This is a genomic window from Bacteroidota bacterium, from assembly GCA_016720935.1.
Taxonomy (GTDB): Bacteria; Bacteroidota; Bacteroidia; order AKYH767-A; family 2013-40CM-41-45; genus JADKJP01.
The window spans coordinates 57,672-288,357 of record JADKJP010000002.1 but is presented as its reverse complement, the minus strand read 5'-3'; the positions used below and the strand labels follow the sequence as shown (position 1 = coordinate 288,357).

Genomic DNA, 230,686 nt, shown 5'->3' with positions numbered 1-230,686 from the left:
ACTGAAATACCAGTCACCGCGATGATTCGGACATGCGCTGTGAAGATCTTCTATCTTCTGAAAAATAATCTGTACTTCCGCTTTGCAATCGTCCGGACGAACCAACTGAGCAATCTTCGCGCTGATTTGTTCCGCGGTGAAAGGCTGATAAATCATGCGAACGAAATTTTTCATTTCATTCACACCCAGCTCAAGCTGTTCTTTGCATCGTTGATAAACTTCATCTACAATATGCTCCATATTGTGTTCATCAAGCAATTCAATTGCCGCTCGAAAAGCAACAAGATCACCGATTCTTGCCATATCAATACCATAGCAATCGGGATATCGGATTTGAGGAGCGGAAGAAACGATGACAATTTTTTTCGGACCTAAACGGTCGAGCATGCGGAGGATAGAATTCTTCAACGTTGTTCCACGAACGATTGAATCATCGATCACCACAAGATTATCGATGCCTTTGCGGATGGTTCCGTATGTGATGTCATACACGTGAGTGACCATGTCACTGCGATCCGTATCGTTGGTAATGAAGGTGCGCAGTTTTGCATCTTTAATCGCGATCTTTTCCGCTCTTGGACGAATAGAAAGTATTTCGTTTAACTTTTCATCTGTCAGATCATCACCCAGGGCTTTAATCTTTCTCTTCTTTACATCGCGGAGATAATCTTCCATCCCGGAAAGCATACCATAAAAAGCGACTTCAGCGGTATTTGGAATAAATGACAAAACTGTATTGCGTAAATCGTGATCTACTGCCTGTAAAGTAGACTGACACAACAATCGTCCGAGTTCTTTTCTTTCTTTATAAATATCAACGTCGCTACCTCTTGAAAAATAAATGCGTTCGAAGGAACAACTCAGTTTCTGTGTTGGTTCTTTGATTTGCTCTTCAGTGATTTTTCCATTCTTGCGAATGATGAGTGCATGACCGGGTTTTATTTCCTGAATTTTTTCTGCAGGAACATTCAACGCGGTTTGTATTGCGGGTCTTTCAGAAGTAACGACAACGATTTCTTCATCCCGGTAATAAAAGGCCGGACGAATTCCTGCCGGATCACGAAGTACAAAAGCATCGCCATGTCCGAACAAACCTGCAATAGTATATCCTCCGTCCCAGTTCTGTGATGAATTGCGCAGAATTTTCGCGATATCCAGATGTCCGGCTATCAGAGGAGAAATTTCCTGTTTGCTATTGCCCAGTTCTTTGAATTTATAATAGAGTTCATCATTTTCTACATCGAGGAAATGACCAATATTCTCCATCACTGTAACAGTATCGGCTTTCTCTTTGGGATGTTGTCCGAGTTTGACAAGGTCTTCAAACAGCTCGTCAACATTGGTCATATTAAAATTTCCTGCGACAACGAGATTTCGTGTCATCCAGTTGTTTTGTCTCAGGAAAGGATGACAAGCTTCAATACTATTTCCACCGTAAGTACCATATCTTAAATGACCCAGCCACAATTCACCGGTGAAGGCTACATTTTTCTTCAACCACTCCGGATTATTAATTTTATCAGGATGTGATTTTCCGATCTGTTCAAATTTTGAATGGATCCTCGCGTAAATATCCGCGATCGCTTGTTTGTGATTGGAACGGTAACGGCTGATGTACCGTGTTCCCGGGTCCACGTCAAATTTAATATTCGCGATTCCGGCTCCGTCTTGTCCCCTGTTGTGTTGTTTCTCCATCAACAGGTATAGTTTGTTCAATGCGTAAAAAGATGTCCCGTATTTCTCCTGGTAGTAAGAAAGGGGTTTTAGCAAGCGTATCAGCGCGACGCCGCATTCGTGATGGATGGAGTCCGACATGGATTACAAAGATAGGGCTTTTGAAGGGCTGAAAAAAACCTAAATTGATTCCTTTCGATGGTATAATCGCCGCAAAAAAGTTGGAAAAAAGGATAGAATCACGCTTTTATTATTCAGACCTGACGGACAACCACCCGATCCGGCCTGAATTCAACAATAAAATTATGCATTCCGTTGGTGTATTCATAATGCAGCTGCAAACTACAATGGCCACCAATTTTTTTCACGATTGCCAGACCGAGACCAACTGAATCTGGTGAATCGCCTTTTTTAAAACGTTCAAAAATCTGATCTCCGGGAATTGTCAAAGGAGGGCCTGAATTGGACACCACCAATCTCTGGGTCGTGAGCATTATGTTAAGTTCGCCTCCCCTGGTGCTGTATTTTATTGCATTGGATAATAGATTTGTCAATAAAATATCCGCAAGATGTTGATTCATGCGAATACTGATATCATCATCGATATGTGTTTGAACTTTCAGTTCCTTATTTTCAATAAATACATCAAGGCTTTCGAGTTGTTGTCTTAGCAATACTCCTAATGGAACCAAATCTTCCGTGGCATATTGCTCATTCTCGATACGTGTGAGCAGGATAAGGCTCTTGTTCATTTTCGAAAGTCTGTTCACTGAATCAAGTGTACTTCGGATATGTCCGATCTGATCTTCTTTTAAATTTTCTGATTGGAGTAAGAGTTCCAGTTTCGAACGGATAATCGCGAGTGGTGTCTGAGTTTCATGACTCATGTTCTCTGTAAACTCACGGAGGTTTTTATAATCTCGTGTGACTTTATCGGTGAGTTTGGTGAGTTCCGCGTTCAGGGTATTGAACTCCTCCACATTGGAACGCTGAAACAATACCTTACCTCCTTTTTGAAGATCAAATTTCTTGAGCACATTGATCGCGCGATAGAAGGGACGCCATACTTTACTCGAAAACCATCGGTTCAGAAAATAAAAACAGGCGATGATATCCAGTGAAACAAGAATGATGGTGGTGACCAAACCTCTCCCCAGGTCTCTGTTTTCTGTGAGCCTTCTCCAGAGGGTGATGCGGTAACTTTGATTTGAAATAAGTTGTTCGTAGGATAAAATCCGATAAGGAACTTTGATAATTTTTCCTTCTTCGCTGAGAAGAACAGTAGTATCCCGGAGAATAACTTTAAACGTAGTAAACTTTGGAATCGGGTCAATCTGAATACGATCTCCCAGAACAAAATGTGTATTCTGAATCGCCGGTTGTAACGCAATCTGCTTTTCAATTTGCATTTTTTCATAGCGCATGTGGTCTGAGATTTCCTTGTCCATCAGGTATATGACCCGATAGGTAAGAAATGAGACACTGATCAGCAATAGAAATAATGCAATGACAATGTAGTAGCGATTGGTTAGATTCAGCAGCTTCATTATTCACCGGAAAACTTGTACCCTACTCCATACACTGATTTAAGGTAGTCCTTTCCTCCGTTATCAGTAATTTTTTTACGGAGGTTTTTGATATGGCTGTAAATAAAATCAAAAGAATCGGCCATATCCGCGTGGTCGCCCCAGAGGTGTTCAGCGATGGATTCTTTGGTAAGCACTTTATTCGAATTACTCAGCAAATACATAAGCAATTCGTGCTCTTTCTTGGTGAGGCTGATCATTTTATCATTTACATACATCACCATTTCATCGGGCAGAACCTTTAATTCATGGTAAATGATCTCCCTTTTTCCTTCAAATGTTCTTCTGCGCACTACCGATTTGATCCTGGCAGTCAGTTCCGGCATATAAAACGGCTTCGTGATATAATCATCCGCCCCAATATTCAATCCGGTAAGACGGTCATCGAGAGAATTTCGGGCAGAAACGATCACAATTCCTGTTTTATGCTCCTTTTTCTGCATTTCTTCGATTAACTTCAGGCCATTACCATCAGGCAAACCGATATCGAGGACAATACAATCGTAATCATACAAATCAATCTTTTCCAGAGCAGAGGATAAATCTGTCGCCTGCTCGCAAACCATCCCTGATTCCTTTAAAAACGCAACCATGGATTGCAGTAATTCCTTTTCATCTTCTACCAGTAGTACTTTCATCGATTTTCTTCATTTAAGGGTAAATATGTATTTAACCATTGCCTGTTCAAATTACTGACTTCTGTCATCTCGTCCCCTTTGTATTTTGCCGTACTTTGGAATCTCGTTTTGACAAATATCTGTTTGGAAATTTATCCGGATAGTAAAATGTAAAAATAGGAATTCTGCTAACGTCTGGTAATATAATTTATTTAATCACTTAGTATTCAGAATTCCTCCAAAATCAAAGCTTAGTTTTGTGTCCTTAATTGAAGGGCACGCTTCATATTAATCTATTTATCCTCTAACCCATAAACCTATGATCCGTAAACTTCTACTTGGTGTTCTTCCAATTGCAATGATCGCTCTTTTCACGAGCGAAAAAATGAGTGATAATGGCAAAGCGGGCTATACCGGCTCGCCAGGTGAACAAACCTGCACAAATTGCCACAGTGATTTCGCTTTGAATAGTGGTGGTGGTTCAATCGCCATTGGTAGTCCTTCTATGACAAATTGGGAATACCTCCCGAATACGACCTACAATATGAGTGTTACTGTTTCCCGAAGCGCAAACAGCCTGTTTGGTGTTGCTATTGAGGCTCTTGACGCAACAAATGACAATGCCGGAACGCTTAACATTACAGATGCGGCATCAACACAGATTAAAACCCGTACCGTTTCAGGTGTGGTTCGTCGCAATGTAGTTCACCAATTGAATGGTGGAGCTACTGCTGCAGCAAAAGAATTTAATTTCAGCTGGACATCACCTGCAACCAATATCGGTCCGGTTACCTTCTATTTTGCCGGTGCTGCCGCAGATGCTGACGGAGCTGAAAGCGGTGATTATGTTTATAGCGGAAGTCAGGTTGCAAATCCGAATACTACTGCTACTAATGATCTGAATGTAGATGCTGTTCAGTCGGTTTATCCGAACCCTGCATCCTCTTTCATCACTGTTACTTACAAGGCGAATTTGTCCGGACTCGTAACAATGAATCTGTTCAGTTTGAAAGGTGACCTTGTTCAAAAGCACATTTCATCTACTGAATTGCCGGGCACACATACTGAAGTGATTCGTAACCTGAGTGCATTGCCAACCGGAGTTTATTTCCTGCAAACGATTGTGGATGGATCTGCGAAAATCCAAAAAGTAATTATTCAATAATTCCATTTTAATTTACCTGTGTGAAAAGAAAAATCCTGTCGATGCGTTAGAATTCGACAGGATTTTTTTTTCGTGCTTCAGAAAAATGAAAAAACTACTATTTTCTATTGCAGGTTTCAGCCTTCTCTTGCTGAACTCCTGCAGGCACGATCCGGAAATCCCCGTCACACCTGCCGCTTCCTTTCAGACAGATGTGCAGCCCATTCTTGCCGGCAGTTGCAATTTCTCTGATTGCCATGGCGGACACGAAAAGAGCCTGGTTACTTATGATGATGTGATGCACAATGGCGACATCCAGGCATTTAGTGCCCATTCAAGCAAATTGTATGAGTTAATTACAAAAAAATCAGGTGAAGATAAAATGCCTCCCGGTTCCGCTTCACAACTCACAGACAGACAAATTCTAACCATCTATCTTTGGATTGAGCAAGGTGCACTGAACAATTGAAAGCCCCATTCTCCATATAAAAAATGAAAAAACTATTCTTCCTTGCCGTGCTTGCTGCTGGATTTCTCCAGGCATGTTACTACGACAATTTTGATGAGATTCACCCGGTTCCACTCACCACTGAGTGTACCATCGCGGATACTGTTTCTTTCGCCAACGACATTCTCCCTATTTTTACAGGAGGTAGTTGTGGTACAAATGACGCCGGTTGTCACCAGGATGCAAGCTCTAGCGGACTTGGCCTTGCAAATTACGCGGATGTAATGGCTACTGTTGATGATGCTACAGAAGCGAACTTCCTTGCGCGTATCAAACACGAATCCACTGTCTCTCAAAGTAAATGGATGCCTAAACCTTCAGGTAAACTGAGTGATTGTGATATTTCAAAAATTGAAAAATGGTTTACTCAAGGCCGCTTAAATAACTAGATTCCCCTTCTATGAAATTAAGATCTCTTCTTCTCTTCCTTCTCTTTATCAATTCAACATTCCTGCTCAATGCGCAGGACCTGTTGAGTACTTTGGGAAATGAAAATGAAAAATCTCATGACCTTACGATTGCTACATTCAAAACAACACGTCTGGTTAATTTTCATACTCTCGAAACTGTCGGACCAAAAACTCTCGACTTCCGCATTTCACACAGGTTTGGTGCCATCAACAGCAAAGGTTATAATGCCTGGGGTATCGATGGTCCTGTGAATATTCGTTTGAGTCTTGAATATAGTCCAGACGGACGATTCATGTTCGGTATCGGTCGCAGTTCGTACCAGAAAATGGTCGATGGTTTTCTGAAATGGAAATTGCTTCGTCAGCGTGATGACAACAGCATGCCATTAACCGTAACTCTTTTTGCAGGAATGTACCGCAACGCTCTAAAAAACCAGGTGATCAATGGTTATGATTTATTCGAACACGAAACCAGCAGATTGTCGTATAACTTCCAGATTTTAATGGGAAGAAAATTCTCTCCAAGTTTTTCTTTCCAAATCGCTCCCTGGTTTGTACACTACAACATGGTGACCGCCATCTCTGATAAAAATGACATGTATGGTATCTCCGGAATGTTCCGTTTGAAATTCAGCAAACGTTCCGCGATCACGGCAGAATATGCCTACCGCATGAATAAATATTCCAATACAAAAAATTACGATAGCATGGGTATCGGCTATGAAATTGAAACCGGCGGACACGTATTCCAGGTGCACCTGACCAATTCATTTGGTTTGGTTGAAAATCAGTTTCTTCCCTTTACCGATTCACAATGGAACGATGCCGGGATTCGTTTAGGATTTAATGTGTCCCGTGTATTTACTTTGTAAAGGGCACCTCTAATAACCTATTTTGGGTGATGTGCGATGAGGTTTTTTTGCAATATGAGGCGTGAGGAAGGAAGATACTGAAACTAAGTATCTGACTGACGAACAACGAAGTATTGCAAAAAAAGATCAAGCATCGAATGTGCCTGATTGAAATAATGAATTGAATTAACAGCACCCGAAAGAGGTTGTTAGAGGTGCCCTAAAGAAATGCTGGCCACAGCGAAGGGCGAACGCAGGTAAAACTGCTAAGGGGGCGTTCAACGTGGTGGTCCAGCTGCTTTAAACCCCGTCTGATCTTTCAGGCGGGGTTTCTTTTTGAAACAAGATTTTCATTTCAAGAAACTGAAGCTGAATTAAAGTTCATTGAACGCGACTCGCGCCAAGGATACGCAGACTTTGTTTGTGTTGAACAAACGCGGTCCATGTGAAATTCGCATCAGCTTTGAATTCCTTTAAAGGGATAGCTGCCTGTCCTTGTGCAGAAGGATTGTTTACAGAATAAAGTAGTCTCACAACATTATCATGCACAAGTAATTTACCGGTATGCTGTCCACCTGTAACTTTACTGCTCACTTTATTATCTGTGAGTACAAAACGAAGGACATAATTTTTATCCTGCTTTGAACAGGTGTAAGAAACAAAAGCTGTATCCCGGCGAATGGAATCAACCTGAAAAGTCAGATTTAAAAGAGGTGTCTGGTTGCGTGCTTTTTCAATCGCGGCTTTGGCGAGCGAAAGATTATTCGCGTTCAATTCAGCCTGACCATTAATGACGATCTGTGGGGTATACATCTCCTTTCCGGGAAGTACTCTCGAATAATTTTCCTGGCGAAATGTAAATTGATTTTTACTGAAGGGATCCTTCCATCCTCCTTTGTTCCAGTAATCAACGTGATACTCCAGACAATAAATGGCTTTCCCTGACTGCTTTGCTTCGGCTGAAAGCTGACTTAAAATTTTATCGCCGGCAGGACAACTTTCGCAACCTTCAGAGGTGAAAAGTTCCACGACAGCAAAACCATTATCCTGTGCATCTGCAATTGTATTGCTGATTAAAAGAGTAAGGAATAAAAGAAATTCAAGTCGGAATCGCACGGTGCAGGTTTTTTTTACAGCGATGGAGATGGAGAAAAAATTAGCCCTCCTTCAGAGAAACATCTCCTTATTCATTTTCAACCATTCCAGAGCAGTACCGGAAAGTAATCGTTCTTTCACAGAGTCATCATAAGGCATGGAAGCAATGAGTTTTCCCGGTTCCAGTTCTCCCAAAGGAAATGGATAATCCGTTCCAAGCGCGATACGATCAGCACCCATAAGGTTCACGAGATAATCCAGCATCATCGGATCATGAACGAGTGAATCAAGATAAAATTGTTTGAGGTATTTTCTTGGATTCTCTTTGTTGTCGACAGCCACAAGATCAGGACGAACATTGAAACCATGTTCAATTCTTCCTATCGTTGCCGGAAAAGATCCTCCGCCATGTGCAAATGCGACACGCAAACCGGGAAGTTTTTCAAAAACACCACCAAAAATCATGGAACAAATCGCAAGAGATGTTTCAGCCGGCATACCTACAAGCCATGGGAGCCAGTACTTCGGCATTTTTTCTTTTCCCATCATTTCCCAGGGATGCACAAAAATCGCCGCGCCTAATTCCTGAGCGGCTTCAAATACCGGAAAGAGTTCCGGAGCATTCAGGTTCCATTCGTTCACGTGCGAACCTATTTGAACTCCACGCAGACCTATTTTCATACAACGCTCCAGCTCTTTAATCGCAAGTGAAGGAGATTGTAATGGAATTGTCCCTAACCCAATGAAGCGTTTCGGATAACGTTGCACGATATCCGCGAGGTGGTCATTAAGAAACATCGACAAATCCAAAGCGTCTTCCGCTTTTGCCCAATAACTGAACATCACTGGAATTGTTGATAGTACCTGTACATCGATGTGATGATGATCACATTCTTTCATTCGCACTCCTGCATCCCAGCAATTGTCCTGAATTTCGCGGAAAAATTTTCCGTCGATCATCATTTTCGCGCAGCAGGGTTTGTGATGGTCAAGGGAAATAAATCCGCCATACCCGTATTTGCCCTTCAGGTCAGGCAGATGTTCCGGTATAATGTGGGTATGTATGTCAATTTTTAGCATTGTTTCTTTTTTGCTTCTCCATTTTTTCCCGTTGTACTTTTTTGCCTAAGGCAATATATTTCTCTCCGTTGGCTTCATCACCCATGTAACGATACGTCATACCCACCAGGTTGTAAGGATCAGGATAACCGGGATCGATTTCTATCGCTTTCAAAAAATAAGTGACCGCAGTTTCAAAAAGTCGCCTGGCTTCTTCGAGATGCTGCGCCTGATTCGCCGGATCCTTTTGTGCTTGTTCGCGCTGGCCTTCCGCATAGACACCATATACACTTGCTATGTTGTTAATCGCGTGAGCGTAGAACGGATTGTATTGCGCGGCGAGTTTAAAATGTTCCATCGCTTCAGGATATTTTCGTTGGTTGAAAAGCAAATTTCCATAATTGTTATGCGTTACAGGATGAGTCGGATTGTGTTCCAGAGCTTTCAGATAATCCGCTTCAGCTTTGCTATAATCCTTCTCCGTATAACGAATATATCCCCTGCGCTGGTAGGCATCAGCATAACCGGGATAAATTTCAACCGCGCGACTCAGCAATTGAACCGCTTCGTCCATTACTTTTTTCTTTTGCAAACTATCCAACCCAAGCAATTCTTCCTCCGCGGTAATATGGTTCGCTCTGTAAAACAACATGTGCGTACTGTTGGGAACGGTCTGCAAGTCGGTATCAAAAAGAGTTGTATCGCTTTTCCAGTCTTTGTTTCTTGCTATGGTTTTAATGCTGAATAAAAGACAAATAAATGCGGCAACATAAACCGGTCTCCCTGCTGAATTCATAAAAGAAGAAATAGAATTCGCTTTAACATGCTCCGCGCTCAGGTTGAAACCGCGTTGCAACAAAACGGCAACAACAAAACAGAATCCCAGTGAAGGTAGGAACAACAAACGTTCCCCGTAATTTGTACCGATTAGAATCAATACGTTACTGACAATAGAAATGGTCACCAGAAAATAAAGTATTCCGAATGAAACCGGGTCTTTTTTTCTGAAACGAATAATTGCATAAACACCCATCCCTACCAGCAAAGCCAGTGATGTAATTACCTTCCAGTCAAACAAGGACAATTCCGGGAAAGTATTGAAAGAACCATCCGAACAAAGTGTAATGGGCAACACAAATAATTTCAGATAATAACCAAGAATTGAAATCGCATTAGCGCGCTGAACAAGTACATTCTTAATGGCGACCAATGAATTGTCCACAACAGGAATGGGTAAGTCAACATTTCCAAGAATTTTTCTGCGAATCAATAAAAATACCGCTGTCGATAGGAAGAGCATAGCGGAACTTTTAATGTAAGTTGACGATTTTGCATCCGTGAAGAAATACAAGGCAAGTGGAATTACAGCCAGCCAGGTAATTGCAGATTCCTTTGAAAGCAATGCCAGAAAAAATGTAATCGCCGAACCGATCAGGTACTTCACATTATTTGTCATCGAATAGCGTACCGTCCAGAGTAAGGTTGCCAGCAATAACAATAAAGACATGATCTCGTCCCGACTCTTGATGTTCGCGACCACCTCCGTATGCAAAGGATGAGTCGCAAATAATAATGCCGTGATAAATGGAACGAGCAGATTGCCCTTTAGCAATACGGTCAATACATGAAACAACAACAAACAAGTCAGCGCGAACCATATCACATTCATCCAATGGCCAAGAGCTGGATTTCCCGGACTAAACTGCCATTCCACCGCGAACATCGCTTTCGACAAGGGACGATACAGCTGGTAATCGTTGATATTCATCCCGGCACGGTAACTCGATTGAAAGATTTCCGGAATTCCGCTGATTCCTTTTTTCACCATGGTATTCTCCGGCATCAGTCCCCAGTCATCAAGTACATACCAGTTACTGAACGTATTTGAATAAATCGCGAATGCAAGAATGGCAACAAAAAGACCTAAGATCCTTTTTACATTGGATTTTTGTTCTTTCGCCGGCTGACGTTTCGCTGCTGGAGTGACTCCTCCCTGTTGTTGTAAGGCAATCTTTTCTTTCCGGGTTAATTTTTTCTGCATACGTCTATTCTGTGTTCTCCCCTATTGACTCAGGAAGAATAAAGGTTGAGCGATTATTTTTCTCTTGGATAAAAAATGAATGAAGAAATTTCTCTTAAACGATCAAACAAGCTTTGCCGGTGGTTCCATCACCGCTCCGCATTTTTTACAGGTACGGAGGCTTTCATTCTCGTAAAATTTATTCATCACCACAGGCAATTGCGCGACGATATCAGTCAGATCAAGATATTCTTCGTAAATTTTGTTGTTACATTTTTCGCAGTACCATTGAAATCCATCCTTCATACCATCGCGACGTTGAACTTCCATCACCAGTCCGATTGTATTTGGACCACGTTGCGGGCTGTGTGGCGTTTTTGCCGGAAGCAGGAAAATTTCTCCTTCCTTAATTGGGATCTCAACCGGTTTTCCGTCTTCAATAATTTTTACGGAAATATCTCCTTCTAACTGGTAAAAAAATTCTTCGGTTTCATTGTAATGATAATCTTTCCGGGAGTTTGGTCCGCCAACGACCATCACGATAAAATCCTGATTAGGCTTGTATACCACCTGGTTTCCTACAGGAGGTTTGAGAAGATGGCGATTTTCATCAATCCACTTTTTGAAACTGAAAGGTCTGGTTACTGACATGGGGTTTGAGATTTAAGATGAAATTGAAAATGTGCTTTGAGGAAAATGAACGAAGTATTTTGATTCAACCAATTCACTATGAATTTTTTTTCGGTCCGAAAACTTCGTTGAATTTCTGACGAAGTTCTCCTGCGAAAGCTTCCGCTTTTTCTCCTACATGTTTCGCTGCTTCCTCGGCTTTATCACGAAGGCCGTCAAATTTTTCCCTTGCGGCATCACCAAAATCACCACCCTCCGCAATTTTGTCCAGTTCATGGTGGAGAATAGTCGGGAATTTAGATTTCAAATGATCCATCACTGCCTGAACTGCCAGTTTCGCCTGTTCATCACTGAGTCCGGCCTTTGCTTTTACCAGATTTACAAGGTGTTCCATAACATTTCTTTTTTCGGGATGGGAAGTGTAGATTTGAGGACGGGAGGAAAGGCTATTCAGAGAATTCCCTTGATCCGGCAATTTTCCCTTTCATTCCTGTCCTTCAAATGTAAAGAAATCCGGCAAAAAATGAACCTCAATTTAAAGGGTAAAAAAGCATTGGTTTGTGGTAGTACTCAGGGTATTGGGAAAGCCTCTGCCCTGGAATTGGCCAGCCTTGGAGCTTCGGTCATCCTCGTAGCCAGGAACGAAGAGGAGTTGAAAAAAGTCAAATCCGAACTTCCCGGACCCGGAAACCATGATTATATCGTTGCTGATTTTTCAAAACCGGAAGAATTAAAGCAAAAAGTAAATTCCTATATCCTAAGTCATGGTACCATTGACATCCTGGTAAACAATACCGGCGGACCAGCCTCTGGCCCGATCACCGAAGCCAAAACTGAGGATTTCGTCCAGACATTTTCGAATCACCTGATCTGTAATCACATCCTGGCTCAGGCAGTTTTGGAAGGAATGAAAAAGAATGGTTATGGCAGAATCATCAACATAATATCGACTTCTGTAAAACAACCTTTAAAAAATCTCGGGGTGTCGAATACAATACGTGCGGCTGTGGCTAATTGGTCAAAAACTCTGGCCGGAGAAGTCGCTAAATACGGCATCACGGTAAACAATGTCCTTCCCGGCGCGACATTAACCATCCGTCTGAAAAGTATCATTGATGCAAAAGCGACAAAGACCGGAATGAATGTGGAAACCGTTCAGCAGGAAATGTTGCAGGAAATTCCAATGAACCGTTTTGCTGAAGCTTCTGAAATTGCCAATGCTGTTGGCTTTCTGGCTTCACCGGCTGCATCCTACATCACCGGAATCAATGTTCCGGTAGATGGTGGAAGAACACTTTGTTTGTAATTCGCTTTCAAAAAAAAGCATCCACCCTTCCCCTAATATCTATTCGTAAATTAAATCGTGACTGAAAAAAAATCCATACGAGCAAAACAAGGACCGATTACATTGATTGTACTGGCCATCTTGTTGGTATTGTATTTCATTTTTGGAAGAAACAATGCGAATACACGAATTGACAAAAGGGAAAAAGCCTTTCGTCACAATGAAATTAAACTGACAACACACGCGCGTTGCCGCATGGATTGTCGCAACATCGCCGAAACAGAAGTGAAAGACATTCTGGAAAATGGTTCGATCAATTACAGAAAAAGTGATCTGAAAGATAAACCTTGTCCGACTTATGCATTGGAGGGAATTACCAAAGACAATCAAAGAGTCCGTGTGGTTGTTGGAGATTGTAATAATGAAGCGGTAATCATTACCGTGATCGATCTGGATCACGAGTTCGAATGCCATTGTGAATAATTGAACAAAAAAGTATCCGCAACAAGTACTCATTAAAGAATTAATTCTTCATGCAAAAAATTCAGAATTACATCAACGGCGCGCTGCATGCTCCATTGTCAGGACAATATCTCGACAATTACAATCCTTCTACAGGTGAAGTCTATAGTCTCATTCCTGATTCCGATGAAAGAGATGTAGCTTTGGCAACTGAAGCGGCAGAAGCGGCTTTCCCGGAATGGTCTTCCATGCCAAAAGAAAAACGTTCCCGTTTGCTGATGAAGCTGAGCGACATGATTCTTAAAAATCTGGATCGATTTGCATTGGCGGAATCTGTTGACCAGGGTAAACCACTTTGGCTTTCTAAATCAGTTGATATTCCCAGAGCCGTATCGAATTTTCATTTCTATGCTACCGCTGCTTTGCATGCGCATACAGAAACGCATGCAATGGAAGATACAGCTCTGAATTATACCTTACGCACACCGGTTGGAGTCGCGGGTTGTATTTCACCCTGGAATCTTCCACTCTACTTGTTTACCTGGAAGATTGCTCCTGCTCTCGCTGCCGGTTGCACCGTTGTCGCCAAGCCGAGTGAAATCACTCCGATGACCGCATTCCTGCTGAGTGAATTGTGTATCGAAATTGGTTTTCCAAAAGGTGTATTGAATATCGTACACGGACTCGGACCAAAAGTTGGAATGGCCATTGTTTCTCATCCTAAAATCCCTGCAGTAAGTTTTACAGGCGGAACAAAAACCGGAGAAATTATCGCGCGTACCGCGGCTCCGATGTTTAAAAAACTTTCTCTTGAATTAGGAGGAAAGAATCCAAACATCATTTTCGCTGACGCTGATTTTGAAAAAGCTGTTCACACATCCGTTCGTTCTTCTTTTTCCAATCAGGGTGAAATTTGTCTTTGTGGTAGCCGGATTTTTGTGGAACGTCCCATCTATGAAAAATTCAAAAACGCTTTTGTTGAAGAAACAAAAAAACTGAAAGTCGGTGATCCGCTGAAAGAAGAAAACTGGATCGGAGCCATCGCGTCAAAAGCGCATAAGGAGAAAATTCTGTATTACATCAAACTGGCACAGGAAGAAGGTGGAAAAATTATTTGCGGTGGAAATGAAATCCATCCTGATGGTGCCTGCAAAAACGGATACTATATTGAACCTACCGTCATCGAAGGTCTCGCCTACGATTGCCGTACCAACCAGGAAGAAATTTTCGGTCCGGTTGTCACGCTTACTCCATTTGATACGGAAGAAGAAGTATTAAAGTACGCGAACAGCACTACCTATGGATTAGCCGCAACACTGTGGACACAAAATCTGAGTCGCACTCACCGCATGAGCGCGAAAATTCAAAGTGGAATTATCTGGGTCAATTGCTGGTTGCTGCGCGATCTGCGTACACCGTTTGGAGGAATGAAAGGTTCCGGTGTTGGACGTGAAGGAGGATTTGAGGCTTTGAATTTCTTTACGGAGGAACGGAATGTTTGTATTCGGTTGTAGTTTAAGACATTTTACGCTCTTTGGTTGATCGCTTTTTTTCGCGCAAAGGGCGCAAAGGTATAACGCAAAGGACGCAAAGGGGCTATCATAACTTACAAATATATCAGTGAAGAAAATTCCATTAAGAATTTTTTTTCTGCGATTCAATCCAGTGGTTGATTTTTTGTTCAAGGATGGATAAAGGCAAACTGCCTCCATCAAGTACCGCGTCATGAAAACCGGCGATGTTGAATTCATCTCCTAACTCTTGTTCTGCTTTATGACGCAGCTCACGGATTTTTAATTGTCCGATTTTATAACAAAGCGCCTGTCCGGGATAAGCCATGTATCTTTCGATTTCACTGGTGATCGCCTCTTCACTCTCACCTTCATTCTCCAGTGAAAATTCAATCGCCTGCTCACGTGTCCAGCCTTTGAGATGCATGCCTACATCCACAACAAGACGGATCGCGCGGTGCATCTCTTCACTCAAGGACGCGAAGTATTGATACGAATCCTCGTACAAGCCGAGTTCTTTTCCCAATGATTCCGTATACAAAGCCCAACCCTCTACATAAGCACCGTAGTTGAGGAATCGGCGAAAGACAGGAAGTGAATCGTTTTCCTGCGCAAGTGAAGTCTGATAGTGATGACCCGGAATGGCTTCGTGTAAAAACAAATCTTCCATGCCGAATGAATTAAATTTTTTAGGATTTGGAATCGGTGTGTAAAAAATTCCCGGACGTGCTCCATCCGGAGTTCCCTGGATGTATTCCGCGCTTGCGCTGGCTTCCCGGAACTTTTCAGTCTCACGAATTTCAAATTTTGTACGCGGAACTTTGTTGAACAACTTGCTCAGCTGAGGTTTCATGTGTTCATGAATATTTCCAAAAGAATCCAGCACCTGCTGTGCAGTGGTAAACGGGAAAAACTTTTTATCCTTATTCAGATATGTAAAAAATGAACGCAGATCACCTTTGTAACCTGTTTGCTCTTTCACTTTTTCCATTTCCGCACGCAATCTTTTCACTTCCGACTGACCCAATGCAAAAATAGAATCCGGCGAGAGATCCGTTGTGGTCCACAAATGAGCAAGGAAACTATACTGTTCCTTTCCTCCAGGTATATTTCCTATTCCTGCTTTATCCTGGCATTTGGAGATGTATTCGTCTTTGATAAAATCATATAGTTTTTTATAAGAAGAAATAATCTTATTGGTGATGGCGAGCTGATATGCGGAATCAATTCGTGATTTATCCGATGCAGAAAATTCCGCTGGCATATTTGTCACAGGCATATAGAAAATACTTTTCTTCACATCCGTCACCAACATGTCTTTCAATTGCGGAAGTACACGCTCCATCAGGGTTTTATTCTGCACAATTCCTTCGCGCATTCCTTCACGCATATTCTGGATCGCGGTATCACACCAGATGGCGAATCTGTCGACACGAGACAACCAATTGTCATAATCCTGTACAGTCTTGAACGGTTGAGAACCCTGGCCTGTTCCCATTTGACCAAAAGTCAGTGTTAAAGAGGTGAACTGATTAATCGGCATCAGATAATCTTTGAACTCGAGACCTTTCAGACTCGTCTCCAATTCGTATTTCAGAATCTCATAGCTATAACGATCCGATTCATTCAAATCATCCGCTGAAAATTTCGCAAGGCTGTCGAGATATGATTTGAAAAATACCCGGAAGGAATCACGGTATGCCAGACTGATATCAATCGGAAGCAGGTTGTTGTAGCGATTGTCTCCCTGAAATGTCGCTTCCAGCGGGCTCAGACGCATCCGGTCTTCCTGGTAATTATGAAAAACAGATTTGAGAGAGGCACTTTGATCAGTCTTCTCAGAAGTTGCTTTTTGTTGCTGACCACAGCCAGCAAGTACAATCAGTATCAAAGCGAACGCATGTAAAGTATATTTCATAGGGATTCGAATTTAACGTTGGAAATGTACTAAGATTTCGAATACAATCCAGACTCGCATAAGCGGATTACAAAATATTCCTTCTGAAAAATGGAGAAATAACAGTTTATTAAGTGTAAGTGTTATGGAGTGTTAAGAAGTCTGTCGCATGAAATATCCCTTAGGATAGGTTCTGTGTCAATACGAAAATATTTTCCAAAGAAAGAAAAATCGGAAAAGGAGAACTCTAGGATTTTTGAATCAATTCTTCACGGAATTTTTTCAATGAAGTCAGGAGTTTCTGCTCCTCCTCCGGACTGGTCTGGAAACCGTGTTCGTAACGAACAATCCTTCCTTCCTTTGCCAGTATCAACTGTAACTCGCCGGATGAGTAATCACCTTTTGCAATATTTAATTTCAGGATCTTTTCTATTGGATATTGAAAGACCTTTTTGCGAAAGATCTTTTTTATCACCAGAACATCCTTGTAAAGTGAAACAACACTGGCAACCATCCACAAACGCAAGCTGATATAGACCAATATCAAAATGGCAGCCAATACCTCAATTAAAATATCGTTTAGTTGAATCAAAAATAAAATACCAATCAAAAGGAAGAATCCATGCTTTACTAATTGTTCCGGGTTTGAAAATGGAAATGAACGAAATTGCAATTCGGGTTTTTGGAGGGTAAGTTCCTCCTCAGTCCAAATAGCTTTTTCCTTCCTGATGCTTCGTATTTTGAAATCAGGCTGAAGTGGATCCTGATTTAGTAGAATGCAAAGATGACTATACAATTGAGGAAGATTTTCCCGAAAGGATTTTGATGCTTCAAAGAAATGTTCAACACAAACCGCGAAAAACTCCTGCTGATTCGTGGAGGCATAAGATCTTAAAAAGGACGAATGATTTTCATCCTGCATTTTTTCAAATTCTTCTTTCGCAAAATAATTCCATGTAGGATAATACATGGTAAAAAATTCATCAGCATCATCACCCAAACGCTTCTCGAGGTCCAACGCATGTGCCATTTCATGCAGTCCTACATTATACGTATCATCCTTGAACGCGTATCCTTTTTTGAAATCGGTCCAGGAGATCACAAGAATTCCTTTTGTATTCGCTTCTCCGATATGGTATTCCCCTGTGACAGTGCTCAGAAATTTTTCGGGATAGATGAGGATTTTTTCAAAATGATCAAGCGTGTATTTCTCGAGTCCAAGCGTCAGCTGTATCGCGGATGCTGCAATCATGATCTTCATTTCATCCGTTACTTCCAGATTCTCCCTTCCAATATATTCCTTTGATCGTACAAATCTCCGGACACGAATCAGAAATTTTATTTTCATATCCTCCGGCAAGCGGTCATAATAACTAAACTTCCCGGCAAACCAGATTTCATATTTGCTTTTCAGATTCCCATCAATAGCTCCTCCGAAACGAAGAAGATATGAATCAATCATTCCTCTGAATCCATCAAATGCAAGACTCAAAATGAAAAAAGCGATGTACCCCAGAAAGGAGACTACGAACCCGATACCAATAAAGAAAAAAATGCCCTCAATCATGCCGGAACAAGAAAATCATTTTCAAAAAGAAATGCAATATTTTTAGTGCAATTTCACTTTGTATTTTTCTGCCATCTTCTGAATTTGCTCCTCATTGACTCCATGAATGTTATTTTGAGAATGGTACTTCTCAACCGTAAGTACAAACACCCTGTAATTGAACTTTGATGCCAGTTTAAAATATGGTTCAATTTCCCAATCAAGCGTAAAAGTATTGTCGACAATAATTTTTGATTCTCCTTTTTCCATTGCAGACTGAGTGTCCTCTTCACATTTCCGGTAAGCAAGATAATTTTTATCAAACTCAAAATTATACTCCCCTGTTTCCTGGTTTGTAAAAAAGCTGTCAATTGAAAAAACCGGGTATTTCCCTTCTTCACTCAGAACTTCGGCCAATGTGGATTTCCCGCTGCCGGGAAGTCCCCGGAGAAGAATCAGGGATTTTGTCTGCATGTTTAAAATGTATTTTGTAAGCGTATTAACTATGCTGGATTGTATTAATCCCTATTTTTCCTTTATTAAAATTTCGCGCTCACCTGAACACGGATGGTTCTTGGTGATTCGATTTTTAATGGCCGCAGAGAATAAGACAAATTCGTCAGATTAGAACTGACCACAGAAACCGAGAAGTTTTGATTCACCTCTACTCGAATTCTTCCGTCGTAAACAGTCGTACCTCCTTTGTGATTTTCCCTGTACTTTTTAATTCCGGTAGGAAGACGATATGGCATATCAATATCGTAAAACACTTTATCGATATTCTCCATAAAACTGTAGTAGTTCATACTACACCCGATACTGATCATTTTCCAGGTAATTTCAAGATCCGCTTTTATCGTTTTCCTGAATCTGTATTTCAGAACATTGTCAGTTGTATCTGTACTTGTAGACAAATAACTCAATTGTGTCGGAGTAAAACCCGGACTCGGCTGGTCAACTGCATAGACATAATCCTTTTCCAGAGTCTGTGGAAGCGTATTTGTATAACCTGCCAGAAAAGTAATCGACCAGTTTCTGTTGAGTTTCCCTTTTCCTGCCAATGAAAATTCAAATCCACGTACGCGTGTCTCACCGGTATTGACAAATTTAAATCCCGCTGAATCCGGTCGCCACAAAGCATACGTGTATTCGATGGTGTTCGAATAAGATTCCTGGAAGAGGGCTGCATCAATAAAACCGTAAACGTTCCGGATTTTAAAACCCTGCTTCAAACCCATTTCAGCGCCATGGCTTGTTTCTGGTTTCAGATCAGGATTCGGAAATACAGAGATTCCTCCGACGCTGGTGAAAATAAATTTCTCCGTGATGGTAGGATAGCGATAACCTTCACCGTAAGAGGCCCGGAAAAATGTTCCTTTTGAAATCGCGAGCGATAATCCTCCTCGAATCACAGGTCTGAACGAGGATGCTTCATTGTTGATTTGGAAATATTCTCCACGAAAACCTCCAGATAAATTGAGTACATCCTTGATCTTTTTATCCAACTGCACATAACCGGAATAATTTCTCATGCTATTATCCGGATGTCCGCTGGCGGAATACAATTCAGCATGGCTCGACACAGCATTCAAGACAACACCTCCGGTGAAACGGATAGATTTCATTCGTGCCAGCTCTTTGGAAATTCTGTATTCACTGAAATACACAGTACTTGCGTTAGATTGACTGTTGTTGTTTTCAACCTGATTTCGAAATATTCTTCCATGCAATTCGTGCTTCATTCCTGAAGCTGAAAAATAAGTGACGAATGGATCCAGATAATACATGATCATATTGGAAATTGTCATAGTACCCGGAAATGCTCTATACATTCCTGAACTATCATTCAGCCAGATCAATGTGAAATTATCATGGGATTGAAAGAAATTTCCGTTCAGTCCATAAGCAAGTCCTTTTATTTTCTCCGGACGATAACGCAATGCGAAATTAACACGACCCAATCGTGTGGCGACATCTTTGTCATCTTGAGTAGTATCAACAGCAATCGGAATGAATTTAACCGGCTGAGCCGGCCCGATAAAATTATGATCGTTCAATGCTCTACCGCTGATGGTGAAGTCGAGATTTTTCTTTTTCCCTAAACGAGTGGAATGAAGAAATGAAAATCCGTATTGTGGTGCCGCACCCGACCACCACTTGGCTCCTTTTTGATCCGGTGCATCGTATTGTCCGAAATAAATTTCAGCTCTTGTCTCCGGTTTTTCTTTTGGATAGGTTGTACGTACATGTATAATCCCGCTCAACGCTGAAGAACCATACAATACGGATGAAGCTCCTTTCACAATTTCAATTTGATCAATATTTTCAATCGGAATAAAAGACCATTCCGGTCGGCCCTGATCACCAATCAGGATAGGAATATCATCAATCAGAATTCCAACACGACTTCCCACTCCAAAGGAAAATCCACTGCCCGAACGAATCTGCGGTTCACCGTCCAGTATAGTCAGGCCCGGAACGGAATTCAAAACAGTACTGATATTGGTCGTATTTTTATTTTCAATCAGAGATGGTTTAATTATTTCCATGGAAACGGTGAGCTCTTCCAGTTTTTGCTCATACTTCCCTGCTGATACGACAACAACATCCAGCATTTTTGAAAGCGGCTCGAGTTTAAAATCCCGGTTCAGCCATTGTCCATCAGAAATTTCGATGTCAATGGTATCCCGCTTCATACCCAGCAATGCACAAATAATTTTATAGCTCCCCGGAGCTAAGGATAAAGTATAGCTTCCGTCAGCTGCAGTTAAAACAGCTTGTTGTGAATTTTTTAGATCATAAATGAGCGCACCGGCAACAGCTTCTCCGTATTCAGCACTGTGCACGACTCCCTTGACTCCAGATAGGTTTTGACTATGGAGAGTATTTGAAAAAAGAATAGAAATAATAAGGCAAACAACAAACTGTAAATGTTTGCTGGATGTGCTATGAATTCTCATCATCTCCAACGAAGCAAAATTAATTTACAAAAACTTTCCCTGTGAATACTTCCCGAGTAGCTTCATCATTCAATTGTATCATGTAAATTCCTTTGGCGAGAAAAGACAATTGAAAAGTCATGTTCCTGGCTTCAAATCCTGAAGAAAAAACCAATTTCCCGTTACTGTCATAAAGGTGAATTGATTTTCTGTGATCAATGGATGTGTTGACCAGCAGTTCAATGCTTGAATTCATGAAAGAGAATAAGGCCTTGCTTCCTGCAGGAAGTTCGGCGACTTTATTCGGATTGAAGATCAGCGCCAGATCATCAATATACATGGTGCTGTTCACAACAGAGTTATATCCTGCGCTGGAAGAGATGGTTGTTCTTGATAAGACAGGTGTTGCTCCGCTACGATAAGTGATGGGAACAGAAAAATACGTGTATGCTGAAACAGAAGTCGTAGGTGTTGTAAAATCCGCAAATCCAACGGTATCATTTGCAATGTCGAGCAATACAAAATCCACAAAGCCATTGTCTCCGTTTACAGGAGCGCATTTAAACCAGCCGCTGATGCTGTCAGGTCTTAACGTATATGCAAGCCCGCCTGTGATGGTTTGATTTTGCACATCAATTGTCCCTGTTGTAGCAAGGCCATTCGCTGTTTGGCCAAATACCGATTTTGTGGTCAGATGAATCGCAAAATTTCCGCTGTGCGCATCCGTTCCGCTGGCTTTTTGAGCAGTCAGAACACCAACAAATGCAGTGGAAGCGTTGAGTGTATGCCAGTCGTCCGGATCTTCGTAATTGCTAACAGTTGTCCAGTTTTCAAATCCGGGATTGGGCAATGCATTTTGTGCATACACCACAGTCGTTAGAAAAAAGGCAGAAATAAGGAGTATATTTTTAATCATGTTGATTGTTTGGAGAGGAAGTAAAGTTATAAAATTCAGCATCAGAAATACATTTCAATAAAAACAATACAAAATATATTACAGTTGAATTGTTAATAAACCAAAGTCAACACAGATTCATTTGCTTAAAAATGTGTCTTAATAAAATTTCCTGGCCCGAAAAATACTTCAATGTTTATTTCAATTAAATTTTCTTCATTTGCAGAAAGGAACATAAGTGATGGCCTATCTTGAAAAAAATTTAATCATTAAAAAATCTCTTCTTCCCGGAGCCGGTATGGGATTGTTCACAAATGTGAATATTTCCAAAGGAACGCGGATCGTTGAATACAAGGGAAGATTGCAACCCTGGAAAGATTTAAAAAAAGAAGATGGTCGAAATGCCTATATTTTCAGAATCAATAACCGAATTGCCATCAACGCGCTTCCTTATAAAAAAGCAATGGGACGATTCGCCAATGACGCGAAGGGCTTAGCAAGAGTTCCTGGACTGAAAAATAACTCGGAATACATGGTAGAAGGGAACAAATGTTTTATCGATGCGACCAGAAATATTCTGAAGGGTGAAGAAATCTTTGTTGAGTATGGAAAAGAATTCTGGGATCTGATAAAAAAAATTGAAAAGGAAAAAAGGATGAAATCATCAAAAAAATAATCAGAATACTCATCTACTAATACTAATGAAATCCGTTGAGTACAAAACAACAATTCTGAAATTTAAAAAACACGGTGAGAAAACCGGGTGGACCTATATTGTCATACCTGCGGACCTGGCTGAAAAATTGTTCCCTGGAAATAAAAAATCATTTCGGGTAAAAGGAAAACTTGATGATTTTAAAATTGAAGGTGTAGCTATACTGCCAATGGGAGATGGAGAATTTATCATGGCCATCAACGCTTCGATGCGTAAGGGAATCGGCAAGCGTGAAGGAGCCATGCTGAATGTGAAACTGGAAAGGGATAAATCCGAGCGGAAATTCGACAAGGAATTCATGGAGTGTCTCGCCGACGATCCTGTTGCATTTGATTTTTTCAAATCCCTTCCCCTCTCGCATCAGCATTATTTCTCCAAATGGATCGCGGACGCGAAAGCGGAAGAAACCAAAGCAAAAAGAATTGCCAGAAGCCTGAATGCACTGTCAAAAAAGATGGGCTACCCCGAAATGCTACGTGCAGAAAAAAAAGCAAGACAACAATAGGAAAATAATTTCCTTACACTTCCTCCTGATTTACTTTCTGTACTTGATAAATTTCGTTTTGCTGTTCAGCTGATCAGAGGAGATCTTTAAATAATATACTCCATCCGAAAGATCTTTCACCTGGAAATCCGAATGCACGATTCCAGCATGAAAATCTTTTTGTTCTTCAGCGACAATATTTCCCAGAACATCAAGAATCTGAATTTGAATTTTTCCGCTCTGCTCCAGATCGAAGTCGTATTGTAGAACTTCATTAACCGGATTAGGATAAATATGAATGTCGCCTAATGAACCTTTGATACGTACAGCAACGATTTCAGAATATGTGTACACGCCATCAAAGTCAACTTGTTTAAGACGATAATACGAAAGACCTTTGTAGGGATCTTTATCCAAACAGGAATAACTGTGCAATTCAGAAGTTGTTCCGGCTCCATCAACTGTGCCCACTGTTTCGAAAGTTATTCCATTCGCACTTTTTTCGATCACGAAATAATCATTATTCGTTTCGCTTGCAGTTTTCCAGACACACTGAACACCCTTTGGTACAACGGATGCATCAAACATCAGCAACTCTATAGGAAGCGGGGATGTGCTTTGCGCTGTTCCAAAATCCCCAAAGTCAGTCATTCCGATTCTTTGAGTTATAGCCAGAGTGCTGGTCAAAACACAGGATCCATCCAATGACCATGCACCGGAACCTGCAGGCATTCGTTTCATCACTGTCCATCCACCGGGAGATGCAGCATTGGTATAACTACGGTTAAAAACTGAAAGATCATACATCCCTGTATTTCCGTTGGCAGAGGCTTCCAGTGTCCAGTAGCCATGGTTCAATGCCTGGTTAGGAGAGTAATCCGCAAGAACACATTCGCTGGCAACAGGTCCGTTCGGAACAGCAGGCCATGTTGAAAAATGTGCGCTGATTTCCGGAATTTGAGTAGGAGAAGTAAAGTCAACTCTTGCCAATTGATACCCTCCTGCAGCATGGCCGACAGGAAAATCATAAATACCTGTAGCGTTATTGTTTAACGAGCGTCGCAAGTTTCCTTCGACATAGCTGTTAATATTTCCGGGTGACACCGCAGCGTTCGCGGGATTTGTAACAACAACTTCCCTTGCTCCTGTCACTATTTTTCCATTGGTCAATGTAAGATTTCCTGCGATGTTCAAATTGTTGTTTACACCGGCTCCGAGTATTAATGAAAATGCTCCGGTCTGACTCATTTGTACATTATCCAGAACAATATCATCATCCAGGTTTGTAAAATTTTGATTCACGGAACCGTTAAATATATAGGTTGAACCTGTGGCAGGACTCAAATGCGTGGAGATACCATCAAAATTGTAGAAATTTTTTCCGACACGAATAATCTTTGCATTTGGATCAAAGAAACCACTCTTCAATGAATCACTTTCCTTGATCGTGATATCTGAATTGATCAACAATGTTCCAGCCGGTTTTTCCATGGTCATATTAGCAAATCCATTCACGCCTGTGAGGTTACCTGAAATAGTTTGTGTTCCTGAGCCAACAAATTTTACCGTAGAGCCTGGAAGAGCGATAAAGCTGCCGTTGTTGGTAAAATCGCCACATACAGAGAGGGTAACATTTGGATTTATAGTAAGCGAAGCTCCTGCATTGATAACAATACTATTCACCGTTTGATTAGCGAGTACAGTTGGTTGATTGATGGAGGTGGAATTCACAACTGCATCCACAGCGCAATTTGGAATATTACAGGCTCCCCAGTTACCTGCAACAGCCCAACTGGTATTTGTTCCACCCAGCCATGTCATTGTTCCCGGTGTTGCTGAGTAATTCACAGGATCAGGTACACTTGAGAAATTTAAAGTGAAACCGGAAGTACTATTGGTATAATTACTAACCTCCAGCAAATACACCTGACCTGCAAGTACATTGATTGCTGACTCATAAGATCCGTTAAAGCCTGGATACATTCCAGGAGAATTCCCTGTCCCGCTGCAGCCGGAAAGTCCTAGCGCGCTGTAATTACATCGTACCGGAGCAGTGGAACCAAGCTGAGAACATTGCAAACCACTGGCTCCGATTTCCCAGATGGCAAAATCATAATCTGTACTCACAGTACTCGGTGCGCCCAGCCAGTCATTCGGAACGATATCAAATTCAAGCGTTCCATCTACTCCGATTGGAATAGTATACCATGCAGACGCTCTTTCTCCCGAAGCAAGACAATTTTGGAACGCTGAAAAATCGCAGGCATTTCCAAATGCAGTATATCCCGGATTTCCAACATTCACACTGTTTTGACAAACGGGAACAGGTGAAATACATTCTTGTCCATATACAGGCGGAAGTCCGGAAGATGTATTTACAGCAAGTATTCCAAATGTTCCGGTCATATCATTTTCACCGTCTACACGAATATAATATGTTTGACCTATCGTAAGTCCATTCACCGTAATCTGAGAATTGTTTGTAGAATTTAAACCACAGGAAATATCCTGATTACAGGAACTGCTGTTTGGAGCAACTTGTGTCAAACTGCCACAAGCTCCCTGGTACAATGCAATTTGTGTATTAGAAAGTGTACCTAAAAATGTCTTAATGATCAGGCTGGTGGTAGTCGGTACTACTTTGTACCACACTGTATTTAATTCTCCGCTTGTCCAACAGGAAGGTGCTGCAGGCTCAAGCGAACCACTTGAACAACTGTTATTTCCATTCACATTCACTCCTATTGGCAGAGTGATTGCATTGCATGGAAAATCATTAGGAGAAGTTGCGAGAGAAGTGCTTACGTTCAAATCAAAAATGACTGAACTTGGCGGGTCCCAGGAATCAACTATGATATAATATGTTCCCGGACCTGGTAAAGAAAAATTTCCGGCGACATTTCCGCCACCGATAAATCCAAGGCAATTGGCTCCGGGGCTGCCAGGACAGTTTTCATACAACTGAAAACCAGCTTGAGTGGAATTTGTATTACTCAAAGTTATTCGGATACATTCGCTACCCAATGCTGTATACGCGAAAACCATATCTTCTCCGCTTTCATAAAGAGAAGTACAGGAACCCGTACTGGAATTTGTATAATCGTTGCCTTTACATTGTGTGGTTTGATTCGTGATGTTAAAAGGAAGTGAAGCAATTGTAACAGCGTTTGCGCAGGTAGAACCCGGCGCGCCACCCGGTGAAGGAGCTGAAATGGAAATATTATAATTGTTCAGGCTATTGGCACTATTACGATCAACTACGAGATAATAAGTGTGTCCTGCAATTACATTTGTACATATAAACTGATTCCCTGAACTGCTTTGTGAATAATCGACACAGGAACCGCCCTGCCCAATAAACGGACAGCCATCATACAGCATGATCCCGACATTTGAGCTACCACTGGTAAGAGAGATGGATAAATTTCCACTGAGAGCTGGTGTGAAAACAAAAACTTCATCCAAACCCTGGTAATAGTTGCTGTTGCCACAAACCAATGCATTCAATGCGGTAATATCATTTCCTTTTCCATTGGTGGATCGTCCGATGGATACGTAAGGAAGATTCGCGATATTCACCACACCTCCGCCAAGACTTGCCGGGCATGTAGGAATCACCGGAGAAGTAACGCAGATGTTGAATTCAAAATCACCGGGTACATTGTTATCATAATCATACACTCTGATATAATATGTATTTCCTGCAACCAGGTTATTAAATGTTAGTGTTTCTACTCCCCCATTACCGGTAAGATCAGCGCATGCAAGGTTAGTGAGACCACCACAAGCACCGCCCAACAATTCAACCACTGCATTAAAATTCGGAGCCCCGTCTACAGTGATCACATGTGAAATCTGAGTTGCAGTAAACGAAAACCAGACATCATCATTCGCCGTTCCCGAACAACCGGTTGCCGGTGTTGAAGCAGTAGCGCCAAAGACTCCTGTACAAACCGGAGCACAAGCGGCTCCTACTGCACCTGGAGTAAGCGGTGTCGCGGTAACACAATTATCATTGGTCACAGCTGTAACCACATCGATGGTTCCATCCATATCATTACCTGTGAAGCCTGAATTAATTCGTATCACACGGATGTAATACGTAGTCCCGATAACCGTTGCAAAAGTGAGTGTCTCAGTAGTCCCGTTTCCTCCTGCATTTATACAGGCTACTTCCGTCATGGATCCACATGCTCCGGTGTACGCTGCAAGAGCAACATTACGTGTTCCACTTGCAACAGTAGCGACAACAGATGTGGTGGTAGAAGTAGCGACGAATTTAAACCACCCGTCTCTTCTGTTATTTGCGGATGTTACACATGCGGTGTTATTGGATACGTTCGCAGTGTTATCAACTGTCCAGGCCTGATCAATGGTATAATCCGTTGAGCCGGTACAGGGATTCACATTAAGTGTGGGAACACTGCCTTGAGGGCACAGATTGTTCGATTGAGAATACGATTCAATTGAAAGCAATAAAAGGGCAAAACAATAAAAGGTAAAAAGAATTTTGTACGGTTTCATGAGTGAGTGGGGGGTAAACTCAGTTCGGATTATTATGAATCTGCTTTTATTTGTTCAATGTGTTTATGGTTTGAATTGAATAGTTCTTTCGTATCTGTGGAATATCTCTGGTTGTCAGAGGTTCCACATTTGTATTTATTTCCTGCTTACGAATATGTTCGACAATGCTATTTTCATCAGTGATACGTGTAGGGTCATAGGTAATGATCATCACCGCAGGATCGTAACAGGCTTCGACACGCTCAACCCCGGCCAGTGCATGAAGTGATGACTCAACAATGGCGGCTGTTTTATCGGAAAGTAAAGGCATGCGCAACAGTAACTCTTTATGATTGCCTGAACTTGAATTTTGTACAACATGCTCCTGAGCATGAAGTTCTGTGTACCATGAAAGCAAAATCAGGAACAAGAAAAAGGAGGCGTATTTTTTCAAAATCATAAAATGGGGTTTTCAATTAAACGCCTTCATTCTAAATACGATTGATTAATGTCATAAGAAACCTTACAGTTTCTTAATCTAAAATCCAGAATTGGCATCCATGCAAAAGTACAATAAAATCAGGCCTTTTCGAGGGTGTATATCTATAAAGCCGCGTCAATTGGGCAAATGCAGGAAATTACTTGGTAAAAATCGCTCTGGTGGCTCATTTCGGAGGCCTTAATCCAAGAAAAAACATTAAAAAATGCACAGATTTTGTTAAAATCGGCCGGCAATGTCCTGGTTTAACAAATTATTAAAATTAAACTGGCTGTTTCACTTCCGGTACAAATCAAAAAAAAAGCGATAAGGATTTGAATCCTTATCGCTTTTCATAATGAATGGAAAGTATTATTTAGTCACCGCGAAACGGGTCATTTTCTTTGTTGAACCATTATCGATTACAATTGTGTACATGCCCTTGGCAATATTTTCAAGAGAGATCACCTGATCATTTTCAGACAAAATCGTTTGAAGTACTTCTTGTCCTGCAACATCATACACATGAACAGAAGATCCAAGATAAGATGCAACGGATTTTACATGCAATTGTTGTGAAGCAGGATTTGGATATACGACGAATCCATTTTCAGAATCAAGCGAACGAATACCAACAGTTGTAACTGTGTATGGCGCAGATAATCCAACACATCCACTTGCATCTGTAACAGCAACTGTATAATCACCAATTACAAGCGGTGTCCAGTCAGCATTCACTGCCGATGGAATAAGCGTTCCATCTACATACCACTGATAAGATACCCCACCTGAAGTTGACAACATGGAGCCATTTAAAACGATTACAGGAGTTGGAAGGGAATTGATACCAACAGTTGTTGTCGCCTGAGCAGCACAATTGTGCGCATCAGTGATTGTAACAGTAAAATCAGTAGTAGCTGTAAGTGTCGCTACCGGATTTGGATCACTGACAGAATTCAGTCCTGTTGCAGGGTCCCACAAATAAGTATACGGACCTGTTCCACCGCTGGCAGTAGGTGAACCGCCAATTGTAATGCCGGTACCTTCACAACCAGAAACAGTTGTTCCGGCATCCGCGATCAATTCTGTTGGTTCCAGGATGGTTACTTGTTGTACAGAGGTACATCCACCCGCGTCAGTAATGGTTACATCGTAAACACCACCGGCAAGATTTGTTGCAGTTGCCCCACTACCTCCGGCTGGTGACCATGAATAAGTATATGGTGCAGCACCTCCGCTTACAGTAGCAGTTGCACTACCATCATTAGCTCCAAAACATGTAACGTCAGTTTGTGACACAGATGCAGACAGTCCTGAACTCTGAGCCACCGATGCACTTGCTGTGAGTGTACATCCGTAAGCATCCGTTACAGTTACATCATAAGTACCTGCTCCAAGACCGGTAGCTGTTGCACCGGTTTGTGGAGGCACGGAATTCCATTCATAAGTGTAAGGAGAAACTCCACCGACAGGAACTACTGTAGTGGTTCCATTGTTAGTACCACAACTTGCATCCGTAGAAGAAGTTGTTCCGGTCAATACAGTTGGTTCGAATACAGAAACTGTTGCAGTTTGGCTACAACTGGCAGCATCCGTGATCGTCACGGTGTAGGTTCCCCCTCCCAGGTTTGATGCTGTAGCTGCTGTACCTCCTGTAGGAGACCATGCATAAGTATATGGAGCAGCTCCACCGCTTGCAACAACAGTTGCAGAACCATTGTTGGATCCATTGCAACTTACATCATTGGAAGACATCGCACCAGAAATAACTGAAGCTGAAACAGCCAATGTACTCGCTGTACTACTTCCACATGCATTGTTTGCAGTCACTGAGATGTTGCCTGCAGTGCTACCAGCTGCTACATTGATGGAGGTAGTGGTAGAAGAACCAGTCCAGCCTGAAGGAAGACTCCAGGTATAACTTGTTGCGCCGGAAACAGCTGCAATAGAATAGGAAGTTGAAGAACCGGAACATACTGTAGTGTTACCTGTAATTGACCCAGGTTGTGCGGGAGTTGTACAGGATTGTTCAGCCAAAGCAAGGGTACCGGAGTATACATAGTCTCCGCCTTCATCGCCCTGATGATCTCCTGCAAGCCCGGTGAAATAAAATGTCACAGCACCCTGCGCCTGCGGCCGGTGCCACCCAGTTGAAGTTAAATGTGTGTGTGTTTGGTGTATGTCCTCCATCCAATTGGTGTACAACATTTGACTTAACACCTGACATTTTAATCTGTGTTTCAGCAGAATTGGTTATTACCAATGTCCCGCCATTTGTATTTGAAGCGTTTAGAGCTTCACAATCCAACCCAAAAACTGTACTGCCTGTCCGTGCGACAGTTATACTCATATTGTAGGTAGTTCCGGGAGTGTACACACCGCCGGTAATTCCTGAAATGGAAACAGATCCACCACCGCTGTTCAAGGCGAAATCACCATGACAGCTGGTGCATGTTCCTTCTCCCGGAGAGCCTGTTCTACCCGCCCTTCCATTGTCACTCATTTGCTCGCTTGTCAATAATGCTATGCATGCAAGCGGCAATAAACTAAGTAGTAATTTTCGAATCATGATTTTATGTTTAATTTGGTTTTTATATATTGAGGTATTGGTATAATGTTTTGCTTTTGTCAAATTTTGCAATGCTAATTTATTGGAAATAAGCTCTCCCGCATCCGCCGTGAAGATACTAAGCAAAGTCAATACTGTTGCGGACTTTCATCATGTTATATAAGGAAATCGACGATTTTCATTCATACTCCAAAATCTTCCACTTCAGAATAAAAAATACCATCCCAAAAATCTGTTACTGGAAAAATTCAAAGGTGATTCCAATAAAAAAATAATTATTTGATGGAAATTCCAATTCATAAATGAAAATAAACAACAATTACTGAACCATATCCTGTAATATTGTTGTGCTTTGAATCCTTATCTGGAATCGTTCAAAACAATGCACTAATTCCCTTTATCTATGAAAATTCACTCCTTGAGATTAAGCCCCGGAAATGACCTTAAACATTCCCTGGATTCATATGCATCAGACAAAAAACTCGATGCCGCCGCAATTGTAACCTGTGTAGGCAGCCTCACTGTGGCAACCATCCGGTTCGCGGGGAAAGAACAAACGGATTCTGTTCCGGGCCCGCTGGAAATAACCTCCCTTACCGGAACTTTTTCAAAAGAAGGTTCACATTTTCATATTACCGTGACTGATCAGGAGGGTAAAGCCAGCGGAGGTCATTTGAAAGAGGGCTCAATTGTCCGTACGACTGCGGAAATTGTTATTCTTGAACCCGAAGATGTCTATTACCTTCGTGAAACAGACGCTCAAACCGGCTACAAAGAATTAAAAATTGTTCCCAAATAAACCTTTGTACACTCCCCCAAAAAAAAACTCCGGTTTTCACCGGAGTTTTTTCTATTCTTATCTAGTGAATATTTACTCCACCAGTATTCTCTTTGATTGAACGTATTCATCCGTAATGAGACGGATAATGTAAACGCCTTTGGGAAGATTTGCATCACGAATCGGGAAGTGTAATTGATTCCGTCCTTCCGGTTGCTCCATTTCATCAGCTATTCTGTAGACCATTCGTCCGGAAAGATCCATAACGTCTACCTGAACAGGGGAAGAGTTGCGCAGTTCATATTCAATTGTGAGATAATCGTGCACAGGGTTCGGGTATATTGCCATTGGATCGGCAATAGGAACATTTTGGTCCATTTCAATTCCTGTGCGAAGTGCCGGCGAAGGAGTTCCGCTTTTCTGAATGGTAAACTGATCCCATATACTTCCTGTTGATGTCAGAAATTTTGTATCCAGACGGTCACCCTGAACATCAATCACCATGCTTCCGTAATTTGCAACAGAAGAAGTGTACATCGCATTGTGAGGATAGCCTGCAGTTGTTGCTCCTACTTGTCCACCTACACCGCAGATCAGGTATACTGTACCGTAATAATTTGGAGCCGCTTTAGTGTATGAACTTGGATAAATACCGCTACCAGAACTCACAGCCATTGTCGAAGCATTGAATGTGCTTTCGAGTCCGTAGTGTCCTCTGATCAACATTGAACGTTCATACGAGTGACTGTGCCCGGCCATTACCAGGTCAACCTTTTTGTTTTCCAGAATAGGCATAATGTTCGTACGCATCTCCATCAATTCAACTTCAGTATCGGAGTTGTGCGAACCCTTTGAATAAGGAGGATGGTGGAAATAAACAATTGTCCAACGCTGTGTATTCGCATTTAAGTCATTGGTCAGCCATGTTGCCATAGCCCCATTTGTAGCACGATAGGCTGCATCATTTGATTCGAGGCAAATGAAATGAATGTTCGCGTAGTTGAAGGAGTAATACGCTTCAGTGCCTGATGATAAACCACCGGCTTCCCCATTTTTCGGCATAGTGAAATTATCGAAATACGGACCCGTTTGATTCGCTGCATTCGCTGTATGCAAATCATGATTTCCTGAAGAAGGCCAAACAACATATTTTTTGAACTGATATGGATACATGTTGAACACCTTGGTTTGATATTCCGCATCTGTTCCATCGTTATAGGCATTGTCACCCAGCCAGAGCCATACATTTGTATGCCTTGTTCCGGTATAGTTTCGGTAAGCATCTCTTACCTGAGCTTGCGCGTTACTGGCAACGCCAAAATCCCCAAAAGCCCAGATCCGTACAGGTCCGGTAGATCCTACAGCAGGGTTGGTCATGAAATAATTTCCTGTATCTCCCTGGATAGTCGTAGTAGTCGATCCGACGGAATAATAATATTTGGTATTTGCAGTTAAGCCCGTCAATTGAATGATGTGTTCAGTTGAAGACGTAGAATTTGAAACAGCAAGATTTAAATTTGTAGCGCTTGTTCCATATTTCACTTTGGTATCACTGGCATTGTTAGTACGCCAGCGAATATAAATACTATTGGTTGTAGACAACTGAAGATAAGGTCCTCTGCTTACAGCAAGCACTCCTGACAAGGTTTGAAAAATTCCTGAAGTGGACCATGATCCTGCACCGGATGAACAAACCGATTGTACCTGGAATTCATACCATGTGGATGACACAAGATTGCTCAACGATTTACTAACTGTAGTAGACGAAACCGTTACCCAGTTATTTGAATAACGAACCGCATATCGAATATTATAGCTGACAGCTCCGGTAACGGCCCTCCAGCCTACAATTGCGCTGTTGGATGTAATCGAAGAAGAAGAAAAATAATACACATCAGCAGTGCCACAGCTGGAGGATAGGGTTGTAAATGTTACAGTCGCGCAATATGCCTGTGTAGGGTTGCTGGCGCAAATACAACGTACACTCCAGTCGTATTGTGTATTTGGTAATAAACCGGTAAGTGTTGTTGAGTGCGCTGAGCCCGGCACTTTTTTCCAAACATAATTGGTGGTATTTTTTACATTGTAACGAACCTGAAAACTGTCAGCAGTTACATAATTTCCCCAGGAAATTACGGCTGTATTTGCAGTAACAGTACCTGTTGTTGCAAGATTTGGTGTAACGCAAGCTACAGTTGTACTTGTTGTGGTAAAAGAAGCCGGAGTGGTTTGATAAGCACCGCTTGTTCCATTGCTGCACCATGAACGAATTTGCCAGTAATAAACCGTGTTAGGGTATAGACCCGTAAGTGTGGTGTTTACACTTGTTCCCGGTTTTACTGTTTTATAAAAATAAGCAGTGGTCCCGCTCACATAATACCGAACCAAAAAACTATCAGCCACTGTTGTAGCCCAATTTAATTTCGCTCCGGTATTTGTAATATTGGTTGTTGACAATCCTGAAGGCACATTACATTGCGCATGGATTTCACTGGTCGATAAAAACAATAATCCAAGAATTGCCATAAGAAACGGCAATCGAATTCTGGGGGAGATAATATTTTTCATGGCCTGGATTTGAAGTAGATAATTCGCAGTTAGGGACCACAAGTTAATAAATGGGCAGATTATTAACTATGTTTTAACGCAGAATTCATCTTCGATCCAAAAACAAGGCACTTAAAGGTTGAATAGGTCTATTTACCACGAATAAGGATTCGTTCACCAAGTGAATGTGCAGAAAATTCCGGTGCATACATGCACTCAATAGTGGTAATTCCGTTTGAAAAATCCCCTTCCTGAGTTGCACGGAGAGGATATTCAAATACATAAACGCCTTTATTCAGGTATGAAAAAAAGAAATTTGTGGAAGCATCACGGGTGCTTTCATAATAACCCAAGCCATCCTGATATTTATATTCCGACAAAACATTTTCAGGTTCCAGTCCGGATGCACGCATGTCTTTCATGTGAACATATTCCATGTCTCTGTCGACACGAAGTTCTATTCTGACTTTTACGCGGTCTCCTGTTTTCAAAACAGTGCTTGGTAGAAGCAATTCAATAACAGGTCCATTAACTGATGCCCGTTCTACAAATAATTCCTTCTTCAGACTAAGCGGTGTCGCATGCGGCGTTATTTTATCCATGGATTCAAAATACTGCCAGTACAAAGCACCCCATGAAATTCCCGAATGTGTTTCAGCTGCATGGGCGGGAATATTATCGGTTACCTTTACACTCACTTTTCCCATATCATTAGAAATCTCTTTCCCACTCCAGCTGGTTTTAAAATATCCCGACCCCGCTTCTGCACTTGAAGGTATAATCACCTGAGTTGTACCTAGCCGGATTTCGGGTTGTTTGTTTTGTGACAGCCAGTCACTACCACTAAGTAACAATGCGTAACATGCCTCTGCCGTGGCTTTGGTGGTTTTCCAGTCTTGCGTTTGTTTCTGACGCAACAACCAGATCTTCATATCCTCTACTGATTTTTTATCCTTTGCAATTTCATCAAAGGCTTCAATCAATAAGGCTTGCGTTTCTATCGATGCACGGTTCCAGGAATATCCTCCGCTATTATTAGCCCAATACATACCCATCTCTTCTTTGTTCTGAGCATTTTCACGAAGAGAGTTGATGATATCCATTGCAAGTGTGCGATCGTCAACTGTTATTTCAGGGTTACGAAATACAGTGAGAGCAATCATCGCTTCCAGATATTCCCCTGTGCCAAGCCAGAATTTCTTCGCCTGTTTCAGATAAAATGAATACGCTTCCTGAACATCTTTTCCCATCTTCATATCTGAAAAATAGCTCCTGGCATACAGATAATGAATTTGTTCAGCACCGGGATGTAGTTTATCTCGATCCGCTTTTGTTCGAATCATTTCCCGGTAATCTTCCAGCATTCGTTGATCAAGATATTGTATGGCTCTGCTCAGCATATTTTTTATACGACTTTCCTTTCGTACGGACTGAATTCCCAGATGATCCAGATGTCCAAACCCTGAAACAATATGCCGGGTGATGTATCGATCTTCCGGCATGCCTTCGAACCACGGCCATCCGCCATTGGAACTTTGCGCTTTCATCAGTTGATTCAAGGCTGTCGAAAGTTCCGAACTCATTTTGTTCAGATCAAAGAGTAATCCGATCCGTTTCTTTCTTTCTGTTTCATCTTTCGCCTCCATCACCCAGGGTGTTTCTTCCAGAATCAGGTTTTTTAAATCCTGATTCTTTTCCAGATTCGAAAGAAAAGCATCCGGTGAGCTTGATTTCCAGGAATCAAAAACGGCTTTGATTTTCGGAGAAGAATTCGCAATGTTTGTTGCGATCGTGTTCGCGTAATACCGTGAAAATATTTGCTCTGAACACTGATACGGATATTCCATCAGATATGGTAATGCCTGTATCGCCGACCAGGCAGGATTGGATGTATATTCCAGTGTGAGCTTCACATTGCGCAGTGTAGGTGATGTGTTATTCACCAATTTTGTCAATTCAAATGTCTTCGTGTCTGAGCCCCTCTGCCAGAGCGGGAGTGATTCTGTAACCAGTAATTTATTTGACAATACCGGTATCGCCTGTTCTTCTCCATCTGAATAATTACCTGCAACAGCAGTGACACGATAAACAATAGCATTCATACCTTCAGGAATTGTCAAATCCCAACTGATCGCCGCGCTCTCACCTTTGCGCAAGGAGAAATTTTTCTTCGCAGTCGAATTACCGAATTCCTTATCCAAAGGCTGCATGGTAATCGCATCAAAAAGTTCGAGAGTTGCGATACCATTCAGGGTGCTGTCAGACAAACTACTGATTTTCGCAGGGAAAACAATCCGATCGCCTTCTCTCAGGAAACGTGGGGCGTTAGGCACCACCATCAATTGCTTTTGCGTCACAACGGTTTTTTCATCGAATGAAAAACGCAAGTCTTTTGTATGAGAGAATGTCATGAACTTCCAGCGGGTAAGTGCTTCCGGAGAGGTGAATGAAAAAATAACATCTCCGTTATCATTGGTCATCAGCTGCGGATAAAAGAACGCTGTCTCTGTCAGATTACGACGAACAGACGCAGGTTCGGCCGGTTTGGGTGTGTTTACCGGCGAATACGTTCCTCCTGTAGAAACAGAATCCGCAACAACCGGAGCCGCCAGATTTAAAACAGCCTTGGACTCTTCCATATTCCCATCCGCCATCTCAGCTCTGACGGCACCTGCAGCCATGGAATACAGACCTTCCACCTCTTTATACATTCTGCCATAACCTCCAACCTGGTAACCAAACCAATTCAGGTAATCATAAGTTCTGAATTCATGTTCAACCGGCAACACCGGTTCTCTTCGATCATACCACTGTGAATGGATAGCTCCAAAACTTCCGCTTCGGAAATTTAAAGTTGTGCCTCTCGTATTGTAAATTGAAAAACTCCAGGCATTGGGAGCAAAAGCGTCCAGTGACGCATCATACATGGAGGCAAGCATCTCCGCGCTCACTTTTTCTCCTTTACTACCGCTGATGTGTATTCTCCATTCTTCTTTTTGTCCGGGTGTCAACTTCGATCGGAAAGTTTCATAAGTCAGTTTGAGATCCTTATTTTCCCAGGGTACATTCATGGTTTGGGAATGCATAAATGCTCTTCCGCGTTTTACAAAAGTAAAATGAACTGTAAAATTACCCCTGTACTCTTCTTTCACCGGAATCGTTACCAGCTGCTGACTTCTGTCCAGATTGATCCATTCCTTGCTTAGGATTTCACCCTTCGATTCGAGTTCGTACAACACCTTCACATCGCGATCAGAACTTCCGATCAAAACCTGATCCGCATCTCCGGGCAATGCATCATTTTTCAGCACCTTAAACCAGTCCAGTTTTTTGACAGGAAGAGATTTTGCCAATGCATTATATACCATGAAAAACTCCTTCAGACGAACCACCTGCCCATACTGATCCTTCGCAGTACCTTCCAGTACAAATTGCCCTTCCTTAAAATCTTTCTTTAATAAATGAACCACGGAATCTTTCGCGGTATTCAATTCACCTTTCCAGACCAGCTGTTTCTTTTGCCAGGAATTTTTATCTTCTTCATGCGCGTAAACATCGAATGGAAATTTTTCAGTGTATTCTTTTTCCGACAACACATGTTTATCCGGTTCATGCCACATACGATTTCTTAAGATCCTGTCAGGTGCAGCTAATTCGTATACTTCAAGTTGCACTATAGCAGGAGTACGCTCGCCCATCAGATTTTTTGAAAAAACAATAAATGAATCTTTCTTCATTAAATCTACCTCTTCTCCAAGATCAGAACTTAACTCCAAAGCAGAATATGCTGCATTTAAAAAACTTTCAGAGGATCTGGTTTCACCGTTGATATCCGTAACATCAGCAGTTACCTGATATGTAAAAATCGGATCATTATCTCTTTGTATAGAAAGATCAGGTTGAAGAAGGAAGCTTACCGTAAAATTTCCGTTAGCATCTGTTCTTGCAGTTCCATTCTGTATTTGTTGTTCCGGGATTCTGGGGAACCAATAACACCATTTCGGATAACGTGCCATTCGAACAACTCTGAACTGAACTTCCGCTCCGTCGATGGCCTGACCCGAAAAGGCTTGAGCTTTTCCTGTTAAGCTCACCTGTTCACCCAGACGATAAGTGCTTTTCAACGGATCAAAAACAACTTCAAACTTCGGTCTTTTGTATTCTTCAATCCGGAAATAGGCACTACCGGTTTTATTCTGTATACGCATTTGCCCGGTCAATACACCCTGTGGCGCTGTGAATGTTCCGTGGAAGGTGCCAAATTCGGATGTAATAAAATCCTGCTCTTGAATTTTTTGTCCATTGACATCATAAAACGTGACGGTGGTCGTCCTGTTGGTGAGTATCTCTGCCGTTTCATCCCTGCCTTGCACCATTATTCCTTTGAAATAAATGGTTTGTCCGGGCCGATAAATAGCACGATCCGTAAAGAAAAATGTACGCTCCTGTTTTACCTCGCTGTTGCGTGGAGAAGGATATTGATAAAAGTTCTCATCAAGAAATAAATGATCTTCTCCGCGAATTAATTCCAGATTGAAATTTCTGTAGGACTCTGTTTTTACAGGAATGTTCAGTCTGCCATCCTCGTCAGTGTTATAACGTGCTATTTCCTTCGAAATATATTTACGTGCATTGTAATTGTATTCTCGCGTAATTACCCTGGCTTCAACGTTCGAAAGAGTTTGCCCGTTCTCCCGGTCAAAAACATACACCTCCGTAGATCCATTGTCAAGCCTGCGATTCAGCGCACTCATAGAGCTGATGCGGCATTTCGAATAAGCAATACTGCTTTTGCCGTAGGAAAAATCTTTTTTCGCCGAAACAAGAATGGCATATCTGCCAACCGGCAGAGCCGGCAATACTGCCTCAATGGAGTGACTTTGTTTATCGCTATCTGCGGGTAATTCAAGATTCCATTCCTTGACCGCAACTTCTTTTAGTAAATTTTTTATTCTCCATTCCGGATCAGATTCAGGTTCCTCGTTCAGGTCCTGGCCTTTTGAATCCCTGACTATTCTGAAAAATAATTCATTTATGTTTTTATATTCAACCAGGGTACGGAATTCCGAACCCGGGATATTTACATCTTCCACAATGAAGGTTAATGCAGTTTCATTGATTTGTTTTTTCAATTCCTTACACCGGATACCTCCGTCAGAATATGGGAATCGGGAGATCGCTTCATCGCAAAATGATTCCGCAAGACGGATTTTCCATTTGTATTTCGCCTCCTGTTTTTCTGAAAACTTCCCTCCTTCTTCCATCGCAAGATTGGCCAGTTCATACAATGCATCCGTACAGCCCGGATATTCTTTGTACTGATCCGCAATTTTCTGAAGTGCCACACCATACAAAGAGTCTTTTGTAGGGATAGACATATTGTCGTGAACAAATTTCAGTCTCATCAAATCCACATCGATGAATGCTCCCGGATGGACATCATCATGATGAAAAGCGATAAGCTCCTGGAATAAAACGATTGCTTTGTATTTAAAATCCGACGTGTCCTTGCTGGTGAGCATGAAATTCAGAAACATGTCGGCATTGTTCAGATAAAATGCGCTGTTGAGCTCAAAGTGCTCTGCAGGACGGGTGAGCCCGGATTCTTCGTTGGTGTAAAAAGCGAGGGCGCGGTGCGCGAGGAAATCATAAAGGGATGGGCGAAATTTTCTTCCTTCCGTATTTCCTTTTTCCAATACGAGGTCAAAAATATTGATCTGTGTTTTTTTTGCCTGATCAGCATCACGCAGTGATAATGTATATTCATTCAAAACCGCGCGAACAAACCGGGGAGCACTCCAGGTTTCAATATCTGACTCTTTGTAATTTACAGTTTCTGTTCGGTTCAGGATGCGATAGCGGTTTCGTTGATAATATTGCCAGTAGACTTCCGCAAGCATGGAATGCAGCAGAGGCCTTTCAGGATAATTCGCGTTTTTCAGATCCGCCTTCAGTCCTTCGGTCAATTCCAACATCTGATTTTCTTCGACATAAGACTGGAACTTTAAGCGATGAATAACCGCTTTCACCAATTGAGGTGAATTTTGTTCCTGTTTCGCTTTGTCGTAAATCTTCAGTACTTGTTCCAAAGCCGAGCGGTTGAGTCCTTTTTGTTGCAGGGAATCCACCTTTCCCCAGAAATATTCATAAGAACCTGAAGGTTTTGGAGTTTTCACTTGTTTTTGTTTTTGCTGCGTGGCTTTTGTCCAGCTGAGAATAAAAATCAGAAAAAAGCCAAAAAGGAATGGAATGAGAGTTCTTGATTTCATCGCGATATAAATGTTCTGGAAAATTTTCCGATCCCAAAACCCGGGACGGGCTTTCCGGTGATGAAGTTCCTAAACAAATTCCACAAAAAATACGCTCCTGAAAGAAAATTCTTTTAATCAAGCATAAAAAAACCTCCGAAGCGATCTGCTCCGGAGGTTAAATTTCAGATAATGTCTTTATTCGACGACAACTTTCACCGTTTTGGTAAACGAACCTGCATCAATGTGCAACAAATAAAATCCTTTGGCACAATCACTCAGATCGATTTGCATTTTATTTTGTCCGGCCAGAAGCTGAGCATTATTCTCTTTTGTGACACGACCCTGCAGGTCTGTCAATAAAACCTTACAACGTTCACCGTGCACTGCTTCAAACAATAAATTTAGTTTATCGTGAGCCGGATTCGGGTAAACCAGCCAGGCCACAACAGCATCCGGATGATCAATACCGATGGTGATCGTTACCACAGTACTGTCTGTAGCAGTACATCCATGAACATCGGTCGCCACAACACTATAGGTATTTGTTGTACCAACTGTAATGGTTTGTGTCGTTTCACCATTGGACCACAAATAGCTACTGAATCCTGCACCTGCATCCAGGGTGATTGTATTTCCACTCAGCACAGTCACACTATCCGGACCAAGATTGACAGAAGGTGATGAATAAACCATCGCGTTGACAGGAACTCTGTTACTGCGACAGATATATCCCGCTTCCACATAATAAGTTGTTGGTGCAGAAATCACCGGAGTTGTAAACAAGGAACCGGAGCCAACCTGATTTCCTCCGCTTGGAGCATCGTACCAGAAGATTTGTTCGGTTGAAGTTGCATACAAATCAACAGTACCTGGTCCGCAGGTTCCGGAATCGGTTACAGTTGGATCGGGAGGAATCGGATTCACCAGAGCGTCCACGAACACTCGCGGACTCGCGCACCCGCCATTTGCTTCAGCATAGAAACGCGTAGTGGTAGAAAGTGCTGGTGTAATAAATGTATAACCTGAATCCAATAAATTTCCTCCGATCATTGCATCATACCAATACACCGGATCCGGAGATGAGGCGGTTAATGCCAGGGGTCCATTGCCACAACGTGAAGCACTTCCGAGAACCGGAGGATCTGATGAATGAATATTCACCTGTACTTCGACGCGCTGACTTGGACAAATATTTCCAGCTTCAACAAAGAATGAAGTATCCGTTGGAACAAAGGAAACAATTACAGAAGATCCAGTCCCGATAAGTGCCCCGCCAAATGCCTGAGTATACCAATGAATTTCCGCAGTGTCTGAAGCAGTAAGCGTGACAGATCCTGTTCCGCAACGGGAAACATTCTGAGTAACCGGCAGTTCTGTCAATTCAAGAATTCTGGCTTCCGCCGGAATCTGATTGCTTGGACATGACAAACTGGTTTGCGCATAATAGGTAACAGAGGAAGTGAGGTAATTAGTGAAAAGCGTGTCACCTATGAATATTATATTTCCTCCCGGCGCGTCAAACCAGTAAATCGTATCTGTTGAAGTAGCTGTAAGCATCAGTGAGCCCGGGCCACATCGATTTGCTTCTGTCACAACAGGATCGGGTCCCTGGTTCACAACAGTGATGACCGTAGAATCTGACAGTGAAGAACAACCCTGGTAACTTACATTCACTGCGTAAGTTCCTCCTTGAGTTGCGATCAGTGTCGGGCTGGTTGCACCCGGAATATTTACATGATTACGTTGCCACTGATAGCTGTAACCTGAAATTGCAGTCGCATTTAAAGTAATACTGTTTCCTGTACAAAATGTAGTGCTGCCCGTAAGTGTCACCGGTACTCCAAGAATGCTACTGTACTCACGACCCGGAGAACCACCCGCGCAACCGGGGAACCAATTAGCCCCGTCATTTAAATCTCCGGTCTGACTCAGCAGTTCACATGTGTAACCACTGCCGTCGGCTTCGACCGGCCAGGGAGCAAGATCCTGATAATAGAAGGACAGATACAAGTTGTCATTATAATCGAACAATCTTACCTGATCACCGGCATTTCCGAAATTGAATCCGAGTGGGCCAATGACATTGAAAACTCCGGCATGTTGGTCTGTAAATTTTACCATATCCTCCGCAACAACAAGGTAACCGTTTGCCGGTAATACAGTTCCCAACGGGAAAGAGTATTTATGAAAATCATTTTCATCACGAATATACCAACCGGTGAGATCGATATCCTGTGAACCGTAATTGTGCAATTCAAGCCAGTCGCCATCATCATTTGCCGGGCTCGCATTGTAGTTTAACTCACTTACGGTAATATGCGGAGTTGATGAAGAGCCGGTAAAATGAGCAGTAACGGTATTGTTGTTATTTGAAAAATTCTGTGTAAAGGTTTGGTTGTTGTTGTTACTGCTATTAATTGTAAAATGATCAAAAGTATAACCCGGATTCGGAATAGCAGTCAAAGTCACCGGATTTCCATGAAAGTAAACACCTGTCCATGGCAAAGTTTCAGGAATAATGGTACTGATCTGAATTCGACCGGCTCCGGCAGGTGAAACATTCAGTGTGATATTCACCTGGTTATTCATATTGAATTCGCTTTCGATCTGATCGCGGGCAATAGCCGGTCTGCGACTTACGAAATTCATCATGTCGTCGATATTGTTCTGCCAGTCGTTCATGGTTCCACCCCACAAAGCAAGGTGATCCTGCATATCATGAGACATAGAATCCTCGAACTGATGCTCCACTGCAGTCATCTCGGAATTCTTGAAAATCGTATTTATCAGATCCGCATAACGATTGATAAAATAACCTCTGAAGGTCGGGTTATCCAACATCGCGTTCATCAAATTCGAGGTATAGCTGAATGCCTGAGGATTCAATGCGATATTCAGACGATTGTCGTTGACACTTCCTGAATAACCACAGCCAAAATCAAGATCATACATCAGATAATGCCATTTGCCATCAACTTTTGATGAACGCCACATTTTGATATTGTTGGTCCAATCTCCGATCCAGTCGCCGTTGTTGTAATATGTTTCCGCTATGAGGTAATCCGCGAAATTCTCAAGATTGAGATAACCACTCATATCATTGTAAAACTGTTGGGTATTGGGATTCGCAGTAGTGGCATAATTGTACATACTGAAAAAATCAGCACTACTTCCATTCTTCACCGTCATGGTACTTCCATCTTCCTTCAGGTAATCGTAATCTCCCTGAGTTAAACCATAGTTGTGATCTATCCAGTGATGGTCATGATTTTCATGAATAGTATAAACACCCCAGAAATCTCCATTCAAAAACATTACCGCCGGTTCGGTCGCGATGTATCCGGAATGTGTGTTTTTCATCACACGCTGCATGTAAGCGTCACGGAAATGAACAACATTCCAATCTGTCCCTGAATTTCGCAAAACGATATTATCAGTCTTGTCGATAAAACCTTTGTCAGGAATCAATGGAAAATTAATACTCCCTTCCCCAAAGCGATCGCTCAGATTGATCTCAAAACTTTTCTGTGGCTTCGCACGGGAATAGTTTCCGTAAATCCCAATTTCTCCGTTGGAATGAAACTGACGAATTTTATTTTTATCGTAATATTCAATAGCGGCTGGTTTTCTCCAGTCTTGCCAGAAGTTCGCGCCTTTGTAAGGATAGTTCGCGTCGGCATTCGGACCTTTCACATAGATCCCATTATTGTAATCCCAGAGATTTAATGAATCGGTTGTGATTGTAAAAATCGGAAGGTCTATGTCCTCTCGATAAAAATAAGTATTCGAAACGGTTGCACTTGGTAAATATCCGCTGGCAAAAACTTTTGCCCGTACAGTTTTGGTATTGTTTAATATTATCGGTGAAGCATAAACTGGAGAAGAAGTCGTCGGATCATTTCCATTGGTAGAATACCGAATCACACCGCCCGGTGTTGTATTCGTGAGCGTCAGCCACTGGGAGTTGGTATAAAATCCCGGCGCGACAGAGAACACCGGTGGATTTGCATAACCGGTATAGCAATTCGACGCGCCATTGCTGGTTCCGGGAGTTGGGCTTGAAAAAACACACCAGGTAGAACTACCGTCGGATGATCTTCCGATGGAATTATCTACACTCATAGTGGTATATGATTTACTGTCCTCTGTGCTGCTGTCAGGACGAGTTAAATAAACTGATTCACCGGAACTGCTCAGTTTAAAATTGGCATTGAAATATTCATTGTTCGGTGAATTGAACCAGGAAGGGTTGGAACCAAATGTACTGCCAGGTGTTGCCATTCCAAAAATGAGGAACGGTGTTGAATTCAAATCATTGGAAGTAGACGTGTAGTTGTGCGCTTCAACGGCCAGAACATTTATTCCCTGCACCATCGCACTTTTCAGCAATTGATTATCGACATAAAAGGAATCCGGATCATTACCTGAAGGCAAATGCGCATCGTGAGAGATTCCCGCAAACACATCGTAAGTCGGGCGATCACCGGTGGATCCCAGGTTGGCTCTTGCAATTTCAACCCCATTGAGATAGGCGACAAAACCATCATCGTAATCCATGTAGAGAATCGCTTTCAGAATATCAGCTGTATCCGAAACGAAAAATGTTTTACGCATCATAACAGAGCGTGCGCTCGAATTGATCGTCTTTCCAAGGCCCACATCACCATATCCTATACCACCTTGTCCTGTCGACCAGGATCCGTCATTGAACGATAAATTTCTCCAGTTGGTATCGGGTTGAGATGTCCCGACAAAATATCTCCAGGTTGTAGACGCAGTAACTGCTGTTTCCCAATGATCGGCAAGGGTTGCAATGTTCATGCTGGAAGCAAAGACAAGCAAACGTCGTCCTGCACTCAGTGAATAATTCGGGAAAACAAATTTGAATCTGTCCAGACTGTCATCCGACAATCCATAACCCTGAAGGTTAACAGCTGAGGATCCGTCATTGTATAACTCGATCCAGTCATCATATTCACCATCGCTGTTCGCTATGGTAGAAAAATTGGACGCGGAAATTTCATTGATCACGACCTGGGCACGAACATTGACAACGGAAAGCAGCAAAAAGCAGCACAAGCCGTTTATGGCCCTGGCAAAAAGATGGTTCATTTGTAGAAGGTTAGAGTTTTGGTTAAGAGGATTAGGAGAGGAGAATTCGGGAGTTTATTCGACTAAGCAAATTTAAACAAGAATACCATTCTTACAGGTTGATTTTGATGAAGATCTAACAATTCTGGGTGAATAATGAAGAATACAGGCAAAACGTGTTAAAATGCAAAAAATCGAACATTTTCAATAATTTATGAGGAACTTTGATGTACTTAAAACCCAAAGCCATGAAGGATTCAAATAATTCCCGTCGTGATTTTCTAAGAAAGTCCTCTTTCCTTGCGCTTGCCGGATTAGGCGCGCAGTTTTTTTCATCTTCTATCCTAAAAGCAGCAGGCAGTCCCGGACAAGCCGGACATGCTGAGTTCACGCTTCCTCCTCTGCCCTATGCCTATGATGCACTCGAACCTCACATCGACAAAATGACGATGGAGATTCATCACGATAAACATCACCAGGCTTACATCACCAATCTGAACAAAGCGATGAGCGAAGGGGATATTCATGCTTCCCTCGAAGAACTCGTTACGAAAGCTTCAAAATATTCTACACCGATCCGGAATAATGCAGGGGGACACTGGAACCATTCGTTCTTCTGGAAAATTATGAAACCGGGTGGTGGTGGCGCGCCGACAGGAAAAATTTCCGAAGCGATAACTGCATCTTTCGGAACTTTCGATGAATTCAAAACCAAATTCAACGAAGCGGCGATGAAACGTTTTGGTTCCGGTTGGGCCTGGCTTACTCTTGACGCGAATGGAAAACTGGCAGTTGGTTCAACTCCGAACCAGGATAACCCACTCATGGATTTAAGCGATTTCAAAGGAACTCCATTGATGGGAATTGATGTGTGGGAACACGCCTATTATCTCAAATACCAAAACAAACGCGCCGATTATGTTGGTGCATGGTGGAACCTTGTGAATTGGGAAGAAGTCGCGGGGAACCTGGACCTGGCAACGAAGAAATAAATTCAAAAGGCAAAAGTCAAAAAGTCAAAAAGCAGCAAAAAGTTTGTCGAGTCAAGCTTTTAAAGTCAGGTTTTGACTTTTTGACTTTGACTTATTAAACAAGTTCAATATCGAACTGCACCAGGTCAATAAACTGTTGAACCCTCTCTTCGATCTCAGGATGTTGTAAATCTACCAAACGCTCGAGACCAAATTTTTCGACACAGAATGAAGCCATCGCTGAACCGTAAATAATTCCACGCTTCATATTTTCAAAACTGATGTCGCGGGTTTGCGCGATGTGGCCGATGAAACCACCGGCGAAAGTATCGCCTGCTCCTGTCGGATCGAATACATCTTCGAGTGGTAATGCAGGCGCGAAAAAGACTTGTTCTTTATTAAACAACAAAGCACCGTGCTCTCCTTTTTTGATGATGAGGTATTTTGGTCCCATCGCAAGGATTTTTTGTGCCGCTTTTACAAGCGAATGCTCATTGGTAAGTTGTCGTGCTTCTGAATCGTTTACAGTAAGAACATCCACCAGCTTGATGGTATCCATCAATGCATCCCATTGTGTCTCCATCCAGAAATTCATGGTGTCCATCACGATCAGACGCGGACGTTTGTGAATGCGCTCGATGACTTTTTTCTGAAGCTGCGGCATCAGGTTGCTGAGCATCAGGAATTCACAATCCTGGTAAGAATCAGGGATCACTGGATCAAAATCCAAAAGCACATTGAGCTGGGTATCAAGTGTATCCCGGGTATTCATATCGATATGATATTTCCCTGACCAGAAAAATGTCTTTTGTCCTTTTTTGATTTGCAGACCTTCGGTCGACATTCCGGATTTACGGAACTGTTCAATCATTTCCATAGGGAAATCGTCGCCAACAACGGATACAAGCTTAATGTTTTTGGTAAAATAGGCGGCCGAAGTACCTGAATAGGTCGCTGCGCCACCAATAATTTTATCCGTTTTTCCAAAAGGTGTTTCGATGGCATCAAAGGCCACTGTTCCAACTACTACCAGGCTCATGATTTCTGTGATTTTGCCGCAAATATATTGGAATATTCAGCTCATAAGAAGAAAGGGCATAAAGTTCTCTGCCTTTACGCCCATTCGTGATTTTTTGAAAAAAATTGCTGCTTTTAACTAATTATAAATTAAATCACCAACTCCATGATTTGAAGTTTTAGGAACGCTAATGGCGAATCCATTAATTCTGCCCATCCCGTGTTTCGCTCGTCCCTCGCTGCGCCAGGGTTAGTTTGAATGGTGAAGCGCTACTAAATCTTTATACACAATCAATAAATGTGTTGTGTTAATTGGTGTTTGGCGACCTACAGTCATGAAGCCAAACGTTATAAAGCAAAAAAAAGCACAGGCATGTGTTTAATAACATGCGATTTAATACTGAACGTCAGAAATAATTTTCACACAGTAAACCCAACTTAGCTTCCTGTTTTCGTTGAGGTAAAACGGAAGATGTAACATACGTCTCCAAAAAACAAAATATAGTTGTCCATTAAAAAGTGCATTCAATAAATAAAAAATGAAAGCAAATTAATCACAGCAGAGATTGACGAACCAATCAATGAGACCAATGAGAACTTTCATTCAAAATCTTTAGCTCAATCAACCGCCAACTTCTTCGTTGCCCAAAAATCTATATTCTCTAGATGAATTAAATACAATCCTGATTTCAGCTTTTCATCAATAACAAAGTGATCTGAATTAGTGACCTCGTATTTAATAATCAGTCTTCCGGATAGATCCGTAATTTTTATCTGTGTTTTTTGTTGTACTTCCCCCCAATGAATCGTGAATTTGTCATGTGCAGGATTCGGATAAATTGCAAAATTCTTTGAGCTGATGATTTCGGAAACGCCAACTGGTGAAATCGGCCTCGACCACATGCCGTCATAAGCGGTTGAAATAATGATGTCTCCGTCTTTTATTAAAATATCATTTATATAAACAAATGAAGGCAAACCGATAGTATCGGCTGTCCAGTTTCGTCCGGTATCAGCTGATATAAGAACTCTTCCGTAATTGGTTCCAAGAATAATATTTCCTCCCAGTTTGACTGAGCAGGATCCAACCCCTGCAGGATTACTGATGAGTGACCATGCGTCACCATGATCAGTAGTTGACCAGACTCCGTTGGTTCCATATGCTATGAGTTTATTTCCAAAAACTTCAAAACCCCTAACAGAATTATTGTTTATAGTATTATTTATATGCTGCCAGTAGAAACCTAAATCGTTGGTTCTGTATACTCCACTGGATGGTGCAACACCAGCAAATAGGGTATCGCCCATTCGTGTCATTGCTTGCACATAAACCGCAGCTACACCACTATCACTATTCACCCAATTTGTTCCCTGATCAATTGATTTATAAATTCCATAATTGGAGCTTATCCAAACATAGGGACTATCGATATATATATAGCCTACATAGATTGAAAGTGGAATGGAAATCCCATTGTTCCTCTGTGTCCAATTGTTCCCTCCGTCAATTGAACGAAAAAACCCTGATCACCAACACCAATATAAATTTCTGTATCGGTTGCACATAAAGCCCCGATTCCACTATGGCCAATAGGTGCAAACATTGTTTGCCATGAAAGTCCGTTATCATGGCTAACATGAAGTCCATCCCCGCCGGTTGCCAGAAAAAGCGAATTCCCATAGGTTGCAATCTGAGTGCATCCAGACTCGATGCCAATAGATTTACTATTCCAATTTATGCCATTATTAGTTGATTTGTATATACCGGATCCTGCAGTCGCCAAATACAAAACATTGTTATACTCATATATTGATGAGATATAAAATGCCCTGAGGCTGTCATTCCTTTGCACCCAGGTCAAACCTGCATCTGAAGAAAAATACACACCATTATTCATAGTTGTCGCAAAAATATCATTACCCACTCTGAGAAGTGAATTGATATATGACTGGCTAATTCCTGTACCTGAGGGTGTCCAGATACCACCATTATTTGTTGAAATATAAACTGTACCTCCCCAGCTTCCTGCAAAAATGGTATTCCCATAAGACAGAAAGGAGTGAACCTGATTTGTGAGTCCGGTGTTGGCGGGATTCCATGTAAGGCCATTGTCGGAGGAACGAAAAACGAGACTGTCTGTACCAACAAATAAATCGGTTCCGTGTTTAATTATTGCATATGGCGAAGAATGTTGATTCAAATTGACATTCATAGTCATCCACGTGTGGCCACTGTCTGCCGACTGAAATAATCCGAAACCATAGACTCCACACCAAAGCATTGAATCGATTTCTGCTAGAAAAATAACCTGTGAAGAAGGAAGGTTTGTGGTAATTGATGAAAAAGATTCGCCATTGTCAAGCGACTCGCTAATACCGTTGTCACCATAGGCAAGAACCTTATTCCCATAAAACATAACTCCTCGCAAGAGGACGTGATTGAATCCTCGCGAGTAAGTCCATGTATCAGCATTATCAATCGAATAATAAACTCTGTAATTGGCCGCAGCAATCACGTGTGTTGCATTTCGGATAACACATCTGGAATCTCCGCCATACGGAGAAGCGATTTTATGCCACTGAGCGGATGCTGCAAAAGTTACAAGTAGAAAAAATAGTAGAATAGTTCTTTTCATAATGAAGTTTCAATTGTGAATGAATGACCCAATAGCATAGATCTTCCCGCTAATATATCGGAATAATCAACTTAAATGAGAAAGGGCGTAAAGTTCTCTGCCTTTACGCCCTTTCGTGATTTTTTGAAAAAAATTGCTGCTTTTAGTTCTTTATAAACTTGCGGAAGGAGCTTTTTCCCTCATCATTAATTCTTAAAATATAAACTCCTTTACTGAATTGGTTAGTTGTAATGCTGATCAGATCCGACTGATTGTCCAGATTTTTCTGATAAACAATTTCACCCAAAGCATTTGTGATTTCCATGGATCCATGCTGAATCGTATTGAAAAAATTCAAGTGATCAGCGACAGGGTTTGGAAATACTTCCGGTCCGGATTCCGCAATGGGGTCATTCACTCCGGTCAATACAGTATAAATTTCAACAGAACTCAGTGGAGCAAATGTTTCATTTATTCCTCCACCAATCATAAACAAATCCCCAATGGATGTAGCAGCGGCCCAGGCTCTACCTGTGGTAAGGTGAGAAACCATCCATGTTTGTGTTGTTGTGTCATAAATGTCAACGATATCATACATGGTTGCAAGGTTCGCATCCATCCCTCCCGCGAAAAATACTTTATTTCCGACAGAAGCGGAAGAAGCAAACCAGCGTCCCATCGAAAGTGTATCGCTGGTCCATGTGTTGGTTGTCACATCATAGATATCTACATGATTACTTGCAACACCGGTGCTATTTAAACCTCCGGCGATAAAAATTTTATTACCACAAGAAGTGGCAGTACAATTGAAACGGGCTTCCGACAATGTCGCGGTTGTCCATGTAGAAGTAGCGACATCGTAGATATCTACCACATCGAAAACTCCTCCGTTCAAATCTGTTCCCCCGGCAAAAACAACTTTTCCGCCCGCGCTTGCTCCTGAGAGAAAATATCTCGGAACTGATAAGTCGGTTGTTGTCCATTGGGCTGTAGCAGTATCGTACACATCTACCACTTTATAAGCAGCGGCAGCGCCATCATTTGTTCCACCGGCAAAAAAGACCTGACTCCCGCTGGAAGCCGCTGCCAGCTTTGTACGCGGAACACTCAGCTGCATTTGGGCCCAGCCGTTCGTGGTACCGTCGTACATATCCACTACATCAAAATTGGCAAGAATTCCGTCATCGGCTCCACCGGCAAAAAATAATTTGGTTCCACAGGATGTCGCGGCGATATCGGTTCTTGATGTCGACAAATTTCCTCCTGACCAAATCCCGCTTGATCCGGTATAAACATCCACTATATTATATGGAATGCTGATCATTCCGATTCCGCCGGCAAACATTGCCTTATCGCCACCTGAAGTCGCGGCAAGATTGTATCTCGCCGTTGACAAATTAGCGGATAACCATTGTGCCTTGGACTCTTGAGATACCAAGAGCGTGAATAAAAGATAAATGACTGTAATAATTTTTTTCATGTTCCTGATTTATCGTAGAAATATAAAATGCTAAAGCAAATTTCTTTGCGCCCTTTGCCCCAATGGGGCGAACCAAATCATCCTCAGTTCACCACCACTCTCTGTACAAAATTCAAATTTGTACCGGAAAGTCTTACGAAATATACACCCTTTTTTATTCCTTGTGGTACAAGCAAACTAATATCATTTTTCCCGGAAGACAATGATATAGATTCATTCTTTCCCGCTAATCTGCCATCAATCGAAAACCATTCTACAATAAGTTTATCGTTTTTATTTGTCTCAAAACTCAAATGCAATACTGAACTTTGTTCAATCGGATTTGGATAGAACGAAATATTTTGCCCCAAGGGATGTTCCTGAACTGCAGTGAACAAATCGTTGTAATAACGTGTGATTGCAAAATCAAGGTTTGTGACTCCATCGTTCGCTTTTCCTGCCAAAACGATTTTCCCATCTTCCTGGAGAGCCATCGCGTTTGCTTCATCAAAACTTGAATCGATTTGTGTGTACACAACACCGCTGTCGCCGAAAGTATAATCCGGAGTTCCATCCTGGTTGTAACGCATCAGCAGAAAATCGCGGTCATCAAACCAGGAACCGCCACTGGTACCACAAACCAGGATTTTATTATCACTTTGAATTTCCAGATCGAGTCCGATGTCGTTCACTCCATTATTAAAAGTCACCGCTCCATTATTTCCGAATCCTGCATCCAATGCACCTGTGCTGTCGAATTGCATCAGCAGTACATCAAAAGAAAAATCCGGCAACGTTGTTTCTCCGGTGATGACGATTTTTCCATTGGCGGCGAGTTGCATACCAAAAGATTCTTCAACTCCGGCGGTGAGTGACTGGATCACTACACCATCAGTACCAAAAGTTGAATCCAGGTCACCATTGGGAAGGAGGCGGATCAGCAGGACATCAAAGAAAGTAAACGCAGTTTCATAATGTCCTGCTGCGACGATCCGTCCATCACCCATCACACTGATGCTGGTAAGTTCATTATCTGTTCCGGTAACCGCGATTTCAGCCCTGCCATTAATCCCGAAAGTGGAATCAATTTGTCCTTGTTCAGTAAAACGCATCACCATTGGAACATTCCGGTAAATTGTATCTGTATATGTTCCGGAAATAAGAATTTTTCCATCCGACTGTACAGCCATTGCGGAAGCAAAATCATCATTGATGGTAAGATCCACAATTGTTACTCCATTCAAACCAAAAGTGCTGTCCAGTGAACCATTGGGGTTCAGTTGAAGCAGCACTACTCCAAATCCACCGATATGACCGTAGGCAATTCCAGCTACAATAATTTTTCCATCGTTACGGATATAGGAATCGTAAGCATAAGAATCATTCCCGATAAAGAGCTGTACTCTTCCATTTGTTCCAAAAGAAGTATCCGCGCTGCCATCAGTGTTCCAGCGATCCACAACAACACATCCTGTGTAACTTGAGTTTAAGGAAACTCCGGATGCAACGATTTTTTGATCACTTTGAATTCTGACATCATTATAGATATCTTGAAAAATATTGCTGGATTGGATCCGGCCTGTACCGTTAAAAGTTGAATCCAGCATTCCGGCTGTTTGTCCAATTACATTGAACGATAAAATCAAACACAAACTGAAAATGAAGTAGTTTTTATTCATAGGAAATTTTTTAATTGACTGCAAAGAAGCGGGTTTGGATGATGGCCGACAATACTCAATCTTGAGTAATCTGTGAAAAAGGGCTTAGAATTGCTTGTATTTTCGCGGATTTGGTGATGAGTAGTGATTTTTTGGCGCAAAGCTCGCAAAGTAAAAACGCAAAGTTCGCAAAGGGTTATTCAGAAGCCTAAACCAAACTGTGCCACCAGTGAGGATTGTATCAGATAATTTTATTTTCGAGACAAAAGGTGATGAGCTCAGTTGTGTTTTCGAGTCGGGCTTTGGAAAGCATTTTCCTTCGATGCGTGTCTATGGTATGTGGACTCAGAAAAAGTTGTTCTCCGATTCTGTTGCTGCTAAGGCCCTGGGCAAGAAGTTTCAGGATTTCTTTTTCCCGTGTTGAAAAGAGAGAATGTGTTTGTTTGTAATCGAGCAATTCTTCATCCGGGAAAACGATGGTGCTGTCTTCCGGTCCGCTCACATAAAACTGCACGATGTTGGAGCTCTTGAATGTACTGATGTCGATGAAATTATGAATCGTATAAACTCCGCCGGTTTCCTGTGGAATTAATTTGTAGCAGCTTACATCTCCAAGCACACGGATGTAATCTCCATTTTGTTTCCGTATTCGGTAATCGGCTTTGAAGGCATAATCAAAAATATTTCCTTCGAGAACGAGGTCGTTGATGTTGCTGTAAAATTTAAACAAAGCCTCCGCGATGACCGTTCTGTCTTCATCGTGAATGCTGCTAAAAATCAGTCCAGGGGTAAATACATCGTATGGGTAACCAAGTATTTTTTCGATTGAGGGGGAAAGGTATTCCGGAATCATATTCTGGATATCGAGGCAAAGGACAAAGTGATCGTGCATGGTCACCAGGTTTTGCTCATGGATAGCCCTCGCCACATCCGGTCGCTCAATAGCTTTCGGAATGCGGAACCTCACGGTGCGCATTTTTTCCAGGAAGGTTTCGAATTCCATGATTGGGGCGATAAAATCTCCGTTTTAATCTAAAGTAATGAAAAACAAGCTTTTCAAGATTTGATTCAGGAATATCAAATATAGTGAATTATGTGATTTTATTGAATCCTCATAGAAAGGATGGAGGATCATGTCCTTTTTCAATGGATTTTTTAAAATTGCCTTGTATTTTTAGCCAGATTCATTACTTTTGTCGCCCCTAAAATACCTTTGATCTGTATGCTTTAGTCACGTTTCGGCGTGATGGCTTCAGCGGGAAAAAGGTTGGTCTTCGCCTTGAAGGTTCAAAGCGAAGGAACAATCTTCCTTAATTCTGATGAAAAAACCCCTAAAACGGGCAAAATCACCAGAAACTGGAATTCAAAATTGAATTCTTCCTTAGCTCAGCTGGTTAGAGCATCTGACTGTTAATCAGAGGGTCCCTGGTTCGAGCCCAGGAGGGAGAGCGGAGAGTTTCAAGTGGAAGAGTAAGTGGAAGTAGACGTTTTCTTAAAACCTGCACTTACACATATACTTACACCACGAACTCAAAATCTCTGATGAACGGCCACCTTATTCAGGTGGCCGTTTTTGTTTTTATAAGACATTGTTAGTTTCAAGTGGAAGAGTAAGTGGAAGTTTTAAGTTTTCTTGAAACATGCATTGACATACACTACTACAAACTCAAAATCTTTAATGAACAGCCGCTAGAGGAAGGTGGCTGTTTTAGTTATAAGTGGAAGTGGAAGTGGAAGTGGAAGTGGAAGTGGAAGTGGAAGTGGAAGTGGAAGTGGAAGTGGAAGTTTTAAGAAAACATACAATTCTATACCAACTCAAAATCTTTGATGAAGTAACATCCCAATGTCCTGATTTATTAAACAATAGGCTGCTACTCCTTTTATATATTCTCTTTTACAAAATTATTGATATATTTAAATTCAGAACGGAACAAAAGCATAGCGTTTTTAGGCGCAAATTACCTTTGATAGTAATGGTATGAGATATTATCTCCTGATAATTTTTTCTTTAGTTTGTCTGAATCTACATGCTCACTCCTTTCAAAAGCTAATCCATCTCACTACCCACAACGGGCTTTCCGGCAACCGAGCCTGGCATGCTTTTGAAGACAGTAAAGGTTTCATCTGGATCAGCACAACGGATGGATTGAGCCGTTACGACGGGCATTCTTTTAAAAATTACTTTTCGATTCCGGGAGATTCAAATTCTTTGTGTGGCAATGTAATCGCGAATGTACAGGAAAGGTCGGATGGAAAAATTCTCATCGCGACCTCTCATGGTGTTTCAGAATACGATCCGGCAGGGAATTCATTTCGTACCGTTTTCGTCCCTCCTGCTCCTGCTTCCGAAGAATACGCGGTTGGGATAGGACAGATTCTTGTCGATCATCATGACCGGCTCTGGATCGCTACTCAACACGCTGTTTATTGTCTGGATTCTGTTTATCAGAACATGAATTTCCCCTATAAAAACCTGTATGGCAACTCCTATGTATTCAGAATAGAGGAAGACAGCAACGGTAATGTATGGATCAACAAGAGCAATTTTCTCAACAGAGTTACGGTGGATGGAAAAATATTTTCCGTGCAAAATTACAACACGGACCCGGGAAAGGAAGTTTATTCATTTTCTTGTATTGATTTTTTGGTGAATCCGTACAATGAAATTGTTACACTTTCACATGATCAGGAAATAATCCGCTTTGATAAATCCGGTCATGCAACAGTATTGTTTAAATTAATTACTGATGAAAGGATAAATTATTTCGGGATTGCCTGGTCGTCCGGAAATAATATATGGCTGACTACCTCTTCTGACGGAGTATTTAAATACAACTTGTCGGGTCAAATGCAGGAGCACTTTTTTCATATCGACAATCAACCGGGTTCATTGTGTTGGAATGATGTGAAGGATATTGTCGAGGACAACAATGGAAACACCTGGTTGTGTACAGATGGAGGACTGGATGTATTACCATTAACGAAAATAAACGCCATACTGGTCTGCGGGCAGGAACATGATGATTCGTCCGTCATCAATAAGGAACCTCTCAATACTTTTCTGATAACAGATACTTCTGTGTGGTGTGCTGAATGGGGCGGTTCAATTTGTGAGCATCAAATACAATCCGGAAAAAATCATTGGTACTCCACCGGTCCGCAGGATGGCTACAATTATATTTTTGATCTCCTCGATGTGGGTGGTAAACTATGGTTCGGAACCTTTTCCGGTTTGTATTACCTCGATCCTGTTAGCGGAAGAATTGCAAAAATCAGGATTCCTGTTGATGGAATTTTTGCAACTGATACTATTCCGATAACCGGATTTTTCAGAGACAAAAATAAATTTATTTGGATCTCGCTTGGAAAAGGTCTTGGGGTATTGCAAACAGATTCTCTATTTCACTCATGCCGGCATTTTTCCCTGAATCAACCGGGAGAAAATAATTTCCCGTTCCGGAATTTTACATCGATAGCAGAAGATGCAGCTGGTCGTGTGTGGATGGGCCATGCCAGAAGTAAAGGGATTGCAATTTTTGATTATAGCACAGGCTCGTTCCGTTTTAATCGTGGAAAAAAAGGGACGGGATTTGATGAACAGGTAAATTGCTTTTTCGCGACAAAAAATTACATGTGGGTTGGTACTAACAGTGGTGTTTTTAAACTTGACATGAACACTTATGTATTGAAACAGTTCAGTCGTCAGAACGGTCTTCCCTCCAATAACATTAATAGCATATCGACGGACGCGCAGATGCAGCTTTGGGTCGCAACAGTAAATGGACTGTCCCTATTGGATTCTTCAGAAACCCGGATCGTAAATTTCAAAAGTATTGATGGTATTCCGGAAGATGAGATTTCCGCGTTGCATTTTGACAACCAGCAAAATATTATTTACGGACTGTGTACGAATGTGCTATTTTCATTTCACCCTGACAGTGTCATTAAGTCTTCTCGTCCGGTACGTCCGGTGCTACTTTCCTTAAAAGTGATGGGTAAGGAAGTAGCTTTGAAAGAAAATAAAATACTGGAAGTTGATTACCTCGACAAATACATTACCATTGAATACACAACACCTGTTTTTGGAGTAGAAGACCGGCTCTTCTATTCTTACAAACTGGAAGGCTATGATACCAATTGGATATACCTTGGGCAGCATCAGTCAATCGGATTCACAGATCTCCCGACGGGTTCATACCATTTTCGCTTACGTGTATCCAGTGATGGAACTCATTGGCAGGAATCTTCGTCCCCTATTGATATTCTTGTAAATGCCCCTTACTACAAAAAACCATGGTTTATTGTCCTTGAAATTTTCCTTTTGCTGCTGCTGATTGTATCCATTATTATCACGTATTACCGTGTAAAACTGAGCCGGCTGCTGCTTGCACAAAAAATCAGGAACAAAATTGCTAACGATCTGCATGATGACATTGGATCTTCGCTCAGCAGTATTTCGTACATGACGGAATTGGTAAAAATGAAATCCGGAAAGCAGGAATCCGGCTCCGACAGTTATTTGAATCGTATAGGCGAAACATCGCGACGGTTGATTGACAATATGAGCGATATTGTATGGAGCGTAAATCCGGAGAATGACGCGGCGGAATCGCTGATTCAGAGAATGAAATATTTTGTCGCGGAAAATTTAAAATTGAAAGAGATCCATTATACATTTGATGTAGAGCCCGGCACGGAAGCTAAAAAATTCACCATGGAAGAACGCCGGAATTTATATCTGATCTTTAAAGAGATGATGCACAACATACTTAAACACAGTCAGTGCACCCGGGTGGAAATTCAAATTTCTTCATCACGTGAGAGAATCAGTATTTCCGTCCGCGACAACGGTATTGGCTTCAATACTGAAAATAAATATGAAGGAAACGGGTTGAAAAATATGCAAAAACGATCCTTTGAACTCGGAGCTGAATTGACAATCCAATCTGCCCCTGGAAGTGGTTCGCACTTTGTCTTGAGTTTATAGGGACAGCATAAATATGTAGTAATTTTCAGGTATTATCAGACTAACTTTAACCATTCATTCATTAAAGATCACTGCGCAATAAACATTTCAATCGGAATTCACATGCTTAAAATAATCATTTTTGAAGATAATCAACAGCTGAGAGAAATGATGTGCCAGCTAATTAACGGCACTGAAGGATTTATTTGTGTGGGCGCCTATCCGGATGCAGGCGATCTCGATCATCGCGTGGAAAAAGCTGAACCAGATGTTGCATTGATGGACATTGATCTGCCGGGGATTTCCGGTATTGAAGCGACCAGACAAATAAAAATCAAATTTCCCGCAGTAAATATCCTTATTCAATCTGTTTTTTCGGATGAAGACAAAGTTTTTGAAGCAATTTGTGCAGGAGCTTCAGGTTATCTATTGAAAAATACGCCCCCGGCAATGTTACTCAGCGCGTTACAGGATGTGCAATCCGGCGGCTCGCCGATGAGTTCATCCATTGCAAGAAAGGTGTTGCTGGCCTTTCAAAGAAATATGAAATTCGGCAAGAAGGAAAATTTTAATTTGTCCGATCGGGAGATTCAGGTACTTCAATTGCTCGTAGAAGGATTGAGTTACAAAATGATCGCTGAAGCCTGTTCTATTTCATTGGATGGAGTCCGTTTTCATTCACGAAACATTTATGAAAAGCTTCATGTTCACTCAAAATCTGAAGCCATTATCAAAGCCATCAAACACAAGATTGTGTAAAATCCAATTGGCATTTTTCAGTTGAATCTTTTGATTGAGCCTGGATTTACTTTTTTCAAGACTACATCATTGTGCAGTTGTCCTTGTGAAGGGGCGATCTAATTTCGTTGTGCAAATTCATACATTATTTTCGACAAACATGCTACTTCGAAAATAATACATGGACTCATGTATGGTTGGAAAAAATTGCGCTCAGTAAAATTTCTTTCCGAATCGATTGGGATTGTAAGATGAGGGGTGCTTTATCTGAATGAATTTCAAAATAAATATTTTCCATTCTGTGCAGAATATAAAAATATGCCGCATTGTTCCCGGCATTACCAAAGCGGACAATATCATCTAATCAATTTAACATTGTTAATCTAAACTTATCTGTATGAAAAAAATTTACATTACATCATTGCTGTTGTTTTTGTGCAATGCATTTGCTTTTTCACAAATTACAATCATTCTCAGTGGTTGTGGCTCCAATACGTTTACCTATTATTCCACGGACCCGACCGGTAGAAACATTTACCATGATGGAAGCGGACAATATTCCATTGAATGGAATCCGGCATCCAATGAATGGGTCATCGTTTATCTTCCAGGGTTTTCTATCGGTTATTCAAATTCCTTTACTTCTCTTCCCGATCCACCATGTTACGGTGTAGGTACCTGGGCATTGGTCACTCCGGGTTGTGGTGATGTTACCGGGTTTTTTGGGAATTGTCAGTCAACACTGACAGCGGTAGATGAATATACTGAACGTTGGGGTTTTGAATTATTTCCAAATCCCGGCACTGGTCTTTTCCATATGACAGGCCTGGCCGATAAGAGTGAACTTGATGTTTTTGATATGCAAGGAAGAATGATCTTTCATTCATGTATAGCAGGCACACAAACCACAATTGATTTATTGGAGAAAGATAAGGGTATTTACCTATACAGACTCCGTGATATGGATGGGAAAACTTCCCAGGGGAAAATAATACTAAATTAAAGCAGTGCTGAAATTGCCAGTTGACGGCTCCATACGCGGGGATGAAGAAACGCTCCATCTTTATGCAGGTAGCAACCTTGCTTTTTCACTACAACTTTACATCGCATTTGTATTCAATAAATTCTTTTAAAAATCTGGTTCCAATTTTAAAATCAATATCACCCAAAATTTATATTCATTAATTTTTAAACTAAATCACATGAAAATTTTCAAAAATTTATTCAAAGCAGGATTTGCCACTTTGCTTATTTCAGGTTTATTTAGCCTGAATGCTTGTCAGAAAACCGATGACATGAGTCCAATGTCTTCAACCGGAGAAGATCCTTCACTGAGTTCAGAGAGACATTGTAATTCCATTCTTTTCCCGGCCCAGGCACATATGTACGGAAAAAGTTATGGGGAGTGGGCAGCAGAATTATTCAAATGGACATTTCAATTTGATTGTACGCATTCACCCTACCTGGATCAAACCGGAGCATTTCAAAATCAAAATCAACATGGTCATGTATTTTTCCTCGCCGGCGCTCCATCAGGAACTCCGGTCACCCGTTCGGTTACTGTTCCAAGAGGTAAATCCGTGTTCTTCCCGCTGATCTATTATTTTGCAAACACAGGTTGTGGAGAATTGTTAAGCGCCATAGATGGTGATGTAAGAGGTATTGTTCCATACATGGATCAATTGACCCTTACAATTGACGGTCAAACGATAAACAATGTAACGGACTACCAGGCGATTTCACCCATCTTTAATTATGTTGGTGATCCTTGTTTCAACAGTAATTTCTGTATTGATGGAACGCAACAACAAGCTGTCATTGGTGGCTACTGGATTATGCTCAAACCACTTTCCCGAGGTACACATACGATTCATACTACAGGTGGCGCTTCCGCTTTATTCCCGGCAATAAAAGATGTCACCTGGACTATCACACAACTTTAAATCCTTCTCACTCAAACAAGGGATAATGTTCCCTATAATACAAGTCCCTGTTGAATTATTGAAGATTTAAAGATTTATTTTTTTGAGCCTTTTTTATTTAGCGCAGTCGTCTCGCAGAACGACTGCGCTTTTAATTTATAAAAAAAGCCATCACTCTTGTGATGGCTTCAAGGTTTCAATGTTTTGTAATTGATCCTAATGCTTAAGAAGACTTTCTGACAAATTTTGTCAGAATAACTATTTGTTGTCCTTCTATTTTACCTTCTATTTGTGCGGTATTATCGGCAACAAGTTTAATATTCTTCACAACGGTTCCAATCTTCGCGTTGATCTGGGAACCTTTTACATCAAGGGATTTGATAAGGGTAACTGAATCTCCTGTCTGCAACAATGCGCCATTGCTATCGCGGTGCATTTCATCATTTTCTGATTCAAGATGTTCGCCTGTAGCCTTAGCCCACTCCATCTGATCGTCGTCGAAATACATCATATCAATCGCATCCGCAGCCCAGGATTCGTGTTTCATTCTGTTTAGAAGCCGCCATGACACTACTTGCACAGCCGGGACTTCGCTCCACATGCTGTCCTTTAAACATGACCAATGCGCAGGATCGAGTTCTTCTTTCTTCTCGATTTGTTTCAAACACTTTTCACAGACATAAACGCAAGTGCTTGCCTGAATATTTGTATTTGGTGGTACGGTATATACCGAAAGTTCATTCACTGATCCGCAAAGTTCACAGGTATTACCGCTTCTTTCCTTCAATTCCGCTTCAAAATCCATAGTTGCTCATTAGGCGGCAATAGTACGGTTTTTTGACCGGAAGAGGAAATTCTGAACCCTAATAAAAAAATAAATAGTGCTGTTTTTCAGATGTAAAATATTTTTTCTAATATTCGATAATTATTATTTATAAACTTTCTCATGAAAAAATTCATTCTCGCTTTTATTTTATACCTCCACATTTTTCAGCCGGCTAAATCTCAAAGTTTCAGTTATCGGAAAGCAGATTTTTCATGGCCTGCGGAAAAGCCAGTCGCAATTTCAGTTGATCCCGTTTTTGAAAAAGAAGACGCAGTAATTCTTGATGAAAAATGCCTGTATAATATTTCCGGTAACCAGGCTCCGCCATACAATTATATTTCGACCTCAGGAAGGGGTTTTTATGTCGATGAATCCTCCGATAGCAAGTCGCCTATCGTGCAGAAACACATTCGGATTAAATATCTCACAACTGCCGGCATCCAGAAACATAACAGCTTTGCATTGCCTGAGAGTTTTGACCCTTCTCACGATCTGAACATTGTACCATATTTGAAAAGAGACAAAATTCGCCGGCCGAGAGGTGAATTTGAGTGCATCCGCTATTTTTCCGCAAGGATCTGGAAGCCGGATGGTAAAGTGCAGCCCGCAGAAATACAGGAAAACCAGGAAGTAGAGATTCAGCCACGTGCTGGAAGAGATTTGACTTTTTACAATTGGATTTTTAAGATCACTAATCTTCAGGTTGGTGATGAACTGGAAATGGAGTACGCCTATGAAGGGTCTTTTACTTATCAGCCCTCATCTCATTTGTACTTTAACAGTGATCTCCCAAAACAAAATTACCAACTTACTTTTCGACACAAATTAAATGACACCTATATGATTTTCAATCACAATGGGGCGGCTCCGGTGGATACTCAAATTGTTCAGGGAAATACAATGAAATACAAAGATTACATCTACCGGGAGAAAAATTTAAAAGGCGGAATTAACGAAAGCGGAGGCCGTCCAATAAATGAATTGCCATATCTCACATTTTATATTCATCACCTCGATTACGGTCAAACCGGAGATAACAGCGGTCTGGTCATGTATCCTTTACCTTATCCCTGGTGGTATGCGCTATCGCCTTTGCTGGGTTTTGAAAAAGACAATCTGAAATTGCAGCTCAAAAAAATGGACAATTCTACCACTCGTATGAATGCATTCTTTGATGATGAAATCAGAAAAGCCGCAGACACATCAGCCTCCACAATAATGTCAGTCATTCAACATACGATTGCGGATGAATTCAATTACCTTGATGATATAGATTTTATCGAGGGATCTGATAATGGTTTGGAGAAGTTTGGGAAAAATATTGAAAATAAAACGCTCCGTTACATCAGCCGTTTACGATTATATGAGGAACTATTTTTACGTGTGGATCGGGAATATTATTTAACAATTTTACATGACAAGCGAACAGACGCGATTAATCCTGCACAATATGAACGCATGGGATCTGAAGAATTCTGTTATGTGCTTCCTCAAAACAACCAGCTGAATTTCTATTACCCAAAAAGCAGCCGTTTTGGTTACGAAGCGAATGAACTTCCCTTTTATTATGAAAATGTAATTGCACCACTGGTGCCACAACATCTTCCCGCTACTCAGAAAAAAGATGTTCTGCCTGATGTTGAATTTAAATTTATTCGAACACCAAAAAGTGATCATGCTGACAATACAAGAAGAACAAATGGGCTGGTTCAAATATCTCTTGATTCGTATTCAGCGAATACAAAGGGAAAATTAAAACTGAGCGGACAATTTTCTACACTAACCAGAGGTTACTTTTTATACGAAGCAAAGGACACTACCATTAGTCCGAATTACTACAAATCGGTTCTTGATCTGGCCGATGCCGGACAAAAGGCAACAATAGAAAAAGATGAGATAAGCTCCGTATTTCCTTACAATGCTTCATTTACTTATAGTTTTCGAAAATCAAATTTTGTAAACAAAGACAAAGAGGGCGATTACACTTTTTCACTCAATGAATGGTTTAACAATTATGTAGACGATAATTTTTCAGCTAAAAACAGAAATCTGAATTATTACCCTGACTTCAATTCTGAGGATATCCATCGTTTCATGCTTCAGTTCGATCAACCCGTAGAATTACTGGATGCGGGTGAATACAATGATACGATTGCGAACGGGTTCGCGCATTACATCAGACATATAGAACAAAAAGACCCTCAAAATATTTTAATCGAAAGCACATTAATTGTTCATTCCGAAATTGTACCTGCTCAAAATGCCGGTGACGTACAAACCGTCTATGATGCCATCCGAAACTGGAATAAAAGGACCTACCGTGTCAGAAAACTGTGATGGTGTACCCGAACTTCGCAGTGTCACCGGATAGTCTTACATCGTGTTTTCCTGCAGGTATCCGGAAATAGAAAATAAATATTTTTAAGCACGGCTCCTGATCTTGCTTTCCTTTCCTATTTGTAAAATTGAACCGTTCATTTTTCCAGGGACCAATAAAAAATTAATTGGGCATCAAAATATTTGCATCTTAAGGATCGTTAACAAGCAATAGAAGATTTCCCGGAACGATTTTAGTTTTTCTTTTTCAATTCGCGGAGAATGGATTCACGCTTACTTCCTATTCCAATTATTTATCTATTTCTAAAAAAGGGAGGTCACCATGATTCCGAACAAACCAATTCGCCAGCCGAATCAGGTCGCGAAAACAATTGTAGTATTGACAGTGGGTAGTATGATTTTAGGATCCGGGATTTATTTGTTTCTGCATTTTCGAAATTCCGGGTTGAAGGAATTAAATAGTGAGATGCAAAGTAGCTCCGGTACAGCAGAACATGCGCATGCTATCGATTCGTCAGATTTTGTGCTGTCTGAAAGGAATGCGGATGCTGATCCGGATTTTAAGGATTTACTTTTACCTCACGCGTTTACTGATCGCATCACCGACCCTGTTTTCCCGGCAGGCGTTCATCCTCCATTTCCGACTATAAATACTGAATTACAAAAATCAGTAGTGAATGCGAATGTCGGGCAAATTCTTACCACGAAACACAATTCAAGCATTCAGATTCCTCCAAGGGCCTTCCTGGACAAGAACGGGAAAATTGTTGAGGGAGATGTGGACGTGAAATTCAGGGAATATTATAATTACCTGGATATCTTCCTGAGTGGAATCCCGATGAATTATCTGGATGGCGATTCCGCTCAACTTGAATCTGCCGGAATGATCGAGCTTACAGCCTCTAAAAACAATGAGCGATTGTATGTAAATCCCGCGAGTAAAATAAATGTCATGCTCGCCTCCATGAAAGATTCAAAAGATTTTAATCTGTATTACTTTGATTCGTCCAAAAATAAATGGGTGAATAAAGGGAAGGATAATGTGATTACACAGCAAGATGGAAGAAGCAGCTGGCAGCAGATGAATAAATTAAGGGATTCGACTGAAAAGAAATTCGCTTTTAACGCGAACAAATATCCAACCCGACTGATTTGTTCTGAATACCCCGTGGCGAAAAGAAATTTCTTCTGGGAGAAAAAGAAAGAACCGGATCACTTTGTATTCCGGATTACATCTCTGAACAAATCGGTACCTGAATTGAAGTTGATCGGGTCGACTTCCTGGGCTTACCTGGGTGAAGACGCGAAAGAGATACACCAAAAATTGTTTTACAAACCGGTGAATGATTCTGTAAAACGACTGCAGCCACGCACATGGAATAATTTTTCCATTGAAGAAACCCCGGAACCGGATTTATTCAGGCTTACTTTGTACGATGAACAATCATCTGTTTCCATAAATATTGTCCCTAAATTCCCCACTGAGGTCAATCGAAAAAGATTCAAAAGCAAAATCGGTTCTTTCCAGTCGATGCAAAAAGACCGGTATGAAGGCGATCGTATCGCTTTCGAAAAATTCAAACAAGACACAACAAAATACTTCGCGGAAAACGGCAGATACACAGTAACCAGTGTTTCCACATCGTCATACGTTGTTCGTCAGTTTCAGATTGATGGATTTGGTATCTGGAATTGCGACCGGCCACTTAGCATGCCAAAAGGAAGAACTGTGTATGCGCAATTTGTGGACCAGGACGGAAAGAAGCTGGAACTAGCAGCGGTTTACCTGGCGGACAAAACAAAGAATACAGTTTATACCTATTCATACCAGGGTCAGAAGAATTTTCGATTTGATCCGACCTCGAAAAATTTAGTCTGGGCTGTTTTACCGGATGGACGACTTGCTGTCATTAAACCTGATGAGTTTAAAGAGAAATACTCCAATGCGCGAAGTAACTGTGTGTTTAAATTCGCGGTGAGTAAAAACGCGATATCCACGAAGGATAATTTGAAAGAAAAACTGTCTTTTGACAGCTAACATTTTAAAGAAAACTTTCCAGGCACGTTTCGTTTAACCAGAGTGAATTCCGGAACCTTAAAATGGTTTCGGAATTTTTTTGCTTTTATGAGGTTGTGGTTTTATATCATTCATAAGATGTTTGATGAAAATTATATCTTATGGCAACAAATTAAAAAAATTTTTAACAGGGGGGGGGGGGGGGGGGGGGGGGGGGGGGGGGGCGGGGGGCCCCCCCCTTTCCTTTTTTTTCCCCATCCCCAATCGTTTTGGGGGTTTGGGGGGGGAAGGAAATGGGGAGGGGGGGGGGGGGCGGGGGGGGGGGGGGTGGGGTTTTTTTTTTTTCCCCCCCTTTTTTTTTGGGGGGGGGGGGGGGGGGGGGATTTTTTTTCCCCCCCCCTTCCCTTTTTTTTTTTTTTTTTAAAGGGGGGCCGGGGGGGGGGGGGGGGGGGGGGGGGGGGGGGGGGGGGTTTTTCCCTTTTTTTTCCCCCTTCTTTTTTTTAAAACCAATGGGGGGAAAACAATTAATTAAATTTAATTTCCCGGCCTTTTCTTCCCCCCGGGTGAATGGCCATCTGATCAATATTCAATTGAAGATCAAAATGCCTCAAGAAATAATTTTACAATAAATCCAGGGAAAGAACGATTTCGAAATCAGGGTAAAAATACAATTTCAGCGATGGTGGGGTCTTTTAAATCAGCGGTGTCAAGGTTGTCCAGAAAGGATGTCTCACGATTTGGATGGCAAGCACGATTTCATGATCATGTAATACGTTCACAATTTGAATTTGATTGTATCTCCAGTTATATAAAAAACAATCCACAAGAATGGGAAAGAAAAAAGAAGATTTGTTGAAATTTTTGTAAATGGAATTCTCCTCAGGTCATTGATAGACAACAAAAATACCTGAATGATTGATTCTGGTAATTTGTGCAGGATTTCTCAAAAATTGGAATAGCCTATCGTCGATAAACTGTACAGAAATCGTTAACCTCATCAAGAAAATAGAATACATTTGCCCCCATGAAATATTTCAATTTACTGTTCATTCGCCCCACCATTCTTTGTGTCTTTATTGTCTTGAATATTTATTCCAGCTCATTTGCGCAAATCAAATCTACAGAAGAATATAATTCCAGCCGTCTTGGTTTGATGCGATCGGAAGAGAGTATGAAATTATCTTACCGGATTAACTTCTCCGTTGAAGAAGATAGCGCGGAAGCATATTTGTTTAAATTAAAAGCAGAAGAAATAAAAAGAACCGGTTCGCAATTTCCTCCTGCCCATAATTTTCTGACAGTTAAACCTCTCATTGACGCTTCTCCCCTTCTTCCCATTTTTAAAAAGATGCCCAAAGGGGCAGTCCTGCATGCGCATCCCGGTGCGATTGGAGATTTTCATTGGCTCATTCAATACGCTACATATCTTCCAAATTGTTATCTCAACACAGGCAAAGACACAACAAAAGAAGTGAATGGCGCGATGCGTTTTTTTTCATCACCACCATCAACGGACTGGAAATCCATTGCTGCACTTCGTGCGGCTTCGGGTGATGCGACAAGGTTTGACAAAGAACTGTATGAAAGCATTACACTTGGTACAGAAGATCTGGACAAACCCGACATCTGGGCTGAATTTGAAAAATGTTTTTCAAGGATCGATGGTTTGCAGTCATATGAAGCCGTATACTCAGAATGGAACCGAAGAGAATTAATGGTGATAGCGGATGAAAATGTTCAATTGCTGGAACTGCGTTCATTCCTGGGAGGACCTTGTGGTTATGATCAGCAGGGAAAAGGGCCGGATACAGCTATTTTTATGTATCAGAATTTTGTGAATCAGATAAGGGATAAGCACAGGGATTTTCAGGTGCGCTTCATTTTTACCCGAATGAAACAAAATGGCGGACCGGAACTTACAGCATCCTTGCAGGAAGCACTTCGATTAAGGGAAAAATATCCTCAATGGATAGCAGGTTTTGATCTGGTTGGAGAGGAAGATGCATTGCCTGATCTGAGTACCTGTGTTGACCAGTTTATTTCCATAGAGAAAGAAGCCCGAAAACGCGGCGTCAGTCTTCCGTATTATTTTCATGCCGGCGAAAGCAACTGGACGAATAATTCAGACATCGTAGACGCGCTGATGTTGAAAAGCAAACGTATTGGCCATGGTCTCGCCTTGATCAAACATCCCCGTTTGATGGAACGAGTTAGGGACAAAAGAATAGCCATTGAAGTTTGTCCCGTGAGTAATCAGGTACTTGGTTATGTTTCGGATTTAAGAAATCATCCGGCAGTGAATTGGATCAGGAGTGGTTTGCCGGTAACATTAAATCCTGATGACCCGGGAATGATGGGCTATACTTTCTCCTATGATTTCTATGAAGCCTTTATGGCCTGGGATCTGGATCTCGCGGATCTAAAAATGCTGGCCATCAATTCCATTAAATACAGTTCACTCGGGGAAGTTGAGAAAACCGTGACAATGGAAAAATGGAAAGAGAAATGGAATCTGTTTATCCGTGAATTAAACGAGGATGCAAAGAAAAACTGAACATTGAGTTTGATATTGCTGACGAATGAAGATTCAAAGTACAAACACTGATCCCTTCATCCTCTCATTTCATATAGCCCATTTTCTTCCAGGCGGCTACTCCTTTTTTCAGCAATGCCGCCAGTTCCTTTTCATCGATTTGTTCGGGCTTCTTGATATTAAAACAGGTTTTCCCTTTAAGGGTCTTGATCATGGTAGGTATGATGTCGTTAAATTCTGCATGCATGTACATTGGGAAAAAGTAAAAACTGACCATGTCTTTTCTTGCAACGAAGCTCGAAAAATACATTCCGGGTACAATTTTCTTGTCATACCCATAAGGCACCGGTTTGTTTCCCATCAGCTCCATACTTTCTTCAGTCTCCTTAGAAATTACCATGGGTGGGGAACATTTCCTGAGCGCGGATTTCAGTTTCTTTAATATTTCCGCTTTTACTTCCGTACTGAGGGGCATAATTTTTTTTATTTGATCAAATATAAATTTAAGATTTGAGTTTTCAAATGCCGGAAGGGTTCGGCAATTTCAATTGGATACAATATTCATAGAACTAATCGAAATTGACTTATCTTTAAGTTTCTAATATTTTCAATATTCTTCATTCGAACATCCATGCCATCAGCATTTAGTCATGCCTTCGCGGCTTATGTACTTGGAAAAACAACGAAAGGGGAAACTTATTAAAATTAATTTTTCTTGGAGCTATCTGCGCTGCTATTCCGGATCTTGACGCAATCGGATTTCATTATGGTGTTCCTTACGATTCACTCTGGGGTCATCGTGGAATCACCCATTCCATATCATTCTCCCTGCTGCTCGCATTCATTGTTGTTTCCGTATTTTATAAACGCGAAAAGCCTTTTACAAAGAATTACTTCTCTTTATTGTTCTATTTTTTTCTGGCAACACTCTCGCATCCTTTACTTGACATGCTCACCAATGGTGGTCTCGGTGTCGCGCTTTTTGCGCCATTCACAAATGAGCGATACTTCTTCCCATTTCATCCGATTCGTGTGGCACCAATAAGTGTTGGTGGTTTTTTTACTTCGCGAGGCTGGGAAGTATTCAAAAGCGAATTTATCTGGGTGTGGATACCCGGATTGATTCTTTTGCTGATTGTAAAAATAATTAAGAAGGGAAAATAAACTGTTTCCTCAGGACAGCGTTCGCATGTAAAGAACAATCGCTACAAGAACTACCAATACCGTTACCAGGATACCAATAAACCTTCTGTGTCGTGCAACTTCTTCTTTGAGATGAGTACTGTTTAGAATATTCCGGATTGAAATTTCCAGACGGCTGAATGAATCGTGACTATTTTTTGTCACGTAATCATCGGCACCTGCTTTGAGTGTATTCGCTGCAAGCGTTTCGCTGTCTTCAGAACTAAGGAAAATAACTGGAGCTTTGTATTCATTGCGAAGTTTCATCATGATCTGAATACCTCTCAAAGCTTTTGGATTTACAGAATCCAGATTGTAATCGATGATGAAAAGATCGGGTTTGATATTAATCTTTTGAATCGCTTCCTCACCGGTTGTATAAATCAATACATCAGAATCCGGAAAAGTCATGTTTAAAAAATCCTTAATCATTTCAGCTGTAGCGAGGCTGTCTTCAATCAGAACGAAACGTAATGTACTCATTGCAATAGTTTATAAATGTTGAACAGGATTTGTTTGTGGAATTTAATCGGGAGGGGAATTCCAAATTTAAGAATTTTTTCTTCATTGAATGGACTATCGGAATATTTCAGAAACCGTTTCGATGCTCTCGTATCCCCCTTTACAAGCCTGAATTTTCTCCTTTAAAACGACCCAATTCATTGTTTACCAGCCCTATGCAATTCAAGTGCAATTCCTACCCTTCATTCAGCAGGATATCGAGTATGTTTTCAACTTTTCCGTCTTCATAATGGACGATGGTAAGGGCTGAGATTTGTCCTTTGACGGAAAAATCTTTTGAGTTCCATTCATCAACCCATGTTTTTACAGAATCCTTATCGGTTGAATTTTCAATTCCAAGATGCGGAATGAAATCTATATCGAATCGGTGATTTTCTTTAAAAGTATCGCTATAAAATATTTCATACAGCTTTATCAGTGAGCTAAAACCCTCATCCGGTACTAGAAAGACATGGTACTGATTGCTGAATGCATCTTTGTTGATGACCACGCTTCGAAGCACAAATGAAAATTTCCTGTCTTCCTGTGCTTTTGAAATTACTTCCGATATAAAAATGTTTTCAGGAATTTCTTCTATAGGAAAATCGAAAGTGAAATGTGGTTGAACAACATGGTAATACAAAACATTGTGTCCGCTTCTGAAATTTTGAATTTCATCAAAGTGGGCCTTACTAAGTTGAGGATATGCTACTACTAATAAGGCAACTTGTGTTTAAAATTTTAAGTCCGATAATGTCTCTTACTTTTATAAAGTCTTGTCAGGACATGAGACGCGTCAGTAAAAATCCGGAAAGAAGTGTGAGCATTAAAAATACAACGATTCCGATGAAGCGTCTTTGTTTAACGATATCCCTTTGCAGATAAATATTGTGCAATACATTGTGGATAGCGATTCCCAGACGATTGAATGAGTCCTGATTATTTTTCGCCACATAATCATCCGCGCCATACATGATCGCGTTGGCGGCAATGGTTGCATTTTCCTGTGAACTCAGAAAAATCACCGGAGCATCGTGTTCATCGCGAAGTTTCATCATGATTTGAATTCCATCCAGTGCATTTGGGTTCACAGAATCCAGATTGTAATCAATAATAAAAAGATCAGGTGTGATGGTTGTATTACTGATTGCCTCCTCTCCTGTCGCATACAGCGCGAGTTCGGCTTTTGCATAATTTGTCTGAATAAAATCTTTGATCATTTCAGCATTCTGCCGGTCATCTTCAATCACTACAATTCTGAGAGCGTGCATAAAAAGGAAATTAAAAAATTCTAAAACAAAAGACTATCGCTGAAACAGGCCAGTGTACTTCAAATTTATTCAATATTTTGGAATTCCACCTATCCGATTGTAAAGAAGATCTGCTTCCATCATAATTGAACGTCCCTTGTTCAAAACTATTTGACGAAAACCCAATCAAATTGTCCATTCTTCTAATTTTACAACGTTCCGGAAAATGAGCATCCGGTATCTCACATTCATTAACCTGAAGAACAAAAATGGGAAACACCAACCAGGCTATCAGCAAAGGGGCGCTGCCAACACTTGTAACTGTATTCTTTTTCTGGGGATTCGTGGCGGCTTCGAATGGAATATTTATTCCATTTTGTAAGTCTCACTTTAATCTCGATCAATTTCAATCACAGCTGATTGATACGTCTTTCTACGGTGCATACTTTTTCGGTTCCCTCCTGCTTTATCTGTTTTCTGCCATTTCCGGGGTGGATATTCTCAACAGAATCGGATATAAAAACGGCATCATCATCGGACTGAGCATGTCTGTTGTCGGGGCTGTATCACTTGCATTTATCGCATCCGGGGAGCATGCGACATTTGGAATGGTACTCACTTGTTTCTTTATCATTGCTCTCGGATTTTCGTTACAGCAAACTGCAGCACAGCCTTTCGCCATTGCACTCGGGAATCCGGCAACTGGAGCCCATCGATTAAATTTCGCGGGAGGTGTAAATTCGCTGGGAACATTACTCGGTCCACTGGCAGTAAGTTATGTTTTGTTCGGAGATCTGAACAATGAAGGCACTGCCACGATTCAATCGATACGAACCGTATACCTGATCCTTGGCGGCTTATTTTTTCTTGTCGCTTTTTTCTTTTTGACTTCTAAAAAACTTCCTACTATCCGGCTTGAGGAGCATGTTGAAAACAGTTCAAAGGCGATGTCTTTACTCTTCATGATCGCGGTTCCTACCATTGTCCTTTTGTTTTTCAATACCATGTTTGGTGAAAATGAAAAAATATTTCTGGTACTGGGCTCGCTGGTCATCATCCTTGGTTTATTGTTTTACGCGCTTTTTGCGGCACAAAAAAGTCCGAAAGGCTGGGGCGCGATGCAATACCCTCAACTCGTACTCGGCATGATCGCGATTTTCGTGTATGTCGGAATGGAAGTAACCGTTCAAAGCAATATGGGCGCATTGTTGCGTCAGCCTGAATTTGGCGGACTGGACGCGAAATTTATTTCACAGTTTATTTCTCTCTATTGGGGAAGTCTGATGATTGGACGATGGACCGGAGCCGTTGCCGTATTCAATTTGAAAAAATCAACGAAGCAAATTCTCACAGTGCTAGTTCCATTGATTGCTTTCGCGATTATTTTATTTGTGAATTATCTCCGCGGAAACGATGTTACAAATCTTTATATCTATATTATTTGTGTACTCTTTTTGATTGCGGCATTTTTCTATGCGAATGAACGTCCTGCACGCATGCTGTTTACGATGGCGGCATTTGGATCCATTGCCATGTTGATTGGTTTATTGACCGAGGGACAGGTAAGTACATTTGCTTTCATCAGTGGTGGTTTGTGCTGTTCAGTCATGTGGCCTTGCATCTTTGCTCTGGCAATCGCCGGACTCGGAAAATATACCAGCCAGGGATCCGCATTTTTAATCATGATGATTCTTGGTGGAGCGATCATTCCTCCTGCTCAGGGAGTTATTTGTGATTTCGATAAAATCAGCCCTGGAGGAATTGGCGGACTTAGCTATACTCATTTTAGCTACGTCGTACCTTTGATTTGCTTTGTTTATATGGTGTGGCATGCATTACGCACGAAAAAAATTCTCAAGGCACAGGGTATGGATTTTGATCAGCAGGTATCAGCCGGGCACTAAGCAAATATTTAGGAATCAATAATTAAGGGTGAAATTTATCCTTTGAATTTCGTTTAAAAGGGCTGTAAAACCAACTTGTTCCGTGGCGTTTTTTCTATTTTCTTTTCTAAAAGGTTTGTTATCTTTAATCAATTGATACCGAATGCGAGCCCCTGGTCAGTTCTGGCGATTATGTTTCAATCAAATACCTTTTATTGAAGATTGAAGTTTTCTCAACCAATTTTGATTTAGCATTTGTGGTCGTAATATATCCATAAATCGATTTCCACAACGTTAATTCACATGACTATGAATTTTGCACTCAATCCTCCGGAAGGAGTTATCGGTTTTGAAGAATTGATGAACAGGATTGTGGATGGGGTTGTGGCCCTTGACACCAAAGGTGTGTGCACTTATCTCAATCCAACTGCAATTTCTGTTCTTTCAAAATATAACTTAGACATTCTTGGCAAGAATATTCTTGATGAGTTTCATTTGATCGAGAACCAGGAATTTTACAGGGCTATCCAAAAAGCACAGGAGACACAGAAAGCGCACTTTCTTGAAGACTATTATCCTACCTACAATAAGTGGTATCATTTTTCAATTTATCCTTCCACAACGGGTACAACTTTAATTGTAAAGGAAATTACTGATCAGAAAAAGGTCTGGAATCCCGTTTTTGAGACGGATAAAAAATACCAGATTCTGTTTGACAAGAATCCAATTCCGATGTGGGCGGTGGATATTAAAAGTTTGAGTTTTATTGACGTCAATCAGGCAGCTGTTAATCATTATGGTTATTCCAGAGAAGAGTTTTTATCCATGACATCATTTGATATCCGGCCGGAAGAAGAATGGGAGAATTTTAAACAGCATGTAAAACAAACGAATGATCAGGAGAGCTATAGTGGTATCTGGAAGCATCAAAAAAAAGATGGTTCAATAATTTTTGCAGAGATCTATTATCATACAGTTGTCTTGCACGAAAGACGCATACGTTTGGTCCTTTCTATCGATGTCACTGAAGAAATTCTGGTTAAACAAAAATTAAAAAGCAGCGAACAACGATTCCGTGCATTGGTTGAAGGTTCTGAGAATGCGATTTTTATTGTGGACGAGAACGGGAAAAATCTTGAAGTGAATCACAGTGCTACAAGTTTGTTGGGTTATTCGGAATCTGTTTTGAAGAGCTTCAACATCATGCAGCTTTTTGACTGTACGGATGAGCAAAAGGTTATCTGGTTTGACATTTTCCGGAATGGGACAACCGGGCTAACATTAAAAAATCTCATTTGCCATGATGGTACCATAGTACCCGTTGAAGTTGCCGGAACAAAATTACCGGATGGCCGGATTATTTTCACCATAAAAAATATCAGCGAAAAAATCCGTAATGAAAATGAGATCCGGAAATCAAACGAACGGTTCAATTACGTATTGAAAGCTACAAACGATGGAGTTTGGGAGGCTAATTTGAAAACCGGGGAAGCCTGGTGGAGTGATCATTTGTACGCCATGTTGAAGTATAAACCGGGGGAATTTCCAATGGATGCGGCAACATTTGAAAGCTTGATTCATCCTGATGACCGGGCAAGAGTTATGAATGGTCTGGCCAATACACTAAAATCAGACAGTCCGTTTTGGTCCGACGAATTCCGGGGAAGATGTTCTGATGGAAGTTACGGTATTTATTATGACAGAGCTTACATCCTGCGCAATGAAAAAGGAGAACCTGAAAAAATGATTGGGACTGCCATGGATCTGACAGGTTTGAAAAAATACGAAACGGATCTTGCTGAAAGCGAAAATCGTTTACGAACCATTGTTCAATCAGAACCGGAGTGTATCAAAACAGTTGATGCAAATGGAATTATACTTGAAATGAATCCTGCCGGAATGGAAATACTGGAAGCTTCCAATGCATCACAAGTTGTAGGGAAACGGGTTCTAGATATAATTAATGAAAATTACAGAAAAACATATGCCGAAAGTTCTGAACTTGTTTTTTTGGGACAATCCTTCAAGCAGGAATTTGAAATTACCACTCTTCGTGGTAATCGCAAATGGGTGGAATCGCATGTTGTTCCTCTACGAAATTCCACAGGGGAAATCACTTCTTCTCTTGCAATTTCACGCGACATCACGGCAAATAAAAAGGCAGAACAGGAAATGATTCTCATGAATGAAAGGCTTAGGCTTCTTTCTTCACATCTGCTCAATGTACGCGAAGACGAACGTACTCTCATCGCCCGTGAAATTCACGACGAACTGGGTCAGCAGCTCACCAGTCTGAAAATAGATTTGTCCTGGTTACGTAAAAAGTTGCCGAATGCTGACCATCAAGTGGATGACAAAGTACAAAGTATGATTTCTCTGATAGACGATACTGTGAAATCTGTTCGTCGAATTTCAACCGAACTTCGTCCTGGAATTCTTGATGACCTCGGACTGATCGCCGCACTGGAATGGCAAAGTCAGGAATTTGAGAAACGTACCGGAATAAAAACAGATTTTTCAACCAGCATTGGAGAAGAGGGCTACGACAAATCCATGGCCACAGGCATCTTCCGTGTTTTCCAGGAATCCCTCACAAATATCGCCAGGCATTCCGGAGCGACAAAAGTTAAAAGCTCCCTACTCCAAAAAAACGGAACTATCACTTTGTCGGTGAGGGACAATGGACAGGGTTTCGATAAAAATAAATTAAAAACGATCAAGACTCTTGGACTCATGGGTATGCAGGAACGTGCCATGATGATGGGTGGAGATTTGAAAATAGATTCTGGTGACGGTACTCAAATTGTTTTAATAGTGCCGATTCAAAAACAATCCTGAAATACATTCTGATTTGTTCAATCCGGCCGAACAAGAAAATGTTCAGTTGACTGAATTGTTTTATTTGTCTTTTATTCTTTGGGGAAATCCATAAAACACGTCACTAAAATATTTATTTAAAATTGATACTTTTGTATCAAACCAAACTAAGCTATTTATGAAACATCTCATCATTGCCCTCTTGTGCCTGTGTGGAGGGAATGTATTCTCCCAGAAGAATGCAAAAGAAATCAAGTATGACAAAATTTATTACAATGGAACAAAATATGAAACAGAAGAACTGAATATTACCATTTTGGATGCAGTATCGACAGATGCTGAAATAAAATTTAAAATCCGTTTGACAAATAAATCAGGCGACTTTATACTCTACAAACCGGAAGAAAGTAAATTCATCATCGACGGTAAAGAAAGTGCTCCAACAGAGAAATGGGTAGAAGTAGAGCCATTTGGAACTGCAACCCGCGTCATTAATCTGAAAGGTGCCGGATACAATAAAATTAAAAATTATTCATTCCAGATTGATGGTTTGTATCGAATTCCTGCTTCCAAAAAAGGAATCCCTGCGAATGATTTCAAATTGCCCCCCACTCAGAATCAATTGACTGTTGGAAAATTTGATGTCAGCATGGATAAAATTGAAAAGGAAACGGACAAGACATTTGTAAAATTTAAATGTACATATTCCGGGGACCAGATTGGAGTGATCTATCCTTCCAGAATTTCTGTAAAAATGCCTGATGGAAACGATTATGCCACCATTCTCTCAACTGCAAAACCCATTTTAGTAAATAAGGGCGAAACAGCAGCATTTCTTGCAAAATGGGATCGTATGCCCGGAGGTGCAGCAAATGACATGCAAAAAGTAGAAATGTTAATTCGCTGGAATGATACATTCACCGAAAACTCCATTGAAAAAATGAAAGGCAGCGCTCTCGATATCACGTTTGATGAGAAGACCAGTAATGAAAAGGGAAAATAGACATTTTGGATTGTTGATTTTAGATTGTTGATTTTAGATTGCTGATTTTAGAATATAAAAAAGAAAGCCGTGCAATTGCACGGCTTTCTTTTTTTGGAAAACAAAAAAACAACATGAGCACTTTCATCGGCCAGTCACCTGCAATCTGGAATGATAATCTCCCTGATCAGTGATGCAACGGATTTCATAAATACCGGAACTAAGTTCACCAAGTTCAAGTGTGAATTCATTCACTCCCGGATTTTCCGAAATCACTTCTCTACCTTGCATATCGTAGACTTTTACCATTTTCAGATTGGCATCGTGTGCAAGTACAGTTACTTTATCTTTTGCAGGGTTAGGGAAAATGAAGAATTGCGGGGTTGGATTTTTAATTCCCGGAACGCCAAGCAATGGGTTTATAGTTATGGTGTCATTCAACCTTCCAATAGCCATAGAATATTGAGTGTATGTAAGCGCAGTTACATTGGAGATACTGAACAATGCATCGCTGATGGTTGAGATATTGTCTACCACTACCACATCGAATAAAACCAGATGGCCGAATCCTCCATAAATGTTTTGATGATCCGTTCTGCACAATGCAAAATCCACGCGGCTTTCAGCGACATTATTTTTCACAAATCCAATCATGTCAGTACCGATCGTCCCGAGCCATGAACCGGTAAAATCCGCATGGAGTGAGCTGCCATTAATCAGTGAAGGATCATAAAAGACACTGAAGGCGATTCCGTATAGACTATCCACCGGAAGATTTTGTTCGCCGAGCATGACATCAACGAATACAGTAGCGGAGGGAGCCACCGTATCCGGAGATGCCACCAAGGTCAAAGGAGGTAATACTGAATTAATATGATTTGGAAGATTGCTCAGTCGAGCAGGGTGATTCAAACTATAATTCTGATTCACGGCAAGCGTATCTGCGTAGTCTACTACTCCATTCCCATCGCAATCCGCATGTTTCATATTGACCGCACTGCTAAACCAGTTGCCAAAATCATTTGCCGGCTGAGCAGCCCATGCTAGCGATGCACCGCTGCGGACTGGTCCTGTTTCACCAAACGCGATTCCAATATTGAGGATGTCGAGGTTATTACAATCCAGATCGTAATTGGCATCACCGGGCCATACATCCGAAAGAACAGTACACGGAGTAAATTGCCAGCCCGTATTTCCGCCAAGGTCAACGCAACCTTGTCCGGCATAAAACTGTGCGCCTCCACTTGCAGGAACATTACTTAAGATTACATCACTGAGACACACCTGTCCGGATGATTTTATCAGGTTCATCGAATTTCCGCCCTGGATCAGGACGGGAAAAGCGGGAGTACCGTTAGCGATCAGCTCACTGCCGATTGTGACCGAGTAAGCCATGTTTACAGTCTTTCCCGGATTGTTGAGAAACAATGTATCAGTATAAGCAAATTGAAAAGTCAAATTCCCGAATGCTACAACTTTCTGAATTGTATCTATTGAAGCGTATCCGGAATAACTCATATCTCCATAGGCTGTAAGTACTCTGCAATTTACATCTGTCATCAGGAATGTAAGTCCGTCATTCATCACTGTGATATCACGGAATGTGCCGGAGCATCGGAACAAAAGCATGCCGTTAATGCTGTGGGCTGGAGGGAAGATCTGACAAACAACATCAGTTGAATTGGTATTGCTGATAGATCCTTCGATATAAAAATTAGCGACAGTGAGTGTAACAGGGCCACTCAGGAAATTAGTGCCAGGAGCACTGTGAATACTGGATGCACTCAGATCAAAACCATTTACATCAAAACTTCCTGCATGTATATTCAGTTCAGTCGCATAGGTCGGATCATTTTGTTGAATTGTTCCTGTTCCATCCACAACAATATAATTCAATGCTGTTCCATCAGTTTGAATAAAGCCTCCGGTGTTGGATGGATTGAGATATAAGTTTTGCAAATTCCAATTCATACCCTGAGTCAGGTAAATTGAATTGAACACACTTAAGTTATCGCCACTCACGGTTACATTTGCTCCTGCATTCTGAAAATTAACGATGGAAGCAGATGCATTCGACACATCCATAGTCAGCGTTCCGCCAGAAAGTCCGGAATTCTGATCTATTATAACAATGTCAACGGCAGTCGGCGCGCATGCTCCGCCACCTCCTCCACTGCTCAGTGACCAATGAATCGGGTCGCTCCAGTTTCCATTTCCACCAACCCAATAGACAGTTCGGGGAGCAATTGAATTGATTGTCCATCCACTGTTATTTCCGGCATCAACACTATTGTTGGCGGTGAATGTACCTCCACCTGTAGCATTGATATCCCTGATTTGTACATAATCCAGGATATGGTTACCGGAAGGAGACGAGATGTTCGCGATATCTCCTGAGCTGGAAGAACGAATGCTAATCAGAGAATTGCAATTCGCATATGTCACAATCGAATTCGCAATACTAAGTGTCGTTCCTGAATCCAGATTCAAAGCGAAACCGGAGTTGAACAAACTCAAAGAGTCGATTGACATATCCGCATGAAAGGTGGTTTCCCCATAAAAATCTCCTAGCACAAAAGTACAGCTGCTGTCAATTTCAAGCGTGCCGGATGAAGCAATAGAATGGCTGCTTACAGGTGACAGGATTACTCCATCTTGCATGAATGTAATACTTTGAAAATTCCCGGGCTCAAACAACACTCCATTATTTCTGTTGAACAGGAGGTGGGCAAATGCAGAACCGGTCACTGTACCATTCAGTGTGAGTTCTTTTGAAGAAAGTGTAGCGTTTGTTGCATCCAGGGTGGTGCCGGAGTAAGCATTGATGATATTGGCATCCATCCGATAGCTATTCATATCGAGCGATCCTGACTCCACATATATTTCAGATGCGAAGAGCGAATCCTGCAACTGATAACTTCCGCTTCCAAGAAAATCAGCATAGTTCAATGCAACACCGGATGTGGTGATTGTTTGACCGGGCAGATCGGAAAGGAATCGGAAACTAATTACACTACTTCTAACCAAAGGATCGAGCGTCAATGAACCGTGCACAGAGATGAATGTTGCTTGAAGAAGCGGACTTGTTGTCAAGCCTGAAAATGTGAGCGAATTCACTGCATAATCATATTCGTTGGTACTTATAGTGTCATTTCCGCTAAACGAATTGTTATCGAAGAATACATTATCAAGTTGTGTAGGACTGCAGCCGGCAGTACCGCCACCACTGCTCAAAGACCAATGATTCGGGTCGTTCCAGTTGCCGCTTCCGCCAATCCAATACATGTTTCTTGAAGTAAGCGCATTGAGAGTCCAGCCAGCATTATTTCCGTTATCAATAACATTGTTTGCTGTGAATGTCGCGCCTCCGGCAGTATGAATTCCTGACATTTTTACCCAGTTTACCACCACGTTTCCGGAAGGTACATTCAGCACGCCATAACCTGAAGGTGAATTGAACGAACGCATTTCTCCCAGACCATTGCAGTCGGAACGCATTTCAAACAAATTGTTCACCGTGATGGTCGTGGTATCACCATTGAATACGAAGTTTTTTCCCTGGAGAGTATCAAACGTACAGCCGGTAAGGTATGCGTCGCTGGCAGTACCAAAATCACCACGACCGATATTACTTTGATACACATTACAACTGCCCGGCAGATACAAATAATTCGCGGTTGCAAATTGTACGGAGCCGGTATTTGTAAATGTGATGGAATCAACGATCATCGGATTGGGATATCCGATAACGGAACCGATATTGCAATGAAAGAAAAGATTGGTAGATGAGGTATTCAATACAGTGCCTTTGAGTTCCACCTTTCTGGTTGTCATTGCATCGTTCCAACGTCCATCCAAATTCAAATTAATATCACCGGTGGTGAGTGTACTTCCTATTTCGGAAATGACAGAACGACAAGTAATATCAAATGAATTCGCGTCCAGGCTTCCGGAAACGAGATTAATGTCCTGCAAACAATTAAGGTTATCACCCAATGAATAATCACCGGAGCCTTCGAAATAAATTCTTTCGAGAACATGATTTGACGTAGTCACGGTGTTTCCCGGACCATTCGCACGAAAGACGAGATCCGTTTGGCTGATTGTCATATTCGGATCCAGGATCAGCGATCCATATATATATAGTATTGCTCCGTTCCCCTGCAATTCAGGAGAAAACTGAACGCCTGTCCAGTCAATACTTTTACAATAGTAAAAAGTAGAATCCAGCAGCAGCGTCTGACCGGTTGCTGTGAAAGAGTTATTGTCGACAAATACATTGTCATTGAGTGTCGGAATGGAAGCATGGAAGCTGGAGCCTCCGCTGCTGGTAGCCCAATGGTTAGCATAATCGCTCCAGTTACCCGAACCACCAACCCAATAATAGTCGGCGGAAAAGCTTAATAAAGGAGAGAGCATCAACAGGGCGAAAAGCCTCAGATAAATTTGGTTGATCGTTTTCATAGTCTTCTGCGTTAGAACGGACATTGTGGATACAATTTCACGATACAAACGTAATGGGGAAGTGCTTTAAATAAAAATACAAATATTGGAGTTTGTCAGGAGTGTAAATTACATTAATTTAAGTATTTGAAGGCTTAATTGATAATATTTTATTGTATTTTTTGTACTTTGTCAGGCACACTTTTTACAAGACGATTTGAAATTCTGATTTTACCCATGCGAACCATCAAGGTACATGAATTATTGGGTGTCTTAAAGCCCCAGGAGGAAGCTGCTTTCAGGGAATTCCTGGCGACTCCCTTTTACAACACAAACAGTCGCGTTTCCGAATTATTCGATTTGCTTTGCGATCCTGAAAAATCCTTACTCGTCGGTGATAAAAAGAGTTTGTTTAAAAAACTATTCCCGGGAAAACGTTACGACGACAAGCAGCTGCGTTATCTGTTTTCTTATTTGTCGGGTCATCTGGAGAAATTTCTTGCATTACGTGAACTGGAAAACAATCCGCAGCAATACCTTTTGCTGCTTCGCAGATCACTTGCCGAAAGACACGCGACAAAAGCACATTCGTTTGCTAAATTTCGCTTTCAGCAATTGGATAAACTCGAAAGTGTATCCTATTATATGTATCAGTACCAGAGCGCGGAACTTGACCACAAATACTCCGCTGCTCGTGTGCGCCAGGCCGATTACATCAGCATCCTGAGCCACCTTGATCACTTTTATTTTCTCCGAAAATTACAGCTGCAATGTGAGCTGATCAACCTGCGAAACGTATTCAACACAGAAACCAATATGTTTCTGATTAATAGTATTTGTGAACTGATCGTACAAAATCATTTTTTCAAATCAGCACTGATAGAAGTCTATTATGGTATACTAATGATGCTCACGCATCCTGAAAAAGAAAGTGAAGCTCATTTTCATCGCGTCGTTCAGCTCATTCATGAATCCAACGCCAAATTCCCGATTGATGATCTGAACAACACGTATCAATATGTAAAAAACTTCTGTATCCGGATGATTAATAAAGGCAATGATGGATATAGAAAAGTGCTCTTCGATATTTATAAAACTATTCTGCGAAACCGACGCATGATGAAGAAAGGAGAGTTTTCTCCATGGGAATATAAGAACATCGTGACCCTCGGCCTCCGGCTACAGGAAGAAAAATGGATTCAGGAATTTATTCATAAATATTTGAACTACCTGCCGACCGAAGAAAGAGCAAACGCGTTCACTTACAATTCGGCGATGTTGTGCTACTATCAGAAAAATTTCAGACAAACCTTAAAGCTACTGCAGGCGGTTGAATTCACAGATTTGTATTATCAGCTGGATGCGCGCTCTATCTTGCTAAAAGTCTATTTTGAAACCGATGATACGGAACCATTGCTACATCATATTTCGGCGTTTAAAATTTTCATCCGTAGGAATAAGCTTGTATCCGATTATCAAAAAGAGATTTATCTCAATTTCATCCGTTATGCATTGAAAATTTTCAGAGCGGGGAACAATGTGAAAAAATTGACGCTCGTGAAAAATGAAATTTTATCTCAGCAGAATATTTCGGATAAGAATTGGTTGCTGGAGCAAATTATACTTCCTTGATTGCCTGGGCCTGTCAGGGCTAAAGCCCGCGGGGGAGGTCGGCTTTTAAAGACCCCAGCCTGAAGGCTGGGGTGAGGGTTCGGGTGAAAGCCCGGGAAGGGAGAGCGTTCTCGAGAGTTCTTTCTAAACCCTAGCCTGAAGGCTGGGGTGAGGAGGTTCGAGCGAAAGCCCGAGGGGGACTTGGGCTCTTCGGTACCCCAGCCTGAAGGCTGGGGTGAGGGTTCGGGTGAAAGCCCGGGAAGGGAGAGCGTTCTCGAGAGTTCTTTCTAAACCCCAGCCTAAAGGCTGGGGTGAGGGGGTTCGGGCTGAAACCGGTGTGGGACGTCGGTTATTCCCTACCCCAGCCTTCAGGCTGGGGTAGGGGGCAGAAAAAAACCGAAAGGGCTTTAGCCCTGAATTTTGATGTCGTATTTGCTGATGAACTCCTCATGCTCCTGCTCGAAAGTTTTCTTTTTGTGATGCTCCTCCTGGTTGTCGATGTACGCTCTGACTTTGCCGAGAATCGATTCGCTCACTGATGCGGCATAGTATTCATTAGCCCATTCGAATTTTCTTTTTGTAATCTTTTCTTTGTTAATCCAAAATGCGGATTCTCCTTTTATCAATTGCATTGCTTTTGCAATACTCATGTCTGCATTCAGGCTCATCAAACAGTGCAAATGCTCTGTATGGCCATTCAACCTGTCGATATAAATTTCTTTGGTCTTTGCATTTTGTTTGATGTGCTGAATCACCTTATCACGAATTTCTTTGGTGAGAAATGGATATCTGTTCTTTGTTCCCCAAACGGCATGAATCATTATTTTGACGAATGACATATGGTTTTGTTTTTATGGGTAGCAGAAAATACTACGTGTTATACTGCGAATAAACACAATCAAAGTCAGAGTTATAACCGCATAAAAGATGCTATTTGTTGAAGCGTTTTACTTGATTTAGTTTCAGAATACCGCAAGAATAGAGGCATTTACCGCCCTTTTCATGTTTCAAACAGAAAATTGGCCTAAGTTGCGTGCTTATTTGCCTGATTTCTTGTAAATTAATGCCCCTTTTGGTCTGCCCATCTTGATGTATCATAATTTCGTGAAGTCTTTCTGTATTGCATTTTTCTTCATGCTTCTTTTGAGCAATGTTGAAAAAGTGAAGGCAAGCCATTCTATGGGTTCGGATTTAACGTATCGTTGTCTGGGCGGTAATAGTTATGAAATCACCCTTTCATTTTATCGTGACTGCGCAGGAGTAGAAGCGGATACTGCCGCTTTGATTCATTTCCAATCTTCCTGTTATGGAGATGATACACTTACAATTTATCAGATTCCCGGAACAGGACAAGAGATTAGTCCGATTTGCAGAAACGATACCACCACTTGTAACGGTGGAGATTTTACGGGAATTCAGGAATACGTATACCAGGGAATTGTAACTCTTCCAGGGCCTTGTGCCGACTGGAGGTTTAGCTTCAATCTCTGTTGCAGAAACTGGGCTATTACCAACATCAATAATCCCGGAAATACACTAATGTACATCTATGCAACGCTGAACAACACCATTACGCCTTGCAATAACTCACCTGTCTTTTCAAACAAACCTGTTCCCTTCGCTTGTCTCGGACAGCAGTTTTGTTATAACCACGGTGGATTTGATACAGATGGAGATTCGCTTGTGTATTCCATGATCACTCCTTATGATTCCGCGGGACTATCGGTCAGTTACCTTCCCCCCTTTTCCGCGACCTCACCACTTTCCTCTAACCCTACCGTTAGTTTTAATCCACAAACAGGAGATATCTGCATGACTCCTACCAATCTTGAAGTCACAGTGATGGCTGTATTGGTTCAGGAGTACAGGAACGGAGTATTGATCGGAAGTGTTGAGCGTGATATTCAGGTAACTGTAACAGACTGCAACAACATTCTTCCGACGCTTACAGGAATAAATGGCACGAACTCTTTCGCCATGACTGTTTGCGCCGGGTCACAAACTTGTTTCACCATTAATTCCGGTGATGGAGATGCGACACACAATACTTTTATCACATGGGACTATTCTATCCCTGGTGGAATTTTGACAACCATTCCGGGACACCGTGAAACAGCAACTTTCTGTTGGACACCAACCGAAGCGGATATCAGCCCCAATCCACATTGTTTCACCGCCATTGTTACTGATGATAATTGTCCTTACTCCGGAAATCAGATTTATTCTTATTGTATTACCGTCGGTGGCTTAGATGTAAATGCAGGTCCGGATGTCACAGTTGGCTGTAACGCATCCACCGTTCTGACCGCAGTAGCTTCAGGTGGGAGCGGTGTATATACATATCATTGGAACTCCGGAGAAACGACTTCATCCATTACTGCCGGTCCGGGAATGTATATTGTCACTGCGTCCGGTGGATTTTGTTCCACTTCAGACACTGCCATGGTGAACCCGGCTGCAGGCGTTCCTGTCGCAGATTTTACAAGTAATTTTTCCTGCTCAAGCCTGGCTGTGCAGTTCACAAACTTATCTACTGTAACAGGCGGTACAATCAGTGCTTACTCCTGGAATTTTGGTGACGGAGGAACTTCTATTGCACAGAATCCATCACACACGTTTGCCGCAGCCGGAAATTACCAGGTAAGATTGATTGTCCAAACAGTGGGTGGTTGTATTGATACACTTATTCGTACACTTCACCTTTCACTCAATCATCCTGTCGCTACATTTACTCCTTCCAATGCTTGTGTGAATGCTCAATTAAATTTTACAGATCATTCTACTTCTCCCAGCACTCTTACCGACTGGACATGGTATTTCGGTGATGGCAATACTTCGCCGGTTCAAAGTCCGGCGCATGTTTATACTGTCGCAGGTAACTATAATGTTTCTCTGGTGGTACAGAATACGGATGGATGCACAGATTCTGTTACACATGCCGTAACTATCTCAGGGCTTCCAAGTCCGAATGCCGGATTAGATCAGACCATTTGCAACGGAGCTTATGCAACGCTTACCGGTATTGGTGGAGCCACGCATACCTGGTTTCCGGGAAATGCAACTACTGCGCAGATTACCGTCAATCCCGGAAGTACTCAACCTTATATTTTTACTGCCACAAATATTTATGGTTGTTCAGCTAATGATACCGTTGTGGTTTTTGTACGCAGAGGTCCCAACATGAATGTTAGTCAGAATCGCAGTATTTGTCTGGGTGATACAACAACTCTTTCTGTGAATGCAAATAACCAAACAACATTTTCATGGAGTCCGGGAGGAGCAACCACTTCACAAATCAGTGTTCACCCTTCTGTTACTACAAACTATATAGTAACCGGGACGGATACAGCAGGTTGCCATTCATGGGATACTGTGCGTGTTACGGTTAATCAACCACCAAGCGCTTTTGCCGGAACCGACCAAACAATTTGTCTTGGTGATTCAGCCACGTTGAGTGGTTCCGGAGGAACTTCGTATTCCTGGAATCCCGGTGGCGCATTCACGCAACAAATAATTGTGAATCCTATTGTCACAACTACTTACACCTTATCCATCACTGATACGAATAATTGTTCGGCCGTCGACAGGGTTAATGTGATTGTGAAACCATTGCCAACAGCAAATGCGGGATTGGATAAGTCGCTGTGTTTACACGATTCTGTTACACTTGCAGCCAGCGGTGGCGCGAATTATTCCTGGTCGCCCGGAGGAGCAACAAGCCAACAGGTAGTTGTTCATCCTATTATTACAACAACTTATACTGTACAAGTGACAGATGCATTTGGTTGCAAGGATACAGATCTTGTTCAGGTGAGGGTATTCAATTTACCTTCAGTGAATGCGGGCATTGACAAAACAATTTGTGCCGGAGATTCAGATACCTTAAGGGCTTCTGCAGGACCATTCGTTTACTCCTGGAATCCCGGCAGCGGAAATGCCCAACAATTTGCTGTTTCCCCTGATACAAGTACAAACTACATCGTAAATGTTACTGACACGAATGGTTGTAAAGATGCAGATACAGTTAGAGTGATTGTTCATGCACTTCCGATTGTAAGCGCAGGGCCCGACAGATACATTTGTTATGGAAATCAGGATACCCTAAAAGCCAGTGGCGGTTCTTCCTACCTGTGGTCGCCGGGCGGATCTACTTCTCAGCAAATTATTGTTGCGCCGGATTCTGACCAGGTCTATGTTGTGACAGTAACTGACACAAATTTTTGTGTAAATAAGGATACTGTTCGTGTGTTTGCCGACACACTCCTTCTCGCTGAAACTTTCAATGTAAATGCATTGTGTTTTGATTCTGCTCAGGGTTCTGTTGCGGTTCTTGCGTCCGGAGGAACTTCTCCTTTCACATATTCCTGGACACCCGGTCCATATCAAACCAGTGAAGTCACCAATTTACATGCAGGTGAGTATACTGTTACTGTTACTGATTCGTTTGGTTGTACACTTACAATGACTGCAACCATTTCCGAACCACCGGCTCTTCATCTCAGCACAAGTTTGCCTGAAACAATTTGTATTGGCCAGGAATCTATCCTTCAGGCCAACGCTTCAGGAGGAACACGACCGTATTCATTTACCTGGAGTACCGGTGATCATACTGATTCTATTCTTGTTTCTCCAACTGTCACAACAGAGTATGTTGTTTCATTAGTTGATTCAAACAATTGCAGGGTTTCTCCTGATTCGGTTTTGATTACAGTGCATCCGCCTCTTTCGGTTGTTGCTGATATCATTCCGGAAATTTGTTTTGGTGAAACAGCAAATGTCAGTGCATCCGCAGGAGGAGGCAATGGCGGACCTTATCAGTATTCCTGGAACGACAGCAGCATCCTGGCTGCCTCCGCAGAAGTGGCACCTGAACATGATTCTACTTTTATTGTTACAGTCAGTGATGGTTGCTCACCACTCATTCAGGATACTGTCAGCATTGTTGTGCATCCATTGCCATTGGTAGATTTTCTCCCTCACCAGATCCAGGGCTGTATGCCTGTTTCCGTTGATTTTCAAAATTATTATCCGCAATTAGCCGGATCAACTTATTCCTGGGATCTCGATGACAATACACTTTCTACCGATTCCAATCCTTCACACGTTTATGAAAATCCCGGCAATTACGATATCACCTTATCGATTGTGAGTCCTGAGGGTTGCAAAGATTCCGTAACTGTAGACAATACAGTCATTGTTCATGGATATCCAACTGCAGGTTTTTATCAGAGCAGCAATGTTGTTTCCAGCTATCATCCTGAAATTTTCTTTAATGACAACAGCGTTGATGCCGCATTCTGGGAGTGGGATTTTGGAGATGGTTCAGCAGCTTCTACAGAAGCCAGTCCTTCCCATGTATATCCCGATACGGGAATTTATACTGTACGATTGATTGTAACGAACCACGGTGGTTGTACGGATACTGTATACAACACATTACGGGTTGAACAGGAATTTGCGCTGTATGTTCCCAATGCATTTACGCCAAACAAAGATGGCATCAACGAAGGTTTTATCGGGCAGGGAATCGGATTTGTTGATTATGACATGTGGATCATTGACCGCTGGGGAGTAAAAATATTTCATTCGGTGCGGGCTGACATGCCATGGGATGGAACTTATTACGGGAATGGAAATCTCTGTCAGAACGATGTGTATGAATACATCATCAATGTACACGATTACACCGGAAAACTGCATCGATACATCGGGCATGTAACACTGGTTCGTTAAACAACTTCTACTACTTTTTTATTTAGCAGTAATTATTTTTTGAATTTGAAATATTCAGAATGATGAAGATTCTTACTTCCCTCCTTTTTTGTTGTCTTTTGCAATTGGCAAATGCACAAAATCCTATTCCAATACCTGGCACTCTCAGCGGCCCCAACATTCAACTTTCAATTCATGATGATAGTGTTCAATTTCTGAACGGAAGAAAAACGGTTACGAATGCTTTCAACAATTTCTCTTATCTCGGGCCAACTCTGATTTTGAATAAAGGAGAGTTTGTGAATCTTGATGTAAACAATCAGCTCAATGATACGACAACTGTGCATTGGCATGGATTGCATGTGCCATCCATAGCAGACGGTGGCCCTCATACAGTAATCCTTCCAAACACAAACTGGCAGGCGCAATTTGAAGTGAAGAATAATGCCGCTACATATTGGTACCATCCGCACCTTCACATGCGCACGGGAGAGCAGGCGATGCGCGGAGCCGCGGGTATCATCATTGTGCGGGATAGTTTTGAAGCAACTTTAAATCTTCCTCGCAGTTATGGGATTGATGATTTTCCTCTGGTTGTTCAGACACAACAGTTTGATTCCGCTAATCAGATTTTGTGGAGAGGGATGAACGACAGTATTATTCTTGTAAACGGCACTACCAATCCTCAACTCAATCTTCCTGCACAGGTGGTAAGACTCCGATTACTAAATGCAGCACAGGGAAGAAGTTTTAATTTCGGATTTTCCGGAAATCTTTCTTTCACCATTATTGCAAGTGATGGTGGATTGTTGCAGGCTCCGGTGAATGCAACACGCCTACAGCTTTCTCCCGGTGAAAGAGCGGAAATTCTCATCAATCTACAGAGTTTGATAGGCCAGCGGATTAATTTGATGAGTTATGCTTCAGAATTCCTCATGGGTATTCAGGGGGCAGCATTGATGTCCGGAATGGATAGTACAATGGAAAGTCCGTTGAACGGTGTTGACTTCAACATCCTGCAAATCGATGTGACTCCTCCCCTGCCACCGGGCATTTTCTCCATCCCGGCTTCGCTTGCGAATTTCACTCCGCTCATTGAATCACAATCAGAGGAAACCAGATGGATTACGATTACACCACAGAGCAGTACATCCTTCAGTGGTCCATTCTTTTTCAATGGACAAAGCTTTGATATGATGCGAATCGATTATACGATTCCTCTTGATCACACAGAGATCTGGACAATTTCCAATCAAAGTATGGTTGCACATCCTTTTCACATTCATGATGTACAATTCTTTATTCTTGACAGAAACGGAGTTCCTCCTCCGTTGCATGAACAGGGGTTTAAAGATGATGTCCTGATTCTTCCGAATGAATCAATTCGGCTGATCATGAAATTTGAAGATTATGCTGATCCGATGATTCCATACATGTATCATTGCCATATCCTGATGCATGAAGACGACGGAATGATGGGACAGTTTATTGTCAGTTCCAACAGTGGAATTCCAGGTCATGAGTCAGTTGAGCATTCGGAGATTTTTCCAAACCCCGTTGACGCCGGAATGTTGCATGTCCGTTTGCCAAAAGAAAAATCCGGTATGTGTTTTAAGATTGAAATTTTAAATGTGTTCGGAGCAATAGTCCACACTGAATCGAAAAAACTTATTGATCCCGAAATAAATCTGAACCTGATTTCTCTTGGTCCAGGTTCTTATTTTTTAAAAATGGAATTTCCTGATCAGGTATTCACCCGGAAATTTATAAAGACAAAATAGTTCCCTGTCCTTTTATCTATCAGGCCAGAGGCTGAAGTCTTCCGTTCTGCTCATGCAGTTGATGAACAATCCCATCCGCTAATCCGATCTGTGGAACAATTATTTCATCGATGGCGGCAGCTTTCATCACACCAAGGAAGATTTTTGCCGCCGGTACGATTACATCCGCACGATCCGGATTGAGTCCCCAGATTTCCATTCGCTCTTCCACTGAGTGAATTTTCATCTCATCATACAATTCTTTTAAAACGGAAAAAGACAAAGGCTTATCTTTTTTCCCCAGCATTTTAAAAATCTTATTGATATTCCCACCGGAACCAATTGCTGTGAGGGGACCATGGTTTTCGGAAACTTTTTTTACCCAGTTTTTGAATTCTTCCCATTGCTCTTTGGTGCTCTTCCCTTGTAACCAACGCAGGGTTCCGATATTAAAAGACTGTGAGGCGATGCATGCACCCCTGTCAAATAATGTCAATTCTGTACTTCCGCCACCCACATCTATATACAAATAACATTTATCGTGATCAAGTTCCGCTTCGACGTGATTTGAGTAAATCAGTTCCGCTTCTTCTTTGCCTGAAATGATGTCAATTTTTAATCCGCATTCCTTTCGAATTTGTTTCACGATCTCTTCCCCGTTCGCAGCTTCACGCATGGAAGCTGTGGCACAGGCACGATAAGCTACCGGCTCATATACATCGATAAGTAATTTGAATGCGTGCATTGTTTTCTGAAAACGAATGGATCGCTCCGGGGAAATTTTTCCGGAGTTAAATACGTCTTCTCCAAGGCGCAAAGGGATGCGAATCAATTCTCCCTTTTTAAAATGTGTAGCTCCATGTTCTTCTACAACATTGCAGAGCAAAAGTCGAACTGCATTGGATCCAATATCAATAGCGGCGTAGCGAAACAAATTACAATGGGATTAAAGTAGGGTGAATAATTTGAGTTGGCAGGCACCGGGTTCAGGATGATTTTTCCATTACCTATTACCGCGAACCAAATTTAGAAATACCTGACGGATATTTACCCAATCGTTTATTAACATTGTGTGAACAATCCGGGGATTTTGAAATCAGGCATCCAAAGGATCGGTGCCCAAAAAGATCATTGTATTGATTCTGCACTATTTAACCAGAATAGCAAGCGGAATAAGCTGATTTGAGATTTTGAGCCCTGCTTTTTTGACAGCGGCCTCATTCAATTCAAATTTTTGTTTTCCATCAACATTTACAAGATTAATACCGGCTCCTTTCCCGCTCATTTCGTTTCCGTCGGTGATAAGTAAAATGTGTTTGGCATTGGCGATTTTCGTAAGCTCAGGTAAATCTCCTTCATATTCTGTTGTAACAAAAAGAATCTGACAGTTTTCAATTTCTTCTATGGTATTATAATTTTTCACAGAGATACTTTTGTCTCCTACAGTCTTCCCGTTGGTTACACTAACTAATTCCTGTTGCATTGGTGAATAACCATATATACCAACAACAAACTGATTTTTAATTGTGTTATCCGGCCAGCTCAGGTATTTGGTAAAAGAATAAATATAGATTGCCTCAAATTTATAATTCGTCTGACTGTAAACCGACGCAGCATTGACCAGCAGCGCCAATAAATAAAAGCTACTAAAAAGAATACTCCGTTTTATCAATGTGGTAATTTTTAAAATGTCAGATCAATAGCAGAAGACAGATGGGTAAAACCTTTATCGTAACCCTCGTGAAACATGTGTCCATATTCTACGATTGTCCAGTGAAGATTGTTGTTAAAGATGTATCGGATTCCCTGGAACAATTTTGCTTCAGGATTAGATACAACATTTTCTCCATTGGCTATAATGTTCCACATCTCATACAATCCGTACAAATGGAACTTATGCGAGAGTTCGAGATCGAATTGAAGATAAGATGAGAAAGAAGCCAGGTCCCGGATTCCACCTACATCAGAAAAGATTTTCTCCGGTTGATCATTTTTCTGGTAAACAGTTTCACCGCTAATGGTCAGCTTTTTAAAATTAACCTGGTAGTCGATACCCAAAGCAATCCGTCGGACATTGAACTCCGCCAAATATGCTGATGCGCCTAGTGAGATTTTTTTTGAAGTATGTCTTATGTGTCCACAGAAATCTTTCTTGTCATCAGCATCAGCTCTGTTGAGAGGAGAAGTCCGGCTTAATCTTCCATGCATTATGGCCGCTGACCAATCCCACTTAGTGTTTATCTTACCATCAAGTTTAATTCCCAGATCAATTTTCTTCAGGGCAAAGCCATTCACCAGTTGATTCCCTTTAGTTGATGTAAAGTTTCGATGTGATGTATAATCGCTCCAGTAGCCAAATGGATTCCTAAACTGGCCGACTGTCAAATTCAATTTGCTACCGGCAAGATTCTCAATTTTTACATAAAGTCTTTCAAACGGAATCAGTTCGCCATTGGCAGTGTGGAGCATTCCGGCATTTTCTTCAGGATTACTCAATGTATAGGTTGTCGTGTCGCGGACAAAACTTAGTTCATCAATCTGGTGAATAACTTCTTCAGGAATAGGATTCCATTCGCCCAAAAATGAAATTCTGTTTTTTGATTCAGACGGGTTGATATCCGCCGCTACAAAGATCCGCGTTTGATTGATCTCCAGTAAGGAATGAAAAACACCATCCGGTTCCTGATGGTATTCGTACTCCGAGACAAAATAACCTCCAAGTGAGACTCTGGGTTTATCCTTTTCGGTAGTTTGTTTCCTTCCATCATCAACAAAGCCGGATGCAAGGAATTCATTCAGTATTTTTTCTCCCAATTGTTCAGAGGTACTTACATTGTTGATTTGGGAAATGATATATTCACTCAACTTATCGCTGCTTAAAGTGATACTTTTACCTTTTCCGATTACATTTAAATCTATGTAATTGGTTAAGGGTATGAAATACTTTTTCGAAGCAAGATCCAGCACTTCCGCTTTGTGCAGATCTGTTTGCAACATAACCTTAAATTCAACCTCTTCAAGAAGATTATTCACATCACTCATGGTACTGATGGAAGTTTGTCCAGACACCATGTTCTGGCCGGAAATGAAGAGTAAAATGAAAAAGAGTATTCTTTTGGTCATTCGAAACATTTTATTTAAGAGCATACAACAGAACGGAATGTCGGTTGCTTGTAAAGGTTAGGAATATATTCTGCCACACAGGTCATGAAGCCACTACTTTTTCACATTCAAATGTTAACACAGCAGAAGAAAATGAAAAACGACATAGGATTCTACGTTTTTTCAAACACTATGTAACATAGTGAAAAACCAACATCTTGGCTCTTTTATTGTAATGGAAAAATGAAAAGCGATCACATTTAAGTCCAACCGGCAGATTGATTGTCTCTGCTATGGAAAATTTAACTCCATTATTTATTTAATGCGGCAATAACCTGTTTTACAGCTTCACGGTTTGAAATCGGAGTATGATGAAAATGTTTTATGAATTTTGATGAATCGAAAAAGTAGTCTCTGTCAAACTGATAGCGCATTTCATAGAATTCCATTAATACAGGAATGAACAAACCTAGAAACCAAATACCTGCCCCGGGTAATACCATTAATTTATCCGGACAATTCATTTCCTCGGCGAATAATTTCACCCATTGTTTACCTGTCAGCGTTTCCTGATCAACCGGAAGATTCCAAACCTGGTTATATGCCTCAGAAGTATTTCCCAACATGGCTGTTCCTTTGGCGAGTTCGGGGCCATACCCCATTGTATGAATCACATTAGAATTACAAAGCCATTGCGCAGATTTCCCCTTTTTCAAATTGTCATAGACTGTACTCATCAATAGACTGTTGGAAGTTTTTACAGGACCGAAAAAATCAGGTGAACGGGCAATGATTGCCTGCAGTTTTCCCTTTTCAACATTTTCCAAAATATGACGGTCAACAGCTGCCCGAATTGCTCCCTTTTTACTGGTGGGGTTGATTGGAGAACTTTCAGTAATGTGACCCACATGCTTCGCACCGATTGCATACACGTTATCGAAAAAAACTAATTTTGAATGGTGACGAATACAAGCATCTACGACATTCTTGATTAAAGGCGGCCATTTCTCTTTCCATACTTTTAATTTGTAATCGAATCCAATAGTAAGATAACACACTTCGCTTCCCTCGATTGCTTTGTCGATTTGATCCGCAGAAGATAAATCCGCAGGGTATAATATATCAGAATCGTTCACTTTCTTAGGAGTTCTGCTAACCAGTCGGATTTCATTTGTATATGTTTTTAAATACTTTGCCAGATCTGTTCCTATTGTTCCTCCTGAACCGAGTATTGTTTGCATAATTTTTCGTGTTACAAATTAACTGTCCGATTTATCTCTGATTGTATAATTAAATTCCAAACTTAGCTTGAATAATTTCCATTGTCATTTCGGATCGAACGCTTTATATAAATGCAATTTCAAATTAATCCTTCCGGCACAGAGGCTCAATTAACATGAAACCGGAATCCTATTTCATTCCAAAGGATTTATCGTACTGCACAACAACATCAAAGATTGATGTACAAATTTCAATACGTTTCCTTTGCTCCAGAGATTGATCACCTTCAAGAGTGATTACCGGAATTTTTATTTCTTCACCATAGCGCATCAAATCGTTCAATCCTGCCAAATAATTTACAGCCATTCTGTAGGAGCCACGTTTGAGCCAGCCGGGGTGTTCCAGGTTCGTATCAAATGCAGATTCGGCAAGTGGAATTGATTTTGTCTTTAAGTCATCACACAAGATTTTCCCAAGTTCGTCTGATACAAGTGAATTCGCCATGATGCAGGTTTTCCAGTTTCCATTATTTTCATGCAGATCAAGAATGATATCCGGCTTGAATTTCTCAATTTCTAGTACAATTCTTTTTGTTTCTGACTGAGTTGGTTCATGATAGTCTCTGTTGAGGTTACATCCCATTTCATTCTCCCTTGATGAAAATGCCAGTCCAACAGGATTAATTGGCGACAAAATTAAGATGGATGTATTTGCATACTTGCTGCTATCTTGTTTTATATTTCTTAGAAGAATCGGGATAGACAATGCTCCTGCCGGCTCATCCCCATGAATCGAGGCAATGATTAACACTTTCTTTTTATAATTTTCCGGCTCGTGCTTTATGATTTGATATTTATAATATTTTTCTTCGAATAAAACCGAATCCGATTGGGGATGAAATTTTTCTGAAGCGCTCTCCAGGTCCTGCATGTATCCGGAAAAATCAAATGTGTCTTTAATTTCTTCCTGAATATAATAATTACTTCGATGTATAGTTTGATATGGAAAAAGAACCGCATTGTGTTTAGCTTTTGCAACATCCGTTAAGGGTACTGAGGCTACGGCCAATCCTATGAATATTATTATTAATCGAATTGACTTTCCTAACCGGAACTTAACTCCGGCTTTTTGATCCCTTCTGATTTTACGAATCACAAACCAAATCAATAAAACAAATGTTATCCATTTTAAAAATATGACAAGTGGGAAATAACCTACAGCTAAGGAAAGCAAGACAAACAAGATGCTCAATAAAATTTCACTTTTCCAAAATTTCATGCTAACTTAGTTTTATTACTTTTTTTAAAAAAGCACGTTGCATACTTTTATCACCTGATTTTATTGATTGAAGTTCTTTTCGAAGCAGACACTATTGTTTACATTTTCATATTGACCATAATTCGGAATCACATTGTAACCACTTTTTGAATACAGTCGAATAGCTTCCGGTTGTCTCTTGCCGGTTTCAAGAATGCATTTTTTGAAATTTAATTCCTTCGACCAATTTTCCAATTCATCTAAGATCTCTCCGGCAATACCTTTGCCTCTTTCTTCCGGTAGGACAAACATTCGTTTCACTTCCATCGTTTCTTTATTATATTCCTTTATTGCACCACAAGCACAGGGTACATCATTTAAATAAGCCACAAGAGCATGTTTGATCTTATCGATCTTATTAAACTGCGCGAAAAAGGAATGATCTTCTCCGTCTCTTTCTTTCAGTTCACGATCAAGCAATAAGACCAGCTGACGGAAATCCTGATTATCGGAATCGGTTCGTACAATTTTTATCATTTGTATACATAATTCAGCCCTGCAATCAATTACAAGAGCTTGTTGTGTTCAGCTCTTTGCTTAATGATTTGTAAAATATTTTTTTGAATATCTTTCATGATCCGGGAAGCCCACCAGCTCGCATAAAAATTAAATGTAGTACTCAATTTGAAATGACTGTACAGATGTAATCTGTTGGTCGTCGGATTTAATTTTTCCAACTCATAAGTACCATCCAATACATCGAAATAATCACCGCCTATAACCACATGCTCGTCCATGGTCGCGCTTGGAATTTCATAAGGAAGGGCTTTGATTGAAAACTTCATTTTTTTTTGATTTTCATAATCAATTATCTTTTCATGGAACGTAAGTCCTCCGCTGAATATTGCTTCCCTGGTAGCTCCAACTCCGGCATAATTCAGTTCCGCTTTTATCGGACGAGGAAATCCCAAAAAACGGGTCAACCATCCTTTGTCTTGTCGGGCTTCGATTTCTTTTACACTGGTTACATTGTTCCAAATGATTTCCGGATTCGCTTGTATATCAATAAATGTATACGCTTCATAGTTGCCGGGAATAGCACCGATATATTGTTCCACAGGTGTAATAAAAAATGGAAGAAGTAATAAAAATGAAATATAAATCCGTTCTTGTTTTTTATGTGTCTTCAATTTAAAATAACCCGCAATGAGTCCGCCCAATGAAGCGGCAATCAGAAACAACGGAAGTACCATGACCCAGCAAGCAAATCCTTCAATACTTAAAATACAGGTCAGAATAAAAAATATGAATATTGGAATCATCGGGGCTCCTAGCCTGTAGGATAGAGATTTGACATTTTCAATTTTCGAGAAATAAATTGTAAGGGCTCCAACGCCTGAAGGAAGTAAACAAAAAAAAGAAACTGTCATTACAGAATAAAAATCCTGCAGGGATTTTACCCCAAAAATATAGCGAAGGCAGAATGCAAACAGCAATGGAATTCCAATAATCCTGATTCCCTGCTTCACATTGATCATAATGAGGTGAAAATTTAATATGGAATAGGTCTTTGTACTTTTATAACAAAGATCTTATTCAACTATTAATTTTTTGATTACAATGTTCTCACCCGTTGTAATTTTTGCAAAATACAATCCGCTGCGTATATTTTCAAGATTAATTTCTATGGAATGGCTGGTAATGGACTTGCGTTCAACAATTGATTCTCCCAAACCATTGAAGATTTCTACTTGCAAAATGTTATCCCCTTTTATCAGGCATTTATCCTTCGTAGGATTGGGAAAAATAGCTATCTCCTCATGTAGTACTGAATTTGGAATAGTTGTCAAACCCGATAAGTCATATCCATACCAGGTTCCAATATTGTAATTTCCGTCTCTGGATACAAAAAGCATATCATTAACAAATGAAAGCGATTGGCCATTGTCTCCTGAATCCAGAACCATTGGTTGAATAAGGGTTCCGAGCTGATCGTACATATATACAGTCTTTGAAACAGCATCCCAGGTGTAAAAATGAGATGAATCCACAGCAACCGCGGCTTCCCCACCGTAATTTCCCGATCCGTAAGCTAATCCGGTAAGTGTATTGATAACAGAACCTGTAGCGAAATCGTGAACCCTTAATGTACCTTGATTGAAATCATAAAAAACCAAACCGTCATCTGAGATCGCGAATGATGCCTGACCGTTTTGCATTACTCCCGGAAATACCATTGTAAATGTAGCGGCTGCAAGATCAGTTATGCGAACAATGTCTCCGCCGAAAGTTGAAACGTATAAAAACCCATCGGATTTATTGTAAGACAATCCTCTCCCATCAATCTGAATCGGATAGGTTTGAAGCAATACACCATTCAAATCAAACTTATTCACTTGTCCGGATGACACTCCGCCTCCATTTATTGTAAAATAAAATTCTCCATCCGATGCTATATGCATGTTATGATTCACAGGATTTTCATCAAAAGAAAATTGTGGTGGAATTCCCAGAGTATGGATATTTCCATTGTTATTTCTTTCAACTGAAGCATCCGCTGCTAATTTGCCTGAAGAGTCGAAGGATAATTCAGAGACTGCGTTCTCAGCAAATGCTCTAACATTCAGGAGTAATAATATAAATAAGCCGGTTGTAAGTGTTTTCATGTTTATCATGGATTTGCATATCGCTGCAGTCTGCTTTTTAACAGAGTTTGCAGATAGGAAAGTTAACAAAATTTTAATTCAAATATTCACTATCACTGTATTATAATAGCATTTCCGTTCAATAGAATGTTTTTTTTGAACATTCAATAAAGTAAATATCCCGTTACAATCAGCTTTTATCTGGTTTTTTGAATTTTAAATTTTCCTTTTCCAACTCCTTTCGCAGAATTTTCATTGACGATGGTCCCATCCCGTGGAGTGCAGCGATTTCTGATTCGGTTTTAGCAGACAATTGTTGTAAATTCTTCACACCAAAACTCTCCAAAGCCCGTCTTGCGGGAGCGGCGAGCAAAGTCAGCAATCCGCTTCCGGGTTTCTTTTCTGCTTCACATTTCGGGCAGGTCCTGCAATCACTGCTCTTATAAAATTGATGTCCTTTACTACAATAATAAACGCGCTTTTGTTGATTCACCGGATTGTGGATTTTTTACAAATTTACAATGGCTTTGCTTTTTTCAAAAATTGTACTTATTTTAGTTCTGGTATCGAACAAACCTCTTCTCTTAAAATTTTATTTGCATGAACGAAGCCATCACTATAAACACCTCTCTGATCCGTCAGTGGATCAGTAATAATCTCGACTTGTCGAGTATTGAGAAAGAATTACAATCGCTTGGTCATGATTCCAGTTCGATAGAAGCGTATATTCTGGAGTATAAAAAGCTAAAGCACAACAAGAGGTTATCGATGGGCTTTACAATGCTCGTTGCCGGTGCAGTGTTGGGATTCATCAGCTGTGTACTTACATTAACTAACCCTGTTCCGTCACTGTACTATTGGATTCTTTACGGTGTCACCTCAACCGCTGTATTGTTGATCTCCTGGGGATTGTATTATGTATTTGAATAAACGAAATTTGTTTTTCTGATCCCTTTTTAAGTTTTGACAAATAAAGACTGAACAGATACACCCTTTACCAAAGTCTGATAAACTACACAATACCTTTCTGTAAGCTTTGCCAGTGACGCGATTTGTTCTTCTGACGCATCTGTCTTCAGGGTAAATTGTAGTCGGATTGCCTTAAACCCAACAGGCGCTTCTTTTGAAACACCCAAAGTGCCTCTGAAATCAAGATCGCCTTGAGCTTCAATTTTTCCTTCTTCAAGTTCGACCCCTATTGAAGTAGCCACTGCACCGAGTGTTACTCCCGCGCAGGCGACAAGTGCTTCCAGCAATAAATCTCCGGAGCAGGCGAGCATTCCATTTCCGCCTGTGGCGGGATGTAGCCCGGCTTCTACTATTGCTTTACCGGTATCTACTTTACAGGAAATTCCTTCTCCAATACTACCAGAGGCTTTCAATGTAATTGTTGCAACTTCAGGACGCTCGCGGTATTTGTCTTTCAGAGGAGCCTGTAGCTTTTTTAGTTCATCGGAGTTCATGAATTTATTTTTAAACCTGTTTGTAAAATCGAAACTCTTTAGTCCGCGATGAACACAACTGTATCAGTAATCCATACGGTACAACATCAGCTCAACAGGATCATCCGGAAAATTTATCATCTTGCTAAATTTCATTCCAAGTTTTTCCAAAAGCTTGATCGACGGTAGGTTTCCGGACACAGTGATCGCGCATACTGTAGGAAGTTTTAAATTTTCACGCGCATACTTCATTGTTGCCTGTGCCACTTCAAAAGCGAATCCTTGTCCCATGTGCTCGGGTAGAAATGCAAAACCAATGTCCGGATTTTCAAGATTTTCCCGATTGATAATACCGCACATTCCGATTGGGGTTTTTCCATGCTTAAGCTCCACCAAAGACAAACCGTATCCATTCTGTTTGTAGCTTAACAATGGACCATTTTCAAGATAGATCCTTGCTTGTTCATCGTTCCGTATGTTCCGGTCACCGATAAATTCAAGCCAGCCCGGACTATTCACTAACTGTACAACGAATGGTGCATCCTCGGTAGAAAATTCTCTGAGGAATAATCGTTCGGTTTCAAGAATGTAGCGCATGGGAGTAAACCGATTTCAAATTATTCCGAAAATAATTATTCTATGTGATTTGTTTTTGTATCAATAGGTGCCGGGGTTCATCAGCCCCTTGCCTGAAGGCTGGGGCGAGATTTATCTGGGAATCAATCCGAGTTGTTGCATGAATTCCAAATTATCAAGTATGTCTCTCTCTTCCGCAATTTTTCCTTTTTCCATTCTGACCAGTGTAACTCCGTCCAAATTTACTTCTTTTCCGGTGGCAGGAATACCAAAGAAAGTTCCTGAATGTGTTCCCTTAAAGTTCCAATACTTCACAATTTTATCTCCTTGTCCGAATACATCTTTTATTGTAAAAGAAATATTTGAGAAGCCGGTAAGATAATTTGAATAATATGCTTTGGCACTATCAATTCCAACTACATCGCTGGCACCTTCATGCATCACCAGATTTTGTGTAAAATTCGAATCGTTGAATAACTCCAGCTTCCCTTCATTAATTATCTTGTCCCAAACACCAGTATACATTTTTATGTTAGCCGCAACAGGGTCCGTTTTTTCCTGCTGTGACGTGGCGCATGAACTAATCAACATGGGTGCAAACAGCCCAAGCCACAAACCATAAACATTTCTGATTCTTTTCATAATGAAGTTTTTTATAAAAAACGGTAATGGACAATCGGGACAAAAATGCAATCGGCAGAAATCAAAAATAATAATTACATACAGCAATGGCGGTCAGTACACACACCAGGTCAACAAGTAACATCACACCGAGAGTATAACGGGAATCTTTCACATTTACAGAGCCAAAATACAATGCCACCACATAAAACGTTGTTTCAGCAGCACCCTGGAACAAGCAGGAAAGTTGTCCGGTAAGACTGTCCGGTCCAAAAGTTTTCATGGCGTCCAGCATAAATCCTCTGGATCCTCCTGCACTGAATGGACGCATGAGTGCAACCGGAATGGCATTGGTAATCTGAGGGTCAACATTAAAAAGATTCATGACAGCACTGATTCCGCTCATCACGATATTCATCAGACCGGAATTTCTGAAAATACTAAGTGCAACAAGCATCGCGATCATATAAGGCAATACACGTACACCTGTGGTAAAGCCATCTTTAGCGCCTGTTACAAAGGAATCGAAAATATTGGTTTGATTTTGTTTGAATATTTTTTCGTGAAACAGAGAATAAGCGACAATCATTAAAATAATAAAAAGCAAAACTGCATTACTTAAATTTCCTGTAAAATGAATTTTCTCAATTCCACCGAGACGAGTAATATAGAATAATAATAATCCGATCAGTGCGCTGATGCCTGTAATCAGTAGAATTACAGCGAGATTTAAAAGGTTGATGCGTTGTTTGATACTCACAAAAATCAAAGCCGCGATGGTACCCACAAAAGAAGTGATAATACAAGGCAGCATGATGTCCGCAGGGTTGCTCGCATTCTGTGCCGCTCGGTAACCGATGATCGATGTAGGAATCAGGGTGAGACCCGCAGCATGCAAACACAAAAACATTATCTGACTATTGGATGCCCGACTTTTGTTTTCGTTTACTTCCTGCATACTTTCCATCGCCTTTAGTCCGAATGGTGTAGCAGCATTATCAAGGCCAAGAAAGTTGGCAGCGAAATTCATGGTCATGAAGCCATAAGCAGGGTGTCCTTTGGGTAATTCCGGAAATATCCTGACAAAAAGAGGAGTAAGAAATTTCGCGAGTCGGTTCAAGGCATGGGAGTCGCTCAGTAGGTGCAATAATCCACAGAAAAAAGTGAGATAACCGATCAGTGGCAGCCAGAGATCCATGATTGTATTTTTACAAGTGATGAAAACACCATCGGACGCTTGTTTGCCCTTTGTCAGCTGGACAATTCCGTTATCTGTCAGTTGATAATCCGTTTCCTCTTTTTGAACCGATGCAGGTTTAGCGGCAACAATCCGGTTGAATAATGCAGAATCCTGAATCCGGAAATCATTCGCGGTATACTCGGCAACCACAATCGGGTCGTTTTGTTTCCCATTTACTACATTGCTAATAGTATAGGTTTTGCCACTGAAAAGTAATACCAGTATATAAAGTATACTAGCGGCAATGATGATTGACCAGAATCTGCTGAGTACCATAGGGAAGGCACAAGGAAATAAATATTTCCTGAAGAAAATGACGGATTTCCCTTATTCAGGCAAAAGCTTTCAACAATGGACTTTTCATTTCATCAGACTCTGAAGCCCTCAAAATACAATGGAGTTCCTGTTTATGTTCATGCAATTCAACTTATCAAAATTAATTTTTTAAGGAATTTGATTCCTTCAGTTGTTTTAGAACCGGAACGTAAGCTACTTCAGTTTAATTTCTGAAGCCAAAAAATACCTGGCTATTCTACGTCTTATAAAAGCAAGCTGTGTAAATCTATCGCATTTTCAGAATCATAATTTCAACTATAATATATAGCTGTAAGAATGTATCCAAATGTTAAAATTGTTTTATTATCAACTATTAAAAAAGAAAAAGAACAAATAAATCTTGTGAGGATTCTAAAACTGTCCACGACTTGTTGATTCTAAACACCTACAAGAAAACATTTCAAAATATTATTTTGCCCGCATTTTATTGTTTTTCGCTTCATGCGTCACCTCGGCCAGGCCAAGTGCTTCCATCAAAGGAGGAATATACATTCCAAAACGTCCGCGAAAACCTTTTTTCAATCCGTACCAGCCTCCGACCGGATTCTTATCTGATCTGCCCCATTCTTCAACGGTCCCTTCCTTAGCAGGCTTTTGTTCATCGGCACTGCCAAGGTCCATCCAGTCGCCGTGTTTCTTCAGCATTTTGTGAAGATCCTCAATACAACGAATGTCGTAATGCAAAATCGTCTTGCCAACTGTGCAGACCAATATTTCTTTACCATCTTTTTCATCGGTATGCATGGAGTATTCAGAACTCAACGGTGGCGTCTTTAATACCATCGGCTTTTCTTTACTTCCAATTTTGTATTTCATTTTTATTGATTTAAAAATAAATATTGTTTCTCCTAAAATTTCAAACCGGTAACTCTCTTTCAGACATTACCGGTTTGAATTTAATACAATGCCACTGATTTATTTGTTGTTGATGCGTTCCAAAAATGCTTTTACTCCGGAAGTGAATCTCTTCACTTGTCCTCCAATACCTTCCGTATTTACATATATGGTATTGTGATCCTGAGCGATTTCGTTTTCCGGTCTGGTCTTCGTGTAATAATACGTCGCGATTGATTTCCTGTTGACGTCTTTGGGAGTATTCAATGGTTTTGGATGTCCATGAAAGGAGATTTCATTTGTTTCAAAAATCACACAGCGGTTAAAGGTCGGAGCATATTTACCCAGTAATACTTTATCTCCCTGTGACAAATCCCATAGTTCGATATGTCCTTCGTATTCATCTTTCCAGTCTTTATTCATGTACACCAAAACATTGAGCCGTCTGTGAAATTTGGTTTTGGGATGAATGTTATAATCTACATGTACATTCAGGTAGGCTCCGTTTGTGCTTTGGTGTAATCCTCCGCCAAAAAGATCATTGTCACCGAGTAATTTGTCTTCGATTTCAGTGACATCCTGCAACCAGTTCAGAAATTCCTCCGAGTTCATTTCATGAAAAACCCTGTCCATCACACTTCCAGGCTCAAAACTTGTTTTCTGAAATTTATTTTTCTGATCCAGATAGGTTGTTCCATCCCATTTTCCGTCCTGAATAGTGGGATATGCACGATGAATAATTTCTGCCTGTTCCGGCAGGAAAAAATTTTCAAACATCACATAACGAAATGGCTTCTTTGATTGGTAATCCGCTTTAATTTCTTTCTGCTCTTGAGAAAGGCGTTTGAAGTCAATGAATTCCATGTTAGTTGATTTTTATATTCGGTTTGGAAATAATGAAAAGTTCTTTGCCATCTGCTTTAGGGCCTACTATCTGGCTTCGGCCATCCCATTTTAAAATATCTCCGGGATCAAAATCCCAATCACCTGTTAAAATAAGGTAGGGGTTTTCCCTAAACATGTATTTCGCAAAATTTACATCCAGATAGTTTGGATGTACAGCACCCCAGTTAACATGCCAGACTTCCGGTTCTCTGTTTCTATACTCCTGGTTACCATTCGGACAAAATGCCATGAAGACTCCGGATTCTTTAAGTAGTTTTTTTGAGAGTGCAACAAGTTCATTTATATCACTGAGATGCTCAATGACGTGTGAGCTCATGATTACATCATTTTCTCCGGGAAGTTGATGGGTATCTGAATAGATCTGTATGTTGAGTTTACTCTTGCCAAGCTGTGCCCGAGGGACAGATAATTCATAACCCACAGCCTGATAACCCGATTGAACCAATTTGTAAACATTGTAACCCCAGCTGCAACCGTAATCAATAATCTTGAGCGGTTTTTTAAACAGGGCATCAAGGTATTTATCATAACTGCGAAGGTTCGGGAAATTTGACTTCATTAATTTCCCTATTTCCTCATCGGAAGGAATTTTTGTCATCATGTGAGTATCGATACTATACTCACTCTGATAGAATTTCCGCAGCCATTGTTCATCATCTTTGGGATGCCGATGACTCAATCCGCAATTTTTGCATTTGATCAGTGTTGTAAAAATGTACTTTCTATCTATTACGGAAAATTCTTTCTGTTTACAAAAAGGACATACTTTACTCTGTCCTGCATTCATGACCTGTCTCAACAAATAACTTACTCTTTGGCTAACACTCATGTGAATTCAATAAATGACTTTTGAAAGAAATATGCCTGACTGAACTTATAATATCGGTAGGTTATCCGTAAATGATTGCTCAGGAGTCTGCATAATAATTACTTATACTGTCTCAACAATTAATTAAATATTGAGACTATCGTAAAAATTATACCGAATAGGACCAATATAGTAAATTGTTTGATTCAAAAAATAAATATTTGGTGAAGAATCAGGACTTCAAAAACAAAACCTATGTTCATCATACAAAATACTCTTCTTTCATCTGGCAAATGCCTGGATCTCATCAATGCATCCTGCATAAAAGGCTTCGTTCACAAGAGTCCAGTCTCCTCTCCTGTTAAAAAACAAACAGCTGTAATTCCGCTGAATGGGTGTTCCCTTGAACAGGTAATTTTTTATTTTTGAAATACCATTTTCATTTTCAACAATGCTGAGTGCATAATCAACATACCTGGTCATCGCCAGCGAGGCTTCGTTTGTCAGATGGTTCATGATATATTCTACATCTGAAGCGGTTCCACTTTCAGCATGTTCAATCAAATCCTGAAGCTCGCCGGTGAACTTATACCTTTCCATTTTTTTTCAGGAAATTATATTTTGATGCAATGAAGTATCAATAGAAAGAAATCCTCCATTAAAATTAAGTATTATAAATATACGAATCAAATATATGCTCAGGAAGAACTCAGCATTGCCACTACTTATGAAAAATAAAGTGCAAAAGTTAATCCTATCGCAATCGTCCAATTGTAAAAGAGTGTTCTTGAGAATTTATTCAACTACGATTTTGAATTCTCTAAAAATATTTTCAGTTGATAACATCCCAAAATAAAATCCGGCTGGTAGTTTAGAAAAATTAAGCGGAACATCGTTAATTCCTGTATGCAATTGTATTTTATCCTTTCGAAAAGCTATTCTCCCCTGATTATCGAATACGGAAACGTTAGCATTTTGGAGCTCTGGCGAATTTATTCGAAGAATTGCTGATCCAGAATTGGGATTCGGATAAATGAAAATATTTTTTTCATTTTGCACTTCAAAAAAACCGGTGGTACTGCTGCTATCGATATAATGAATGGCTGTCATGGCATATTGTCCCAACACATATAAACTTCCATCAGGTACTATGCAGTTGACAATACCGGTATATCCCTGGTATGGGTCCGCATCGACCCACTGGATTTGGCCGTTGTTGTATTTTAAAGTGACGTATCGAAGGTAAACAGACCCTGTCACACTAACAGTATCCGGACCACCTTTTCCGCTCACAAATACTTCCCCATTAGCTTTAGCTGAAATCCAGTACGGCTGTTCATCGTTGTAAATTGTTTCGTTGTAAACAGCATTCCAGAGTTCATTTCCATTCAGATCCGTTTGAAGAGTAAGCCAATTCATGTAGGGTGATCCACTTTGTATTGTCCACCCTGTCATACTTATCCTTCCATTAACCAATGTCATTCGTCCGACAAAATCCGTTGAGTTTCCGAAATCGTAATTGTATTCCGCGGCAACTGTTCCATTGGGATTTAATTTGAAAAGCTTCACATCATAAGCCGTATTCCCGGCAACCTGGTTTTCTTTTCTGGAAATGAAATAGATGTTGTACACTGAATCAATTTCAAGATCAATAGCTCCCCATGTGGAATAATTATTTCCCCAAAGAAAATTTCCGGCAGTATCAAATTCAACCACACAGGCGATTGAGCCTAGTGAAGCGTAGCCTGACAGCACAACTTTATCGTCTTTGATACGCATACTACTGAAGGAAACATTTGAAGTGCTGCTATCAGAAACATTAAATAAAACATTCCCGCCCGCATCCAACTTGATCAGATTAAATCCGGGAGGGCTTGAGTTCATTGTACCAATATAAAAATTCCCTGATGCATCCAACTCACTTCTCATCGGCAGTCCTCCAAAAAAAGCGTCAGGAAACAACTTCCTCCACAGTAAATTCCCCTGGGCATCGTATTTCAATGCAATGATATTATCAGCGTAATTCGTAGAGGTTCCCGCATAGCGATAGCCGCAAACATAAATGTTATTCAATGAATCAATATTCACCCATGCTGCTTTTTCATACACAGAATGGATGCCGCTTGTGTCCACCTGTTCCCAAAGTAAATTGCCTTGTTCATCCAATTTACGTGTGTAAATATTTGCCGCGCCGGCAAAGCTGGGCCGGTCACCAACCAAGACAACATTATTGTCCGAATCTACAGCCATCATCACTCCGGTTTTCTGATAATCCGCAGAAGGTACTACCCAGTCGGGATTATATTGAGCAAATAAAAACTGGAAAAACAATGTAAATGAAAGGGTCGTAAATAGTTGCTTCATGTTTCGCTCTTTGGACAAATCTAATCTTGTCTCTTTCCGCCCTAAAAATATACTTGTTGAACAGGAAAAAACAGGACTTGAATTGGTAAAATGAAAATAAATCTCCGCAAAATCACTTTAAGGAAAGTGATTTTAGACACCAAAGTGGCATCAACTCCACCTGTCCATGGGGACTTTGAACGAAATAAAAATATCTCCTTTCTTAATCCTTTAAACGAAAGGAGAACCCCAAGGCCATGTAATAATCCGGTGCATTCTCCGTAATTCCTGCTCCTCCTGAAATATCCAGCAAAATATTTTCTTTCAGGAGAAAATTCAACCCGCCATCGAAACGATGATCCGCCTTTGAAAACTGAGGTGCAAAACCATACACTTCAAGATATGCCCCAACTTTATCACTAATTGAACAGCCTGTTGTCACTGTATAAATAAATGCCGGTTCAGGCGTTTCTCCATTCCATTCCGCGCCCAGATTGTAGCCAAAAGTGAATTTCTGAGATAAAGTGTGTTGCATCGTGAAGCGAAATGCCGGAGCAAAATAAGTTGATTTGAATTCTTTCGATCCCCAATTCGGAACGGAGAGATAGCCTATAAAGGAAGTAATCGGTAACAAGCCTTGTTCGTTAGTAATTTTTTCCTTGAATCTCAAAGTGATTGGAGACAATCCGGAAACTGTTTCTTTTGTTTTGAGAGTCGCGAATTCAGTGATAAAGCCTAATTCAAAATGATCGTTGAGGCCATATTTAAACAGAATGGATGGGTTTGTAAATGACTGAATATCCGGATCTGTTTGCTCAAAAGATAAACCGGTTTCCATCTGAAAATGTTTTGCCGGAACAGTATACGGTGTTTCTGTCTGATCGGGACGATCTGTCTGAATAGGTCCCGGGCCCTGGGCTTGTATCAGAGTTTGAACATGCACTAATACGATCAGCAGGAGGAGAAATTTTATCTTCACAATTCCAATGAAATTTTAAAAGAAATCAGTTCGGGTTTAATCAAAATTACCGGACCGAAAATAGTTGTAAAGCATCTGTTTTACAAATGATTTTACGCCTGGAAAAAGTCTTTATTCAAAACTAAGTCCCTTGTCAATTTCGTCAAACGTCGGGATAAAATAATGTCCCGGGTAACCAATCTTACTTTCCGCAGTCAGGATAATGTCTCTCGGATCTCCTTCAAACTGATCTTCGAAAATACCTTTAAGCAAATCAATATCATCTTCCGCGAGAACCAAAATGCTTCTTGCAAGTTGATCCGGCCCCACATTCAGTGGCATTTTCCATAAACTGATTAATAGCTCTTTTACTTTCTGCCGATCATCCAAATCCACGAAAAATGATTCGACTTTTTTATTTATATCGTCAGGAAGACCGTTCATTAATAAAATCTATACGTTAGTGCTCTATTATGAATTACAATTGCTGAGTATCGGATACTATTCAACAGTGATTACTTTTCCTTTTAATATTCTTCCATTCATATTCACTTCTACAAAATAGATTCCACTCTTTTCATTTCTCAAATCTATTTTTTCCCCATTTCCAGAGGAATAAATTTTTTGTCCGTAGATATTGTGAATTGTCACATCCGACTTTTCGCCAGTATTCGGTAAATCTATTTGAAATATTCCGTTGTTCGGGTTAGGAAAAATGTACAAAAAGTTCTCATCACGCACATCGTTAATTCCAAGCGAAGAGGTGCAACCAGTAAAACCAATCACATCATCCCATAAATCCGACTCGGCGGTTCGGATTCCGCACTGACTTCCATTCGGAGTTGCTTTGATTTCGAGATAGCAATCAGCTGCGCTCTGATATTGTGGCCATGTTACAAATGATCCTCCATTTGGGTTTCCTGTGGCTGCAAAGTTTGTCCAGTAGTTTAACATCACCTGTTGAACTGAATCATCCTGTGGTTTGAAAAGCGGACCAGTACCCAATGTCGCATTTTCCCAATTATTAAATACATAAAAAAGTTCCATTCCATGATAGGAACCCAGCGGTTCCAATTGCGCGATGGTATGTCTGTGCGTGTAAAAATATCGCCAGACCGGTTGGGTTTGATTGAGGCTGACACATTGAGCTGTTCTTCTTGTCGTAGATGTAAATTGTGCATCCGTTAAAATACCAACATAAGATTCTCTGGCTTCGGTATTAGTTGCACCGGAAGGATACAACAAATGAGCCTGTGCCTGATATGGAGCCGGAACCTTACTATTTATCAAAGCAGTCACCATCGAAGGCGTAACCGTTTGCGGCGCCGAAAGACTCATTTCCTCCGCATTCGAACCAATCAACAGAGGTACTTTATTGTAATTTCCGCTTTCAAAAGTATTTATCGGAAAGTCGGTGAACACTACATTGTCTACAACAGCCGACCAATTCAATTGAACCGCTCCGCCTGACAAAGGGCTCGTTTCAAAATACATGAGAGAATCACTTGAAAGACTTCTCAGGTGAGCAATTTTCTGAATATCGGTTCCTGTGCTGATAAAACTATCCACAAACGCGACACCTCTGTTCCTGATAAAATTGTAATCACTGATTGATGGAGCCGCGCTTTCGATGGCGGCTCGTTGAAATAATCCGGATGCCAGTGGAGATGTCAGCAGGTTTCCAACATCCACTCCACCCGCGCTCTCTCCAAAAATCATCACTTTCGAAGCGTCGCCTCCAAAGGCAGCAATGTTGTTGTGAATCCATGTAAGCGCTAAAATCTGATCAAGTGCGGCGTAATTTCCCGATACACCGTTTGCGTTTTCAACTTCAAGACCGGGATGAACCAAAAATCCAAGAGGACCTAATCTGTATTGAATAGTTACTACGACAACATTTCCTCGTTCGGATAAATTTTTTCCAATATACATTTGTGTACCACCTCCTTCTTCGCTTGCGCCACCCTGCTGATTTCCTCCTCCATGAATAAATACCATCACCGGTAGGGACCCGGAATTAATTTGTGGTGTCCACACGTTGAGATAAAGACAATCTTCATCTCCTTCAAGTGTAAATGTTGTTCCTCCTTGTTCAAAATGTTTCTGAGGACAAACAGGAGAAAAACTATCCGCTAACAATACTCCTGACCATGCATCAGGATTCTCTGGAGCTTTCCATCTAAGCGAATCCACAGGTGGTTTTGCAAAGGGAATTCCAAGAAATTGATAAACACTTCCGTTTGTATTTCCCTGAATTTGTCCATACTGTGTCGTCACTACTTGCGCGTGAAGTCCTGACAAAATGAAAAGAAAAAGTAAGATGCTGCTGATTACTTTCATATCACTAATTTGATAAACCTGTCATATCCGGATTCTTTACGGAAATGATTTTTTTACCAAAACCAAAGTACGAAATAATTCAGCGTCCTTTTTCTTCAGGAACGGAATTTATTCAAAGCCACCTCTGATAAAAAAGCCGGGATCAAGATCCATTTTTTGGATCTGGTCCCGGCTTTAAAGAATTGTGAGTCTGCAATTAGTATTTCATTGCCTCTTTGGTGTGGAATTTTTTGAGAAAGCCAATCTGTCCGATATCATAACTTTCATGTTGCGCTAAAAAGGCAATAGTCCCTCCAAAAGTAAAATCTCCTATCGGACTTTTTAAGGGGCAATCTGCTGCCAAATGTTCTTCACTGACTGACGCCAATGCCTCCTTGAGCAATTCCGTTGCTTTATTCCATTCCGCTTTTATCTCAGCTACTGAAGGGTATTTCGTTGCCGGATCAAAAGGTTTAAAATTTTCAAAAATTCCATCATACGGGTTTTTGGCCACGGGTTTTCCGAGCATCGCACAAATATTGTAGCGAGCCCAAACAGTATGTGTACCGAGCCATGATAAAGGGTTGTTGTGATCGCTGATACGTTCTTTTGCCTGTGCATCCGTTACGCCGTCAAAGGCATTAATGAAGAGACGGCTGTTGAGATTTAGAATAAGCTCGGATGGATAGATAGATTTTGCCATAAGATTGCGTTTTTAATAAGATTTGATTGGTTATACCCTAAGACGTTTGGAAAAATCGCCATTGGACAATTTCAGAAAAAATTATTACGTCCTGTTAAAGTGAATTAAAATTCAAAAATAGTTTAATATGGATTTTGAACAAAATAATGAATAACACATTCTATAATGCGTTATTCAATTTTACTTCTATCATGTCTTTGCAAAAAAACGTCGCAAAAATGTTAAAACAATATTTCTGTTATTCAACAAGAATTTTCTTCCAGTAATATTTATTCACATCAAGCAGCTTCATGAAATAAATTCCAGCGGAAACGGCCTTTACATCAACTGTAAAAGATGATGAAAGGAATATTTTTTGAGTATGAATCAATGTTCCGTTCAAATTAAAAATTTCCACCAGACCTGAAGAAATGAAATCAGCCGAAGAAATTGTGAATTTCCCTGTTGATGGATTTGGGAAAACTGATATGCTTGCAGGATCGCCAATTTCATTTACGGAAATCAGATGCGCGCACAATCCGCTCACTTGTACCGGGATCGGGCTATTTACAAAACTTGCATTGCCAAGTTGTCCATAGTTATTGGCTCCCCAGGCCCAGCCTGTGCTGTCATTCTTCATTGCAAAGGTATGAGCATATCCTGCAGCAATTGCGGTTATACCTGAGAGTCCCGGAACCGGAATAGCAACATGGCTGTCGGTATTGCTGCCGTTTCCAAGCTGACCATTGAGGTTGAAGCCCCATGCCCAAATTGTTCCATCATCTTTTAATGCGAGTGCATGATAAACTCCTGCAGCAATAGCAACAACTTTGGTGAGACCGATCACCTGAACCGGACTATAGCTGATAGCAGAAGATGCATTGCCCAGTTCGCCTTCATTATTGCCTCCCCAGGCCCAAACGGTGCTGTCTTTTTTGAGTGCAAGAGAAAACCCATTTCCGGCAGCTATCGCAATTACATCTCTTAAACCCGGAATTGAAATTGGCACATTACTCACTGTATTGATTCCGTTTCCCGGTGATGCTCCCCAGGCAGCAACAGTACTGTCACGTTTGATAGCAAGCGAATGATAATATCCACAGGCAATATGAGTCACTCCTGTTAGTCCGCCGGCTACAGGAACAGGAACATTGCTGGATCCACCAGAAAGTCCATTGCCAAGTTCACCATAATCATTATAACCCCAGGCAAAAACAGTGCTGTCACTTTTCAGTGCTAGTGTATGATACATGCAACTAATTTCTTTGATGCCGGAAAGTCCGGTCACACGTATTGGGATTGAACTGCCTGTATTAGTTCCATTACCCAATTCACCGGTTATGTTAGAACCCCATGCCCAAACTGTACTGTCGTCTTTCAAGGCTACAGTATGATTCACTCCTCCACCAACATTTGTAACATGACTGATCAGGTTTACTGATATTGGAGTACTACTGAAACCGACTGTACTTCCAAGCTGGCCAAAAGAATTGGCTCCCCACGCATTCACAGAGCTGTCGCGGCAAATGAAGACTGAGTGTTGTCCGCCACAAGCTATCTTTTGAGCTTCTGAAAGTATTGGAAAAAAATAAAATGTTGTTTGCGCAATGGCCAATAAGCTCAGGCTGAGTAAACGTTTTGTCATAAAGTTATGGAGATTAAAATCGGCAATTATGTTTCTGACTGAATAGGAATAAAACTGTGATAAAGAAGAGCAATGTAGAGTATTATTTAATACAATGGTTGAAAGTGTAACGTTTCATTGAAAAAGCATATGTTTATCTAATTGATTCATATATTCATTGATAAAATATTGAAGAGCAAGATCCAACGGAAAGCTAAAAATCAAGTTCTTCACTGAATTTCATGAATACTCCTTTCTTACACTGAGAAAGGAAATTGCCCATGAGAATTCATGCAATGGCTATCTGGCAGGCCGATACACCAGGCCTTTCAAAATTTTTGGGAGCATATGTTTATTAAAAATAGAATAAAATCAGTGAAGAAAAAGATAGGCCGAGGGGTGAAATAAATTTGAATATTTTGTTCGGAAAACATTGTGAAATAGGAAACCGGGGTTTTGATAATCCTTGTGAATAAAGTCATTTGAAGCATTGAAACTAAGCCAGCCAACACCGAGGCACTCCGGCACATATGTTTTCCAACATATCTCTATCCAATTCCTTGAGGGCTGCACTGTGCTGAGAGTGAATCAAACAATCCCTCTATGCACTCAAAGCGCTATTGTTTAATTATTTTCCCACTCTTGATTATCCGTTTTTCATTACTCAACGTATAATAGTAAATGTCGCTTGAGTAAGCCGACAAGTTGATATTGTTTGTTGGGCTGGTCAATGTTTTTTCAATTTGTCTTTCACCTAATGAATTATATAAGGTGAATTTCACTTGTTGTTCGGCGTTAATTTTAAATGTCACATCGTTAGTGGAGGGGTTAGGAAATACAGAAACAAGATCGTCGCTTAAATATCCGTTTTCGATTCCTGTAATAATGTTTAAATTCATCAGAATGACCCCGCTGTCACCAACAGCAATGGCAGTATGTGGATTGATAAAAGTAATTTTATTGAGATTTGATGTAGTTGGGGCAACATCATACTCTAATATATCACCATTCATATTCTTTCTCAAATAAATATCACCATATCCACGGCTATCCACAATTTGAAAATAGGTTGTGGAATCAAAATCTACAGTGTGATAAATGATATATTGGAAATGAATGCTGTTAACGGAAATTGCAGGAAATGTCCATGCATTGTGAATGGCTAATGGATAGTATGTATCCTCACTATTTCCCGTACATAAAATGGATGAATGATTGAATCCCTGAACAGGTTGATCCGTAATATCCTTTTTGCAAGCAAAAATCACAAGAATGAAAAAAATGCAAAGAGTTAGTAGGTTTAAATTAATCAGACGGTTTAGTTTTGACCTGCTTCCACGTAAAAGGATTACTCAACTCCCGCTAACCACTATGTAATTATAAGAATTTATAAATTCAACCAAATTTATTCATCGCTATTTTAAAAGAATGAGTCATAGAGAATAAAAAAGAGAATGAAGAGAAGTATACCAATGCGGATCATTTTATGCAAACGCCAATAAGAAGCAGCCTGCACTTTGGATTTTAAATGGTCAGGAATAAACGTATCCAAGGGGTTGTTTGTATAATTTAACTCAAAATCAGAATTTGATTCTTTCACGGAGGCCGTAAATTTTGAAAAGTTTTCGTCTATCGAATTAATAATTATAAATTTTTCATCTCCTGAATTGTTCGTGTAAAACAGAACCCAATAAGATGGTAGGAATAACGCTTTTAAATAATGTACCTGCCTCAGTGGGACGACCTCCTCATCCTTTACTCGGGGCAGATACATATTGTTCCTGTCAAATGTAATGAGTCGGGTATTTCCGCTGTAGCTGAACCCCACCAGACCCAGAACAAACGTGGTAATTAAGAATATTGGAGCATTCGTAGTAGGGTTTTTAGAACCACTAATCATCATGAAAACGAAAGAATAGACCATTATAAACCCACATATTAACTTTGGAAGAACCATTTTTCGATTCAAACCCATCTTGTCAAATTGCAAATCCACAGGTGGTTTCAGCGCAAATGGCTCATACCTGCTTTTTTCCTTTTCCTTTGAAGTATTCTTCGAATTTATATGTGAGGTAGCAGGAACCAATACAAATTCATTTATTTTTTCAAGGATCATATTTGCTTCTTCTTCTGACAGCTCCAAGCCAATTTTTTCAACCTTTTTCTGGTAATCAAATTGGATTTTAAAGTACGCTCTGTTATTTCTGAACTTGCCAGTGTTTGTGTACAGATAAGAAAGAAAATTAGACGCCTTATTCAGGTCAAATACTCTTCGTTTTGAAAATAATTTCCATTTGTGATAGGTAATTAACTCGAAACGGCTTACACGGATGATTTCCTCACCAAAGAGCAAGTATAAAATATGCCATAGACCATAAAAGATGAAGGAGTTACATAATACAACAAAAAGTATAAAATAGAATAACGTAGAACTAAGCCCTGTCCGGATTTCTTCCACGAGTCCGTTTGCTAAGAAATAATCAACATAGATCAACACATATAAACCTACAATTCCGCTTATGAATTGATAAACAATTGCGTCCTTTCTTGAAGGAATTGTGAAGATTAGTCCATCCTGATCTTCGTTAAATATTATTCTACTCATAGATCAATCGTACAATTATTTCATTCCGGAAATTGATCTGAAAAATAATTAAATTTTTGTAATTCCCAAATTAGTAATTCAGCCAGAGCAAGTGTTTAGTATTCCTATAGGCAATCGCTCATTACACTTCAGATAATAAAAATTAAGATTGAGATTGCAGGTTAACAATTCCGAAGTGGGACTAACAATTAATATTTATGTATTGAATTTCTCTTTTTAGGGAATGCATGCAACCATGCATCTATTATTTCACACCATATATCAACCTGGCGCTGGAATCCAGGACAAGACTGCCACCGGGAAATTCTTTGCTTAATTTAGAATAAACTTCTCCATATATTTTTTCTTTCATCTCATCGTCCGCATTGCTGAGGGCTGAAACGACAGGAGCTGCCAACTCTGTCATCATGTTCCAATATACATCGGCAGATTCACATTTCAGTTGTCCGGGAATTTCCTTCGAAAAAACTTTGGTAAACCCGGCTTGCAAAAACAGATCTGTCATTAGGCCATCATTTGCACATCTGAAAATACCCGGACTGCCGGGCGGTGGAACAGGTAAATTCAATTCTTTCTTAATGACATCCATAATTGCAGAAACCCAAAAATTCTTTTCCGAACCATTCCATACCGTTGCTACAATTCTTCCTCCCGGTTTCAGCACACGAAATATTTCCTTCGCTGCGAGAAGCATGTCCGGGAAAAACATAAAACCAAAACGACAGCTGACTGCATCGAATGAATTGTCGGCAAAGGGAAGTTCGCAAACATCACACGCTTTCGTTTCGACATTGTGAATACCTCTGCGCCTGGCATTCTCCTCCGCAATTTCAAGCATTCCTGCTGAAAGATCGGTGATAATTACTTTGCCATCCGGTATCAAAGTTGCAATCGTCAATCCGGGCTCTCCGGTTCCAGAGGCGATATCAAGCACCAGGTTCTTGCCTTTTAGATCAAGCAGACGAATCATCTCTTCGCCAACCGGTTTTAAAAAATCCATATTCAGCTCATCCCATTTTTTCCATCCTGAAGAAAATTTATTCCAGGAGGCTTTTTGTTGTTCTCGGATTTGGATTGATTGCTGTTCCATATTGAATAAAATTGTTTACAAGGGTTAATTATTCATCACTTGACAATTTTTAAAATGCAATTATTGAAAAGTAAAATTACTAACTGTACTGAATGATTAGTTAAATATACACAAGGATTCAGGCAAGTCGTGTTAACAAGGAAAGTATTTCTTTTTACAGGGCATGAATATTTTCGCCTCTTTTGAACAGCAATATGTTTTCAGTGAAATCCTGAATTATGATTGAACGCCAATTGTTAAATATTTTTCATTTGATATTTGACCCATGATAGAATCCCATTTGGCTCAACACCTTTATTGATACGGGTTTTAACATCTCAGCCCTATATTTGTTAACATTTGATTTATTCTACCAAGCATAAGTAAGTACTGGCCAAAAAACAATTTTAATGCTTTAATGAACAGGGAAATTAACGTAAAATAGCTTTTCGACTTCAGATTGACCGATTATCCCCCTAAGTAAAATGAAGAAATTTATATGGATTGCATCTTTTATGCAATTTATTTACTCTTTCGTTTTTGGACAATTATTAATAAATGAAATTTGTCCGGCAAATAATTCTGTAATCCAAAACCCTTACGGGCAATACGATGATTACATTGAAATTTATAATTCCGGTGTGCATGCAGTGGATTTAGGAGGGTATGGTCTTAGTGATCAAGCCGATTCAACAGAGCGCTTTCATTTCTCTTCTTATAATCTTAATCCTGGCGAACACTTACTGGTATTCGCCTCCGGACAGGATGTGGTCCCTCCTGTTGACCATTATGAAATGCCTGTGAATGGAAATGGAATTTGGAATTATTATATTGGTTCTTCTCATTTAGATTCCAATTGGAGCAGCGCAACATTTGATGATAGTCAGTGGCAAAGCGGAGAAGGTGGTATTGGTTTTGGAGATGAGGATGACGCTACAGTGATTTCACCCTGTCGTTCAGTGATGCTCCGACAATCTTTTGTCGTGAACGATCCATCCAGGATTCTCAATGCTTTTCTGATGATCGATTTTGATGATGGTTTTGTCGCATATCTTAACGGTGTTGAAATTGCGCGATTCAATATGTATCCCGGCATTCCCGACTGGGATGATCTTGCATCCGATGCTCATGAAGCGGGAATTTATCAGGGACTCTCTCCTGATTCATTTGCTATTGACCGTGATTTGTTCAATTCGGCGATACAGACAGGAAAAAATGTCTTGTCTGTAGAAGTTCATAACGTCACTGCCAACTCCAGCGATCTTTCAGCCATTCCATTTCTATTTACAGGTGTGTCGGATTCACGCCAATTTTTTCCGGCTCCTCCGACATGGTTTCATCCGTCAACTCTCTCTGTTTTCGGTGCCGACTTTAAACTTCGCAGAAGTGGTGAGACCATTTATCTTTTCAATCCGGATGGAAATATTGTTGACCAGGTAAGTTATCCAAATCTGGAGACAGATCATTGTTATAACCGAACTTCAGATGGTGAGCAAAACTGGTGTTACAGTAATTTGCCAACACCCTTATTGCCGAATAGTTCATCCAACTGTTATAACGGATATGCTCTCCCTCCCGTCTTTTCTTTTGCAGGTGGATTTTATCAGTCTGGTATCATTCTGAATTTATCAACTTCATTGCAGGGTGCGCAGATTCGATTTTCAACAAATGGAAATGATCCCCAGATGAGTGATCAATTATATACTCATCCGATTACAATAGATTCGACAACAACAATCCGTGCACGTGTTTTTGCACCAGGAATGCTTCCTGGAAAAACAATAGGGCATACTTATTTCATTGACGAAGCCTCCCAACTTCCCGTATTTTCAATAAGTATGGATTCTTTGGATCTTTGGGATGAGAATTCCGGAATTTATGCTGCAGGACCAAATGCAGATCCATCATGGCCGCATTTTGGAGCGAATTATTGGCGAGATTGGACCAAACCCGCAGCATTTGAGTTCTTTGATAAATCAAAACAACACATCTTTAGTTTTAATGCCGAAATTGAAATTTATGGAAACTATTCAAGGGCTGAAGTACAAAAAAGTTTTGAAATCAAACTGAGTGACAAATTTGGAATGGATGGATTAAATTATCCTCTGATTTCAGATAAACCATATCTCTCAAATTATGAAAACATTGTCCTTCGCAACTCCGGAACAGATTGGAATGTGGTTCATTTCCGGGATGCGTTGATGGAAAGATTAATGAAATCAACTTACTCGGGCTATCTCGCAGCGGAACCGGTGAGGGTTTTCCTGAATGGACGCAACTGGGGTGTATATACGATCAATGAAAAACACAATCACACCTGGGTTGAGACAAATTATAATTTAAAAAAATCTGAAATTGATTTTCTTACAGAAATTGGAGATGAAATCATAACAGTAGATGGCAGCGCGAATGATTTTTGGGCTTTGTACAATTATAGTACTACTCAATCTCCATCAGATCAGCATTATTATGATCAAATTAATTCAATGCTTGATCTGCAAAACTATGCTGATTACTTTATCGCGGAAACCTTTTATAATAACGGAGACTGGATTGGCGAATGGACAAACAATATCAAAATGTGGAAACCGAAAGCTCCGGGGTCCAGGTGGAAATATTTGCTCCATGATCTTGACTTCGGATTCGATTTGCATGGTGATGTTACAGACAACAGGCTTGAGCTGGCCAGAAATCCTGATGCTTTCAGTTATTCATCAGAGATGTTTGATGCAATCCTGTACAATGAAAAATTTAAAAACTATTTCATCAACCGGTATGCCGATTTGCTAAATACCATCTATCTCCCGGCCAATGTGGAAACTGTAATGAAATCTTTCAAAGATTCTATGGCACTTGATATGGTTAAACATTTTGAAAAATGGGGAGGGGATACAGATTCCTGGCATTCAAACATCGATGATATGATGCAATTTGTGAATCAGCGTCCGGAAATTGCACGCTCAATGATCCTTGAACAGTTTTCGCTCAGTGGAAAGGTTCATCTTGAATTAAATGTTTTGCCTGCCGGCGCAGGAAGAATTGAAATCAGTACTGTGACTCCCGAGACTTATCCGTGGACGGGAGTTTATTTCAATGGAAATCCTGTTACGATTACTGCAATTCCAAATCCCGGTTTTACATTTGATCATTGGGGTTCCGGGCAATTATCGGGTTATGGCGGAGATCAATCTGTCACAATCAATTTTACATGGGATCAGCAAGTCGTTGCCTATTTCAGTGGAAGTGCAAAATACCCGCAGCTGAACATCAGTGAATTTAATTACCATTCCACTTCAGCATTTAATTCTGAAGACTGGCTTGAATTTTACAATTATGGTTCATTCGATCTGGACATTTCGGGATGGAAAGTTTCAGATGAATTAGATCATCACATTTATAAATTTCCAACCGGAACCGTGATTCCTTCGAATGAATACATCGTTCTTGCGAAAGACACAGTTGCTTTCGATAACATCTATCCAACAAGAAGAAACCGGCTGGGACAAATGGGTTTTGGTCTGGACAACACAGAAGGACAAATCCGGTTGTTCGATCACACAGGTACTACCTTCAGATCATTATATTATCAGTCGGAATTGCCCTGGCCTCCTGAGGCAGCGGGATTTGGATACACCTGTGAATCACAGATTGATTCAGGTGATCTCAGTAATGGTAACAACTGGTTGCCCGGATGTTTCGGAGGATCGCCGGGAGGTCCGTCTACAAATGCGCTTGCGGTAGACATTAATATTTCAGGGCCAAACATTCTCTGCAGCGGTTCTGAAATTGCACTGGAAGCTCCGGAATTCCCGGATGCTGTTTACCAATGGGTATTGGAATATCAGGACCTGCCGGGTGAGGGCAACAATACTCTAAGTACAAATGAACCGGGAGTTTATTCCATACATGTGAACGCTCACGGATGTATAAAAACATCAAATACATTTATTGTGTCCGAAAAATCGACAGCGACAGCGCCATTTGTTACTAATGAATCACGTTGTGGTCCGGGCTACGTCTTGTTAAGAGCGACTGCTCAGGATTCTGTCTTTTGGTTTGATCGTACCGATGGAGAGGCCCTGGCATCCGGTGAAACTTTTCTTACACCTTTCATGCAAACAAGCTCTACCTATTTCGTACGTTCAGGGAAAGATTGTCCTTCCACTTTCGTTTCTATTACTGCTTCAGTTTTTGAAAATTGTGACTCCTCCGTAAGTGTCTTTCCAAATCCTTCAACCAAAAACTCACACATCCTGATTCAAATCGCAGGATTGAAACCCGGAACAGCATCTGTTCACATCACAGATAGCCAGGGACAACTTGTAAAATCAATAGATTTGAATTTGCCGGAACAGTCTACAACATGTAGTCTGGATATACAGGATCTTGATGAGGGAATTTACGTTGTGAATATTTTACAGGAGGAAGCAAACTACACGACAAAAATTTTACGCATGGAATAATTTGGAAACTCTCTTCAAGTAACTCTTACGAATTCCCTATCCAGATAAACTATGAATTTTGGGAGGAGCAAAAAGTAAAGTGCAATCATTTCAAATTGAGTTGTCTCCTTTTAGCAAACCAATGTTGGCAATTATTGCTGAAAGCTAATTATAAAATAAACCAAATTACAATATAAAAAAATACGAAAAGAGAGTTTTCGTCTCCTTTCGCATTTTCAGTAAATTGATATTGATTAAACCGTCGTGAAAGTATCAAGCATTGATTTCACTTTGTTGTGATCCGCCTTAATCGCAGTATGTTGAATATTCAACATTGCCTGTTGCTCTGCAGTAATGTCCGACAAGTTGTTTCTTAGTGCTTTGTTATACGTTTCTACCGCAACGTCTTCTCCGTATTCACAAGAGTTAAGAATAGCTTTGCGGTCATTGCCCGTGAGCGAAGCTTTTACATCCATCCACACGCGAAAGAATTTTCCGGAAGTCATTGTTCCTTCTGCCGGTTTTCCACTTAATTTATTAACCTCGGTTACCAATTGATTTTTGCAGGTATGACTTGTTTCTGCAAATCGGCCAAACAGTGTTTTCAATTCCTCATCCTTTGTTTCTTTTGCAGCCGTTTCATATCCCTGAATCCGGTCATTATTGATGGTGATGAGCGAATTCAACAGCTCGATTGTTTTCTCTTTATCCATAATATGAATTGTATTTGATTGTTAATTAATTAGTATAGCGCGTGACCGGACTTGATAATTGCAATGCGATAACACAACACTGTTACTTGCAATGCCCTAGAAGCATCCAGATCAAGGCAAACACGACAATACTTCCAAGACAGCCTCCTCCCAGTTTTGCTGAGCCATAGCCGGCTATCAATCCTCTAAAAATATTATTCATGCTTATTCTTTATAAAGTTGTGACGTCTTTATAAAAAGAAGTCATAGCCATTATTGTGAAATTCTTTTTTCGGTTCCTTCTTTTCCTTCATAAACCGTTGTATTATTTTTTCTCCGGCCAGTTTAATGGTATCTCCGTGCTTTGTCGTAATATTCGTTACAGCAAATTGCAGCAATGTTCCCATTAATCTTGTAACCGGATTCCTTGAAGCACCGAACAAAACGATTTTAGAAAGATATCCTGTCGCCGCTCCAATTACATTGTTCACAATGTTACTTTTCAGTTCCGGGCTCTCCACTACTTTGCTAATAGTGGTTTTTATAATATTGATTGGCTTCAGGCTCTCGTAGGTAATATGAAACTGTTCCTTCAAGAGTACTAACTCATCCTCCTGCTTATTTTGCAAAAGCAATATGCTTTTGTTTAATGCGTCGGTTTCATTGATTCGTTGTTTCATGCCTCTTTTTGTTTTAGCATTTGTGCAATGATTGTATTGCTCACCGGGTTTTTAATCCAGCTATGCCGGAAGGCGTGCACCAGGATTGCAACAATTGCATAAAACCCTCCAATCACAAAAAATCCATAGTAGGAGTTTCCGAGCAATTTTCCGATCCATAATGCAAAACCAATGTTGGTGATTAAAACAGACAATACAACGGCCATAAAAACTGCCAGGCGTGAAACCAGTGAAGAAAGCACATCCGCTGATTTGTCTATAGCATGAAGCTTGTACAATTCAACTGTTGTTTTGGTGTAGTTTTCCGCTCTTTCAAACAGCGATTCGATGGGCGTTGCATTGTCGTTCATAACATGATTTTTTAACTTGACTTTTAAGCGAACTTAAGATGCTGCATGTTTACCTGCTGCGGCTCCATCGTGTTTAAAATCTGAAGCTGTACTTTTCAGGTCGCTTTTAGCTTCATCAAATTTTGATTTACCCTTGTCGGCCAAGTCCTGCGCCTCCTTTTTGGTACTTTCAAACTTTTCTTTGAGTGAATCACGAAATTCATCAAACTTTGTTTTTAGTTCGTCGGCATAATCATTTCCTTTGTCCATAATTTGCTTACGCGTTGTCGAACCTTTTTCAGGCGCGAATAAAATTCCTGCGATTGCGCCAATGGCAAGACCTGCCAATGCTCCTAAAACTACTTTTCCAGTGCTCATAATTTATGTTTTTAGATTGTTTGTATTTTAAAGTACTATACTTTTTTGTTTTCGGAAATAACTCTCAACAAAATGGAGACAATGGCAATAATCAACAGGAGGTGAATAATCGCACCCACACTGTAAGCAAAAAAGCCAATCGCCCAAATGATAATCAGAATTACTGCCACTGCATACAGAAGATTTCCCATGTTTCTTATTTTTAATACTTATTCTTGTTGTTTGTGCTATCCGGCATGATATCCATTTTCTTTGTGCCTTTCATTGGAATCATATTTCCTGACATATCCATGTGTTCGCCCTCTTTAAACATCATTTTTGTGCCTCCTTTTTTCATGTAACTACCGTTGCTCATTACGACTATTCCATTATCCATGGTCATTTCGTGGTTTAAGGATACCATTCGGCCGGCCTTTACCATGACCATTTTACCGTCCTGCATCATGACGCCATCGGGATGTGACATGTCTGCCGGATTTTTTTGCTCGTTTTGAATTTGGTTGTTATTCAGATCACGATTTTGAATCATGCCATCATCGTTTCTGTTGTTTTGAGGTGGATTCATTTTGTTTTGTGTTGAATCCACTTGCGCATACGAGCAGGCTGTTATCGCGATTGCCGTGAGAGTTAAGAGTATCTTGTTCATCTTTATGAAATTTAAATTGTTTTATTACCCGGTAAAGGTCGGCTATATGAAAAGGATATACTTTACATAATTTTCGAAAAGAGTTACACAATCCTCACATTGTACTTTTACGATTCCTCATCAGAAACGGCACTAATCGGTGTTTTCTATTGTCAATACAGATTAATTCATCCGGCATGATTGAAACTTTGTTCTTTATAAGTTTAGGAAACTTCACTTGACTGAATGAAAGAACACGACTTTGACGCTTTGAATTGTAGTTTCAAGAAAATATAATGAAACAAGTATTCCGAAAAATTCGATAAGAATTCAGCAAAACGAAATGATATGATGAACTGATTCCCGCTTAATATTAAAGCCTTTTTGAAAATTATTAGTTTTATTCCTGTACTCTAAAAAGTACTGTATTTAATACTTAACAGTATACGCAACCAGATAAACCACATACTCCGCGAAGAAAAACCACCAGAATCTTTTGTAATATTTTCTGACAGATTGCTGGAGATTCAATCGTATGGAAAATGCATTGACAATAAAAAGCGCGAATAAAACAATGTGTCCAATCAGCAAGACTTTGGTCGCGATGGAAGGAATATCTGAATCATAAAAATCAACAGACTTCATATAAATTGTAAACAAGTAGGCTGTCAAAACCAAAATGTTTCCGGCGACCAATGCTGTTTTTGAAGAATGATGGATGGCAAAGGTCTTTATATTGTACTTCGCATCTCCCTTGACATCTGCCAAATCTTTGAACCAGGAAATGACAATACTAAATGCGACAATAAAAATTGTAAGTATTTTGACATTCTCCGGCATCGCAATGGTGCCGTTTACCAGGTAATTGAATATTAAAAAACCTCCTGCGTTGAGCAAAATACCCCGAACAAATGTAATAGCAAGGGCTGCAGTTACATGATGCTTCTTCAGATGGAATGGCGGCATTGAATAAGCCCAGCCAATTGTTGTGGCCAATGCAACAACTAAAAAAAGATATGGCGTAATGTACAAAGCAAGTCCGAGACTGAATATCAGGGCTGTTATCACAGTGATTTTTGCCTGACGAGGGCTCAGCGCTCCCGATGGGATAGGCAAAAACGGTTTATTAATTTTATCAATAGCGACATCAGCAATCTGATTAATCCCAACGATAAAAATATTACAGGAAATCCCGATACATAAGGCCAGTATCAGGTAGGATATGCATTGCGTTTCCTGCTTGTCACAAACAATAAAATACAATGTCAAGATACTAATCGCGCTTCCGATGATTGTATGCGGTCTGCTGAATTTCCAGAGTGTGCTGAATGGTATCATGATTCAGCTTCTACCTGAATTACGATGAGTGGACTAAGGCCGTTCTGCAGTCGAAAAATTTTAATTTTTTTACCGTTGTGTGCAAATACCCTTTTGTATTTACCCACAGAATATGATTTTAAAACCGACACTATTCCGTCATAGGTGATGATAAAAATGTTCACGGGAACCACATAGGTGAAGAACAATCGCTTCAAAGAAAATGGAGCAACAAAAGGAGTCAGCAAAAAAAGACCGAAAGTGGTAGTCAAGAATACTTTCAAAAAACACAATAGTGTCGGTTCAAGCACCTCCACAATAAAAGCGGGCGATCCGGATTGCAGGATTTTATGTACTATCTTTTGTTTCTCTTCATCCCTGAAATGATGGAATGCGTTAAACATGGTATAGTATTTACCTTGTTCAAATTCCATTTCAAGCACATCTGTTTTAGAGATCGCTATAACATCTTTATTAACTTTCTTTTTTAGTACGCCAGGATATTTATCACTCAGGGAAAGACTGCTAAAGCGGTTGGTCTTTTTGTAAATGCTGATAGCCGGCTCTCCGCTTCCTGAACAGAGATCCGTCATAGCTGTTGCAGACAGAGACGCTTGTTTCACATAATTTACAAAAACGTCATATACATTGAACCTGCTTACAACAAATCCAATAAATTCCGTCTGATAATTTCTTAAAATGGAAGGAAACCAAGCAGCATCTTCTAGTTCTTTCACCAATCGTTATGAATTTTTGGAAACGATAAAATTATATTACAGAAAAAATTCGTTTAGCGGACGAATTACGATTGATGGGTTACAGACTCGCCTACCTTTTCGTTGGTCACAGAAAGAAGATTGGAAAATTTCTATGTTCCCGATGCCCATCATGCCAATCTGACAAATCGCTCAGGGCGCGACTAAACAATTTTTTCTGCAATATTCAATTTACAAAGGTGATTGCTTTTCAATACACTTGAGTTACACAATTCTCGAAAAAACATACATCATTCACACATTTGAATGAAAGATTATTTAAGCAATCTGTCTGAATTGAATGAAATCGAAATAAATCGAACATTCTTCTAACAAATTCCAGGTAGCTTATTTCACTGTGGGATTTTTTATCAAAAAACGTCTCTGAAAAGGATGTCCTTTAAGAAGAAAATCATGTCCTCTTTTTATCTCAAAATAGAATGCAATCTCGCGGGAAAATGTTCCAGACGAACAAATTTTCTAAAAGTTTAGTTTTAATTCATGAAGAAAAAAAAACGGCCACCCATTCAGATGACCGTTTAGAATAATAAAAAACTTTTTTACTCTATCGCGAATCTTATGCGTTGCACTTCCGCGCCATCTTTCGCAAGAGTTATGAAGTACATTCCATTGCGCAAACCATTCAGATCGAGATCTCGGATGTTTTCTCCTTCAACTGAATCTATATCCTCAAGATATACACAATGTCCAAGTACGTCAGTAATCTGCAAACGAACCTTGTCTTTTTGACTCTGCGTAAAGACAACACGAATGTGATCTCTTGCAGGATTCGGATAAGCTACAAGTGAATTAGTGGATGTCACATCACTTTCCAATGTTCTGCAGGCCAGATTCACAGCAACAGCTTTCTGAGCGGGTTGTCCTGCACCACAAGCATTGAGACCATTCACTTTGATTGTTGCTGTAGTGCTTGTGGCAGAATTGAAATTCACCGAGAGTGTTGTGCCGGAAGATGAATAAGATGCTCCACCGGTTACAGACCATGTATAAGAAGAGGCACCGGGTACTGTAGCTATCGAATAACTCTGAATCGAGGCCTTACAAACCGGCGAAGGACCGCTGATCACTCCGGCTACAGGAGGCCTTGCTGTCACAGAGTAACAACGTGCCGTTCCGGTTCCGCAGGAATTGATTGCCGAGACACAAATATTTCCTGTACCCGTAAATGCGTTTGTGAAATTAACCGTGATAGATGTTCCATTCATGGCAGTCGTCGGGACCACACCATCCGGAACAGTCCATATATAACCAGTTGAACCGGCCACCGCGGCAATTGAATATGTAACTCCGCTCATTCCGCAAAGGTTACTTGCCGGACCTGAAATACTTCCCGGTTGAGCAGGTGTAGATTGTATCGTGAATGATTTTGTAAATGAACCACAGCTATTAGAAGTAGTAATTGTCAAAATTCCACTTGTCCAGTTGGGAAGGAAATTCACTGTACAGGAAGTTCCATTTGAATTCACGATGCTTGCATTACCGGTAATTGACCAGGAATAAGTCGAGGTGCCATTCACTGAACCCATTGAATATACTACTCCGTTTGTACCAGGACAAACAAAGCCAGGACCACTTAGAGCATTGGAATGAGATGGTATACCCGTGATCGAAGCGGAGCGTGCGGAACCATTGCCAACGCAATTTTGTCCGTACACCGATATCGTTCCCTGACCAAAACTTGAAGGGAATGAAACCTGGATGCTCGTTGTTCCTTGTCCGCTAACAATGCTGACTCCGGTTCCGGTTACGGACCAGACATAATTGGTCGCATTCGCAACAGGAGAAATGGAATATGTATATGTACCCGGTCCACATGCAGGGAATGCACCACTAATTGTGCTGGGCAGTCCCGGTTTAACATTGATAACCGGTACATTAATACAGGATGCATTCCCGTTACCACAAGGATTGATCGGTGTGACACAAATAAATCCACCGTTGTAAGTAGGGCCAAAATTCAGTGTGATACTGTTAGAAGTTGAAGCGCCGCTCACTCCTGCTGGCAATGACCAGAAATAGGATGACGCACCGTTTACGGGCGCAAGGTTGTACACGACTCCAGAACTATTACGACAAACCCCTGGTGATCCTGAAATTGGACCTGCATTGGCCGGAGCCGCGCCAACGGTCGTGATTGCAACAGATGACGTTCCGGTACATCCATTCGCGTCAGTAATCATAACTGAATAAAATCCCGGTGACAAATTCGTAATAGATGAAGTCGTTTGTCCGCCCGGATTCCATTGATATTGATAGGGTGTGTGACCACCCACAACAGCAACAGATGCCGCTCCATTGTTAAACCCACAGGTGGCTGAAGTGAAGCTCATGTTTCCTTCGACTTTTGACGGCTCTGTAATTGTGGCGAAAGCAGTATCCCTGCATCCGTTCGCATCTGTCACGTAGAAAGTGAATGTTCCGGTACCCAAGCCGCTGGTCTGTGCGCCACTGTAAATGTATGGTTGAGTTCCTCCTGTTGAAGTCAGGGCAACACTACCGTAATCCCCGTAGCAAGGCGGTTGAATTGTCGTCGACTGCAGCTGCAGAACTTCCGACATTGTCAGTTGGCCATTTTCATACATAAGGATATAATTGGAATCTGCCGGGAAATGGAAAGAAGACGGAACCAGTGTGTAAACGCCGCTGTGCATAACAGAGTTTACTACTTGCCCCAAAGAATCCAGAATAGTATACGACGGTCCGGATGACGCATTCACACCTGTTGAATCAGCATTTTTATATCCACTGATTGTTGAAGTATATTGAGCAATTCCAACACATGACTGAATTTTGTTGTTTGCTTTTACATGAAGTGGTGCCGGCAGGATGGTCAGGTTTCCGATAGCATAACTGATCTCAAAGTTATCCGAGAAGAAAGCGCCGGGAACAACCATCCATGTACCAACTGTTGTACCGGTGATGAGGTTGACGGATTTTAATTCTGTTGTTGTATCTGTTGAGTTAACATCGTCCTCATCCAAAACTACCGCGATATTATCACTGTTATCCGTATTCACAGGAATGCTGTCAACCGTAGTGTTACCGTTCGTGATGACGCGTGGATTTGTTATTACACGCGGATTGGTGATCACGCGTGGGTTGGCCATGGCGCGTGAATGTATGCCTGCACCAGGACTTTCGAGTACGATCTGCGAGCTGTCGTCATCATAATGGAAAACTGATTCTGTTGCCAGGTCAATGATGAGTGTAGTATCCATTACCGTCAGACTGTTGGTAATGACCCTCGGGTTTGTGATCACACGTGGGTTGCTGACTGCTCTGCCGGTGGCGACCATCGCACGGTTAGCAAAATCAGCATTAGTAATGACACGTGGATTCGTAATGACACGCGGATTCACAAGTACCAATGCATTCGATAATGTAAGTTGGTGAGTTTGACGGATGGAATCCAGGAAACTCTCCCGTGCAGCGTTATTTATTTTCGAATCATCATACTCATAGTTGAAATGAAAGTCGCCGATTTTATCTCCGTATACTATACTTGTATCACGTGGCGAAATCACAATCGGCATTTTCCGGACGGTGATGTGGCCTGGCAGGAAGTTGTAGTCATACGTTGCGTTCAGCAATGAATCAATCGGGTCATTCTGATTTAATGCATCGACGGAGGCCGCAACCTGATAGATGCCGGCATTACATTCCGGTGTGGCGAGGGTCTGGTAGTGTATGGATGTCAGACCTACTGCGGAATCTGTCAGATTGAAATCAGACAAAGGATGACCGTTCAACAAAATCGTTGAGCTGAAAGAAGGTAATACTTCTCCATACTTTTTAACGCTGTTATCCACCTGCACCGTAATGATCGGTTTGGCGATGATGTTGAAGTAGACTCCATTGGAATAGCCACCATCCACGCCGTTTGTTGTCAGCGGTGGGTTGTACACTTGTAAAATCGGATTGCCGATAAACATCGGAATCTCCGCGGAAAGGTGATTGCCATCAAGGAAGACCGTAGGCACCGCTTGTCCGTTAAAATAGACAACAGAACCGGAGAAGAAGTAGGATCCGTTAACTGTGGCAGTGAAAGGTTGATTGCCCGGTACAACTCCAGCGTTAGCAGGCAGAGCGGAAATCAGACTTGGTTTCGGACGTGCAAATGATTGAATGGCTTCTGTTGCATTGATCAAACCATAACCTGAAGAGAAATCAAATCCCGGTGATCCCATATCGATAGCCGTATGCTGCAGCAAATAGCGCAGAGAATCTGGAGACATACGATCACCATAGAATTTTCTCTTCGCTGAAAGAATTAAAGCCGCTGTACCGGCTGCATGTGGAGCAGCACAGGATGTTCCATAGAAATTATAAAGTCCGTCCAGTTCGAGATCTTTTGAAAAGAAATTTACAGAAGTATTGACTCCGTCGGGCGCGGTGAAATCCGGTTTGTTTCTCACAAGACCATAAGCGGATGAACCTCCTACCGAAGAAAAAGGTTCAATCAAAGGAGGACTGATTCCGAAGGCCGGTGTTTGCGTATAGCGTGCTGCCCCAACCGACATTGCTCCTTCGGCATTTGCTTGTCCGATGACGGTGGATCCCCCACTCTGATATTCCTGGATCGTCATGTCCCCGCGGAAAACAACATATTTGAATTTCATCGGAGTCACTGGATCTGCGGACCATGTACGTACAATCATCAGATTCGCGATTACATCTGACTTGACAACGAATGGAAGTACTTCTATCGGATCTCCCCAATTATTCTTCCGGTTCAAACCGAACAATTTTGTTCCGGTCGCATCGGTAAGATAAATATCAAAGTCACTGCGGGCACCCGGCAACTGATGCAGTGAATAAATAGAATCATCCCATTGCAAGACGAGCATATACGTTCCTTTCTTGAGTGAAATCTGTTGGAGATAATCACCTCCTCCGAAATTGTGTGCGCTTCCTGTAAGTCCAAATGGAGCAGGCATCGGATTAAATATTCCTTCGAAAGCTGCGTTGCCAAAGTTTCCTGCCGAAGTGAAGTACGCGACTCCCTGATCTTTTACAAAATTTACTGCCTTGGAAACTACTCCATCCTGGAAGAATGGTTCGGTGATATAGGTTACATCATCGACAATGATATCGCAAGTATCTTGCTGCAAGGAAATAATTCCTTCCGCAAAATCACCCGCACTTACAAAGCCTGTCCGGAAAGCAAGCGAAGCTTTCGGTGCGACATCATGTACAATTTGTAACATCGCGCGTCCTTCATCGAGACCTTTGCCTAGTGGATAATCCTGGAGCAATTCGACCGGGCGTTCATTAACAGGGTTTCCCGGTCCGGGCAAATCTTTGTGACTAATATCAAGAGAGGCAGGATTTCCGGAAAGTGTATTGTAGCTGTCTGACATCACACCAACTTTAATTCCCGAGCCATCCAATCCAAAGAGTGTTCTTGCCGAATCTGATTTCATGGCTTTATCTCCTTGTGAAGCAATAAATCCTGCTGCACCAATTGGTGAATAATTCGGACGAACGAAGTTGATCAGTGCAGGAAGCGAATCCAGTTTGGGCAGATGCGCTATCGGGAAATATCCGGTGATGATTAGTGTGGAATCTCCATTATCAATCAAACCTGTCATTCCATATACAGGAGTCTGGAGCAGAGAGAGTACTGAATAGTACTGCCCGACATTGGTGATGACATCAATGAAGACCGTTCCTTCAATTGAATCCAACTGGAATACGTTGTTCTTCACCGGTGGTCCGATAGAATCCGGATTGGCGACAAGCTGAGTCAGCTCTGGTCCCAGGGCAGTATTGACCTTACCCGAATCAGGCGCATTGTAATAAGGTAAGATGCAATTGGTCGCATATACAAGTGTTGATGCCGAAGCAGAACAACCATTTGCATCTGTGACAGTATAGGAATAAGTCCCAGGTGCAAGATTCAACGTATCATCACCTGCGTAAGAATACGGTGCCGTACCACCTGTGGGCGCCAGTGACACCTGACCTGTTATCGATGCTTCAAGACAGATAATTGTTGTATCACCAATTCCGGATAAAACAAGTTGTGCCGGTTGATGTATTGAAATCGAATCCGTCGCAAAGCATCCAACTCCATCTGTAACTGTATAGAATAAGAGTGAGTCTATAGCAGCTTGTCCGCTGTATGAAAAAGCACCTTCTCCGGTATATGGAGGTGTACCGCTTGTACCGGTAACGGTAACGCTATATGCATTTCCATAACAGGAGATCGCTGTAGGAATCAGGCTCATCGTCACTGCTGGATTGACAACAATCGTTGTCTGCGTACAACCCGGATTTGATGCACAGCCACCTTCACCACGAACAAAATAATCCGTTGTAGATCCCGGCAATACATTTAATGTTGAACCGCTTCCTGCAGAAGTTCCTCCGCAAGAACTGGTGTACCACTGCCATGTTGTTGCATCATTGAGCAAAGCTGATCCAACTGACAGGGTTGCGGATGTTCCCTGACAAACAGCAGCGTTCGACAAAACCGGTAGATTCGCTTCTACACAAACGCCAAGACGTACCATCCAGAAATCCTGTGCACCCTGGTTTCCGCTTACATCACCATCACTGGATGCAGAATAACCCGCCGCAATGTAATTTTCATCTGCAGTTTGCGCGATTGAAGTTGCATAATCATCCCCTGAACCACCAAGACATTTCTGCCATTGAACAACAAGCTGATCGTCCAATTTGAATACCCAAAAATCAAGTGCGCCATGATTGCCGTTAATGTATCCATCGTTCGAAGTGGTAGAACCGCACACTAAAAAGCCACCATCTGCAGTACTAATCATCGAACCCAAAGCGTCAAGATCCGTTCCACCATACGAATGTTCCGATTCCAAATTGCCATTAGCATCCGTTTTCACCAGCCATATATCACCGTTGGTATTAGCATGTGGTGTATGTACATCTCCGTCATTAGAATCAGAATAGCCACCAATAAGGTAACCACCATCCGGAGTTGCAATCAGGGACGCCGCTTCTTCATATCCCAATCCGCCATAACTTTTTTGCCATAACAAATTGCCGTTGATATCAGTTTTCAAAAGCCAGTAATCGTAATAACCGTTATTCACGGTCACTTGTCCATCAGTTGAACGTGCCGATCCAATAATGACATAGCCTCCGGGAACTTCAAGAGCGCTGCTTCCAAAATCAAGCTGCGATCCTCCATACGTATGTTCCCAAAGCAGATTTCCGGAGCTGTCGAGTTTGAGCAACCACACATCTCCTCCACCATGTTGTACCGACACGTCTCCATCGTTTGATTCTGTGAACGCACAGATAAGGTATCCAAGGTCAGCAGTTTGTTTGATGTAATTACCCCCTTCACCGGCACTTCCACCCAGGCATTTTTGCCATTGAATAGTTCCGGAATTATCCAGTTTCACTACCCACAAGTCGAGTGTGACTCCGGAAGGATCATGGTTTCCGCTCACATCACCGTCGTTCGAATGTGTCCAGCCGGTGAGGATATATCCGCCATCAGCGGTTTGCTGAATGGTTCTTCCCATATCATCCTTTGACCCGCCCAGTGCTTTTTGCCACTGTAAATTTCCAAGACTGTCTGTTTTTACTACCCAGAAATCCAATCCACCATGAGCACCAGTAACTGTACCGTTGTTACTTGCGGTATATCCGATCATCACATATCCCTGATCCGCTGTCAACAAAGTTTGTTGTTGTTGCACCGGTTCATCATCACCTGTTCCGCCAAACGCTTTTTTCCAGCGTGTATCCGGTGCTGCAGCAAGCGGCGCGACCGCGTCAATGCCATCACAATCTTCATCGATTCCATTATTCGAAATTTCCAATGCTCCCGGATGAACATTCGTGTTTGCATCATTGCAATCCGTGTTATCGCTTACATAACCCATCGGAGCATTGCCGCAATTCTGTATGCTTATAGCAGGGTTTCCGTATCCATCTCCATCTGCATCCGCATAATAGGTGTTATCCGGACTAATATTCGGATCGTTATCATTGCAATCAAGACCATAATAGGCATAGCCCGGAGGAGGACTAGAAGCACAAATCGCCAGTGAGTCATTGGGATTCCCCCAGCCGTCACCATCAAAGTCAACAAAATAAAATACCGGTTGATGTATCAATGAATCTGCATCGTTGCAATCTGTACCATCGAAGATATACGATGGTGGCAGAGGTTGTCCGTTTGCAAAAATTCTATTCGTGGCATCACCATATCCGTCAAGATCTGCATCCGGATAGAAGAAGATACTATCAGTGGCAACGGGAAAGGAGAAATAATTTGAAATCGGGTCGGATCCTCCAAAAGCACCTGCATCATTTCGTGTAGCATCAGCGTCATTGTATGAAGGATTCGGATCTCCACCGTCAATAACTTCCGATCCGAATGATGGTCTGCCATTCAGTTCTGCAACTGAATAAGCGCTTGGATTATTGGATGGATCCAGAGAACCAACGAATGGTCCACTGAATGCTGCATTTAAGCTGTTGACGATGTGCACATAGTTATATGTGAATTCTCCCGGAAATCCGTTGCAGAACATCACAGCATAAAGCGGATGGTTTACATTTACAAAGTTGTTTTTGATCACCCAGTATTGAGGATCCTGCACCACAAGAGTTTGAAAGACTGCATCACCGATACTTTTAATGGTATTGTTCTGGAACAAGCTGAGTGAACCTCCATACGTATTATATTGGTTCATAAACGCGCTTGGTCCGTCGCCATTCCCCGCTATTCTGTCATTCAGTAAAAAATAATTGTTGGTAATAATGAGCGGATTCTGATCGGTCATTGACACGATCGCATCTTGTCTATCGTACTGTAGAAATTGATTTCCTTTGATCAGAATAGCTTCTCCGGTAATGCCGGAATAAATAATAATGCAGTTGAAGTTGTTATCCCCGACAACATAACACCCACTCACTGCACCTCTGGTTATTTTAATATATCCAAAAACTGTGTCTCCTGTAATCTCCACATAGGCCGTTCCTATTGCGCTATTCAAATCACCGATATTCTCGGTGCGGCAATTGGTAATGTGAATGGTATCACCGGTGGTGATGCTGTTGTCGACCATCCCCCCTGTTATCCATGCTTCATTCAAACGCCAGCCATTAAGCATTTGAATATTTCCGTTCACCTTGTATTTTGTTCCGGGTACAGCAGATAGAAACACCAGTCCGGTTTTAGTTAAACCCGGATCCTGAATGTTCTCCAAAAAAGCCGCGCCCCCGGCACGAGGATAAATAAGAATGGTATCACCAGCTGTTGCCGCATTGACCGCATCGGTAATTGTTGTGAATGCGCCGTTTAGTCCATTTTCTTCAACAACCAATATTGAGGACGGCAAGAAGCTTGATTCAAATGCTCCGATATCACGACGGATGGAAATGTTTTGACCGATCTGGTCAGGAGTCATATCAACGGGGTCGCCGGCATCAATTGCAGGACTTGTCGATTGCAAAGTCATCACCATTGTATTTCCAATGTTAGGACCATTGGCGTTTGCGAGTCCACCAACTTTAGGATCCCGTGGCAATGCCAGTGTTCCAATAATGTCCCCTGTGCCTTGCGTAAAGGAAAAATTCTGATTGATCCCAATCAGATTGTAACCTCCGGAAGTGATTGATCCACCAACGATATAACCATCCGGCCCGGATGTTGAGGCTGTGTTGCCTGCAATAATGGACGATGTAATGGAAGCTCCGTTTTCAACTTCTATTCCACCGCCACTAACAAGGGCGGCATTTCCATTGATGGTCGACGTGCGCAGGTCAAGTATCCCTGCACTGTAAATAGCAGCGCCATAGTCCGCGTTATTACTGTTGAAAGTGCTAACGGATACGTTCAGTGTTGCACTGGTGTCATTGTAAATTGCACCACCATAATTAGCATTTCCGTTTGACAATAAACAATTGTGAATTGTAAGGTCCCCTTCGTTCAGAATCAAACCGCCATTGGCAGTCGGACCGGGATTTCCTGTTGACAACATCAGGTAGCCAATCGAAACCGCAGCGCCGGGAGAAATTGTGAAGAGTCGGCTGCTAATGTTGCTAACGATCCAGAGACCGCCCACAGTAGCGGAGCCTTTCGTAATGTTTAAATCTTTATTAATTAAAATTTCTCCGCTTGTAAGAGTGAGGGTACCGGAAGCCGCCGGAGTGAATGTAATTGTACTTCCATTGGGTGCATGCGCAATTGCATAACGCAAAGAGCCCGGACCGGAATCTGCAAGGTTGGTGACAACAGAATTCAATTGTCCAATCTGAAATTCACCAAAAGATGTTAATCCTGTCGCTGACATCGCCGTAGAAGAACGGTTGTTACCGGATTGCAATGTCCAGTTTACATTGTCATATGAAGCCACTTCGAACATCGAGAAATCGGTGCTACCATCGACATCGGTATTTGACCAGTTAAAGGTGACATCCGCAGTAAAAAATGCAATGGATGTATTCGTAATTATCCAATGCCGGTTCACACTTGTCAATTCATCAATCATGGATGACTGTACCTGTGCATGGTCTCCCGGCAAAGAATGAACACGCAGGTAGCCCGGATTTGTTACGTTAGTGAACTGGACAAATACGGGAGTATAATAAGTGGGATCACCAATATGAAATGCTACGCTTGCATTTCCATAGTCGACATACTGATCCATATTTCCATCGACATAACTGTTTGTAGTCGCTCCGATAATTGTTGAACCCAATGCCATGACCACGGAACCGGTATCTGTATGTATAATTCCATTCTGAAGATCAAGATTGCTCGTAATCGTCAGTGCATTGTTCATAAACACACCGGCACTGTTATTTATTGTCAGCTGACTGATCGTACCTGACCCGTATAAATTCTGAGATGAACTTCCGTTGAAAACGCATTGGTTGAGTGAAATAGTACCAAAGTCAATAAGCTGATCACCGATAAAATTAAATGTGATGGGTCCTGTAAGTGTTCCGTTACCCGGGACGTTATATCTTCCTCCATAATTCTGTGCAGCATTATACAAACCGATGCTGCCACCGGCAATATAAAGTTCGCCCGCATTGACGAATTCCAATCCATCAGGGAAGGATGTTTCAGCTATTCCGTCTTTCAAGATCTGCGCACCCGGATCAGAATTACCAAATACACAAGAAGTGCCTGTTACAAAAAAGTCGTCGTCTGTATTAATGTTAAACTGACTAAAATTGAAAAAGCTTGTTCCTGTTCCGTTAAAATAAATATCACCGCCAGACCATTCGCAGGTAGTAAAGTTATTGATGGTTCCCCCATCAAAATTGTGATCGCCACTGCTTATCGAGAAGCTAGAGAAATTGAGAAAATCAATTTGCCCGCTGCCACCAAGGTGGGTCATTCCGCCCATATCGAAACTGGATCCGATTCCGAACTCAGCTGTTCCATTTACCGTCAGTGAATTTGTGTTCATTGTAAATGTTCCTTCGCAAATAAAATCCGTTCCGGGTCCATCGTGAATGGTCAGACTGCCTTCCGCTCCATTCATAATTGATCCCGGCTGCATGACCAACTGATCAGCGGAAACACTTTGTGATCCGAACGAAACAGTGTGCCCGTAACGAATAGTAATTGTTCCGTCCGCTTCCGAAGGTGCTTGTGATGCTGCAGCCCAGGTCGTGCCGTTAAATACCTGCCAGATGGACGCCGAGTTCCAGCTTCCGCTGGCCACTGTACGGTAATCACCACCTGCAGCCGGTAAGTATTCCCAACTTTCATTGTGTAAACCACTCAGACCATCTACACCATTGAACACATAACCCCTGGCTCCAATTCCAAATGCAGTTGCATAGCGAATTGAAATTGCCGGAAAATCAGTTATCTGGTTCCATGCAGAAACTGCAGGATCGTAAGCGTAAAAATCACTCGGATAATTGCTGCCATCTGTTCCCATACCAATATAAGCTTGTCCGTTAACCGCAAATCCAATTACACCTACACGCTGTCCGCCGGGAAAATTTGAAACCGGAGACCATGTGTCCAACCCCGGATTATAGCTGTAGCAATCTTCGAGGTAACCACCGGAATTAATTCCCGTTCCGACAAAACCAAGACTGCCCAGCGCGATACCAACAGCTTTCGAACGTTCTACGGGAATACCGGAAATGCTTGTCCATGTTCCACCCGGACCGGCATTCGGATCGAAGGACCAAAAATTGGATGTTGGTCCAACAAGGTTGTCATATCCGGTTCCAACATAACCGATGCCACTAATAGAAAACGATACTGCGTCGGAACGTGGTGACCCGCTGAAACTGGTCATTGCCGACCAGGAATTTCCGCTTTGATCGTATTCATAAAAATCATTCAGGTAACCGATGTTGTCTACACCTAGTCCCACATACCCTTTCGTTCCGATCGAAAAACCAGTTGCTCCGGTACGAGCTGTTCCCGGGAAATCCGCAACCTGCGTCCATGAATTAAGTACAGGATCAAAGGACCAGAAATCTGTTCGTGCGGAGTCTGTGTCGGCACCAAGTCCGACATACCCTTTTGCACCAATGTTAAATCCGACTGAAGAAGAACGAGCTGTTCCGGCAAAGTCGGTTTTCTGTGTCCATGTGTCGGCAGTTTGTGCGACCGTTGCTGCAGACAGGAGTACTAACAATACAAGAATTGAAGAGTAACGAGTTTTCATGTTTATGAAATAAATGTTGATTGCAGTTTGGTTGATTGATATTAGCTGAGTCTAATTCTAAATAGAATAGGTGAATTATGTACTACATGTATATGTAGAATGACAATAGAATAATCAAAGGGGGTTCGGAATAATTCTTGTCAGAACTACTTGAAACTTGAAATTTGTTATTAAATATTAATTCTCAGGCTACCCACAGGCAGACAGCTTGAAAACATTTAAATTACTGAACAGTTTAATGCAAAAACAAAAAGCAAGGGCGCGTCATTATCTTCATTGGTATCATTTCCGGCATCTGGAACCTGACATTGCTTTTTCAATCATACTAACAGACGTCACCGCTTTGAACCGAAAAAATACATAAATTTTTCATGCCTAAATATTGATTTTTTATAAAAGTTCTTTTTTTCTTGGTTGATGTATTAAAAGCCTGCTAAAACGCAGGAAATGGGGCATAAATCAATACTGGCGAGGCTTTCAGGCCAAACCTTTGTCGAATTATTGAATATAAACCATGGCAAAATGAAACAATTAACTTGAAATTAAATCGTTAACAATCCCGTTATAAATCGGCTTTTATTTCACACATCGGCGCAAAAAATTAGTTTTTAAAACAATGTGTTTCCGGATGCAATCATGATTTTGTTTCTTAGAAATCTCTTCTTCAATCAAAAATTATTTTTCCAAAACTATTTTTTGATTCCGTTTGATAGTGATAAAAATAGATTCCGCTTTTAAGCCCGTTTCTTTTCACGACAAAATTTGATTCATGAATCGGGAACTCTTCAATAAATTTTCCTGTCACATCAAAAATATTAATCTTTCCCTGACCGATTAAATTGTCCTTGAACTGAAATACAACTTCACTTGATGCAGGGATCGGGTGAACCCAAAGAGTTTCATCATGAGCCAGGTATTCATTCACAGAAACAGCATTACAATAGTCCGTGTTCTGCAACATTAACGGAGCGATTGAAATGGAAGGGAGCACATCAATAAGGGTAAATGTTACAGCTTGTGAAACAATTGATGCTGCGCTATCCATCAACGTATTGGAGTAAGGGCTGAGTAATACTTGCGACGTGTTGCAGGCGCCATTTAAGGACGAGTCGGTTTTATTTATAAAATAGGCGAAGTTCGTAAAACTGTAATTCAGCCCGAAGGAAACCAGCCCATCTCTCACATCATAGCAGCTTGCCATCGTCCCAATGGTATCGGCAATTATATATTCTTTTGAATCAATTACATTCCCCGAGCTGTCAATCTTAAATGATAAATTTCTTGCAAGAAGAGTAGTGGCAAGACTTGCACCGGTAACAAAGTTGTTACTTCCGGCATCGCTGATGTCATAGAAGGTAAGTTTTTGATTGCTGCTTCCAACCCAAAAACCATAATTCCATAAAACGTTTCCAAGACTGTCTGTTTTTAATAATTGAGAACTGCCCCCGCTTGTGTTGCTGATAACGATCAAAAAACCATGGTCTGCAGTTTCCTTAATATCGGTTGGAAATAAATTAATCCCGGTACAGTCAATTTGTCTTTGCCAGATAATATTCCCAAGCGTGTCAGTTTTAATAAGTATGGCAGCTCTTGGAAGCGTGGTACTGTAGATTTCACCATAACCTGCCAGTAAAAGATTTTGATCAGCGGTTGGAGTGATTGCCTGCAACACCACACGCCTCGATGTACCTCCGCTCATGTTGGCTCCCAATAAAAAATCTCCCTTCAGATCGAGTTTGATAAACAATCCACCGTTCGTTTCTCCTATACTGGTCCGGCCGACTCCATAAATACTATTGTTTAAAACTGTTTGTGAATAGATCGTACTTCCCGATGAAATAATTTTTTTGGCAGAAATTAAACTTCCGTCATAGCGCATTTTCAACATGGTCGTTTTTCCATCATCATAAGAATTAATGAACAATGAATGGTCTGGCAAAATCATACCATTGAAACTCCATAATGGATAGGACAATGAGTTGTTTTTATAAACATTGGACCACGAAACACTACCATCATTTCCGACCTGAGTAACTGTTGCTCCTGTGTCGGAGGAAGCAATGGTTGATATAGCATAGTACCCGGAGTCAACAGGAGATTTAAAAATGTCGTAACTATTGCCATATATGGTAGTCACCGGCCCGATGGTATATCGTATTTTGAAAAACGAGCTGTGCGTTTGCCTGAATAGACAGAAAATAAATCATGGCTAAACAAAGTAATTTCGCTAATACTTTCATCTGATCAAGGTAAAAATAAGATGGTAAATATGGCAATTATTTTCAATGATCTGTTTTGAAATCCGCGGTATTTAAATTGTATTGGTGCTTTCGAAAGAAACAAATTCAGGCTTTGTTTGCTGCTGAAACCCCCTCCAAAAAATACATCTCAATCTCCCCCTTATTCTTCACCTGAATTTTTCCGCGTTGAATACATTTGAATTTATCTTTTACTAAAGGGCGCCTCTAAAAACCTCTTTCGGGTGCTGTTAATATTATTCACTGTTTCAATCAAGAACTTTCAATGCTTGATCTTTTTTTGCAATACTTCGTTGTTCGTCAGTCTGATACTTAGTTTCAGTATCATCCTTCCTCACGCCTCATATTGCAAAAAAATCTCGGCACACATCACCCAAAATAGGTTTTTAGAGGTGCCCTAAAGCAAATGTACTGCCGCTGATATTTACCTTGCCCGCTTCACCGGATGATTCCATGCGTGAAGAGGAACCTAAATAAAAAGATAAAATACAGTAATAACAAAAACCCAAATTCTCATGATCAAAATGAAAAGGAGCCGACAAGATAATATATTGATCGTAAATTTTGTCGGAATTCTACGGCATCACTCCTGAAAAAACAAATCCAATTGCCTTGATTCTTTATTCACAGACAGCGGAATAATTTTTCCTCTTACCGGATGATCAATTTCGAAAAGGTTTGATTCTTTGTCACGGGAAGCAACTGCAATGGTCAGATCGTCCTGATAGGATTGATACAATTCTTCCACAAGTTCCGGACGATTGTTGACTTGAGACAAATGTCCCAGCAGTAAATGATTCAAATAGCCGGCTTTGTGCTTTTTGAAAAGCTCCAATGCCTCTACATTGGAGATATGTCCTCGCCCACCGCTGATACGTTTCTTTAACCGTTTCGGATATCCACCTTCCTCTAACATCTGTTCGTCATAATTACTTTCCAGGAAGCACGCATGACATTGCCGGAAGTAATGAATCACCGTTTTACACACAACGCCAATGTCAGTAATCACACCGGCTTTGATTCCCTCGTGCTCAATGATAAAACTCACAGGATCCTGCGCATCATGGTGTTTGTTGAAAGGAACAATAGTGAGATCACCAATAGATATTTTTTCATGGTGATTAAAATGAAAAATATTTTCCTTGTTCGCGCGAATTCCTGAATAGCGTAAAGTTCCGGGATTGATGTAAACAGGAAGAGCATATTTCTTGCTGAGCTGACTCACACCACGAATGTGATCGATGTGTTCGTGGGAAACAAAAATGGCGCGTACTTTTTCCATCGACAAATTCAGTCGCTCCATACGCTGCTCCGTTTCTTTACAGGAAATCCCCGCATCAACCAGAATCGCTTCATTGCCGTTCCCGACATAATAGCAATTCCCGTTACTTCCTGAATTAATCGACGCAATCTGTAAAGACATTTTGTAAAGGACGGAAATTTTTTCTTAGTATGTAATTGAAAATGTTGTATGAAGGTCCGGTTTTTTTGGAACGACAAAATTGTCCTATTCAATCCCGCATCACCCGTGCTCCGCTCGTTCCTCGCTGTGCCCGGGGTTAGTTTGCTCAGTGCAGCGCATATTAAAAATCCGAAAGAATGAGGTTCTTACATGACTCCGCTGCTTCGACGGATATCCATCCGTTGTCTTCTAGCTGTGTGATTTTAATCCACCTTGAATCGCTCAACGTGTCGGCACACTTCTAAATTCTTTTAAAACTTTCATAAATCGCTTCAACAGAAACCTTCTTCGACAGATATGCATCCGTTGAAGCGCGTGTGGGATAAATCCGGCTCAGCTGAGATGGTCAAACTTGCAAATACCTCTCATAGAATCCAGGAGTTGTTAACCCTTCGCTGGTTCTTACGAGTCGAATTTTGAACCGTCCCATTCAACACCATCAGGAAAAAGTTCTGATTTTCTCTTCCGCATTTCTGATGCAATCAAAGCGCTATTTCCTCCTTGTTCTTCCAGTTTTGAAATAATATTGAGATAACTTTTTTCATCTCTGTTTTGACTAAGTTTAAAAACATTCTCAATTTTCTCCGCTTTAATTTCAAAACCAACTATGGCTGGCATCATTTTGTTCAGAAATTCGTCGGGAAGGTTGTCGTAAAATGTCAATGATGCTGTATCGCCCTTTTCAAATTTCAAAGTAAGTCTTCGCATAAATTGTTTCAACTCTTCATTCGACATAAATGTTATTTGTCCGGCTACGTGAACACTCATATAGTTCCAGGTTGAACCAATATGTGGATTGCTATACCAGGAAGCGCTTACATAACAACTCGGTCCTGTGAATACAAGTAATGCGTTTGGATTTTCCACGAATGCTTTGTGATGGTCAGTGTTTCGCATAATGTGTCCTTGCAAAAACAGTTCGCCATTTCTTTCATCAAGCAAAACCGGAATTTGTGTTCCGACTTGCGCACCCGACAAAAAACTTCCGGTCATAAAAGCAAACGGGTTTTCTTCTATGAAATCCAAAATTGTCTTTTTGTCTTTCTCTTTGAAATATGAAAAATTATACATTCGTTATTTGCTTATGTTGTTGTGTGTTGTGCAACTTATATTAGGAAACAATTTCCACAAAATACATATCAATTTCCCCTTTATTCTTCGCCTGAATTTTTCCACGATGTGCACAATTGAATTTTTCTTTCACTAATTCATAAGTGCTGCCGCTGATATTTACTTTTCCCGCTTCTCCACTGCTCTCCATTCTCGATGCAATATTCACCGTATCACCCCATATATCATAAGCGAATTTTCTGACGCCAACAATTCCCGCTACAACCGGACCAGTATGAATGCCAATTCTTATTTCAAAAAGATCTTTGCCTTCAATAATTCTATGCTCCGAATGAAGTTTCATAAAGTGTTGAATTTCGAGTGCCGCTTTTACAACATCGGTTGCGTTTGTTTTATTGATAACAGGCAACCCTCCTGCACACATGTAACTATCGCCAATAGTTTTTATTTTCTCGATGTTGTGCTTTGAAATGATGTTATCAAATGCCTTGAAACAAGTATGTATTTCAGCAACTAATTCTTGTGCAGAAAGTTTTTCAGATATCTGTGTAAATCCTTTGAAGTCGGTAAACATGACAGTTACTTCATCAAACTGTTTTGCTTCTGCACTGCCTTTCGCTTTTAGTTCTTCTGCAACTTCTTCCGGAAGAATGTTTAACAATAATTCATCACTTCTCTTTTTACCTTTCCTGATTTTATTTCGCTGAGCAAAAAATATCCCGGCAAACAAAACCATTGCTGCAAAGCCACCAATAAACCCATTTCGAACGAATTTTTGTTTTTGTAATTCCGCTTTTGCAACAGCATCTTTCTTTTCCTGTTCCGCCTTTTGTTTATCAGATTCATTTTGAAATTTTTCTTTCTGTGCCGCTTTGTGTATTTCGTCACCTTTTAGTTTATTACTGAGCAAAACATATTGCTTGTAATGTTCATAAGCATCCGTACCGTTACCGCTTGCCGAATCAATTTGAGAAGCCAATAACTCCGCTTCACTTCTTTGTTTTATATCAATTTGCTTTTCCAGAACAGCTATGGCGCGGTGGCTGTATTCTTTAGCTGTCCGGTAATTTTTCTTGCCAAAATAATCCTTGGCAAGTAAATGATGACATCGTGCAATTTCGTTTTCCGCTGGTAATTCTTCCGCAATTTTTAATGACTTCAAATGACATTCAATGGCTTTTACAAAATCACCTTGCATATAATAAACTGTACCCGTTTCATTGAGCACATCAATGACTTGCCCTTTGTTTTTTGTTGAGTCAAACACTGCCAAACTTTTTTCAAAATACAAAAGGGAATTTCTGAAATCATTATTATCTCTATGTACTAAGCCGATCCACTTATATACAGAACCAATAGTATGGTCAATGTCTTTTTTTGAATTGCATATTGCTATCAGCTTGTTGTAATATTCAAGCGCCTTGTCAACATTATGAAGTGTATAATAAAACCCGCCTACAGCAGCAAGTACGTTAAATAAATCATTCGTGTCTTTTGTTTCATTTAAAATTGAAAGTGAATTCTGATAGTTTTCCAATGCCTGTGCGTTTTCGCCATTATCCCTGTACATGTCTCCTAATTGCGCTAACGAGAAGGCTTCTCCTTTTTTGTAATTCATCTCCTTTGAAATTTCTATAGCAGACTGAATTGATTTTAAAGCTTGCTGATAATTACCTATTGATAAAAAATATTGAGACAATCCCCAATAGCCATTTAAAAGAAAAACGGTGTCTTTTATTTCAAAAAATACAGCTAAACTTTTATTTGTGTACTCAAGATATCCGGCAGTATCACTTTTATAGAAATACAAATAGGAAATATCCAAAAGCGCTTCGCCAATTCTTCTTTTATTTCCTTCTTTTTCATAGCCGGCTAAACGTGCCTGTATGAACTCAATTACTTTATTCCAATCGGTGTTATTGTTTTTTGTATAAAAAACAATTATTAAATCATAAGCACGTGATTTTTGCTCCAGAATAATTTTCCGCTGCTTCTCATCTATATTTTGTGAAAGAAGTTTATCCGCGAGTTCCACTGCGGGCTCTGCATAAAGCATATTGTTCTTTATTTCGCATGCTTCACCAAGAGCAAGGAATAATCGTAAAAGTGTAGTATCCTGCCTTGCGTTTTGTAATTCTGTTTTAAGAGAATCCATTATTCTGTTTTGAGAAAAACAAAATTTCTGAGTAAATGCCAAAAAGAAAAATATAAATATTTTTTTCATAAATCAAATTAGTTCTTCTACAAAGTACATATCAATCTCCTTTATTCTTCGCCTCAAATTTTCTACTAAATTGGTTTGAAGTTCCGATGTCGCCCAAGAATGCCGTATAACGGTTTGCAGCTACAAGAAGTTGGCGATTGCGAAGCGCTAAACTGTCTGCCACCACTGAACTTGATACGAAGCACAAAATTTCATTAAAGCACTGTACCCGCTTTTTTGCCAAACGCCTGTTAGCGGTTCTGGCATTTTTGAGTAGAACAACTTTCATCTGCTGTTTTCTAATTTTGTCGTGTCAATACCTTTTATTAGCAACCATAAACAAACAGACAGTTCCCCTATAAAAATTGGAATTGCAAGGTAGACGAAAATCGGATTTGCAAATCCCTTTGAGAGAAACATTGTAAAGCTATTTATCAAGTAGCATAGTCCCGCTATTGCATATAATACGCCAATAACTCTCGGCATCGCATTAGTTTTGTAAATCACAAATCCCATTAAAATGCAATAAAATCCAAAGAATACTAAACCAATTGCATAACCTTGTGATTGAATGTTTAATGACAAAAGGGAAAGTGTTGCTAATTGGCTTTGTTGAAAAGTATTTAAGTAAGTGTCATTAGCTAATAGCAACAATGGAGTAATTTGATTTAATAGATTGACTGCAATAATTGCCGTTTGAATAATAACTAATGACAAAGCAATTTGAAGTAGAATCTTATTTGACTTTTTGAAAAAGTGATAAATGATCAATATTGTGGGTATGCCAACTACAAAATTGATCAGGTCAGCAACAAAACCCCAACGAAAAAGCATTTCATTGGTTTGAATGTTATGAGCGGTAGTCAAAGCATCGTTTGACACTGTTAATGTTTGTCTAACAAAAACCTCAGAAAATAATCCTGTAGCTATTACAACTAGATAGCAAAAGCCTGCAATTCGTGCTAAACTTTTATTTGAAATCATTTTTGCTGGGGGTTTAAGTTAGTCATTGTCGTTTTTATATATTTGTCTTTAAATTTATTTTTCGTTATATAGAGTTTGCGGGTTGCTTTCTTGCCTGACCGCTAACAATTCACTATGCGCTACTTTTGCATATATCTTCAGTTTGACAAGTAAACACAATTAATTCTATTCTTTTCCCGGCAAATAAATTTATACTTTAAATGCATTGGGATTCCGGCAAAATCTTATTGTTCAAATTGCAAACATTCTCTTAATAATGCAAAGGTTTTGTACACAAATTGCAAACAACCACCCCTCATGCATTAACAGATATCCATCCATCGAAGCATGTCGAATTTTATTTGAACCCTGATGTGAATTTTTATATGAAATTTGTCGCTTAACTACATCTTTCGCGATCCAAAGTGGATTTAAATCACAAAGCCAGAATTCAATGGATGAACATCCGTCGAAGGGTGTAGTAAGTAAATTCATGGCTGGTTCTAAATACGGCACGGCAGGGAGCTTTTAATTTAGGACATCTCCTGAGCAGAAGAAATAATCGTACTTTTGAGCTCAGTCCACTATTCCCTAATAAAGGAACAAAAAGAGAAGGATATGCGTGGTACAAGATTTCGAAAATTCAAATCAGAGTAGGATAAATAATTAACGCTGATGAATATTTATTTCTTAAAAATATATCGCTGATTAAATGAACCCGCAGTGCTTTCAACATAATGCTCGCACATTACACAAAGACAAATAAAATATTCTACATGAAAATAAATTACTCCTTTCGAATGATTAAAATCTGGCAACTGGTTTTACTTTTATTCTGTTTTCAATCAGCTTCATCGCAGGTGGAGTTGAGATACCTTCCGGGTTTCGGAACCTCGCTGTATGATATTAATGATTCCGGAAATGCTGTTCAGCGAGGTGGGGTTTATTCTTTTTTAAACGGCTCAGTTACACCAATAGATACTCCCGCCACTTCTCTGACCGGGATTAATAACCACGGCGATCTGATCGGCACTTTGCCAATTGTTATTAATAATACAACTCTGGACCAACCGGGATACAAAAAAAATGGTGTCTGGTATCCAATGGGTTATTTTCCGGGTGCAACCGATCAGGCAAGCGTAAGTAACGCGCAGATTTCCGAAAATGGTGAATATATAACCGGACAAATGTCTATTGACTGTTGCAATAGTCAGGCGTTCTTGTACAATGTTCCCACAAGTACTATCGAAGAAATAGCGGATCCGGCAAATGAATACAGCGCCGGATACTGTGTAAATAATTCAGGCATCATTGGCGGCTGGTATGATCCGCAGCCTTCCGGTACAATGCGAGTTCCCGCTTATATGACAACCGGATCGGTGATTCATTCTGTTCCGGCATCATTGCCAACTTTATCAAGTTCCAATCAGATTAGTTCTATCAATAATTCGAATGTAATGGTGGGTGATCGCGATAATGTTCCTTTTATTTATGATCTGGCCACAAACACATTTACTACCTATCAGGTTCCGACAGGGTATGATCTCGCGACATTTACAAGCATTTCCGATAACGGTGTTGCAGTCGGCTATTGTCAGATTACTTTTCCGAACATCGTCCGTGATGCAATTATCTATCATCCTTCTCTCGGAAACGAACCTGTACTCCTGAGCGCTGTATTGGCTGCGCATGGTATCACGAATATCCCTACAACAGATGGTTTACTGGGAACTGCAATTGCAATTTCTCCGGATGGAAACTTTATTTGTGGCTGGGATAATCAGTTTGCAATGTTTGCCTCCGGATGGGTCGTTAATTTCAGCGATTCATTATTATCCGATTGCTATGTTTCCTGTCCGCAAGATATAAACGATGTAAGTCTCACCGGTCCAAAAGCAATCAATTATTCTATTACTACAACGTGTAGCGCTCATCCAATGGCAAGCATTTTATTGGTTTCAGGATTGGCTTCCGGCGCGCTGTTTCCAATTGGAACAACCGTAGTAGTTCACAATTTGGTCGACACAAACGGGATCGTTCTAAATACCTGTAGTTTTTCTGTAACATTAACAGATACGTATTGCGATCCTTCCAATCCGAATAATATCGTTGAACCAATTACACTTGTAAATGTCGCCGATATCAATAATGCATCTTCTGTGAGCGCCGTTGCCGACTACGAAGATTTTACAACAATCACCGGAAATGTTGAAATCGATTCCAGCTATACGGCGACATTCCAGGGATATACAGGCGGTGCTAACACCGATTTTTTCAGAGTGTATATTGACTGGGATCAGGATGGTTTTTTTAACGATCTCGAAGAAAAATACGACATGGGCAGCGTAACCAATTCTACAGGCATCGATACTATTCACGCAAGAGGAACAATCAGTGTGCCGTCAACCGCACTTACCGGATTAACAACGATGCGGGTAATAAAAAACTATTATGATTACACGATTAACTCGTGTATGATCAGTTCGTCCATGGGACAGACAGAAGATTACACACTGAATGTCACAAGTAATCCGACAGGCATTCCATCCTACAGCTCCTCCGGAATCCAATTCTATCCGAACCCGGTGAATGCTATTTTGAATATAAATTCACCTTCTGTCGTGAATTCAATTTCAATCTGCAATGTGCTTGGACAAGAAGTTCTTCAAAGTGAAATGCAGACATCTTTCTGCCAAATAAATGTCTCGTCTCTTCCGGCTGGAATGTATCTTGTAAAAATAAGTACAGATGCTAAGGTGATAACAGGTAAGTTTATCAAACGATAATTGGACCCGGGAAAAAAATCAGATCTGCACAGTTTTCTGCAGCATCGATAAATCAAATCCTTTTGCCTTCAGTCTGGAAAGAATTTCCAGGTAAACGGCTTCTTCCATCTTTGGTGATCGCGACAAAATCCACAAATATTTTTTGTTCGGGTGACTGACTACGGCATAGCTATAATCATCGGCCAAATCAATTATCCAGTATTTGGCTCTGAACGGCCAGAAAAACTGTACTTTCAATTTTGCATTGCCCGAACCTTCTTCAACAAACGCTTTTCCTTTGATGTAAGAAACCTTGCCATTCACGCTGTCTTTGTTACAACGATTCTCGACGATTACATATCCCTTTTCACTCAGCGTATATTCAGCAGTAGTGCAATGACAACCTTTTTGAAAGATTTGAGGGTAGGAAGCAATTTCATACCATTTGCCTGCATACTTGTTTAAATCCACGCTCGGGACCGTTTGCAGTGTTTGTGATAAACCGGTTTTTATGGTCATGAAAAATAACAGACTTAAAAATGAAATTAATAATAAAGATGCAAGCAGTACCCGCCTTGAAAATGTTTTTGTCATGTGTAATATTCCTGCTTGAAATTACGAAAGAGAATGGTATAGCCTGCAGGTATCCGGGAATAAATTTTTAGGCCTCGCATCGACGGATATCTATCCGTTGTCCTTTAATCGTGTGATTTTAATCCACCTTGAATAGCTCAACGTATCAGCACACTTCCAAATTCATTTAGAACTTTCATAAAGCGTCTCGACCGAAACCTGCTTCGACGGATATTCATCCGTTGTCCTTTATCCGTGTGATTTAAATCCACCTTGAATCGCTCAACGTATCGGCATACATCCAAATTCATTTAGAACTTTCATAAAGCGTCTCGACCGAAACCTGCTTCGACGGATATTCATCCGTTGTATTCTAACTGTGTGATTTTAATCCACCTTGAATCACTCAACATGTCGGCACACTTCCAATTTCATTTAGAACTTTCATAAAGCGTCTCGAACGAAACCTGCTTCGACGGATATTCATCCGTTGTATTCTAGCTGTGTGATTTTAATCCACCTTGAATCACTCAACATGTCGGCACACTTCCAAATTCATTTAGAACTTTCATAAAGCGTCTCGACCGAAACCTGCTTCGACGGATATTCATCCGTTGTCCTTTATCCGTGTGATTTAAATCCACCTTGAATCGCTCAACGTATCGGCATACTTCCAAATTCATTTAGAACTTTCATAAAGCGTCTCGACCGAAACCTGCTTCGACGGATATTCATCCGTTGTATTCTAAAGTGTGATTTTAATCCACCTTGAATCGCTCAACGTGCCGGCACACTTCCAAATTCATTTAGAACTTTCATAAAGCGTCTCGACCGAAACCTGCTTCGACGGATATTCATCCGTTGTCCTTTATCCGTGTGATTTAAATCCACCTTGAATCGCTCAACGTGCCAGCACACTTCCAAATTCATTTAGAACTTTCATAAAGCGTCTCGACCGAAACCTGCTTCGACGGATATTCATCCGTTGTATTCTAACCGTGTGATTTTAATCCACCTTGAATAGCTCAACGTGCCGGCACACTTCCAAATTCATTTAAAACTTTCATAAAGCGTCTCGACCGAAACCTGCTTCGACGGATATTCATCCGTTGTCCTTTAACCGTGCGATTTTAATCCACCTTAAATCGCTCAACGTGCCGGCACACTTCCAAATTCATTTAAAACTTTCATAAAGCGTCTCGACCGAAACCTGCTTCGACGGATATTCATCCGTTGTCCTTTAACCGTGCGATTTTAATCCACCTTAAATCGCTCAACGTGGCGGCACACTTCCAAATTCTTTTATACCTTTCATAAAGCGCTTAAACCGAAAGCTGCTCTTCTACAGTCAAATATCACCATCCCGATTTTCCACAGAATCTACCCTTTTAACGAGTCTCCTCTTCTTTGCAGGATATTCAATGCTAGAAAATCACACCAACCTCTTTTACAAAGAAAACGACAGTTTACTTTGTAAGAAAATAAATGATTTATGGGAAGAGGATTGCATTACAATATCCGTGAAGACAAAACCTATTTCATGACCATGACAATTGTTGATTGGATCGATTTATTTACGCGTCCCAATCACAAAATGTTATTGGTAGATGCTCTCAAATACTGTCAGCTTAACAAAGGATTAAACATTTTTGGCTGGTGTCTCATGCCGAGTCATCTGCACATCATTGCAAATACCAAAATTCCAATTCAACTGTCGGATGTTGTACGAGATCTGAAGCGTTTTACTTCGAAAGCACTAATCACCCAAATAAAAAATGAAAAGGAAAGCAGAAGAGAATGGCTGCTCAACCGCTTTCAATATGCCGCGAAAATTCATCCAAAGAATGCTGAATACAAAGTATGGCAGGATAAAAACCATGCGATTGAGCTTTATACAGAAAAGGTAACCTGGCAAAAACTAAATTACATCCACCGAAATCCGGTCGTGGATAAGATCGTCTATAATGAACAAGACTATTTGTTCAGCTCCGCAAGAAATTACTATGGTTTGCCAAATGTATTGGAAATCGACTGCCTGACTCCTCCGGTGATCACCACTTCAAGCTATAATTTCTTCAATCCCTGAATTATTCGAAAAGTTTTAAATGATTTTAGAAGTGTGCCTACACGTTGAGCGATTCAAGGTGGATTAAAATCACACAGTTAAAGGACAACGGATGAATATCCGTCGAAGCGCGGGGAGGGGTAAATCCGGCACAGCTGGTGTAGCGAGAGTATATTCCCAAATCACCTAAAAGATCCCTCCGGGATGACAACAGTTTGTCCCCATAAATGTCGTCCTTTCCCGCCGAACAAAATTATTTCATTTTACAAAACATATTTGGCGGGAAAGGACGACATATTTGATAAACCCGCAATCGTCATCTCGAAGAGATCTTTTAGTTCAATTGATAAAAAATTAGTTTTTTAACGTAAAAGCATTGACCTCGCAATGCCCGGACTTATTGGAATTAAATTCATCCAAACCCTCAACAAGTTAATTTCTTTTCCATTCACATAAATGTCCCTTGTTTTTATCGTTTTTTATTATAAATTTACAACAAACGGCCATGCCTGATCAAAAACTACCATGAAACCCTTCTTATCCAAAGGCTACAAGTGTATTGCATTTGTGTTGATCTGTGTTTTATCCCTTATTTTTAATAACGCGAAAGCTCAGTGGCAGCAAACAAACGGCCCTATTGGCGTAGGTGTAAATTGTATGATTCAGCATGATACAGTGGTTGTCTGCGGAACACATCAAGGATTGTACTTTAGTTCGGATAGTGGATATATCTGGCAGCAATATTCGCAATTTGAAAACAAGAATATTCAGTCAATCTATACAAAAGGTGACACACTCATAATGCTTTATAGCAGCGGTTTTGTAGAAAACGAATATTACGACTCCACGTTTAGTGTTTCAAGTTTTAATAATGGACTTACATGGACCAATCCAATACTGATAAGCATATATGGTTATTCTCCTGTCACTCTGCATGAAGCTTACGGTAAGGTCATTGCGTTGGATGTGTTTCATGACCCAACCGTAACGTATGATTATGGACTATCATGGAATCTTCTTCAATTGCCGTCGGGGTATAATTTTGTTGATTTAAAATTCACAGGTAAAAACTACATGTTTCTGGTAATGGAAGATGGGAATTTTAATGATTTCTATTTTCTTTCCAGGTTAGATACTATTTCATATATTAGGGTTGATACCGCAAACCTTGTAAGAGGGAAGTGTGCAATAGATTCTGTTGTATTTGGTACCGACTCTACTACTCCGGGTTATATAAATATCCGTAAAAGTATTGATTACGGCCAAACCTGGAATACAATTACAACAACCAATTCACATCAGAATTTTTTTGCCTTGACAATAGATTCTGCTTTCTGTTTCAACACTTCATCATCCTACTTAATATTTACGACAGATTTCGGAGCCACCTGGGATTCTGTACCGGAGAATTCGAATTATTCATTGCTCCCCAGTTTTCTAAAATATAAATATTCTGTTGGCCTTGGAAATAATAATTTTCTTGCATCTGACGGTAGTGCCTTCTCAATTTATAATTCTGCGAATGACTCAGCAACATTAATTACAAATACAATTAAAGGTTCATCAATAATAAGTATCTCTTCCAGCGACTCGGCAATTTACTGTATGGACTATTTTATTTTATTTGAAACAAAAAATGATGGAAATAGTTGGGACTCCTTTACAAATTTATCATTTTACGAAGCACCTCAAATAATTATCGGTGATACATTGTTTTCAACAAACTTCGATGTATACAGAAGTTATGATGGCGGCCATACATGGACAACATGTATAATGCCGGATATGGTTTTTTATATGGCAAAAAAAGGCAATAGAATATTCGCATCTTCCGGATGGAACACATATTACTCTGACGATTTTGGTGATACCTGGCTGTCGGTACATTCTCCACCACAACAAACCGTTTGTGGTTATAATAATAAGGGTGGAAGCTTATGTGTGTATGCCAATCATTTATTCTATGCAGATGTTTTGGATGGAACAATCTTCCGTCTTGATCAAAATGATCATAACTGGACACATGTCTTCTGTTTAGGCTTTGATCCGTTTAGGTCATACAATGACCCCATCATGCTTACCCTGAACAATTCAGTTGTGGTTTCAAGTGATGTAGGAATTTTTTACAGCAACGATACCGGAGCAACGTGGACGGCTTCTGCTTGTAACGGGCTCCCCCTGAGCATCAACGGGACCAAGATCTATCCAACTTCTATCGTTGCAAGGGGCAGCGACTGGTTTGCTGCATGCGGCAAAGCAGGAGTTTTGTATTCATACGATTCAGGAGATAACTGGCAGCCTTTTGCCGGTCCATCACCCTTTATTGCAACAGGCGTTACCATCTCGCACGATCAATTATTTGTTTCAACTCTTGGGAGAGGAGTATGGACAACCTCAACTCCACTGAGCGTTATGAATCTTTCTGATCAGAACAATTATGTTCAGGTATATCCGAATCCTGCATCAGGCCTCATAAATATCAGCAATTTAAAATCTACAGATTATCCGAATATCCTGTATGTTTATGATCGTCAGGGCCGGATAGTAATGCGCGGCTCTGCAAGCCCGGATCAACCAATAAATCTTTCATCACTTTCTCCTGGTATTTATTTTTGTAGGATAATCAATAGAGCGAATGAGATCAAAGTTTGTCGGGTTGTAGTGGAGTGAAGTGAATTTGGAACAATTGATCTTTTGCTATAGAGGTCATGGGTGGCTTGTTGCGTGAAATCCTATGCGGTGGCGAATAAAACCCGCACAACTGGGATATTAATCCATGTAGAATCTCAATTCCGCCTTGCCCGTGCTCCGCTTGTTCCTCGTTTTCAATGTTATTTTTTAAGAAACCAATTTTGTATCAATTGAACTAAAAGATCTCTGCGAGATGACGATTGCGTAGTACACGATAGTGTCGTCAAGTTCCCGCCGAACAAACTTTGTTTCATTTTATAAAATAAATTCGGCGGGAACTTGACGACATGCACAAGCATAACCTGCTGTCATCTCGCAGAGATCCTTTAGGTGATTTGGTAATATTCCCTCATACTTCTACGGATATTTATCCCTTGAAGCATTTGGGGAATAAATACAGGACAGCTGGTAAAGGACACTACAGGTCATTCACCGCGGAATAACACCCAAACCCCATTTTCAAAACTTACTTCTTACAAAGCACAATTTTTTCATGTTTAACGAACCCCGATTCCTGCGCTTCAATGATATAAAAGTCATTGGAAAGAGATGTGACATCCAACTCGGATTCATTAAACATATCTCTGAAAAAAACCAGTTCTCCATTGAGGTTAAACACTTTCACCTGATCAACTGTTGTACTGAAAAAGACTTTTCCGGAATTCATGGATGGAAATATTTCCAAAGGAATATGTTCCCCGGCATCTTGAATAGCCGTAAAGCACGCTGCGAAATTCCAGCCTGAATTTCCACCCAAATCAGAGCTGTTGGCACCTGCAAAATAACTTGCTCCACCAAAGATTCCGATATCTCTTAAATTCAGATAGTCGCCGCAAAAGTTTTTGCTCATGATCAGGCTATCGGCCAATCCCTGAGTATGGGTCTGAATGGTTATTTCCTGACCCGGACTTCCATAGGCAACCAAAGAATCTATAATCTGTGAAAGATAATTCGGTTGAAATGTATGAGTGGTTCCCGGACTTAGTTTTAATAAATTGCAATGTATTGTAGAATAGTTTCCATCACCAAGAACCTCAATGTATCCTGCGAAAAACTCAGAAGGATCACCAAGATACGATGGCGTGAAGCCGTCAATCGTTATCGATTTTTCTGCAAACAAAGAATCGATCAATTCATAAGGTCCGGTTTGTATGTTTATACCATTTAGTATAAGATTCTGAGCGGAGATGAGCTTCTGTACACGTAAATCAGCTTCTATGTTATCTATGATAAAAGCCGATGAAGAATCCTGACTGGCGTCAATAAAATCCACCAGAAAATAATATCCCGGGCTAAAATCTAGTCCAAGATTTGCACCCGATACACCGGTAACTCCGAGGTATGAAACGTGGTAGATCTCTTCCAGATACAATAATGCAGATGTAATGATTGTGTCAATTTCATCCACGCCAATAATCGGATATTGATTCACGCCTCGAGTTGCAATAATTTTTGCAACGTGTAATGGTGTATGCACGCTCAAATACATTCTTGCCATGTCAGATAAAATGAATTGGCTTGCAGAAAAATCTATCGTTCCAACCGCTTGAAATGCATGCATCTCCCCTCTCAGGTAAACAATGGAATTCGAAAAATCGATGTCATAATTACCCATGGAGGAATTATCCGGAAGGTTTACACTATTAAAATAAAGAACATTACCCTGAGTATAAAACGACAATCCGGAATGAATGATAATATTGTCTTCAGAATGCAGTGTGTCCAGTATGGTTGCGGTATAACCATAATTTACAAACTCAAGAGTTGAATTCAATAAACATTGAGACGTTCTGATACTGCAATTTCCGGTAAACCTTATTGTCCCGGTAAAAGAAAAGTTTAAGGGCTGACTAATTAAATAATCTCCGGAAATATTCAGGAAGGCTGTAGAATCATTTGATCGTATTTCTGCAAAAGCGGAATTGTCAAAATTGAAAGAATGACAACGGACGCTACCTGTTATCAATACATTGTCTGCAGATGAAGAAAAGGAGTTCTGGTCAAAATAAACATCATCGCCATTCCCGGGAGCCGAAGTAAAAAATACAGCTCCACCCGAAGTCGTGGCCCAATGCAGTGCATAATCATTCCAGTTTCCGGTACCACCAACCCAATAATAATCGGAAGCATACATGCATTTACCACCAATCAGAACGAGTAATACACTAAGGAGAGCTTTCATAGAATGATTTGATTAGACAGAAAAAGAAATTCCGTTTTTGAATTAAATAGATGCAAGATCCATCAGGTGTTAGCGATCATTCCATTTAGCAAACAATTGAAAAGAAGGTGATCCTTCAGTTCCTGCTGAGTGCAATGTAACATTCTATTCAGTCATTCATTTATTGCCGAGTAACCGGGGCAACAGAAAGAACAATCCGGGCATTTGTTTGTCAAATATAAAATAATTCCGAAGGGAAAATATAGTAAACGTAATATAGACTGGAGGCATTCCGGTGGGAAGGATGTCAAATTCCCTTGCAGAAGGAAATATCGCTGAGGAGGGATCGATGATTAACAAATAAAATTTCATTCAAATTGCTGACTAATTTTAAAATCCTATCTTTGAAAGAAGGTGGTTTAAATAAAATTTACTGTAATCCAAAATTAATTGTTATGAAGGTCAGGTTGGTTGCAATATTTTCATTTTTTTTTCTGATAATATTCATTTCCGTTCAACCAGCCGAATTATTAGGGCAAAATTACTTTGTAAAAAAAATTGGACAGCGAAATTTACGTACAACGCCTGCGAATGGTGGCATGTTTTCGATTGGAAGAAATGCATTAGCATACAATTTTATTATATTCTGGCAAGACTCACTTGCAAATCTTGGCTGGTCTCAAACTTTTCAGAGCGATAGTGTTGTTCCTGAACTCCTGATTGGCACTCAAAATGGTGGGGCTATTATCGGTGGAAAAAAATCTCCATTTTATCCTCCTTCCAATTTGTTGTTCCTTCTTAACCTGGCTCAAAACGGGGATACAATCTGGAGCAAGACATTTCAATCAAATTCATTCGAAATTAACCCAACGGGAATGTTCCTCTCGCATTCAGGGGAAATAATTGTAACAGCTTACACAAATAATCATAATGGTGGTTTGGGTTTTTTCAAATTCGACACCTTGGGTAATTTTATTTCAGGAAAAAACTTTTATTCAACCGGTCAGTATATTCAAAAAGGTATTTGGCAAACCAGAGATGATGGGTATTTGTTTTCCATTGGTCCGAAGTTGATTCGCCTGGACTCTGCACTTCAGGTTGTTTGGACAAAAATTGACGTGGGAGGTTTTCCTATCGAATTGTCGAATGGTAATATTGTTTCTGTTTCAGAAGGAAGCGATTCGTCCGGTAGGAAAAACAGGATTGTTGCAAAAAGTGTGGATCAAAATGGCAATAATCTCTGGATGAGCTCCTACGAAAAATCTGTTATCTCATTTTTTGGATTGGGAAAAGTAGTCCCGACAAATGATGGCGGTTTTCTGTTCTCGTATTATGATATGGATAATTTAGAATTCCTCTGGTACCTGGCCAGAGTTTCCGCGAATGGACAATTGGAATGGACGCAAACATTTTTTGAATCTCCCGGTCCTTTGTTTTACGAGTATACGGATCTTCACAGTCTTGCGGTATTACCGGATCAAAGTATATTATTTGTTTGTTCGAGAAGTTACGCTAATTATGGCATACAATTCTGTTTTCCGGATTCGGCTACTTGTGGTCCTTGTTGGTGTCTTCCCGATCCGGACTTTTACGATGTAACTCCAATTCAACTGAATCAAACTAATATTAGTATTTCCGACTCCGCTCTACAGCTGAGTGTTTTTAATACAGAATATCAATTGTCTCCGGTAATTATCACTAATTATGAAGAGTGTTCAAGCGTGAACATTAATGAAAAAGAATACGATGAAAATTGGTCTGTTTCGCCAAATCCGATCCTGAACTCAGCTCATATAAAAATAAATATACCGACATCCGAATTTAAAAAGCTCATTTTGGTTCGGTCTGATGGTAAAATTTTGCATTCACACAACCTGGTTGCTCCTACAACAATAGATTTAGAAATGACAGATTTTCCCCCGGGTATTTATCTTGTATCACTGTCAAATGATATGCATGTCAGCACAAAAGTAATTGTTGTTGAATAAGATTCTTTTTTCTTCCGGTGACTGTCGTGTAAAATGTCCTTTTGGGTTGCTGTCGTTTTGAGAGAGGATGTCCTGCGTATTGGGACAATTCACCCTTTTAAAAACCATCTCACATTAGCATATCTGAAAAGCGTTGAACAGTGGGTGAATATCATACAGTTTAAGGGCAAAGGATCTTGGAGGTCCTTCGCAGCGGTAGCATATCATGCGCAGCTGGGCGGGTACTATAACTTATTGTATTTTGCAGCATTTAATCTTCAGTTTTTAGAAAGGTAAATCATCCTTAATTTCAGCTTCCCTTTTTAGCTTTGGGAATTTCGTTTTATAATATGAAATCAAAAATAGTCCTACCGTGGTGACTGCATTGATAATGAAGTATGTGTAAACAGGATCTTTAATTAAATAATCATCGTCAGTCTTACCGTGAAAATCAGTTTTCTCGCTTCTCAATTTCTCGATAGTTTGGCAGATGTTAATAAGGGACCCGGCTATTGTTTTAATTTCTTTTGGATGCTCTTCATTAATTAGATTAAATTCTTTAAGAATAATCAAACATAGTCGATGCAACGTTTCTCCGCCATTAATTTTGTTTTTAATCCTACCATCCCTGAGAATTTCCTTTATTATGCTTTCAAGAGCTGAATTTGCTAAACCAACTGCAATACTTGGGTCCGACTCAATTTGTTTGAATGCTTTAGTAAATGTATCATAAGCCGTCTTAAAATCTGATTTCAGTTCGTTTCTAAATGTAGGGATTGAAGGAATAAAATCCGGTGTGTCAACCCCAAGATCAATAGCAATTTTAAGCAGGTCACTGGCAGGAATATTATGAAGTGTTTCTAAAAGATCGATTTCTGTATTCTCCTTTTTTGCAATAACAAAATTTTCCCAGTTATTGTTCCAGTCAATTTCTGATTTATGCCATTTATTTATATAATAAGAAATCTCTTTGGCAGTTTTGAACTCCTTCAAAATTGCATCGTGAACACTTATAACGAGTTTCATTTGGTATTTTGGTGAAATCAAGTCTTCCATTTATTTGAGCTATACTCTGATTGCCAATTTCAGAATGGTGAATAAAACTATAGATATTATAAAGTAGTGCGCCTCTTGACAAAGATAGAAATTTGAGTAATTGTAAAGACTTCCAGACTCTAATTGAGTCAGAATTTGAAAAGAATTATCTTTAAACCAACTACTTTTGTTATTGGAGACCCATCATACAAAGAGGGGCATGCATTAAATAGGAACGCTTTGAGTTGCAGATGTCTTTACAAGAAAACAACGGATGAATATCCATCGAAAATATTTAGGGATAATTCTCGCGTGGATGGGTAGCCCACTTGAGGTCAAATGTACCCTAACCAAAGTACTATTATTGGCTTAAATATTTTTCAAATAAATCAAACGAAATATTTGGCACTTTAGCTTCAATATATCTGTAAATTTCCAATTGACGTGTTGTAATTATTCTTCTCAGATTACCCAAATCATTATAATCTATTCTATTTTCTATTAACCAATTCGCTATTTCCTTGATTAATATCCTATCGGGGATATTAATTTCCATTAAATCTAATTGCACTCTATTATCAACCCCATAAATTACATAGTTTGGCCATTTCAGTATAAAATCAGAGGTGATTTCTTCGAACTCATTACGTTTAGCTTCGATATACTTAACTATTGAACCAGCAGAATTTTGCAATCCATATTCTAAAAATCTTACAAAGACGAGGGCATCATCAACCGTTGAATTTAAACTTTGTGCAATATCATGATACCAACCTCCTTTAATCCAAATAATTAATGTTTCAATTAAACTCTCCCTTGATATAGGTAAAGGAATATTTTTTTTGAAATCTTCAATTTCATAAAGAATGTCAAATATATAATTTATCCAACGACGATCCAACGGGCCTTCTATTTCAGAAAGAAAATCCTCGTCATAGTCAACAATAGTCTCTATACTATCAAATATTCTCAAAGGAATACCCGTATATCTTATTAAATCGAGACTGCCATCTTCAACTTTAGGGCGCACTCTGTCTGCCCTTAATCTAAAGAGTTCTCTTAATCTTGTTTTCAAAGCAATATCGCTTTGATAAAAAGTCAAAGTATTTTCAATTAAAATATTTATTTCGTGGTTTAAATTTTCAACCGAAACATCTTCAGCTAATAATTGTATAATTGAATTATCAATATAGTCTGCTTCCTTTAATTGATCCAATAACTCATTACTTAAGGTGGTAGCATTTCTTGTTATATATCTCTCAATTACTTGAATAACATAATATAGAAAGCCCTTAACGTCTTCCATATTTCTATTGGCTACTACATCGGAGAGTATAGATTGATCTTTAGGGTTCACAACTATTATCGTGCCCTTAGTTTCTTTTCCTGCTCGTCCTGCTCGTCCAATAAGATTTTTTAAATCTCGTAATGGTAAAGGTTCATTCGGTTGTTGTTGGCTGACATAACGCCTAGCGTTACTAATAACAAGTGTTTTAATTGGTAAATTAACTCCTTCTGATAAGGTATTTGTGCAGATAAGAAATTTCACATGTTCATTTCTAATAGTAGTTTCTACTAATTCTCTAATGAATTGAGGTAAATCTCCATGATGATATAAAAATCCATTTTGTGCACAAATAGTCAATAAATATTCAGTTCCAAAAATGTATTTAAAATATTCTACAATTACTCCTAATTCTGTTGTATCACAAAAATCAATCGGCTTAGGTAATTCAGTTTGAAGCTGCTGGATTACTTCTAGAGCAAGGCCCGAAACTCCCTTCTTGTAGTCTTTGGTGGGGGAAAAGATGGCAACCGCACCGGAATTTAATGCCTTAAGAGCCGCAGCTACAGCTTTTGATTTGAATGTTCCTATATTATAACTACCATTGGAAGTATAAAAGTCGTGCGGTGATAAAAACTTATTAAGGATGTACCTTGTTGGTAAGTCTTCATTAGGATTTACTTCCAAGTTATAGTGACGAGCATTAATTTGTATTAAAAATGCTAATTCTATTTCAGTTGGTCTGTAATTGGATCGTGCGATATCACTATCTGACCCTCCAAGCCAAGAGTTTATTACCTCTATATTTGGAATAATTGCAGACAAAAAGACAAACCTTCTTTCCACTGTTTGATTATTTTTCAATCTAGATAACAATAATTCATAACTAATCCCTCTTGTTGTATTATCTATCAGATGTCCCTCATCACAAATTATCGTTTGAAAATCGTCAAGGATACCTGACAAACCTAATTCTATCGCCATGAACTTTTCAGGTGTTGAAATTAGAACATTGGATTGTTCAATACTTAATCGGTCAGCGTCTGTTACTATATTACCTCCATAAATAGTTTTAACCTTTATCCCTAATTTAGAGGTGAGGTTTCTTCCCAAATTATTTTTTAATTCTGATGCTAGAGCTCTAAATGGTGCTAAATAAAGTATTTTGCCTTTAGGTTTTCTTGATAACTCATTGTAAATTACTAATTCAGCGATAGATGTTTTGCCAGAACTTGTTGGAGTCTGTAAGCTAAATGCCTTATCAAAAGTTAATAACCCACTCCTGATTGCCGTTTGTTGGGAAGGAAAAAAGCTCCATATCTGCGGACTCTTCCTTAGATTAAATCTGACATACGTTTTCCAATCTATCTCAACTCCAGACTCTTTTAAGTCATGCCATAGATTATTGGTGGAAAATTTTTTTAAGATCGCTTTCGCTACATACGTTAATACAAACAAATGACTTTCAAGCTGATTTTCTGTCGAAAGTATGGTATCAAAAATATCACGCAGAGTATTGATTGAATCATTGTTCCCTTCTCTTAGATAATTAATTAAATACTTGAAATACGTATTTTCTTGACCTTGCTTTCTTGTGTAGTTTCTTGATAGAAAATAAAAAATAAATTTTTCAATGTTTGTTTGATACTCTTCCTCCTGAAATTGTTTAAGTAATAATAAAGATGTAGCCGGAAAATCTGCTAAATAATACAAAGCCGCAACATATAGCATATTTCGGCTATAATTCACACCTGAAAATTTTTCTCTTTTGCCTTGTAATGAATATATTTCTAGTCCTTTAGATATAGATAGTAAATCCTTTTTTATTCCTTCAGTTTCTTCATCTTGAAACTGTTCAAGAATATCCTGTAATTTGGCTAAAAGAGAAATATAAAAGTCTTGAGGTCTATTATAGAAAGTATAATTTGCCTGTTCTTCATTATCAATACTATAATCAATAAAAGCCTGCCACGATTCCGCTTGAGCTATCCATCTTTTAAGTTCCGGATAAATCATGTAGTTAAAACTTGAGTGAAAGTATGCTCGTATGCTGCCTTTAAATTTTCAATTTTTATAAGTATCACTTCAAAAGTATCCCTGACATCATTAGGAATTTCAGTAACATTTCTTAAATGAATATCGGCAAACGAGCTGTCAACCGTTGCAATAGCTTTAAAATGTTTTATGAAAGTTGGATACCTGGCTACATCCATAAAACGTTCTAATTGTCTTACTGCTATTGTATTTCTATCACCCTTGTACTTGGTCTTTACATGAAATAAGCTCTCGCTTAGACGACTTACATGGTCTTTATGAGCATCATCAATTGCTTTTTGAAGTGAGCTTTCTTTACTGTTAGGTCTTGTTGCTCTTGCTTTTGATTCTATTGAGATCAAACTATCATCTGTGCTCGGGGTATCAAGATTGTTTTGGCAAAAAAGGATAACATCTGTAAAATGTGCTGGATTATTTTTGCTCTCTTTCCATTTCCATTTAGGAGGTCTTAAATTGGATAACGGTAAATATTTTTCAGGGATGATATAAAAACATAAAATTTCAGAAAACTCACCTGACATTATTTTAGGATCATCTGGAATTCTTTCAGTTATTTCATCTGCTCTCGATGTTCCAAATTCAACAGTTAGCCATTCTAAATCTTCGTCTGTTAAATATACACATCTATAAGGTTGTGGTAATTTATTAAAAAAAATATATCTTTCAGCCTCCTTTAAGGTTAAAATAGTTATTCCATTTTCACTTGCTGATTCTTCAAAATGAGTTAGTATGTCGATATTCATTTATTAACCTTAATAGTTTTTCAAGTTGTCTTAATTTAGATTCTTTATAATCGGTTCCCAGTTATGAATTAGTGTGCTTTTGAAACCGTAATCTGCCAGCCACCACCAGTGTTTATTAATTGCTCAAATGTTACTAATGGCACTATCCGCCCTCTAACGCAAATCCTATGTTGTGCCCCGGTTTTATTTGAATTGAACGTTAATTTCGTCATATTTAGCTAACAATTCAGGAAGAGTCATTGTCGTAATACCTAGCTCTCTGCAAATCGCAGGTATTTTTTTAAATAATTTATTATCATTATTCCTTTCCGTTTCTTCTGTTACTAAAATTATCTCTTCATCTTGGTTATCTTTTTTAAGTTCAAACACAAAATGATTAGTTTCATATCAGCGTCTTCTAGAAAATGATTTTTCTGATTTTCGTATTCGACTTCAGATAAATTTCGTTGTTTTCGTACAACTGTATTTACAAATTGATTGTCGACTTGTCTTAAAAATTTCGCTGGTGAAGGCGCAATAAGAGTGTCTGTTTTGTATGGGAGTTTTGCAGTTTTAGTAAATTTCTTATCGGTTAAATAGTCAAGTTTTTGCAAAACAAGCCCTTTTGAATTGTAAGAACATTCTTCTAAAATTTTATCAATAAAAATAATTTCACCTTGCTGAATTTTAACTTTGATAAAATCGAATAAAACAGAATTTTTATCGAATGGTAAGTAGTAACGAACCAACGACAGGAGCGAGGAAGTGTCGATGGCTATTTTCATTGTAAATACTTATCTAATTTATCAGGCTTAATATTTAAAGTCTTGCAAACATCAAATTCATTAATTACTCCTTCATAGAATGCTGTTTGAATTGTGGAAATTAGAAGTGGCGAATTGATGGGTTTAGGAGTAGAGCCTCCCGATTTAATTCCTTGTTGTTTGTCAAGCTCTCTTTGCTTTTTTTCCGTTTCTTGTTTAAGCCTGAATTGTTCGTCAAAGTCAGATTTAATTTGATTATAATTAGTTTGAGACAGTTTCTTTTGAAAGAGGAGTCTTGTAAACAATGCAATTTTGCTTAGGTGCGTATTTTTTGAAACATTTTCTATTGATTCAAAATGATAATCATTTGAACCATCGGCTTTATCTATACTTGAAATTAATTTGTCATATTCTCCTGCTAAAAAGTAATATGCAAATTCATTGCACCATCTTTCTATTGCACTTAATTTGGAACTTGCTAAATTTTGAATATCTAATTGTTCAACTTCTTCTTCATTTATTAAGTAGTGTCCAAATTCATGGATCAGTGTAAAAATTTCTCGTCTAAATGAAATTTGTTGCCTTTTTAGTACTATGACATTAGGATTTAAATAAAAGCCATCAATATTTGCTTTTTCTTTTTTATTCCAAGTCTCGACAAACTCAAAGACCAGGATATTATTTTCGGCAAGTTTCCCAATTAATGCCCTTAAAAATTCTTTAGGAGCTGGATTGAATTCTGGATAAAAAGCTTCTCGAACTTTACTAGCAACTTCTTTTGGATTTTGTTGGATGTTGTAAACGGGAATTTTTCTTTCAATTTTTAATTCCGCAAGCTTTGCAATTGCGGAAAGAGAGATTTTGAATTCTTCAAACTGATTAACTATTTTCTTTGCTCCGATATTTAATTCAGCTTCGAATTTAGATTTCCTGAAGAAAATGCTCGCATCTTTTGAAACTTCTGGAGACTTAGGATCAAGATAGAAATGTAGCCCCTTATTAAAAACCTTGTCAATTCTTTTTAAATGGCTAATATTAATTTCACTTGATAAAATATCATCTTCAGTAATAGGTTTTTTAAGACCATCACTAATCATAGAAAGTAAATCAGTAACTGTCATTTTGTATAATGACAATAGGTATTTAAGCCTCGATATGTTTTGTTCTATTTTCAAGAATTCTACAAGATTTTAATACAAATTTAGGATTTTAAAGAAGCATTTGGGAATATTATTCTTCTATTTCGATAAAGATTGAAATACAGTCATGTTCAATAGATTCAGTCAATAATTCCCTTAAATTCATTTCAAGAAATTCAATACTTTCAATGAGTCTATCAGGCCCAATCTCAACCCCGAGCGACCTTAACACATCGGCCTCTTTTTTGGGAATTTGATAACCTCTATTTGCCTTATGATGGGCAGTCCCATCCATATTTACCGCGTAGATTTCTTGTTTCCCATTTAAGGATATAACATGGTAATGCGCTTTGATAGGTAGGTTCGTTGATTCCGGGTGAAAGTAATACCTGTTATTTGTCTTTTTAAAATTCTTTATACTCTCATTTTCTAATAATGACGAACCAAAATCAAAAGTTACTTCAATCAGATAAGTTTCTTTGGCATCCATTCCGGTTGGTCTTATGCCATCAAGCTCTTGAAATCGTTTTACATATGGTTTAAAATTCCTGTTTGCTACGTCTTCAATAAATTGTTGATAGTTTTTAATTTTGCCATATGAATTATTATGTCTGTCTAAACTTGTGCCTAACGTTCCGCAGCTACAAGAAGTTGGCGATTTCGAAGCACTAAACTGTCTGCCAGCACTGAACTTGATACGAAGCACAAAGCTTCATTTAACCACTGAACCGCCAATTTCTTGTGGGTGCTGTTACCTGTTGCCGTTGTTGTCGTCACGAGTGTAGTATTTTAGGATAGATTTGTCCTATGTAATGTTTGTCCATCGCTGAAAGAATATAATTTTGAGGAAATTCTTGTCTGTCAGTTGTGAACAATGGTGGAATATAATAGCCCATAATAGATGCTTTGTCTAGCGAAGAATATTGTGTAGTCGTTTTTTCAAACTCTTGAAATAAATTTCTATCAACGTCCGCTTTTGTCCATTTATGATGTTCCCAGAAATACCAATAAACATAAGGTTTGTCCCAGTTCATTTTTGTTACTGGACTTTGATGTTCGTGTATTAGTCCTAAAACGTGTCCAAATTCGTGTAATACAACTTGTTTGTAATCTTGCTCTGGAAGATCGTCGTCAAGCCAACCAAAATTTATTGTCGGCTCGTTTCTAGGAACACCTAATGCGTCTGTTCCAATATATGACCAACTACTCGGTGCTTGGAAGGCGACTCTGATTTTTGCTTCTTCTATTTTTGTCGTTGATAGAAATTTAATGCTACAGTGTTTACTCCATATGGAAGCATATTCTAATACGCGTTGAGTTCTTGCATCTTGTCCACCGAAGAAATAAACTTTAAGCGTTTCATTTGATTTCCACAATTTTTTAGTCTGTGCCGCCATTTCAAGAAGAAGTCGATACTCTTCAAAGCGGGTAATAAGTTCTGGTCGTGTTTGTATTGTTTCAAGAATTTTTTTCTTCTCAGGCGAAAGAGTTTCAATGTTTAAATTGTCAGATCTTTCGTTAACGGCAAGCCTAATGTCTTTCCAGCTATTTGTCGTCAGTTCTTTTGTAAATTCTACTTTCATTTGTCTATGTTTTTATGGTCTGCTACGGTTGCAGGTAACGTCCGGAGTATTGCCGCATCACTTTTTACCAAAGATAAAAATTAAAAGAGAAAAAATGTTGTGGCAATACGGATGTTATGCGCATACCAAGCTGTTCAATCAAAGTTCTTAATCTAATTTCATTCTTAATTCTGCAATTCTTTGATTTAATCTCTCAGGATTTCTTCCATAAAAAGTAGGAGCGCTTGATATTACAAGATATTCCAAAATCTCTGTTGTGTCACTTAGCTGACTAATGTTTTTTACAGTAATGTTTATCATAGCTGTCTTGTATCTTATTAATTGTTCATTTTCAATACTCATAGCAAAGTCAAAACACTTTTCAGGGGTTGTAAATTTTTCCAAGCCCCAAGCAAGCTTAAAGTCTGCATAATCTCTCATTCCTCTCTTCTTTGGAAAATAATAAGCAGCACTTACATACCATGAATTTTGATTTTGAGATTGATTGTTGTCCATGATTACCTTATTCCAAACAATAGCTGTGTATATTGAGGTGATAGATTTGTGTCGGTCATTATTATGCAGTTTATCATAAACTCCGTAGAATGTATCTGAAAGTTTCGGTGCTTTATCAATTTCTTTTACAAATGACTTTATCTCATCTTCTGTATAATATTTTTTCCATTCGGTGGTAATATACCAGTAAGAGCCAAGCATAAATAAAACAACAAGAACAAGTAGTCCTAAAATTATCTTGCTCATTTTTTTTAAAATTCGTTTCATTAATGTTCGAATGTTTCAAGTTAGCGATACCGTTTGTTCGGAGCGTATTGGTTGCGCATAATGGGAAGGTTGCTGAAGTGCCGATCTTCCGTATTTCGCTATGGAAAGATACCTTGTTTGAGGCATTTCAGCAAACGGTTGTTGTTCGCAGTTTTAATGGGTTTCTTCAATAACCTTTAGCTCCTGCAGTTTTAATAAAAATCTATTGCGCTAATCTTCGATTGACGCTGTGGATTTTTTTGTCAGGATTGCAGATAGATTCGCCCGGGTTCCATGTGTGTAAGTGGTAAAATGGAGCTTTTGATTTTATTCTATTTTATGCGGTTGTGACTCCGGTTTTTATCCCCGAACTTTGCCATTCATTGAATCGGAATTCATTAAAACAAGTTTTATTCTTTCCGATTCAATGAATGGCTGGCGATAACGACAATTTCCTTTTAAACTTTTACGTCCCAGGGCGCTTCTTGCTCGCAAGACTGAAAACTGACAGGACGAATGCACCCTAATTAAAATTGCGAACTACGTTTCAGTTTACGCTACTAGTTGCGTATATTCCCAGAATTCATTGACTTTATGCAATCGAATAACCTCCGTTCCATTTTCGCTAACTCTATTCATTCACATACTTCAATTTTCTGAATTCCTGTACAATTGAATTATTAGTTTATATTTAATGATGTGAATATTTTTCTCCGAAAAACCCGACAAAATCCAGCCCTCCCAAAACTACCACTTCCCCCCAACAATAAATAGTTAAAATATGCTCAATTCTCCTCCCTGTACAACATCCTCCCGATCCTCCCTTTATCTCCCAAAGCCCGTCCTTTGATCAGCCAGGCGATGCCGAAGGCGTTGAGGGCGATGGTTTCGAAAAGGAGGGTGGAATAGGTATATTTATAATGCGCGAAAATTGGAATTAATACCAGGCAGGAATAAATGGTATAACCGCAGGTCCGGTAAATATTATTTTCGTTGACGATGCTCAGGGGAATGTTCTTGTTTTTTTGTTGTCCGATGGTAAACACATTGATGGACATGTTCGCGAGAATAATAAAGAAGACCGCCGCGAAACCGTAATGCAGCCAGCCCAGCCAATCGTAGGGTAAGGGAATGATGGTGTAAATCTTCCGGGTGTAATCATCCGGCTTCGTCGGAAAAAGCGCGACACCCAGGGCCATTACACCGGCGATATTCGTCATCAGGTTATCGTTTTTCCAGAATACATGATCCTTGTACCCGACATACCGTATCAAAAACAAACTCACCGCGCACAATGTCCCCGTAAACAGCTCCCTGAAATTCGTATAGTAATAATCACTGATACTCGGCTGAACCTCCGTCCCAAAAAAATGAACCCCCGACAGCCCCACCAACACCCACGGCAAACCCGCCCCGAACGTGCCGATAGATTTGCGGATGCGACGGTAGGAGGTGATGGTGGGGGGAATGGGAGATGCCATTTATTTTCGCTCTGTAATTTTAAAGATTCTTATTCTGATGGTATTTTCCCTTGTCCATACTTAACTTACCAAGGCCGGTTTTATATTCTAAAGCTGCATAGCTCGTAGTTTCCTGGCGCACATGGTTGCCCGGCAAACTACAACCAGCGTGGGATAGTATTGGATTCTGTGTTTCTCATTTTGTGCTTTCTGCATTTCAAAATTATTGATATAGAACATCTTTTATCTTGAAATCTCTTTTGATAAAAATCAATAGAAAAATTAAATGATAATATCTTAGACTGTTACAAGGAAACTATAAATAATAGCTTTACATTAATTGTATCTTTAGCAGTTAGTAAATTTTTTCCTTTAGCGCATTTAACGTAGTTTCATTTTTTTTGCATGTTCGCCAATTGATAGAATTGAATTTGATTTAATCGTTTTAAAATAATTATAACATTCAAATAGAAAATCATTCAAGTAATCAAGGACTTGAGTATCATATATTGATGTGTTCTTTGCCTTAATAAGCTTGATCGTCTTTAACAACTTTTCATTTGCATCAGCTGCAAATTTTACTATGCCGCTTTTCGAATATCTTTTGACGCAAAATTGACCATATTTCATATCATATTTTTCATAGAATTTAGGTTTCAAAAATTAAAAGAATTACCAAACTTTGAGTCCGGAATAATAAATACAATCCTTTTCATTCTGCAAACTAGTAATGCGCTTGTACAGAATGGACATGGCTCTAAAGTAGTATATATTGTAGCCCCTGCATCAATTTCATCATATGAAGTCGGATCATTGAAAAGCATAGTTCGATAATAATTTTCAACTGACATTTTTCCATTAACTCTAGGCCGCTTTAAATTTAATTTATTAATCGCTTCATTTAATGAAAGTTGCTCTGCATGTAGTAGTGGGTTACAATAATTATGAATTTGATTTTGCTGAAGTGCCAAAACGTCTCCATCAGAATTATCAATAATGCAAGAAAAGATATTTAAGCCCTTTGAGTGGGTTAGCTCTTGATCAGTATGAATAAATTGATAATCAAAATTTTTGTATGCTAAAGCCATTAAGCCTAAAAAGGCAATTGAGTCTTTCTCTGATTGGTAAAAAGTTTTAAAATTTTTCATAGTTATCAAATTGGGGTCATTGCTTTTTCACCTTACTTATAAAGTCACCAATATCTAAATTGTATCCGATTTGGAGTTGATTGAATACTCCCTTTTTTCCTTCGGGCTGCAACAAACCATTATATATTCCTCTAAGAAACAATGTGCTTAATTGATCGGGAAAATGGTACGTTAATAGACCATCAACTTGGTAAAATATTTTTGATCTTGAGTTTGAAATCAAACCAGAGGCATTGGATACGGTTTGTCCAAAAAGGCTAGCGTTTGTCTGAAATGAGAAATTATTAGCAAATCTCATTATAAATCCGAATTGCCCCCCAATATTACTTAGTGTTATACTTTTCAGTGTCGCATTTACAGTGTCATTCTTTTGAGCAATTTTAACCGCACTTGATGAATAAATAAAATTTAGAAAAAGTCTATGTGGGGTACGAGTGTGGGCGGATAAAATTCTGTAGTTCCACACTCCAAATGTCGCGTCCCAGGAAAAATTTGTTCTTTGAAACAAACTAACTCTATCTACTTCTTGGTTCATTGAATCAAGACGATAAATACCATTATCATCTGCAAATTTCTTTGTGTTCATTTTAATTCTGAAAAAATGAAATAGGATAGAGTTAGATTGACAAATTGGCTTAGTATTTAATCGATGGGTAAAATAACCCTCTGTTTCAACTATTCCATTCTTTTGATTGTCCGACAAAGCATAAAAATCTGTAAACAATGAAATATTGATTAATTGGTTTGCAGAGATTCCTTGTAAAATATCGAATCGTCTTCCATTCGTCGAATCACTTGTTAGTGTTATCTCCTTTGTGTCTTCGGGTGGAAAAAAACTGGCCACTTTTCCCTTGATAATTTATTACATCTGTTAAAATAATATAGTTTGATCCATCTGTTTCCTTTATAAATACTTTTTGCCCGTTTTCATTTGCAACTTGAAAACACTTTCTTGCTTTTTTCTCACCCACAAGATCTTTTAGGCTAACTATATTTAAATAATCAAACTCCCTACCATCCTTTGCAAATATTTTTATATCATAGATATAGCCATCCTTCATAGTTGTATATACATTTTTAATTTCTAATTGTCCAATTTTATCCAGCGTTTCATGATTGGCGTTTTTCTTTGAGGTACAATTTGATTTACCTCCCAATTTATCATTATGTAAAGTACAAGAGGTTTTGAGTAAAACCAATTCTCCCAATTTAACTTTTGCATTTGCGGTATTAATAATTTCTTGTTTCAGAGGGTTGGTTTTAATATAACCTATTGCCCAATTATATAGTTCCTCTCTAATTGGTTTTGCAATTGTATCTGACACATTGAGTTTTTTAAAAAGGACTAAAAGTTGTTTATAAAATAGTGTTGGCGAAAGATCATCGCCATATGTTGCAGTACTTTTAACTGTAGTGTCTCTAGTAGTATTTATTGAAATGTCTATTACAGTAGAAAAATTGGAGCCGGTACTATCCTTATTTATTAAAAAATACTTGAGTGTATCTAAGGGATTTGTATTCAAAAGCGGGTTACAAGTTCTGCACGATGCAAAACCGAGTTTAGGAAAGTTATTATTTAGTGGAAGAAAATTAAATAGTGTATCTCCTTTTCCTATGAAGATAAAGCTATCTAATTGATTTCTTTGAAAATTAGTAAAAGTAGTATTAGGAGATTTTAATTTGACTAATGTGTCAACTTTTCTGCTTCCCAATTCAATAGATAATGATATATAAAATTCATTGTCTTTAGTTTCATCTGGGGTCAAAATCAGGGTAAAAATATTGTCATTATTATCAATTGTGAAGTTTTTTTTCGAATTACCGAAGCTTGTATTTATGAAAATAAACATGAATGCTAGGGTTAAAATTGTTTTCTGCGTTTTCATAGGCTTATCGTTAGGATGGACGTTTAATGAAATATTTGAAAATTTATTTTACAACAACAATAAAATCAAGTCAGAAATATTTTTTACGATAAATATAAAAAATGAAATAAATTAAGATCTTCAAATTATTATAATCGTATATTAAATTAGATCGCCCAATGAATAATATTGAAGTACTAAGTTATAATTACCAAACATTGTGAATGTGTCCAATTAAATCTGTTTTATAAAATCAATTACGAAAAGTAATAATATCTCTAGAATTATAAATGGATGTGAGTGAATCAAGCATTGATAAGCTGACAAATAAAAATTTGTTGTATAATAATATTACTTCAAAATATTGATTGTTTTTAAAATCTAAAATATAAATGAAATATATTATAGGCATTTTTCCTATTTGATAGTAAAATAAATTCTTGAACAGGGGGTAGATAGTGCAGCCCCAGGGGGGAGAAAAATAAATCCGATCCAAAAATAAATCGAATTAATCCAAAGAGGGGGGAGAAGAAATGAGGGGGAGGGGTGAGAGATTTTTGCCACGAATGCACGAATGGGGACGAATTGGGACGGAGTCCTGAATGGGGAAAAATTTCCTAAAAGGGGAATTATTAGTTTTCGTGATCATTGAAATTTTGATAAAAACGGGCTTTTTAGGGGTCGGCACAGTGATCGCAGGGGGCGCGAGCCGGATAAAGGGGCGGATTGTGTTTGAAGCTCATTCATTGAATGAAACAAACACGAAATCTTCAGGGTGCTGCGAATAAAACCCGATGAATTTTAAACTCTACTCCTTATCCGCGCACAAAAAAATTATTTGAAGGACGATAATTAGTATTCTATTATGTGCAGGCCGGGTTTGTGTTTATCTAAATTGATTTTATTTCTGCTGGTGTTTTCATCAGTGAAAAATCTGCGCGCGCAATGCAGTGAGTTTTACATCAGCGGCACCGCGGCATCCAGCGCCTGTAAAGAAGCTGTCGAAGATGTCGTGTGGATCAGCGCGAGCTCTTCTCTGCGCAATACAATCAGCGGAAACAGTCTGACGAAAGCCAGTAGTAATAACAACTGGGATGGAAATGGTTTTTCATACCAGTCGGTCAGTAACAACGGTTACATGCAATCCACCGTCGTGGAAGTGAACCGCGAACGTGTCTTCGGTCTCAGCTCCACCGACGCGAGCTCTTCCTATACTTCTATTCAATACGCTTTTCACCTGCTCAACACCGGCAGTCTGCAAATCTATGAAAGCGGTGTCTCCCGCGGATTATTCGGAACCTATGCTGCTTCCGATGTCCTCAAAATCGCTGTCGAAAATTCCATCGTAAAATATTATCAGAACGGAACACTGCTCTACATCAGCGCCGTCACTCCTACCCTCCCACTCTATGTCGACGTGTGTACACGCGCCGTCGGTGCTACAGTATGGGATGTGAAAGTGAGCAACGGAAACACCGGCACCTTCAACGCCACCGGAACAAATGCCGGTACCAGTCCTTCCTATCAATGGCAATTGAACGGAAGTAATGTCGGTACCAATAGTTCGACCTATACCAACACTTCCCTGGTGGCCGGAGATGTACTTACCTGTACACAAACTTCGGATGTCGACGGTTGCTCTCCTTCCACTCTTTACAATTCCAACCAGATTCTCATCGGCGATCAGAACCCTACGATTCAGAACGCTTTTTATATTACAGGAACCGCTGCCGCCAGCGCCTGTAAAGAAGTTCTTGAAGATGTCGTCTGGATCATCGCTTCTTCTTCAGCGAAAAATCAGATCTCCGGAAACTCGCTCGCGAAAATTACCAGCAATGGTAACTGGGACGGCAACGCGTTTTCCTACCAGTCGGTTTCCAACAACGGCTACATGCAATGTGTCGCGACCGAAACCAACAAAGACCGCTTGATCGGTCTGAGCTCGACCGACGCGAGCTCGGCAAATTCCACGATACAATTTGGTTTCCGTATGGGCGCCACCGGAAATCTCAACATCTACGAATCCGGTGTAAACCGCGGAACATTCGCGACCTACACGACAGGCGATATTTTGAAAATCGCTGTTGAAAGTAATGTCGTTAAATATTATCTCAACGGCGCGATGATCCATATCAGCGCTGTGGCTCCAACACTTCCGCTCTATGTCGATGTTTCCCTTCGTTCAGTGGGCGCGACCGTTTCAACGGTACAGGTGAGCAACGGAAATACAGGAGCATTTACCGCGGTCGCTACCAATATGGGCCCCTCGCCTACCTATCAGTGGACGATTAACGGCAGCAATACAGGAACAAACAGTCCTACCTATACCAATACTTCTCTTCCCAACAGCGACGTGGTCAATTGTATCATCACGCCTGACCTGGGAGGTTGCAGCAGCGGTTATGTTTCCAACAACGCGGCTGTAGGCGACATCAACCAGACTTTACAAAACGAATTTTACATCACAGGAACTCCGGCATCGAGCGCCTGTAAAGAATCACTGGAAGATGTGGTGTGGTCCATCTCCGCTTCGGCAGGGAAAAATAGTATTCTTGATAATACGCTCACAAAAATTGCAAGCAACTCGGTATGGGACGGAAACGGATTTTCCCTGCAAAGTGTCGCGAACAACGGCTACATGCAAACCATCGCTGAAGAAACAAACGAAGCCCGCATGATCGGTTTGAGCAATACCGATGGTGGTCCGGGATACAATACCATTCAATACGCTTTTTATCTCACGAATACCGGAGCTTTGCAGATTTATGAAACCGGCACGAGCCGTGGCGCGTTTGGTACTTACACTACCGGCGACACTTTGAAAATCGCGATTGAAAATAATGTCGTAAAATATTATAAGAACAGCACCGCTGTTTACATCAGTAATATCGCGCCTACACTTCCTTTGTATGTCGACGTTTCCACAAATTCCATCGGCGCGACTGTTTCCGATGTGCGGATTTCAAACGGTAACATCAGCACTTTCACTGCAAGCGGAACAAATCTTGGTCCGGCTCCTGTTTATCAGTGGCAACTCAACGGCGTGAATGTCGGAACAAACAGTACGACGTATACCAATACCGGATTAAACAACAACGATGTCATCACCTGTCTGGTTACTCCGGATCTTGGTGGTTGCAGCAGCAGTTTGTTTTCTTCAAACAGCATCACCATCCGCGATATCAACCAGACTCAACAAAACGCGTTTTACATTACCGGTAGTCCGGTTTCAACGGCTTGTCGTGAAGCGCTGGTGAATGTGGTTTGGGTGATCGCTTCTTCGGGTGTAAAAAATACCATCAACGCGAATACACTCACTAAACGTACCAGCAATGGTAACTGGGATGGTAATGGATTTTCGTATCAGTCGGTCGCGAACAACGGTTATATGCAAACAACCGTAGCAGAAACCAACAAATCACGAATGATCGGTTTGAGCGCGACGGATGTGAACAGCAATTTTACATCGATACAATTCGCATTTTATCTGATCAATAACGGATCGCTTCGTATTTATGAATCCGGAACAAACCGCGGAACATACGGAACTTACGCAACCAACGACGTCCTGAAAATCGCCGTCGAAAACAATGTTGTGAAGTATTACAAAAACGGAACCTTGTTGATGACAAGCGCCGCGACACCAACACTTCCCTTGTATGTCGACGTCTCGACGAATTCAACGGGAGCGACAGCCTCCAATGTAAAAGTATCGAATGGAAATATCAGCACGTTCACCGCTGTAGGAACAAATCTCGGCGTAGCGCCAACGTATCAGTGGACATTGAACGGATCGAATGTGGGCAGCAACAGTACGCTCTATACAAATACAGGATTGGTAAACGGTGATGTTATCAATTGTATCGTCACTCCGGATCTTGGTGGTTGCAGCAGCAACGCGTATGCATCGAACAGCATAACAACGATAGAACCCACCAACGGTACCACAACCTGGATCGGTACCACTACAGCATGGAACACTCCTGCCAACTGGACGAATGGTGTTCCGAACAAATACAACTCAGCGATCATCACCGGCGGAACAAGTAATCCGGTAATCTCGACCAACGCGATTGTGAACAGTCTCACGATCGGCGCGGGAAAAACGCTTACCATCAATACCACCAAAGCGCTGGATGTGTACGGAGACATTACCAAAACGGGAAACTTTACGCCAAACTCCAGTACGATTACGCTGTACGGCTGTTCAGGACCGAATACGATCACTTCAACCGCGGGTTTTAGTTGTTACAACCTGGTCATCAACAATACGTATGGAGTTACGCTTGGCGGAACATCCAATGTGACCGTCACAAACGCGCTTACATTGCAGGATGGTATTGTCTCTACCGGAAGTAATTATCTCATCGCTTCCTCCACAACCGCGGCCAATCTTACTTATGTAAATGGTTTTGTGAATGGAAATTTGCGTCGACACATCGCGAGCAATACGAGCACATACGATTTTCCATTGGGCAACGGAACCAATACTACCGACAGACACGTCGCTTCCATTCTGAATAATTCCCTGACCGGTGTAACTTATATCAATTCAAGTGTCGCGGATTTTGTACAATCGGCACCGGATAGTGATCCCTTATTGAACACAACACAGGGTGGAATTCCTATCATTGCAACCGTTGGTGAACAATCCGGAGAAACTGTTTTATGGACATTCACTCCGAATGCGTCGCCAACAGGAGGTTCGTATGGAGTAAGATTATCCGTTGAAAACACGACACTTTCCGCGAGCGAAGACAATTATTTTGTTCCCATCAAACGAACGCTAACAGTATCGTATGGTGATTTCTCCACGTTTGATATCAGCACTGCTATTCCCAATATTGGAGCAGCAGGAAGAATTTACAATTCGGGAACCGGTTATGGTGAACGTTTGGGTTATACAACTTTCTCGCAACATGCATTGGGTAAAGGAAGCGGAATTCCATTACCGATCGAGCTCACCTTCTTCGACGCGAAATTAATTGAAGACATTGTTTCTCTTAGCTGGAACACAGCATCCGAAACAGACAATGAATATTTCACCATTGAAAAATCCAGGAACGCGGAAGACTACGCTGAAGTGGTGAAAGTACCAACACTGGCTCCCGGTGGAAATAGCACGACTTTGCTTTGTTATTCAACAAATGATGAACAACCTTATGAAGGCTTGTCGTATTATCGTTTGAAGCAAACAGATTTCAACGGAAGATTTACTTACTCTGATCCAGTCGTTGTGAGATATGAAAAGCTTTCGGGCTTTTCTTTGAATGTGTATCCGAATCCAAGTTATGGAGATGTAGTTCATTTTTCCATTGAAGGAAAGAAAAATCAGGATGTGAAACTTTTGCTGTATGATTTATATGGCAAAGAATGCTTCTCCGGATCATTACAAACAGAAGCGGATCAGCTGAGTGTCTATACCATGGATCCTTCGGTATTGCCCGGTCGTGGAATCTATATTGTAAAAGCGCTCAGTGGGAAATATTGCAAGAGTAAAAAGCTGATCATTAAATAGTCTTAGGAATCGGAATTCCGTGATCAGTGTTTAATAATTATTTTTCTATTCACAGAATAATTCTCTGTTTCTATATTCAGTATATATAAACCATTCGCAACTGAACTCAGATCCAGATTTTTCGACTGACTTTGCATTATCATCTGGCCCATTGTATTCATGAGTCTTACATGGAATGTTTTTGATTCTTCCGGCAACTGAATTGTAATTTTATCTTTTGCAGGATTCGGAAACACCTTTACAGGAACTTGCATTTCCTCTTCTTGAATATTCGTAGAACTGCAGTTTCCAATTGTATAGGAAAACGCGACTTCCCCGTTGTGATGAAGTCCGCTCAGGGTATCTGCAGGCAAGTATGAACGAACAAAATCCACAGTAATGCAAGACGGTGTAACATTTACGCGAATGTGTCCGGTACCACCAATGGTGTCTGCTGTATAAGCATCCGCATTGGCAAGCATCCCGATTTCGTAGGTAGAATCACTGGGCATCGGCACTTCCTGGTATGTCACGCTGTCGAGAATTTCATGCGCATACAAATGATCATGACCCTGGAAAAAAATGTTTACACCATTATCAATAAACAATTGATGAATCGGTTTCGACCAGCCCGGACGATTTGTGGGAAATGTGTATGGTCCGCCAAGAGATTCATATCCTCCCCATTCGAATAACTGAGCATTCGTAATTCCTCCGCGTCCTTGTCCACGAATGTGATGCGCAAAAACAAATTTGTATTGCGCGGTACTGTTTTGTAAAGTGTTTTCAAGCCAGGTGTATTGAGGTAATCCCAATGACCAGTCCCAGTTTTTGGGTTTGGGAGATGTATCGTTTTCATCTCTGTACACATCGAGCACTACAAACAATGCATCACCCCAGGTCCATGCGTAATAATTTTCGGGATTACCGATGCCATAAGGCTCTATGTCGGTATTCCCACTATAGAAACTGTTGGGAAACGGATTCGGATAATAATATTTTCTCCATTGTGTCGCCCAGATGCAAAGATTGTTTGGCGGATTTTGCGCCATGTAATAATCATTCTCTCCTTCATGATTTCCCAGACATACATAAAACGGAACCGAATGGCAAATGCTTCCGAGAAATGGCCGGTAGGCAAGATGTAATGAATCAAGTTCGTGAGAGGTAATGCTGTCGGGCTCATGATCATCGCCAAAAATATCGCCCAGCGAAAGCATAAAATCCGGGTTGTCTGCAGCTTCGTTGTTTAGCGTGAGCTGGTAAATACTTTGAACACCTTTTTTATCGTACAAATGTTCGTCGGCTTCTACAGTAAAAGAAAAAGAGCTTCCCGGCGACCTTTGTGTATGGAATTTATATTCCTGTCCGGCAGTGAAGGCTCCGCCTCCATTCAATCGTGTTTTAACTCTGTAATAATACCGTGTATCGGGAAATAAATTCTGTAAATCGATTTCATCGGGTGTATTGGCCACATTGCTGATCACTATTGTACTGTCGGTATAGTTTCCGGACTGCGTTCCGTAAACAAAATAAAAATCAACATTCTGATCAAATAGAATGCTGACGGTGATGGAGACATCGGTGGGTCTTCCTAAAATGATGCTTTGGTTTTGTCCCAGAACTGCTTCACTTTTCCCAATTAAAAACAGGGACACGATTAAAAAAGCAAAAAGCCCGGTAGCCGAAAACCTTCGGGTAGACAATTCTTTCATTTTGATTAAAATTATGGTTTACCGACCCTTCCCGCAGCTTAAAACACAATTTGCCGGTTAATAGCGCCCTATAGACCGATGCGGGTAAAGATGGTTTAAGCTGAATTTGAAAATTTTTAGGGAATTTAGGACAAATCGCTTCAGCTTGTACAGATCTATATTTTCCTATGAATAATAAATCCAAATGAATTATTTCATTGAAAATCGAGGGTTATCCTTTGGGAAACCGGGTTTATTTCCGGTAATGAATCCTGCAGCCTATACTTTTTGCTTCGGTAACGGAAACAGGTTTTCCCTGTAGTAATTCTTGTAATGCTGTGTCGACATATGATTTTGCGAGCTCGGGATGTTCTCCGTTGTCGTCCATTGCTCCGTTGTAACGCACGACCCACTCGTCATTTTCCTTCCAGATTACAAAAGCCTGCGGTGTGTAGCTCGCCCCGAAATCTTTGCCCACATTTTGAGCGGCATCGAGTAAGTAGGGAAAATTAAAATGATCGCGATCGGATTTTTCACGCATAAGCTCAAACGATTCTTCTTCGTACACGAGTGTATCCATCGAATTCACAGCGATCAATGGAACTCCGAGTGAACAATATTTTGTGTTTAGGTCATTGAAGCGCTGAGAATATAATTTTGCAAAAGGACAATGATTGCAGGTGAAAACAATAATAAAGCCTTTCGCATCCGGATAATCAGAAAGTGACACAATTTTTCCGTCAACATTTTTCAGACTGAAATTGTGAACGACCTTCTTATCTGGAATTACAAATGAGCTCAGCAGCGCTACAAGCAGAAATAGGAATACTTTTTTCATCGAAAATTATTCTTTGATGAATTTGATTGTTTCCGGCTTTTTATTTTTCGTATCCGTGATGGTCAGAAAATAAGTTCCCGGACGAAGCCTGCTGATTTCTAGTCCTTGTTGGATCTGTGGTTGCGGCATCATGATAAGCGCTTTTCCATTTACATTCGTAATCGTCGCGTAATAGACAGGATTTGTCTGGTCTTTCAAATCGATATACAATCTGTCTTTCGCGGGATTCGGGTGAACAGAATAGTTATTGTTGGTCAGTGTTACATCTTGCAGTCCAGTTGTGGATGGACCAACAACAAATTGTCCCATCATGCCTTCATCCTCATGCAAAGCGATATGACAATGAAACATAAACGGATGTTGAAGATCGGCATAATCATCAAACTTCGCGATGAAGCGAACCGTTTCTCCGCCTTTTACCAGCACTACATCTTTCCAGCCTTTTTCATGATCGGGAGGCGCAATTCCATTTCTTGTAAGAATATAAAATTCCACATCATGAATGTGAAAAGGATGCGCGAAGATGGAATTGCTGGTGAGCTGCCAGATCTCAGTGTTGTTGAGGGGAACAGTGTAATCAATCGTATTCAGATCAAAAAGATGATGATTGAGAATAAATGCGTTTGGTCCCAGGATATTCGGAACACCCGTACTATCCGTGAGCGTAATCACACGTGTGAGGTTCGCACTTGACTCATCGTAAAATGTATTTGTTGTAAGTGTTGCAGGAATTGCGGTGATGGGCTGACTTGTCGGAGCGCCAACATTCAAATGCAAAACTCTGAAATCAATTTTTCCCAATGCGTTCGCGAAAGGACCGTTAGGAAAATTTTCTCCACCGGGAATAAAATTAGATAAAGTAGAATTGTAGGCTTTCAAATCAAATGATGAGGATGCTTGTCCGGAAAAGTCAACAAGAATTTCCACACGCTCTCCTGCGGAAATTAAAAAACGTGTTACAGGAACGGGATTGTCCACCAAACCCCCGTCTGTTGAGATCACATAAAATGTTCTGTTATCACTGAAGCCGAGATTATACGAACGTTCGATTGCTCCGTTCAAAATTCGGAAACGCACAACCTGCGCGGGTACCGAAAACTGCGGACGCAGAACTCCATTCACCATCATTGAATCTCCATAGGGAACATCCACGAATTGATTTGATGTATTGATATCGCGATCCGTGAGTACAAGAGGAATATCATCGATGCCATATGTTCGTGGTAATGGAAGCGCGCTTTCTACAGAATCACGCACGATGATAAGCCCGCCGATACCTTGTGTAATCTGATGCATGGTTTCCATGTGCAGATGCGGATGAAACCAGAACAATCCGGCATTGTTTGTCACCTTCCAGTAAGGCTGCCACAATGTTCCCGGAGGAATCACCTGGTGCGGACCGCCGTCCATCACCGCAGGCAAATGCATGCCGTGCCAGTGAATTGTTGTGCTGTCGTTCAGATTGTTTTGCACGTTCATGTGAACGGTATCGCCCTTATTGAAAAACAATGTCGGTCCCCAGATATCACTGTTGATTCCTCCGGTGATGGTTTGGTTTCCGGCAGGAACGACTTGTCTGAAGGTGTCCCTGACTGTCAGGTTAAAAGTGGTTCCGGAGAGTGTATCAGGAATCCGCAGGTCATTATATACCTGTGCCTGAGCACTTAGCGTCAATAAGAATGCTGCAATTGGAAAGAGATTGATTTTTTTCATAACCCGAAGACTGACGTATAAGGTTGATTAGATGATAATCGGAGGAAGAACTTGCGGCAACATCAGGATTTTTTATCAAAAAAAGAAGCGCCTGAATTTCGATTTTCCGTCAGTATTCCTCCAAATAATCAAATCAAAAAAACGGAGTATCTGAGAAATAAAAAAGCGGGGTCTCCCACAATGAGGCCCCGCTCAAATAAAACCCGACCGGTTTTTAATAATGAAAACGCAATGCCACAAAAATATTTCTTCCGGGAGCGTTGATGCCGCTCGCGAATGTTCTGTATTGTGTGTCGAAGATATTGTCAACGCCCGCCTGAAGCGTTAACAACTTATGCACTTTATAGCCTGCGTGAAAATTTAATGTGAACCATGCAGGCATACCATCAGCAGTCGCGTATTGTTCATTGTCTTCACCGTTGAGATAATAATCTTTCAGTTTTTTCCATCCGTTAAAATTCACAAACATATCCGCTCCGAATTTTTCATAGGTATATTTCAAACCAAGGCGAGCCATAAAAGGAGGAATGTGATCCAATGGAGAATTGGAAGTGTCCGTTTTCACGCGTCCATATGTATAATTCATACCTATGATCATGCGGAGATTATCAGTACACTGCGAAGTCAGGTTTGAAGAAAATCCATAGATAAACGCTTTTCCTTTGTTCTGATTTGCATACACCTTACTCATCGAACCATCGTACTGAATTGAATCCTGTCCGTTGAATGTAAACTCATCAGTAATAATCGCGTCTACAAATTGTGTGTAATAGACGTTATTTTCCCAACTCGTTTTTTCATTGTAAATTTTCGTGATTCCAATTTCTGTCGTAATGGTTTTCTCCGGCTTAAGATCGCTGTTCGGAACTATGACAGCTCCCGGCGCGGACTCAAAAACTTTTGCAAGGTCATCCACATTTGGGGCACGGAAGCCGGTTGAAAGCAACAGGGATAATTTCAGATCATCTGAGGGTGATTGAATCAATCCAATGCTGCCTGAATAAACCGGGTTGCTTTGTTCCGCTTTTGTAAATGGCAGGTGAAAGAATGACGTATCCTTAAATGTTGAATTCAAAGAAATAAATCCCAAACGCAAACCGTCAGTCAAAGTAAGCTGATCATTGATTCTCCAGGTATGAGAAAAATAAACCGCCGCGTTCATCATGGTGTTATCGCCATCTGGATAGCGTGTATCAACCGGCTCCTCAGATCCGTTTGTAATGTCTTCTTCCGTTGCAGTCGATTTGAGCGTATTGTACTGTGCATCTAAACCGAGACGCAATGTGTGTTTGTTTGTGGTTCTCTTGAAGTCAACATTAAATCCGATCACATTAACCTTTTCGATACGGTGTTGTTTGTGGTCGTTATTAAAACGACGCGTGTGTCGGCTTTCTTCGATGTTCTGCAAATTCAGTCCCGCATGAATGCTTTGGAATTTCGCCGAAGAATTGTTTACATTAAGATCATACGCCGCGAGCAATCTTGTTTGCGGACCGTAATACCATTCCGCGTATTTCAGTCCGGTTGAAGACGGATCTGTCAGACGATCGTAACGCGGCACATCAGTGGAAGTGGAATATTGAATATTCAATCCGTGTGTCATGTGCTCTGATGCTTTGTAAGCGAATTTTTGCATGAGGTCAATTTGTGAAAATCCGCTTTGTACCTGTTTGTAACGGTCGCTGTTCTTCACGAGAGAATCTTTTCCATTGATGCGCTCCACATAATACAATCGTTCACCGTAGGAAGATGTATAAAAAGGATTCTGATTCTCTCCACCTTTCAGATCATCAAATACGGAATACGTGAAAGAAGTAAGAGATGCCAGTTTTTTTCCTCCGATATTAAAATCAACATGCCCGGTGAATTCATCATTCACACTTCCGTATCGGGTCATGGCATTTACTTTTAGATTGGTCTTTTCATCATCATCCGTGAATGAAGGGCGTTTTGTGTATAGGCTGACCACACCTCCCAATGCGTCGCTGCCATAAACAGTAGACGCAGGACCAAACAAAACTTCGATACGATCCAGCGAGTTGTTGTCGGTGGTGACGATATTCTGGAGATGTCCTGAACGATAGATAATATTATTCATACGCACTCCGTCGATGACCAATAAAATCCGGTTTGCTTCAAAGCCGCGAATGACGGGGCTTCCACCTCCATGCTGGCTTTTTTGAACAAAAACACTTCCTGTGTTTGCAATGATATCTGCAGTAGACTGACAATGTAAATCGGCGATTTGTTTCGCATTGAGTGTTTGAATTTGCTGAGCGACATTTCGTTTCGACTCTTCCGATTTGTTCGCGGAAATGACGACTTCGTTCAGGTTAATATTTTTTGTTGAATCGGGGGAAGCGTTTTGTGCAAATGAGTTTTGGAATTGAAGAATCAGCAATACTAAGATCGCGCGGTAAATATTTTTCATTTTTGGATTTTTTGCGTTCGTAAATAATAGCACAAACAGAATGAGCGGAAATGATTCCGTCATTTGTTTAAAATAAGATCAATAGTTCTTAGGCTAGTATTTTCGGAGGAGGAGAATCCTGGTCTCTTGAAAAAGAAACCGCCTGCTCATCAAAGCGAAAAAACGAATACTCGTTGACGGTATGCAAAAAAGAAACCGGTTCTGAATCGGTAATCAGATAGGTTGTGGTTAGTAATTTAACAAGGTGGGCAGGTAGATCACCTTGTTGTTGTCCATCGGATGTTGCCAATGCTTCAATCCAATCAATCAGATTTTCCTCAGAAGCATCGTGAAATACATTAAGAATGATCTGTCCCGAAGAGTTGGAAATGTACCTGAAATCATAGAGCTTACCATTCATTCGCAACTCATGGTCGTTGATTTTTGAAGAATTAAAATCCGCCTCTGACAAAACAATTTGTTCTGTTTTTCCTGAACCGGAATCAAGTTGATGAAGAGCAGATTTCTGAATTCTTACCTGTTGGATCTGAAACAAAAGCAATAAACCACCGGCTTGCAGGAGCAAAATTGTAAGCAGGGAAATATAGGTGGCTTTCTTCAACTCGAATGAAATGTTCGGGTAAATATATAAAATGTTTAATAATTTTTGGTATCCATCAGCTTTCCGTTCTGATAGGTTTCTTCCTTTTTAAGCGTGCCGCTTTCATCATAATATTTCCAGGTGCCGGATTTCTTTCCATAGAAATAACCCCCTTCCGTTTCAATTATTCCATTCTCTCTCCACCACGTCCATTTACCGTGCTCACCCTTTTCATTGTAATGCGCGATCTGGCGGATATTTCCGTTTTTGTAATACCAGGTCCATTCGCCAAATTTTTTATCGTCACGGTTTTTTCCTTTGACTTCGATATTTCCGTTGGGATACCAGCGTATCGATGTGCCATTGGGTTTGTCTTCGAGGTATTCGATCCTGCTTTGCAACTTGCCATCTTCAAACCAGGTCTTGCTCATCCCTTCACGAATTCCGTTCCGGTAAGGCATTGAGCTTTTCTTTTTACCATTTTCCCAATATTCAATTTTCGCAGTGTATTGGGCAAACAAAACATTCGCGGATGAAAGCAGTACAACTATTAAAAAGATTTTAGCGCGCTTGTAATGGTTCATATTCGGTTTCCCTTACTCATGCTCCGACAATCAATTCGTCAACTGAAGGAGGATTCTCTGTTTGTACAGGTATATTTTGGGGAAGAATAATTTTGCTCTGCCCCGGAAAATAATCCTGACCAGGCCTGAGGCATTTCAGATGAAAGGAAAATCATCAAATGATCCCCAAGGCCATTGGAATCACATGAAAGATAAGGCTTTTTTTTCAAAAATGTTTGATTTTAGTCATGAGTGGTATATGATTTCCATACTAAGCAAAGTTTCACACAAGCTACAATTTGACCTCTGTTAAGATGTCGGAATTGAAAATAGAAACGGGAGATATCACAGTATCATTGTAGGGTACGGTATCTCCATATCGTTGTTTCAACAACTTTCTCGCCTCCGGATCTTTAAAATCAAATTCTTTGAGTAGTTGTAATTTGCCGATTTCGATGCCCAGCGCATCACGATACATTTTCCAGATCAGTTCAGAGCAATAGATTTCATCGTTACTCCAACTGAAATATTGATCGTAATCTTTCTGGTAAAATGTATCCTTCGCTTTATGTAGTTTTTTTACGTTTTCCGGCGTCAGGATATTTGCGGCCTCTTTTAATCGCTTCACAACATAGGTCTGATCTTTTCCGTGAGCGATCCAGCGATCCAATGCCAGTTCGCGTACTTTCGAAGAGGCCTCATAGACAAAATAATCCTGGTCGTATTTAAAAATGATTCCGCAATGACTATAAGGAGAGTGTGTGGCCAGTTGTATCGCCTTGCTCTGAGCAGATTCTGATGTCTGAAAAATCAGATCTCCGGTTTGCAATGGCAATTTCCGGGTGGCATCCCTGGCCTCCTTTTCGTTTTTATTAATATTTGCCTTTACTTCGCCTTCTTCGTTTTTCTTACTGGTAAAATAAAAATTTACAATGTTCGCGGCTGCGGCAAAGGTTAAGAAAATCAACAGCCACCGTCCTCTTTTATCCATTTTTAAAAAATATTTACGGATTCAATATACTAAGGTATAAATCCTTTCAGAATGTTTTAACCAAATTAAATTTTCAGATGAATCAATTCTGCGCTATTCACACAAAAAGAAAAGCAAATCAAAGACAGATCGAATTGTGTAACACGGATATGTTGAATTTTAAGGAAAAAAGATTGGTCTCCCGGATCTCAAATAAGAACGCGGATCCTTTCAGGGTTACTTCACTTTTTCGAGGTCCATTCCACATTTTGGACAACTCGCGGGCTTTGAAGATGTGATTTCGGGGTGCATCGGACAGGCAAAAACAACAGAACTTTTACTATCCTTCACTACACTTTTAACAGCGAAAAACCGGAAAGACAAACCCAGTGTTGCCTGCAACTCAGAACCAACCTGTGTTTTGGTCACATATTGATACACCGGAAAATCATACAGTCCGTATACAGTAAATTTCCCCTTTGTAAAACTCAGCTGTGGCGTAAAGAATACTTTTTTGTATCCTGTCGCTTCCGGATCATAATTCAAATAAGCATACATGAGAATGTCTTTGTTCAATTGCATTTTATCCATCCATTCTCCCCTTAACTGTAGTGTAACGCCCAGTTTTTCGAAAAATGTTTTCCCGCAAACAAACCCACACTGGAAAAATCGCCAAGTTTTTCTCCAAGAGGGTTCCAGCCCTTTGTAATATAAAACGCATTTGCAAAAAAGCGCCAGTTCTTTTGAGGATAACCACGGAATAAAAACAAATAAAAGATAACGTCCTGTGCTCCTGATGTGAGTTGTACCGCCTGCGGGTTGGTGACATAATAGGTCATCCCGCTAAACGGTTCGACATTGCCTGTAGAGTCGTTGTAAGAACCAAGCGGAATTTTATAGCCAAGTCCTACTGTGACTTCCGTTCTCTTTTTTTCTTCGGTGAGATTGATGATATCATACCTTGGAAAAAGTATGAGGTCGCCGATTCCTTTACTTGAATATGTGGTTACGGGGTTGTTGTGTAATCCAACTTCTTCTTTTACAAAATAATTCCCTGTTTCAACCGACATTGTAAAATGCTTTGTCACGCCATAAGCAAGACGGAAATACTGATACGTGCTGTGGAAACGATCGAAATATTTCGCTGTATCCGGAGAGTCTTTTGAATAAAATTTATTTGTATTGATAAACTGAAAATTGGTGTTCAATTCCACCTGTCTCTCAAGCAAGACTCCTTGTGATGCTCCTCCCGCAATCGGACTGCCACTGCCACCTGCGCAACATTGCGCGCTTATATTTTGCCGGACATTTATAAAAAGCAAAAACAAAAGAATAAGATACCGGATTCCTGTTTTCTTACTTAGCATAAACAATAAAATTGAATTATTCGAATTTGTATTAAAAGTAAAATCTTCTTTACTTATCAGTGAACAATATTGATCTTTATCGTTTTTCCGCGAAACCCGTCGTTATACCGGATAAAATAAATTCCTGTTTTATAGAGTGAGAAATCCATCGGGATTTCATTTAGACCGGCAGAAAGCTGTCCGGAAAACAGGCTTGCTATTTGTCTTCCTTCTGAATTCATTAGATGGATGTCAGCAAAAGTTGTTTTTGAAAGTTCGCATTTCAATATTGTCCTTCCATGAACAGGGTTGCTTTGAACATTCAGCTGAGGAATGTTTGCGGAGCGTTCTTCGATATCAGTTGTGATCAATGCCGAATCAATCGCAGCCTGAAGTGATGGAATGTCAACTGTGTTTTTTCCAATATAAAAAACTTTATGAGCGATTCCTCCAAGCACAACAATCAAAGGCATGCCGGTAGTTTGATAGGGTGTCATGGAAATCGCTGCGTCAGAAAATATTTTCGCGTTGGTCAGGTGATTGGCATTGGCCCAACTCATCAATGAAGAACATGGAGTATCGCCGTAATCATCTGTCAGATAAAATCGAACACGGTCAGGTTGAGCTGTGTTGTAACTTTGCACAACATTGTATGTTGTCATTGATGGAGCCACGCAATTGATGCAAGGCATCACCCAACACAACACAATTACCTTCCCGGAATTTAATTCAGCAAACAAATCATGACTAGAGCCTGAACAATCGGTGCTGATAAAATTGACGGGGGTTTGCGAAAACAAGGGTGATGTAATCGCGATAAACAAGAGGGAATACAGGAGCTTTTTCATCTTTGTATTGGTTCTGGTTATGGACCTTCCCGGGAAATAATTTTCCCAAAAAATAATATTAACCTATTGGAAATGACCAACACATGACGATAGTCATCCCATTGGAATGACATTCCTGACCCCCTTGAAAATTGGTTTAATGAGGCGCTTTTTAGAAAACTTTCTTTGGGAAAACGTTAATTCGTCTGTATGGAAAAACGAATAGAATCCGGCCAAAACGAATGTCCGGCTTTCTTTTGTGTTTTCGTGAACTTCGGGGACCTTCCCTTATTTCACAACTTTTCGCACCATCGTTCCGCTTTGTGTTTTGACACGAATGAAATACACACCATTCGGGAGAAGCGTGGTTAATAGTTTTGTTTCAGTATTGAATTTTTCGAAAAAGATTTCTTTGCCGCAAATATCGATGAGCGATAATTCCGCGTTTTCGTTTTTGAGTTCCGAAGAATTCCATTTTACAACCAACTCATTGCTGAATGGATTTGGAAATACATCCAGCTCACCCGCCGTCGGATTGTTTTCATCAATCGCAGTGTTTATTCCTTCACAATATTTTATGATCCAGTAATCGCTGCTGTGATTCCAGGCGTCTTCTGTTTTATCACCTCCGGCGACTTCATTATCACTTGATACAATGAGATAACATTTATTGTCTCCCAGTTCCATGGCCAATCCGATTTCATTATGACCCATGGTGTACACTGTTTTTTCCCACTGCAAATTCCCCACAGAATCAATCTTGATTATCCAGGGTTGCTCGACACCGAGGTTGTTGTCACTTTTATCACCGCTTGCATTCGAATAGGATGTCGCGCCGAGAAGATAACCTCCGTCGGTTGACACGCGAATGCCTGAAAATTCATCTTCATTTCCGGAGCCTCCGAAATCTTTATCCCATGAAATGTTACCGCTTGTATCAACCTTGATAATCCAAAGATCGTATCCGCCCTTACTCGGCTGAGTTTTATCTCCGCTTATTCCCGCCACCGACCAGCCAGCGAGAAGATATTTTCCATCCTGCCCTCTTTCCATCGTCTGGAAATAATCGTCCTGTGTGCTGCCATAATCTTTGTCCCACAAAATATTTCCGGAAGCGTCGATGCGCACAATCCAGTAATCCATAAAACCACGATTGACAGTAGTTTTATTTCCGCTGATACCAGAGCGGCTTTGTCCGCTGAGGATGTATCCCTGGTTTCCGATTTCTTTCACAGTATAAAATCGTTCATACTCAGAACCACCGTATACCATGTCCCACTGTTTTACACCGAGGCTGTCGGTCTTGATCACCCAGAAATCTCCTATACCAAAATGTCCCTGCGTTTTATCGCCGCTCACACCGGAGCGTGAATCTCCACAGAGCAAATATCCTCCGTCGCGTGTTTGGATCACTGTTCGCATTTCATCATCATCAGAACCGCCGAAGTCTTTGTCCCATTGAACATTTCCGTTTGCATCTACTTTCACGATCCAATAATCGACTCCACCACGGGAAGGCTGAGTTTTATCGCCGCTGACAGGAGAATCAGATCCTCCACCAAGTATATAGCCACCATCAGACGTGGGAGCGATCGACACAAAGTGATCATCGTCGTCTCCGCCGATATCTTTCTCCCAGACTTTGTGTCCTCCGGTATCAACTTTCACGATCCAATAATCGAAAGCGCCTATTCCATGAATGTGTGTTGTCTTGTCTCCTGAACTGTCAGATGCTGTTTTTCCCGCGAGAATATATCCCTGATTTGATGCAGGACAAAAACTCATAAGGTAATCTCCGGCAGATCCTCCGTAGCGATGATCCCAGACCCGCGCCCATGACAATTGTGCAAAACTGACGTTTTGTTGAATCAATAAAAATAAGAGTGTGATTTTCCAGGAGGTTTTCATGTGTCTTTTTTTTAAAACAATGCACTGCAATGTTTGCAGTGTTTTGACCGTGATTATTCTGAATTTCCGGAATGCCCCCTGGCCATTCCGCGGTTTGAAATCAGATGAATAAAGATAAAGAAATTTATTTTACAGATTCAATTTTATTTTTTTGAATTCTGCTTTTTGACTCAGGAAAATACAACCGAATTAGCGTGTAGGAAAATTGATTCAATTATAAATTTTAACCTTCCAGTGGACGGTACGTCAGCAATACTGTCCCGCTCTTAAATACTCTTGATGATAAAAGTTCCAGATCCATCTTGGAATGAATGTTCTTAAATATGGGTGTGCCTTTCCCAATGACAACCGGATCGATCATAAACTGGTATTCATCGATCAGTCCGGCCTCCGCGAATTGTGTGATGATGCTCCCGCTTCCAAGAATGGTCATGTCTTTGCCGGGAATTTTTTTGAGTTTACGGATTTCCTCAACGATATTCTCTTTAATCAATCGTGTGTTTTCCCAATCCGCTTTGGTAAGTGTTCTGGAAAAAACAATCTTATTTGCATTGTTCATCCCCGCAGCGACAACCGGATTATTTTCTCTCGCCATCGGACTGGGCCAATATCCCGCCATCATCTCATACGTAATCCGGCCAAACAGCAGTGTGTTGCCGCGTTTCATGTTTTCCGCTGAAAATTCGTTTTCTTCTTTTCCATGTCGGTGCCAACTGATATCATTACCCGGACCTTTGTAATATCAGTCGAGAGTGATGAAGTTGAAGCAGGTTAGTTGGGGCATGGTTTAGAGTTGTGAATTATGAATTATGAATTAAAAAAAAATGAAAAATTGGCATGAAAGAAATTTATAAAATATATTTCTCGTCCTCAAACTATTTCTTCTTCTTCTTCGCTTCATCCTCCTTCACTCTGTATCTGACAATATCCTTCACCAGTTTCACAGGAATGGGTTTACCATGAGGGAACTGAATGGTGCCTTTGCTTGTTTGATAATCTCCGATTTGTTCGGCGAGGGCTTTGAGGACTCCGGATGTGGGATAAAAACCGATGTGATTTTTTGAGGCTGCAAAATAAACCAGGACACCATTTTGTCGAAAGGCGGGCATCTGGTAACTGATACACTCCTCCGCTTTCGGAGCAGCTTTGCGAATGATTTCACGAAGTTTTTGCAATGCCGGTTGAATTTCTTTCGCCTGCAATGCGATGTATTCGTCGATTGTGCTGAATGGAAGTTTCTTTTTACCAATCATGTGAATGAATGTTGTAGTGAAAAATAATTTCCGTTTAACGTTCAGGCTGTCGCTGTCTCTGCCTTCATTATTTTGTGATGATAAATATAAGACAATGCTCCTGTAAGAATAATCAAACTCATAAACCCGCCAGCCGCGATACCGCCGCCGATGTAGAGGAGAGAATACATCGCTCCGATCAAATCAAACATCAAACCTGCATAAGCCCATTCTTTCACTCTTGCAAATCCGGGAATGAACAATACGAGAGCGCCGAGAATTTTTGCTACACCAATAAATGGAATGATGTACAAAGGGTATCCCAGCTGATCGTGCATCAGTTGAACCGCATCGGCACTGTTAAGTGCATCAGGAATCGCGGAGAAGATCATAAATCCGCCGAAGAGAATGGTAAAAATCCAATAAAGGGTTTTTGTTTTTTTCATTACGAGAGGTTGTTTTGTTTTTGTGGCTTCGCGAAATGCAAAAGCCAGTGGTTTCCGTATTTATCCGTCAGGTCTCCGAAGACCGCACCAAAGAAAGAGTTTTCGAGCGGGTGCTCCGCTTTTCCTCCTTCGGAGAGTTTTGAATAAATCCTTTGGATCTCTTCTTCGCTGTCGCAATCCAGCATCAGCGACACCGCGTTGCCTTTGATCAGTCCGGAATCTCCAACCATGTCGGAGCCCATCAACATCAATTGACCTTTGATTAGTGTGGAATGAAGAATCGATTGCTTCATTTGCTCCGGCATTTTTTCCGAAATGGGTGATTCGCCGATGGTCTGAATGCTGAGCTCTCCGCCCAGACAGTCTTTGTAAAAATTCATCGCCTCGCGGCAGTTGCCGTTAAAGGTGAGGTAGGAATTGATTTTCGACATGTGAATTTAAATTCTCAGGCCTCCTGCAATTTTGCAATATCGAATTTTCTCATCTTGAGGAAGGCGCTTGTAACTCTTCCCGCTCTGGCCGGATCACTCATGAGTTGTGGAAGAATTTCCGGAATGATTTGCCAGGAGATTCCATAACGATCTTTCAGCCATCCACACATGCTCTCTTCTCCGCCTTGCGTGAGATTGTTCCAGAAATGATCGATCTCTTCCTGTGTCGCACATATCACCTGCATGGAAATCGCTTCGGTAAATTTGTATAGCGGTCCGCCATTGAGCGCAGTGAAATGCATTCCATCCAATTCAAATGCAACTGTCATCGCGGTGCCTTCCGGTTTTTGGTGAAATTCAAATCCTTCTTTTCCATAACGACTGACGGAATTGATCTTCGCGTTTTTGAAAAGCGAAACATAAAATTTCGCTGCTTCTTCGGCATCGCTATCAAACCAAAGACATGGGGTAATTTTTTGTCGGCTCATTCTTTCTTCTGATTAATTTGATTCAACATGCTTTTTAAAATTGTTCAGAATCATTTGCCATCCCGTCCTCTGCATTTCCAGGGAGTTTTCATTTTCCGCGTCAAATGTTTCCAACACTTTAGTCTGGTTGCCGTTTGAAATAAAAGTGATTTTCACAGTCCGGTTATCTCCCAGTACATAATCAATTTTTTCGTGCTGCTTCACTTCCGTGTAAACGCCGCCAAAATCAAAACCGAAACTGCCGTCCTTCGCTTCCATACGTGAAAGAAATTTTCCGCCAACACGCAGATCGTTTTCCGCATGTGGTGTGTGCCAGTCGTCGGACGCGTTATTCCATTTGACAATGTGTGCCGGTTCGGTCCAGTATTTCCAGACTTTTTCCACAGGTGCCTCAATAAGTGCTTCGATTGTAATTGCTGTTGTTTTGTTAGTTTCCATTGTTTTGTTTTTTAGGGGTCTGGGTATACATATATATATGTATCGAAATGCCGTCTTAGAACAATGCAAAGATGAACCAAGATTCTAAAATTCCGAGCAGGCATAAACGACATCCTTAGGGGTTGATAACGACAGGCTTCTTGTCTATCTTGCGGGCATGAAAAATGTCCATATCATCGTTCCGGAAACGGCTGTTTTAGAGGCAATTGCAGATCCTCATTACATGTTTAGTGCTGCCAATGAGTTCTTCAAAGCGGCCGGAAAGGCTCCTCTTTTTAATGTTCATCTGGTTGGATTAAAAAAAGAGGTAAAACTCCTGAATAATCTTGTTTCTGTACATCCCGATTTGCAGCTGAAAGACGCGAAACATCCGGATATCATCTTCATTCCTGCGCTAAGTGGAGATTTGAAAACAGCTGTTGAACTGAATAAAGAGTTCGTTCCATGGATCGTTGATCATTATCACAAAGGCGCTGAAGTTGCTTCGCTTTGTGTCGGAGCATTTTTACTGGCTTCAACAGGTTTGCTCGATGGTAAAAAATGTTCCACTCACTGGCTTTCCGCGAATGAGTTTCGTGAACTCTATCCTCAAGTTGAACTGGTGGATGGCAGTATTATATCCGATGAGAACAGAATTTATTCCAGTGGTGGCGCGAATTCGTACTGGAATCTTTTGTTGTATCTGCTCGAAAAGTATACCGATCGTGAAACAGCGATTCTCGCGTCAAAATTTTTCGCCATTGATATTGACAGGGACAGTCAGTCGAAATTCATGATGTTCCATGGACAAAGAAACCACAAGGATGAAGAGATAAAAAAGATTCAGGATTACATCGAAAATAATTACAAGGAAAAAATTACCATTGATCTGCTAGCGGAAAAAGTATCGTTAGGAAAAAGAAGCTTTGAGCGTCGTTTCAAAAAAGCGACGAACAATACTGTTGTCGAATACATCCAGCGTGTAAAAATCGAAGCAGCCAAAAGAAGCATGGAAACCAGTCGGAAAAATATCAGCGAAGTAATGTACGATGTCGGCTATACCGACACCAAAGCCTTCCGCGACGTCTTCAAAAAAATCACCGGACTAACACCGATCGAATACAGGAATAAATACAATAAGCAGGATGTGATGAAAAAATAAATGGAACTATCGATTCCTATTCCACATACACTCACACCCCACACCACACTCTCACTCTACTCATTCTTCGCTGACAAATAAAACCCAAGCTTCAACAGCAATTGTGATTCATTTACCTTGGTGGTAAAAATTTCGTTAGCCGGATTGGGCAGGTTGGGATTTGCGTTGGTCGGCATGAAGTTCACATTTACATCTTTTCCTTCCATCATTTCCCAGTACAAACCGACATACATTCCAAATCGGCCGCCGACAAAAACAGTAGGGTTAATAAATGGATTGTATTTCACCTGAATCGCGTTGGATTTGACGGGATCATTTTTGCTTTTATTTATTCCTCTGTTCACACCACCAATGATAAAGAAGGCTGCTTTGCCGCCGAGATTTGCGCGGGCACCAACATTTATTCCGTATAAAAGTTTCCAGGTTCCTGACATAGTCGAGGTGGCATATTGCCCGGTTGGAATTTCGGTTTTATAAGTAGTGTATCGTGGTGCAAAACCAAGTGTGCGCATGGAGAAATTAACTCCGGCGAAAACCGGACTTTCTTTGATCACCCAGGAGGACGTGACGTCCAAAATATGATTATTACTCAGTCTTGCGACTTCATTGATCTGGTCGCCGCTGATAAATTTCATGTTATTTACTTCTCCAGCTGAAAGCGGATCGAGATAGGTATTGAAGTCATAATAATTGCCATCCTGACTAGCCAGATTTATGAGTCGTCCAAACATATAAACAATGCCTTCAAGGTTTGCGCTGACAACATGTTTTTCCGCGGATTCAAGAAATTTTATTTCCGCGTTGGTTGTTGTCCTGTAATCTTCGAGGTTGACTTTTACTTCGTTTGTATTCGCGTCCTGTAAAGTATATAGGCCTGTGACATTTGTTTTGTCATACATCACACCAATCTGAATCTTTTTGAAATGCTTTACATCCAGTTGGGCGTTTGCAGTCAGATGCAGGCACAATAAGGCAAACACTAAGAATAATGATCTCATAATGGGAATTTTGCAGCAGGGCTCCTCTTTTCCTTCTAAATTGAAGTGAAAATGGTGCTTTTTCAATCAAACGCAAATGTTAAAATAAATGTTGCGAAGGGATGATTGATAATATTCCGATTTCTTACATCAACCTCAATTAATAAAAACTCCCTTAGTAGAAACCATCGCCCCATTATCGCCATGCAGCTTCAGGAACACAATTCCCTGCTGCATAAAACTTTTTTCCTGATCACTCAGATTTAATTGCACGCGGGTTTTTCCTTTGGGATAATTTCCCTTTTGAATAATTTTTATTTGCCTTCCTGAAATATCGTGCATTGAAAGTGTGCCGTTCATTGCCTCAGGCAAATTAATTTCTATCGTCGTGTGATCCGTAATCAATGAAGGATATAATTTCATATTTGCTTTGTTCTCCTGAGAAGAAACGTTATTCACCCCCGCAGTGATTCCGAGATCATACTTATACATGGATCGTCCGTAGGTCGCGGCGTAGAGATGCATTGTCGGATAATGAATGCGTAAGTCCGTAATTGGAACGGTTGGTAAACCGGTTCCAAGAAGTTGCCAGTTACTTCCGCCTTCGTTTGTAAAAAATACACCAACATCTGTTCCGAGATAAAGCATCGCGTTGACGGTATCAATCACCAGATCGTTCACAGGAACATCCGGAAGATTTCCTCCGATATCATTCCAGCTTTGTCCGCCATTGTTCGTCATGTACACATGAGACATGTTGTCGTGGTAACGATATCCGGAAAGAGTAACATACACTTTTTGCGCATCGTGCGGATCTGCTGTAACACGTGTGACCCATCGCACCGGTAAGCCGATACTGATTTCTGTCCAGCTGGCTCCTTCATTGTTGGTGACCCAAACATGTCCGTCGTCTGTGCCGGCATAAATAACATTCGTATCAGCAGCGCTCACAGAAATGGAAGTGACGGTTTCGTACACGATGGGATAAGCTATCGCGACACCGGTATTCCCCGTAAGATCCTGACTGATTTGCGTCCAGTGCTGACCACGATCCGTTGATTTGTAAACATGATTAGACGCAAGATAAATTGAATTGGTGTTAATCGGATTCAATACAAATGGTGTGTTCCAGTTAAAACGATCCTGCGGGTCGATTCCCGTTAATCCGGAATTGATGTTGCCATATTGACTGGCGGCATACACATACGAAGGATCATTCGGATCAACGAGTACTCCAAAACCGTCTCCGTACCAGATGTCGTACCAGTCGTTGAAAGAACCGCTGGGTGTGGTCTGCACGCCATTGTCCTGTGCTCCTCCAAACAAACGCGAAGGATTTTGTTCATCCACTTCACAAGTATAAAACTGTGTGATCGGCAATGATTCATCATGCATCCAGTTGACACCACCATCGAAAGAGGTGTATAAACCACCGTCATTTCCAAGCAGTACAAAATCATGATTAAGCGGGTGAATGTAAACTTCATGTTGATCAACATGAACCATGGAAGACATCTGGTTCCAGGTTAATCCGCCGTCTGTTGTTTTGTATAAATCGAAATCAACAGCGTACACAATGTTCGGATCAGTGGGATCTACTTTTATACGTCCGTACCAATAGCCGAAATCACCGGCTGTTGGAGAAGAGATCGCCGCCCAGTTCGAGCCAAGGTCGATACTTTTATAAATAGAAACATTGTATCCGAATTCATCGGTAACTGTCGCGTAGAGAACATCCGGATCACTTTGAGAAATGGCGATGCCTATGCGTCCGGCATTGCCCGGAAGATTCAATCCTGAAGTCAGATTCGTCCATGAATTTCCCCCATCGAAGGAGCGATAAATTCCGGATGCGGGACCTCCGTAATGTCTGCGATCCGGTCTGCGCACGCGCGTCCACATACAGGCCCAAACCGTATCCGGGTTTTGCGGATGAACAACAACATCGATGGCTCCGGTAGAATCATTTTGAAAAAGTATTTGTTGCCAGCTGTTTCCTCCGTCTGAAGTTTTGTAAAGTCCGCGTTGCGGAGTGTCGCCAAACAAATCTCCCATCGTCGCGGCGTAGGCTATGTCAGGATTAAATGGATGAATGGCGATGCGTCCTGTATTGCGCGTGGAATCAAGACCAACATGTGTCCATTGATTTCCTCCGTCTGTTGATTTGTAAACACCCATTCCGTCATACGTCAGCGAACCGCCTCCGGCATTGGCTTCTCCGGTTCCCGCATACAAAATATCCGGATTGGATGGCGCGATCGCAAGGTCGCCAATTGAAAGTGACGGCTGGTCATCGAAGATCGGATTCCAGGAACCTCCGCCATCTGTCGATTTGAAAATTCCACCCGACGCGGCACAGAGATACATTGTCTGTAGTGATGACGCGTGCATTTCCACATCGGTGATCCGGCCACCGACATTCTGCGGACCGGCAAATTCCCAGATGTTTCTGTTGCCGGCACGACGCATTTGCTCCTGTTCGTTTCTGACATACTGAACAGCCCGACGGTATGCTGCATAATCCACATTACCGTAAGGATACATCCGCTGATTGATCAGCCAGTCGTTCATCTCTTCTTTGTCTTTCTTCCGTTCTGAAACTTCATGCCGGCAGGAACAAAGCACTATGCTGAATAAAAATAAAAGTGAAACAGGGCTATACACTCGATTCATGGGTCTTTTGCTTAATCTTTCAAACTTAGAAATTATTCAGCAAAGGTCTTCATATTTTACCGAATGATATAGTCGATTCGCCAAATTTTACAATTGGAAAACGTATTTTCTCAATCCTTTACAAGCCTTGAAAAATATTTTCCTTGTTCCGTCTGCAACTGAAGGTAATACAGGCCGGGATTAAATTTGTTTAAATCCAACGAGAAGTTATTTCCTGAGCCAACGGGAAGTTCTCTGAGGAGCAATTTTCTTCCGGAAATATCGAACAACTGAAGAAATGAATTTCCGATTGTTGATGGAATTTCAACGATGATTGAATTGCTAGTGGGATTTGGGTAAATGTTTAATTGTTGTTGTGCGGGTTTGAAAATCCCGGAAGTGGAGCCAAGGGTGATCGTATCGCAATGTGTACAAGGCTGCTGTGGTGAACCGCCCCAGGAAGTGTATTCGGCGATACATACAATATAACTTCCTGCCGAAGTGTACGAGTGCGGTTGTGAGAAATTGAAAGAAGATGTGGGAGGGTTGTTCACTTCTGTTATTTGAATTCCATCGCCAAAATCAACCTGAACACTGTCAATTGTAAAAAAAGGAGAAAGCGTTTCCGAATATTCGACGTTTACATCCAATCCGGATTCCGTATGATTGAAAGAACACTGGGCAAGGGTTCGTCCGGGTTTTGTGAAAATCAACAAACACAAAAGAAGTGGTAGTGCTTTATGCATAATATTATTTTTTTGTAAGATAAATAATTATCTCTCCCTCCTAAAGAAATAATTCAGGGAACAAAGTAAACTCATTCTAAAGGAATGGAAACAAATTCTCAAAACACATTTATTGTTTTGAAAAAAACTTAGCAATCTAACCCCGGGCGGAGCCATGCGTTGGATTGTGCGTCGGGGGCGAAGCACGGGAAAGGTGGTGGAAATGAAACAAGGGCTATCGTTCCAAAATTTTAAAAAAACTTTTTCAAACCTTCCCGGCTAAAATGATTGTGTGAGTTTCCTTCGCATCTCTCATAAGAGTGTATTCGACAAAGAATATTTTATGTTCAGTAAATCCGGATTTTTTAATCTGGCTTCTTAGCTCTTCCAGATTGTGATAATAAAAATAGGCGCGGTCTCCACTGCTTCCGGTTTTATATCCCGATTGACCGGGATCTCCTTCTACAAAACTGAGATACAAAATCCCGTCATTGTTCAACAAATAATTTGCATCACTAATCAATTGTGCACACTCCTCCGACGATAAGTAAGGCAGACAAAAACCGCATACGATTCCATCAAACTTTTTGTCTATTGAGCGGATTTCTTTGCAGTCCATCTCCCTGAAGCTCGCGTTGGGAACATTTTGTTGCGCAAGACTTATCATGTTCGATGCATAATCAATTCCAAGTAACTTGAAATCGGGGCGCTTCGATAAAATATATTTTGAAATGTTTCCCGGCCCGCAACCAATCTCCAAAATCTCAGCATTATCAACATTTATCGCCTTGCAGAAAAAATCATAGCTCTCGTTGTACAAATCCAGATCCATAAACTTCTCCTGATACAAAGCCGCGACCTTGTTCCATGTTTCAAGAGTTTCCTGATGATGATTCATGTTTGAGGCTTTTAATGCCAAATTTACAAAGATAAACTGCACCCCCCCCCCCCCCCCCCCCCCCCCCCCCCCCCCCCCCCCCCCCCCCCCCCCCCCCCCCCCCCCCCCCCCCCCCCCCCCCCCCCCCCCCCCCCCCCCCCCCCCCCCCCCCCCCCCCCCCCCCCCCCCCCCCCCCCCCCCCCCCCCCCCCCCCCCCCCCCCCCCCCCCCCCCCCCCCCCCCCCTTCTTTTTTTCCCCCCCCCCCCCCCCCCCCCCCCCCCCCCCCCCCCCCCCCCCCCCCCCCCCCCCCCCCCTCCCCCCCCCCCCCCCCCCCCCCCCCCCCCCCCCCCCCCCCCCCTCCCCCCCCCCTTTTTTTTCCCCCCCCCCCCGGCCCCCCCCCCCCAAATTATGTTTGGTTCACGGAAATTAAGAATAATCCTAGCAAGGGCAAGTAATGAACAGAAACAAAGAACCCAAACCAAACCCCCTTTTTTTTTTTTTTTCCCCTTTTTTTTTTGAATTAAAACCACCAACCAAACTAACTAAACAACAACTAATAACTAACAACTAACCACTAAAATCTACCTCACCATCATCCGCCCAAAATAAACCCTCTCCCCTTCCATCATCAATTGAAGGAAATAAACACCGCTGGCCAGTCCATGAAGTTCCAGACGGACAGCATCGGGAGAAATCACCGAGGTTGGATATTGTTCCGAGTCCATTACTTTGCGACCGGCGTAATCGAACAATTCGTAGCGAAGATCTTCGATGTGCGCGGGTGGTGTGCTGAGCGATATGAGAAAAAATTCATTCGCGGGATTCGGATAGATGTGAACATCGGGAAACCCTCCGCGAACATTCATCACGCGATCAAGTGCTGAATAAGAAAATCTTCCGTCGTAATCGGTTTGTTTGAGGCGATAATACGAAAGTCCGTCCAGCGGATGTGGATCTATGGTCGCGTAATTACGGGTGACCGTGCTGTTGCCCGCTCCACGAATTATTTCAAGCGTTTCAAAATCCACACCGTTGGAGGACCGCTCCACAGTAAAGTAGTCGTTGTTAATTTCCGATTCCGTGATCCAGCGGATATCAACTGTTCCGCTTTTGTTGAGCGTCGCGTCAAAATACAAAAGTGTAATCGGCAATGGCGCGTCATTATCGACAAGCGCCCAATAACTGTTGTATTGCTGAACACCGGTGAGTGTAACCTGATTCATTAACGTATTCACATTGCCGAGAGGTTGTGCTGTCCAGGTGAAACCGTCGTTGCGTTGCGCGCGCAACTGCACTTCGCCGAGAGTATTGTTTCCGGTGTTCCATTCGATATCGCGATACGTAAACATCAGATCGCTTACAGGTTCTGTTGTATAATTCAGCGTGTTGATCAGCCACCAGCGATCGAGAACACGATCCGCGTTTTCTACACCGGCCACATTGACAATCGATGGCAAACCTGTAGGCAATGGACGATTGTTCGGACTTAAAAAAGTATTTGTCGGATAGGTTGATGCCTGTATGCTTCCGTTTCCGCTTCCAGCTGTTGTGACCGAAAACGAAAGCGGGAGATAGTCTCCGCTTGCGATATTTCCAAAAGGAAATTCATACAACGAACCAGGCGCACCTGTTCCTGCATCCCATTGGATAATTCCATAGCCCGAAACAGGATCTGTTTCGCTTTGAATAAATCCGCTTGTACGTGTAATCGCTGTTGGTGAGGGATTAAGAATCGTCAGGGTCTTTGAATTCAGATCAAGTTTTTGTGAACCCAGGTCCAGTACACCGGAGGGGGACGGATATCCTCCTCCGGCGTTTGTACTGACCTGTAACGTTTTCACACCATTTCCTTGCAATCGCAGGTTGTTGAAAATAGTTGAAGACGTTCCACTGATGTTTTGTCCGTTACCATTGAGAATTACCGTGCCCGCGCTTGTTCCGAAGATGGAGTTTGCGGCATTGTTCACCCAGTCTCCGCTCAAATCAATGGTGCCTGAATTATTGATCACGGTACCGGCATTGTTTTGAACGCTACCCTTTACGGTGATTTGAGCACTACTTGAGATTGTAATGGAGACGTTGTTGTTGGTCAACAACTGAGCGAAACACTTGCTGATGCTAAGCAGGGAGAAAAAACAAATAAACAGACAAAACTTATTCATGGGGGAAAACTCTTTCTTGTATAAAAATTTGTTACTCTTCATAAAGTATCATGATCTTCACCGGAACAGATAAAACATTCGTTGAGTTCGCTGATGAATTGTAAACAACAACGTTTGTCGGGTCCACCCGAAAATCAAATTCATAACCCGCGTTGAAACTATGACGAGGATTGACATATCGTCCTGAAAGATATTCGGCAAGGATGTTCACCGATAATATTTTTGTTGATGTAAGCCCGTGAGCGATAGACACCGATCCTCCTTGCACAGCACTGGTGGTACCTGTGAGCTTGATCATTTTCACCTTGGGCGCATTGCTTCCAAGTTTTGTATAACCGTTTACTTCCAACTCTGCCTGTGGTGCTGTAACTCCTATTCCAACCTTGACCGCATCCACTCCTGTTCCTCCAAGCACCATGCTGTTGTTCGCAGTCACATTGGCGTTGTATCCAATCGCTGCGGCCTTGGTCAGTGTAGGGCTTCCTTGTGAATTATATCCGAGATAGGTATTGAAAGTGCCTGTTGTGTTTGCGTTTCCTGTGATGTAACCTATAAAAGTGTTTCCGCCTGCAGTAGTATTATAGCCGCTTTGATTACCAACAAAAGTATTTGCTGTTGCCGCTCCGGAATTGTAACCCGACTGGTATCCCATGATAGTATTCGCGTTTCCTCCGGAACCTATCAAGACGGCATTGGAACCAAAATAACTGTTGTAGCTTCCGGTTGTGTTTGAATTTCCTGCACTCCCTCCCACCATGGTATTTCCTGCGCCTGTCGTTCCCTGGTTTCCGCAGTATGCGCCTAGATAAGTGTTGAGCGTTCCGGTTGTATTACTTATTCCGGAAGAGGTTCCCACAAACGTATTGCTAACACCGCTAGTATTCTGCATTCCCGAATTCGTCCCGTAAAAAGTATTGTTGCTCGCGGTGTTGTTCATCCCGCTCTGAAAACCACTGAAAGTATTGTTGTTCCCTGTGGCGTTTTGTCTACCGGCATCTGTGCCTACATACGTGTTCCATGCTCCTGTAGTATTGAACTTTCCGGCAACAGCGCCAAGAAATGTGTTGCGGTGACCGGTCGTATTATTTTCTCCTGTACTTACTCCGGCAAAAGAATTCCAGTCGCCCGTAGTATTGTCCATCCCGCTTTGAAACCCGATCATCGTGTTGTTCGATGCGGTGGTATTCGCGTAACCCGCGTTTCTTCCAATAAAAATATTGTTCTGTCCTGTTGTATTCGAAAGTCCGGATTGCGATCCGAAGAATACATTGTATGAGCCTGTGGTCAGGCTGGATCCTGCTATAAAGCCGAAGATGCTATTGGAACTGGCTGTATTGTTAAACCACGCGTTACCGCCGGCATAGTGTCCGAAGAAACTATTTTCAGAACCGGTAGTTAAATCAGTACCTGCATTGGATCCAACGAGACAATTGTAATTGCCGGTAGTTATATCTCCGCCTGCACCGTATCCAAGGCCAACATTATTTCGTCCGGAGGTATTTTGTAAACCGGCATAGGTTCCCACAAACGTGTTTTCAAATCCGGAGGTATTATTCTTTCCGCTGTTCGCGCCAATGAATGTATTTTCATAACTCACGTCAACTTTACCTGACTGGTAACCAACATAGGTGTTAAGGTTAGAATTGTTCTTTGCTCCTGCGGAATCGCCGATCGCCACATTCCATTGCCCGGTAGTTGCAAGCGAACCCGCGCTCCTTCCCAGAAATACATTTTGCTTTATATGATCGATTCTTCCGGCTTTTGTATTGTTCACGCGAAAGCTAAGAGGAATGTTATCTGTTGTGCCTAAAAAATTTGTTCCATCAACAGTTCCCGCATTGCCCGTGATGCTCCAGCCTTTGTCGGACCCAAGCAGTTGTCTCCAGGTGATTCCGTCATAGTACCAGAAACCAAACGCGTTATCGGTCTGGTAAACGATCATCCCTTTTGCCGAAGCGTCGGCTACAGGAAACATTGCTATACGTTGTGCTTCTGTAAGTCTTGGCGTAAGGAGACCTTTGTCTGAAGCTGTCAAATCGAGTAGCGCCTTGGTGTGTGGTGAAGGATTGTTGACACCGACATTCTGCGCGAAGACCGGAAGCGCGATTAATAATACAATGACGGTCAATACAATCATCATGAGCATCAATTCGAGTCCTGTGGTCCTTCGGATCGATTGTTCAAAATCTGCTTGTGTTTCTGATAAACGGGGTTTGTTAAGCATGGACATGTTGAATGAAAATGTTGATTTTGGCTCAAACATAATGTGTGTATCTCCCCTTTTTGTATGGAAATTAGAAAGTGGCGGAATGACTTAGCAATTGGCAGATTGTCTGAGAATCCGGTTTTTTATTACGAAAGATTCTGAATTAGAAAAAAAAACCAATTTTCTCAGGAAGTAGTGTACCAGTCTCGACGGGATCCACGGGTAAAACCAATTGATCAGCAGAGGTGCCGGATTCTCAGGAAATCTGCCAATTACAAATATTTCTCCTCCGGAAAAGTCAATTGTATTATCTTGCCTCTGATGTCGATGCAAAGTCCCTGTCCGGAAATATTCTGTCGCTTCGAATCGGTTTTGTTCACTACTATTCCATGAGCCTCTGCCGAAAATTTTTCATTTTGATTTTTATGGGCCTCACGTCCGGCTTGCTGTGTTATTCACAGCAAGCCGCTTATCCTGAAAAGCAATTTTATTTCCGGAGTATATTAACAGAGCAGGGGTTGTCAAACGGAAATGTCAACAATATTCTGAAGGACAAAAATGGTTTTCTCTGGATAGCAACCCTCAACGGACTAAATTGTTATGACGGTTCGCACTTTTTTGTGTGGAAGGCGGATCCTGCGAATCCTCAAAAATTATATAACGATGCCGTATATGGATTGTGCGAAGGGAATAACAATGAAATCTGGTGCTCAACAAATGCCGGTGTCAGCAGGTTTTTCAGGAACTCTGATACATTTAAAAATTATGAATTAAAAAATAAAGCGACCGGAGAACGTATCCTCGGCTCTTCGAATGAAATTGTTCAAACACGAAAAGGAGAAATCGTAACCTATTCTTTCAGTGGCATTTTTATTTATGATACTTTAAAAGATGCTTTTGTTCATTATCCGGAAATCCTTTCCGGAAAAACAACAACAAGAATGCCCGTTGTAAATAAGTCATTTCTGGAAGACCCTCTCCGGAACGGAATTTGGATAGGAACTTCCGATGGCCTGAAGTATTTTGATTTGGATAAACGTACCTATTTCAGTCATTACAACAATCCGGAGCGGCTTCCTCTTTTCAAAGATCATTATTCCGGTCCGATAACTCTCGACAAAAACAAGAATCTCGTTTTTGCCGATGGCGATGACCAGCGGATTTACACATATGACTTTTCCTCCCGTTCGCTGAGCTCTACTTTTCCCGAAAATAAATCCAATCAACCCTTGTATTTTGATTGCATTCTTTCAGATCGTTCCGGAAATCTGTGGATGAGTGTGGAAAATGAAATCGTGCTTTATCTGGAGAAAAACTCAGGTAGAACATTTATAATCAAACACGCGAATGAACGCAGTCATTCTCTTGCTGCCGATTATTTTCTTGACGCCCACCAGGACAGCTCCGGAACAATTTATATTGGTACGGTCAGCGGTATCAGTTACTTTAATCCGGAACATCAGTTTATTTCAGTTTATCCTTTTCCGGATTCAGTTTCTCATACACGACAATATTATATGCACCAGATGCTGAATTGTGACAAACAAAACAATGTCTGGTTCGCGCCATCGTATCAATACTTGTTGAAATTCAACACAGCAGAACAACGTTTCGAGGCGTATAACATTCTCGAAAATCTTCGAAAGAAAAAATCCGGAGATCTTCTGATTAATGCGATGGCCGCTGACTCTGATCGTTTGTTCTTCGGGTCTCTTGATGGAATTCAGGAATACAATGTTAGACAAGACAAGTTCAGGAAGCTGGATGTTTTTTCAAAAGCCGACAGTGTTGACGGAAAGTATATCTTCAGTATGCTGCTGACAAAAAACAAAAACCTTTGGTTCAGTAGTCATAAAAACGGATTGTTCTGTTACAACACTACGACAGGAACATACAAACACTATCCCAGAACCGTGACAGATTCTACTGGCATTACGGCTGATTACATCTATTCCATTTTGGAAGATCGTCGTGGAGTTGTGTGGTTTTGTACGGAAAAAAATGGTCTTGTTCGTTACAATGAAAGCAGCGACACATTCGAATATCCAATTAAAAAATCAGAACGAATTGATCAGGATGTATTCTACAGTTTCACCGTTGACGAAGAAAACAAAATTTGGGTGCTGAGTTTTTTGAGTGGCTTAAAAAAGTTTGATCCTCTTGCTGGACGTTTTGACACTGCTGCGCATTTCAAAGGCTTGTCAAATTTTCAATACAACCACGTATTTGCGGATCAACGGGGACGACTTTGGTTATCGTACTACTCCGAGTATTCAATGGTTGAATTAAAAACCGGTTTGGTAAAAAATTTCAATGTCGGTTTCGCGCGTACCAATAATTCTTATGCAAATTATTCATGTCTGCTTCCGGATGGCAGAGTCGCATCTGAGAGTCTTGGCAGTTTTTTAATTTTCGATCCGCTTGCCGAAAACCGACAACGCGTTCCTGTTACCATCAGTGGTTTTTCTGATGGAATAAATACAATTCCTTTTCTGAGTTCCGGTCAGGAAATCAAACTTAAATCCTCGCAAAATTATTTTACAGTGAACTTCGCTTCACTGAACCTTCTTGAAAACAAGGATGTCCAGTTCGCATACAAACTGGAAGGTGCCAACGACGAATGGGTATACTGCCGTAATCAGCAAACTGCCTATTTCACAAATGTGACCGGTGGCAAATACGTGTTTAAAGTAAAAATGCAAAATCCCGACGGATCGTGGACCGAAAGTCCTGCCGGATTGAAAATAGACGTTGCCAAAAAATTCTACGTGACTGTATGGTTCCGCCTTTTACTTGTACTTGTACTTGTGGCCTGTGGTATCTGGTATCTCCGTTTGTTCAGGAAGAAATTGTTGAAAAACGAAAGCGATAAAGCGATTGCATATTTCGCGAATTCATTACAGGGAAAAAGTAAGGTCGATGAATTGTTGTGGGATATTACCTATAATGTTATTACCCGGACTAACCTGGTTGATTGTGTTGTGTATTTACTGGATAAAGAAAAAAATGTGCTGATTCAGAAAGCTGCTTTCGGAAATAAAAACTCAGGAGAAAACTACATTCTGAATCCGATAGAGATACCTCTTGGAAAAGGAATTGTTGGAAGTGTTGCACAATCCGGAAAAGCGGAAATCGTGAAAGACACTTCCAAAGATCCGCGTTACATCACAGATGATTCCAAACGACTCTCCGAACTGGCTGTTCCGATCATCGCTGATAAAAAAGTAATCGGCGTGATCGATTCGGAACATCCGCGCAGGAACTTCTTTACTCGTCAGCATCTTGAGCTGTTGCAAACCATTGCATCCATCACAGCGACAAAAATCGTAAAAGCGCAACGTGAACTTGAAATTGAAGAAAAAGAAAAACGCCTTTCGGATCTTCGCAACCAAATCAGTTATACCCGTCAGCAGGCCTTACAGGCGCAAATGAATCCACATTTCATTTTCAACTGCCTCAATTCTATCAATGGTTTCATTTTACAGAATGATGTTGGTACCGCTTCCACTTTTCTGATAAAATTTTCCAAACTGATTCGTCTGATTCTTGAACACTCTAATGAAAAATCGATAACCCTGCAAAGCGAACTGGATGCGCTGAAACTTTACATCGATATGGAGGCTCTCCGTTTTGGTAAAAAATTCAGTAGCGAAATTGTTGTTGACACGGATGTGATGCCGGATGCTGTCAGAGTTCCTCCATTGATTCTTCAGCCATTTGTGGAAAATGCCATCTGGCACGGGCTTCTTCACAAAGAAAGTAATGGCAGGCTTACCGTATCGGTTCGACAGAAAGATGATTTACTCGAATGTGTAATTGAAGATAATGGTGTGGGCCGACAAGCCTCCGCCGAAGCAAAGCCAAAAAATTACTCGGGTCGAAAATCGCTTGGTTTAAAGCTTACAACGGAAAGACTGGCTCTTTTAAATAGTGAAGGAAATTCCGAATCCTGTGTACGCGTTGAAGATTTGAAAGACGAAAGCGGTGTCGCTCTCGGGACGCGGGTTACAATCCGGATTTCCCCGGGGAGCCTTTTTACGGATACAGGAAGTCCACACAAATGAAATAAGCAGAACGGATAAATTCTTTGAGTGAATAGAATAAATATAAATTACAATACAAAAAACAGGATGATACGTGCGATAATTATTGATGATGAACCACAGTGTATTGAAACATTAAGTATACTGATGAAAATGCATTGTCCGGAAATTCAGGTTGACGCTTCTTGTGAAAGCGGCGAAGACGGTATTCTTGCAATACAGAAATTCAAACCGGATGTTGTTTTCCTGGATATTGAAATGCCCAAAATGAGCGGCTTTGATCTGCTGGAAAAGCTCGGAACGATTTCCTTCCAGGTTGTTTTCACAACGGCATATAATCAATTTGCACTGCGCGCCTTTAAATACAGCGCGTTGAATTACCTGTTGAAACCAATTGACCCGGACGATCTCCGAGAAACAGTTTCCCGCATTCTCGCTCTGAAGCGCGGACCAATGAAAGAACAGTTTGATATTTTACTCAACAGTTTAAGACACAATGACAAGCCCACTCGCATCGCCCTGTCTACAGGAGACGGAATGGTGTTTGTCAACACGAACAACATCATGTATTGTCAATCGGAAAGTAATTACACGCATGTAAAACTGGTTGACGGAGAAAAATATCTGCTTGCAAAATCACTGAAAGAGTTTGAAGAAACATTGCCGGAGAAAGATTTCTTCCGGATTCACAACTCATTCCTCGTTAACCTGAACGAAATAAAAAAATTCGTACGCAGCGATGGTGGTTACGTGATCATGAATGATGGCACACAGGTTGGAATTGCAAGAGCAAGAAGAGAAGAGTTCTTCGCGCTCTTTGACAAATTCTGATGGATCCCCTTTGTAGAAAATCTGCCGGGCCCGCAAACTAACCCCTGGCGTAGCCATGCGCAGGGTTGAGCGTCGGCCGGCGAAGCAAGGGTATGGCGATTGTAAATCATCGTGCCGGATCGTTCCAAAAATATTTGTTATGCCTGGCTCTGCTCCGGCTCTTTCTTTCTGGCTTTTGTTTGCAACCAGGTAAATATGTCTGTCTGCGCGCGAACTTTCTTTCCGCTTTCGCTCATAACATATTTGTTGTCCTGGACTTTGTTAATGATGCGCGCTTTGGTGTTGTCTTGCAATTGTATGTTGATAAAATGCTTTAACTCTTCCTGCAAACGAGGATCAAAAATCGGAACGGCGACTTCGGAGCGATGATCGAGGTTGCGGTACATCCAGTCACCGGAAGCGATGTAAACTTTTTCTTTGCCCAGGTTGTGAAAAATGTAAATCCGGCTGTGTTCAAGGAATTTATCGACGATGCTGATGACTTCAATATTCTCACTCACCCCTTTGACTCCCGGAACAAGCGAACAAATGCCTCTGACAATGAGTTTTATTTTTACTCCGGCCTGGCTGGCCTCGTATAAGGTGGCGATCATTTCCCGGTCAACAAGGCTGTTCATTTTGAGAATGATTCCGGCTTCTTTACCGGCGCGCGCGTTTTCAATTTCATCTTCAATCATCGTGCTGAATCGTTTCCGGGTATTGAATGGAGAAACGATGAGATGTTTGTAGTGACCGGTTTTATAATTGTCTTTGTAAAAACTAAACAGTCTTTCTACTTCGGATGTGATATGCTTATCTGAAGTAAGAAGGGCGTGATCACTGTAAATTTTCGCGGTGTACTCGTTGAAATTTCCTGTGCCCACATGCGCGTAGTTCACCTGTTTGCCTCCCTCTGTTCTTGTAATCAGAATGAGTTTGCTGTGAACTTTTAATCCGGGAACCCCAAAAATTACCTCCGCGCCTTCTTCCTGTAATTTATTCGCGTAGAAAATATTTGTTTCTTCATCAAAACGAGCCTGCAGTTCAACAACGGCCGTAACCTGCTTACCATTCTTGATCGCGTTGATCAGCGTATTCACAAAGCTGCTGTTGTTCGCTGCTCTGTACAATGTCAATCGAATGGCGGTTACCTTGGGATCAATGGATGCCTCACGCAACAAATCAATGATATGATGAAAAGAATGGTATGGATAAGCTAGCAACACATCCATACTCTTGAGTATTTTGAACAAACTTCGTTGTCCTTTTAAATCAGGATGATCGATGGGCTTGATTTTCGTGTAGCGCAGTTCTTTCCGTCCTACATTCGGAAAGGTGATGAAGTCTTTGAAGTTATGATAGCGTCCTCCCGGAATCAGGTGTTCTTCGTTAAACAATTTTATTTTCCGGAGAATAAAAGCAAGAAGATTTACGGGAATGCTCTCATCATAAGCCAGCCGGACAGGGTCTCCTTTTTTTCTTTGCTTGACACTTTTTGAAATTTTCTCGACATAACTTTTGCTCACGTCACTGTCGATGTCGAGTTCCGCGTCTCGCGTGAGTTTAATGGTATATGCCTGAATAGAATCGTAATCAAAAATGGAAAAGATGTCATCGAGACAAAACCGGATGACATCGTCAAGCAAGATAATGTGTCGTTTGTCGTTTACGGATGGCAATACAAGAAACCGTGAAATAACATCGGACGGAATTTCAATGAGAGAATATTTATCCTTTTTACTTTTGTCTTTTCTTCCCAGTACAATCGCGAGATAAATGCTCTTGTCTTTGAGATAGGGAAATTTCGGAGAGGAGTCGATCATGATAGGCACCAAAAACTGGTAAACCGTTTCATGAAAATAATTCCGGACGAAAATGCCCTGCTCCTTTGTCAGCTGTTGCTCGTTGATGATGGAAATATTTTCCTTCTCGAGCTCGAGGAGAATTTCGGAATATACTTTTTCGAATTTTTTTTGTTGGGCGACAACGGTCTTCTGAATCTTCTCGAGGAGTTCTTCAGGGTCGGTACCCAAAAGATCTTTTCCTTTCTTGCCCCATTTAGTCATACGTCGTATGGTGGCGACGCGTACTCTGAAAAATTCATCTCTGTTGCTGGAAAATATTCCCAGAAAACGTAATCTCTCTAAAAGTGGAACGGTAGGGTCTTCCGCTTCCTGTAACACTCTTGCATTGAACGATAGCCAACTCAGGTCGCGATCGATCAACTCTACATTTTTTCTTCCCATAAACCACCAATACTCTTTCCTTTATTTTTTCTTCGCAACGACGGCCTTTTTCGCCGGAGCTTTTTTCTTTTTTGCGACAGCTATTTTTTTCGCGGCAATTTTTTTGGCGTCCTTATTCTGGACCTTCAAAAATTTCTTCGCGATATTCTTGCTGTGCTCTTTTAGAAATTTACGGATTTTTTTTGTTGTTTTCTCGTGCTGTGGGTGGAGAATCCCTTCCATGGCTGAAAGCAAGGTGGTTTCAAGTTTTTTTCTATCCTCTTTATTCATGTTTATAAAGTTAAGACCTGTATCTGATCAGGGGTATGATGAATGTTTGTGACGGAGAACTATCCTTTGTTACTCCGGGTTGTTAAAAGAACCAAATATTCAACTTTCTTCGGTAATTTCAATCGCTTTTAAAAGCTTAACACAATGTTAACCAAACGTTTACACTTCCTTTAACATCTTAGGGAAAAGATATAGGGTTTGGGTTCCCTTTGCTTCGCGGATTTCTGACCAACTTTCCACATCCAGGCTCATTCCCAGAACCGCGCAAGTCGACATCTCTTCCAGTTGATTGCCCAGAAAATATGGAACGATTTCGCTGATTGTAAAATTGTGTGCAAAAATCATCAGGCTATGAGTTTCGTTGGACACTCTGGAGATTACTTCCAGATAATCCTGTACACTGGTTTCATACAGTTGTGATTCAATCCGGATTTTTTCAACCGGATAGCCAAATTTTCTCGCAAAAATCAAGGCGGTGGTCATGGCCCTTACTGCCGAACTACTGATGAACTGCTCCGGCACCGGAATACGATGCAGCAATGTTTTACTCATCAGATGGGCATCACCGTAGCCGCGTTCATTCAGTGGGCGGTCAATATCCGGCAGATCAGGCTGAGACCAGCTGGATTTGGCGTGACGGACGAGATAAAGGGTTTTCATGGATTGCAAAGGTAAGCTTACCGAGCTTATTCCGCTTTAAAATATGCTGCAATTGTTTACATGAATTTAGCAATCCCTTAATTCTGCATGAATACACGGAAGATACTTTTACAAAAAAATTAAACGCATGTCTGTTGCCAATCCCCGATTTACAAATCTGACAGCTCTCGGCACTCTTCTCTTCCGCCAGAATGATCCTTTTAACAATGTGTATCTGAACAAAGGAACATATCATGACGCCGTACATTTCTACCAGGCCGATCCGGATCCGGAAGAGAATAAGAAAAAAAGGAAAACTTCAATCACGGCAAATTTGAAAAGAACATTCTTAAAAATCATCTACAGAACGTATTTGCTGGTTTGGTTTTCTCTGTATTTCAGTATCAGTATGATCGTTCGATTCATCCGATAGTTCCAAAAAAACCAAAATCAACATGAACACACTCAACCACTCCTTGTCGACACCTGAAGGCATCACAAAAAAATTTATTTCCCGGGAATTCTCCTACAAGTTGTCCCGGTTTCTTGATCCCTCAAAATATGAAGCTGTTTGTGATGGAGAGCTTGATGTTTTTAATTCCCCGGGACAAGAGTCGGATATTGTCGTTTACGGAAAAGAAAACGGATTTATGCCCGTAGTCGCAATAGAGATTTGCAATAAAGCGGATCTTCCTGAAATGTCTCGCTTCGCGCAAAAACTGATCCGTTCCTTTTCACTAAAAGAGTTTTTTCTCTATGCATTGGATGAAAAGCGCTGGTACCGTCAGACTCCTTCGTCCGCAGAAAACACTTCATCCTGTCGCTCTGAATCCCTTTCTCTATCCTTTGATGAAGCCCTGACTCCGTTTCCTGTCGGGTTGTAATGTCGTATTCTTCTTTTTTGCTTTACCAGCCATCATCCCCCCGATGATGGTTTTTTTTCTACTTTTCTGAACAATTAATTCTGCAATACATATTTAGCCCAAATGCTTCGGATCCGATTACAGCAAATCAAACGTTCTTTTTCAGGACTTCCGGTCCTCTACTGGCTGGTTATTGCCACTGTCGTGCTGTATGCTATTTATGGTTTAAATTTAAAAATGAATGATTATTCATTTTCCATCGTTGTAATGTTTTCCTGCCCGGTTTTAATCGGGTCCCTGCATTTAGTCCGGAGTGACCATCGCTTTTTGAATATACTCAGCCCGCGTCCCTGGAAAATTTATCTCAAAGAATATTTCGCGCTCCTTCTCCCCTTTTTTCTCTTGTTTCTCTTTCATCAATATTGGTCACTTTTCCTGTTCACTATTTTAGAATTGCTGTTGTTTATCGGGATTATCAGCCTTGTTCCTGTGCGTTCCAATAGTGCAAGGACTTTCGCATTTGTTCCTATACGATTCACTACACTAATTCCTGTACCCGGCTTCGAGTGGCGAAGCGGTTACAGACGCTGGGGATTGCAAGTGTTGCTTTTTTATTTGCTTGCGATCGGGCTTTCGTTTCTGCCTTTTGCAGGCTTATTTATTCTTGCGTTTCTGACATTCGTGATCAGTGGTTTTTATACGAATGGAGAATCTTTGGCAATTCTGAACGCGGACCCTCTTGAACCGGCAATCTTCCTGAAGAAAAAAATTCTCCGACATTCCAAATTTACAAGCTTCTTCTTACTTCCGGCGCTTATCATCTATCTGTTTCAACATCCTGAACACTGGTATATGGTCCTGATCGCCTGGTGTGTTTACATGATCAATATATTTTACTTTATCACCTTAAAATATGCGCTGTATCGTCCGGACAAAAAACTTACCGCGGATTCGATTTGGGTTGCCTTGTTGTTCGCGTCCACATTAATTCCATTTTTGTTTCCGATTCCGTTAATTGTTGCAATACGTAATTATTCGCTTTCAAAAATTAATCTGAAAAATTACCTCGATGATCACTCTTGAAAACGTGAATGTAGCGTATGGGCCGCACGCGGTTTTGAAATCGCTCAATCTAAATCTGGAAGAGGGAAAAATTCATGGGCTCGTCGGATTAAACGGCTCAGGGAAAACAACACTGTTAAATGCCTTGTATGGATTTGTCAAACCTGTTTCAGGAAAAATTTCCAGATCCGGCGGGGGCCTTTCACGAAAAGAAATCGGGTTACTTGAAACACAAAATTATTTCTATCCGCTCATCACCGGAAGAGAATACCTTTCCATTTTTCCTTCCGGGAAAAAACTATTTGTGCTCGAAAACTGGAACGCGATCTTCTCTCTTCCCCTGGATGATTTGATTGAAACATATTCGACGGGGATGAAGAAAAAACTTGCTTTGCTGGCCGTCTTTAAACTTGACCGGGATATTTATCTTCTCGACGAACCCTACAACGGCCTTGATCTTGAGTCAACCACCGTCTTAAAATTGCTCCTTGATGAATTTCGCAAACAAGGAAAAACCGTAATCGTGACTTCTCACGTCTACGAAACCCTGGTTTCTGTTTGTGACTTTATCCATCATCTCGAAAATGGCATTATTGCCGGTACTTATCAAAAGGAAACATTCGAATCTCTCGGCACCCTGCTCCGAAAAACCGTCGAAGACCGCTCCTCTGATCTCATAAAACGAATCTTCACCTAATTCGTGCATTCGTGGCAACCCCAAAAAAATTCGTGCATTCGTGGCAATAATAATAAACACCCAAGGCCCGCTAATTCGAATCTCTCGGCACCTTGCTCCGAAAAACAGCCGAAGACCGCTCCTCTGATCTCATAAAACGAATCTTCACCTGATTCGTGCATTCGTAGCAATCCCTAAAATTCGTGCATTCGTGGCAATAATAATAAATGCCCAAGGCCCGTTAATAAGCTTTCCCATAGAACGCATTTCCTCAAAAATATTCCCCGTATTTTCATCGGACGAATAAACGTGAACGACCTCAGTAAAAAAACCGACCTGGAGCTGGTCGCCCTGTACAAACAAGGCGAAAAAAACGCTTTTGGTCTGCTTTTCAAGCGCTATACACATCAACTCTACGGTGTTTGCCTCAAATACCTGAAAGATCCCGATGAATCCAAAGATGCCGTCATGAACATCTTTGAAAAACTCCAGCAAGATCTTTTCAAACACGAAATCTCGTTTTTTAAGTCCTGGTTGCATGCCGTCGCCCGAAACCACTGTCTGATGATCCTTCGTGGCCGAAAAGGAATTTACCATCAGCCCATGGAAGACGAGGTTTCCGGTCTTGAGGTTGTGGAAATGCATGCGATCTGGCATCCCGATGACGCTGCCGACAAAGAAACCACCTATAAAAATCTGGAAGAGGCAATAAAAAAACTGAAAGACGAACAGCGAATATGTATAGAGTTGTTTTACCTTCAGGAAAAATCTTACAAAGAGGTTGCAGATCAAACGGGTCTTTCCATGCTGAATGTAAAAAGTCATATTCAAAATGGAAAACGTAATTTAAAAATCATTCTGGAACGAAAAGATGGACGATAAGCTACATACATTTCTGGACTCCGGGCCTTGTCCCGATCACGAAACGCTTATTCGTTACGCGAGAGATCTTTCTTCGCCGGAAGAAGCCCGTGAAGTTGAGCTTCATCTTGCCGGCTGCCCGCTCTGTTCCGATGCTGTTGACGGTTTCATGATGATGGATTCCGAAACAGATGTGTCCGCCGATATCGCCGAACTGCACGCCCGTATTGATGCGGCAATCGTGGAAAAAGAATCCCGCGTTTTTTCATTCCGGCCATACATGCGACTTGCGGCTTCGCTTGTTTTTCTCTTTGTTTCTGTTGGTGCGCTTTACCTTTTTCTCCGTTCAGAGAAAAATAATGAGTCAGAAAAAGCAATCGCGAATGCTCAGCCAAAAATGGATTCTATTTCTCCGTCAATGGTTCCGGCAGCAGCGGAAAGTGATCAGAAAACCATCGAAGACAATGAATCAAAAACTGTTGTCGCGAACAATTTTAAAGCAAGTAAAGATGCAAACGGAGCTGGTCAGGATGCATCAGCGGCATCCGGATTTTCTTCTCTTGAAAAAAGAGCAATGCCGGCGCCGCCTGAGCTGAGTCGTTCTGGCAACGGAGCCGCATCAGTGGAAGAAATTACGATGAGTGACAAAAAAGGAATTGTTGATGCAAGAAACCTGTCGGACAACATGCAACACATTCCGGAAACAAAAATTCCAAAACCATCCGCTACTGTTGAAACCAAACAAGCTGACGAAGCGGCATCGGTGCGAGAAAATGAAGCTCTTGATGCTAAATCTGTTCAAACAACGGCCACAGGTTCAGCTGTAAGGGATGATTCAAAGACAAACGAACTAAAGTCGATTTCTGTACCCGGTAAAGAAAGTGAATACAAAAAAAAGGAGGCGCTAAGTTCAAAAGATATCCGACAGGAAGATTTTAGCGATGCCGTTCGCTACTACGATCAAGGCAAATATTCCCGTGCGCTTTCTCTTTTCAACTCAATTGCCAAAAGCGATTCTTTGAGGGCTGACGATGCTAACTGGTTTCAGGCATTGATTTATTTAAAAATGAATAAGCCCGAAAAAGCCCGACCACTTCTTCAGTCGCTCTCTGCAAAAATTTGTCCTCGTCAGTTAAGCGCCGACTCTCTCCTCAAAACACTGAATTGATCTTCCGGATCAAAGTGGCCAGTAATACGGAATCAGCAACATCAGAACCGCCATCAATAGAATTGTCAGGATTCCTCCTGCTTTGAAAAAATCAATGAAGCGGTATTTTCCAGGACCGTAAACCAAAATACAGGATGGTTCAAATGGGGTCACCAATGAAACTGACGCGCTCAACATAACAGCTATCGCGAATGTTCTTGGATTCACTTCGAGGTGTCTTGCTGTTTCAATGGCGATAGGTAAAACCACAAGTGCCGCGGCCGCATTAGACATTGGTTGTGTCAAAAATACAGTGAGAATCACAAAGCCGGCCATAATCGCGATCGTTCCGAATGGCTCCATCACATTGACAATATTCTGAGACAACCACGTTGCCGCACCGGATTTTGTCATCGCCGTTCCGAATGCCGACATCCCGCCAATCATGATCAACAGTTTCCAGTCTATGGTTTCGTAGGCCCGTTCGACACTGACGGCTTTCATCAGGACCACAATCAACACACCTAAAATTAATGCCGCGGAAAGAGGGAGAATGTCGCATGATCCCAAAATAATCGATGCGATGAAAACAGCAAGCGTGAAAAAGCCTTTTCTCTTTTTGTATAAAAGAGGTCTGAAGTCATCAAGGATAACTATGTCCCGGGAGGTTTTGAAATAATTGATCTTTTCAACAGGACCTTGTACCAGCAAAATATCTCCTACACGCAATATCACGCTTCCCAGTTTTTCTCTTAATGTTTGTCCGGATCTGTTGATTGCAAGAACAACCAGTCCGTATTTCTGACGGAAGTTAGAGCTTTTCAAACTATTATTGACGAACTCTGCTTGTGGGGTTACAAGAACTTCCGCGAGTTTTATTTTATCGCTTTGCAAAGAATAATCCAACAGTCCATCGGCGCGAATATCAATTCCTTCTGTTTCTTTTACGGCCATCAAATGATCCAGCTTTCCTTCTACGATCAGGATGTCGTCCGCTTCAATAGTGGTGGTATTGTCCGGAAGAAAATTATGCCCGAGACGGATTACGTTTAAAATCCGAAATCCCATTTTACTGAGGTTCGATTTGAATATCCCTTTACCAACAAGCGGAGAGTTCTTCGCGATGACAATTTCACTTACATAAGCACGCAAACCAAATTCAGCCTCAAGGCTCTCGTCTTTATTGTCGGGCAATCCCCTCTTTCCAAAAACTGACATATACAATAACCCCACACCAAACAATGCAAGTCCAACAGGTAAAAATTCAAACATTCGCAATGGTTCTATACCAACCTTCTCGAGATAGCCGCTTACCGCGATATTTGTTGACGTCCCGATCAGGGTACATGTGCCGCCAAGAATAGATGCATAGGCAACCGGAATTAACACCTTCGATGGACTTATTTTCATGCTTCTTGCAACCGCTATGACCGGCGCAAGAAATATAGCAGTTACCGTGGTGTTGTTCATGAATGCCGAAGTAAGCCCAACAGCAACCATGATATACACAATGATGTAACCTGGATTAGATTTTGCAAGCGACAAAAGTCTTGATCCGATTAAATCAAGAACACCGGTCTGTTGCAATGCTCCACTGATAACAAAAATAGATGCAAGAATTACAATGAAGTCGCTGCCAAATCCGGAAAAAGCCTCTTGTGGTGTAATTATTTTGGTCGCCATTAAAACAAACAGCATACCCATCGTAACAACATCCACAGAAAATTTTTCTGTAGAAAAAAATATTACTGTGAGGACTAGTAGTCCCAGTACAATTGCAATCTCCATCGAAAAGAAATTACGGGTTGCAACAATGATTCCGTCCGACTAACGTAGGGGTAAACGAAAATACGCTTAGTAATGAATAATAAAAAATAAAGAAGAAATTAAAATAAACAACCACAAAATTACCCCCTGCAAAAGAGGCCGAATTCCAACTTTTTTAATTGTCTTCATCGAAATCCCTGCGCCAATCAAAAAAAGTGTCACACTAAAGGCTGTTTTTGAAATCTTTACAATTACTTCTGAAACAGATGGCGGAATGTGTGTGTAAGTATTGATTAATGACGCTACAATAAAAAAGAGAATAAACCAGGGAAGACTCGCTGCCGAACTTTGTTTTTTAAAAACAAGAGAAGTAAGCAACGCCAGTGGCACAATCCACAGCGCCCTTGCAAGCTTTACGGTTGTCGCAACCATCAGCGCTTCGTTTCCATAATGTGATGCAGCACCAACAACAGAGCTTGTGTCATGAATAGCGATCGCGGCCCACACTCCGAATTGCTGTTGTGTCAATCCGAAATATGTTCCAATCGGAGGAAAAATAAATAACGCGATCGCGTTCAAAATAAATACAGTTCCAATCGAAACAGAAATGTCTTTTTCATCGGCCTGTACAACCTGGCTAACTGCCGCGATTGCGCTTCCTCCGCAAATCGCGGTTCCAACAGAAATGAGATAAGAAATGATTCGCTCAACTTTTAATATTCTTCCAAGAAGAAATCCAAAACCCATTGCCGCAGAGATGGTCAATACGGTAAAAACAAATCCGTCTTTTCCTGCTTCCACAACTTTTGTAAAATTCATTCCAAAGCCGAGCCCCACAATGGCGCCTTGCAATAAATACTTCGTAACAACTTTTGATTGTTTTGGAAAGGGGTTGCCAAACACTATCCCGATCAACAAACCAAGCATCAGCGCATAACTCGCCGATAAAAAAAACACAAGAATAATCGCCAGCGCAACCCAAAATACCGGTTTGGCTGCCGCCTCTTTCGTCCACCTGGTCTGCTCAGACATGCTTATAATAACAGAATTCCGCCCCAATATCGTACAATTTCCCCGCTTTTCCGCCACTCTGTTTTTTCTTATCTTTGAATACTCTACTCCTGTTGAATATGTACGTACAACAACTTTATACCAATTGCCTCGCGGAGGCAGCATACTATATTGAATCCAACGGCGAAGCCGCTATTGTTGATCCAATTCGTGAAATCGAGCCCTATCTGGAAATGGCAAGACAACGCGGAACCAAAATCAAATACGTTTTCGAAACCCACTTTCATGCGGATTTTGTTTCCGGACATATTGATCTGGCAAAAGAAACCGGGGCGACAATCGTCTTTGGTCCTCTCGCCGAGACACAGTATAAAACATATACCGCGAAAGACGGTGAAGAATTTCGTCTCGGAAACATCACCCTAAAGGCGATCCATACTCCCGGCCACACTCCGGAATCTACAAGCTATTTACTCTATGATGAAAGCTATCAGGAATATTGCTTGTTCTCCGGCGATACTTTGTTTGTTGGCGATGTTGGTCGCCCAGACCTTCTCGATGGAAAAATGAGCAAAGAAGAGCTCGCGGGCATGATGTATGATTCATTGAACAAAAAAATCAAACTTCTTCCAGACGAAGTAATCGTTTATCCTGCTCATGGTCCTGGTTCTGCCTGTGGTAAAAATCTTGGCAAAGAAACCTGGAGTACGATCGGTCATCAGAAGAAAACAAATTACGCCCTGCGCGAAATGCACAAGGACGAGTTTATTAAAGAAGTTACCGAAGGTCTTGTTGCTCCTCCCGCCTACTTCTTCAGTGACGCACGCATCAACAAACAGGGATACGAAGCGATTGACGAGGTAATGAAGAAAAATCTTCGACCGCTATCCGTTGACGCTTTAGAAATGGAAATACAAAACGGAACCCTTGTCCTTGACACCCGAAACCCGGATGCGTTTGAAAAAGCGTTTATTCCGGGTGCGATCAACATTGGTCTTAATGGAATGTTTGCAGTGTGGGTGGGAACCGTTGTCGATATTCACGCTCCGCTTGTATTGGTCTGCGACTCTGGCAAAGAAGAAGAAGCCGTACAGCGTCTCGCTCGTGTCGGATATGAAAATGTGAGAGGATATATTCAGGGTGGAATGGACTCCTGGATTAATGCGGGTAAAAAAACCGATTCCGTAAATTCCGTTTCTCCAAAAGTTTTCGCTGACAAAGTACGATCCGGTGCTGCTGTTCTCGACGTAAGAAAAATTTCAGAGGCGGAGGCCGGTTACGTTCAGGGTGCAAATGTTTTGCCTCTCGCCGATTTAAAAAACAGCATCTCTGCTCTCCCGAAAAACGAACCTTTGTACATTCACTGTGCGGGTGGTTACAGATCCATGATCGCAGCTTCCATGATGAAAGCTGTCGGTTATACCAATGTAATTAATGTCTACGGTGGCTGGAGTCTGATTAAAGACGAAAATATCCCGGTGGCAACCGGCGCCGTGGAAACAAAAAGCCTGTAGTCCTTTTTCTCTGTGGATCTCTCCCAACTCATCCAACAGCACTCATTGCTGATGCTTGACTTTCATGCTACCTGGTGTGAGCCCTGTAAATGGGCGGAACCGGTGATTGAAGTTGTATTGAAACACTTTGATGAAAAGATCTTTCTCGAAAAAATCGACATTGACGAACACCCTGCGCTCGCGAAAGATTTTCACGTATTAAGCGTCCCTACTTTTGTTCTGTTGAAAAACGGAGAAGAGGTCTGGCGCATGCGAGGCTTTGATATTGCCCCGAAAATGATCCGGGCTATTGAAGAAAGGCTCCGGCCGTAAACACACAAGTATTATTTCGCGCAAAGGCGCAAAGAGCGCAGAGTGTTTTGCTTTGCGTCCTTTGCGCCTTTGCGCGAAAAATAATATTTATTTATCTCAAAGTATATGATCCTGCACCACTAAGGTTGCCATCAATATACACCTCGATAAGATATGTTCCGGGAGGGAACATCTTGTCTTGCTGCTCTTCGTAGTTCATGCAAACATTTTGCTTCGCTCCGGTATAATTGATCGTAGTCGTGGCGGCATACATGATCTCTTCTCCGGCCGACGTTTTGAATGAATTCGAACCGGTGCTGCGATTGCCCACAGCTTTTCCGCCTGGTTCTGTGATCTTCAGGTAAACCGTTTTGTCGCCCTGCTTCGCGATTTTGTTATCCAGAACATCAAAACAAATACTCAGCTTGTGTGTCCGTTTTGCCATTGCTGTTTCAACAAATTTGCCGGAAGATTTGCGTTTGAAAGACTGTACTTTGATATATTCTGTCTTCAATACAGATGCGGTCGCGACAGTTGTTTCGAGGTTCTTAGACAAGGACTCAACGTTGCTGGTGAGTTGTTCTTTCTCGGTAACCAGCTGTTTGTTTGCCATGAGCAACGAGTCGATTCGGCCAAGGTATTCGTCACGCAGCATTTGGAGGTCTGCAAGCTGTTGTTTCAGCTTGGTGTTCAGAGCCGCCATGTTCTTTTCTCGGGAATTAATGTCCTTGATCTTTTTAGCCTGCTCTTCGATCTTAGCCTGAGCTTCGTTCAGAAGACTATCAAGGTTTGCGGAAATGCCGCGGTATTTTTCCAGCTCAGCCTTTGTGTCGGAGAGTTCTTTCTCAACATTCACCCGCTCCACGACAAGTGTATCCACCTTCTGTTCATAAGTATTGATTGTGGTGGTGTGGTTGCGCCACTGGTAAATGTTCATAACGGCAGAGAGTAAAAATAATACAATCCAAAGGGTGCCTTTTCCCTTTTTTTGTTCTTGGTTTTGTGTTTCCATTTTTCCGCTTAGTTTTTAGTGCGATGATTATAAAGAGCTAAAAGTAACGTGTTCGCTATCGCGCTTATTATATATAAAGCAAAAGTTATGAAACATGTTTTTCACAATCTTCATACGTTATTAACGTTTGTAGCCTTATAATTAGCCGTTTGAGCTGTCACTTACGGGAGAACAATGTGTAACTTTCAAAATTAAATTCATCTTCTCTCCAATTTCCATCATAAGAGAGAAGAATAACATCGGCTGTACAGCACTTCGCATGAGTAAGAAAATATACAAAGAGCAAATTAAAAGTCCGGTGCAATCCTATTTGCTGTCGGAAGTTTTTAAGACACTAAACGCCCATCCCAACAAAACCTTCAACTACAAACAGCTTACAACCCATATCAAACCCGGCTTTCTCAATTTTATTCGTGAAACAATAGGAGGAGATGTGCATGTCGAAGATCTTGCCGATGAACTGAAAAAAGAAATCCTCATTATCCTTCGCTCACTGCTTGCCAAAGGTGATTTACTGGAAGTGGAGCGCGGTAAATACAAGCTCAAACCCAAGCATGCATATACGGAAGGAATAATTGATATATCTGCCAGTGGCGCTGCTTATCTCCTCAGCGAAAACGACGAAGACGATATTTACATTGCTCCCCGGAATGTCAAGAACGCCCTGAATGGTGATCGGGTAAAGATTTACCTCTACGCACGACATAAGAACCAGCGCCTCGAAGGGGAGGTGGTAGATATCCTCGAGCGCTCAAAAACAGAATTCGCGGGAAATGTTCAGCTGCAAGGAAAATTCGCCTTTGTTGTTCCCGACTCACCAAAAATGCTGGTCGATATTTTCATACCACAACATCTGATTGGGGAGGCACAACACGGACAAAAAGTAATCGCCGAAATCGTAGAGTGGCCGCGTGGAACAAAAAATCCCGTCGGAAAAATTACCAAGCTGCTGGGCTGGCCCGGTGACAACGATGTTGAAATGAACTCCATCCTCTCGGAATACGGCTTTCCGTTGGAGTTCCCGAGAAGAGTGGAGGAAGAAGCTTCAAATATTCCGGTTGTTATCCCCAACGACGAGATCAAACGCCGCAGGGATTTTCGCGACACAACAACCTTCACCATCGATCCTTACGACGCGAAGGACTTTGATGACGCGCTTTCCATAAAAAAACTTGAGAACGGGAATTGGGAAATTGGCGTTCACATCGCGGACGTTACACATTACATTCGCCCTCTTACTCAGCTCGACAAAGAAGCTTATTTCCGTGGAACATCGGTTTACCTCGTAGATCGTGTCATTCCCATGCTTCCTGAAAAATTATCCAACGGTGTTTGTTCACTTCGCCCCAACGAAGACAAGCTGTGTTTCGCAGCGGTTTTTGAAATGGACGAAAAGGCTCACGTCCTCAAGTCCTGGTTCGGGAAAACCATCATTCATTCTGACAAACGATTCGCTTACGAAGATGCGCAACTGGTGATCGAAACCGGCGAGGGTCCGCTCAAAGACGAAATTCTGGCGCTCAATGATCTCGCTCAAAAACTGCGCACAGAGAGATTCAAAAAAGGCGCTATCGCGTTTGAAAAAATGGAAGTTAAGTTTAAGCTTGACGAAAAAGGAAAACCGCTCGGTGTTTATCTGAAAGAAAGCAAAGAAGCAAACAAGCTCATCGAAGAGTTTATGCTCCTTGCCAACAGATCGGTTGCCGAGCTGATCGGCAAAAAACACATTGTTACCGCTCAAAAGAAAAAGAAAAAAGGAGAAGAAGAATCGGAAAGCGTTTCCGTGCAGCGCCGCCCCTTTGTTTACCGTATTCACGAAGGGCCCGTTGCCGACAAACTGCAAAACTTCGCGAAGTTCGCGAGCAAATGGGGATACAAATTAAAAATCGATAACGATAAGGAAATTTCTTCTTCGTTGAACGGACTGATGAAAAGCCTGCATGGTAAAAAAGAACAGAATGTTCTTGAACAGCTGGCCATCCGTACCATGTCAAAAGCGATCTATTCTACAGAAAACGTCGGACACTATGGACTCGCTTTTGATTTTTATACTCACTTCACCTCTCCTATCCGTCGTTACCCCGACATGATGGTGCATCGTTTACTTGAGGCTTATCTTACAAATAACCAAAACACAGACAAGGAGCTGCTGGAAGAACAGTGCAAGCACAGCACACAAATGGAAATAAAAGCCTCTGAAGCCGAGCGCGCATCGATTAAATACAAACAGGTGGAGTTTCTTCAGGATAAAATCGGAGAGGTCTTCGATGGTTTGATTTCCGGTGTGACAGAATGGGGGCTCTTTGTCGAAATCATAGAAAACAAGTGCGAGGGAATGGTTCGTCTCCGGGATCTTGATGATGACTTCTACGAGTTTGATGATACGAATTACTGCGTTATCGGCGCGAGAACAAAAAAGCGCTACACCATGGGCGATAATGTGAAAGTCCAGGTAATGCGTTGCGACCTGATCCGAAAACAAATCGATTTCAAAATGATTACCGGTGATGGTCCGGTAAGTATGCCTATGCCCGAACACCCGCCAAGGCGAAAAGGATTTTCTGGAAGAGAAAAGAAAAAAGAAAAGCCAAAACAGAAATCAAAAAAGTGGCGTAAATAATTTGTGTTCCCATTTTCTAAATACAAACACAAAAGCAGATGCTTTTTTAAAGCGAAATTTCTTCTTAGGGGTTTCGCTTTTTTATTTTTCCTGTTAATATTTCCCAGAACATCACAAAATCAGAACCAAGACTCCATAGGGGATATGTAAATGTTGCCGGTTTATTTTTTTCAATAAGCAAATGACTGATCCAGGCAAAACCATAACCCGCGATGGGCATCAGAATAAGTGAGGTTCCCGATTGCATAAATATTCCATACAGAAAAAGTAAAATCACCAGAAAGGTTCCGAAGAAATGAAAAGCTTGGGTCATCGGCCGTCGGTGTTCCGATAAATAATAAGGATAAAATTCTTTAAAGGATTTGTATTTCTTTTCCATAAAAGACAGGAGATAATTAAATGGGTTTTTAAACCTTCCTCTCTTGTTTAGTTCCCCTCCGGAGCATCCGTATTATCAATTTTCTTTTCATCACCGCTGCGGTATGTTAACTTCAACACTTCCGCTCCGTTTTCATCGTATAAAAACCACTCTCCGTCAGGCAGACCAAGGCGATAGTTTCTGATTTCATGAACACGACCATTGTCCCAGTAATAAGTATGCTTTCCTGTTTCAAGGCCTTCCAGATATTCCCCTTCAAAAGCTAATTTTCCGTCACGATAATATTGTTTCCAGATGCCGTCTTCTTTACCATCAACAAATTTTCCTTCCGCGACATATTCTCCAATACTGTATTTCCAGTCTCCGTCTTGTTTGCCATCAACATAATTTCCTTCCGTCAATACTGTTCCGTCATCATCATATTCTTTCATCAAACCATTTTCTTTTCCGTTGGTATATGTTTCTTCTCTGCGAATCTGCCCGTTAGGATAATACCACTTCCAGGGGCCAATTGGTTTTCCTTTCAGATAAGCGCCAACCTGTTCCATCGAATCGTTTTCAAATGAAAACTTCCAGATGCCTTCTCTTTTTCCATCAACATACATTCCTATGCTTCGGATTTTTCCGCTTTCATAAAATTCTTTCCACTCTCCCTGCTCACGTCCCTGATTATCCATCTTTCCTTGTCTGAGCAATCGACCTCCGGAAAAAACTTTCGCGCTGTCAATATTTCCATCCTCATCATACTGACGGAATACTCCTTCCGGGATTCCTTTCTTAAATGTTCCTACAATCTTCGTTGCGCCTGTCGGATAATAATTTCGTTTTACTTCAAACTTATCTTTCTCCTCTGCTTCTTTTACAACAAGTTCGCCCATTCGGTATTCTTCCTTTTTCACTACTCTTCCATCCATTGAATATTCCTTGAATATTCCGTCTTTCTTATCGTCTTTATAAATACCATCCGCTTTGAGCTGGTCTGAATCGTAAAATTCCTTGTAGGTACCCTGTTTCATTCCCAACTTATCCGTGCGGTTAATCTTTTCTTCTTTCTGATAAAATCCGTTCCTGTAATACGTAACGGTAATTAGTGTGCCGTCGTCCCTGTATTCTCTGGCCATTCCATTTTCAACTCCGTTAACAAAAGGAATAGACTTTATCAATTTTCCATTCTCATTGTAATACTTTGAAACACCCTGACGAATACTCATCGAATCAATTTCTTCCGATTGAATATTTCCGTTATCGTAATATGTTTTTTGTACTCCGTTTTTTAAACCTTCTTTGTAATTATACTCTGCAGTCAGCACCGATGAGTCGTTGTAGAATTTCCAGAGACTGTCCAGTTTAAAATTTACACGGTTTCCTTCGGATTTCAACCGGCCACTTTCATAATAACTTTTCCAGTAACCATCCGGTTTCCCATTTTTCAAAGTTCCTTCACTTGACTTTATTCCTCCGGGATAATAAAATGTATTGAATCCGTCAGGGTTTACTTTTTGAGCATCCTGGGCGATGGATGGTAAAACCAAAACCATGAAGAAATATGAAATGAAAAAGAATCTCGAAAGCATACAGTATATCGGAATTGGTTTATAAACCATTTTGTTTTGAAATTTCTAGCATGCGCTGGATTGGCAACAAAGCTTTCACACGAATATCTTCCGGCAATATAAGTTCTGGTGCCTCATACTTTAAACAAATATACAATTTCTCCAGTGTGTTCAGTTTCATGTGCGGACAATCATTACATGCACAGGCATTGTTCGGCGGTGCCGGGATAAATGTTTTTTCCGGAGAAGATTTCACCATCTGGTGTAAAATACCTGTTTCCGTTCCGACAATGAATTCAGTGTCCGGAGATTTGATTGTGTAATTTAACAATGCGGTTGTAGATCCGATAAAATCTGCCAACGCCAGTACATTTGGTTCACATTCCGGATGAGCAATAAATTTCGCGTTCGGATGTTTCGCTTTTAGTTTCGTAATTTTTTCCAGTGAGAAAATTTCATGAACCATACATGTTCCATCCCACAAAACCATATCTCTTCCTGTTTTCTCCGCGATAAATTTTCCAAGGTTTCTGTCAGGCGCAAAAATTATTTTTTTGTCTTTCGGCACACTGTTCACGATCGCGGCGGCATTCGATGAGGTACAGATGATATCACTCATCGCTTTTATTTCCGCGGAACAATTGATATAAGAAATCACAACATGATCCGGATACCGGGCTTTGAATGCCGCGAAAGGTCCGGGCTGACAAGCATCTGCAAGTGAACAACCTGCACGCAGATCGGGTAACAAAACTTTTTTCCCGGGATTCAGAATTTTGGCGGTTTCCGCCATGAAATGAACTCCGGCGAAAACAATAATCGATGCATTTGTTTTTTCTGCCTGCTGGGCAAGCCCCAAACTGTCGCCGATATAATCCGCGACATCCTGGATATCAGCGTCCTGGTAATAATGAGCAAGCAGTATCGCATTTTTTTCTTCCTTGAGTTTTTTTATTTCCGCGAACAAATCTACGGAAGGATCCGGTTCAATATCCAAAAAACCCTTCTGCCCTACCTCAAGCATTTTTTCATTCAACACATTCATAATAATAATAATTTTTTTTATTAAATTTTAAAATCTACTACTACTATTAGCCTGTTCATACTGTTTGTAATTTTCATCGTTTTACCTTGACTTTGGATTTATACACCAAAACGTTGAGGTTATGAACAGGGTTGTTTATTACAATCTTTTGATTTATAGTTTTATGGATTTACAATCAACATCGGGTTACTACACTGTCGGTTCATAAGAATCTTTAAAACGAAGGTGAACAACATTGTCTTTTTTGTCAGTATCTAATTTTTCCCGCTGATACAATTTACTTGCTTTGTGACATTGCTTTCATAAGGAGAATTCAATATGAACAATGCAAGAAAATCTTTTCACCCACTTTCAACCGATTCCAATCAAGTACACAAAAATACTGTTAATAAATCGTTTTGTAACTACCGTATAAATCAGGACAATAAAAACCGGAAAAGATGACATGTTCATAACAAATTAAGTACTTTTGTTAGAACAAGAAGAAACATTCGCCATGAAAACACCAAGTGTTGCCCTGGGCTGCGATCACGCCGGTTTCGAATACAAGGAAATTATTAAAAAACACCTGACCGGAAAAGGCTTCGTTGTTAAGGATTTTGGTACAAATTCTTCAGATTCCGTCGACTACCCCGATTTTGTTCACCCATTATCCACTGCAGTTGAGAATAAGGAGCTTGATTTTGGAGTATTGTTTTGTGGTTCAGCGAATGGAGTTGCAATAACCGCGAATAAACACGCCGGAATAAGAGCAGCCATTGTTTGGAAAAACGAACTCGCATCACTGGCCCGACAACACAACGACGCGAATGTGCTTTGTATCCCGGCCCGTTTTGTTTCATCGGAAGAAGCAAAAACTTTTGTCGATACATTTCTGTCTACATCCTTTGAAGGAGGAAGACACGCCAACCGTGTAAATAAAATCAGCTTACCGATCTAATTGTATTAATACACAAATAAAGTGCAGGCTATACATTTTCTTTTCCGGTATTGCAGCGCACTCTTATTGTTTGCTTCCCCTTATTTTCTTTTAGCTCAGGATCCTGTGGCTGTTGAATATAGTAATCTACTGTCGACGGATTCGGTTTACCATTCAATTTCTGTTTTGAGTTCCGATTCCCTTGAAGGTCGTGAAACCGGAAGGCCCGGGCAAAAAAAAGCTGCCGCGTTTATTCGGTCCGCTTTTGAGCGTAACGGATTACTACCCGGAGTTTATGGCACATATGATCAGTTTCATCCGGTGACCGCCCGTAGCTGCGACAATTGTAATGTCGAAGTAAACCAACAGTTTTTCGTTTTCATGAGGGATTATTTTTATGCTTCGGGCTATAACGACACCATGCTGGTAATCGATACTGTTCATTTTGTCGGATATGGAATATCGGATCCCGCTTACGATGATTATAAAAACCAAAACCTTTTTGGAAAAACAATCATGTTTTGTGACGGAGAACCCAGGAAAAAATCAGGAAAATATTTTCTTACAAAAGAGAAAACCCAATCAGCATGGTCGACCGACTGGAGGAAAAAAGTTGAGCTTATCTAT

163 protein-coding genes, 1 tRNA gene and 2 pseudogenes (2 of these 166 only partly in view) are annotated in these 230,686 nt (G+C 40.8%); 47 read left to right on the top strand and 119 right to left on the bottom strand.

Annotated elements, in window-relative coordinates; genetic code table 11:
• From IPP86_01405 to IPP86_01395, 3 genes are all read right to left on the bottom strand, one after another.
• On the bottom strand, positions 1–1,815 hold the 5' portion of the coding sequence (locus IPP86_01405) for an amidophosphoribosyltransferase (GenBank protein ID MBL0137169.1). It extends 87 nt beyond the left edge of the window; 1,815 of the gene's 1,902 nt are visible here — the first part of the coding sequence; its start codon is at positions 1,813–1,815; the stop codon falls past the left edge of the window.
• Positions 1,816–1,928: 113 nt separating this feature from the next.
• Entirely contained in the window at positions 1,929–3,221 is a 1,293-nt protein-coding gene (locus IPP86_01400; GenBank protein ID MBL0137168.1) for a HAMP domain-containing histidine kinase, read from the bottom strand.
• A complete protein-coding gene (locus IPP86_01395) occupies positions 3,221–3,898 on the bottom strand; it encodes a response regulator transcription factor (GenBank protein ID MBL0137167.1) in 678 nt (225 codons plus the stop codon). The genes IPP86_01400 and IPP86_01395 overlap by 1 nt, the downstream gene beginning before the upstream one ends.
• Before the next feature lie 298 nt (positions 3,899–4,196).
• Between IPP86_01395 and IPP86_01390 the strand changes: the two genes are divergently transcribed.
• The 4 genes from IPP86_01390 (at position 4,197) to IPP86_01375 (ending at position 6,811) form a co-directional block, all read left to right on the top strand.
• The gene (locus IPP86_01390) at positions 4,197–5,042 is read left to right on the top strand and encodes a T9SS type A sorting domain-containing protein (GenBank protein ID MBL0137166.1); all 846 of its coding nucleotides are present in this window, start codon (positions 4,197–4,199) and stop codon (positions 5,040–5,042) included.
• Positions 5,043–5,127: 85 nt separating this feature from the next.
• Complete coding sequence (locus tag IPP86_01385; GenBank protein MBL0137165.1) at positions 5,128–5,490, top strand: hypothetical protein; 363 nt, start codon at positions 5,128–5,130, stop codon at positions 5,488–5,490.
• 23 nt (positions 5,491–5,513) lie between these two features.
• A complete protein-coding gene (locus tag IPP86_01380) occupies positions 5,514–5,918 on the top strand; it encodes a hypothetical protein (GenBank protein ID MBL0137164.1) in 405 nt (134 codons plus the stop codon).
• A gap of 11 nt (positions 5,919–5,929) precedes the next feature.
• Complete coding sequence (locus IPP86_01375; protein ID MBL0137163.1) at positions 5,930–6,811, top strand: hypothetical protein; 882 nt, start codon at positions 5,930–5,932, stop codon at positions 6,809–6,811.
• A gap of 360 nt (positions 6,812–7,171) precedes the next feature.
• Here the strand turns inward: IPP86_01375 and IPP86_01370 are convergent, their stop codons facing one another.
• From IPP86_01370 to IPP86_01350, 5 genes are all read right to left on the bottom strand, one after another.
• Complete coding sequence (locus tag IPP86_01370; GenBank protein ID MBL0137162.1) at positions 7,172–7,906, bottom strand: DUF1223 domain-containing protein; 735 nt, start codon at positions 7,904–7,906, stop codon at positions 7,172–7,174.
• A gap of 51 nt (positions 7,907–7,957) precedes the next feature.
• Entirely contained in the window at positions 7,958–8,965 is a 1,008-nt protein-coding gene (locus tag IPP86_01365; protein ID MBL0137161.1) for an amidohydrolase, read from the bottom strand.
• Complete coding sequence (locus IPP86_01360; GenBank protein ID MBL0137160.1) at positions 8,952–10,985, bottom strand: tetratricopeptide repeat protein; 2,034 nt, start codon at positions 10,983–10,985, stop codon at positions 8,952–8,954. Before IPP86_01360 ends, IPP86_01365 begins: the two co-directional genes overlap by 14 nt.
• A 102-nt stretch (positions 10,986–11,087) precedes the next feature.
• Complete coding sequence (locus IPP86_01355; protein ID MBL0137159.1) at positions 11,088–11,615, bottom strand: 3-hydroxyanthranilate 3,4-dioxygenase; 528 nt, start codon at positions 11,613–11,615, stop codon at positions 11,088–11,090.
• Between the two features lie 76 nt (positions 11,616–11,691).
• On the bottom strand, positions 11,692–11,988 hold the full coding sequence (locus tag IPP86_01350; protein ID MBL0137158.1) for a hypothetical protein: 297 nt from the start codon (positions 11,986–11,988) through the stop codon (positions 11,692–11,694).
• Positions 11,989–12,117: 129 nt separating this feature from the next.
• Here IPP86_01350 and IPP86_01345 point away from each other — a divergent pair, with 129 nt between their 5' ends.
• From IPP86_01345 to IPP86_01335, 3 genes are read left to right on the top strand one after another with little or no spacing between them, the layout of a single operon-like run.
• Positions 12,118–12,900 carry an SDR family oxidoreductase gene (locus tag IPP86_01345; protein MBL0137157.1) on the top strand — a complete coding sequence of 261 codons (783 nt, stop codon included), beginning with the start codon at positions 12,118–12,120 and terminating at the stop codon, positions 12,898–12,900.
• Positions 12,901–12,957: 57 nt separating this feature from the next.
• Complete coding sequence (locus tag IPP86_01340) at positions 12,958–13,362, top strand: DUF4258 domain-containing protein (protein MBL0137156.1); 405 nt, start codon at positions 12,958–12,960, stop codon at positions 13,360–13,362.
• Positions 13,363–13,412: 50 nt separating this feature from the next.
• Positions 13,413–14,855 (top strand): aldehyde dehydrogenase, encoded by a 1,443-nt coding sequence (locus IPP86_01335; GenBank protein ID MBL0137155.1) that lies wholly within the window; start codon positions 13,413–13,415, stop codon positions 14,853–14,855.
• Between the two features lie 121 nt (positions 14,856–14,976).
• Here IPP86_01335 and IPP86_01330 read toward each other — a convergent pair whose 3' ends face one another.
• From IPP86_01330 to IPP86_01310, 5 genes are all read right to left on the bottom strand, one after another.
• Positions 14,977–16,770, bottom strand: a complete 1,794-nt coding sequence (locus tag IPP86_01330) for a DUF885 domain-containing protein (GenBank protein MBL0137154.1) — start codon at positions 16,768–16,770, stop codon at positions 14,977–14,979.
• A 226-nt stretch (positions 16,771–16,996) separates the two neighbouring features.
• Positions 16,997–18,316 (bottom strand): zinc-dependent peptidase, encoded by a 1,320-nt coding sequence (locus tag IPP86_01325; GenBank protein MBL0137153.1) that lies wholly within the window; start codon positions 18,314–18,316, stop codon positions 16,997–16,999.
• Between the two features lie 42 nt (positions 18,317–18,358).
• Positions 18,359–18,769 carry an ATP-binding protein gene (locus tag IPP86_01320; protein MBL0137152.1) on the bottom strand — a complete coding sequence of 137 codons (411 nt, stop codon included), beginning with the start codon at positions 18,767–18,769 and terminating at the stop codon, positions 18,359–18,361.
• Positions 18,770–18,834: 65 nt separating this feature from the next.
• Positions 18,835–21,141, bottom strand: a complete 2,307-nt coding sequence (locus IPP86_01315; GenBank protein ID MBL0137151.1) for a TonB-dependent receptor — start codon at positions 21,139–21,141, stop codon at positions 18,835–18,837.
• A gap of 133 nt (positions 21,142–21,274) precedes the next feature.
• Positions 21,275–22,150, bottom strand: coding sequence for a T9SS type A sorting domain-containing protein (locus IPP86_01310; protein ID MBL0137150.1), 876 nt, complete (start codon positions 22,148–22,150; stop codon positions 21,275–21,277).
• 220 nt (positions 22,151–22,370) lie between these two features.
• Between IPP86_01310 and IPP86_01305 the strand changes: the two genes are divergently transcribed.
• Entirely contained in the window at positions 22,371–22,805 is a 435-nt protein-coding gene (locus IPP86_01305) for an SET domain-containing protein (protein ID MBL0137149.1), read from the top strand.
• A gap of 25 nt (positions 22,806–22,830) precedes the next feature.
• Complete coding sequence (locus IPP86_01300) at positions 22,831–23,349, top strand: DUF1905 domain-containing protein (GenBank protein ID MBL0137148.1); 519 nt, start codon at positions 22,831–22,833, stop codon at positions 23,347–23,349.
• A gap of 30 nt (positions 23,350–23,379) precedes the next feature.
• Here IPP86_01300 and IPP86_01295 read toward each other — a convergent pair whose 3' ends face one another.
• From IPP86_01295 to IPP86_01280, 4 genes are all read right to left on the bottom strand, one after another.
• Positions 23,380–27,852 carry a T9SS type A sorting domain-containing protein gene (locus tag IPP86_01295; GenBank protein MBL0137147.1) on the bottom strand — a complete coding sequence of 1,491 codons (4,473 nt, stop codon included), beginning with the start codon at positions 27,850–27,852 and terminating at the stop codon, positions 23,380–23,382.
• 46 nt (positions 27,853–27,898) lie between these two features.
• Complete coding sequence (locus IPP86_01290; protein ID MBL0137146.1) at positions 27,899–28,291, bottom strand: hypothetical protein; 393 nt, start codon at positions 28,289–28,291, stop codon at positions 27,899–27,901.
• A 390-nt stretch (positions 28,292–28,681) separates the two neighbouring features.
• Positions 28,682–30,427 carry a T9SS type A sorting domain-containing protein gene (locus tag IPP86_01285; protein MBL0137145.1) on the bottom strand — a complete coding sequence of 582 codons (1,746 nt, stop codon included), beginning with the start codon at positions 30,425–30,427 and terminating at the stop codon, positions 28,682–28,684.
• Positions 30,381–30,878, bottom strand: coding sequence for a hypothetical protein (locus IPP86_01280; protein MBL0137144.1), 498 nt, complete (start codon positions 30,876–30,878; stop codon positions 30,381–30,383). Before IPP86_01280 ends, IPP86_01285 begins: the two co-directional genes overlap by 47 nt.
• A 403-nt stretch (positions 30,879–31,281) precedes the next feature.
• Here IPP86_01280 and IPP86_01275 point away from each other — a divergent pair, with 403 nt between their 5' ends.
• Positions 31,282–31,677, top strand: coding sequence for a DNA-binding protein (locus tag IPP86_01275; GenBank protein ID MBL0137143.1), 396 nt, complete (start codon positions 31,282–31,284; stop codon positions 31,675–31,677).
• 72 nt (positions 31,678–31,749) lie between these two features.
• On the opposite strand, the gene IPP86_01270 is transcribed toward IPP86_01275, so the two are convergent.
• The 3 genes from IPP86_01270 to IPP86_01260 all read right to left on the bottom strand — a co-directional run bounded on the left by IPP86_01270 (position 31,750) and on the right by IPP86_01260 (position 45,566).
• Positions 31,750–34,224, bottom strand: a complete 2,475-nt coding sequence (locus IPP86_01270) for a fibronectin type III domain-containing protein (GenBank protein MBL0137142.1) — start codon at positions 34,222–34,224, stop codon at positions 31,750–31,752.
• Between the two features lie 128 nt (positions 34,225–34,352).
• Complete coding sequence (locus IPP86_01265) at positions 34,353–40,472, bottom strand: hypothetical protein (protein MBL0137141.1); 6,120 nt, start codon at positions 40,470–40,472, stop codon at positions 34,353–34,355.
• A 177-nt stretch (positions 40,473–40,649) separates the two neighbouring features.
• Positions 40,650–45,566, bottom strand: a complete 4,917-nt coding sequence (locus IPP86_01260; GenBank protein ID MBL0137140.1) for a CotH kinase family protein — start codon at positions 45,564–45,566, stop codon at positions 40,650–40,652.
• A 227-nt stretch (positions 45,567–45,793) separates the two neighbouring features.
• On the opposite strand from IPP86_01260, the gene IPP86_01255 reads away from it, so the two are divergent.
• Positions 45,794–46,537: a superoxide dismutase gene (locus IPP86_01255; protein MBL0137139.1), complete on the top strand. Its 744-nt coding sequence runs from the start codon at positions 45,794–45,796 to the stop codon at positions 46,535–46,537.
• Positions 46,538–46,631: 94 nt separating this feature from the next.
• On the opposite strand, the gene IPP86_01250 is transcribed toward IPP86_01255, so the two are convergent.
• From IPP86_01250 to IPP86_01225, 6 genes are all read right to left on the bottom strand, one after another.
• Entirely contained in the window at positions 46,632–47,555 is a 924-nt protein-coding gene (locus tag IPP86_01250) for a bifunctional hydroxymethylpyrimidine kinase/phosphomethylpyrimidine kinase (protein MBL0137138.1), read from the bottom strand.
• A 596-nt stretch (positions 47,556–48,151) separates the two neighbouring features.
• A complete protein-coding gene (locus IPP86_01245; protein MBL0137137.1) occupies positions 48,152–48,892 on the bottom strand; it encodes a T9SS type A sorting domain-containing protein in 741 nt (246 codons plus the stop codon).
• A gap of 83 nt (positions 48,893–48,975) precedes the next feature.
• A complete protein-coding gene (locus IPP86_01240; GenBank protein MBL0137136.1) occupies positions 48,976–50,169 on the bottom strand; it encodes a hypothetical protein in 1,194 nt (397 codons plus the stop codon).
• 142 nt (positions 50,170–50,311) lie between these two features.
• Positions 50,312–51,628, bottom strand: coding sequence for a T9SS type A sorting domain-containing protein (locus IPP86_01235; GenBank protein MBL0137135.1), 1,317 nt, complete (start codon positions 51,626–51,628; stop codon positions 50,312–50,314).
• A gap of 83 nt (positions 51,629–51,711) precedes the next feature.
• The gene (locus IPP86_01230) at positions 51,712–53,286 is read right to left on the bottom strand and encodes a T9SS type A sorting domain-containing protein (GenBank protein ID MBL0137134.1); all 1,575 of its coding nucleotides are present in this window, start codon (positions 53,284–53,286) and stop codon (positions 51,712–51,714) included.
• 220 nt (positions 53,287–53,506) lie between these two features.
• Positions 53,507–54,268: a hypothetical protein gene (locus IPP86_01225; GenBank protein ID MBL0137133.1), complete on the bottom strand. Its 762-nt coding sequence runs from the start codon at positions 54,266–54,268 to the stop codon at positions 53,507–53,509.
• Between the two features lie 372 nt (positions 54,269–54,640).
• Between IPP86_01225 and IPP86_01220 the strand changes: the two genes are divergently transcribed.
• From IPP86_01220 to IPP86_01200, 5 genes are all read left to right on the top strand, one after another.
• Positions 54,641–54,714 (top strand) — tRNA-Asn (locus IPP86_01220).
• 529 nt (positions 54,715–55,243) lie between these two features.
• The gene (locus IPP86_01215; protein ID MBL0137132.1) at positions 55,244–58,252 is read left to right on the top strand and encodes a hypothetical protein; all 3,009 of its coding nucleotides are present in this window, start codon (positions 55,244–55,246) and stop codon (positions 58,250–58,252) included.
• A gap of 102 nt (positions 58,253–58,354) precedes the next feature.
• Complete coding sequence (locus IPP86_01210; GenBank protein ID MBL0137131.1) at positions 58,355–58,990, top strand: response regulator transcription factor; 636 nt, start codon at positions 58,355–58,357, stop codon at positions 58,988–58,990.
• Between the two features lie 376 nt (positions 58,991–59,366).
• Complete coding sequence (locus IPP86_01205) at positions 59,367–59,972, top strand: T9SS type A sorting domain-containing protein (GenBank protein ID MBL0137130.1); 606 nt, start codon at positions 59,367–59,369, stop codon at positions 59,970–59,972.
• 199 nt (positions 59,973–60,171) lie between these two features.
• Positions 60,172–60,912 (top strand): hypothetical protein, encoded by a 741-nt coding sequence (locus tag IPP86_01200; GenBank protein MBL0137129.1) that lies wholly within the window; start codon positions 60,172–60,174, stop codon positions 60,910–60,912.
• Positions 60,913–61,114: 202 nt separating this feature from the next.
• On the opposite strand, the gene IPP86_01195 is transcribed toward IPP86_01200, so the two are convergent.
• The gene (locus IPP86_01195) at positions 61,115–61,696 is read right to left on the bottom strand and encodes a PhnA domain-containing protein (GenBank protein MBL0137128.1); all 582 of its coding nucleotides are present in this window, start codon (positions 61,694–61,696) and stop codon (positions 61,115–61,117) included.
• Positions 61,697–61,837: 141 nt separating this feature from the next.
• Between IPP86_01195 and IPP86_01190 the strand changes: the two genes are divergently transcribed.
• The 3 genes from IPP86_01190 (at position 61,838) to IPP86_01180 (ending at position 68,625) form a co-directional block, all read left to right on the top strand.
• A complete protein-coding gene (locus tag IPP86_01190) occupies positions 61,838–64,054 on the top strand; it encodes a DUF3857 domain-containing protein (protein ID MBL0137127.1) in 2,217 nt (738 codons plus the stop codon).
• A 322-nt stretch (positions 64,055–64,376) separates the two neighbouring features.
• The gene (locus IPP86_01185) at positions 64,377–66,092 is read left to right on the top strand and encodes a hypothetical protein (GenBank protein MBL0137126.1); all 1,716 of its coding nucleotides are present in this window, start codon (positions 64,377–64,379) and stop codon (positions 66,090–66,092) included.
• A 1,003-nt stretch (positions 66,093–67,095) separates the two neighbouring features.
• Positions 67,096–68,625 (top strand): hypothetical protein, encoded by a 1,530-nt coding sequence (locus IPP86_01180; GenBank protein ID MBL0137125.1) that lies wholly within the window; start codon positions 67,096–67,098, stop codon positions 68,623–68,625.
• A 64-nt stretch (positions 68,626–68,689) separates the two neighbouring features.
• Here the strand turns inward: IPP86_01180 and IPP86_01175 are convergent, their stop codons facing one another.
• The gene (locus IPP86_01175; GenBank protein MBL0137124.1) at positions 68,690–69,079 is read right to left on the bottom strand and encodes a DUF1801 domain-containing protein; all 390 of its coding nucleotides are present in this window, start codon (positions 69,077–69,079) and stop codon (positions 68,690–68,692) included.
• A gap of 233 nt (positions 69,080–69,312) precedes the next feature.
• Between IPP86_01175 and IPP86_01170 the strand changes: the two genes are divergently transcribed.
• Positions 69,313–69,768, top strand: a complete 456-nt coding sequence (locus tag IPP86_01170) for a metal-dependent hydrolase (protein ID MBL0137123.1) — start codon at positions 69,313–69,315, stop codon at positions 69,766–69,768.
• Between the two features lie 9 nt (positions 69,769–69,777).
• On the opposite strand, the gene IPP86_01165 is transcribed toward IPP86_01170, so the two are convergent.
• From IPP86_01165 to IPP86_01155, 3 genes are all read right to left on the bottom strand, one after another.
• Positions 69,778–70,269 (bottom strand): response regulator, encoded by a 492-nt coding sequence (locus IPP86_01165; GenBank protein ID MBL0137122.1) that lies wholly within the window; start codon positions 70,267–70,269, stop codon positions 69,778–69,780.
• Between the two features lie 214 nt (positions 70,270–70,483).
• Positions 70,484–70,810, bottom strand: coding sequence for a hypothetical protein (locus IPP86_01160; protein MBL0137121.1), 327 nt, complete (start codon positions 70,808–70,810; stop codon positions 70,484–70,486).
• A gap of 256 nt (positions 70,811–71,066) precedes the next feature.
• The gene (locus IPP86_01155; GenBank protein MBL0137120.1) at positions 71,067–71,558 is read right to left on the bottom strand and encodes a response regulator; all 492 of its coding nucleotides are present in this window, start codon (positions 71,556–71,558) and stop codon (positions 71,067–71,069) included.
• Between the two features lie 248 nt (positions 71,559–71,806).
• Between IPP86_01155 and IPP86_01150 the strand changes: the two genes are divergently transcribed.
• The 3 genes from IPP86_01150 (at position 71,807) to IPP86_01140 (ending at position 77,240) form a co-directional block, all read left to right on the top strand.
• Positions 71,807–73,441 carry an MFS transporter gene (locus tag IPP86_01150; protein MBL0137119.1) on the top strand — a complete coding sequence of 545 codons (1,635 nt, stop codon included), beginning with the start codon at positions 71,807–71,809 and terminating at the stop codon, positions 73,439–73,441.
• Positions 73,442–73,729: 288 nt separating this feature from the next.
• Entirely contained in the window at positions 73,730–76,258 is a 2,529-nt protein-coding gene (locus IPP86_01145; protein MBL0137118.1) for a PAS domain S-box protein, read from the top strand.
• Between the two features lie 157 nt (positions 76,259–76,415).
• Positions 76,416–77,240: a hypothetical protein gene (locus IPP86_01140; protein ID MBL0137117.1), complete on the top strand. Its 825-nt coding sequence runs from the start codon at positions 76,416–76,418 to the stop codon at positions 77,238–77,240.
• 123 nt (positions 77,241–77,363) lie between these two features.
• Here IPP86_01140 and IPP86_01135 read toward each other — a convergent pair whose 3' ends face one another.
• Positions 77,364–81,683, bottom strand: coding sequence for a T9SS type A sorting domain-containing protein (locus tag IPP86_01135; GenBank protein ID MBL0137116.1), 4,320 nt, complete (start codon positions 81,681–81,683; stop codon positions 77,364–77,366).
• Between the two features lie 216 nt (positions 81,684–81,899).
• Between IPP86_01135 and IPP86_01130 the strand changes: the two genes are divergently transcribed.
• Positions 81,900–83,294 carry a hypothetical protein gene (locus tag IPP86_01130; GenBank protein MBL0137115.1) on the top strand — a complete coding sequence of 465 codons (1,395 nt, stop codon included), beginning with the start codon at positions 81,900–81,902 and terminating at the stop codon, positions 83,292–83,294.
• A gap of 386 nt (positions 83,295–83,680) precedes the next feature.
• Here IPP86_01130 and tnpA read toward each other — a convergent pair whose 3' ends face one another.
• Positions 83,681–84,112: an IS200/IS605 family transposase gene (gene tnpA, locus IPP86_01125; protein MBL0137114.1), complete on the bottom strand. Its 432-nt coding sequence runs from the start codon at positions 84,110–84,112 to the stop codon at positions 83,681–83,683.
• A gap of 295 nt (positions 84,113–84,407) precedes the next feature.
• Here tnpA and IPP86_01120 point away from each other — a divergent pair, with 295 nt between their 5' ends.
• Both IPP86_01120 and IPP86_01115 read left to right on the top strand, forming a co-directional pair.
• Positions 84,408–89,006, top strand: a complete 4,599-nt coding sequence (locus tag IPP86_01120) for a PKD domain-containing protein (GenBank protein MBL0137113.1) — start codon at positions 84,408–84,410, stop codon at positions 89,004–89,006.
• 59 nt (positions 89,007–89,065) lie between these two features.
• Complete coding sequence (locus tag IPP86_01115; protein MBL0137112.1) at positions 89,066–90,766, top strand: multicopper oxidase domain-containing protein; 1,701 nt, start codon at positions 89,066–89,068, stop codon at positions 90,764–90,766.
• Positions 90,767–90,785: 19 nt separating this feature from the next.
• On the opposite strand, the gene IPP86_01110 is transcribed toward IPP86_01115, so the two are convergent.
• From IPP86_01110 to IPP86_01070, 9 genes are all read right to left on the bottom strand, one after another.
• On the bottom strand, positions 90,786–91,679 hold the full coding sequence (locus IPP86_01110; GenBank protein MBL0137111.1) for an exopolyphosphatase: 894 nt from the start codon (positions 91,677–91,679) through the stop codon (positions 90,786–90,788).
• A 213-nt stretch (positions 91,680–91,892) separates the two neighbouring features.
• The gene (locus IPP86_01105; GenBank protein ID MBL0137110.1) at positions 91,893–92,417 is read right to left on the bottom strand and encodes a YfiR family protein; all 525 of its coding nucleotides are present in this window, start codon (positions 92,415–92,417) and stop codon (positions 91,893–91,895) included.
• An 11-nt stretch (positions 92,418–92,428) separates the two neighbouring features.
• Complete coding sequence (locus IPP86_01100; GenBank protein MBL0137109.1) at positions 92,429–93,868, bottom strand: hypothetical protein; 1,440 nt, start codon at positions 93,866–93,868, stop codon at positions 92,429–92,431.
• Positions 93,869–94,158: 290 nt separating this feature from the next.
• Complete coding sequence (locus IPP86_01095; protein MBL0137108.1) at positions 94,159–95,088, bottom strand: NAD-dependent epimerase/dehydratase family protein; 930 nt, start codon at positions 95,086–95,088, stop codon at positions 94,159–94,161.
• A gap of 169 nt (positions 95,089–95,257) precedes the next feature.
• Positions 95,258–96,136 (bottom strand): DUF2817 domain-containing protein, encoded by an 879-nt coding sequence (locus IPP86_01090; GenBank protein MBL0137107.1) that lies wholly within the window; start codon positions 96,134–96,136, stop codon positions 95,258–95,260.
• A 270-nt stretch (positions 96,137–96,406) separates the two neighbouring features.
• Complete coding sequence (locus tag IPP86_01085) at positions 96,407–96,862, bottom strand: GNAT family N-acetyltransferase (protein ID MBL0137106.1); 456 nt, start codon at positions 96,860–96,862, stop codon at positions 96,407–96,409.
• A gap of 29 nt (positions 96,863–96,891) precedes the next feature.
• The gene (locus IPP86_01080) at positions 96,892–97,863 is read right to left on the bottom strand and encodes a hypothetical protein (protein ID MBL0137105.1); all 972 of its coding nucleotides are present in this window, start codon (positions 97,861–97,863) and stop codon (positions 96,892–96,894) included.
• A 54-nt stretch (positions 97,864–97,917) separates the two neighbouring features.
• Positions 97,918–98,991 carry a T9SS type A sorting domain-containing protein gene (locus IPP86_01075; protein ID MBL0137104.1) on the bottom strand — a complete coding sequence of 358 codons (1,074 nt, stop codon included), beginning with the start codon at positions 98,989–98,991 and terminating at the stop codon, positions 97,918–97,920.
• Positions 98,992–99,160: 169 nt separating this feature from the next.
• The gene (locus IPP86_01070) at positions 99,161–99,463 is read right to left on the bottom strand and encodes a hypothetical protein (protein MBL0137103.1); all 303 of its coding nucleotides are present in this window, start codon (positions 99,461–99,463) and stop codon (positions 99,161–99,163) included.
• Between the two features lie 107 nt (positions 99,464–99,570).
• Between IPP86_01070 and IPP86_01065 the strand changes: the two genes are divergently transcribed.
• On the top strand, positions 99,571–99,900 hold the full coding sequence (locus IPP86_01065; GenBank protein MBL0137102.1) for a hypothetical protein: 330 nt from the start codon (positions 99,571–99,573) through the stop codon (positions 99,898–99,900).
• 26 nt (positions 99,901–99,926) lie between these two features.
• On the opposite strand, the gene IPP86_01060 is transcribed toward IPP86_01065, so the two are convergent.
• From IPP86_01060 to IPP86_00980, 17 genes are all read right to left on the bottom strand, one after another.
• On the bottom strand, positions 99,927–100,433 hold the full coding sequence (locus IPP86_01060; protein MBL0137101.1) for an OsmC family protein: 507 nt from the start codon (positions 100,431–100,433) through the stop codon (positions 99,927–99,929).
• A 63-nt stretch (positions 100,434–100,496) separates the two neighbouring features.
• Complete coding sequence (locus IPP86_01055; protein MBL0137100.1) at positions 100,497–101,009, bottom strand: GNAT family N-acetyltransferase; 513 nt, start codon at positions 101,007–101,009, stop codon at positions 100,497–100,499.
• Positions 101,010–101,120: 111 nt separating this feature from the next.
• Positions 101,121–101,630 carry an ester cyclase gene (locus IPP86_01050; protein MBL0137099.1) on the bottom strand — a complete coding sequence of 170 codons (510 nt, stop codon included), beginning with the start codon at positions 101,628–101,630 and terminating at the stop codon, positions 101,121–101,123.
• A 61-nt stretch (positions 101,631–101,691) separates the two neighbouring features.
• A complete protein-coding gene (locus IPP86_01045) occupies positions 101,692–103,125 on the bottom strand; it encodes a spore maturation protein (GenBank protein ID MBL0137098.1) in 1,434 nt (477 codons plus the stop codon).
• A gap of 468 nt (positions 103,126–103,593) precedes the next feature.
• A complete protein-coding gene (locus tag IPP86_01040) occupies positions 103,594–104,001 on the bottom strand; it encodes a hypothetical protein (protein MBL0137097.1) in 408 nt (135 codons plus the stop codon).
• 99 nt (positions 104,002–104,100) lie between these two features.
• Complete coding sequence (locus tag IPP86_01035; protein ID MBL0137096.1) at positions 104,101–104,883, bottom strand: 2OG-Fe(II) oxygenase; 783 nt, start codon at positions 104,881–104,883, stop codon at positions 104,101–104,103.
• A gap of 1 nt (position 104,884) precedes the next feature.
• Positions 104,885–105,754: a methyltransferase domain-containing protein gene (locus IPP86_01030; GenBank protein MBL0137095.1), complete on the bottom strand. Its 870-nt coding sequence runs from the start codon at positions 105,752–105,754 to the stop codon at positions 104,885–104,887.
• Positions 105,755–106,015: 261 nt separating this feature from the next.
• Positions 106,016–106,333, bottom strand: a complete 318-nt coding sequence (locus tag IPP86_01025; GenBank protein MBL0137094.1) for a hypothetical protein — start codon at positions 106,331–106,333, stop codon at positions 106,016–106,018.
• Positions 106,334–106,528: 195 nt separating this feature from the next.
• Positions 106,529–108,097, bottom strand: a complete 1,569-nt coding sequence (locus tag IPP86_01020; GenBank protein ID MBL0137093.1) for a T9SS type A sorting domain-containing protein — start codon at positions 108,095–108,097, stop codon at positions 106,529–106,531.
• Between the two features lie 202 nt (positions 108,098–108,299).
• Positions 108,300–109,055 carry a transporter gene (locus IPP86_01015; GenBank protein ID MBL0137092.1) on the bottom strand — a complete coding sequence of 252 codons (756 nt, stop codon included), beginning with the start codon at positions 109,053–109,055 and terminating at the stop codon, positions 108,300–108,302.
• A gap of 111 nt (positions 109,056–109,166) precedes the next feature.
• A complete protein-coding gene (locus tag IPP86_01010; GenBank protein ID MBL0137091.1) occupies positions 109,167–109,478 on the bottom strand; it encodes a hypothetical protein in 312 nt (103 codons plus the stop codon).
• Between the two features lie 57 nt (positions 109,479–109,535).
• On the bottom strand, positions 109,536–111,374 hold the full coding sequence (locus tag IPP86_01005) for a carboxylesterase family protein (GenBank protein MBL0137090.1): 1,839 nt from the start codon (positions 111,372–111,374) through the stop codon (positions 109,536–109,538).
• A gap of 196 nt (positions 111,375–111,570) precedes the next feature.
• On the bottom strand, positions 111,571–112,056 hold the full coding sequence (locus IPP86_01000) for a DinB family protein (GenBank protein ID MBL0137089.1): 486 nt from the start codon (positions 112,054–112,056) through the stop codon (positions 111,571–111,573).
• A 238-nt stretch (positions 112,057–112,294) separates the two neighbouring features.
• Positions 112,295–113,680 (bottom strand): T9SS type A sorting domain-containing protein, encoded by a 1,386-nt coding sequence (locus IPP86_00995; protein MBL0137088.1) that lies wholly within the window; start codon positions 113,678–113,680, stop codon positions 112,295–112,297.
• Between the two features lie 596 nt (positions 113,681–114,276).
• Entirely contained in the window at positions 114,277–114,927 is a 651-nt protein-coding gene (locus tag IPP86_00990; GenBank protein ID MBL0137087.1) for a T9SS type A sorting domain-containing protein, read from the bottom strand.
• 152 nt (positions 114,928–115,079) lie between these two features.
• Positions 115,080–116,264, bottom strand: a complete 1,185-nt coding sequence (locus IPP86_00985; protein ID MBL0137086.1) for a hypothetical protein — start codon at positions 116,262–116,264, stop codon at positions 115,080–115,082.
• 244 nt (positions 116,265–116,508) lie between these two features.
• Complete coding sequence (locus tag IPP86_00980; GenBank protein ID MBL0137085.1) at positions 116,509–117,354, bottom strand: class I SAM-dependent methyltransferase; 846 nt, start codon at positions 117,352–117,354, stop codon at positions 116,509–116,511.
• A gap of 464 nt (positions 117,355–117,818) precedes the next feature.
• Here IPP86_00980 and IPP86_00975 point away from each other — a divergent pair, with 464 nt between their 5' ends.
• A complete protein-coding gene (locus IPP86_00975; GenBank protein ID MBL0137084.1) occupies positions 117,819–121,796 on the top strand; it encodes a lamin tail domain-containing protein in 3,978 nt (1,325 codons plus the stop codon).
• Between the two features lie 233 nt (positions 121,797–122,029).
• On the opposite strand, the gene IPP86_00970 is transcribed toward IPP86_00975, so the two are convergent.
• The 14 genes from IPP86_00970 to IPP86_00905 form a co-directional block, all read right to left on the bottom strand.
• Positions 122,030–122,488, bottom strand: a complete 459-nt coding sequence (locus IPP86_00970; protein ID MBL0137083.1) for a PA2169 family four-helix-bundle protein — start codon at positions 122,486–122,488, stop codon at positions 122,030–122,032.
• Positions 122,489–122,718: 230 nt separating this feature from the next.
• Complete coding sequence (locus IPP86_00965) at positions 122,719–123,147, bottom strand: hypothetical protein (GenBank protein MBL0137082.1); 429 nt, start codon at positions 123,145–123,147, stop codon at positions 122,719–122,721.
• Entirely contained in the window at positions 123,144–123,497 is a 354-nt protein-coding gene (locus IPP86_00960) for a hypothetical protein (GenBank protein ID MBL0137081.1), read from the bottom strand. The genes IPP86_00965 and IPP86_00960 overlap by 4 nt, the downstream gene beginning before the upstream one ends.
• A gap of 33 nt (positions 123,498–123,530) precedes the next feature.
• Positions 123,531–123,854 (bottom strand): YtxH domain-containing protein, encoded by a 324-nt coding sequence (locus tag IPP86_00955; protein MBL0137080.1) that lies wholly within the window; start codon positions 123,852–123,854, stop codon positions 123,531–123,533.
• A gap of 35 nt (positions 123,855–123,889) precedes the next feature.
• Complete coding sequence (locus tag IPP86_00950; protein ID MBL0137079.1) at positions 123,890–124,045, bottom strand: lmo0937 family membrane protein; 156 nt, start codon at positions 124,043–124,045, stop codon at positions 123,890–123,892.
• Positions 124,046–124,056: 11 nt separating this feature from the next.
• The gene (locus IPP86_00945) at positions 124,057–124,500 is read right to left on the bottom strand and encodes a hypothetical protein (protein MBL0137078.1); all 444 of its coding nucleotides are present in this window, start codon (positions 124,498–124,500) and stop codon (positions 124,057–124,059) included.
• Between the two features lie 408 nt (positions 124,501–124,908).
• A complete protein-coding gene (locus IPP86_00940; GenBank protein ID MBL0137077.1) occupies positions 124,909–125,817 on the bottom strand; it encodes a homogentisate phytyltransferase in 909 nt (302 codons plus the stop codon).
• On the bottom strand, positions 125,814–126,536 hold the full coding sequence (locus IPP86_00935) for a hypothetical protein (protein ID MBL0137076.1): 723 nt from the start codon (positions 126,534–126,536) through the stop codon (positions 125,814–125,816). The genes IPP86_00940 and IPP86_00935 overlap by 4 nt, the downstream gene beginning before the upstream one ends.
• A 575-nt stretch (positions 126,537–127,111) precedes the next feature.
• Positions 127,112–139,213, bottom strand: a complete 12,102-nt coding sequence (locus IPP86_00930) for a S8 family serine peptidase (protein MBL0137075.1) — start codon at positions 139,211–139,213, stop codon at positions 127,112–127,114.
• 664 nt (positions 139,214–139,877) lie between these two features.
• Positions 139,878–141,350, bottom strand: coding sequence for a T9SS type A sorting domain-containing protein (locus IPP86_00925; GenBank protein ID MBL0137074.1), 1,473 nt, complete (start codon positions 141,348–141,350; stop codon positions 139,878–139,880).
• A gap of 704 nt (positions 141,351–142,054) precedes the next feature.
• Positions 142,055–142,894 carry an MBL fold metallo-hydrolase gene (locus IPP86_00920; protein ID MBL0137073.1) on the bottom strand — a complete coding sequence of 280 codons (840 nt, stop codon included), beginning with the start codon at positions 142,892–142,894 and terminating at the stop codon, positions 142,055–142,057.
• A 441-nt stretch (positions 142,895–143,335) separates the two neighbouring features.
• Positions 143,336–144,004 (bottom strand): FMN-binding negative transcriptional regulator, encoded by a 669-nt coding sequence (locus IPP86_00915; GenBank protein ID MBL0137072.1) that lies wholly within the window; start codon positions 144,002–144,004, stop codon positions 143,336–143,338.
• 40 nt (positions 144,005–144,044) lie between these two features.
• Positions 144,045–146,228 carry a tetratricopeptide repeat protein gene (locus IPP86_00910; protein MBL0137071.1) on the bottom strand — a complete coding sequence of 728 codons (2,184 nt, stop codon included), beginning with the start codon at positions 146,226–146,228 and terminating at the stop codon, positions 144,045–144,047.
• 264 nt (positions 146,229–146,492) lie between these two features.
• Positions 146,493–147,191, bottom strand: a complete 699-nt coding sequence (locus IPP86_00905) for a DUF4386 domain-containing protein (protein ID MBL0137070.1) — start codon at positions 147,189–147,191, stop codon at positions 146,493–146,495.
• A 755-nt stretch (positions 147,192–147,946) separates the two neighbouring features.
• Here IPP86_00905 and IPP86_00900 point away from each other — a divergent pair.
• Positions 147,947–149,956 carry a T9SS type A sorting domain-containing protein gene (locus IPP86_00900; protein MBL0137069.1) on the top strand — a complete coding sequence of 670 codons (2,010 nt, stop codon included), beginning with the start codon at positions 147,947–147,949 and terminating at the stop codon, positions 149,954–149,956.
• Between the two features lie 18 nt (positions 149,957–149,974).
• On the opposite strand, the gene IPP86_00895 is transcribed toward IPP86_00900, so the two are convergent.
• Positions 149,975–150,529 (bottom strand): lipocalin family protein, encoded by a 555-nt coding sequence (locus IPP86_00895; protein MBL0137068.1) that lies wholly within the window; start codon positions 150,527–150,529, stop codon positions 149,975–149,977.
• Positions 150,530–152,000: 1,471 nt separating this feature from the next.
• Here IPP86_00895 and IPP86_00890 point away from each other — a divergent pair.
• A complete protein-coding gene (locus tag IPP86_00890; GenBank protein MBL0137067.1) occupies positions 152,001–152,594 on the top strand; it encodes a transposase in 594 nt (197 codons plus the stop codon).
• Between the two features lie 504 nt (positions 152,595–153,098).
• Positions 153,099–155,243, top strand: coding sequence for a T9SS type A sorting domain-containing protein (locus IPP86_00885; GenBank protein MBL0137066.1), 2,145 nt, complete (start codon positions 153,099–153,101; stop codon positions 155,241–155,243).
• A gap of 487 nt (positions 155,244–155,730) precedes the next feature.
• On the opposite strand, the gene IPP86_00880 is transcribed toward IPP86_00885, so the two are convergent.
• Entirely contained in the window at positions 155,731–157,446 is a 1,716-nt protein-coding gene (locus IPP86_00880; protein ID MBL0137065.1) for a T9SS type A sorting domain-containing protein, read from the bottom strand.
• A 434-nt stretch (positions 157,447–157,880) separates the two neighbouring features.
• On the opposite strand from IPP86_00880, the gene IPP86_00875 reads away from it, so the two are divergent.
• Positions 157,881–159,413: a T9SS type A sorting domain-containing protein gene (locus tag IPP86_00875; GenBank protein MBL0137064.1), complete on the top strand. Its 1,533-nt coding sequence runs from the start codon at positions 157,881–157,883 to the stop codon at positions 159,411–159,413.
• Positions 159,414–159,677: 264 nt separating this feature from the next.
• On the opposite strand, the gene IPP86_00870 is transcribed toward IPP86_00875, so the two are convergent.
• From IPP86_00870 to IPP86_00815, 12 genes and pseudogenes are all read right to left on the bottom strand, one after another.
• Positions 159,678–160,448 carry an abortive infection family protein gene (locus IPP86_00870; GenBank protein ID MBL0137063.1) on the bottom strand — a complete coding sequence of 257 codons (771 nt, stop codon included), beginning with the start codon at positions 160,446–160,448 and terminating at the stop codon, positions 159,678–159,680.
• Between the two features lie 340 nt (positions 160,449–160,788).
• Entirely contained in the window at positions 160,789–163,728 is a 2,940-nt protein-coding gene (locus IPP86_00865; protein MBL0137062.1) for a DEAD/DEAH box helicase, read from the bottom strand.
• The gene (locus tag IPP86_00860) at positions 163,725–164,510 is read right to left on the bottom strand and encodes a DUF1837 domain-containing protein (GenBank protein ID MBL0137061.1); all 786 of its coding nucleotides are present in this window, start codon (positions 164,508–164,510) and stop codon (positions 163,725–163,727) included. The genes IPP86_00865 and IPP86_00860 overlap by 4 nt, the downstream gene beginning before the upstream one ends.
• 183 nt (positions 164,511–164,693) lie before the next feature.
• A pseudogene (locus IPP86_00855) lies at positions 164,694–165,274 on the bottom strand (DUF4411 family protein).
• On the bottom strand, positions 165,271–166,374 hold the full coding sequence (locus tag IPP86_00850; GenBank protein ID MBL0137060.1) for an ImmA/IrrE family metallo-endopeptidase: 1,104 nt from the start codon (positions 166,372–166,374) through the stop codon (positions 165,271–165,273). The pseudogene IPP86_00855 and the gene IPP86_00850 overlap by 4 nt, the downstream one beginning before the upstream one ends.
• Positions 166,375–166,483: 109 nt before the next feature.
• On the bottom strand, positions 166,484–167,098 hold the full coding sequence (locus IPP86_00845; GenBank protein ID MBL0137059.1) for a hypothetical protein: 615 nt from the start codon (positions 167,096–167,098) through the stop codon (positions 166,484–166,486).
• Between the two features lie 67 nt (positions 167,099–167,165).
• On the bottom strand, positions 167,166–167,975 hold the full coding sequence (locus IPP86_00840) for a peptidase M12 (protein ID MBL0137058.1): 810 nt from the start codon (positions 167,973–167,975) through the stop codon (positions 167,166–167,168).
• Between the two features lie 147 nt (positions 167,976–168,122).
• Positions 168,123–168,737, bottom strand: a complete 615-nt coding sequence (locus tag IPP86_00835) for a hypothetical protein (protein MBL0137057.1) — start codon at positions 168,735–168,737, stop codon at positions 168,123–168,125.
• A gap of 764 nt (positions 168,738–169,501) precedes the next feature.
• Positions 169,502–170,197, bottom strand: coding sequence for a hypothetical protein (locus IPP86_00830; protein MBL0137056.1), 696 nt, complete (start codon positions 170,195–170,197; stop codon positions 169,502–169,504).
• A 635-nt stretch (positions 170,198–170,832) separates the two neighbouring features.
• Positions 170,833–171,324 (bottom strand): hypothetical protein, encoded by a 492-nt coding sequence (locus tag IPP86_00825; protein MBL0137055.1) that lies wholly within the window; start codon positions 171,322–171,324, stop codon positions 170,833–170,835.
• Positions 171,325–171,340: 16 nt separating this feature from the next.
• A complete protein-coding gene (locus IPP86_00820) occupies positions 171,341–171,910 on the bottom strand; it encodes a hypothetical protein (protein MBL0137054.1) in 570 nt (189 codons plus the stop codon).
• Between the two features lie 205 nt (positions 171,911–172,115).
• Positions 172,116–173,210, bottom strand: coding sequence for a hypothetical protein (locus IPP86_00815; GenBank protein MBL0137053.1), 1,095 nt, complete (start codon positions 173,208–173,210; stop codon positions 172,116–172,118).
• Between the two features lie 904 nt (positions 173,211–174,114).
• On the opposite strand from IPP86_00815, the gene IPP86_00810 reads away from it, so the two are divergent.
• Complete coding sequence (locus tag IPP86_00810) at positions 174,115–178,707, top strand: T9SS type A sorting domain-containing protein (GenBank protein MBL0137052.1); 4,593 nt, start codon at positions 174,115–174,117, stop codon at positions 178,705–178,707.
• A gap of 23 nt (positions 178,708–178,730) precedes the next feature.
• Here IPP86_00810 and IPP86_00805 read toward each other — a convergent pair whose 3' ends face one another.
• The 17 genes and pseudogenes from IPP86_00805 to IPP86_00725 all read right to left on the bottom strand — a co-directional run bounded on the left by IPP86_00805 (position 178,731) and on the right by IPP86_00725 (position 194,591).
• On the bottom strand, positions 178,731–180,344 hold the full coding sequence (locus IPP86_00805; GenBank protein ID MBL0137051.1) for a T9SS type A sorting domain-containing protein: 1,614 nt from the start codon (positions 180,342–180,344) through the stop codon (positions 178,731–178,733).
• Positions 180,345–180,633: 289 nt separating this feature from the next.
• Positions 180,634–181,218 (bottom strand): thioredoxin family protein, encoded by a 585-nt coding sequence (locus IPP86_00800; protein MBL0137050.1) that lies wholly within the window; start codon positions 181,216–181,218, stop codon positions 180,634–180,636.
• Between the two features lie 6 nt (positions 181,219–181,224).
• On the bottom strand, positions 181,225–182,931 hold the full coding sequence (locus tag IPP86_00795) for a multicopper oxidase domain-containing protein (protein MBL0137049.1): 1,707 nt from the start codon (positions 182,929–182,931) through the stop codon (positions 181,225–181,227).
• A 214-nt stretch (positions 182,932–183,145) separates the two neighbouring features.
• Positions 183,146–185,362 carry a TonB-dependent receptor gene (locus IPP86_00790; protein ID MBL0137048.1) on the bottom strand — a complete coding sequence of 739 codons (2,217 nt, stop codon included), beginning with the start codon at positions 185,360–185,362 and terminating at the stop codon, positions 183,146–183,148.
• Between the two features lie 88 nt (positions 185,363–185,450).
• On the bottom strand, positions 185,451–185,963 hold the full coding sequence (locus tag IPP86_00785) for a hypothetical protein (GenBank protein MBL0137047.1): 513 nt from the start codon (positions 185,961–185,963) through the stop codon (positions 185,451–185,453).
• Between the two features lie 35 nt (positions 185,964–185,998).
• The gene (locus tag IPP86_00780) at positions 185,999–186,526 is read right to left on the bottom strand and encodes a toxin-antitoxin system YwqK family antitoxin (protein MBL0137046.1); all 528 of its coding nucleotides are present in this window, start codon (positions 186,524–186,526) and stop codon (positions 185,999–186,001) included.
• Between the two features lie 271 nt (positions 186,527–186,797).
• A complete protein-coding gene (locus IPP86_00775; protein MBL0137045.1) occupies positions 186,798–187,496 on the bottom strand; it encodes a YiiX family permuted papain-like enzyme in 699 nt (232 codons plus the stop codon).
• Between the two features lie 216 nt (positions 187,497–187,712).
• Positions 187,713–188,057 carry a hypothetical protein gene (locus tag IPP86_00770; GenBank protein ID MBL0137044.1) on the bottom strand — a complete coding sequence of 115 codons (345 nt, stop codon included), beginning with the start codon at positions 188,055–188,057 and terminating at the stop codon, positions 187,713–187,715.
• Between the two features lie 20 nt (positions 188,058–188,077).
• Positions 188,078–188,842 (bottom strand): hypothetical protein, encoded by a 765-nt coding sequence (locus IPP86_00765; protein ID MBL0137043.1) that lies wholly within the window; start codon positions 188,840–188,842, stop codon positions 188,078–188,080.
• Between the two features lie 56 nt (positions 188,843–188,898).
• Entirely contained in the window at positions 188,899–189,669 is a 771-nt protein-coding gene (locus IPP86_00760; protein ID MBL0137042.1) for a T9SS type A sorting domain-containing protein, read from the bottom strand.
• A gap of 267 nt (positions 189,670–189,936) precedes the next feature.
• The gene (locus IPP86_00755; protein MBL0137041.1) at positions 189,937–191,556 is read right to left on the bottom strand and encodes a T9SS type A sorting domain-containing protein; all 1,620 of its coding nucleotides are present in this window, start codon (positions 191,554–191,556) and stop codon (positions 189,937–189,939) included.
• Positions 191,557–191,779: 223 nt separating this feature from the next.
• Positions 191,780–192,340 (bottom strand): annotated as a pseudogene (locus tag IPP86_00750) (dihydrofolate reductase).
• A gap of 91 nt (positions 192,341–192,431) precedes the next feature.
• Entirely contained in the window at positions 192,432–192,806 is a 375-nt protein-coding gene (locus IPP86_00745; GenBank protein ID MBL0137040.1) for a DUF1801 domain-containing protein, read from the bottom strand.
• 44 nt (positions 192,807–192,850) lie between these two features.
• A complete protein-coding gene (locus IPP86_00740) occupies positions 192,851–193,234 on the bottom strand; it encodes a DoxX family protein (protein MBL0137039.1) in 384 nt (127 codons plus the stop codon).
• Entirely contained in the window at positions 193,234–193,665 is a 432-nt protein-coding gene (locus tag IPP86_00735; protein ID MBL0137038.1) for a VOC family protein, read from the bottom strand. The genes IPP86_00740 and IPP86_00735 overlap by 1 nt, the downstream gene beginning before the upstream one ends.
• A gap of 14 nt (positions 193,666–193,679) precedes the next feature.
• Positions 193,680–194,153: a VOC family protein gene (locus IPP86_00730; GenBank protein ID MBL0137037.1), complete on the bottom strand. Its 474-nt coding sequence runs from the start codon at positions 194,151–194,153 to the stop codon at positions 193,680–193,682.
• 12 nt (positions 194,154–194,165) lie between these two features.
• Positions 194,166–194,591, bottom strand: a complete 426-nt coding sequence (locus tag IPP86_00725) for an SRPBCC family protein (GenBank protein ID MBL0137036.1) — start codon at positions 194,589–194,591, stop codon at positions 194,166–194,168.
• Positions 194,592–194,748: 157 nt separating this feature from the next.
• On the opposite strand from IPP86_00725, the gene IPP86_00720 reads away from it, so the two are divergent.
• Positions 194,749–195,732, top strand: coding sequence for a helix-turn-helix domain-containing protein (locus tag IPP86_00720; protein ID MBL0137035.1), 984 nt, complete (start codon positions 194,749–194,751; stop codon positions 195,730–195,732).
• Positions 195,733–195,788: 56 nt separating this feature from the next.
• Here IPP86_00720 and IPP86_00715 read toward each other — a convergent pair whose 3' ends face one another.
• The 6 genes from IPP86_00715 to IPP86_00690 all read right to left on the bottom strand — a co-directional run bounded on the left by IPP86_00715 (position 195,789) and on the right by IPP86_00690 (position 205,349).
• Positions 195,789–196,730: a hypothetical protein gene (locus tag IPP86_00715; protein ID MBL0137034.1), complete on the bottom strand. Its 942-nt coding sequence runs from the start codon at positions 196,728–196,730 to the stop codon at positions 195,789–195,791.
• Between the two features lie 135 nt (positions 196,731–196,865).
• Positions 196,866–199,382 carry a glycosyl hydrolase gene (locus tag IPP86_00710; GenBank protein ID MBL0137033.1) on the bottom strand — a complete coding sequence of 839 codons (2,517 nt, stop codon included), beginning with the start codon at positions 199,380–199,382 and terminating at the stop codon, positions 196,866–196,868.
• A gap of 110 nt (positions 199,383–199,492) precedes the next feature.
• Entirely contained in the window at positions 199,493–200,107 is a 615-nt protein-coding gene (locus IPP86_00705) for a T9SS type A sorting domain-containing protein (protein MBL0137032.1), read from the bottom strand.
• 244 nt (positions 200,108–200,351) lie between these two features.
• The gene (locus tag IPP86_00700; GenBank protein ID MBL0137031.1) at positions 200,352–200,984 is read right to left on the bottom strand and encodes a class I SAM-dependent methyltransferase; all 633 of its coding nucleotides are present in this window, start codon (positions 200,982–200,984) and stop codon (positions 200,352–200,354) included.
• Positions 200,985–201,544: 560 nt separating this feature from the next.
• On the bottom strand, positions 201,545–203,125 hold the full coding sequence (locus IPP86_00695; protein ID MBL0137030.1) for a T9SS type A sorting domain-containing protein: 1,581 nt from the start codon (positions 203,123–203,125) through the stop codon (positions 201,545–201,547).
• 31 nt (positions 203,126–203,156) lie between these two features.
• Positions 203,157–205,349, bottom strand: a complete 2,193-nt coding sequence (locus tag IPP86_00690) for a hypothetical protein (GenBank protein ID MBL0137029.1) — start codon at positions 205,347–205,349, stop codon at positions 203,157–203,159.
• Positions 205,350–205,756: 407 nt separating this feature from the next.
• Here IPP86_00690 and IPP86_00685 point away from each other — a divergent pair, with 407 nt between their 5' ends.
• Together IPP86_00685 and IPP86_00680 are read left to right on the top strand one after the other, a co-directional pair.
• The gene (locus IPP86_00685) at positions 205,757–209,395 is read left to right on the top strand and encodes a histidine kinase (GenBank protein ID MBL0137028.1); all 3,639 of its coding nucleotides are present in this window, start codon (positions 205,757–205,759) and stop codon (positions 209,393–209,395) included.
• 66 nt (positions 209,396–209,461) lie between these two features.
• The gene (locus tag IPP86_00680; GenBank protein MBL0137027.1) at positions 209,462–210,205 is read left to right on the top strand and encodes a response regulator transcription factor; all 744 of its coding nucleotides are present in this window, start codon (positions 209,462–209,464) and stop codon (positions 210,203–210,205) included.
• Between the two features lie 137 nt (positions 210,206–210,342).
• Here IPP86_00680 and ppk1 read toward each other — a convergent pair whose 3' ends face one another.
• The 3 genes from ppk1 to IPP86_00665 form a co-directional block, all read right to left on the bottom strand.
• On the bottom strand, positions 210,343–212,430 hold the full coding sequence (gene ppk1 / locus IPP86_00675; protein ID MBL0137026.1) for a polyphosphate kinase 1: 2,088 nt from the start codon (positions 212,428–212,430) through the stop codon (positions 210,343–210,345).
• 21 nt (positions 212,431–212,451) lie between these two features.
• Positions 212,452–212,700 carry a hypothetical protein gene (locus IPP86_00670; GenBank protein ID MBL0137025.1) on the bottom strand — a complete coding sequence of 83 codons (249 nt, stop codon included), beginning with the start codon at positions 212,698–212,700 and terminating at the stop codon, positions 212,452–212,454.
• A 159-nt stretch (positions 212,701–212,859) separates the two neighbouring features.
• Positions 212,860–213,360 carry a histidine phosphatase family protein gene (locus IPP86_00665; GenBank protein MBL0137024.1) on the bottom strand — a complete coding sequence of 167 codons (501 nt, stop codon included), beginning with the start codon at positions 213,358–213,360 and terminating at the stop codon, positions 212,860–212,862.
• A 127-nt stretch (positions 213,361–213,487) separates the two neighbouring features.
• Between IPP86_00665 and IPP86_00660 the strand changes: the two genes are divergently transcribed.
• From IPP86_00660 to IPP86_00635, 6 genes are all read left to right on the top strand, one after another.
• Positions 213,488–213,772: a hypothetical protein gene (locus IPP86_00660; protein ID MBL0137023.1), complete on the top strand. Its 285-nt coding sequence runs from the start codon at positions 213,488–213,490 to the stop codon at positions 213,770–213,772.
• A gap of 22 nt (positions 213,773–213,794) precedes the next feature.
• A complete protein-coding gene (locus IPP86_00655) occupies positions 213,795–214,223 on the top strand; it encodes a hypothetical protein (GenBank protein ID MBL0137022.1) in 429 nt (142 codons plus the stop codon).
• A 102-nt stretch (positions 214,224–214,325) separates the two neighbouring features.
• The gene (locus IPP86_00650; GenBank protein MBL0137021.1) at positions 214,326–215,285 is read left to right on the top strand and encodes a hypothetical protein; all 960 of its coding nucleotides are present in this window, start codon (positions 214,326–214,328) and stop codon (positions 215,283–215,285) included.
• Positions 215,272–215,961 (top strand): ATP-binding cassette domain-containing protein, encoded by a 690-nt coding sequence (locus tag IPP86_00645; protein MBL0137020.1) that lies wholly within the window; start codon positions 215,272–215,274, stop codon positions 215,959–215,961. Before IPP86_00650 ends, IPP86_00645 begins: the two co-directional genes overlap by 14 nt.
• 273 nt (positions 215,962–216,234) lie before the next feature.
• Positions 216,235–216,822, top strand: coding sequence for a sigma-70 family RNA polymerase sigma factor (locus tag IPP86_00640; protein ID MBL0137019.1), 588 nt, complete (start codon positions 216,235–216,237; stop codon positions 216,820–216,822).
• Complete coding sequence (locus IPP86_00635; GenBank protein ID MBL0137018.1) at positions 216,812–217,969, top strand: zf-HC2 domain-containing protein; 1,158 nt, start codon at positions 216,812–216,814, stop codon at positions 217,967–217,969. Before IPP86_00640 ends, IPP86_00635 begins: the two co-directional genes overlap by 11 nt.
• Before the next feature lie 9 nt (positions 217,970–217,978).
• Here IPP86_00635 and IPP86_00630 read toward each other — a convergent pair whose 3' ends face one another.
• Positions 217,979–219,736: an SLC13 family permease gene (locus tag IPP86_00630; GenBank protein ID MBL0137017.1), complete on the bottom strand. Its 1,758-nt coding sequence runs from the start codon at positions 219,734–219,736 to the stop codon at positions 217,979–217,981.
• Between the two features lie 66 nt (positions 219,737–219,802).
• Entirely contained in the window at positions 219,803–220,747 is a 945-nt protein-coding gene (locus tag IPP86_00625) for a putative sulfate exporter family transporter (GenBank protein ID MBL0137016.1), read from the bottom strand.
• A gap of 98 nt (positions 220,748–220,845) precedes the next feature.
• Between IPP86_00625 and IPP86_00620 the strand changes: the two genes are divergently transcribed.
• Both IPP86_00620 and IPP86_00615 read left to right on the top strand, forming a co-directional pair.
• The gene (locus IPP86_00620; protein ID MBL0137015.1) at positions 220,846–222,240 is read left to right on the top strand and encodes an MBL fold metallo-hydrolase; all 1,395 of its coding nucleotides are present in this window, start codon (positions 220,846–220,848) and stop codon (positions 222,238–222,240) included.
• A gap of 51 nt (positions 222,241–222,291) precedes the next feature.
• Positions 222,292–222,552: a thioredoxin family protein gene (locus IPP86_00615; protein MBL0137014.1), complete on the top strand. Its 261-nt coding sequence runs from the start codon at positions 222,292–222,294 to the stop codon at positions 222,550–222,552.
• 91 nt (positions 222,553–222,643) lie between these two features.
• Here IPP86_00615 and IPP86_00610 read toward each other — a convergent pair whose 3' ends face one another.
• Positions 222,644–223,543: a hypothetical protein gene (locus tag IPP86_00610; GenBank protein ID MBL0137013.1), complete on the bottom strand. Its 900-nt coding sequence runs from the start codon at positions 223,541–223,543 to the stop codon at positions 222,644–222,646.
• 259 nt (positions 223,544–223,802) lie between these two features.
• On the opposite strand from IPP86_00610, the gene rnr reads away from it, so the two are divergent.
• Positions 223,803–226,163, top strand: coding sequence for a ribonuclease R (gene rnr, locus IPP86_00605; protein MBL0137012.1), 2,361 nt, complete (start codon positions 223,803–223,805; stop codon positions 226,161–226,163).
• Between the two features lie 64 nt (positions 226,164–226,227).
• On the opposite strand, the gene IPP86_00600 is transcribed toward rnr, so the two are convergent.
• Genes IPP86_00600 through nadA form a run of 3 tightly spaced genes read right to left on the bottom strand, consistent with a single transcriptional unit; the run spans position 226,228 to position 229,140 of the window.
• Positions 226,228–226,542, bottom strand: a complete 315-nt coding sequence (locus IPP86_00600; GenBank protein MBL0137011.1) for a DUF962 domain-containing protein — start codon at positions 226,540–226,542, stop codon at positions 226,228–226,230.
• 47 nt (positions 226,543–226,589) lie between these two features.
• The gene (locus IPP86_00595) at positions 226,590–228,116 is read right to left on the bottom strand and encodes a toxin-antitoxin system YwqK family antitoxin (GenBank protein MBL0137010.1); all 1,527 of its coding nucleotides are present in this window, start codon (positions 228,114–228,116) and stop codon (positions 226,590–226,592) included.
• 19 nt (positions 228,117–228,135) lie between these two features.
• The gene (gene nadA / locus IPP86_00590; GenBank protein ID MBL0137009.1) at positions 228,136–229,140 is read right to left on the bottom strand and encodes a quinolinate synthase NadA; all 1,005 of its coding nucleotides are present in this window, start codon (positions 229,138–229,140) and stop codon (positions 228,136–228,138) included.
• A 496-nt stretch (positions 229,141–229,636) separates the two neighbouring features.
• On the opposite strand from nadA, the gene rpiB reads away from it, so the two are divergent.
• Both rpiB and IPP86_00580 read left to right on the top strand, forming a co-directional pair.
• Complete coding sequence (gene rpiB / locus IPP86_00585; GenBank protein ID MBL0137008.1) at positions 229,637–230,080, top strand: ribose 5-phosphate isomerase B; 444 nt, start codon at positions 229,637–229,639, stop codon at positions 230,078–230,080.
• Positions 230,081–230,101: 21 nt separating this feature from the next.
• A protein-coding gene (locus IPP86_00580; protein MBL0137007.1) for a M28 family peptidase crosses the window boundary here: on the top strand, positions 230,102–230,686 show its 5' portion. It continues 999 nt past the right edge of the window; 585 of the gene's 1,584 nt are visible here — the first part of the coding sequence; its start codon is at positions 230,102–230,104; the stop codon falls past the right edge of the window.

What these genes read in the sequence shown, in the direction of transcription:
- IPP86_00955 (MBL0137080.1), bottom strand. Translation starts at nt 123,854, where the DNA reads ATGAGCACTGGAAAAGTAGTTTTAGGAGCATTGGCAGGTCTTGCCATT.
- IPP86_00825 (MBL0137055.1), bottom strand. Translation starts at nt 171,324, where the DNA reads ATGAAAAATTTTAAAACTTTTTACCAATCAGAGAAAGACTCAATTGCC.
- IPP86_01295 (MBL0137147.1), bottom strand. Translation starts at nt 27,852, where the DNA reads ATGAAACCGTACAAAATTCTTTTTACCTTTTATTGTTTTGCCCTTTTA.
- IPP86_01000 (MBL0137089.1), bottom strand. Translation starts at nt 112,056, where the DNA reads ATGGCAAAATCTATCTATCCATCCGAGCTTATTCTAAATCTCAACAGC.
- IPP86_01155 (MBL0137120.1), bottom strand. Translation starts at nt 71,558, where the DNA reads ATGCACGCTCTCAGAATTGTAGTGATTGAAGATGACCGGCAGAATGCT.
- IPP86_01060 (MBL0137101.1), bottom strand. Translation starts at nt 100,433, where the DNA reads ATGAACTCCGATGAACTAAAAAAGCTACAGGCTCCTCTGAAAGACAAA.
- IPP86_01030 (MBL0137095.1), bottom strand. Translation starts at nt 105,754, where the DNA reads ATGAGTGTTAGCCAAAGAGTAAGTTATTTGTTGAGACAGGTCATGAAT.
- IPP86_00655 (MBL0137022.1), top strand. Translation starts at nt 213,795, where the DNA reads ATGAACACACTCAACCACTCCTTGTCGACACCTGAAGGCATCACAAAA.
- IPP86_00840 (MBL0137058.1), bottom strand. Translation starts at nt 167,975, where the DNA reads ATGAAAGTAGAATTTACAAAAGAACTGACGACAAATAGCTGGAAAGAC.
- IPP86_01065 (MBL0137102.1), top strand. Translation starts at nt 99,571, where the DNA reads ATGAACGAAGCCATCACTATAAACACCTCTCTGATCCGTCAGTGGATC.
- IPP86_01095 (MBL0137108.1), bottom strand. Translation starts at nt 95,088, where the DNA reads ATGCAAACAATACTCGGTTCAGGAGGAACAATAGGAACAGATCTGGCA.
- IPP86_01250 (MBL0137138.1), bottom strand. Translation starts at nt 47,555, where the DNA reads ATGAGCCTGGTAGTAGTTGGAACAGTGGCCTTTGATGCCATCGAAACA.
- IPP86_00710 (MBL0137033.1), bottom strand. Translation starts at nt 199,382, where the DNA reads ATGAATCGAGTGTATAGCCCTGTTTCACTTTTATTTTTATTCAGCATA.
- IPP86_01225 (MBL0137133.1), bottom strand. Translation starts at nt 54,268, where the DNA reads ATGGAATTCGAAACCTTCCTGGAAAAAATGCGCACCGTGAGGTTCCGC.
- IPP86_00950 (MBL0137079.1), bottom strand. Translation starts at nt 124,045, where the DNA reads ATGGGAAATCTTCTGTATGCAGTGGCAGTAATTCTGATTATCATTTGG.
- IPP86_01390 (MBL0137166.1), top strand. Translation starts at nt 4,197, where the DNA reads ATGATCCGTAAACTTCTACTTGGTGTTCTTCCAATTGCAATGATCGCT.
- IPP86_00980 (MBL0137085.1), bottom strand. Translation starts at nt 117,354, where the DNA reads ATGGAACAGCAATCAATCCAAATCCGAGAACAACAAAAAGCCTCCTGG.
- IPP86_00985 (MBL0137086.1), bottom strand. Translation starts at nt 116,264, where the DNA reads ATGAGTAGAATAATATTTAACGAAGATCAGGATGGACTAATCTTCACA.
- IPP86_01395 (MBL0137167.1), bottom strand. Translation starts at nt 3,898, where the DNA reads ATGAAAGTACTACTGGTAGAAGATGAAAAGGAATTACTGCAATCCATG.
- IPP86_00890 (MBL0137067.1), top strand. Translation starts at nt 152,001, where the DNA reads ATGGGAAGAGGATTGCATTACAATATCCGTGAAGACAAAACCTATTTC.
- IPP86_00910 (MBL0137071.1), bottom strand. Translation starts at nt 146,228, where the DNA reads ATGAAAAAAATATTTATATTTTTCTTTTTGGCATTTACTCAGAAATTT.
- IPP86_01235 (MBL0137135.1), bottom strand. Translation starts at nt 51,628, where the DNA reads ATGAAAAAAATTATTACAGTCATTTATCTTTTATTCACGCTCTTGGTA.
- IPP86_01280 (MBL0137144.1), bottom strand. Translation starts at nt 30,878, where the DNA reads ATGATTCGAAAATTACTACTTAGTTTATTGCCGCTTGCATGCATAGCA.
- IPP86_01230 (MBL0137134.1), bottom strand. Translation starts at nt 53,286, where the DNA reads ATGAATAAAAACTACTTCATTTTCAGTTTGTGTTTGATTTTATCGTTC.
- rnr (MBL0137012.1), top strand. Translation starts at nt 223,803, where the DNA reads ATGAGTAAGAAAATATACAAAGAGCAAATTAAAAGTCCGGTGCAATCC.
- IPP86_00960 (MBL0137081.1), bottom strand. Translation starts at nt 123,497, where the DNA reads ATGAACGACAATGCAACGCCCATCGAATCGCTGTTTGAAAGAGCGGAA.
- IPP86_01130 (MBL0137115.1), top strand. Translation starts at nt 81,900, where the DNA reads ATGCGAACCATCAAGGTACATGAATTATTGGGTGTCTTAAAGCCCCAG.
- IPP86_00850 (MBL0137060.1), bottom strand. Translation starts at nt 166,374, where the DNA reads ATGACAGTTACTGATTTACTTTCTATGATTAGTGATGGTCTTAAAAAA.
- IPP86_00915 (MBL0137072.1), bottom strand. Translation starts at nt 144,004, where the DNA reads ATGTATAATTTTTCATATTTCAAAGAGAAAGACAAAAAGACAATTTTG.
- IPP86_00670 (MBL0137025.1), bottom strand. Translation starts at nt 212,700, where the DNA reads ATGAATAAAGAGGATAGAAAAAAACTTGAAACCACCTTGCTTTCAGCC.
- IPP86_01210 (MBL0137131.1), top strand. Translation starts at nt 58,355, where the DNA reads ATGCTTAAAATAATCATTTTTGAAGATAATCAACAGCTGAGAGAAATG.
- IPP86_00830 (MBL0137056.1), bottom strand. Translation starts at nt 170,197, where the DNA reads ATGGCATCTCCCATTCCCCCCACCATCACCTCCTACCGTCGCATCCGC.
- IPP86_00815 (MBL0137053.1), bottom strand. Translation starts at nt 173,210, where the DNA reads ATGAAAACGCAGAAAACAATTTTAACCCTAGCATTCATGTTTATTTTC.
- IPP86_01050 (MBL0137099.1), bottom strand. Translation starts at nt 101,630, where the DNA reads ATGAAAAGAATCAGAAATGTTTATGGTTTGTGGCTTGGGCTGTTTGCA.
- IPP86_00625 (MBL0137016.1), bottom strand. Translation starts at nt 220,747, where the DNA reads ATGTCTGAGCAGACCAGGTGGACGAAAGAGGCGGCAGCCAAACCGGTA.
- IPP86_00930 (MBL0137075.1), bottom strand. Translation starts at nt 139,213, where the DNA reads ATGAAAACTCGTTACTCTTCAATTCTTGTATTGTTAGTACTCCTGTCT.
- IPP86_01185 (MBL0137126.1), top strand. Translation starts at nt 64,377, where the DNA reads ATGATTCCGAACAAACCAATTCGCCAGCCGAATCAGGTCGCGAAAACA.
- IPP86_01380 (MBL0137164.1), top strand. Translation starts at nt 5,514, where the DNA reads ATGAAAAAACTATTCTTCCTTGCCGTGCTTGCTGCTGGATTTCTCCAG.
- IPP86_01025 (MBL0137094.1), bottom strand. Translation starts at nt 106,333, where the DNA reads ATGGAAAGGTATAAGTTCACCGGCGAGCTTCAGGATTTGATTGAACAT.
- IPP86_00620 (MBL0137015.1), top strand. Translation starts at nt 220,846, where the DNA reads ATGTACGTACAACAACTTTATACCAATTGCCTCGCGGAGGCAGCATAC.
- IPP86_01080 (MBL0137105.1), bottom strand. Translation starts at nt 97,863, where the DNA reads ATGATCAATGTGAAGCAGGGAATCAGGATTATTGGAATTCCATTGCTG.
- ppk1 (MBL0137026.1), bottom strand. Translation starts at nt 212,430, where the DNA reads ATGGGAAGAAAAAATGTAGAGTTGATCGATCGCGACCTGAGTTGGCTA.
- IPP86_01195 (MBL0137128.1), bottom strand. Translation starts at nt 61,696, where the DNA reads ATGGATTTTGAAGCGGAATTGAAGGAAAGAAGCGGTAATACCTGTGAA.
- IPP86_00865 (MBL0137062.1), bottom strand. Translation starts at nt 163,728, where the DNA reads ATGATTTATCCGGAACTTAAAAGATGGATAGCTCAAGCGGAATCGTGG.
- IPP86_01180 (MBL0137125.1), top strand. Translation starts at nt 67,096, where the DNA reads ATGAAATATTTCAATTTACTGTTCATTCGCCCCACCATTCTTTGTGTC.
- IPP86_01165 (MBL0137122.1), bottom strand. Translation starts at nt 70,269, where the DNA reads ATGAGTACATTACGTTTCGTTCTGATTGAAGACAGCCTCGCTACAGCT.
- IPP86_00765 (MBL0137043.1), bottom strand. Translation starts at nt 188,842, where the DNA reads ATGCTAAGTAAGAAAACAGGAATCCGGTATCTTATTCTTTTGTTTTTG.
- IPP86_00630 (MBL0137017.1), bottom strand. Translation starts at nt 219,736, where the DNA reads ATGGAGATTGCAATTGTACTGGGACTACTAGTCCTCACAGTAATATTT.
- IPP86_01200 (MBL0137129.1), top strand. Translation starts at nt 60,172, where the DNA reads ATGAAAATTTTCAAAAATTTATTCAAAGCAGGATTTGCCACTTTGCTT.
- IPP86_01350 (MBL0137158.1), bottom strand. Translation starts at nt 11,988, where the DNA reads ATGGAACACCTTGTAAATCTGGTAAAAGCAAAGGCCGGACTCAGTGAT.
- IPP86_01260 (MBL0137140.1), bottom strand. Translation starts at nt 45,566, where the DNA reads ATGAACCATCTTTTTGCCAGGGCCATAAACGGCTTGTGCTGCTTTTTG.
- IPP86_00690 (MBL0137029.1), bottom strand. Translation starts at nt 205,349, where the DNA reads ATGCTTAACAAACCCCGTTTATCAGAAACACAAGCAGATTTTGAACAA.
- IPP86_00995 (MBL0137088.1), bottom strand. Translation starts at nt 113,680, where the DNA reads ATGACAAAACGTTTACTCAGCCTGAGCTTATTGGCCATTGCGCAAACA.
- IPP86_00905 (MBL0137070.1), bottom strand. Translation starts at nt 147,191, where the DNA reads ATGATTTCAAATAAAAGTTTAGCACGAATTGCAGGCTTTTGCTATCTA.
- IPP86_00665 (MBL0137024.1), bottom strand. Translation starts at nt 213,360, where the DNA reads ATGAAAACCCTTTATCTCGTCCGTCACGCCAAATCCAGCTGGTCTCAG.
- IPP86_01120 (MBL0137113.1), top strand. Translation starts at nt 84,408, where the DNA reads ATGCTTCTTTTGAGCAATGTTGAAAAAGTGAAGGCAAGCCATTCTATG.
- IPP86_00720 (MBL0137035.1), top strand. Translation starts at nt 194,749, where the DNA reads ATGAAAAATGTCCATATCATCGTTCCGGAAACGGCTGTTTTAGAGGCA.
- IPP86_01305 (MBL0137149.1), top strand. Translation starts at nt 22,371, where the DNA reads ATGGCCTATCTTGAAAAAAATTTAATCATTAAAAAATCTCTTCTTCCC.
- IPP86_01310 (MBL0137150.1), bottom strand. Translation starts at nt 22,150, where the DNA reads ATGATTAAAAATATACTCCTTATTTCTGCCTTTTTTCTAACGACTGTG.
- IPP86_00940 (MBL0137077.1), bottom strand. Translation starts at nt 125,817, where the DNA reads ATGATACCATTCAGCACACTCTGGAAATTCAGCAGACCGCATACAATC.
- nadA (MBL0137009.1), bottom strand. Translation starts at nt 229,140, where the DNA reads ATGAATGTGTTGAATGAAAAAATGCTTGAGGTAGGGCAGAAGGGTTTT.
- IPP86_00705 (MBL0137032.1), bottom strand. Translation starts at nt 200,107, where the DNA reads ATGCATAAAGCACTACCACTTCTTTTGTGTTTGTTGATTTTCACAAAA.
- IPP86_01145 (MBL0137118.1), top strand. Translation starts at nt 73,730, where the DNA reads ATGAATTTTGCACTCAATCCTCCGGAAGGAGTTATCGGTTTTGAAGAA.
- IPP86_01385 (MBL0137165.1), top strand. Translation starts at nt 5,128, where the DNA reads ATGAAAAAACTACTATTTTCTATTGCAGGTTTCAGCCTTCTCTTGCTG.
- IPP86_01275 (MBL0137143.1), top strand. Translation starts at nt 31,282, where the DNA reads ATGAAAATTCACTCCTTGAGATTAAGCCCCGGAAATGACCTTAAACAT.
- IPP86_00715 (MBL0137034.1), bottom strand. Translation starts at nt 196,730, where the DNA reads ATGAGATCATTATTCTTAGTGTTTGCCTTATTGTGCCTGCATCTGACT.
- IPP86_01300 (MBL0137148.1), top strand. Translation starts at nt 22,831, where the DNA reads ATGAAATCCGTTGAGTACAAAACAACAATTCTGAAATTTAAAAAACAC.
- IPP86_01325 (MBL0137153.1), bottom strand. Translation starts at nt 18,316, where the DNA reads ATGATTGAGGGCATTTTTTTCTTTATTGGTATCGGGTTCGTAGTCTCC.
- IPP86_00610 (MBL0137013.1), bottom strand. Translation starts at nt 223,543, where the DNA reads ATGGAAACACAAAACCAAGAACAAAAAAAGGGAAAAGGCACCCTTTGG.
- IPP86_00680 (MBL0137027.1), top strand. Translation starts at nt 209,462, where the DNA reads ATGATACGTGCGATAATTATTGATGATGAACCACAGTGTATTGAAACA.
- IPP86_01190 (MBL0137127.1), top strand. Translation starts at nt 61,838, where the DNA reads ATGAAAAAATTCATTCTCGCTTTTATTTTATACCTCCACATTTTTCAG.
- IPP86_01320 (MBL0137152.1), bottom strand. Translation starts at nt 18,769, where the DNA reads ATGCAGACAAAATCCCTGATTCTTCTCCGGGGACTTCCCGGCAGCGGG.
- IPP86_00945 (MBL0137078.1), bottom strand. Translation starts at nt 124,500, where the DNA reads ATGAACAAGATACTCTTAACTCTCACGGCAATCGCGATAACAGCCTGC.
- IPP86_01045 (MBL0137098.1), bottom strand. Translation starts at nt 103,125, where the DNA reads ATGGTACTCAGCAGATTCTGGTCAATCATCATTGCCGCTAGTATACTT.
- IPP86_01355 (MBL0137159.1), bottom strand. Translation starts at nt 11,615, where the DNA reads ATGTCAGTAACCAGACCTTTCAGTTTCAAAAAGTGGATTGATGAAAAT.
- IPP86_00685 (MBL0137028.1), top strand. Translation starts at nt 205,757, where the DNA reads ATGGGCCTCACGTCCGGCTTGCTGTGTTATTCACAGCAAGCCGCTTAT.
- IPP86_01265 (MBL0137141.1), bottom strand. Translation starts at nt 40,472, where the DNA reads ATGAAATCAAGAACTCTCATTCCATTCCTTTTTGGCTTTTTTCTGATT.
- IPP86_00770 (MBL0137044.1), bottom strand. Translation starts at nt 188,057, where the DNA reads ATGCAATTGAACAAAGACATTCTCATGTATGCTTATTTGAATTATGAT.
- IPP86_01330 (MBL0137154.1), bottom strand. Translation starts at nt 16,770, where the DNA reads ATGAAATATACTTTACATGCGTTCGCTTTGATACTGATTGTACTTGCT.
- IPP86_00970 (MBL0137083.1), bottom strand. Translation starts at nt 122,488, where the DNA reads ATGGATAAAGAGAAAACAATCGAGCTGTTGAATTCGCTCATCACCATC.
- IPP86_00595 (MBL0137010.1), bottom strand. Translation starts at nt 228,116, where the DNA reads ATGCTTTCGAGATTCTTTTTCATTTCATATTTCTTCATGGTTTTGGTT.
- IPP86_00700 (MBL0137031.1), bottom strand. Translation starts at nt 200,984, where the DNA reads ATGAATCATCATCAGGAAACTCTTGAAACATGGAACAAGGTCGCGGCT.
- IPP86_00755 (MBL0137041.1), bottom strand. Translation starts at nt 191,556, where the DNA reads ATGAAAACCTCCTGGAAAATCACACTCTTATTTTTATTGATTCAACAA.
- IPP86_01040 (MBL0137097.1), bottom strand. Translation starts at nt 104,001, where the DNA reads ATGAAATACAAAATTGGAAGTAAAGAAAAGCCGATGGTATTAAAGACG.
- IPP86_00885 (MBL0137066.1), top strand. Translation starts at nt 153,099, where the DNA reads ATGAAACCCTTCTTATCCAAAGGCTACAAGTGTATTGCATTTGTGTTG.
- IPP86_01240 (MBL0137136.1), bottom strand. Translation starts at nt 50,169, where the DNA reads ATGAAAAGAACTATTCTACTATTTTTTCTACTTGTAACTTTTGCAGCA.
- IPP86_00795 (MBL0137049.1), bottom strand. Translation starts at nt 182,931, where the DNA reads ATGAAAAAAATCAATCTCTTTCCAATTGCAGCATTCTTATTGACGCTA.
- IPP86_00730 (MBL0137037.1), bottom strand. Translation starts at nt 194,153, where the DNA reads ATGAGCCGACAAAAAATTACCCCATGTCTTTGGTTTGATAGCGATGCC.
- IPP86_00760 (MBL0137042.1), bottom strand. Translation starts at nt 189,669, where the DNA reads ATGAAAAAGCTCCTGTATTCCCTCTTGTTTATCGCGATTACATCACCC.
- IPP86_01375 (MBL0137163.1), top strand. Translation starts at nt 5,930, where the DNA reads ATGAAATTAAGATCTCTTCTTCTCTTCCTTCTCTTTATCAATTCAACA.
- IPP86_00920 (MBL0137073.1), bottom strand. Translation starts at nt 142,894, where the DNA reads ATGTCTTTACAGATTGCGTCGATTAATTCAGGAAGTAACGGGAATTGC.
- tnpA (MBL0137114.1), bottom strand. Translation starts at nt 84,112, where the DNA reads ATGTCATTCGTCAAAATAATGATTCATGCCGTTTGGGGAACAAAGAAC.
- IPP86_00800 (MBL0137050.1), bottom strand. Translation starts at nt 181,218, where the DNA reads ATGAAAAAAGTATTCCTATTTCTGCTTGTAGCGCTGCTGAGCTCATTT.
- IPP86_00600 (MBL0137011.1), bottom strand. Translation starts at nt 226,542, where the DNA reads ATGGAAAAGAAATACAAATCCTTTAAAGAATTTTATCCTTATTATTTA.
- IPP86_01365 (MBL0137161.1), bottom strand. Translation starts at nt 8,965, where the DNA reads ATGCTAAAAATTGACATACATACCCACATTATACCGGAACATCTGCCT.
- IPP86_01360 (MBL0137160.1), bottom strand. Translation starts at nt 10,985, where the DNA reads ATGCAGAAAAAATTAACCCGGAAAGAAAAGATTGCCTTACAACAACAG.
- IPP86_01215 (MBL0137132.1), top strand. Translation starts at nt 55,244, where the DNA reads ATGAGATATTATCTCCTGATAATTTTTTCTTTAGTTTGTCTGAATCTA.
- IPP86_00975 (MBL0137084.1), top strand. Translation starts at nt 117,819, where the DNA reads ATGAAGAAATTTATATGGATTGCATCTTTTATGCAATTTATTTACTCT.
- IPP86_00880 (MBL0137065.1), bottom strand. Translation starts at nt 157,446, where the DNA reads ATGAAAGCTCTCCTTAGTGTATTACTCGTTCTGATTGGTGGTAAATGC.
- IPP86_01115 (MBL0137112.1), top strand. Translation starts at nt 89,066, where the DNA reads ATGATGAAGATTCTTACTTCCCTCCTTTTTTGTTGTCTTTTGCAATTG.
- IPP86_01135 (MBL0137116.1), bottom strand. Translation starts at nt 81,683, where the DNA reads ATGAAAACGATCAACCAAATTTATCTGAGGCTTTTCGCCCTGTTGATG.
- rpiB (MBL0137008.1), top strand. Translation starts at nt 229,637, where the DNA reads ATGAAAACACCAAGTGTTGCCCTGGGCTGCGATCACGCCGGTTTCGAA.
- IPP86_01140 (MBL0137117.1), top strand. Translation starts at nt 76,416, where the DNA reads ATGAAACATCTCATCATTGCCCTCTTGTGCCTGTGTGGAGGGAATGTA.
- IPP86_00790 (MBL0137048.1), bottom strand. Translation starts at nt 185,362, where the DNA reads ATGAAAAATATTTACCGCGCGATCTTAGTATTGCTGATTCTTCAATTC.
- IPP86_00695 (MBL0137030.1), bottom strand. Translation starts at nt 203,125, where the DNA reads ATGAATAAGTTTTGTCTGTTTATTTGTTTTTTCTCCCTGCTTAGCATC.
- IPP86_00860 (MBL0137061.1), bottom strand. Translation starts at nt 164,510, where the DNA reads ATGAATATCGACATACTAACTCATTTTGAAGAATCAGCAAGTGAAAAT.
- IPP86_00735 (MBL0137038.1), bottom strand. Translation starts at nt 193,665, where the DNA reads ATGTCGAAAATCAATTCCTACCTCACCTTTAACGGCAACTGCCGCGAG.
- IPP86_00820 (MBL0137054.1), bottom strand. Translation starts at nt 171,910, where the DNA reads ATGAACACAAAGAAATTTGCAGATGATAATGGTATTTATCGTCTTGAT.
- IPP86_00645 (MBL0137020.1), top strand. Translation starts at nt 215,272, where the DNA reads ATGATCACTCTTGAAAACGTGAATGTAGCGTATGGGCCGCACGCGGTT.
- IPP86_00725 (MBL0137036.1), bottom strand. Translation starts at nt 194,591, where the DNA reads ATGGAAACTAACAAAACAACAGCAATTACAATCGAAGCACTTATTGAG.
- IPP86_00775 (MBL0137045.1), bottom strand. Translation starts at nt 187,496, where the DNA reads ATGGATAAAAGAGGACGGTGGCTGTTGATTTTCTTAACCTTTGCCGCA.
- IPP86_01345 (MBL0137157.1), top strand. Translation starts at nt 12,118, where the DNA reads ATGAACCTCAATTTAAAGGGTAAAAAAGCATTGGTTTGTGGTAGTACT.
- IPP86_01020 (MBL0137093.1), bottom strand. Translation starts at nt 108,097, where the DNA reads ATGAAGCAACTATTTACGACCCTTTCATTTACATTGTTTTTCCAGTTT.
- IPP86_01335 (MBL0137155.1), top strand. Translation starts at nt 13,413, where the DNA reads ATGCAAAAAATTCAGAATTACATCAACGGCGCGCTGCATGCTCCATTG.
- IPP86_00895 (MBL0137068.1), bottom strand. Translation starts at nt 150,529, where the DNA reads ATGACAAAAACATTTTCAAGGCGGGTACTGCTTGCATCTTTATTATTA.
- IPP86_00615 (MBL0137014.1), top strand. Translation starts at nt 222,292, where the DNA reads ATGCTTGACTTTCATGCTACCTGGTGTGAGCCCTGTAAATGGGCGGAA.
- IPP86_00780 (MBL0137046.1), bottom strand. Translation starts at nt 186,526, where the DNA reads ATGAACCATTACAAGCGCGCTAAAATCTTTTTAATAGTTGTACTGCTT.
- IPP86_01270 (MBL0137142.1), bottom strand. Translation starts at nt 34,224, where the DNA reads ATGAAAAATATTATCTCCCCCAGAATTCGATTGCCGTTTCTTATGGCA.
- IPP86_00650 (MBL0137021.1), top strand. Translation starts at nt 214,326, where the DNA reads ATGCTTCGGATCCGATTACAGCAAATCAAACGTTCTTTTTCAGGACTT.
- IPP86_00870 (MBL0137063.1), bottom strand. Translation starts at nt 160,448, where the DNA reads ATGGAAGACTTGATTTCACCAAAATACCAAATGAAACTCGTTATAAGT.
- IPP86_00900 (MBL0137069.1), top strand. Translation starts at nt 147,947, where the DNA reads ATGAAAATAAATTACTCCTTTCGAATGATTAAAATCTGGCAACTGGTT.
- IPP86_00740 (MBL0137039.1), bottom strand. Translation starts at nt 193,234, where the DNA reads ATGAAAAAAACAAAAACCCTTTATTGGATTTTTACCATTCTCTTCGGC.
- IPP86_01255 (MBL0137139.1), top strand. Translation starts at nt 45,794, where the DNA reads ATGAAGGATTCAAATAATTCCCGTCGTGATTTTCTAAGAAAGTCCTCT.
- IPP86_01035 (MBL0137096.1), bottom strand. Translation starts at nt 104,883, where the DNA reads ATGGAATTCATTGACTTCAAACGCCTTTCTCAAGAGCAGAAAGAAATT.
- IPP86_01085 (MBL0137106.1), bottom strand. Translation starts at nt 96,862, where the DNA reads ATGATAAAAATTGTACGAACCGATTCCGATAATCAGGATTTCCGTCAG.
- IPP86_01055 (MBL0137100.1), bottom strand. Translation starts at nt 101,009, where the DNA reads ATGCGCTACATTCTTGAAACCGAACGATTATTCCTCAGAGAATTTTCT.
- IPP86_01205 (MBL0137130.1), top strand. Translation starts at nt 59,367, where the DNA reads ATGAAAAAAATTTACATTACATCATTGCTGTTGTTTTTGTGCAATGCA.
- IPP86_00660 (MBL0137023.1), top strand. Translation starts at nt 213,488, where the DNA reads ATGTCTGTTGCCAATCCCCGATTTACAAATCTGACAGCTCTCGGCACT.
- IPP86_01290 (MBL0137146.1), bottom strand. Translation starts at nt 28,291, where the DNA reads ATGATTTTGAAAAAATACGCCTCCTTTTTCTTGTTCCTGATTTTGCTT.
- IPP86_01175 (MBL0137124.1), bottom strand. Translation starts at nt 69,079, where the DNA reads ATGCCCCTCAGTACGGAAGTAAAAGCGGAAATATTAAAGAAACTGAAA.
- IPP86_01010 (MBL0137091.1), bottom strand. Translation starts at nt 109,478, where the DNA reads ATGAACGGTCTTCCTGACGATATAAATAAAAAAGTCGAATCATTTTTC.
- IPP86_01400 (MBL0137168.1), bottom strand. Translation starts at nt 3,221, where the DNA reads ATGAAGCTGCTGAATCTAACCAATCGCTACTACATTGTCATTGCATTA.
- IPP86_01100 (MBL0137109.1), bottom strand. Translation starts at nt 93,868, where the DNA reads ATGACCAAAAGAATACTCTTTTTCATTTTACTCTTCATTTCCGGCCAG.
- IPP86_00635 (MBL0137018.1), top strand. Translation starts at nt 216,812, where the DNA reads ATGGACGATAAGCTACATACATTTCTGGACTCCGGGCCTTGTCCCGAT.
- IPP86_01005 (MBL0137090.1), bottom strand. Translation starts at nt 111,374, where the DNA reads ATGAAAGTAATCAGCAGCATCTTACTTTTTCTTTTCATTTTGTCAGGA.
- IPP86_01150 (MBL0137119.1), top strand. Translation starts at nt 71,807, where the DNA reads ATGGGAAACACCAACCAGGCTATCAGCAAAGGGGCGCTGCCAACACTT.
- IPP86_01075 (MBL0137104.1), bottom strand. Translation starts at nt 98,991, where the DNA reads ATGAAAACACTTACAACCGGCTTATTTATATTATTACTCCTGAATGTT.
- IPP86_00965 (MBL0137082.1), bottom strand. Translation starts at nt 123,147, where the DNA reads ATGAAACAACGAATCAATGAAACCGACGCATTAAACAAAAGCATATTG.
- IPP86_00835 (MBL0137057.1), bottom strand. Translation starts at nt 168,737, where the DNA reads ATGAAACGAATTTTAAAAAAAATGAGCAAGATAATTTTAGGACTACTT.
- IPP86_00875 (MBL0137064.1), top strand. Translation starts at nt 157,881, where the DNA reads ATGAAGGTCAGGTTGGTTGCAATATTTTCATTTTTTTTTCTGATAATA.